The following is a 230,686-nucleotide window of genomic DNA, read 5'->3' as shown; positions in this document are numbered from 1 at the left end:
GTTCAAAAGGTTGACCAAGTTTTTTGATTGCTGATTGAGGAATGCCAACCCCTGTATCTTTAATTTTAAAAACAAGATTATTTTTTTTCTTTAAAGCGCAAACATCAATGTTTCCACCAGAAGGTGTGAATTTAACAGCATTTGAGATGAGATTAAGGAAAATCTGTTTTATAGCACGGCCATCAACTTCTGCATGAAGTTTTGTAGCAATATTCGTCGTAACAAAAATATTTTTTTCTTGAGCTTGTGGCATAAGTGTTCGCAATGCTTCACTGATGATAGGCTCAAGATCGATATTCTTACAATCAACAGTAAATCTTCCAGCTTCTATTTTAGACATATCAAGAATATCATTAATAAGGGTTAGAAGATGGCTACCTGAATTGTAAATATCACGCATATATTCCTTATAGCGTTTTGAGCCAAGAGGGCCAAAGGTAGATTGCAACATGATGTCTGAAAAGCCCAGAATGGCATTCAGTGGAGTCCGCAATTCATGGGACATATTGGCTAAAAATTCTGATTTAGCTTTGTTAGCGCTTTCAGCCCGCTCTTTTTCTGCTTTCAGACTTTTATTAAGTTTTTCAACTTCTGTTGCCCGTTGTTGAGCATTTCCTCGTGCACGTTTAAGTTCTTGAATAAAAGAAAAAAGGCGTCTTTCACTGTCTTCAAATTTTTCTTGTTGTTGTTTAAGCTCAGAAATATCTGTACCAATACAAACAAGTCCTCCGTCTTGGGTGCGCCGTTCATTAATTTTGAGCCAGCAGCCATCTGCAGTTTGGCGAATACTGGTTAAGTTACCAGTACCATCATCTTTAAGGGGATATTCATTGATTGCAGGGCGAGCCATGGCTTCGACAGTTTCACGTTGGATCCCTGGTTGTAAAATCTGTTTAGGGATAGCTACATATTCGCAAAATTTGCTGTTGGACATAACTAAACGTCCTTCTGAATCCCACAATACAAAAGATTCTGAAATATTTTCAATAGCATCGCGGATACGAAGGTCGGCTTGCGCTGTTTCTTCGGCAAATTGATGCTGCTCGCTGATATCGAAGGAAATACCAACTAAATGTGGTTCTTCCTCATCAGTGACTTCAGCACGGATACGCATCCATACATAATGACCATCGGCATGACGCATAGGGACATTAATATCGATATGTTTTTTTTTACCACTCATTAATTCTTGGGCAAGATCAAAAAAATTAGCATCGTTTGGGCTGATAATGTCCGTAATTTGGGAAATTGACAGCAGTGCATCTTGAGGCACATAGCCGAGCATTTCATACATTGCTCGTGACCAGTAGACACGTCCGCTTGCCATATTCCAGTCCCATAGTCCACAGCGGCCACGCATCATTGCCATATCAATGCGGTTTTGAATTTTTTCTGAAATCAGATCTGTCTTGCGTGCTCGTGTAATTTGATGGTAATAAGCATAGAGAAGAGATAAAATAATGCCAGTAGTTCCTATGAACAGAGTTATATTTAACAAGAAAATTTTGCGCCATTCCCTGTAAGTATGTTGTATTTTTTCACTGATGAATACACCATATTGTCCATTTTCTGTTTGGTGAAATGAGGCGAGAGCAGGATCATTTTTCCTTATTGTGATTTGCATAACACCAGCATGTTGGCTTAGAGACTGTAGAGCAGTGCTCTCAGAGGTAAGATCTTGTAAGGGTTTTCCTAAAATGATCTCGGAACTGGATGACGCTAAGACATTACCATTTTGATCGACTATGGCGATAACAGTGCTGGTTTTGATAAGACCTTGGTTGCGAAAATTGGTGAGGATATTTTGCAAATGATTATGAGAAAGAGCAGCAGCTTTTCCTTTCTGAGTGGCAGCAAGTAAGTCACGATCAATTGTATTGCTGATATGAGCGGCTAAGAGAGTGATAGTAGAACGCGTGTTTTTATCAATCGCGCGGTACCAATCATAGATTGATACAAAACGAATTGCTGCTAGCACAACAAGAAATACAACAATTATAAATGGAATAGCACGCCGTAGCCAAGGTTCAATAAAGAGAAATTTTTGATAGGCTGAGCCAGAAAATAGATTGATACGCTCTGTCCGCGTCTTGTGACTTTGAGCGCTCGATTTTGACTCAGCGTATACCTCCGTTGGCGCATTATATGCGTCCAATTTAGCCATTTCTCGTTCCTTTAATTACGGAATAATGTAATTTAAAAACTGCTTCGATATTCATAGTAACTCCATAAGATGTAATGAATCAAAACAGGAGTCCTCTGTCCAGTCTTTTTTTAGAAAAAGCAATTTTACTTTTACGAGTGTGGAGTAGGGAAATGAAAAGGAACTTAACATGGGTTATAAACAGGCTTAAATTACCTGTTTATAGGCTTAACCGTTAGCGAGTAGCTCATTTGATATTATTTCATAAGCAATATTATAATATATTGATTTAAAAACATTTTTTCTTTTAAGCGAGAAGACGATTGATGATATCAGTCACATCGCTTGATAATTGAGGAGCTGCTGCAATTGTTTTTAATGCAGTTTCAAATTTTTCTTGCCGAATGGGTTCTAACTGTCTCCAAGAGCGCATCATTGTTAATAACCGTGAAGCGAGTTGTGGATTTTTTTTGTCAATTTCCAAAATGATTTGGCAAAGAAAATGATAGGATGCACCATCAACTCTGTTAAAACCCGTTAGGTTGTTAGATGCAAAGACACCAATCAAAGCATGTACACGATTGGGGTTATCTTGTGAAAAAAGCGGGTGTTGCATGAGTTTTTTAATATGGTCAAGTGTTGATTCTCGCGCAACCATTGCTTGAATAGAGAACCATTTATCCATGACCAAAGGGTCATGCCGATATCGGCTTTCAAAATCATTTAAAGCATTTTTTGCTTGCTCACTTTCGTTAAAGCGTTTCACTAAAATGGTTATACTGGCCATGCGGTCAGTCATATTATCAGCTGTTGCATATTGTGTGGCAGCAAGGTTTGGTTGGGCTTTGGCAATGGAAAGATAGTCTAGTATAATATTCTTTAGTGCTCGTTTTCCAATTTGCACAGTGTTTGGTGAATAGGGTTCTTTGATCTGCATTTTCGCATAAACTGTTGTGAAGAGCTCTTGATGCGTATGTGCGATAGAAGCTAAAAAATGATTACGTACATGGTGAATACAATCTGGATCAACATTTTTACCGATTGTATGGGCAAGTTCAATCTCGCTAGGTAAACTTAAACAAAATGCTCGAAACTCCGGTTCAAGGCTTTCATCTTTAATGATAGTTTCAATCAATTTTAGCAAAGCAGAGGGCATATCCTCTTTTGCTCGTGTTTTATCCTGAATGGCTTGAATCAGGGCTTGCATCATCAAATGATTAAGCGACTGCCAACGATTAAATTGATTGCTGTCGTTTTGTGCAAGAAAGATGAGTTCGCTTTCATTGAACGGAGTTTGTAGATTGATAGGTGCAGAGAAGTTTCTAAGCAGTGATAAAACAGGTTTTTCGCATAATCCTCTTAATGTGAATGTTTGGTTTTCCTTGAAGAGAAGCATAACATCTGATTGAATATCCGCGTCAGCTTCATAAGTGAGAGATTCTCCGTTATGTCCTAAAAGCCCAAAATCGATAGGGATAAGCATAGGCTTTTTTATGCTTTGTTGCGGTGTTGCTGGGATCTGTTGTTTTGCATGAATCGTTAAAACACCATCGCTATAATGGTGGTCGATTTCTACATTGGGTGTGCCTGCTTGTTCATACCACAGCATGAATTGTGAGAAGTCTTGATGAGAGACTTCAGAAAAACAGGCAATAAAATCTTCAATTGTGCAGGCTTGCCCATCGTGACGCTGAAAATAGAGATCCATTCCTTTACGAAAGAGCGCTGGACCTAAAATAGTATGCACCATGCGAACAATCTCTGCACCTTTTTCATAAATGGTTGTAGTGTAAAAATTATTGATTTGGCTATATTGGCGAGGCCGGACAGGATGAGCGAGCGGACCAGCATCCTCTGTAAATTGCCTAGCTTTCAAGGTTTTGATGTTTTCAATTCGCTGTAGGCTGCGCACATTTTGATCTGACGAAAATTCTTGATCACGGTAAACAGTTAAACCTTCTTTTAAACAGAGTTGGAACCAATCACGGCAAGTAATACGATTACCGGTCCAATTATGGAAATATTCATGGGCAATGACGCGTTCAATATTTCTATAATCTTGGTCTGTTGCTGTTTCAGGATCTGCAAGGATGTATTTATCATTAAAGATGTTAAGCCCTTTGTTTTCCATTGCACCCATGTTAAAGTCGGAAACAGCAACAATATTGAAAATATCAAGATCATATTCACGTCCGAAACACTGCTCATCCCAAAGCATGGAACGTTTAAGGGCATCCATTGCATAGGTTGCACGCTTGGTTTTTCCTTTTTCTACATAGATACTAAGTTTGATACATCGACCAGATACAGTGGTAAAATAGTCTTCTAACTTATCAAGATCTCCACCAACTAAAGCAAAAAGATAACATGGCTTTGGATGAGGGTCTTCCCAAATAGCAAAATGGCGATTATTCTCAAGAGTTCCTGTTTCCAAGAGATTGCCATTGGAAAGCAAGATAGGAATTTTTTGAGAATCCGCTTCAATTTTTACTGTATAGGTAGAAAGAACATCTGGACGATCATAAAAATAAGTAATACGACGAAAACCTTCTGGTTCGCATTGTGTGCAATAAACACCATTTGAAAGATAAAGTCCCATAAGTTGGCGGTTGATTTCAGGATTTATTTCCGTGACCAATTGCAATGTAAAAGGAGTAGCTGGTGGGGTTGTAATTTCTAAACGTGAAGGAGTGACTTTATAAGCGTTTTTGGCCAATATCTCACCATTAATAGCAACAGAGATTAAGGTAAGATCGTCCCCAGAAAGCACAAGAGGTATTAATTCTTTTGTATTATTGTGACGAGGTTCAAGAGACAATGTTGCTGTAACATAGGTTTTTTTTGGTGCTAAACGGAAGTAAAGTTGTGTTTTTGGTATAGCGTAAGGAGTTTGCTGGTAATCTTCTAGACGGTAAATGGGTACTTCTGACTGTTGCATAGTTTTTTCCTAACTGTATTTAAAGAATATGAATGATCGAAAGAGTGTTGATATTCTGAGGCAAGATAAGGCTAAAGAATTACAAGAGATTATTTAAGCGGTTTTTGACTTCTAAGAAATCTTTCCATGTAAGTTTTTTTTGACTCGGAGTTCGGAGAAGGTAAGCGGGGTGAAAGGTTGGCATAACAGGTATTTTTATGTTGTCTTCGCTTTCATAGGTACACCATTTTCCCCGTGTCCGGATAATTCCATTTTGAGAGCCAGTCAGAAACTGCATAGCAACTCCTCCCAGTGCTATAAGAATACGAGGATTAGCTAAATGAATTTGTCGTTCAATGAAAGGGCGGCATAATGCCACTTCTCTTGGTGTTGGTGTGCGATTTCCTGGTGGACGCCAGGGAATCGTGTTGGCTATGTAGACATTCTTTCTTGTTAAGCCAATTGATGCAAGGATTTTGTTAAGCAACATTCCTGCCTTTCCTACAAATGGAATTCCTTGTATATCTTCCTCTCGTCCTGGAGCTTCTCCTATGATCATGAGAGGGCTTCCTGCTGTTCCATCTGAAAAACAGGTACTTTTTGCTGTCAATTTTAATGAGCAACCATTAAACGCAAGGAGAGCAGATTTTAATTCATCAAGTGTATTCGCACCTTTTGCTATCTCTATAGCTGAAGGTTCACGTTGTATAGTACTAGAGTGAGGCAGTGGATAGCTATGCTGCTTTATGGTTGGTGATACCGATTGGTGATGGGGAGTGTCGATTACTTTTTTTAACTCCTGCGTTGAAGAAGAAGCTTGACTAAAACGGTCAATAGGTACATCACTGAGCACGGCGTCAACACCACTTTCTTTGTAGAAGCTTAGAAGTTCTTCATACGAGATTGAATACTGACTTTGGTTGAACATTGTATTTTTTCTTATGATTAATCCATTTATCGGTAAACCAAACAAAAATATTCTGCAAGCTTTATGATGTTCTTAGTGCTCATCTCTGTATAAGAATGCATATAGGATGGCATTAGGTTCTGTGCCTATCACTTTTAAAGCTAGAGAACAATTGAACTATACGTTAGGCATCCTATAAAAAAGAAGAAGCTTTTTAGTAAATCACGAGGAAATATGTTTGAGGTGGTTGAGTTTATTGAAGAAGCGTTTGATAAGGTGGCGTTTTCTTTATCGAAGTCTTCATCATCATTAGGCGGTGTTTTTCTGTTTGAGCAGAAAAGACAGGGATGTAGCTTTGCTTCTTAATCCTTCTGTAAGTATATGTAAAACATAACCTTTATCAGCAATAACTTGTGTATTTTCATCCCTTTTAATAAGTTGAAATGCTTGAGTCATAATATTTTAATTTCATGGAGTGAGAAGAAAACAAAAAGATCAGCCCAAAGCATCATCTTACCAACATAATGACTCTTCGGAATCAAATCTTGCTTTGCTTCTTTCTAATGCTTTTTTCCATATTGATCTTACTTATAGCCTGCAACACAAGAGTGAGCTGGATAAAGGTGAGCATCGATCCTCACAAATTCACCATCACAGTCTATAGTCCTTGATAAGCTCTTCTCAAACTTTATGCCAGCTGTCTTTCTGAAATCAAGATTCATAACGTTTAGGAATCAATTTCTTGAGAAAAGAAAAGGTTTTCGCTATTTTAAAATAACATGAGCTCTTTCAAAAAAGGATATGTAATATTTTCACTTTTCAAGTGTATACCAAAAACTCATCCTCAATAAACGATAAATTCTTTGCCAATCTTTTGGTTACTTGATGTCATACTTCTCTGTGATAACTTTCCTGTCCTTGACAGATGGAAAACGTATCTTTTCTCTTAAATCTTAACTTAAGATACAAAATCTAGGAAATGACATGATTATTATTTAGCACTGTTTTTAACAGTGGTTTAAAAGTAATGTATGGGTGTATGCTTTTGCTTTTTTTACAGCTTCAATTCTAGATTCATTTAATGCTAAATGTGATGCAATAGCGGTTGACAAAATACAACCCGTTCCACGCATTGTTTTTGTTAAACGTGGAGCGGAAATATTTATGATTTCAATTTTGTCAATTAAGCTATCAGTTGCAAGAGGACCGTTTGCATGCCCACCTTTGATTAATATAGAGCGTGGGCCAAATGAGAGAAGTTTTTTTGCTTGTTGTATTGCTTCTTCATGATGAGATGCCAATGGGCTTTGGCTGAGAAGGGCGAGTTCTTCTCTATTGGGTGTTAAAAGATCAACGTGAGGGAAAAGTTTATTGATCATAGTTTCTATGATTGTTTCTGTTGTTAGCTTTCCCCCTGATGAGGCGACAAATACAGGATCAAGAATAACTGGAATATGAGGATAATCTTCTAACACATTACAGATTGCTACAACAATCGCTTTGGTTCCTGTCATACCGATTTTAATTGCGCTTATTGGATTGGCCTCTAGGGCTGTACGCATTTGCGCGGCGATGAGTTTTTCGCTCATTGGAACAATTTCAGCAACATGATTATCATCTTGTACGTTAATGGAAGTAATGGCTAAACTTGCTTTTATTTGAAAATATGCAGCTGTTTCTATATCACGAACGATACCAGCGCCTCCTGTTGGGTCGGTACCCGCAACAATAAGAACAGAAGGTATCAACGCCATGCTTTTGTTACCTTTATCCACTGTTGGACACGCTCTCTGGGTTTTTTGTGGAGAATAATATCAGTTACAACAGCAGCACTATTTGCTCCTGCTTTTAACACATCAGTTGCACGTTCTGGCGTTAAGCCACCAATACCAATCAAAGGTAAAGCACCAATCCGTTTTTTCCATTTTTTAATTTTTTCTAAGCCTTGAGGCATCCATTTCATTTCTTTTAAGATTGTCGGATAAATAGGACCAAGTGCAATATAGTTAGGATGAACAGATAACGCGATATCCAATTCATGTTCATCGTGTGTGCTAAGACCAAATCTTATACCATTTTTACGGATTGCGGGAAGATCAGCATTGCTTAGATCTTCTTGTCCAAGATGAATAAAATTACATTTTTCATCAATTGCTATTGTCCAATGATCATTAATAATTAATTGTGTTCCCAATTTATCACATATGTTTTTTGCACGCTTAATATGCTGACTGATTATTTTAGGATTTTCATTTTTCATACGCAATTGTATGAGTTTGACTCCAAGAGGAACCAATCGTTCAACCCAATCAGCATTATCAACGATGAGGTAAAACGGATCCAGTTTCATGAAAACACTGCTTTTCCAACGATTGGCGTTGAAGGGACTGCTATACTACGTGCTTCGAGAATTCCTGCTTTATACCCCATACGGCCTGCTTGAACAGCTTGCGCAAAAGCTTGCGCCATTAAGACAGGGTCACCTGCTTTAGCAACAGCGGTATTAAGAAGTACTGCATCATAACCGAGTTCCATCGCCAGAGCGGCATGGGATGGGCATCCAATACCAGCATCAATAACAAGAGTAACATCGGGAAGGTAAGCACGGATAGAACGCAAGCCATCGGTATTATGAGGGCCTTGACCAGATCCAATAGGAGCACACCAAGGCATAATGACACGGCAACCAACATCTAAAAGCCTTTCAGCAACAATGAGATCATCTGTTGTATAGGCAAAAATTTGGAAACCGTCACTGTTTAAAATTTGCGCTGCTTCGATCAAGGAAAAAACATTGGGCTGTAAGGTGTCAGGATTGCCGATAATTTCGAGTTTAATCCAAGGTGTTTTAAAGAGATCTCGTGCCAGTTGAGCTGTAGTAACAGCCTCTTTGACGGTGTAACAACCGGCAGTGTTTGGAAGAACTGTTATATCAAGTTCTTTAAGAAATTGCCAAAATTGTCCACCTTGTTTTCCACCTGCGGTTTCTCGGCGCAATGAAACTGTTACAATTTCTATATTTGATTTATGAATAGCATTACGAAGGATTGCTGGCGAAGGATATTGAGCTGTACCTAACATAAGACGGGAAGAGAATTTACGTCCATAAAGATTCAGCATAGTTTCAGCCTCCTTGCATTGGGCTTAAAATTTCAATTTTATCTCCTTCATGCAAGATAAATTGACTTCGTGCATCGACGGGAATAACTTCAGCATTAACAGCGGTAGCTAGCCAATTTCCTTCATACCCTAATTTTTTAAGTAATAGATCGAGACTGATAACTTCTGTTTGGATTGTTTCACCATTGACGAATATTTGCATGCTTTACTCCAATGCCAATTTCATTGCTCGTTTTGCCATTTCTGGAGACAAAAGAAAACCATGTCTATAAAATCCATTAATAGAGATATAGTTACCATGTTTGTACACAGAAGGGAAGTTATCAGGATAGCATGGACGAACACCCACACCAGTTTCAACAATTTCTGCTTCTGCAAAAGCAGGATGCAACGTATAGGCAGCGTTAAGCAATTCCATCATTGATCTTGCTGAAATTGCACCATCAAAATCACTTTCAATCATTGTTGCACCAATCATGAAAATATTATCTTGCCGTGGAACAACATAGACTGGAAACCGTGGATGAAGAAGACGAATTGGGCGAACAAGTTTAATATCTGTGCTGCGTACGAGCAGCATTTCACCGCGTACACCTCGTATATTTTTGTCTTTTCCTAAACGTGCTATTCCAGTTGCATCAATGATAATATCAAAATTTGTTTCAGTTGTTTCTACATCGACAAAACGCGCCCCATTTTGTATCAGGTTTTCTTTTAAAGTGATAAGTGCTTTGCGAGGATCCAGATGTGCTTCATTTTCGTAAAAGAGCGCACAGTTAAAACGTTCTGCAAAGTCTGATTCAAGATGCGCTATCTCTGTACCTTTTATAATTTTGTGATTATGTGTGCGCATTAAAAATCGTTCAAGTTCTACTTTATCTCGTGTAGGGGCGACGACTAAAGTACCGTTTCGGATGACAAGATTGGGGAGCGTTTTGCACCACCATTCTATGGCTTGTATGCCAAGATCTTCAACAATTTGTTCAGCATTTTCTCTTTCACAGTAAGGCGCTAACATCCCTCCCGCATACCAACTGGCTGTTCCTATAGGAGAACACAAAGGTGCGGATACTGTAACAGAAGCCCCTTTTTGTTGTAACATATAAGCAACTGTTAAACCACCTACACCTGCACCTTTGATAAGAATGTTCTTCAACTGTTTACTTTCTTTTTTTTTGAGGAAAAGTAACTTCTCTATAAAGGTCACCATTCTTTTGATATTTCTCGGTGATGGCAACCTATACCATCACCTTTTGGTTTGTTTATTGCTGCTGCCTCGCGAATATCATGGGAAATACGCATGGAACAGAATTTTGGCCCACACATAGAACAAAAATGCATCAATTTATGAGCTTCTTTGGGCATTGTTTCATCATGAAAAGCGCAGGCTGTTTCTGGATCAAGAGAAAGGTTGAATTGGTCATGCCATCTAAAGTCAAATCGTGCACGTGAAAGAGCATTATCGCGTAATTGTGCTCTGGGCAAACCTTTGGCAAGATCGGCAGCATGGGCAGCAATTTTATAAGTGATCACACCAGTTTTTACGTCATTTTTATCGGGAAGCCCTAGGTGCTCTTTAGGTGTTACATAACACAACATGGCTGTTCCAAACCACCCAATCATAGCGGCACCAATTGCTGATGTAATATGGTCATAACCAGGAGCGATATCAGTTGTAAGAGGTCCTAAAGTATAAAAAGGTGCTTCATGACAGAGATCTAATTGCTGCTCCATATTTTCTTTAATTTTATGCATTGGGATATGGCCAGGCCCTTCAATCATCACCTGTACATCTTTTGCCCAGGCAATTTTTGTTAATTCTCCTAAAGTCTTAAGTTCGGCGAATTGGGCTTCATCATTTGCATCAGCAATAGAGCCAGGGCGCAACCCATCTCCTAATGAAAGAGAGATATCATACGTGCGTGCAATATCACAAATTTCATTAAAATGTTCATAGAGAAAACTTTCTTTATGATGATGCAGACACCATTTCGCCATAATCGAGCCACCCCGTGAAACGATACCTGTTACGCGATTAGCGGTCAAAGGAATAAATGGTAATCTTAATCCCGCATGAATGGTAAAATAATCAACACCCTGTTCTGCTTGTTCGATAAGGGTATTGCGGAAAATATCCCATGTTAAATTTTCAGCAATACCTTGTACTTTTTCGAGTGCCTGATAAAGAGGAACAGTCCCGATGGGAACCGGGGAATTTCGAAGAATCCACTCACGAATATTGTGAATATTCCGCCCTGTTGAGAGATCCATAACCGTATCTGCTCCCCAATGAATAGCCCAAACCATTTTATCAATTTCTTCTGCCATGGATGAAGTAACCGCTGAATTGCCTATATTAGCATTAATTTTAACACGAAAATTTCGTCCAATAATCATTGGCTCACATTCTGGATGATTGATATTTTTGGGAATAATGGCGCGCCCGCAGGCAATTTCATTGCGAACAAATTCCGCAGTGTAAATTTCTGGTATTGATCCATTACATGTTTCATCTGATTGCGCTTTTTGCTGGTTTTTTATTTCTAGTCCTTCATTTTCTCTTATAGCCACATATTCCATTTCTGCAGTAATAATACCTGCACGTGCATACGCCATTTGAGTAATTGCTTTGCCATTTTTTGCTCGCAAAATAGGCCGTTTTTGTTTAAACGCTGGTACAGTTTTTGTATCATAGGCTAATCCATTATCTTCAGGTTTGACTGATCGTGCAAAATAAGATTCAGTATCAGCACGCTTAGAGAGCCAAGGTAAGCTAATTGCTGGTAAGCCTTTTGTAAAATCAATAATCGTATCTTTGTCGGTATAGGGGCCAGAAGTATCGTAGACTTTTAAAGGTTTTTCATTACTACCATCTGTCAATGAAATTTCACGCAATGGTACGCGTACGTCAGAAAAAAGAAGGCTTTGCTGATAAATTTTACGTGAGGCGGGAAAGGGGTTACAACTGATTGATAGCGTCTTTTTTTGCACAAACTTTTTCCTTATAAGTACATAGTTTCAAAACAGGTTGTGGTGTTAAGCGGGGATATATCCAAATTATTAATTACGTATATCGACATGAAGGGGTGAAATAATATTGCTTTTACAGCAAAACAACCCCCCATGGAGCTCGGGAAGTTTTATTTTTAAAAAATTGATACAATATTTACGATAATATTTATATTATCCTCCATTAAAACAATTTTTATTAGTATAATTATGTTTGTATGGTTGGCTTAAATATCTATATTGTCAATCGCAAAGTATATTTTTAACGATTTTTGTGTGTTTTTTAGGAATAAAGCAGGTGTCATGAAGTAGTCTGCTATAAGACTGAAGCGTTTTATAAAATAAACAGAAAAATCAGAAATTTACTAATAAAGTGGGGAATTTTATGGTTATCGCTTCACTTGTAGTTTTTTGTGTCCTTATTCTCCATTTTGTGTAGCTCTTTGGCTAATCCAATAACTAGTCTTCAGCAGTCAGCTTTCTTTGTGTTAAGGAAATATCATGCTATTTTCTGTTTAGCTAAAAAAGTGCTTTAAGTTGTGACGCTGTTGTCCCTGAAATTCATGGCACATACTGTGATTAATGATATTGCTGATGCGCAGTAAAATTCGCGTTATTTTTTATGCAGGTAATAAGGGAATCATGCTTTATTAATAGTGCCAAAATGATATTCGAATGATTTGCCAGTCTGCAACTTCAGATACCTAGAGTGGAGAGATGTAACTTATGACAAGAAAAAATCAATCAAAAATTATTTTTCTCCTTGTGGGTATGACCGCATAGAGAAAATGGGTAAAGGATATTATTGAGAATTTGTCGCTAAATGGCCTATATCAGAAGGGCTTTTGATAACGTATTTTCTAGAGCATATAAAATTACAGTATTGGGGGCAAAAAAGAAATTATTTGTAATGTATAACATTGCCATCTATAGGGAAGAGTTAATTTTTAAACAAAACGACTTTTGAGTATATCTGCATGTTTTGTTTTATCGTACAATTTGATTTTTTGCTTTAATCAAACAGACTTCGGAAAGATCTCTTAAATTTTACAGGAAGGATGCTGTCTGGGGCAGCACGAAAGGAGTATCTGCTTTAGGCAATTCAGAAACAGGTAGGGAACAATGATAAGCATCACTTAAATTTTGAGTTGTTAAAACGGTCGAGGCACTTCCCTCACAATAAATCTTTCCCTGCTTTAGCAATATCATTTTATCTGCATAATGTGCAGCAAGATTGAGATCATGAAGGACAGCGAGAACACCACCACCACAACGGGCAAAATTTCTGGCAATATTCATAACAACGAGCTGATGTTGAATATCAAGGTTAGCAATAGGCTCATCTAATATCATCCAACGGGGGACTTTATTACAAACAGGTTCCCAAATTTGGCAGAGTACACGGGCAAGTTGTACTCTGGCTTGTTCTCCACCTGACAACTGATGATAATGTCGGTTACCATAATCAGCCAGACCAACGCATTCTAAAGCTTTTTGGGGAAGATTTTTTAATTGTTTTTTTGCAATGATAAATTGGTTTACGGAGAGACCAAGCGCTACCACTTCATGGACTAGGAATGGAAATGCTAACGTTGTAAATTGTGGTAGCACCGCGCGCATTGCTGCCATTTCATAAGTTTTTGTTTGGGTAACATCATGACCATTTAAGGTCATTTTTCCACTGTAGGGAATTTCTCCGCTCAGCGCTTTGATAAAAGTACTTTTTCCGGATCCATTGGGGCCGATAATGACGGTGAGAGCACTACTTTTGGCTTGAAAATCAATATGGTTGATAATCTGTTTTTTTCCGCGTTGAACGCAAATATTGACTGCTTCGATCATGGAAAATTTGTTCCTCGTTTACATATAAGGATCCAAAGAAAAAAAGGTGCACCAAAAAGTGCTGTAACAATTCCGATTGGCAGTTCTGCTGGGGCAACAATTAAACGTGCAAATGTGTCGGCAAAAATAAGTAACGTAGCTCCCAAGAGAGCCGAGCAGGGAATAAGATAGCGGTGATCAGGACCAATGAGTTGACGCAAAATATGTGGAACAACAATACCGATAAAACCAATGCCGCCACTGACAGCGACTGCGCTACCACACATAAGTGCAACAAGGAAAATAGCAATATTCTTAACCCGTTGAATATAGAAACCAATATGGCCAGCAACGGCTTCTCCAAGAGCAAGAGCATTAAGTGCTCGTGATAAAAAAGGAGAAAAAATAAGACCGACACAGATAAAAGGAAAAACAAGCCAAACTTTCAACCATGTTGCACCTGCAAGAGAGCCAAGATTCCAAAAGGTAATGTCCCGTAATTGCTGGTCATTTGCGATAAAAATGAGAATTCCGACAACAGCACCGCTTAAAGCACCAAGAGCAATACCTGCGAGAAGCATTGTTGCAATAGAGGTACAACTATGACGTGTTGCTATTGCATAGAGGATAAGTGTTGATAACAGCCCACCAAAAAATGCACCTATAATGACTTTGTAAGGTTCTAAAAAAGGCGCCAATGAAGAAGGGAAGGCAATACCGACAACAATTGCTAAAATAGCTCCAAGACTTGCACCTGCTGATACACCTATAATCCCAGGATCTGCAAGAGGATTACGGAAAAGCCCCTGCATGAGGACACCAGAGACAGCTAAAGCTGCTCCAACTAACACCCCTAAGATAATACGGGGAAGCCTTATGTCGATAAGTATGAGATAATCACGTATTTTACTGCTCACCGAGAAGTCCTGCGTGAGCATTACATGAACAAGATTAATCAAAGAAACCTTTGATGCACCATGCAAGAGCCCACCAAAAATGCTGAGAATAAGAAAAACTGTTAAGCTTAATAATAAAATTTTTCCAAAATTTGCGCGGTTTACTCTTTTACTCTCTTTTGTTTCAGTTGTATGCACTATGGATGTCGTATCTACCATATTATCAACTCTTACCATTTTGATTTGCACCATAGAGTATATCAATAAGCTCTTTCGATGCGTTTGCTGTGCGTGGACCAAATCCTAAAAGATACATAGCATCCATTTGTTTAATGGCATGATTTTTTGCTGCAGTTGTTGCTTGAACTGCTGGTATGGCTAAAATCTTATCAATGTTATTGGATTTTTCACGATGTTTGACAAGCAAAATAACATCAGGGTTTGCTTTCAATAAAGCTTCGTTATTGAGAAGCTTATATCCCTTATAATCGGTGATAGCATTGATACCGCCTGAAAGTTTTATCATACCATCAGCAGCTGTCCCTGTTCCAGATGCCATAACACGCCCATTTTGTACGGATAAAACAAAAAGGACTCTCTTTGGTTTTGTTATTTTTGCTAAAAGTAGGTCATTATTTACAAAATCACGGTTTACTTTTTCAATCAAGGCAGCTGCCTTCAGTTCACGATGAAGAGCTTTGCCAACGAGACGAATTTTTTCTATCACACTTTCACGGGAATAATTTTCTGGCACGATTACTATAGGTATCGTTGTTTTTTTAAGGATATCAATTGTGGAGGGAGGACCGCTTCCTTCAACAAGCAATATACCCTCGGGGGCAAGTGATAAAACACCCTCAGGTGAAAGAGCACGCATATATCCAAGGACAGGAAGTTTAAGAGCTTCTTGTGGATAGACACTTGTACTATCACGGGCGACAAGTTGATCTTGGGCTCCTAATGCGTAGACAATTTCTGTAAGTGATCCACCAATAGAGACAATTCGCGCACCTTTAGGAAAATGCGTTGCAGGTTTAACCATCACTTGTTTAGAAAAGAAGGTAAAAAAGAACAGTATAAAAATGATAAAAAGGCTTAATAATCTACGCAAAAAAAGTGTAAACATGTTCACTTTGCCTTTCTAAGCAATCGATATTTTTCAGCTTTGGGGCAAATTATTCAATAAAGATTGCCAATCTTCACGTTCTTTTTGCCCTTCCTTTCGCATGCCAAAGAATTGAATAATCATTTCACCGTTTTTATCAAAAACTTCAAGTGAACTGATATAACCATTACTCGTTGGTTTGCGGACGCGCCATACACTATCGACTCCTGAAACGAGTAAATGCAGGTGAAATTTTTGATCGAGAACATTAAGCCAAGATCCCATTTGCTTAATGTTTTTTACTGGCCCACTAAAAATTTGGATACATCCCTTGTTGCTAACAAAGCACATAATTGGTATTTCTTGTTGTGCAATTTGGTTGAGCATAATTTCAATAGTATTTGTTTTTAACTCATTGGCAAATTCATTTCCGGCATATTTTACAGCATCATGTCGATTAATTTTCAATTCGGAAATAATCTCCTGAAGTTGGTGTACATCAGTGATTTGCCGCCAACGATCGCGGAATTTCTCAACATCCAGCTCTATTGTCTCACGCTGGGTTTGAATTGGAGTTGGAAGGACATCAAGGGTAGGCGATTGATCTTCATGAAGCAACTTATCAACAAGTTTATCCCATTCTTCCATATTTGTTGCATCTTTAGAATAGAGTTTGAAAATAGCAACGCCAGACTGATCAAAGAATTGCAAACTTTTTGTAGGTTTTCCAAGAGAAAGCATGTCATATTCAAAACCAAATTTCCATTGTTTTGAAAAAATACGCAAGTCAATTTCACCAAGTGTGAGAGAGACGTTTTTGTTTTGAACAATCTTTTCAAAACATCCTGTTATTTCATGAACAGCATATTCATTGCGTGTCAGCGCCATAACTGTTCCAAGTTTAGGAGCATTTTCCAGGAAAGTGGCAACATCAGCTTGTAGTTTTTTTGCTTTTCCAACTGTGCAATAGACCGCAATAAGTTCTGCCTCAGATATACCAACAGAGAGGGCAAAATCACGATTACGCATTTCTTTTTTTTCTTCACGCAAACGAATAATAGTTTCAGCTTTATGTGCCATAGATTGGCCTTATGTTATTTATTGAGAGTTAACTTAATTTTACAATTCCAAGGAAATGAGTTGAACGATTTTCAAAAAATGATTCAACTCACTACCAAGTAAGGTTCTCTTACTAAACAGCAGAACAACCAAAAACGGATAAATCAGAAGTTGTTAAAACTCCTCTTTCAAATCTTTGTGGTTTAAAAAATAACACAACAATTTATCCTTTTTTATCAATATAATTTTATATTGATCTAATGGTTAATAGAAATAACTAAAACTTTTGCACGAATGACACCTTAAAGTTGCGACCAGGCTGACTGTAATAATCTTTTGGTATTGTACTTTTACCGGAAGGAAGATCTGATACATTCCAATATTTCTCATTAAATAGATTATAAATCCCAGCTCTTACAACAAAGCCCTTTTCGCCGAATGGCTTCCACCAGCCTGATACATCAACGACTTTATATCCCGGAATTTTTTGATAATCAGATTCCTTAGCAACTTTATCACGTTTAGCAGAGGAAGTAAGCACAACATCTGCTCCCCAGGTTTCTTTTGCATATCCTAATCCGATAATCGCTTTCAAAGCTGGAATTGAGTTAAGATATTCATCTTTTTCAAGATCTTTTCCTTGCGAATAGGCAAGGGCAAAATTGCTATGAAAACCCTTATTAAGAGTTAAATGCGCTCTTGTTTCAATGCCAAAAATACGCACGCGTGAAAGATTTACATAATATCGACGTGCAAATCTAAACTCCTCGGATGGTCCTTTATCCACGGTAGTTATAAAATTTTTATATTGATTGATAAAGGCACTGAGTGAGCCACCGAAATTGACATTCCCATATTGTATGCCAATATCATATCCATTGCTCCCTTCTGACTTAAGGTCAGGATTTCCCTTCACATAATAAAGAGGGGGTTTGATGTAGGAGAGGTAGAGTTCTGAAACACGTGGTGCACGAAAAGCTTGTGCCCATTGAGCATAAAATGTTACTTGATCACGAAAATCCCACTCCATCCGTAATTTAGGAGAAAAACGCGAACCGCTTCTTTCTGAAGGGTATTTATTAGAAATGAGAGCTTTCTCATAGGAGGGTGTTTTTTGAGGAGTATGCTTATACCAATCATAACGAACTCCAGGCGTTACACGGAAACGATTATCAGCAAAACTAATTTCATTTTCGAAAGCAAAACCAAAACTGTAGCTATTCGTATCCGGTGAATCTGATCGATTAGCAGGCAAAAAGGCGCATCCTTGTGCATTCTCCTTAAAATGACAATTATCTTTGCCTAACAGGTAATGATGAAATTGAGATGACAAGACGTTAGTAGAAAACTTTAATGCATGATTTACCGTACCAAAATCCACTTTTTTACCAGCATGAGCATTTAAACCATAATTGGTATCACGCAAAAAATTATCCCTTAAATAATCTCCTTTTGGCGCTTGAACACGAAATCCACTCATGACATGATTACTAATTTGTTTTTGCCAATAAAGCTGCCCAGAAAATGCATCAAGGAATGTGTTTTCATTGCTATAATTATAAGACAGGGAAAGGCGCTCACGACGTTTATTATCTTCATCATAAACGGATCCTGGGGAGTATCTTGTAGATGCATTCAGTGAATGAGTGTTTATTTCATAATCAAAACGCTCTGCCGTAAAACCAAGCCGGTGATTGTTATTAAAGTATTGATGAATTTTAAAAAGCAAATTATTCCGGTCAAACTGAGCGGGGTTTTTACGTGTACGCTCTTTATAGCCCTCTACAGTTCCCATATTTTTACGTTCATTACCTTCTACATGAGATCCTTGGAAAAGAAAAAATGTTTGATAATTACGCACTGCAATAGCTTGATCTACGTGCCAACTGTTATCAACAGAATGATAACCGCCTTTTATAAGACTACCCCAATTCTTTTCTTCAGGAATGAGATCTTCAGGATTAAGGGTACGCAAAGCAACGACCCCTCCTAATGCGCCGGACCCGTAAAGACTAGAATCCGATCCTTGAATAACATCAAATGTGGAAAGTGCGTTAAAATCAAATGTTGTGTTTCCACCTCTCCCACGCACTATATCATCAAACCATGGAATAATAATGCCATCCATTGTTGTAAGAACACGGTTTGCGTCTAACCCACGAATAAGAAAACTATTATTTTCTGAGTTGTAGGTTACGGAAGGATTAAGACGACTAACATCATGGACATCACTTATTTGCTTTTCATAAATGTCCTTAGCGGTTTTACGATTGGTCAAAATAGTTACCGAACCTGAAGGATCCGCTATTTTTTTCCCTTTAATAATGATAGGTTTAAGTTCAGTTACAGCATCCGCCTCTTTGCTTTGTGCAAAAACAAAAGAAGGTATACAGGCTGATAGCGCATTTAAAATCACAAAGCTTTTATAGATATTTTTTTGCCTTATTCGCATAACACATCATAACCTTTTTTAAAACATCCCCTCTCTATCTTGAAACTTACATATAAAAACCTGACTTGCTGTTCAAAACTAGCCAGCCACGCAGAAATGATTTGATGTTAGCACAAAATCACCAGAAAACCATATTAAACATGATAAAAGCAGTCAAGAAAAAAGTTGCAATTTCAAAATAGCCTGTTTTAATGAAATTAAGCATTAAGATTAAGTTTAGAATAGCGGCGTGAAAAACAATGAATTTTGCAAATACGAGGCGTTTATTAATACTTTGGATTGGTGCGTTTGTTGGTGCTTTCTTTTTGCATATAGTATTGGGAGCCCAGTTTTATTTTCGGAGTCCTGGTGTAAAGAATGACACGTTTTCATCGACAATTATGCTGACTTTTGCCTCAGAGACTGTATATCCGGATGTCGATATAGATTTGCCCAATATTGATACAGATTTATCGAATGTCATTACAGAACCACAAATATTGCAACCTGATCTTCCAGCACAAGAGGCAAAGATATTGGAATCAGTGGATGAAATTCAATCGGAAGAGTCTCAGCATGCTATAGAAAAAGATGATTTTTCACTCCTCAAGCCTTTGGAAGAATCTCCTCCTCCAAAAGTGGAGCATAAAGCACTCGTCAAAAAACCGATACCAGTACTAAAGAGTGTAGTAAAGCATTCCACTGTAAAGACAGTACGTTCGTCTACCACTAGTCAGGCCGGCAGTCCAGCAGAACTTGAGGATGCATTGTTGATGGAATGGTTGGCACAGATACAGGCGCAATTAGAAAGGCAAAAAAAATATGTTGTAGGACAACGTACCAGTCGTACAAAAGGAACAGTGAAGTTAGAATTTAGGGTGCATGAACAGGGGGAGATTTTTTCTAGCCGCATTGTTGTTTCTGCTGGTGATCCGGAACTTGATCGATTAGCTATGGCGGTGCTTCAACGTGTTGGCTTTTTTCCTCCTCCTCCTCCATCAAAAGTGCACAAAATTATCAGAGTATCTTTGATATTTAGCTGATCTTCACAGGTTTTTTTAGGCTAGTTTTACATGCCTTATGTTTATAATTGCTATGATGCTGTAGTTTATGAATTGAGGAAACACAACGAACTACTTTTTTAAATCAAAGCTTTATTACTTCCATTGTCCGGAAAGAAGGTCGGCTTTTATATCTATTTTTCCAGTGAGTCTTGCTTTGTAAACTCCATAATTTTCCATGACACGCATCACGTAATTACGTGTTTCTGTATAAGGGATGCGTTCAATCCAATCGATGATTTTATCAAGAGATTGCTCACGAGGATCGCCATAACGTTTTATCCATTCATTGACACGACGTGGACCTGCATTATAACTGACAAGGGCTAATATATAGGATCCGTTAAAACGTTTCAATTGTTCGCTTAGAAAATACGCGGCTAACGTAGCATTATAACTGGCATCACTGCTAAATTTTTTTAGTGACCATGCGATTGAATGCTTTTTTGCAAGTGCTTGTGCGGTTGTAGGAAGCAATTGGAGGATTCCTTGTGCACCTGCTGTTGATATGGCTGTTGGATTAAATTCGCTTTCTTGGCGTGCAATGGCATAGATAAACGCTTTTTCTGCTACAGAAATATCAGCAGAGGTTGGTATAGCACCGAGAGGGTGGGAAAGTGCACCAACATTTTTACCTTGAAAAACAGCAGTTTTTCCAATTTTAAGGCTGGTATAATAATCACCATTCTTTTCTGCCATAACAGCTAGAAGAGCTAATTCACCGGGGCTTTCTATTTGTTCTCCAAGTTCTCTATAAAAAATTTTAGCAAAATCAGCATAGCCGGCTGATTCAAGGTGTTGAATTGCTTGAATGGCTTTTCTTGCTCTAAAACGTTGTCGTTCAGCAGTTGTTGGTTTTGGAAAGGAGATTTCGAGTTTTTTTTGATTAAGCCGTGAAGCTGCTAATTGACCATAATAAGTTGCACTAAAATTAGCTGCGCGATGAAAATAATGCTGGGCATTTTTATGTTCACCTAGAATTTCTGCTGTTCGTCCCATCCAATAGTATCCACGGGATGCGGAAAGAGGTGCAGAAGATAATTGAGGGATACGCGAAAAATGCTGCATTGCCAATTGAGGATTATGAAGAAACCGTAGTGCATACCATCCTGCATGAAATTCAGCATCGATTGCCAATGAAGATTTCATGTCAGTGTCCATTGTAATGAGTTGATAAGCTATTGTAGGTCTATTTAAATCGAGCATTTCGCGAGAAAGGGCGCGTTGTTCTTTCCACAATGCATGAGGGTTCATAAGATGTAATGCATCTTTTGACGTGCTCATCATGAGTGTTGCGGCTGCACTATATTGTCCAGTTCGCCGAAGATGGCGAATTTTTGCAAATTGTAAGAGGGGGTTTTTTTGCCATGATCGCTCTACAGTGCGTAATTTTTGTGCAGCTTTAGGATCATTTTTTTCGACGGCAACAAAAGCATTAAAAAGAGATTGAGCATTGACTAATTTTGCGACGCGCCCAGCTGAATCGAACCGATTTGCATAAAGCATAAGTTGCATACGTTTCAGATGATCAATAGGTTTTAACGCAGCGCTTGCATTTTTAAGAACAAACTCTTCTTCTTGTGCATTAAGTTTCGTTTGATACCACCATGGTGCGATAATTTGTCGAGCACGGGCGGTTTGTCCAGTTGTGATAAGTGCTTTAGCGAATAGAGCCATACCTTGTGCTGTAAGGGGTGCGTGATGAGCAAATTTTTGGATAATCGCTTGTGCGAAATTGGTTTCATTAATAAAAGCACGTTCAGCATTGCGTTGCATAGTGGCTATGCCAGGCCATCCTTTTAGCTCTTTGATTGCATGGTATATTTCAGAGCTTGGCACATTGGCTTGGCTTGATATACCGATCGCCCATGTTAAAATATGGCGATCAAGGCTATTCTTTTCCATTGAATTACGAAGGCTGATTGTTTTTGCAATATCGTTTTTTGAAAGTGCATCTAGCCCAGCTTTAAGTTGCTTGAGCATAGAAGTATTGCGGGTTGTCGTGTGAATCTGTCTAAGAGGTTTCTGAGTTACTTTTTGTATTACAGAGGGGGTAGGGCGAACTGAAGGAATTGGTGCTTTCCCGTTAAAAATGTGTGTTTGTGCACATACACTTGAAAGTAGAATTGTTGCTGTCAGTATAAATGCAGTAAAGGTTGCTACGAAAAGAGAGGTGGAGAATGCACGCATGGAAAAAAGACCTTAAGACCTTACTTTTTGGAAACACTCAACAATTTCTAAAACATAAGCATAAACAACGGGTTAATGTAGACTGATATTTTGAAAGAAATGTTCGAGGTTAAAGGAGATCTATGCTAATTTTGTGAGGGCTTTTGTGAAATTCATCTTGCTTCAATGATAGAGCAAGATTATGCTCTATCATTGGTAATTAAAAGCTATTTTGAAAAATAAAGTGAACATTTAGGGAGTTTATCATGCTCAAGGGAGCTGTGACCGCGCTTATCACACCGTTTGACGATAATGGTGCTATTGACGAGAAAGCATTTTGCAATTTTGTCGAGTGGCAGATTACACAAGGTATTAACGGTGTAAGCCCTGTTGGTACAACAGGTGAATCACCAACTTTAAGTCATGAAGAACGTAAGCAGGTTATAGAATTATGTGTTGAGCAGGTTGCTAAGCGTGTTCCTGTTGTTGCTGGAGCGGGATCAAATAGCACAAGTGAGGCTGTAGAGCTTGCACAGCACGCAGAAAAAGCAGGTGCAGATGCAATCTTGGTTGTAACTCCCTATTATAACAAGCCTAATCAGAAGGGATTATACACACATTTTTCTTCCATTGCGAAAGCAATTTCTATCCCGGTTATAATTTATAATATTCCGGGTCGTTCTGTTATCGATATGGCCGTAGAAACCATGAGAGATCTCTGTCAGGATTTTAAAAATATCATTGGTGTGAAGGATGCAACGAGCAAAATTGAACGTGTCAGTGAACAACGTGAAAAGTGTGGCAAGGATTTTATACAGCTTTCGGGTGATGATTGTATAGCATTAGGTTTTAATGCACATGGCGGTGTGGGGTGTATTTCGGTTTCGTCCAATGTTGCTCCAAAACTTTGTGCAGAGCTTCATGCTGCTTGTTTTCGTGGTGATTATGAAACAGCATTAAAATTAAATGATCTTCTGATGCCTCTTAATCGTGCAGTGTTTATTGAACCAAGTCCTGCAGGTATTAAATATGCTGCTGCAAAATTGGGGCTTTGTGGTAGTTTTGTTCGTTCACCGATTGTTCCATTAGCGGAGACCACAAAGAAGATTATTGATGCGGCTTTGCATCATGCTGGTCTTCTTAAAGAATAAGATATATTGACGTAGCCATGAACAAAAAAAGGAATGCACCAGTCCGAAAAATAATTGCGGATAATCGTAAAGCTCGTTTCAATTTTGAAATTCTTGATAATCTTGAAGTTGGGCTTGTCCTTCAGGGAGCAGAAGTGAAGTCTTTGCGTTCCAATCATGCGAATATTGCTGAAAGTTATGCTAGTTTTGAAAATGGGGAATTATGGTTAGTGAACAGCTATATTCCTGAATATACGCAGGCTAATCGTTTTAACCATGAGCCGCGTCGTTTGCGTAAATTATTAATTTCAAAACGTGAAATGGCGCGTTTTTTTAACGCGACTTCTCGTGAAGGAATGACGCTTGTTCCCCTCAAACTTTATTTTAATGAACAAGGGCGCGCTAAATTGGAGATTGCTCTGGCGCGTGGGAAAAAGCTTCATGATAAGCGTGAAGCGGAAAAAAAACGTGATTGGAGGTGTGAAAAAGCACGGCTCTTAAAAAGATATGGATGACAGAATTGATTTGTATGTCCTTATTTCATAGCGCTGCTTAGGGAATTTCAGCATTGATCAAGATATGTTTTAGCGGCTTGAAAAATCTGATGAAACATAGCGTCCGTCAAACGGCCAGTATTGGTATTATAGCGTGAACAGTGATAACTTGAAAAAATGCGTAATCTGCCGATGTTATTTACTCCTCCATGTTCAAAAGGATGGGTTGAAATTTTTGCATTCAAGGCGTGTATCGTTGAATGATGTGCAATAGTGCCGAGGGTGATAACAGCTTTAAGTTTGGGAAGATTTGTTAAAAGAGGCGAAAAGAAATATCGACAAGTATTGATTTCTGCACTAGTTGGTTTATTTTCTGGTGGAACACAACGAACCGAATTCACAATTGCTGTATCAATGAGTTCAAGATTGTCATCTGCTCTTTCTTCGAAGGTGCCTTTGGCAAAACCGAATTTTTTTAAAGTAGAATAAAGCAATTGTCCAGCGTAATCACCAGTGAATGGACGTCCGGTTCGATTTGCTCCACGTAATCCAGGAGCAAGACCGATAATGAGAAGGCGTGTTGTGGCCGCACCTTTATAAGGAAAGAATGGGCGCACCGGTGCATTATGCCAACTTGGTTCTTTTATACGCCAGTCAGCGATGAACTTATGTAAGCGAGGGCATAAATTGCAATTTTGCGGTGGTTCTGGGAAAAGTGATGCTAATTGGCTATTCATGGCGGTAGACATTAATTATTTTTTATATTTTATAAATTTTTTTTGAGTTGTTTATGGGGTCTAGGACAGATCATGTCTTTGTTGTAAACAACCTATGATGGATGCAAACGAGCTCTTTGCTAACGTAGTTTAACATGAAATTATTGCCGATTGTTTTGCAAAGAAAGACACTCTTTGAGTGATGTATTCGATGAATAAAATGTTAAGGGGATAAAATTTCATGTTTTTGCTGATCTTATCATAAAAAGTGTGCATGAGACTGTTGTTATTATGAAAGATTTAAATAATTTTGAATGGTTGATATTCCTTTAAAAGATAAAGTCTCTAAAGAGAATAATTATGTTAAGTGCATGTATTTTCTTTGTTTGAATTAGGTACTCTTGGAGTCCTTTATTTTAGGGTAGCATTGATAACTGACTTGAAGAGGTTACACGCTTTTTAAGCTCTTTGAGCAAGAAAATATTAAAATTTGTGTTGTTTTTCTTGTGTTTTATTTTGATTATTGTATATACTCAACACCCACTATGAAATTTTTTTTAATTTTTAAGAAAGAGGCATAAATGGCCCGTGTAACGGTAGAAGATTGTATTGATAAAGTCGATAACCGCTTTGAATTGGTACTTTTAGCGGGGCATCGGGCGCGTCAGATTTCACAGGGTGCGCAGGTTACGGTTGATCGTGATAATGATAAAAATCCCGTTGTTGCTTTGCGTGAAATAGCAGAAGAAACACTATCTCCTGCCGATTTGAAAGAAGATCTTATTCATTCGTTGCAAAAGCATGTGGAAGTGGATGAGCCAGAAATGGCAAATGAATTTCTTTCTCATTCAGGTGAAGCTGAAACTGTTTTTGCTACAACATCGGGAGAAGAGAGCTGTTCGTTCGATTGTATGTCGGAAGAAGATCTTTTAGCGGGTATCGAAGGTTTGGTCATTCCGGAGAAAAGTGACGATTATTAATTGTGGCGATTTATATTATGGGAACGGATATACGTTGTTATGCGAGGGTGATCGTTTTTTTGTCTTTTGTGGATGAAATATTCATGTTTAATTAAGGGTTAGATTGTGAAAAGAATATAAAGGTGCTCGTATGATGCGTCAGTGTGAGCTTGTTGGGCGTGTTCAGCGTTACAAGTCTGACGTGGATGAGGCTCTGTTAAATAAAGCCTACGATTATGCAATGCGCAAGCATGGTCATCAGAAGCGTGCTTCGGGTGATCTTTATTTTTCTCATCCTTTAGAAGTCGCTGCTATTTTGACAGATATGCGGTTGGATGAAGCAACAATTGCGGTTGCTCTTTTGCATGATACAATTGAAGATACGAGTGCTACACGAGCAGAAATTGATCAGCTTTTTGGATCTGAAATTGGTAAGTTGGTTGAAGGACTTACAAAGCTTAATAAACTTGATCTTGTATCGAAGAAGGCAGTACAGGCAGAAAATCTTCGTAAGCTTCTTATCGCGATTTCTGATGATGTCCGTGTTCTTTTAGTCAAACTTGCCGATCGTCTTCATAATATGCGCACCCTTGGTGTTATGCGTGATGATAAGCGCCGACGCATTGCTGAGGAGACAATGGATATTTACGCGCCACTTGCTGGCCGTATGGGTATGCAGGATATGCGCGAGGAATTAGAAGATCTCTCTTTCTTTTATTTAAATCCAGAAGGTTATCGTACGATTACCAATCGGCTTTCTGAATTATTGAAACGCAACCGTGATTTGCTTTCTAGGATTGAAAATGAATTGACAAAACTTTTTTTCGAGCATGGCATTAAAGCAGATGTTAAAAGCCGTCAAAAGAAATCTTATTCAGTCTTTCGCAAAATGGAAAGTAAGGCATTATCTTTTGAACAATTATCCGATATTTTTGGCTTTCGCGTGATTGTTGAAACAATGAATGATTGTTATCGTGCTCTTGGTGTTATTCATACTACGTGGCCAATGGTCCCTGGTCGTTTTAAAGATTATATTTCTATACCAAAGCAGAATGATTATCGTTCTATTCATACAACAATTGTAGGGCCTTCGAGACAACGTGTTGAACTGCAGATTAGAACTGCTGCTATGGATGAAATTGCTGAATATGGCGTTGCGGCACATTCCATTTATAAAGATCATGGTTCCGATTATTCGACATCGAAGTTGTCAAACGAAACGAACGCCTATGCATGGTTGCGTCAAACAATTCAATCTTTGTCAGATGGAGATAACCCGGAAGAGTTTTTAGAACACACAAAGCTTGAGCTTTTTCAAGATCAAGTTTTCTGTTTTACTCCGAAAGGCCGATTGATTGCATTTCCCAAAGGCGCTACCCCTATCGATTTTGCTTATGCAGTCCATACCGACATTGGTGATTCTTGTGTGGGGGTGAAAATCAATGGTCGTATTATGCCTTTAATGACCAAATTAAAAAATGGTGATGAAGTTGATATTATACGTTCACAAGCTCAAATTCCGCCAGCAGCGTGGGAATTTCTTGTTGTAACAGGCAAAGCGCGTTCAGCTATTCGTCGAGCAACCCGTGCAGCGGTACATAAGCAATATTCAGGTCTGGGATATCGTATTCTCGAGCGTTCGTTTGAATATATGGGAAAACAATTTTCAAAAGACGTTCTTAAGCAAGTTTTGCCACGTTTGGCACGCAAAGATGTGGAAGATGTGTTAGCTGCTGTTGGGCGTGGTGAATTGCCTTCTTCTGATGTGATTAAGGCAGTTTATCCTGATTATCAAGATCACCGTGTGGTACAGAAGCCATCTTTTAAGCCTGGGGAAGAAGGTTGGTTCAACATTGAAAATGCTCAAGGGATGATTTTTAAAGTTCCAGAAAATGAAAGGGGTGCAGCTTCAGAGGAGAAGCATCAATCCAAAGCATTACCTATTCGAGGAACCCGTGGAGATATTCCCGTACGATTTTCTCCTGAAGGGGCTGTACCGGGAGACCGGATTGTTGGCATTATGCAACCAGGTGCGGGGATTGTTATTTATCCGATACAGTCTTCGGCTTTGATGGCGTACGATGATCAGCCAGAACGATGGATTGATGTCCGATGGGATATTGATGCCCAAATGAGTGAACGTTTTCCCACTCGGATTAATATTTTTGTTGTTAATAGTCCTGGCTCTTTGGCCGAAATTACGCAAGTGATTTCTGCTAACGATGCCAATATCCAAAATTTATCTTTTATTCGTACTGCACCAGATTTCACAGAAATTATGATTGATTTAGAAGTTTGGGATTTAAAACATTTGAATCGTATTTTTTCTCAGTTAAAAGAAGCAGGTTCAGTTAGCGCAGTACGACGGGTTCATGGATGAAAAAAAGAGATTTTGCGATGAATACACAAGATGTAATTGATATTTTTAAACAAGCAGATGCTATTCTGGAAGGACATTTTATTTTAACATCGGGTCGCCATAGTGCTATTTATATGCAGAAAGCGCAAGTATTCATGCATGCAGACTTGACGGAAAAGTTATGTCGTGGGTTGGCTGCAAAAATCAAAAAATCTATCAAGGAAAAAATTGATTATGTGGTTGGTCCTGCGATTGGTGGTCTGATTCCTTCGTACGAAACTTCACGTCACCTTGGTATTCCTTCTCTTTGGGTAGAGCGTGTAAATGGTGTATTTGAATTGCGTCGTTTTAAAATCAAGAATGGTGCACGGGTTGTGATTGTTGAAGATATTGTAACAACAGGTCTTTCCATTCGTGAGACAGTTGAGGCTTTGGTTGCAGCAGGAGCAGATGTGGTAGCGAGTGCGTGTATTCTTGATCGTTCTGGCGGTAAGGTTGATGTCGGAGTTCCATTGATTGCACTTGCCGAATATGAGATCGCATCTTATGCTAGTGATGCACTTCCTACTGAACTCGCGCTGCTTCCGGCGGTCAAGCCAGGAAGTCGAAATATTTAATTGTCTTTATCTTTTTTGGTTTTTGTGCAAAAAACTGGCATAATTAACCTAAATTATACGGATTATTTCATTATCACAAGATGTATATTGAGAATCATATGCTTTTTCGTCATCGAGAACCAATAGATTTTGTAAAGCGTATTCGACTTTGGTTATGGCCACGTCGTTCATTTTCTCGCTCATTTTGCTACATACGTAAACGTATTTTGCGTATATCAGCAACGCCCCATAAAGTGGCATTGGGGTTTGCTATTGGTATTTTCTTAGCTTGTTCGCCTCTCTTCGGAATGCATATTATTTTGGCAGTATTTTTTTCTTGGATCTTACGGGGAAATTTTGCAGCAGCAATTATCGGAACGATTTTTTCTAATCCACTCACATTTTTTTTGATTGTTATGGCTGATTATAAGGTCGGATACCTCTGTTTATCGCTTTTTAGCAATGTAGATGAGATTTCTCTTTCTCAAATTCACACTCTGTTTGATGGTTTGACACTTTCAAATGCATCTCGTCTTTTTAAGGGCGCATGGGAATCAATCATGAGACCGATGTTCTTAGGAGGTACCCTTTTAGGTTTTATTTTTGGTGGTTTCTCTTATATAGGTGTTTACAGAGCAATCACCCGTTTTCAACAAAAACGATATCAAAAGATTATAAAAAAAAAGCGTTTTTTATAAGAAAATTCAGGTGATATCTTATGATTGTTGGTCTCGGAAATGATCTGATTGATATAAGACGTATTGAAAGAATGCTGGTTCGTTACGGTGACCGTTTTGTCCAACGTATTTTTACGGATATTGAACAGAACAAATCTGAAAGTCTCCAAAAAAAATCTTCTTCTTATGCTAAAAGATTTGCTGCTAAAGAAGCATGTGCTAAAGCTTTGGGTACAGGAATTGCTTGCGGTGTAAATTGGAAAGATATGGGAGTGATCAATTTACCATCTGGCAAACCAATTATGAAATTAACAAATCGTGCACAAATACAACTTCAAAAGCTCTTGCCTCTTCATCATGATGCTATCATTCATCTTAGTATGACGGATGATTTTCCTTGGGCACAGGCATTTATTATTATCGAAGCACTTCCACGTGGATAGCTTTCGTGAGAGATTGTGCTTTTGCTATTTGAACATTATGATGAAAAAAAGTTAAATCTGTGATGGGAAGGTAGTCGGTGATGATCCAGAAAGAGAAAATGCATAAAAAAAAAGAAAAAAGCGAAATCCTTGAATTTATTTTCATTTTAATGCAGGCTCTGTTTTTAGCAGCGCTTATTCGTACACTTTTTTTTCAGCCTTTCAGTATTCCTTCCGGTTCAATGCGTCCCACTTTGCTTGTGGGGGATTATATATTTGTTTCTAAATATGCATATGGGTATTCTCGTTTTTCCATCCCCTTTTCTCCTCCTCTTTTTTCAGGACGTATTTGGGCGGCTCAGCCTAAGCGTGGAGATGTTGTGGTTTTTCGTTTACCGAGTAATCCGGATATTGATTATATAAAACGTGTTGTTGGGTTACCGGGTGATCGTATACAAATTCGTCAAAGCGTTCTTTATATTAATGATGAGGCTGTTTCACGTCATTTTATGGGGAAGATTGATGATTCTGATATAACGGAGGTCAATTACCCTGTTGATGTTTATCGCGAGACAATGCCTAATGGTGTTAGTTACGATACGCTTGAGTTAGCTTTTATCCCGCAAGTTGATGACACAAAGGTCTTTGAAGTTCCATCGGGGCATTATTTTATGATGGGTGATAACCGTGACAATTCAGATGATAGTCGTTTGGATGTGGGGTATGTTCCAGAGGAAAATCTTATTGGTCGAGCAAGTTTGATTTTTTTCTCTATCAGTAATGGTTCAAGTGCTTGGCAGATTTGGCGTTGGCCGTTTGATGTGCGTTGGAATCGTTTGTTTTCTTTTATTAATACCGTTTATGATTTGCCGCTTAATAAGCAGGAGATCAATGATGAATTGTCCAATAATTGATCAGCTTGAAAGATTGACGGAGCATCACTTTAAAGATGAAGAGAGATTAAGAAAAGCATTAACACATTCTAGTGTGCAAGATTCAGAACAGGGGAATTATGAACGGCTGGAATTTTTGGGTGATCGGGTTCTTGGGCTTCTAATTGCGGAAATGCTGTATAAATTGTTTCCCCAGGCAAGTGAAGGTGAATTATCGGTACGTTTAAACGGTTTAGTGAATGCGCAGACATGTGCCGATATTGCGCTAGAAATGGGTTTGCCTGATATGATCCATGTTGGTTTTGAGATGAGAAACTTAAAGGGTCGTCGGCTCACGAATATGCATGCTGATGTGATTGAAGCTTTGATTGCTGTAATGTATCTTGATGGAGGATTGAAGAGTGTTCGTCCCTTTATTCGAAGGTATTGGCAAAGTCGGGCAAAGCAGATGGATGCTGGTCGGCGTGATGCCAAAACAGAGTTGCAGGAATGGGCGCATGTGCAAGGTGGTGTACAGCCGCATTATCGGGTTGTAAAGCGTTCTGGTCCAGATCATGATCCTGTTTTTATGGTCGAGGTAAGCATTTTGGGTTTTGCACCGGAGATTGGGCAAGGAAATTCTAAACGATGCGCTGAAAGAATGGCAGCTGAAAAAGTTTTAAGACGAGAGGGAATATGGAAAACAATGGGAAAAAATGATCATGAATGATGTTATCAAAACGCGTTCTGGTTTTGTTGTGCTCATTGGGATGCCTAATGCAGGTAAGTCGACATTGGTTAATCAGTTAGTTGGAACGAAGGTTTCAATTGTAACGCATAAAGTACAAACAACAAGAACTTTAGTTCGCGGTATTGTTATTCATGATAATACGCAAATTGTGTTGATTGACACACCAGGCGTTTTTCGTCCTCACAAGCGATTGGAACGTGCTATGGTATCTGCTGCTTGGGGTGGCGCTAAGAGTGCTGATGTCCTGTTAGTTTTGATTGATGCACACAGTGGTCTTTCGGATGAAGTTTGTACAATGTTAGATATTGTAGAAAATATTAAACAGGATAAAATTCTCGTTCTTAATAAGATTGATACAGTTGCTAAATTATCTCTTTTAGCATTAACTTCTCAAATTAATGAACGAGTAAAGTTTTTGCAGACATTTATGATTTCGGCTCTAAATGGTTCTGGGTGCAAGGATTTGCTTCATGCGTTGAGTACAATGATGCAGAGGGGACCATGGTATTATCCAGAAGATCAAATTTCAGATATGCCTATGCGTCAGCTTGCTGCTGAAATTACTCGCGAAAAGCTTTTTCTTCGTCTCCACGACGAACTTCCCTATTCTTCAACAGTTGAAACAGAAAGCTGGGAAGAGCGTTCAGATGGTTCAGTTAGAATTAACCAAGTTATTTATGTAGAACGTGAGAGTCAGAAAAAAATTGTTTTAGGAGCAAAAGGTGAGACAATTAAAGCAATTGGTCAGGCAGCACGTAAAGAATTAATGGAAATCATGGATCAGAAAGTTCATCTTTTTCTCTTTGTGAAAATACGTGATAATTGGGATAACGATCCGGAACGTTACCTCGAAATGGGACTGGATTTTTTAAAATAAAATGAAATGGAAAGAACAAGCCGTTATTCTTGGTACACGCCAATATGGTGAAACCAGTATTATTCTTGAAGTTATGACGCGTCAGCATGGCCGTTATATGGGAATAGTAAAAGGAGGACATTCACGGCGTATGGCAGGTCTTCTTCAACCTGGGAATTTTGTAGAGGCTGAATGGTGGGCACGTTTAGACGAACATTTGGGACTTTTTCGGCTTGAAGCCCTTGATTTATATGCTGCACGATTAATTCTTTTACCCGAGGCACTTTATGCTTTGCAATTGATAGTTTTCCATTTGCGTCTTCTTCCGGAGCGTGATCCGTATCCCAGTTTATATGATATTTTACATCTTTTTATGCAGAATTTTGACGAGTCATTTGTAAACGCTGAATTGCTTGTACGTTTTGAAATGCGGCTTCTTGAAGAACTTGGTTTTGGCCTTGATTTGTCTCGTTGCGCTGCAACAGGCCGCCAGGAAAGACTTTTTTACGTGTCACCAAAATCAGGGCGTGCTGTATGCGAGGAAGCAGGGCGTCCTTGGAAAGAAAAGCTTTTAACTTTACCACAGTTTCTTGTGCGAAGAGCTATTCGTCCTGTTAATTTTAATGATATAATAAATGGTTTTATTTTAACAGGTTTTTTTTTAATGCGGCATGTTTGGGAGCCACGAGATATAAAGCAGCCATCGGTGCGTGTGAACTTGATACAATTATTTGAACGGCGATTTCGGATGTAAGCATTAGTTTGTTGATTTAAAAAAAATGAATAGAAAATGAAGATAAAAGTCTTAAAAACAATTGCTGAAGTCCGGCGGTATATTGCGGAAGAGCGACGCTTAGGATTTTCGATTGGTTTTGTCCCAACCATGGGAGCATTGCATGAGGGTCATCTTGCATTAGTATGGCGAGCAAGAGCAATATGTGATCGAATATTGGTTTCTATTTTTGTTAATCCAAAGCAATTTGGTCCTCATGAGGATTTTGATAAATATCCAAGAGATTTGATGGCCGATTGTGCTTTGTTGGAAAAAGCAGGTGTTGAATATGTTTTTGCACCTTCTGTAGAAGAAATGTGGCCACCGGGAAATGAGACAATTGTGAAGGTGGAAAAATTATCACGTATTTTGATAGGAAAATTACGTCCAGGGCATTTTTGTGGTGTGACTAGTGTTGTTGCTAAGCTTTTTAATATTGTTCAGCCGGATAAAGCTTTTTTTGGGGAAAAGGATTTTCAACAGATTTTGATTGTTCGTCGTATGGTTGAAGATTTAGCTTTTCCTATTGAAATTGTGGGAGTGCCTATTTTACGTGAAGCAGATGGTGTAGCGAGTTCTTCACGTAATCAGTTTTTAACACTAGAAGAGCGCAAAGCGGCAAAAATTATTCCTGAAAGTGGTAAAGCTGCTGAAAAGCTTTATCGCCAAGGGGAACGGTCAGTTGATAAATTATGCAAAATCGTTCGCAATATTTTACAACAAGAATCGCGCGCAATTATTGAAAAAATAGATTTACGGGATATGGAAACTTTATCTGTTGTTAAGGGAAAATTGAATAAACCTGCAGTTTTATTACTCACTGTCCGCTTTGGGAAAGTTATGCTTATTGATCAATATATATTGCAAGAGAAGGATTGAAAAATGAGTATCCATCAAACCATAAAGCGTATTACTGCTGCTGAAATACGATCAAGAAAAGGGCAAGAACCGATTGTTTCTCTAACGGCTTATCAGGCTTACAGTGCGCGGATTGCTGATCCTTATTGCGATTTTCTTTTGGTTGGTGATAGCGTTGGTATGGTTGTGCATGGCTTTGAGACAACGCTTCCAGTGAGTTTGGATATGATGATTTTGCATGGGCAGGCGGTTATGCGTGGGGCTAAGAAGGCATTGGTTATTATTGATATGCCTTTTGGTTCTTATGAAGAAAGTCCAGAACAGGCTTTTTCCAATGCGTCCCGTATTCTTGCGGAAACAGGGTGTGGTGCAGTGAAATTGGAAGGTGGTGTTTATATAGCGGAAACGATTGATTTTTTGTGTAAGCGCGGTATCCCAGTTATGGGGCATATTGGCCTTACACCACAGGCAGTAAATCGTTTTGGTGGTTTTAAGACGCAAGGGCGCAATGAAAGTAATTGGCAACAGATCGAAGCTGATGCAGCAGCAATTGAAGAGGCAGGTGCCTTTGCTGTTGTTGTGGAAGGGGTTGTAGAACCATTAGCAGTAAGACTTACAGAGATGCTTTCTATTCCTACCATTGGCATTGGTGCATCTAGTCAGTGTGATGGGCAGATATTGGTGATGGAAGATATGTTAGGTTATGGTACTTGGGTTCCTAAATTTGTACGTCGTTATGGTGCTCTCGAACAGGAGATGGAGAAGGCGATCAAGAGCTATGCGGATGATGTTAAATCACGTGCTTTTCCATCTGAAGCAGAAATTTATAAGCTCAAAAAAAAGTCAGGTTAAGGAGAAAGTTCTGTCAGAAAGTGTTTTTTATTGGAAGGTTAATATCAACGGATTACCTCTTCGTGTGCATTTTTCTCGGATCTAGATTCTGCGTATCTGTATTAAGATTTGAGAGGAAAGGCTGGGGGTGGTAACGTTCTATTTGTAAAGAACAGGAATGTTACCGCGGAGAAGTCTGGCATCAAGTGCCAAAAGATTGGCAAAAGATCTGCGGTTTATTGAAAATAAGTTTCTGACATTTGCGTGAAGACTGGAAATCTTATACGTTTTTTTATTGAAAACGTTCATGTTATTTTTTAAATGGGAGGTAATATAGTGAGAGCTTCCTCTTTCTTTCAGGCAAGTGGTAGAGCATTTCATTGATGAATGTTGTGAATCCTGATGCAAGAAAGGCGGCACACAGCAGGCATCTGGTTTTGGAGGCGTTTTCCAAGGATATGGGCTATGATGGTGAAGCTGTGAGGATCGATATTTGTTCGGTTTTATTCCTATGCTGGAAGCTATAGGTTGTGCAGTAGGTTATAGAGCAAGCAGGTCAGCGTGAGAGCGAAGTGTTGGCAAAAAGCAAGCCAGGATTTGACTGCAGAGTCATGTTGTGATGGATGCTTTGAGCAAAGCTTTACGTTTTCTTCTTAACGACAGGGAGTTGGTATGCACTTATCCAAACAGCTGGGCTTGTTGAAGAAGAGGAAAATACACAAGTTATTGCTGAGAATGGTTATATTCAAAGCACAAAGAGAACGGGTGCGGAAGCAGAATTTGCATCCCTTTTCTTCTTTCTTATCTAACACAGAAAAATAGCACATAACGATGGTGAACATTTTTACAAAGAACGCCACCTTATAGAAGACTTTTTCAATAATTTAAATATTTCAGACGTATTTCATTCGTAATGAGATAAAAAGCTTTATCTTTTATGGGATTGCTGATCTCTGCTTGAATCGTTGTCTTTGGCTTAGAGGGTGAGGTATATAGAACCTCGTTTGATTTATTACTTTTATAGAATGCATAGAATAGCCAATGGGATTATAACGTTTCTATGATGTTTTGGATGGCTGTATTGTGTAAGAGTGTTTGAGTTCAGTAGTGTTTTGCGCAATTTATGGCACGGATTCTTATAAGGACAAAGATTCTTTTTATAGGTTAGCTGTAAAGAATTATTTTATAAGGAGAGCAACGATCTAATATACGCAAGTGTGTTTTTTGAACATTATTGTCTATAAAGGTGAGATAAGGTTTTGCTAAAGTTATAGAGTATTATGATATCCTTTTATATACATAAAAGGAATGGGATTATGGGGTTGAGATATGTGAAGTGTTTCAGTTGTGAAAAAACTCAATGATCAAAAAGGATATTAATGTAATTTCTCAACATCAAGATCATTAAAACGTATTAAAAAGGCGTTTTCAATTTTCTGTGGGGAGCATGGTTGCAAATTGAGACCGTCGGGGGAGATATTGTGTGGGTGACCAAAATAGTGAAAGGCTTCTTCTGTCTTAAATCCGGCAAGAGTAACAGCCTCGTGGAATGCAGCAATGCGGTCAGCTTGTTTGATTTTTTTTAAGAGCTTTTGAGAAGGATCAATGGGTAGCGAAAAGCGCATGTGGATAGCATCTTGAATACGTTTTTCGATGAGCTCATATCGTTTTCCTATGACAGCTTTAAAGGGTGAAATCATATCACCGATGACATATTCTGGTGCATCATGAAGAAGAGCACAAAGGCGTTCATTGCTCTGCGATTGCGGAAAAAGTTTCTGAAATATTTGTTCTACCAAAAGTGAATGCTGTGCAACAGAATACGCATACTCTCCTTGTGTTTGACCGTTCCAACGTGCGACGCGAGCCAGTCCATGGGCAATATCTTCGATTTCGACATCAAAAGGAGAAGGATTTAAGAGATCTAGTCGCCGGCCAGACAGCATTCTTTGCCACGCACGAGCTTCTCCATTTTGTGATAATTCAGCTTTAGCCATTAGTCAGTTTCCAAAGTTTTTTCAGGAAAGGTAAAATTCATATTTTCAGCAATACTTATTGTGACGGGGGTATTTTCTACTGTAAATGTGATATTGTTGTTCATAGCATCTTTAACATGGTCAATACGCATTAAAGCTAAAGCTTCGTTTGCAGCACATGTTCCCAAGTGACCAAGCACTTTGGTACCTGCTTCGACGGTGGACTTTGAGGTTAATTCATGCTGGCTTTTAACGATCAAAACGCGGCGACGCGCTGTATGTCGATGGTGCATTCGTGAAACGATTTCTTGTCCGATATAACAACCTTTGTTGAAGGATAGTCCACTGATTTGATCATAATTAATGTCATGGGGAAAGATTTTCCCTATCTCATAGTCTTGACCGCTTTCTGCAATTGTATAACGGATACGCAATCGGTTCCAATTCTTATTATAATCTGGGGCAGAAAAAGGTATTTCCCCATAGGTTCGTACTATTTTTTCTTTTTGTGGAAATCGCTTATCAATGAAACTTGAATCAAAATTGAAGTTATTTGATTCATTATTCCAAGAAATTGTAACAAGTTCTTGGAATGGTTGTGAAATTTCTACTTTTTTACGCAATTTATAGAAGAGTAAGCGTTTGTAGAAAATATCAGCTAAAGAGGCAACAATATCAATCAGATAATCATCATCTCTTTTGCCGATAAGAAAATCAGCAAGAACTTTTCCTTGTGGGGATAAGAGAGCTCCAGGGAAAATTTCTTGTGGGGCGATTTTTGTCACATCTGTTGTGATAAGGGATTGCAGAAAATCTGTTGCTTCTTCACCCGTAACTTTAATAACCTTACGTTTTTTAAAGCAAATGGCATTTTGTTTTTCAATCATGGTTCTTGCCTTTCTGCTCAAAGTTACATAATCGATAAACGAGAGGATATTTAGGAGTACGGCTATGTTTAAAACATTTGATACAATTTTAAAAGGTGCAACACTTGTGAATCATGATGGAAGCAACAAGCGTGATGTTGGTATCACGAGTGGCCGTATTGCTGAAATTGGCGATCTTACATGTGCGTCTGCTGGTGAGGTGATTGATTGTACAGGGCTTCATATTTTGCCTGGTATTATCGATAGTCAAGTTCATTTTCGCGAGCCAGGCAATGAACATAAGGAGGATTTGGAAAGTGGTTCTCGTTCTGCGGTTTTAGGAGGGGTTACCACAGTTTTTGAAATGCCTAATACCAATCCATTAACTACATCGGAAGAAGCATTGACCGATAAAGTTAAACGCGGATTTCATCGGATGCATTGTGATTTTGCATTTTGGGTTGGAGGAACCCGTGAAAACGCACATGAATTGGCTGAGTTAGAAAGACTTCCTGGTGCTGCTGGAATTAAAGTATTCATGGGCTCTTCTACAGGTGATCTTTTGGTGGATGATGATGAAAGTGTGCGTCTTATTTTAAAGAATACACGCCGTCGTGCAGCTTTTCATTCTGAAGATGAGGCAAGGCTTAGAGAGCGTAAAATGTTGCGTATTGAAGGGGATGTATCATCACATCCTGTTTGGCGTGATGAGGTTACGGCATTAAAATGTACACAACGTTTGGTTAAAATTGCGCATGAAACAAAGTCCTGTATCCATGTGTTACATCTTTCTACAGCAGAGGAAATTAATTTTCTAAAAAATCATAAGGATCTAGCAACGATTGAAGTTACTCAACATCATTTGACTTTAACTGCTGATGATTATCAGAAATTTGGCACATTGATTCAGATGAATCCTCCTATCCGTGAGAGTCGTCATCGTGAATCTCTTTGGTATGGTGTTCAGCAGGGTATTGTTGATGTTTTGGGTTCTGATCATGCGCCTCATACGCTTGAAGAAAAGTTTCAAGCTTATCCTTTTTCGCCTTCAGGGATGACAGGTGTGCAAACTACAGCAGCAATTATGTTAACACATGTAAATGCAGGAAAGATATCTCTTGAACGTTTTGTTGATCTCACTTCGCATGGTCCTAGTCGCATTTTTGGCATAAGTTGTAAAGGGCGTCTTGCTGTTGGATATGATGCTGACTTGACCATTGTTGATCTTAAACGGGAAGAGATTATAACAAATGCATTGATTGGTTCGCGCGCGGGTTGGACACCTTATGATGGTAAAAAGGTTAAAGGTTGGCCTGTCGGGACTATTGTCCGTGGTATGCGCGTTATGTGGGAAGGTGAAATTGTTACACCTTCACAGGGTGAGCCTGTTAAATTTACGGAAATTTTAGCTTGATTAGATTAAAATTGATGGGATCTGGATGTTTTGTGCGTACAAAAGGTATTTATGATGATTTTATCATACATAACTAAAAGCATTTTGAGGATTTCTTTTTTTAGAAACTGAAGCGATCATTTATATTCAGATTTGGCTTATCAAACCTGTTCGTTTTTGAGATTATTGTTATGAATATAGCACAAATTAATGGTTTAGTGGTTTTATATAAGGTTAATTGTTAGGGATGCATGAGAAGGCTTTCGGATAAGGCTCTTCCTTCTTTAATGTATCTTTGATTTGCTTCAAGTGCTGATTGTGTACAATGATGGTAATTTTCTGAAAAAGCACGGTAAGCTTCATTAAATGCTTCGTAAAAATAAGCGCGTCTTTGTGGAGATGGTTTTTCTGCCTCAATCAATGTGGTCATGTAGTCATACCATTGGTTTGTCGGGGTGTTACAAAGATTTTGTAGAGAGTGCAGGGACCCCAAAATTTCTGCTAATCGGTACAATTTTTTATCATAAGGTGAAAATTGTTGCGCAAAAGTTAGTGTTGAAGTTAAAAAAAATATTAAAATAGTGATTTTTATCAATGTATTATGCATTATTTTATTTTTCCATTTTAATAAATTTTATACAGTAATAATTGCGGGTAAAATCGCTTTGTCATTGGGCATATATTGAAGGATGTGACAAAAATGGTTTGTACATCATTAACAACAGCGGGACATATTATAAAATAATCTAGGGCATGAGAGACAGTAAGGAAACAGTTATGGGAATATTGAAAATTTTCATGAAGCTTCGTGTAGTTAAAAAACTCAGATTTTCTGCATGGATTTTATTTTTTGCATAAATTTACGTTTGTTTTTACTACATTAAGAAAGTGCTTTTGCTCAATCAAATGAAAATGGGATTGTTTTTGTGATGGATGATGGATAGAGCGTAAAAATGGAGCAGTTATGTGAATTTACATAGGATAAGAAGTTTTAATCTAAATCCATATAACGCGATGATCTTTGGTAAAGATTCACTTAAAGAGAGCGGCGGGTCATATCGCTAACGGAGTATAATGAATTGAGAAAGCTGCGATTTTATAATACGCTTACACGTAAAAAAGAAAATTTCACACCGATAGATGCTACTAAAGTACGTCTTTATGTTTGTGGTCCGACGATTTACGATTATGCCCACATAGGGAACGCGCGCTCTGTGATTGTTTTTGACGTTTTATTTCGCTTATTGCGTTATGTCTATGGCAATGAGCATGTTATATATGTGCGTAATATTACAGATGTGGATGATAAGATTAATGCACGAGCAGCTTGCGAGCATCCAGAGCTAGCACTTAACGATGCTATTCGCCAATTGACAGACCGTACATATTCTCAATTTCAGCAAGACACAATGGCACTTGGTTGTTTATTGCCAACCAGTCAACCGCGCGCAACCGATCATTTAGAGGAGATGCGCTCTTTGATTGAAAAATTACTTGAAAAGGGGCACGCTTATAAAGTGCAAAATCATGTCTTATTTTCTGTAAGGAGTATAAGAAATCATCCCCATTATGGGGCATTTGCAAAACGCTCCTTAGATGAAATGAGAGCGGGGGCGCGTGTCGATGTTGCAGCTTATAAGAGGGAGGAAATGGATTTTGTTTTATGGAAGCCCTCTGCTGTTGGGGAACCAGGTTGGGCATCGCCTGCAGGAATTCCTGTTTTAGGTCGTCCGGGTTGGCATATCGAATGTTCTGCAATGTCGATGGCAAAATTATTAGCTCCCTATGGTGGTGGTTTAACGTGTGATGATCCGACAGCGAATGTTTTTGATATCCATGGTGGTGGTATTGATTTGATTTTTCCTCATCATGAAAATGAGATTGCACAAAGTTGTTCAGCTTTTGGGACTGAGCGAATGGCTAATCTTTGGATGCATAACGGTTTTTTGCAGGTTGAAGGCAAGAAGATGTCTAAAAGTCTTGGCAATTTCATCACTATTCGTTCTATTTTAGAGAGTGATTTTTTTGAGTTCAATGGTGTTTTAACAGATGAAATGAAGCAAAACTGGGCTGGTTTATCTGCGCGTTTTTCGATGTTACAAACGCATTATCGTGAACCGTTAAATTGGACCGCTCAGCGTTTAGTACAATCCAGTAGTGAACTGTATCGTTGGTATGAATTGCTTTGCTTTGAAAGGGAGGAGATGGAGAATAACGAAGCCCTTGATGACTCTGTGATAGACGCATTAAGTGATGATCTTAATACTCCTAAAGCGCTTACTCTTTTACGAAAATTTTATAAGGCAGGGAATGCTACCGCTCTTGCAAATGGGATGAATTTATTTGGGCTACTGCGACAAGAGTGGGTTCAAGAAGTGGAATGTCCATTGTTTATGAGAAAAATTTCCCTTAATTCAAAATTTATTGATCAGCGTATTGCCGAAAGACTACGACTTATCCATAATAAAGAGTGGGCAGCTGCGGATACAATTCGTGATGAGCTTGCAGCCAAGGGGGTTATTTTAAAAGACGGCAAAGACCCACAGACTGGTGAGCGTATAACTATGTGGGAAATGAGGCGGTTATAATTTTCATCCTTCCAGCAGCTCCCATAAAAACAGGGAGAATTTGATGGAATTTTTATCTTATTACGGATATGTCGCACTTAAATTGGTTGTAGGCCTTATAGCCTTTCTCTTGATTTTAAGAACTACGGGTCGTGGTAGTCTCAGTCAAATGACACCGGTTGATCTGGTAAGCAATTTTGTGATGGGAAGTATCATTGGAGGCGTTATTTATAATCCAAATGTTAGCAGCATTCAATTGTTGCTTGTTTTACTCATTTGGCAAAGCTTGATCGCATGTCTTAATCTTTTAGCACGCTATTCAATCTTTTTTCGCCGTCTTATTGCAGGGCGAAGTATCGCATTGGTTTTAGATGGTGTATTTCAGATAGATCAGATTAAAAACTTAGGCATCAACGTAAATGATTTGATTACAATGTTGCGTGTTAAGGGCTGTAATTTAAATGAAGCCGCTTTTGTTCGTTTGGAAACCAATGGTGATTGTACTGTTATTAAAAAGGAAGAGGGTAAAAAATCTACCATTTTAGTACAAAATGGCGAAATTCTTGATGATGGTCTTAAAGAGATTGATAAATCAAAGAAATGGCTTCAAGCAGAATTGAGAAAAAGGCATGTAAAGGTTGAGGATTTATTTGCAGCAGAATGGTATGAGAATACAGACCAAAATAATAAATTTCATGGTAGATTATTTCTTGTCCCTTTTTCAAAAACGGTCTAACTTCAAACATTAATACGTGTAGCTTACTGGAAATGTAGAGACATGACCTGTGAATGATAACAGGGAAAAGGGGTTAGAGTAACTGTTGAGTAGATGATAGAGAAGTAAGGGATTTATGAAACGGAATGAAATGATAAAAACCGTGTCATCAGATACCGGTAAAATTCTGCACACACTTTATAATTTATGGCCTTATATGTGGCCGACAGATCGGCGCGATCTGAAAATGCATGTTGTATGGGCGATATTTTATCTTGTTTTGGCTAAGCTTATTCTCATCTCTGTACCTTATTTTTTTAAATATGCTACGGATACGCTTGATGTGAGCTTTAAATTACCTACATGGGCCCCATCCAGTTGGGTTATTCCCATTATGTTCGTTTTAGTCTACAATATTGCACGTATTGTTCAAGCTGCATTAAACCAGTTACGGGATTCCCTTTTTGCAACCGTTGGTCAGCACGCTATTCGTCAGTTAGCTTATAAGACCTTTGTACATATTCATGGATTGTCTTTGCGATTTCATTTGGAAAGACGAACGGGTGGGCTTTCTCGCGTGATTGAGCGTGGTACGAAGGGGATTGAATCTATCGTTAGATTTTCAATTCTTAATACAGTACCAACGATTTTGGAATTTGTGTTGACGGCACTGGTATTTTACATAAGCTATGAGTGGTATTATTTTCTCATAGTTGTTGTAATGGTTGGTTTATATACCTGGTTCACGCTAAAAATGAGTGATTGGCGCATTGGTATTCGGCAAAAAATGAATACAGCGGATACTGAGGCCAATACACGAGCTATTGATTCTCTTTTAAATTTTGAAACGGTCAAATATTTTGGCAATGAAACTCTGGAAGCTCATCGATTTGATTCTTCAATGGCAGGTTATGAAAAAGCTGCGACGAAGATTTGGACATCGTTAAGCTGGCTTAATTTTGGTCAGGCTCTTATTTTTGGTATTGGAATGACGATCCTGATGTTGATGTCAGCTTACGAAGTTTTTCATGAAACGCAGACTTTAGGGGACTTCGTTTTTATTAATGCGCTTTTAATACAGCTTTCCATTCCATTGAATTTTATTGGTTCAGTTTATCGCGAAGTTCGACAAGGCTTAACCGATATTGAAGCTATGTTTGATCTTTTAGATGTTCAGCAGGAAATCGTTGATAAATTAGATGCCAAACCATTAGTGGTAAATGGTGGTAGCATTCGATTTAATCAGGTAAAATTTTCCTATGATCCAACTCGCCAGATTCTCAAAGATATTGATTTTGAAGTTCCCGGAGGTAAAACAGTTGCAATTGTTGGTCCATCAGGCGCTGGTAAATCGACCATTTCTCGATTACTTTTTCGATTTTACGATGTTGATGCAGGATCTATCACAATTGATGGACAGGACATCCGTAATGTGACGCAAAAAAGTTTGCGTGAAGCTATCGGTATGGTACCGCAGGACACAGTGTTATTTAATGATACGATTGCATATAATATTTGCTACGGACGTCCAGGTGCGACAAATGAAGAGATGCGCCAAGCTGCTGAAATGGCACAGATATCGAAATTTATTGAGATGCTTCCGGAAGGTTTTCAGTCTATGGTAGGTGAACGTGGACTTAAGCTATCAGGGGGTGAAAAACAGCGTGTGGCTATTGCACGGACACTGTTAAAAGCTCCCCCACTTCTTATTCTCGATGAAGCAACTGCGGCTCTTGATACGGCGACGGAACAAGAAATTCAACAAGCATTGGACATTGTAAGCCGTGGGCGTACAACATTGATAATTGCTCACCGTCTTTCTACTGTTATCAATGCAGATGAAATTTTAGTTCTCAAAAATGGACGTATTATTGAAAATGGGACGCATGCAGAGCTTTTGCGTAAAAAAGGTTTCTATGCTTCAATGTGGAATAAGCAGCTTGAAGCATCGCAAACAGAAGAAAAATTACGTAAAATGTGTGAAGAAGATGAGTTGGGTGTTGTTAATCGTAAGAAATAAGCTGCGTGAAATAATCTTTAACTTTATATGGAGTGATTGATTAAGTATAGAGAAGAAAGGGGAGAGCAGAACAAAAAGATTTAGTACGTCGTTTAGATCATATCTATAAATAGGAAATTATATGAGTATTCTACAATCTGTCCATAATAGCTTTACGCCGATCCATAAAGAGGGCTATCCTTTTATTATAGCGTTTTTTGTTCTTTCGCTCATTTTTGGTTGGGTATGGAGTCCGTTGTTTTGGTGTGGTCTTGTTCTTACGGTTTGGTGTATATATTTCTTCCGCGATCCAAATCGTGTGATTCCTGTGAATTCAAATTGGATTATCTCTCCTGCCGATGGGCGTATCTCATTCGTTGAACCATGTATTCCGCCTGAAGAGTTAGGGTTGGGTAATGAAGAAATGATCCGTATTTCCGTATTTATGGATATTTTTTCATGCCATATCAACCGTATTCCTATAAGTGGTAAAGTGGAATCTATTGTGTATCGTCCAGGTCAATTTGCCAATGCTGAGCTTGATAAGGCCAGTCAGTTTAATGAGCGAAATGGAATGGTAATTGACAGCAAACATGGTAAAATTGGTGTCGTACAGATAGCGGGAGCAATTGCTCGTCGGATTGTTTGTTGGTCAAAAGAAAATGATTCTGTTATTATTGGACAACGCTTTGGGTTGATTCGTTTTGGTTCTCGTCTTGATATTTATATACCAACTGAAGTGAAATTACGTGTTGCGGTTGGTCAGACAGCAATTGCGGGAGAAACAGTTTTAGGTTCTTTTGACGATAAGAGTAGTGCTACAATTGACTTCAGATTCGATTAGGGAAAACAATGAAAAATTTTTCACTATTTTCTTCATTTAATCCTGAAGGGCAGCATGATGATGTTGCAAATCGGTGGCGGTCGCCTACACCAATGCGTTATATCGTTCCCAATATCATTACTATTTTGGCGATTTGCGCAGGGATGAGCAGTATTCGTTTGGCTTTTGAGCATCGCTATGAGGCTGCTATTTTAATGGTGCTTTTAGCAGCAACCCTAGATGGGGCTGATGGCCGCGTTGCCCGTTTGATGGATGGGAGTTCATCTTTTGGGGCGCAGATGGATTCTCTTGCTGATGTTGTTAATTTTGGTGTTGCTCCTGCGCTTATTGTTTATTCCTTTGTTTTAAATCAAGCGTACCAAGTTGGTTGGATCGCAGCACTTGTCTATTGTGTTGCTTGTTGTTTGCGTTTAGCGCGTTTTAATGTGATGTTGGATAACGTAGATATACCAAAATGGCAGGGCAGTTATTTTATTGGTGTTCCTGCACCAGCAGGAGCGTTATTGCTTTTATTGCCTATGTATTTAGGAGCTCTTGGTTTGGTCCCAAGTTGGAGCTGGGCATTATTTTTTAGCCTTTATACTGTGATTATTGCTTTTCTTTTGGTCAGTCGTTTACCAGTCTGGAATGCAAAAACAATTGATCAGAATTTGAGGCGTGATCTCGTTGTACCGTGCATGCTGGGCATTGTTATTTATGTAGGTTTTTTGGCAACTTACACATGGCACACTTTATTGATCACAGCTGTTGGTTATATGATTTTTCTCCCCTGTAGTTTTGTGGCTTATAATAAACGGGCTGCTTTGGAAGAAAAAAAGATCAATGTTAAAATTATCTCAAAATCGTAGAGCTTGATACTTTGTTTTTGGAAAACAAAGTAGAAAGCAATTTATTCAGGCTGATCATTTTTATGTTTATGATCAATCAGGCACATGATAATCCATAAACCGATTTTTACGCACATTAAAGAGCTTGCCTGTCTCCTTTAAATCAGGTGATAATAAATGGACTATCTTTTCTGCAACTTCTTGTGCTGACGGAAGAGTTTGAGGATCTTCATCAGGCATAGCTTGTGCACGCATGGCAGTGCGTGTTGCACCGGGGTCAACACAATTAATCTTTATAGGGGTTTGCTTTAGTTCTTCTGCCCAACAGCGAGCAATCATTTCTAAAGCAGCTTTAGAGGCGGCGTAAGCTCCCCAGAAAGCACGCGCAACATGGGCAACGCTTGAGGATAAAAGAATCGCTCGTCCAGCATCAGATTTACGCAATAAGGGATCAATGGCTTTTATTAAACGCCATTGGCTTATGAGATTTATTTGAAAAACATCTTCAAATACTCTGTTTTCTATATGAGCTATTGGTGAAAGCGTTCCAAGGATTGCTGCATTTGCAACCATAATATCAAGTTTTTCCCAACGCTTAGCAATTGAAACACTAAGAGCATCAATGTTTTCCATATGATATAAGTCGAGTGGAATGAGTGTTGCAGACGCACCTTTTTCTCGGATTTTGTTGTCAAGTTCAGTGAGTCCACTCATCGTTCGTGCAAGGGCAATAATATGAGCATCGCGCGCTGCGAGCTCTAATGCTAAATGATAGCCAATTCCTCTTGAAGCACCGATAACAAGTGCAACACGACCAAAAAGACTAAAATCAACCTTTGTCATCAATTAATCTCTTGTTTTTAGGACAGAGAGTTGATGAATTTGGGGGATACTTTCTTGATCAACCAGATGTGTAGGATAATGTCCGGTAAAATAATGGTCAGTAAATTGTGGATCAGCGTTATTTCGTTTTTCGCCGGCCACAGCAAGGTATAGACCATCTGTTGAAAGAAATTCTAATGAGTCAGCTCCAACAAAATTGCACATGGATTTTAAATCTGGATATTGATTAGCCAAAAGGCTTTCAATGTTAGGTGTATCAATGCCATAAAAATCTGGATAGAAAATCATAGGGCTAGAAATGCGCATGTGAACTTCTTTTGCTCCTGCATCCCGGAGCATTCGCACAATTTTGACGGATGTTGTTCCACGTACAATGGAGTCATCAACCAGAATAACGCGTTTTCCTTCGATGACAGGACGGTTTGCAGAGTGCTTCAATTTAACGCCAAAAGCACGAATTTGCTGTGTTGGTTCGATAAAAGTGCGTCCAACGTAATGATTACGAATGATACCAAGTTCAAAGGGGATTCCAATTTCTTGTGCATAGCCAATTGCGGCAGGTGTTCCTCCATCAGGAACGGGAACCACAACATCACCCTCACAGGGTGCTTCTTGTGCTAAATAGGTCCCCATATTTTTACGTGTCATGTAAACATTCCGACCTCCAACGATTGAATCAGGGCGCGCAAAATAGACATATTCAAAAAGGCACAGTTTTTCTGGTTTCTCACTCTCTGGTTTTATAATTTTTTTAGTGATTTCCCCATTTTTTTGTATCTCACATATGATGATTTCTCCATTTTTGACGTCACGAACATATTTTGCTCCAATAATATCAAGTGCACAGGTTTCGGAACAAAAAATTGGTTTACCATCAAGTTCACCTATCACCAAAGGTCGAATACCTGTTGGATCGCGTGCGGCAATGAGCTTGGTGCGTGTTAGCGCTAACATAGCATATCCACCTTGGACTTGCCGAATAGCATCAACAAAGCGATCAGATGATGATTCATAACGTGAACGAGCAATCAGATGAAGAAAAACTTCTGAATCTGATGTTGATTGGCAAATAGCGCCGGACGCAATGAGTTCCCGGCGTAATGTAAGACCGTTGGTAAGATTGCCATTATGGGCAATAGCAATACCTCCAGCTTTTAATTCAGCAAAAAGAGGTTGCACATTGCGTAATACTGTTTCTCCAGTTGTTGAATAACGGGTATGTCCAATAGCGCGATTTCCTGGTAAACGCGCAAGTGTTGCGGGGTTTGTATAGTGATCTCCAACAAGACCTAGATGCTTTTCTTGATGAAACATTTTGTTATGATAGGAAACAATTCCAGCTGCTTCTTGCCCACGATGCTGAAGTGCATGGAGCCCAAGAGCTGTTAAAGTCGCGGCATCTTCATGGCCTAGAATACCAAAAACTCCACATTCTTCATGAAGAGTATCGCCATCCAATGAAAATTCTTGAAAGGGAATGTCCATTTTTGTCATTGTATTCTTTCGGTCATGATGTGAGAAATGGTTAGGATCATACGCTAATATTATCTGAATCTTTTCCTTAATGACAAACTATTTTCCGTTTTATCGGGATATATTTTCATGAGAATGCTTATCATTTGTTATTGCATCATCTCTTTTAAAGAACTGTTCTGCCTTTTCGAGGACAATGTCGAGATTTTTAGGCAATATGTCCCAAACTTTTTGGCTTAGTGAATTGAGGAAAGGCCTAGTTTTTGCATTTTTTAGCCAGTCAGATTGTTGTTCAGGTTTAATAAGCGCATTAATGAGTAACATGCTAATGACCGTGATTAATAAGCCACGCAGTGCTCCAAAGATAAAACCGATAGTACGGTCAACTATACCAATTCGACTATCAATAATAAAATCAGATATTTTCACAGTAATGATGGAAGTAGTAATCAGAAAAATAATAAAAATCACAATCAATGTGGCGATTAATGCAACCATTTTGTTAGAGATATATTGCTCAAAGAAAGGCAATATGGGTTTAAATGAAAACAGTGTGGCAACAGTTGCAATTGCCCAAGAAATCAACGACAATACTTCACGTGAAAATCCTCGGAGCATAGCAAGAAAGGCAGAAAACAGGATGACTGCTACGACAATTCCATCAAGAACTGTTATGATCATTTGTTTATTCCTTATATATAAAATTCCGTTCTGTTTAAATAGCATACAAGTGCGTTTCTGGTTATGCCATTTTTTATTCTTATAGCAAGGGTCTTTTCCATTTTATAGAGTTTTTTCTGTATTATCATAGATGTGGCACAGGTCGTTTTTTACCTGCGGCAATAGCAGCAACTAACTCAGGAAGGTTTGAGAATGTTTTTTGTTGAAAGGTTGAGGATTTTATCATTTTAGTTGTTGTGGTGGGTTGAACAGATCCTTGAAAGCCAAGTTTTTGGGCTTCATTGATGCGCTGTCCTGAATGAGCAACAGCACGGATAGCCCCTGAAAGACTTATTTCACCAAAATATACATGATCAATTGGGAGAGGAATGTTCGTGAGAGAGGATACCAAAGCTGCTGCAACAGCTAAATCAGCTGCTGGTTCTGAAATGCGATAGCCGCCTGCAACATTAAGATAGACATCATGTTGTCCAAAGCGAACACCACAATGGGCTTCTAAGACAGCGAGAATCATTGAAAGGCGATTACTATCCCATCCAACAACGGCACGTCGTGGTGTCCCAAGCGAAGAGAGAGCAACAAGTGCTTGAATTTCTACTAATATCGGGCGGGTTCCTTCCATTCCTGCAAAAACAGCAGCTCCTGGTGTTTTTTCATTCCGTTCACCCAAAAAAAGTTCAGATGGATTGATCACTTCCCGTAATCCTTTATCAGACATTTCGAAAACACCAATTTCATCAGTTGGTCCGAAGCGATTTTTTACAGATCTAAGGATTCGATAATGGTGGGTCCCTTCACCCTCAAAATAGAAAACACCATCAACCATGTGTTCGACAACCCGAGGACCGGCCATTTGTCCCTCTTTTGTAACATGGCCGACAAGAACAACAGCTGCTCCCGTTTTTTTAGCAAAACGGATCATTGCTTGCACACTGATGCGCACTTGTGTGACAGTGCCCGGCGCTGAATCTGCTGCATCTGACCATAGGGTCTGAATAGAATCGATAATAACCATATCAAGGTTTTTATGTTCGCTTAAGGTTGCAAGAATATCTTCAACATTGGTTTCAGCAGCGAGTTTAACCTCTGTATTCGCAGTCCTAAGCCTTTGTGCACGGAGGCAGATTTGTGCAATAGCTTCTTCACCTGAAACATAGATGACGTGGTGCCCTTTGCGCGATAAGGCGGCTGCTGTTTGTGTCAGCAATGTTGATTTTCCAATACCTGGATCGCCACCAACAAGTAGTGCTGATCCACGCACAAAGCCTCCGCCGGTGACACGATCAAGCTCCGCAATGCCAGAATGGATACGTGGAGCATCTTCAAGATTTCCAGAAAGAGACGTAAGAGCGACAATACGCCCCCTACGGGCATTTTGTATAGGACCAGTGCCGATACCACTAGTCGTATTTTCTTCGATAAGAGAATTCCATTCTCCACAGGAATTACATTTCCCCATCCAACGTGAATGAATAGTACCACAATTTTGGCAGACAAATTGAACACGGATACGTGCCATGATAACTTAACCATATTGTTCTGGAAGATACTGACTGTCTGCCAGATCGCTAAAGCGTGTGAAGTCAGATTGGAAGGCAAGATGAATAGTCCCTGTCGGTCCATGCCGTTGCTTTGCTATAATAATTTCAGCTTTCCCCATAATTTTATCCATTTCATCTTGCCACTTCATATGTTCAGGAGTGCCTTCTTTAGGTTGTTCATTTTTGAAATAATACTCTTCACGATATACAAAAAGAACGATGTCAGCATCTTGCTCAATGGAACCAGATTCTCGTAAATCTGAGAGTTGTGGACGTTTATCTGTTCGGTTCTCAACTTGACGTGAAAGTTGTGAAAGAGCGATAATTGGAATATTCAATTCTTTCGCTAAAGCTTTGAGTCCCATAGTGATTTCTGTAATTTCCTGAACACGATTTTCAGATGAGCGCTTTGAATTGCTTGTCATTAATTGGATATAGTCAATAATCAAAACATCCAAACCATGTTGTCGCTTGAGACGCCGTGCACGTGCTGCTAATTGCGCGATTGATATCCCACCAGTTTGATCAATGTAGAGTGGCGCTTTTTGTAGGCCATTCATTGCACGGATGATTTTTAAAAATTGCTCGTCTGAAATATTTCCACGCCGGATATCAGAAGAAGAAAGTTCTATTTGTTCAGAAATAATACGCGTTGCAAGCTGTTCTGACGACATTTCAAGCGAAAAGAATCCAACAATGCCTCCTTCATGTTCGGACGATGAATCCTTTATTTTTGCATCACGCTTGCAAGCATTGGCGATATTAAAGGCTATATTGGTAGCAAGCGAGGTTTTCCCCATACCAGGACGCCCAGCGAGGATAATTAAGTCAGAGGGTTGTAGTCCCCCCATTTTTTCATCAAGTGTTTTAATGTGAGTAGCTATCCCTGATAAGCGTGAAGAGCGCTTTTTGGCAGCAGTTGCCATATCAACAGCTTTTTTGATGGCTTCATCGAAATTTTCAAATCCCTTTCCATATTTCCCCTTTTCTGCCAGTTCAAACAACTTCTGTTCAACAGTTTCAATTTGTTGCGCTGGTGTAACCTCGATAGGAGCATCAAAGGCTGTATTGACAACTTGGTTACCAAGATTAATCAAGGACCGTCGGATAAAAAAATCATAGATGACTTGTCCATAATCTTTAGCATTAATGATTGTCACTGCTTCTTTGGCTAATCGAATAACATAATTGAATACGGTAATATCTCCAATTTTTTCTTCAGCTGGAATAAAGGGCTTGATGATAACCGGATTTGCAAGTTTTCCTTTTTCGATAAGGCGAGACAAAACGTCGTAGATTTTTTGATGCAAGGGTTCAAAAAAATGTTCTGGTTTTAGAAAATCCGAAACGCAATCGAGCGCATCATTGTTAATAAGAAGTGCTCCAAGCAATGCTTGTTCAGCTTCAATATTATGTGGGAGTTGTCTAAAGGAAGGAATATCTTCTTTTTGTGAAGAGCTAAAATTGACAACGCTTGTTTCTTCCATAACGATTTTTTCCACTAAAGTTTTGTGTTTAGTTACCTTAGACAATAAGTTGAATGTTGTACATTAAAAGAATATGATTAAAAATCTTTGTTTTAGGTTAAAATCACACTTTCAATTTTTAAAAGTACATTTCAATCGCTTACTTATCAATCCGTGTATATGTATAACTTGTATGGAACGTATTCCTTTATTTTTTATAATATAAAAATTTTAGAAAGTATGTAATTTTCAAGGTTGCATTTTCAGTGTTCTCAAAAAGTGGTACATTGTGTTGCGAGTAATTTTGACGTAAGCTGGTCTAAAAATTTTAATATCGGTGTTAGTAAGATTACTTTTCGTCCTGATCAGAATTATTTTGAATGATATGAAGGTATAAGAAATTTACTCTTCGTATAAGATTCATCTTTTTGAGATGCGATCTCAAACGGCTTTTGTTTTGGTGAAACAACATATGAGATATTCCCCACCACTTTATTGATAGTTTTTTGGGTCTTTTGATGCTTTCACACAATACATCAAAGGCTGATTCTTCCATAAGAATTCAATGTTTAGGTTGTGGTTATAATAAAATACTCAGCTTCAAAAGCTGAGTATTTTATGGCATCATATTAAACGGCAAAAAATAAAAAATGCACGACAGAGAAAAATGGCAATTAAGCTTGTTCGTTGATGCTGTTTGCATCGTTATCATTCATTTCTTCTTGATTTTCTGCTAATGGCTTTTCCTGAATATCATAGATTGCTTCAGCTGAGGTAAGCGTTTCACCTTCTGCTTGGCGTTGTGCTTCACTGGCCGAACGTGCAACGTTAATAACCACAGAAATTTGAACTTCAGGGTGTAGACTAAGAGTGATGAGATAGAGGCCGATCGTTTTTATTGGATGATTAAGTTCAATCTGATTGCGTCCAATAGAAAAGCCTGCACTTGTTATGATTTCAGAAATATCACGTGTAGATACAGATCCGTAAAGTTGTCCTGTTTCTCCGGCTGAACGAACGACAATAAAAGATTTACCATCAAGTTTTTCAGCAATTTTTTGTGCTTCGCTTTTTCGTTCAAGATTACGCGCTTTAAGCTGCGCACGCTGTTTTTCAAAATGTTTTTTATTAGCGTCATTAGCACGTAAAGCTTTGCCTTGAGGCAAGAGAAAGTTACGTGCATAACCATCTTTAACTGAGACAATATCCCCCATTTGACCAAGGCGAGGGATGCGCTCAAGTAGAATAATATCCATAGTTTTTCCTTTCGAATAAATAAATTAGTGAAGTTTGTTGCGTGACTGAAAGTTGTATTGAATAGCTGCCCAAATACCCATTAGAAGCATCATAAAAGAAATAGGTGGAGCAAAAACGACGGTTAAAATGGCAATATAAACAATAGAGAGTATAATGATCCGACCGTTTATCCCTTTTGTAATATTGTGGAGATACGCTAGACCACTGATTGATATGACGACGGTATACGCAGTGCTAAAGACACGCGCGCTCAAATTAAGAGTAAAGCCTAACTCAATCATAGATACTATGCAAACAACAATGAAGATAACAATCCCAGAAATTGGAAGGCGGAGAGTTTGGCTCCAATCATCACGGGGTCTTTTCAGCCACTTCATATGCTGTGCTGTTATCATTGAAAAATAAAGATTACCAATGAGAAAAATCAGACTATAAACAGTTAGAGCAATAGCTGTCAAAGTTGCTGCATGCGTCATTAACAGTTCGCTAAAAGCGGCTATATCAGTTTCCTTTAGTGACTGTGATTGTTGCGTAGCTTGTACTATGTTTTCGGTGATTTTTTTCGCAATGAGAGGTGTTGATGGATGCATTTCAATATAGAGGCCAGTCAAGCTTGATATAAGAGCGATAAAGTTGGTTAAATGAAAAATAACTGATGATAATGGATACCATATCAGCGAATTTTCCTTTTGCGCTGGTCGTGCAAGCCCAAGAAGCCAAGAAGCATAGACAGCAGGAAGAAAAAATAATGACATAAAGCCAAAAGCAATATAAACATTTGTGACTATGATGAGAACAATAGTAGCACTTATTAAGGCAGCAAGGCTGGCTAATGTTCCTCGACCGAATGCAACAATGAAAATTGGGAGCGAAAGAAAGCAACCAAGAAGGAGAGAAAAATAGGGTGCGATATTCGCAACGCTGATAATTGCCATTCCTATCACAACAGCAAAAAGCCCTGCCAAAATACCGGTCATTATCTGATAAGTATGAAAATTTTTCATTTATTGCTGTCCTGCTTTCTGCAGTTAGGAGTGTTGTAATGCTCCAACTTTGGTATTTTATCTATCTTCGTATAGTAGGCAAGTTAAGTGTGTTGCTGACCCATATGAGAAAAGCGGCTGGAGAAAATCCCCAGCTGCAAAGTGCATCTGATATTATTTTATAACGTATGGAAGCAAACCAAGAAAACGAGCACGCTTGATAGCATTAGCCAATTCACGCTGTCTTTTCTGACTAACAGCTGTAATCCGTGAAGGAACAATTTTCCCACGTTCTGAAATATAACGCTGTAACAATTTAATGTCTTTATAATCAATCTTTGGAGCATTGGCACCTGAAAACGGACATGTTTTGCGACGGCGATGAAAAGGACGACGGGTTACAGTTTGATTAATCTCACTCATAATTCTACTCCTTCTATGACATCTTCACGTTGACGACGTGAGGAGCGAGAACGCTCTTCATCTAGGCCAATGTGACCATTACGATCAAGGCGCGAGAACATGGCAGACTTTTCTTTTTCGTGTTTTTCTACACGAACAGTCATATAACGCAAAATGTCTTCATTGATGTGCATTTGACGTTCAACTTCAGCGATTGCTGTGGCTGGTGCATCAATATTGATCAGGACATAATATGCTTTACGGTTTTTACGAATACGATAAGCGAGGGGACGAAGACCCCAGTTTTCTACACGCCCAACTTTTCCACCATGCGCCTCAATGACACTTTTGTAGAGACTCAAAAGTTCATCAACTTGCTGCGGTGCGATATCTTGTCGGGCAAGAAATATATGTTCATAAAGAGCCATTGTTTTGCCTTTCTTCAATTAAACTTTCCCGGTTTTAGCGCAAAGCCTCTGCGACTTGTCTTTTTTGGAGATCCAAAGAAGAAAGGACGCGTTTACAATTCGAGACATTCGAGAGCGGAGACACAGGAGATCGGAAATATTACACTTCCTACTGGTTACTTTTCAGCCCTCCGTTCAACCTCCAGCCAAAGTGCCGGTAACAAACGCTTGACATTTACAGCTTATCTTTAAAAATAGCAAGTTTATGCTCATAAAAAATGTGATTTATTGAAGCTTGATATGTTATTTATACATTTTGCTCTTCTATCAAAGAAATGATGCTGTACAACTATAAAACTGAAGGAAAGAAGAATGGATTTTTTAAACCAGATTGATGTTGCACTTTTTGAAATGTTTGTTGGCAATCATCAATCATGGTCGGTTTTAGTTTTGTTTAGTATTTTTTGTGCAAAGTTTTTGATTTATATAATTCCTATACATCTTTGGGTTTTATGGTTTTGTGGCGGAGATAGGGAGCGACGCGTCGGACTAAGCATTTGTGTGAGCATTTGTGCGTCTCTTTTTATAGGTTATCTCATTTCTCTTATTTATTTTCATCCACGCCCATTTGTTGTGGGTTTGACGACACCGCTGATTAAGCACCGCGCAACAGCATCTTTTCCTAGTAATCATGCCTTAACTTTTGCCTCTTATATGGCGTGTCTTTATTTTTACCGATACAAAATTGCTTCTCAGTTTGCAGCGATATTTTTATGCTTGATCTGTTGGGGGCGTGTCTTTGTTGGTGTACATTACCCTTTTGATGTTTTGGCTGGTACAGTTTTAGGAAGTCTCATAAGTTGGGGTATTGTTCAGTTTATAGTACCGTATTTCCCTCAATTTTTATATCAAATTCCGCCATTAAAATATAACTTTAAGAGAGATATCTATTCTAAATAAGTTACTTTGTCTTGATTTGTGCTTATGAATAAGATCAAAAGAAAATAATTTAATTGCGCAATTTAGGAGTCGATTGATGGTGGCAGCTTTTACTTTTCCAGGGCAGGGGAGTCAGCTTATTGGTATGGGCAAAGCGCTTACAAAGCAATTTGTTGCAGCGCGGATGGTTTTTGAGGAGGTGGATGATGCTTTAGGTGAGAAATTATCAGATATCATTTTTGAAGGGCCAGCAGATGTTTTAACGTTAACAGCAAATGCGCAACCCGCATTGATGGCTGTGTCCATAGCAGTTATTCGTGTGATGGAACAATTAGGGCTTAATATAGAAACAAAGGTAAAATTTGTTGCAGGCCATTCTTTAGGCGAATATTCAGCTCTTTGTGCTGTTGGTACATTTAGTCTTACTGATACGGCAAGGCTTTTGCGAATTCGTGGAAATGCTATGCAGGCTGCTGTTGCTATTGGTGAAGGCTCTATGGCAGCACTTATTGGTTTGGATGAGAAAGATGTGGAAAAGATTTGCCAAACTGTTTCTGGGGAAGGAATCTGCCAAATTGCTAATGATAATGGTGGTGGACAAATTGTGATTTCAGGTAAAACAAAAGCGGTTGAAAAAGCGATAGAGATTGCGTCAAAAAAAGGTGCTAAACATGCACTTCTTCTTCCAGTTTCTGCGCCTTTTCATTCAGACTTAATGCAACCTGCTGCTGTTGCCATGAAGAATGCACTTTTGACTGTTAACAAAACCGCTCCAATTGTTCCTCTTGTTGCCAATGTTTCTGTTACACCAGAGAGCGATCCAGAGCGTATTGTTGCGCTTCTTGTCCATCAAGTGACCGGGAGAGTGCGATGGCGTGAGACGATAGAGTGGATTGGTGCTAATGGGGTTGATATGCTTTTTGAAGTTGGTTCTGGGAAGGTATTAACCGGTTTAGCGCGTCGTATTAATAAAGATATAAAGGGATTAACAGTTGGGACAGCAGAGGAAATAGAAGCAGCACTAAAGGTGCTTGGTGTTTAATCTGTAAGGAGTCTGGAAAATGTTTAAATTAATAGGTCGTAAAGCTCTTGTGACGGGAGCAACGGGAGAAATTGGTGAGGCAATTGCGCGTTGTTTCCATGCCCAAGGAGCAATTGTTGGGCTCCATGGAACGCGTGAAGACAAGCTTAAAGAAGTGGCTGCAGATCTAGGACGAGATGTTTTTGTGTTTCCTGCTAATCTTTCTGAGCGTGAGTCCATTAAGCAATTGGCTGAAGCAGCAGAAAGAGAAATGGGAGGTGTTGATATCCTGGTTAACAATGCTGGAATCACCCGAGATGGTCTTTTTGTACGTATGCAGGATCAAGACTGGGATGATGTTTTAGCGATCAACCTAACAGCTGCTTCTACTTTGACGCGTGAATTAATACATTCTATGATGCGGCGTCGCTATGGAAGAATTATTAACATAACATCTGTTGTTGGTGTTGTTGGCAACCCTGGACAAACGAATTATTGTGCAGCAAAAGCCGGTTTGATAGGTTTTTCTAAAGCATTGGCGCAAGAAATTGCTTCACGAAATATCACTGTCAATTGTATTGCTCCAGGATTTATTAAGTCCGCAATGACTGACAAACTTAATGAAAAGCAAAAAGAAGCCATTATGGCTGTGATTCCAATGAAGCGTATGGGAATAGGGCGCGAAATAGCTTTTTCTGCTGTTTATTTAGCGAGCGATGAAGCGGCATATGTGACGGGTCAGACACTTCATATCAATGGCGGAATGGCAATGATTTGAATATTTGCTTTATTCTACATTGATTTATAAGTTGTGTTATTTTAGATAGGAACGATTAAAATAAAAAGATCCATCTATTTTCAACATGGTGTTGATCAATTTATGTCGGAATGTCAGATTGGTTCATTTTGTAAGGGATATCCACAGGATGTTTTTAAATTGCTGCTAAAATCTTTAGAGCGAAGCATCTATTGCTTGATTAGACGACCCGATATAGCTAACCAAATTATTAGGAAAATAATATAAATTCGAGGATTTCAACATGAGTGATACAGTAGAGCGCGTTAAGAAAATTATTGTGGAGCATCTTGGGGTTAATGCAGATAAGGTAGTAGAAAATGCAAGCTTTATCGATGATCTGGGAGCAGATAGCCTTGATACGGTTGAGCTCGTTATGGCTTTTGAAGAAGAATTTGGTGTAGAAATCCCAGATGAAGCCGCTGAAACGATTTTCACAGTTGGTGATGCAGTAAAGTTTATCGATAAAGCTTCTGCATGATACCTAAAAGGCAAAGGCGTAAAATTAAAAATGCTTTTGCCTGTATTCTTTGAGGACTATTTTGAGAAAAGAGCTTTGAGGAGTGAATCTCAATTCAAGGTTAAGAGTTATGAGACGTGTTGTTGTTACTGGTTTAGGATTGGTTTCTCCATTAGCTGCTAATGTCGAATATAGTTGGAAACGCCTTCTTGAAAGGGAAAGTGGTGTTCGGCGCATTACTGAATTCGATGTATCGGATTTACCGTGCCAGATTGCTGCACGTATCCCCTTAGGGGATGGAACAAATGGTACATATAATGCTGATTTGCATATGGAACCCAAAGAGCAGCGTAAGGTTGATGCATTTATTGTTTATGCAATGGCTGCTGCTGACCAAGCACTTGCAGATGCTGAGTGGTTTCCTAAGAGTGATGAAGATCAGATTTCCACAGGTGTGTTAATTGGTTCGGGTATTGGTGGCATTGAAGGCATTGTTGAGGCAGGTTATACGCTTCGTGATAAAGGTCCACGGCGTGTTTCTCCTTTTTTTATTCCAGGGCGTTTGATTAATCTTGCTTCTGGCTATGTGTCTATTAAATATGGTTTGCGCGGCCCTAATCATTCGGTTGTAACGGCTTGTTCGACAGGTGCGCATGCCATTGGTGATGCAGCACGTTTGATTGTGCTCGGTGATGCAGATGTAATGCTAGCAGGTGGCACTGAATCTCCGATAAATCGAATATCTCTTGCTGGTTTTGCTGCTTGTAGAGCTCTTTCTACTTGTCGTAATGATGATCCTGAACGGGCGTCACGCCCTTATGACGTTGATCGTGATGGTTTTGTGATGGGTGAGGGAGCGGCGATAGTTGTTTTAGAAGAGCTTGAACATGCAAAAAGACGGGGTGCGCGTATTTATGCTGAGCTGATAGGTTATGGCTTATCGGGTGATGCTTACCACATTACAGCACCTTCAGAGAGTGGCGAAGGTGCGCAGCGTAGTATGATGGCTGCTCTCAAGCGTGCACAAGTGAATGTGAGTGAACTTGATTACATTAATGCCCACGGTACATCGACGATGGCTGATGTTATAGAGTTGGCAGCTGTTGAGCGTGTTTTGGGCCACTATGCAGCACAAGTGTCCATGTCATCAACAAAGTCATCTGTGGGGCATTTGCTTGGTGCCGCAGGTGCAGCTGAGGCTATTTTTTGTATTTTAGCCATACGAGATAGTATAGCTCCGGCGACACTCAATCTTGATAATCCATCGATTAAAACAAAAATCGATCTTGTCCCACACAAACCACGCGAACGAAAGATTGATACGATTCTTTCCAATTCCTTTGGGTTTGGTGGAACAAATGCATCTTTAGTGATGCGACGTTTCAGGGGATAATAAATATTTTCATCTATTTTCTGCTTCTAAGTTTTCTATTTATTATAGGGTTTGAATGAGAAATTAGAGTATTGTACCTAAAAGTTATCGAGGTTGATAATTATGTCCGATGTGAAAAATAGAAAACCATTAAAGGATGTAAATGACTCCTCTTTGGATTATTTAGCAGATAATAATGATATATTGGTACATAAAAAACGAAAGAAGTCATTTATCGTACGTAATCCGTTGGTCATTCTCGGTCATTTTTTTCTAATGCTGCTTGTGGTTGTTCTTTTGAGTATAAGTGTTCCTCTTTATATTGGAAAAAGTATTTTTGAAGGGAAGGGAACATTTGAGGAAGAGCAAATTATTCTTATTAATCCTGGGACAGGGATTCGTGAAATCGCTTCATTGCTTGAAAAAAATGGTCTCATTCGATCATCGGATGTTTTTGTCTATGCAGTTGGTTATCATCAAAAAACAACGCGTCTTAAGGCCGGTGAATATTTAATTCCAGCTTATGCTTCGATGCGAGATATTATGGATATCCTTGTGAAAGGCAAATCTATTGAATATACGTTCACGGTACCAGAAGGTTTGACGGTTCAACAAGTCTTTGATCGATTAGCTGCAAATGAAATTTTGATTGGGGATCTCCCAAAAGTTTTGCCTCCAGAAGGCAGTTTGATGACGGATACTGTTCATTTTATTCGGGGCACAACGCGCAAAGAAATTATAAAAAGGCTGCGTGAGGGACAGACAAAATTAATTAATACTATATGGGCTATGCGCTCACCTGATTTACCAATCAAATCCATTGATGAATTTGTTATATTGGCATCGATTGTTGAGAAAGAAACAAGAATTGCAGCAGAGAGACCAAAAGTTGCTGCGGTGTTTTATAACCGTCTTGCAAAACATATGCGTTTGCAATCTGATCCAACGGTAATTTATGGTCTCTTCGGTGGAAAAGGAATGCCTTCTGGACGCCCAATTTACCGTTCAGATCTTGAGAAGGAAACACCATATAATACTTATAAAATTGATGGTTTGCCGCCAACAGCTATTGCAAATCCAAGTCGTGATTCTTTGAAAGCGGTAGCGCATTCACCAAGCAGTGATCTGCTCTATTTTGTAGCTGATGGTTCGGGAGGGCATGTTTTTTCTAGGACTTTGGAGGAACATAATATGAATGTTCGTAAGTGGCGTGCATTAAAGCAAACACGTTAATTTTTTAGAATATAGAAAGTATTATTAAAGTTTTGAAGCAAATTTTAAGAAAAGTAGAGTATTAGTGCGATGACATTCTTTGAAAGTGAATTGAGTGCTAAAAAAAGAGATCAGCGTCGTGGTTTTTTATTTATTCTCTCTTCACCTTCAGGAGCTGGTAAATCAACCCTTTCACGGTTACTTCTGAAGGATGCAAAATTAGAGCGCTCCGTGAGTGTGACGACACGGCAAAGACGTCCTAGTGAGGTGGATGGTTTTCATTATCATTTTGTTTCAAAGCAAGAGTTTGAATGCAAGCGTGATGGTGATGAATTTATTGAATGGGCAGAAGTTCATGGAAATTATTACGGAACTTTACGTAAAAGCGTTGAAAACGCTTTAAGTGCTGGTCGAGATATTTTATTTGATATTGATTATCAAGGCACCGAGCAGCTTCAAAAAAAGATGCCAGGGAATACCGTATCTATTTTTATTCTTCCACCATCAATGAAAGAACTCATTTTGCGTTTACATCGTCGGGCGGAAGATAGCCAGGATGTCATCAATTTACGATTGAAGAATGCACAAACGGAAATGCGGCATTGGCGTTTTTATGATTATGTTGTCATTAATAAGGATTTAAATCAGTCTGCATCACTTATTAAATCAATTTATTTAGCTGAAACAGCGAGACGCAAGCGATGTTCCTTTCTTGAATCTTTTGTTGATCGGCTGATTGATGAAAAGATTAATTAATGTCCTTCTATTTTTTTTAAAGGAGCAATGAGAAAAGAGTTGCGCTTTTTAGATTACCAAATTAGCTAAAGTCACAAATTCCGAAATTGAGAGCGTTTCAGCTCGGCGTGTTCCATCAATTCCAGCTTTTGCTAAAAGCATTTCACCTCCAAGTGTTTTGAGATTTTGACGAAGCATTTTTCGTCTTTGTCCAAAAGCGGTTTTTGTTACAAAGCTTAATTTTTGTGCGGAACAGGCGAGAGGTTGTATTCGTGGAATGATATGGACAACCGAAGAAGTTATTTTGGGTGCTGGTATAAAGGCTTGAGGAGGCACATCAAAAGCAATTTTTGCAGTGGTACGCCATCCGGTTAAGACACTAAGACGTCCATAGTAGGCAGATTGAGGTTTTGCAGTAATACGTTTGGCGACTTCACGTTGAAACATCAATGTCATTGATTCATAAAAAGGAGGCCATGGTTCAACCAAAAGCCAATTTAATAAGAGTTGTGTCCCAATGTTATAGGGAAGATTTGCGATAATACGTGGTTTTTCTGGATATGTTTCAAAAAGGTTTGAGAAGTTTTGCTTCAGTGCATCATTACAAATAAGTTTTAGTTTTTTTGGATAGTGTTTTTCTATCGCTAAGAGAGCTGGTATACAGCGCTCATCACGCTCTATTGCTATTACCAGAGCGCCCTTTGCAAGCAAGGCACGTGTGAGACCTCCGGGACCAGGACCAACTTCAATAACAGGTTTTCCTTCTATATTTCCTGCTTGATGAGCAATTTTAGATGTTAAATTAAGATCAAAAAGGAAATTTTGGCCCAAGGATTTATGAGCTTGCAATCCATATATATCAATTACCTCACGAAGAGGAGGTAGATTATCTATTGGCATGGTATAAAACTATTTTCTGCCAGTTGATTTGCAAGTTTAAGAGCAGCAATAAAACTTTCGGGAGAGGCTATCCCTTTATCAGCAATATCAAAGGCAGTTCCGTGATCTGGAGAAGTACGAATAAAAGGGAGTCCTAAAGTGATATTGACAGTGGTATTAAAGTCCAATGTCTTAACAGGGATAAGGGCTTGATCATGATACATGCACAGAGCAACATCATACGTTTTTCTTGCACCTTCGTGAAACATTGTATCAGCAGGCAGCGGGCCTACAATATTGAGTCCTTTATTTTTAAGATATTCAATAGCGGGAGTGATAATTTCAATATCTTCTTTTCCCATTGTGCCTTCTTCTCCAGCATGAGGATTAAGGCCAGCAACAGCTAGACGGGGTGAAGTTATTTTAAATCGCGTTCTTAAGTCGTTTTCAGTAATAAGTGCTGTTTGAATGATTAAATGGCGAGTGAGATGTGAAGGAACTTTATTGAATGGAATATGAACAGTAATAGGCACCGTCTTCAATTGAGGTCCGGATAACATCATAACCGGATGATAGCATTTATCAGAGGTTTGATAGGCTAAATGGGACAGAAATTCTGTATGTCCTGGAAATTCAAACCCGGCATCATAAAGGCTTTTTTTTGCAATAGGGCAAGTGACGAGTGCACATGCATAACCACTTTGAATCAACTGAACCCCACGTTTGATCGCCTCAATTATTCCAGCAGTATTGTTGCGTGAAGGCAACCCTGGTCGATCACTTTGCCGGTTTTTTAACGGTATTACAGGAAGAACTGCTTGGAAATTTTTTACAGGATTATCTGTTAAAACAGATTCCACTTCAACATCGATCTGTAACAAATGAGCACGCGCACGAATAACATCTGGATCAGCGATAAGAACAAAAGATGGAATTTGACGTGTAACACGCAAATTCCAAGCCTTTATAGCTATTTCAGGACCAATTCCGGCAGGATCACCACCACTAACAACAAGTGTAGCCATTATGAATTTGTAATATGTGCTGCTTGGCGCAGTTCTTTTAAATATTTTTCGCTTAAGATTTCAAGTTTTTCCGGGCTTTTTTCTTTATTATCTTGAAGCGAAAATATAAGTCGAGCGACGTAATCATCAGAAACTCTTTTTATTTTGCAGACAGCAAGTGCTTCAATTCCATCAGTTGTTTCTCGTAACTGGGTCATTTTTCCGGCAGGCGTTGCACGGACAGCTTGTTCCCACTCCCTTGGAAGTTGGGGTTCCAGAAACTTTCCTAGGTGACGGATAGTAACATCTAAAATACCTCTTGCTTGTTTTTGGGCATTAGCACATCCTTGGAAATGTGCGCGGAAACTTTTCGCTTCTCTCTGGCGTCTTTCAAGGATTTCTGAACGGCGATGTTCCGGAATAACGAAAATAATTTGCTGTAGGGTATATTCGTTTGTTGAAGGTTTTACACCACCATTTTTTAATATTCTGCGTACAGCTTCTTGTTCGCTAACCATACCAATTTCAGCTTGATAACGTGCATTAACAAGACGTCCCCACCCTATTTGTCCACGAATATAATCCTTAAAGTGTTGCACGGTAATATCATTTTGCATCAGAATCTGGTTAAGTTGATCAACGGTCATATTATTTTGCATTGCAAAGTTCTCAAAAGCGCTCTCAACTTCATTATCGCTCACCTCAATATTACGACGTTTTATTTCGATATTTTTTACGATTTCATTAATAAGCTCATTTTTAGCTTGCGCAGCAAGATTGCCTTGCTTTTGTTGTAATTTGAGAAAAGCAGTGCGCCTTTGGATATCGTAATTTGTAATAGGATTACCATTGACTGTAACAACAATGACAGTTTGTGCGAAGACCGGAGAAATTAAAAATCCACTTACCAGTAGGTTGCTTACGCTCAACGGTGCAATACAAAATAAAGCAAGAATACGCTTTTTAAATTTGTTCATATAAGTAGGCCTTCGCATTGTTTATCAATTCTCATCAATTGCTTAAAATATACGTTTTTTTCATAAAAACAATGATAAGTTACATCACATATACATTCTCTTTTTATAATTCTGATTTTATCTTTTTTTCAATATCTACAATTGTACGCAATGAAAGAGAAAAATTAAAGTTTTGCAAAGGTGTTTTTTCTCCTGGATTAGTTACTTGCTGATAACCGAATGTTAGCCCAAAACATTCATTTGCATAACTCAAGCTGATTCCTCGCTTTACAAATGTACTGGATACTAAATCGTAACCGGCATGGCTGTTAATAGACCAATAATTAGCAAGTTTAAGGCCAGTTTGAAAAGAAATTTCTTGGCGCTCTTGTGGATATTCATGATCTGGTTGGCTTGCGATATAGGCATATTGTACACCCACCCAAAAATTTTGCCATTTCTGTGATGCTTCAATTTCACTATGGCGGATTTTTCCTGTTTTCTTATCAAAACGTTCACGGGTTTCTAGAGAAAAACCGCTTTTATGGTTTGCGCCGAACATTGCAACATAGTCTGAACGTGTTGCTTCGAGGCTAGAATTAATACCTACATTAACAAAGTCTTTTTCTGCAAAAGAATTTTTCCCTGCAAGATGAAAAGATTGCCCAAAAAGACCATAAAGAGACCAATCATGGTTAAAATTTCCAGAATATCTTAAACCTATATTGGCTCTTGTTCCACCTTCTATGCGGTCATAACCAGAGAATTTATCACGTTGAAAGAGAGTGGTTGCGTCAAATACGAAGCTTTGCGCATCTTCATTAGGGACTTGTCCGATATATTGTTCATCATTGCGTATAAAAATTTGTGCGGTTGGTTCTATAATATGTGTAGAACTGTCAAGTGTAATAAGGAAGGGATAGCGTAATTCTAAACCAGCAGTTGCCATGCCACGAAGTGCTGGGCTACGGATAGTTGATAAGAAGTCATTTGTTATATGAGAAGCAGGGTTTTTGTGTGTATTTGTTGTCATGATATCAGCGCGTAAAGAGAGAATAGGGGTTAATATGAGTCCATCGGATGTTTTGAAGCGCTTTTTCCACTCTAGTTCATTTGTTAAACGAAAACTATTTCCTGCAATACCAGAAAGCCTAGCAGCGTTAAGCGGATGTCTGTTCCAGTCGGTCGAGTTGAAGTCAGGATGACGACGATAAATTGATTGCATACTGCTATGAAAAGTGAGCAGTCCAGTATAAACTGATTCATCTGGTGTGAAAGAATAATCGATGCGGGGAAGGACCCACGCTTGCTGAGAGTGGCGTTCATGATCGGGGTCATTTAATATCAAATCTTGAATTTTGAAATGGTAAAAACGCATATCAAAATAGTTTTTCCCTGCAAGACCATTCAAATAAAGCTGAGAAATTTGTGTAGGGTTGCTATAGTTTTCAAGTTTATAGGCACGACTAAAATGTCGATCGGACTGTGCGAGAATATCCCATCCATAAATCCAGCGTGAATTGATACGAAAATCCCCTTTTGTTGCGAGCATATAACGGTTTTTATGCTGTGCATCAATTGTATCATTGTCAAAGTTCTGTGGTTTAATTTGGTATATATGAGCGAAGCGAATGTTGTAATTGCCAGTTTTAAAACGTTGACGCCATTCACCTTCAGTTAAAAGCCCTTGTTGGGTATAGACAGTAGAAGAAAGTGTGAAATCGTAATGAGGGGCGAGATTCCAAAAGTAAGAATTTTTTATGCCCATGCCGAGATAATCAGCATAAAAAAATTGAGGCGCAAGGAGACCGCTAGCACGCTTCACAGTTGGATCATGGAGCTCAAAAGTTGGAAACTGTGCAATCGGTACACCAAAAATTTCAAAACGGCTATTTTCAAATCGAATTTTTTTGATGGTACTATTCCATATGATCTTTCTCGCTCTAATCTTCCACGGAACTTCTCTATCCGGTTTATAAGAGCAAGGTTGACAGGCTGTGTAGGTGGCATTCTCGAAGACGATTATGTGGCTGTTACTGCGTATAGCGCTTGTCGCCGCAAAATGGACATTTGTGGCTGTATCAATGCGTAAGGCATTTATGAAGCCTTCGCCAAAATCTTTGGTCATATCAATCTGATTGGAATAAAATTTGTTACCGTCTTTTTGAACAATTTCAACATTTCCTTGTGCTACGATACGTCCTGTTTTTTGATTATAAGTGACTTTTTGGGCTATAACTTTATTGCCATCATATTCGATTTGGACATTGCCTTGTGCAGAGACAGTATTTTCATCACGATTGTAGATGAGTTCATCCGCAGAGAGCAAGAGAGGAAGTACGGGATTTTGGCTACGATTTTGAGTAAAGGAAGTAAAACTTTGCGCAAGTGCATAACAAGATAAAGGTGCGCCTAAGATAATAAAGCCAATAACACTTTTAAAAGTGAGTGTACTTAATTTTGTTGAAATGATTCTTTTATTTGTTAATAGTTTCACCTATCCATCCTCTTTATGAAGTAAAAAAGAGATCCCCAAAAATAATGCAATAATAACTGGTGTCCAAGCTGCAATAATTGGTGGCATGTATCCCGCATTACCAAAAGCTTGAACCAGTACGGAAATGACATAAAGCGTAAACCCAGCGATTACGCCGCCAAAAATCAATGTTCCAGATTGTCCAAAGCGCGTAAAGTTTAAAGATACAGTTGCTGCAATGAGAGTCATTGCAATAAGCAATGCTGGCAATGCAATCAAAGATTGTAAATACATATCAAAGTTATTAGCAGAATAGCCGAATGAGCGTGCAATCATAATTTTTTTTGGCAATTGGTAAAATGGGATAGTCGCGGGATTCGCTAAACGTTCAGTTAAAAATTCGGGCTTTAGATTGGTTTTTATCTGAAATTCAGTAAATTTTTCAGGAGGATGTCCTATTTTATAAATTGTTCCATTTGTTAACAGCCAAACGCCGTTCGTCAATGTTGCTTTTCTGGTATTAATCCAATTTTTGACTGTTGCATTATCGTTATATTGTACAAAGGTTGCATCGATAAGAGAAAGTCCTTGATCAGTGATAGATTTAGCACCAATGGTTGTTCTGTCTGAATTTGTACGTTGTGTTAACCATGGGATGATACGTGTGTTATGAAAAGATGTGAGTACATTATTACTGCGCCACTCAGTTGTCATTTTTTCTGCTTGAGAAAATCCCCATGCGGCAAGTGGGTTAACGAGAAGAATTGAAAACAGTCCAAAAAGAAAAGCTCCAAAACAAGCAGGCATGAGAAACTGCCACGCAGAAACACCAATTGAACGAGTCACAACAAGCTCACATTTTCGATTGAGTGAGATCAACATTGCCATTGCAGAAAAGAGTGCAATAAAGGGGATGAGTTGTTGCATGATAAAAGGGATGCGTAAAACAGAAATGAGAAATGCGTCTTTTGCTGTATAAGAGGGAAGATAGGATAATCGACTAGAGTTTTCTGTAAAGTCGATTAAAAAAGCGAGAACAAAAATACTCCCAAAAAAATAACAGGTCATTTTGAGATAACGTACAAAGAAATATCGTCCAAGCGTCCATCCAATCATGATGTCTTATCCGAAGGATATTGAGATTTTCGATGTTGAAATTTGCTTATTACTTTTTGAAAAACCGTTTGAACAACTTCGTTAAGTTTTGTAGGGATGCCAATTTTATGATTTGTTAAGAGCATGAAAAAAACAAGCATACTCACCCCCATTGGTGTAATATAAAGGAGAGGGACGTATGCAAGATCACTCTTTGCTTTTTCGGCGAAAAAATGTCCTATCCAATAAACGAGCAAACAAAAGGCAATCGCAGAAAAATTTGCAAAGTTACGTGTTTTTCGATATGAGCGGGCATCTCTTGCTGCTGCTAATGCAATTAATGAAAAAACAATTGAATAGAGCCATTCTGTAAGTCTGCGGTGAAATTCAGCTCTATATTGGAGTGGTCTGCGCTGATAGTAGGGATCCTTCGGATCAGGATTTAGCAAATAAGAAAGAGGTCTATCTTTTGGATAAATAGTGGGTGTTTTATCGTTGGGGATGAATTCACTTAGGCTAAAGGTATAAAAGCTGAATTGAACAATAGAAACACTGTCGTTTTGATGATTGATCCTTTCTATTTCACCATTATTGAGAACTAAAAAATTGCCGCTTTTATTGCTGACAATTGATGCTTTTGTTGCATAATAAAAAAAATCGATCTTAGGATCGCGCTGATCGGCAATGAAAAGACGCCCAAGGGTTCCATCTGGATTCCGTTCACCAATTTCTATATAAAGGTTATTGGCGAGTTTTTGGAAGCTACCTTCATTAATGAAAAGATTAATAAGATCAGAATGAGCATTTGCTAGCATTTGTCGCATATGAAAACGTGCTTGAGGAGCAACAAAATTGGCTATAAGAAAAGATGCACATGATGCAATAAGAGCGAGAAGAAGAATTGGTTTCCAAACAGTACTTTTGGGAAAACCAGCTGCACTGATGATAGCGAGTTCTGAATCTTGATTCATTGCCGAGAGGGTGCTTGTAATTGCAATCACTAATGCAAATGGAATGACAAGAAAAATAACAGAAGGAACCAGTGAGAGTGAAAATTGTAAGACTGTTAGGAGCGTTTGCCTACTTGTTGTAAGAAAGTTTATCCGTGCGAGAATTTGCACTGTCCAACTGATAGAAATTGCTGCAATCATGACAGCACCGAACAGAATTAAAATGCGTTTCAGGATGTATAACTCAATAATACGCATAAATTGGCTAACATCCTCAATCTTTAATTAAAAAGCAGATATTCTACACTACCTAGGTTAAAAAAATATAACCAAAATTTGAAATTACCTCTCTATATATTACACATTTTTGCCAAATAAATAGTATAGAATGACTCATTAAATTCAATTCATTTTTCCATGCATTATATATATTCATTTTCAACTGTAGTCTACAGAGAAGCTCAAGGACAAATTAATAAACTTTTTAATTTAAAGAATGACAACTTGTCTTTTTTTCTGTCTTTAATCCACATGAAAAAAAAGATAAAAGATACAATCAGGAAAGAGGAATCATTACATCTTAAACCATTTCCTTTCGTGCTGAAAACAGAGAAGTTTCTCCAAAAAGGTGTTGTCTTCTTTATAAAGAGTGGTGAGAGCTAAGAGGGTGGATATTTTTTTCTATCATTTGATGCAGTCAACGCTGGAAGATATTTTGCCAACGCTTGTGGAGCGTGCACTAGCGGCTTTTGGTAGAGTAACGATACAATGTGTGAATAAAGAACGACGCGATGCTATAGATATGCATTTATGGGTTTATGCTGATGAAGCATTTATTGGACATGGAACTGAGTGTGATCAATATCCAAATTTTCAGCCTGTATTTCTTACTACAGGGCAAGAAAATCCTAATGATTCGAAGATACGCTTTCTCATAGAGGGAGCGATTTGTTCAGATATTGATGCGTATCAACGACTTGTAGTTATATTTGATGATAACAGTGATGAGCAATTGAATCTTGTTCGTGCACAATGGAAAAAATATAAAATGGAAAATCATAATTTGATTTATTGGCAGCAAACTGAAGACCACGGTTGGAAAAAGCAGGTTTGATACGTATAATATCTGTCATTTTAATTTTTTTATAGGACTTATAGGAATAATCAATCCGGCAATTTTTATTGCGGAAGGATTGGTAGGGGCCAGTGGGTTTTTATTATGATTTTTCTTCTGGGGACAATCAGGATGTGGTCTATAATCGCTAATTGTTGTCTTACTCGCAAAATATTCGAACGAGGTAATGATGGTCGTTGATCGGATTTTGTTGATTTTATGGGCTGTAATGTTAGCTTTTTTTTGCGTTTCATGGTTGGGTACAACGCATATCCTATCACGAATGGTTCCTACCTCTTATATTGACAATATCGTGGATATTTTGTTCTTTTTTTTGAGTGCACTGTTTGCTGGAATATTGTGGTTGAGTGTACCTCAACCAATGTCTTTGAAAATGAAACTGGCAGCATTTATGCCACCAGCATTCATTTTATTTTGCTTCTTTATGTCCTAGTTGGATATTTCGTCGTCCGTAAATCCAACGAAACAGATTAGTGAAATAAAAGAGGAAAGAAGTAAATAATAGCCGATATAAGAAGTATCAAAATGTTGCACCAGATATTCTGCAATATAAGGTGCAAGAGATGCACCTACGATACCAGACAAGTTAAAAGTTATAGAAGAACCAGTGTATCGAATTGCTGTTGGATATGGTGAAGCCAAAACAGCACCAAGAGGACTATAGACTATTCCCATGATCGATAAGCCAATGATAGACATTGCAAGGACCCCTAAGACTCCAGAGTTTAGGAAATAAGGAATTGCGAAAGAATAGATACCAGTAATTATGGTCACAAGAATCATCAAAGTTCTACGCCTAATACGATCAGCGAGTCTTCCAGTGATGACAGTAAAAACTCCACAGAAAATAGCACCGATGATTTCTACTTGAAGAGCCTGATAAAATGGCAATTGCAAGTGGTTTGTTGAATAGCTTAACAAATATGCGGTGACCAGATAAAATAAAACAAATGCTGCTATACCAGAAAATGTTCCAAGAAATAAGATTCGTGGACATTTTAAAAAAACCTCTATTATAGGGACGTGGACACGTTCTTTACGCTCAAGAGTTTTTTTGAACTCAGCAGTTTCATTGATTGAAAGGCGAACCCATAATCCCACAAGCATGAAAACGACTGATGCAATAAAAGGAATGCGCCATCCCCATGCTAAAAGTTCATCATGATCAAGGAAATTCAACAGACCTAAATAAACGGCAATAGATAAAAACAAACCGATTGGAACGCCTAATTGAGGAAACATCGCATACCACCCGCGTTTTTCCGGGGGAGCATTTTCTGTTGCAAGCAGAACGGCTCCTCCCCATTCGCCTCCTAATCCCATTCCTTGTCCAATACGGCACAATGTTAAGAGGAAGGGTGCCCACCATCCAGCTGTTTCATAGGTAGGAAGAAAACCAATAATGGCTGTTGATAGGCCCATTGTGAGAAGAGCAGCGATAAGGGTTGCTTTTCGTCCAATTTTATCTCCAAAATGTCCAAAAACAATTGACCCAAGGGGGCGTGCAAAAAAAGCTGCTCCAAAGATCAGGAAAGATTGCAAGATGGCTAGTTGGTCATTTTGTGTTGGAAAAAACAAATAAGGGAATATGAGAGCTGCGGCAGTTGCAAAGACATAAAAATCAAAGAACTCAATTGTTGGGCCAATAAGGCTTGCAAATAAAATTCGACGAGGAGAATTGCTTTTGTTTATACTTTGCGTTTTTGAGTTTATAGACATGAATAAAATGTCCCTTTCAGTATATGACAAACCAAATTATGAAACTAAAACCTTATAATTATAAAAATTTGGGGTCGGTGTCGAGTCGATATTATTATCATTCCAGTGCATGAGAACAATAAAATAAGCATGGATGATTGCACTATAGATGCATTTGAATACAATAAAGACGATGTTTAAAATGCCATAGAAGAGCGAAGTTTATTTCCATTGGCCATGCAATCTCTTTAATTTTGTATTGCTGTTTCCTTGAAAATACGACACGATTTTTATCTGTTTAGGGATCAGTCTTAGTTTGTAGACCAATCTTTAGTATCTTAAAAAAGTTTTATGAATGTAGTTGAACACTTTTAAAGTGTATAAAATACATAAACAACTAAAAATTGCGAAAAAATTTTAAAACACACAATGTGGTATTTAATCAGTCAGACTTAGTACATTCAATGTTTTGCGGCGAATGAGCTATCATCTTGAAAAACAATTAGATTGAGCAATTGTATCATGGTTTTTTGACTATGCAACTTTATTCTGAGTATGTGAAATTTTTTATTTGAAATCACGGAGTGTGGAGAATCCAATCCAAACTGGATTTAAGTTTTTGGGCATTAATAATGCCCAGTAGTTTTCTTTTAAATGTTGCAAATTCAGGGGTAGAAACTCCGTCTAGGGGAGAGACTACAAAAGGGCAATAGTAGGCGCGTGTATGTAGGTGAGCAGAAAAGAGAGAGGGATAAGAATTTCTAAGGGTGGTGAAATTGAGATTATCAAGAAGGTAAAACTTTAAAAGGTGCTCTTATTGGTGAATATGGATTGCAAAGTGTTGAGTCTGATAGACACACAAAGGATACTATAAAGTTTATGGTTATGCAAAAAATGCAACATAAATAAAACACATTATGATTTAATCTAAAATAAACTACTCAGTAGTCGCGGGATGTTTGTTTCATTATTGAGAATGGAGTATGGATCATGCGGCATAAATGCAAGTTAATTTTTTCGGTATTGATGATCAGTTATTGTTTTGTGCAAGTTACAAGCGCGAGTAAAAGTAGGAATGCAGAGCTAGAAAGACTGACAAGTACAATAAGTGGGGGAAAGGTACCAAAAGGTTCAGCGCTGATTACTGAATCTCTTATCAGCAATAATATTAAAATCAGCGATGGTGGCGTAGAGGTTATTGACAATGGTAAAACTTCTATAGGTGCAACTGTTGAAAAAGGCGGAAAACAAATAGTTACGCGTGGCGCAACTGCAATGGAGACTAAAATCCTTGGTGGTAAGCAGCTTGTTTTTGAAGATGAGAGTTTTGTAGATCTTGAAAATTTGAAGAAAAGAAGTAGTGCTGCTTATGATGCCACAGTTTCTGGTGGTGGTGGAGGAGTGGGGCAGCAGAATGTGTATGATGGTGCGATAGCTTGGAAGACGAAAGTTATGGGAGGAGGAGAACAAAATCTTTATATCGGACCCAGAAAAGAGGGGGGCATTGCAGAGGGTACTATAGTTTCAGGAAATGGTAGGCAGCACATTTTAGAAGAAGGGAGAGCCACTAATACTACCTTGAATGGTGAAGCTGTTCAAGTTGTATATCCTGGTGGGGTTGTGGATGGTCTAACGATTAATGGCCATGCGAGCGCGTGGCTACATGTTGGCGCAGAAGTAACCGGAGAAATAAAAGTCAATGATAAAGGATATCTTTATTTATATGCGGGTGATAGAACAGACCATACAACAAAAGAAAAGCTTTCTGTGACGGGGAGAAGTGATGAAATATTATTTTTGGTTGGTGAGCGAAATAACACAGATAAGTTTCAGATTAATATGGAGAGTTTAAGTGGAAACGGAGGGACTGTTAGCTTTTCTTCTGTTCCATATGATCCACGTCATATTTCACTTCGTGTTGAGAAGCTTTCAGGGAGTTTAAATTTTCATTTCAATATTAGTGCTATGGCTAGTAATAGCGATTACTTGTGGATAGACAGTGGTGCAGGTAACCATAAAATAAATGTTGCTGATTCTGGAGTTGAAATCACAGGTCACCGTTTACAAACAAATGGCATCATCGGGATCAATTTGATCACTGATAGAAGCGGAGGAGCTGACTTTACTCTGATAGACCGCTCCGGTAAGAAAATTGAAGCTTTTGATGGGGGAACTTATATGTATGGTTTGTATAAGAGGGAGAGGAGAGCCAATTTCAGTGGTGATTCTACAACTTGGTATTTGGGTAAAAAAGAGACAGCTGGTCGTTCAGGGGCTTCCTCTTTGCGCGTGGATAGGAAACCTAAGACTCGTGTTATTTTAGCTGCTTCATCTAATGATGCAAGTACGGGTAGCCAGTCTCATTGGGATTCCTCTTCTTCTCGGAGAACGGGTTCTAATCCTCAGATCGCTAATGGTGCCCAGAATCTCACGCAGACACCTAAGAAACGACTTCCTCGGCACTTGAGAGAGGCACAGCATCCCCCTGTTCCTCCCATTATCTCCTCTCCAGAAGATCCAGCTTTGGGTGCGATACGTCCAGCTGGTGACCCTCATCCTTCTGATGAGCAACAGAAGCCTATTGTTTCTGCAGAGGCTCAATCTTTAGCAGAGCAGATGATTATGCGTCCAAGTTATCAGGATCAATCTTCTCTACAATCGAGCCAGGAACTGTCATCTTCTGTTTTTTTAACCACCCCCTCTACAGATGCAGTGTTGTCAATGTCCGTGGCACCTGGGCTTGTTTTTCACAATGAGCTGCAAACGGTGCGTGTTGGGAGAGGAACGCTAGATAAAGTTAAGAAAAATACGGCTCTATGGACATATGCAATCAAGAGCAAGGAGAAGGTTGCTACAGGATATACAGATTTTAAGCTTGAGCAGATGGGCCTAGTATTAGGTATCAGTGGTCTAAGTGAGCTGATGGATGGGGAGTTTCATATTGGGGGTTTTGGCAGTTATGATCAAACACATGTCATGCATGCCCGAGGTGGTATGAGTGGCATAAATACTTATAGCATTGGAGCTTATGCAACTTATTTTGATCGGCGTGGATGGTATCTAGACGGTGTTTTGAAATACAATCATTATCAAAATCATCTGAAAGCTGTTTCAACGAACGGTTTAGCTATTGAAGGAAATTATAATCGGTGGGGGTTAGGTACGTCATTTGAAGTGGGTTATCGTTTTAAGCCCGCCCAGAGCAGTTGGATACAACCGTACGCGCAATTCACGTGGTTGCAAGTTGAAGGTAAAGAGATAAAGCTCTCGAATGAGATGACGAGTGATATGAACCCATTTACTTCATTACGCAGTGAGGTTGGTTTATCTGCGGGGTATGAAGTTTGTTCAGGAGGAGGTGCTTCTTCTATGGCTTATATTACGGCGGCGTGGGTACGTGAGAATAGAAATAGCAATCACACGACGATTAACAAATTGCATAGATTTACTACAGATTTGTCTGGGAATACTGGTAGATTGGGGATTGGTTTGAGCAGTTTCGTCAGTAAAAAATTAAAGCTTTATGCGGAAGCACATTATGGCAAAGGGCGCAAGACAAAGCAGTCACTTCAAGGTGTTTTAGGTGTACGTTATAGTTTCTAAGGATGTGTTTTTTCCTGATTGACCCTTAGTGTTGGGGTATTTACAAGCGAGATACGCAGTTTCACATTTCACAGGGCAGTATTTTTTTGAGGAAAGATGGCTTTTCAGAAAAACTATATACGTTGCTGCGTGTTGTGTTTTTCCTATGAAAATAGCAATTGGAGAGAGGAGTGCTTCGGGTTGTGCAAATAAATTTAGCTTTCTTATGATGAGATCAGATATCACTGGCATTTCTCTTTTTATTGAAATTCGCTCTATGATCAGGTGTCCAGTTTTGAAAATGGGTGTGGATTTTCTCATAGTCACTTGGCAAGATGCTTCTTGCTCGCTATAGAACAGCCATATAATATTGATAAAATAAAGGTGGTCAAATGGGTGTAGAACGTACTTTTTCAATGATTAAACCGGATGCAACGCGTCGTAATTTGACAGGAGAAATTACAAAAATGCTTGAAGATGCGGGTTTGCGTGTTGTTGCATCTAAACGTGTGTGGATGAACCGGCGTGAAGCTGAAAGGTTTTATGCTGTTCATAGAGAACGACCATTTTTTAGTGAATTGGTTGAGTTTATGTCTTCTGGTCCAACACTTGTACAGGTTTTAGAAGGAGAAAATGCAATAGCTAAAAATCGTGAAGTGATGGGTGCTACAAATCCTGCAGATGCACAGGAAGGAACAATTCGTAAAGTGCATGCTTTGTCGATTAGCGAAAATTCTGTCCATGGTTCAGATAGCGCTGAAACTGCAAAAACAGAAATCACTTTTTGGTTTTCTGAGATGGAAATTGTTGGTTAGGAAAGGCATATATGAAAAGCAAAAAAATTCCCAAACATACTGTTTAGGCTGTTTAGGGATTTTTCTTATGAAGTTATAGATTTCTTTGAAAGGGTGTATGGGTTTCACCATTTTTATGGAATTACATGTTTTAGACCTGCCCGAAAATAATCCCACCCTGTCCACAATGTGAGGAGAGCAGCAATCCACAGCATAGTGATGCCAAATTCCATTGTGTAAGGGACAACTTTACTACCAGCCGGTCCCGCTAAAAGAAAGATAATGGCTATCATTTGTACAAAAGTTTTCCATTTTGCAAGACGAGAAACAGGAACACTGACTTTCAGTTCAGCCAAATATTCACGTAATCCTGATACGAGAATTTCCCGACAAAGAATAATGATGGCTGCCCATAGTGTCCATCCCGCAATAGTACTGTCTGCGGCAAGCAATAGCAAACATGCAGATACGAGAAGTTTATCTGCAATTGGATCTAACATGCGACCAATATTGGATGTTTGTTCCCAAATACGGGCAAGGTAGCCATCAAGAAAGTCAGTAATGGATGCAACCACAAAAATGGAAACGGCAATCCAACGTGTGATATCACTTGATTGTAGCCGTCCTTCTAAAAAAAAACACGCAACAACCATTGGTACTGCAACAATTCGTGCATAAGTCAGAATATTTGGAAAAGAAAAAGTATGATTTTTCATAGAACCATTTTCAATTTTTTATGAAATTAGAACATATTTTATAAACCTAACAAGGCAAAGATTACGAAACAAGTCTATTTTTCATTAAAATGGTTATGAATTTTTTGTGCAATCGTGACAGAAATTCCTGTAACTTTTGTTAAATCTTCGAGTGAAGCGTTAGCCACGATTTTAGCACTTCCAAAATGATGAAGCAATGCACGCTTTCTTGTTGGACCAATATTTTTAATTTCATCAAGCGGATTTTTCAATGTTGCTTTTTTTCGTTTTATTCTGTGAGTTTTAATTGCAAAACGGTGTGCTTCATCGCGTAGACGTTGCAAAAAATACAGGATAGGGTCATGTGGGGGAAGTGTAAAAGGTGTTTTTCCTTTTATAAAAAAACGTTCATGTCCCGCTCTACGGTCAGCACCTTTAGCGATTCCCACTACTGTAATGAAATCGTCTAATTTTAATTCAGCGAGTATTGTATGCACACTGTTGATTTGTCCTTCACCTCCATCGATTAATATAAGATTAGGCCAAATGGAAAAACAATCTTCGTCTTCATCTTTTATGCTGTTGCTTTCATGAGGTAGACCATGTTCTTTGATAAGGCGTGAAAATCGTCGTTTTATAACTTCTTTCATCATGCCAAAATCATCGCCGGGTGTGATATCAGTCGAGCGAATATTGAATTTGCGGTACTGATTTTTAAGAAATCCCATTTGATCTGCGACAATCATTGTGCCTACTGCATTTGTCCCCATAAGATGAGAATTATCATAGACTTCTATACGGTGTGGAGTTTGAGGCAGCTGAAATACTTCGGCAATTCCCTGAAGCAGTTTTGTATGTGTGGCTGTTTCAGCAAGCTTATGTCCAAGTGCTTCATAAGCATTGATATAAGCGTGATTAACCAGGGTTTTACGTTCACCTTGTTTTGGTAAAGAGAGGAAGATTTTACGATTTGCTTTTAGACTGAATGCCTCTGCAAGAAGTGTTTTTTCTTCAATTTCTTCAGATAAAAGAATGAGTTTTGGAAGTGGCTTATCATCGTAGAATTGGGCAAGGAAACTGGCTAGAATTTCACTACGAGAGAAAGATGGATCTGCTTTAGGGAAATAGGATCGGTTTCCCCAATTTTGCCCCATGCGGAAAAAAAACACTTGAATGCAGGTTATTCCTCCCTTTTGCGCAATGGCAAATACATCTGCTTCTTCTATTGTTTGAGGATTAATGCCTTGATGGCTTTGTATGTGAGAGAGGGCTGATAAACGGTCACGATAGACTGCTGCTTGTTCAAAATCAAGATCTTCTGCGGCTTTATGCATAGCTTGAATCATATCATTTTTAACGGATTGGCTTTTTCCCGAAAGGAACGCTTTTGCTCCTCTAACGAGTTCTCTATAATCATTTTCACTGATTTCATGAGTACAAGGAGCAGAACAGCGCTTGATTTGATAAAGCAAACAGGGGCGTGTACGATTTTCAAGAACTGAATCGGTACAGGTGCGTAATAAAAAAGCGCGTTGTAAAACATTGATTGTTTGTGTAACTGCACTCGAAGAGGCAAAAGGACCGAAATAATGGGCTTTTCGTGTTCGGGCGCCGCGATGTTTGTAAAGTGCAGGTGCTTTGTGATTCTCAGTAATAATGATATAAGGAAAGCTTTTATCATCACGCAGCAACACATTAAAACGTGGATGCAACCTTTTAATGAGATTCGCTTCTAAGAGGAGCGCTTCTGTTTCTGTATGGGTAACAACAAATTCCATATGATATGTAGCACGAATCATACGGGTAATACGGTTATTATGTCTTTGCTCGCAGGTATAATTTGAAACGCGTTTTTTTAGATTACGTGCTTTGCCAATATAGAGAACATTACCATTTTCATCAAACATCCGATAAACTCCTGGCTTATGCGGAAGATGTTTGACAAACTCTTGTATGAGTTTGGCTCCTTTGAGTTGGTTTTTATCACTTCCTTGATTGGCGTTGTCCCATGGAATATTAGAGAGAAAAGGGAAGTTGTCTCGTTCATTTTTGGACAAGCTGTGTTGTTTTTCAAGACCATTTAGTTTATTCGGAAATGTTTTGTGTTTTCCATATGAAATATTCTTCTTCATTAAGTCTTATCATTTATATATTGGTAGTTTTTTTTCCTATAAATGCCGCATTATGGCATGAAATTACGCGATTTTGGAGTTATTATTTTTCATAAGAAAAAATCCGAAAACAGTTCCACAGAACAGTTTTACAAATTCGCCAATTTTATTTATGAACTGATTGAAATAATAATTTTGTTATGATTCAAGAGTAGCTTTAAAAGAAAAAAAATCAAATCTGTACTTCTCGCTATTTTTTACATTAGCTTGATATGCTTCAAAAGGTCAAAGAATTTGTGTAGTGTCACACTTGTGAGCAGTTTCATGCTCTTTAATTCCTACGAAAAGGGTCTTGATTCAGGAAAAACATAAAAAAGTAATTTTAACATAATAGATGTTCTTTTTAAAGCCATTTATGAGTCATTTGTGCATTTTTGTCTTGCCCGAGCCGATCGAGAAGAAAGGGGCTGAGTTTTTTCATTTCTTCTTCCAAAAGATAGGGAGGATTGATAAGGATCATACCACTTCCATTCATTGTCGCCGGTATCGAGCTTTTTCGAATACGCATTTCAAGTTGTAGAATTTTTGGAATTCCTGTTTGATGAAGCGCGTGAAGAAAATTTTCAATTTCTTTTTTATATTTAACAGGATACCATAAAGCATAGATTCCTCCTGGGAAACGGCGATACGCCTTCACCAATCCCTCAATAAGACGGGAAAATTCACCAGGTTTTTCAAAGGGAGGATCAACAAGGATGAAACCACGTTTTTCTTTTGGTGGTAGATGAGCATTTAAGGAAAGCCACCCATCCAAATGCAGGACTTTTGTTTGATAATCATTGGCAAAATTTTTTGCTAAAATATGGTAATCTTCAGAGTGCAATTCAATTGCGATGAGTCGGTCTTGTTTACGCAATAATTGGCGAATAAGAAAAGGGGATCCAGGATAGAATACGGTTTCTTTTTTTCCCTTATTAAGTGTTTCAATGGTATCGCACCATGGACGAAGGAGTGCTTTTAAATTTTCTGGGATAGGGGCTGACAGAAATCGTTGAACGCCGTCGTGCCACTCTTTTGTTTTATGTGCTTCTAAAGAGGAAAGATCGTAAATGCCGATACCGGCATGCGTATCTATAACACGAAAAGCTTTTTCTTTGCGTTTGAGATATTCGACGATGCGGGTGACAATAATGTGTTTAAAAACATCAGCAAAATTGCCAGCATGATAAATATGCCGATAGTTCATGAGTAAATTCTACCATATTTATAACTGCTCACCAGACCTTTTTTATTAACATGAAACGGCGATTTTTCTATCAACAAAAGTTTTATTGGAGAGATAAAATAATATCTTGATCAAAAAAGCATTATGTTTGGAAGAATAGCAATGTCATAGATTTTTAGTTATTGGCTATGCTGTTTTCTCTCAATTCAATTTATATGAACTGGATTAATCACTAAGATTTTAAATCTTTTATCGAAATATGGACAGGGATACAAAAAAAACTTCAATTGAAGCATTTGGTATATTGTGAGAGAATTTCTTTATTATTTTAGCTTCAAAAGAAAAGGAATGAAAAGTACAAGCTCATTGAAGCATCAGTGGAGATTGCTAAAGATTCTAATCAATTTACATATTAATCAATAAACTTGCCAATTATTTGGAGATTGATACATTATTTTTAATGTCTAAAAAAGCACTGTTAAACTAATCGGTTTCTTGCTTTAAGAAAGCCGATATAAATTCTAGGAACAAGAGTAGTAAAAAATGCTTGTGTGATGTGTAGACAGATTTCTCACGGGAGCATTTAAGTAATAGCTTTCGTTATTCAAAGCACAAGTTTTACTTTCATATGCGCAATGGTCAGATTTTTGTGTATGAGACCGAAATAGAGCTTTAAAAATTGACATGAGATGTGCGAGCTGTCTCAATCAAATGAGGGATTAGGGTCAAACAAGCATCAAGGTATTGCGATAATTTCAGAAATAAAAGCTATGATTACTGGTATTTCTGGTTTTTTCCTAAGAGAAGATGAAAAAATGTTCATTGTTGAACATAAACCTTGGGCTTTTATTTTGTTTGTACGCAATATTGTGTCGGAAGATGATGTGAAGGTGCTTACCATATCTTTACGTGATGTAAGTGGACGTGATAATATTTTATTTTTATTGATCAGAAGGGGGGGAGTACAACATTTGCTTCCACTTCCATCTCTAACTCTAGTAGCTCATTATCCATCAGCTGCACTTTGGGGAAAGTTTATAAAAAAGATTAAGATAAGGGAATTTGTACTGCATGGATTATGTCTCGACTTTATGCTTTTTGATTTAATGAAATTTGGCATCAATGCCAATTTTCTTCCTGTTTTAGATGTTCCAGATGGAGCGCACGATATTATTGAACACGTACTTATGGTCAGGAACAAGAAACAGTTGTAGCTTTAGGGCGTGCAGCAGCAGCCCAGGGGTTGGTTTTGGGATAGAGGTATTTTACCGGTGATGAAAAACTATTCCCGGACATGGACGAGCGCTTTGCGATACGCATTTTAAATTAGCATGTGTCGCTGCACAACTTAATATTTTGGAAAAGTATGATTTTTTGCCTTTTTAAAATTTGGCTAATTTACCAACTGCGATGACTGCGCATATTGTCTATAAGGCAGTTGACGAGCGAGTTCCTGTAACGCTTTCTAAGAGAGTTATTGAGAATGTTATTCGTGAAAATATAAGTTTTGACGGGTTTTTAATGGCAGATGATGTTGTCAATGAAAGCTCTTTCAGGGAGTACGCTTTCAGAAAATTTTTCCGATTTAACACGTAAAATTTTTGCTGCAGGCTGTGACATTGTTTTTCGCTGTAATGGTAATTGGAAAAGATGTTTGCAATTGCGCAGATAACGCCATTTTTAAAAGACAAAGCATTAGAACCTGCGGATAGTCCTTGCAGTAGGTTTTTGCACTCAGACAGATCAGATGAAATTGCCTTGATAGAGGAATTTTCAAACCTTTTGACTTTTTATTTAAAGAGGTTTGTCATTTTTGATTTATCTGTGTTTGTTGGAATGCGCTGAGAAAAGTAGAGAGAGGCTAAAAAGTCAGTTTACAATAAAAACATGCGATTGCCTTTGACTTTAGAAGAAAATATACAAGTAAGATATGGCTATATTTGGTACATTCTTTACACAGTAGGCATGAACAATTGAAAGCAAATTTAAAAGCAGTGAGAGAAAGTGATGGGTAATATTTTTTCACCAACACATTTAATTGTGATTTTACTGATTGTCCTTGTGCTTTTCGGACGCGGTAAGGTTTCTGAATTAATGGGCGATGTGGCTAAGGGGATTAAAGCTTTTAAAAAGAATATGAAGGAAGAAGGAGAACTTCTCGAGGATAAACTTGAAATGTCCGACTATTCCAAAACAACAGATGTTAGACCTCAACAATCTCAGCCGTTATCGGTGAAGCGTGCAGCAGAACGCAGAAAAGGTTCTTCTTCCTTTAAAGAAGGCAAGGCGTCTGTTGCTAAAAAACAGCGTGGAAAGTAATAAAGACGCAATTACACACTCAATAATTATACATTATTTTTTAATAAGGAAGTCGAGTATAAGTGATGTTTGGGATTGATGGGCCAGAGTTTCTTGTGATCTTATTTGTTCTCATCATCGTAGTTAGATCGAGAGATTTACCGAAAATGCTAAGGACAATGGCAAAAGCAATAGCTTATGTACGTTCAACAGCGAATGAATTTCGTCATCAGTTTGATGATGCAATGAAACAAATCGAGCTCGATGATTTGCAAAAAACATTATCGGATATTAATGATCTTAATCCAAACAAGAAGTTGATGGAAATTTTCAATCCCATTCATGATGCAGTAGGGGATGTCCGCAATAATTTTGATGTAAATACAATGCACCATAAATCAGAAAAAAATAAAGAAATTGTTGGATATGATCAGAACAAAATCAATGAAGAGGTAACAGTATCTGTTGATTCTCAAAGTTCTGGAAGTATTTCTGTAATTTCTAAAGATAAAGAAGATGCATCATGAATGAGAGAGATGAAGTTGATGCCAATATGGCACCACTTTTAGAACATTTGATTGAACTTCGTCAGCGAATTATTGTTGCTCTGATCGCATTTTTAATAGCTTTTATGATGTGTTTTCTCGTCAAAGACTATATCTTAAATTTTTTGATATGGCCTTATCAGTGGGCAATGAAAATGTCGGGTGGTAATCCTGAAAGTATTCGTCTGCAATCAACACAAGTATGGGAAACTTTTTTAACGAAAATGAAACTTGCTGCTTTTGGGGCCGCTATTTTGTCATTTCCCTGTACGGCTTTTCAGTTTTATAGCTTTATCGCACCAGGTCTTTATAAAAATGAACGCATGGCTTTTTTACCATTTCTCATTAGTAGCCCTATCTTATTTTGTATTGGGGGAGCATTTGTTTATGCTCTATTAGCGCCGATAATGCTTTGGTTTAGTCTTTCTCAGCAATTTCTTCCAGGTGTTCATTTAAGAATAGAGTTTATAGTCCGTATCTCCGATTATTTGAGCTTTATGACATCGTTTATGCTGATTTTTGGTTTGATTTTTCAATTACCTCTTGTCACCAGTCTTTTAACGAACGTTGGACTTTTAACTTCTCATGGTTTGGTATCTAAACGAAAGTGGGCTATCCTCGTCTCTTTTGTAATTGCGGCGATAGTAACTCCATCGGATTTTTTTACTATGTTTGCAGTGGCTTTACCAACGATTGCTCTTTATGAGATTTCAATTTTAATTGCCTACTGGATAGAAAAGAGAAAAAATCCTCTTAAGAGAAGTTTATAACTTGTGCGATAAGAAACGAATAGAAACGATGCAAATGAGGAATTTGGATGCTTGATATTAAGTGGATTCGTGAATACCCTGAAAAATTAGATGAAGCATTGGCAAAGAGAGGCATTGAGCCACAAGCTGAAAGGTTAATAAAACTTGATCTTGAGCGGCGGTCACATGTTGCTAAAGTGCAATCCGCACAGGAGCGTCGCAATGCGGCTTCAAAGGAAATAGGACAGGCTTTAGCTGCGTGTGATCAGACAATGGCTGAACATCTTAGAGCTGAGGTTGAAGAGATTAAAGTCTTTCTTTCTTCTGCTACAACAGAAGAAAAGCGATTGACAGAGAACTTTGAGAGAGCTCTTTCAACACTCCCGAATATTCCATTGGATGATGTTCCATTGGGTAAAGATGGAAGTGATAATGTTGTTATTCGACATTTTGGTACACCTGTGATGTTTGATTTTACACCAAAGGAACACTTTGATCTTGGTCAAAATCTCAAGCAGATGGATTTTGAGCGGGCAAGCCGTTTGTCGGGTGCACGTTTCACAGTGCTTTCAGGGGCATTGGCCCGGCTTGAACGCGCATTGGGTCAATTTATGCTTGATGTGCATGTTGATGAACATGGTTATACAGAAGTTTCGGTACCTCTTCTTGTTCGTGATGAGATTGTTTATGGAGCAGCTCAGTTGCCGAAATTTGCTGACGATCTCTTTCGGACGACAGATGGTCGGTGGCTTATTTCTACAGCAGAAGTACCGTTAACCAATTTGGTAAACAATGAAATTCTTGAGATATCAGATTTGCCACTGCGCTTTTCTTCTTTGACTCCTTGTTTTCGCTCAGAAGCTGGATCTGCAGGCCGTGATACACGTGGTATGTTGCGTCAACACCAGTTTTGGAAGGTAGAAATGGTATCAATTACTACTGAAGAGCGGTCTTTAATGGAACTAGAACGTATGACGGAATGTGCAGAAGATGTATTAAAACGGCTTGGTTTGCCTTTTCGTACAGTGGTTCTTTCTACTGGTGATATGGGATTTGCTGCCCGTAAGACTTATGATATTGAGGTGTGGCTTCCTGGCCAAGGATGTTATCGTGAAATTTCCAGTTGTTCAGTTTGTGGAGATTTTCAAGGGCGGCGCATGAATGCTCGGTATCGTAAAGAAGGTGATAAAACATTAAAATTCGTTCATAGTCTTAATGGTTCTGGTACAGCTGTTGGTCGTTGTCTTATTGCCATTCTTGAGAATTATCAGCAGGCTGATGGGTCGATTATTATACCAGATGTTTTACAACCTTATGTAAAGGGTATGCGTTGTATTACTGCTTAATTTTGCAAAAGGAAAAACGATATAAGTTTATTGCTAGAAAATGATGGCATGCAAACACAAAGTTTTGCCATTTTAAATGAGATAATGGGGGCGTGTAATCATGTAACTCCTTTGTTGGAGATCGGATGATACTATGAATCAAAAGGGTATTTTACGATTTCATGAGGAGTTGGCCGGTCTTGTGCTGAAAATGCGCAGCAAAGGAATTGATGATGTTCGCTTTTTTGCAGCATTGGAGAAAGTTCCGCGGCAGCAGTTTGTGGCTTCTCCTTGGTGTAACAGCGCATATGATAATAAAGTTATCCCAATTGAGTGTGGTGAATATATTGAGCGTTTGGAAGAGCAGCTTTTGATCCTTTTTGCTTTATCGTTGAAAAAGAAACATCGCATCTTAGAAATTGGTACGGGTTCTGGTTTTTGTACTGCCCTTATGGCATGTCTTAGTGAACGTGTAATAACAATTGATCGCTATAAAACACTTATTGATTTGGCGCGTCAAAAATTTCAAACTTTGGGAATTGAGAATATTGTTTTACGACAGTTTGATGGAAGCCGTACTGTTACAGGTTTTGGATCGTTTGATCGTATTCTTATTTGGCCATCACGCTCTGATGAACCAAAGGAATTTTTAGAACTTTTAACTGAAAATGGCATTCTCATTCAAGCCATAGGACCCGATGAAGGGGTACAAACGATTACGCGTTATACAAAAATTGGTAGCCGATTTGAGTGCTTAGAAATGTTTCAAGTGCGCTATCAACCCTTTATTGAAGGTATTGCGGAAACACTTTGATTTTCAGAGTGTAGGTACTCCCTCAAGCATTTCATCTTTTGCTTTATAGCAAATTCAGTTTGATTTTACCGTAAAGATATTTTTGAATAAAATATCTTAGTTTTAACTCTTAGGTAATATTAAAAAGTTCTAATAGAGTAATTTGAGTATTGGCGAGTGAGCAAAACTATGTATTTAAAAGTTTTGGGTAAGATTTTCTGTTGTAATCAAGGGATAACCCTTTTAGCGATGATAACGATTCTTGCGGGGTGTAGTTCTGGTACACAGCGTTTCGCTAATATTTTCTCTCATCATACGGTTTCTAATCGGTCCAATATGTCTACAACGATCCCTACAGATCCGGGAATGCTATCGTACGGTGGCGATGTAATACAAAGCACTGAATTGCCACCTGTGGAGCCAAGTAATAATTCATGGGCTGATGACAGTGCTTCATATAATTCTCCACGACAAGACGGGACGCTTTCTCCTGATGGTCGAATTATAGGGACTCCGCCACGCAATCTTGGAACAATTTCTCGTTCAATGAATAATACTCCTCTTTTTCGGCGAAACTCTTATATCGTTCAAAGTGGGGATACATTATTAAGCATTGCACGGCAAATAGGGATCAGTGTTGAGGCATTAAAATTAGAAAATGGCATAAGCAATAATAATTCTATTTATATCGGTCAGGTGCTTATGATCCCAGGCAGGCGTACGGTCGCAACTTCGAATGCTCAAAATGATGATAGGGTTACATCAACAGAACCTTCATCCAAATCTCAAGTCAGGTCTTCTATACGATATCAGAAAGCTCCATCTACAGATAAAGCTCCTATAATAGCCATGCCTTCTTCAAAGATAAACAGGTCAAATGCTGAGCAGAATTCTTCCACACAGATGCCTTCATCGAATTATAAAACGGATGTTTTGAACACTGTAATGAATACGGATAATGGTGTGACTCCACAAGCTACGGGAATTTCTAAGATGCGTTGGCCGGTACGAGGGCGTTTATTGAGCCAGTTTGGTCAAAAGAAAGGGACGGCAACGAGTCGAGGAATAGATATTGCTGTACCTGAAGGCTCATCGGTAAAGGCAGCGGAAAATGGTATCGTTATTTATGCAAGTGATGGGTTAAAAGAACTCGGCAATGTTGTTATGATTCGACATGAAAATAATATTATCACTATTTATGGATATAATAGCAAGCTTGTTGTTAACAGGGGGCAAAGGATACGGCGTGGTGATGAGATTGCTAAGTCTGGTGTTTCAGGAGATGTTAAAACTCCACGTGTTTATTTTGAAGTACGTAAGAATTCTTTACCTGTTGATCCTATCGAGTATTTAGAAAACTAATTCATGATGGCTTTATTTTAAAAGTTTATAATTCATATAGTTTTCGAACAAAACAAGCAATGTGATTAAATCAATGGTATTTCAGCAAAAAAATTCACACATTTTAGGAGAGCGATCAGTTGTGCTCATTGGAAAGGAAGAAAATTGTTTTACATCATTTGTTTTTCCAGTTAGTGAAGATGCTTATATTCATGATATACAAAACGAGAGAAATAAATCTGTTTTTTAAAATTTTTTCTCGTTGCCTTCTATCTCTTAAGGATTTATTGCCTTTCGATAAAGCTGTGAGTACATTGTGTAATTATCGCTCGATAGATCCTTTAGAAGCTTTTTGCAGCCAAAAGCCTTGTTTTAGGAGAGTGGCAAGTACCTGGAGTTTAATCTATAGGAGATAAAAATGTTTATTACTAATGCTTATGCTCAAGTTGCAGGGGATGTTTCCAATGGGCCTTCACTTGTTACTTTTGTCCCTTTCATTTTGATTTTTGGAATTATGTATTTTTTTATGATTCGCCCTCAACGTGCGCAAATGAAAAAACGCAAGGAAATGCTTGATGCTGTGCGTCGTGGTGATACCGTTGTAACGGGTGGTGGTATTATTGGCAAGGTTACGAAAGTTTATGATGAGAGTGGTGAATTAGAGGTTGAAATTTGTGACGGTATGCGTGTTCGCGTTATTCGTTTAACATTGTCGGATGTTCGCGTTAAAGGAGAACCCATTTCGGAAGAAAAATCAAAACCTAATGCTAAAGTAAAAACACAAAAAAAATCTGAAGCTAAAATTGTAAAGAAGGAACGTGTGGGTGCATCTAAAGAGAAGAAAGCTGTATCAAAGGAAGGAAAAGCTTAAAGTATAATTGTAATTTATTATGTTCTTTTGCAATTGATTTTTATAAACAATGTATGGCCCTTTTATAAACATTTCACTGTATAAGTTGTTTGATAGTCGATAAACGAACATAAAATTTTGTTTTTTGCGGGTTGTAAAAGAAGAGTTATTTCATTTGTGAGGTAGTGTGATAATTTTCATTGTCCTTTGAATAAAAGCATTATTTTGTTGTCTTATAGAATTTGCTTGTTTTTGAGAAAAGAAGTTGAGATAAACTTTTCTTTTTTAATAAATGTGTTTCAACAAATATGAATATGCTATTGGCTGCATTTTATTGCAAACTTTTTCATAGTCTCTGTAACAAGTTTCATATATTGCTTATTGTATTATTAGGGTGATATTTTTGGATGAAAGATTTTGCATCAACAGTGCTATGTAGGTATATGATTAATATACCAATGTTTATTATTGGTTCTTTGTTGACTTTTAGGGGTGAAGGGAAAAAAACGCAATTGGGTTTTTAAAATAAAGGACACTGAATGATGTTTCATGCAATTCAAATCCGTGAGGCGCATTTTCCAGGACGTGCACCCATTGATGCTTATGGAAATGGGGGCTTTCGTTTTGCTGATATGTCACATAGAGGTTCTATTATTTGTCTACCATCAGGTATTTATGGTATTGATATGGAAGGGCCTATCCCTACTCAAAAGGATATATCTCGTGTTTTAGAAGAGTCAGATAAGATTGAGGTTTTATTGGTAGGTACAGGGGTTGAATTATTGCGATTACCTGAAAAGTTACGGATACTTTTATGGGAAAAGCGTATTTCATCAGATACAATGAGTACAGGAGCAGCAGTACGTACGTTTAATATTCTGTTAGCTGAAGATCGTGCAGTTGCTGCCTTATTGTTTGCGGTAGAATGATCAATTTTCTTCCTTATAGTCTTAATATATTACGTGCTACGGATCGTGATCGTTATATATCAGTTTTATTTGCGCCTAAAAAAAAACGTAGAGCATTAGCTGCTCTTTATGCTTTTAATGCAGAAGTTGTTCGTGTTCGTGAAAGTGTGCACGATCCCCTTATTGGTGAGATCCGATTACGCTGGTGGTATGATTCTATCGCTCATAGTGAAATGCAAAAGGGTGAAAGTAATCCAATTTTGAATGATTTGTTTATGGCAATCACTCTTTTTAATTTACCTAAGACAGCTTTTTTACGTTATTGCGATGCAAAGATTTTAGATCTTTACCACAATCCAATAGCAACTCTTCATGATCTTAAACTCTATTGTGGCGAGACGGCAAGTATAATTTTACAGCTTTCTTGTCAAATATTAGATCCTGATGCGGCACAAGATTTTACAGATGCCTATGAACAGGGAGGGATTGCCCAGGGATTAAGCGGCGTATTGCGTCTTTTATCATTCATGCAATCACGATATCAATATTATTTACCTTCTGATATTCTCAAGGCTGTAGGGGTAAATAGGGAAGAGTTGGAGTCCGATCGTATTAGCAATGAACAAAAATGCCATATAATTGAAACTATGGTAGCATTATCACAAGATCATTATACTAGGTTTTACGAACATTTTAGTGCTTTGCCTAAAACTTTGAAACCAGCATTTCTCCCATTAGCAATTATACCCGCATCTCTTCAAAAGGCAGTACAATTGGGAGCAGCAGTTTTTCAAGAAAGCGCAACTTTACCATTACTTCATCGTTATTGGTTTATAACAAAAGCAGCGATAAGCGGTAATCTTCCAAAGATATTGTAGAATAAATGAATATTAATAGAGAGAGAATCAATAAAGCTACGGACAAATTTTTTTGTCATTTTAGAAACAGCACTGACGTGTGGAGCGGGATGATCTCAAAAGAGTTAAAATTTTTATTTATAATATGAAAATATTGCGTATTTGTTCATTTGTTGTGCATATTTGGTTTAGAAACTTGCATCAGTAGATGCAGAGAACGCAAAATATGAGATCAAATAATACATCAACTGGTTTTCTAATAACATTTTAAATTTTTATACTCAGCGCTTTGGATATATTGGTAGTTGTTTTATTTGCTGATAAAGCATGATTTCTGTTTCGATGATGGAAAAAAATTATCTTTACAGCCACAGAGAAATTTTTGGCTGCGGATAGACTGTGAAGATATAAGTGATCACCGTTTATTATGATAGACACTTAATAGTCCAGCTTGGACCAACAATATTTTTTATACACTCAAAGAACCATTTTCTAAATTTCATTCGCATATCTCTTTAGTGCTGTTCGATAAAGCTGTGAATTACATTTATTTTTCTGTAAATTTGCGAATTTGCACGAAATCCGATTATTATACAGATTTTATTCATGTCCCAAAATGAGACAAGAAGCAAATTGCCTTGCTTTTTTACTTGTAGGCAAAGTGCTGACTGCAATTATTATTAAATAAATGCTTAAAATCATTTGCAAAACTTTTACTGAAGAGCCTGGAAGATTTTATGAGAGTTAGCGCTATTAATTTTTAAAGGATGTTTTTTATTCGCAACTTGTAGCATTTCTAGCTTTAGATCTTCTCTTATCATCCTATCTATATTGGTACGAATATCAGGTGAAAGGGTCTGAGCAGTGAATTCTTTAGGCATAGTTACTTCCTTTATTTGATAAAGGATGCGGTTTGTTGCAACCGGACCTTTTACTATGCCATAATGACCTTTTGGATCAGAAAATAATGCTTTAACGCCTTCAAGTCCAAAGATTTCAGATGAATCTTGACGCCGAAGGGGTTGTGTCGTTTGTTTTGTAACACCAAGTATGTGGGCGAGGGAAACAAGACTTTGTCCTGCAGTGAGCTGCTTGAGAGCATCCTTAGCTTTTTCATCAAGAAGGCGTTGGACTTCTTCACTTTTCCATTGGACAATAGCATCTTGTTTCGCTTCTTCAAATGTTTTATCGCGTGCAGGGATGATCGTATCTACCTGATACCAGAGATATCCACCTTCTTGGAGAGAGAGTGGATCAAGATCAGCACCTTCTTTTGATTGATAGATGGAGTTTAATAAAATATCTTTCTCAGGTAAATCCATGAGGATTGTGCCTTCACTTGTTTTCCCTGTTTTATCAATGGTGATTGTCCGTAGAGGCAATTTATATTGGTCAGCAAGCTCTTTGAGAGAAGCTCCTTCAAAACGCGCATTTTCAATTGCTGTATAATTATTACGCATATCATCTGTAGCACGATTTTTGGCAAGCATTTGTCGAATATTTTCTTCTACGTTTTCAAAGGGAATGGGACTTGAAGGTACAATACTTGTTACGCGAATAATAACCGGACCTTGTAAATCATTTATCACAGCACTGACTTGCCCTTGTTTGAGTTCAAAAATCTCAGATGCTAGACGATTGGGAAGTTCACTTTCTACTAAAGGGCCTTTTTTTATATCATTGAGCGTTTTTTTTTCAGCTTTAACTAAGTCATCAAAACTTAATCCATCAGCTATTTTTTTTGCCGCATTATCGGCAGCTTCACGTGTAGGGAATCGCAATTCTTCAATCGTGCGTTTTTCAGGAGCTATAAAACGTGAAGTATTTTCGGTATAATAGGCTCTGGCCTCATCTTCTGAGATATCTTCAGGTTTTATAAATTTAGCGAGTTTCATAGATAATAAAGAAACAGTGCGGTATTCTGGAACACGAAATTCATTCTTATGTGTTTCAAACCATTTTTGTAATGTTTCTTGATCAGGGTCAGAAATTGTTTTCTTCTCTTTTAGATCAAGAACGAGATAGTCGGCGATACGGGTTTCTCCTTGATAAAGAGCAAGTGCTTTGTAAAAGAAATCTGGCGCTTTCATGCCTGAAAGCGAAGCTGCAATGAGCTGTTTACGCTTCTCTTTTTTGGTATAATAATCAAGGAAATTACTTTCACTGATATGTAATTGCTGAAGATAGTTACGGAACAAATTCTGATTAAAAACGCCATTTATTTGAAACATATTATCAGCACCAAGGCTACGGGCTATTGCATCTTGCGAAAGATTGATTTTCATTTGACGCGTTTCTTCATCAAATAGCACATCTTGTTGTAATTGACTAAACACAAAAGTGGGGATTTGGTATTGCTGCATTTCATTTGGTGTGAACATTCGTCCAAGATGAGAAGCGAGTGCTAAACGTAAGCTTTGATCAGCAAGCGCGAGATGATAATCATCGACAGTTATTGTAGATTCTCCAGAAGAGATAAGGTCTCTTTCACTTTTTGTGTGTAACTGTGGTATCCCCCATAAAAAGATGAAGCATAAGAGCAAACTAACGAGAAAAATTCTAGCAACCCAAGAATTCGTGGCGTTTCTTATGATGTTAAGCATCGTTCAATTCCATTTTTGGCATGAATTATCATCAAAGCAATAATAGAATTTGCAATAAAGATGCGTAAGATGCAAGCTTAAAGACTTGCTTTTGTTTTATAATTTGATACCTAAAGATAAACAATGTGTTGTAATAGCGCTTGAGGTGAAAATATGTCTCCAAATATTCGACCTTTTATTGCTGGAAATTGGAAAATGAATGGAACTGTTGAATCTCTTGGAGAGTTGCGTGCTATTGCTGCTGGCGTTAGCTCTGATTTAGGCCATTTGTTTGAAGCACTTATTTGCGTTCCAGCAACGCTTTTATCGCGTGCTTCTGATGCACTTAGTGGTGAAAATCTTCTCTTGGGGGGGCAAAATTGTCATTTTGATGATTGTGGTCCTTATACTGGGGATATTTCAGCTTTTATGCTTAAAGAAGCAGGAGCAAGTCATGTCATTATTGGGCATTCAGAACGTCGCACAGTTTATCAGGAAAGTGATGCAATTGTTTGTGCTAAAGTGCAAGCAGCGTGGCGGGCAGGTCTTGTTGCTCTTATTTGTGTTGGGGAAACATTGGAAGAGCGCACAAGTAATAAAGTGTTCAATGTGCTCACGCGCCAGCTTGAAGGATCTTTGCCAGATGGCGCAACAGCAGAAAATGTCATTATTGCTTATGAACCTGTATGGGCTATAGGTACTGGCAATAGCCCGACTTCAGCAGTTGTTGCAGAAGTCCATGATTTTATTCGTCATAAGATGTGCTCTCGTTTTGGTGATGATGGGAGAAAGATGCGTTTGCTTTATGGTGGATCAGTAAAACCATCTAATGCATTCGAGCTTTTGAGTACTGTTCATGTGAATGGTGCTCTGATAGGTGGAGCAAGTTTAAAAGCGATTGATTTTTTAACTATTTGCGATGTTTATCGTAAATTATAAAAGAAGAATCTTGGTTTTCCCTTGGATTGTGTGCAATTTATGTGTAAATAGCCATAAAGAGTTATTTGAAGAGCAGGATTTATGCAAACAGTACTTATTGTTATCCATTTTTTGGTTGTTATTGCTTTGGTTGGTATTATATTAATCCAGCCTTCGGAAGGCGGCGGGCTTGGTGTTAGCAGTGGTTCGGGGTTGATGAGAACGCGTGGGAGCAAAAATGCATTATCTCGTTTGACAGCTATCCTGGCATGCTGTTTTTTTACAGTATCCATTGGACTTACTGTAGTAGGGAGTATATCGAACTCCAGTTCTGATATTTTGAAGCGTATACCAATTAATTCAGAACAAAATTCTACAAATAAAGACGCTTCAGAGGCTATTCCATCCTCAAATGGCAGGTCCCACCCCTCTATTCTTGAGCAGCTGGGTGGCGTTTCGGTTCCATCTCAGGAACAAAATCAGCCTACAAATTCTGCAATTGAAAACCCAGTTCCATCGCTTCTTGAAAATCCAGTCCCTGGTAGTGCTACAAAGTAGTTTTTTCAAGAGAGTATAACTTAAAAAGGTGATTTTTTCACCTTTTTTATTTTATAGAAGAAAAATTATTTTTTTTTGCATTTTTTTCTGGAAAAATCATTATAAATTGCTTATCACTATAAGCCCATGGCACGTTATATTTTTATTACTGGTGGTGTGGTTTCTTCTCTTGGAAAAGGCATTGCAGCAGCGACGTTGGCTGCGCTATTGCAGGCACGTGGATATCGCGTACGGCTTCGCAAACTTGATCCTTATTTAAATGTTGATCCAGGTACGATGTCACCTTATCAACATGGGGAGGTTTTTGTGACAGATGATGGCGCAGAAACGGATCTTGATCTTGGTCATTATGAACGTTTTACTGGGCATTCTGCAAATAGCCAAGACAATATTACAACAGGGCGTATTTATCGCAATATCATTGAACGGGAACGACGCGGTGATTATTTAGGGGCAACAGTTCAGGTTATTCCTCATGTTACGGATGAAATTAAGAGATTTATTACTACCGGAAATGAAGAATTTGACTTTATTTTGTGTGAAATAGGTGGAACGGTTGGTGATATTGAGGCAATGCCTTTTTTGGAAGCGATTCGTCAACTTCACAATGAATTACCAAGACAGAGTGTTATCTATGTGCATCTTACATTGATGCCTTATATTTCTTCGGTGGGTGAATTAAAAACCAAGCCGACACAGCATTCTGTTAAGGAGTTACAATCAATTGGTATTTCTCCCGATATTCTGTTGGTGCGTGCAGATCGACCTATTCCAGAAACAGAGCGGTGCAAATTATCACTTTTTTGTAATGTGCGTCCAAGTGCAGTTATTCAGGCATTGAATATGCCAACGATTTATGATGTGCCTATGGCATATCATAAAGAAGGGTTAGATTCAGAAGTTCTTTGTGCTTTTGGAATTGATCCGACGCCTAAGCCAAAAATGGATCGTTGGGAAGATATTGCATATCGGATTCATCATCTTGAAGGGGAAGTTACAATCGCTGTTGTTGGAAAATATACGGGATTGAAGGATGCTTATAAATCTCTTATTGAAGCGATTGCACATGGTGGTTTAGCCAATAAAGTAAAGGTTAATATTGAGTGGATTGAAGCAGAGCTTTTTGAAAAAGAAGATCCTGCGTCTTATTTACAAAAAGTTCATGGAATTTTGGTTCCTGGTGCTTTTGGGGCGCGTGGTGCAGAAGGTAAAATTCAAGCAATTCAATTTGCACGGGAACGTAAAGTTCCGTTTTTAGGTATTTGTTTTGGGATGCAATTGGCTTGTATAGAAGTTGCGCGCAATATTGCAAAGATTGAGAATGCTTCATCAAGTGAATTTTGTGAGACAAAAAATCCGATTGTAGGTTTAATGACAGAATGGCTCAAAGAGGATGTGCTTGAGAAACGTGCAAAATGTGGAAATCTCGGTGGTACAATGCGTCTTGGTGCTTTTGCAGCTGAATTAAAGGAAGGTAGTCATATTGCTAAAATTTATGGGATGACCAGGATTCTCGAGCGGCATCGTCATCGTTATGAGGTGAATGTTGATTATAAAGACAAGCTTGAACAGTGTGGTTTGATCTTTTCTGGTATGTCTCCAGATGGTGTTTTGCCAGAAGCGATTGAATATGCAGATCACCCATGGTTCATTGGTGTTCAATATCATCCAGAATTGAAATCACGTCCATTTGATCCACATCCACTTTTTTCTTCTTTTATTGAAGCCACTGTAGAACAGAGTCGATTAGTTTAATTCAAAATTTGATTATTTACTTTTTAAGGAATAAAATGTTTCAACCAAATACCATTGTGAAAGTTGGAAATATTGTTTTTTCAAATGAAACGCCTTTTTCATTAATTGTGGGGCCGTGTCAGATGGAAAGTCGGGATCATGCTTTTGAAATGGCCGGTCGGATTAAAACAATTACAGATCAAATTGGTATTGGGTTTGTGTATAAATCGAGTTACGATAAAGCCAACAGAACATCCTTGGGTGCGGCTCGTGGTATTGGTCTTGAAAAAGCGATGGCTATTTTCTCTGATATCAAAAAGGAGTTTGGCTGTCCGGTATTGACCGATGTCCATACAGAAGAGCAATGTGCAGCTGTTGGTTCAGTGGTAGATGTTTTACAAATACCTGCTTTTTTATGTCGTCAAACAGATCTTTTGGTAGCAGCAGCCAAAACGGGGCGTGTTATTAATATTAAAAAGGGTCAGTTTTTGGCTCCGTGGGACATGGAGAATGTTTTAAAAAAGGTCACTCAGAGTGGTAATCCACATGTTATGCTTTGTGAGCGAGGCACTTCATTTGGTTATAACCGACTTATTTCTGATATGCGTTCATTACCTATTTTGCGTTCGTTTGGAGCTCCTGTTATTTTTGATGCAACGCATTCTGTTCAGGAGCCGGGTGGTCAAGGTGATTCATCTGGGGGACAACGTCAATTTGTTGAAGTTTTGGCGCGTGCAGCTGTTTCTGTTGGGGTTGCAGGTATTTTCTTAGAAACGCATCAAGATCCAGATAATGCACCTTCTGATGGACAAAATATGGTTAAAATCGATCATTTACAAAGACTGCTTGAGACTTTAATGGAATTTGATTATCTGTCAAAAAAGGTGAATTGAATAGAGAATATTTCGCCATTATGTTGTTTGACTTAAATCGAGACTTTTGTTGGATTGGATAAGGAAACTCACATGACTATAATTGTCGATATCATTGGGCGTGAAGTACTTGATAGCCGAGGGAATCCAACAGTAGAAGTTGATGTTCATTTGGAAAATGGGATTGTAGGTCGTGCTTTTGTTCCTTCAGGCGCATCTAAAGGGGCCCATGAAGCTATAGAACTTCGTGATGGTGGGATACGTTATCAAGGTAAAGGTGTTGAAAGAGCGGTTGCTGCAGTAAATGGTGAAATTCTTGAGGAACTTGTTGGGCGAGATGCAAGAAATCAAATCGCTATTGATCAAGCAATGATTGCTTTGGATGGAACACCAAATAAAGCGCGTCTCGGTGCGAATGCTGTTCTCGGCGTTTCATTGGCTGTTGCGAAAGCAGCAGCAGAATCATTGTGTTTACCTTTATATCGTTATATTGGTGGTACACAAGCGCATGTTCTTCCAACTCCCATGATGAATATTATTAATGGTGGTGTCCATGCTGATAACTCGATTGATTTTCAAGAATTTATGATTATTCCCGTAGGTGCGTCTACGCTGAAAGAAGCAGTTCGCTACGGTGCTGAAATTTTTCATATGTTAAAAAAGCGCTTAAAAGATGCGGGTCATAATACCAATGTTGGTGATGAAGGTGGTTTTGCCCCCCAGTTTAAAAGTGCTGAGCAAGCAATTGATTTTATTATGGAATCTATAATAACCTGTGGTTATAAACCAGGGGAACAGATTGCACTTGGTTTAGATTGTGCTTCAACCGAATTTTATAAAAATGGTTCGTATTTTTATAAAGGTGAAGGCAAATGTCGTAATACCCAAGAACAGGTCGATTATTTGGCGCAACTTGTTAAAACTTATCCTATTATTACGATTGAAGATGGGATGGCTGAGGACGATTGGGAAGGTTGGAAGTTACTCACTGATTCGATTGGTAAACAATGTCAGCTTGTTGGCGATGATTTATTTGTAACAAATTCAGCGCGTTTGCGCGATGGTATCAAAATGGGTGCGGCCAATTCTATTCTTATTAAAATGAACCAGATTGGCACGTTGAGTGAGACACTTGATGCTGTAGAGACAGCGCACAGAGCAAGTTATCGTGCTATTATATCGCATCGCTCGGGCGAAACGGAGGATTCTTTTATTGCGGATCTTGCTGTTGCAACCAATTGTGGACAAATTAAAACTGGTTCGCTTGCCCGTTCGGATAGATTAGCAAAATATAATCAGCTCATTCGCATTGAAGAAATGCTAGGGGCACAGGCATGTTATGCTGGTAATTGGCATTGTTGATGGTTATAAGCGTAAGATGTTTTTAGATTATGATATCATTTAAACAGAATTATGAATTCTAATTGTTTTCTCAAAGATATATAAGCAACAATTTTATAGGTGATAAAGATGAGAGGTGTGATTATTAGTCAAGATCAAGGGGCTTATCTTGTATCGGGTGATGATGGTAAGCGTTATCAATTTGCGACTTGGGATTGGTTGGGAAAAAATCCACCGAGGGTAGGGGACACCGTTGATTTTGTGTGTGAGGGAGATTCTGTTAATTCTGTTTTTCCATTGTTAAAACAGGGTTCAGAGCACTCAAGAGTAATGTTCGCCCTCATTTGTTGGTTTGCTGGTATATTTGGTGTTCATCGTTTTATGGTTGGTAAAGTTTGGACTGGTGCTTTAATGCTTATTCTCTCTTTATCAGTTGTCGGGTTGATAGTTACTGGGATTTGGGCAATTGTTGATTTTATAGTCATTGTGGCTGGGAACTTTACTGACAAAAATGGGTATAAAATCACGAGTTAGTGGATACTGTGTGTTTATAATATAAAATGCAATAAAGGAGAGAGCTTACTTTTGTTGTAGTAAGAATATTAAAATGTATGGTGACAGGTTACTTCAGTGTGTGAATTTGGTAATAAGATATAAGATATTAACCAAAATCGTGTAGAATTGGGAAAAATATTAAGGTGATTATGCTGTAAAGACTGTGTTCTTTTATGTGGACAAAACAAAAACCCAGATCGATCAAAATGCGCTTTGTACTTCCACTTATGACAGTGGGAGTTGTCAGCTATTTCAGTTACCACATTTATCATGGTCAGTACGGATTGTATTCATGCAATGAAGTTAATCAACATATTGTCGAATTAGAAAAGGAACTTCATAAGGTAGAAGCTGAGCGGATGTTCATTGAAAAGCGTATCTTTCTTTTACGCAATGGGCATATTGAAAAGGATATGCTGGATGAATATGTTCGGAAGAATTTAAACTTTTCCAAGCCAAATGAATTGACAATTTTAACCCCCTTAAATGATATTAAAAGTTAATTAGGAATCGCTTAATTTCAAAAAATATTTTAAAACAATCGTCTATGATAACACTTCAGCTGATTGATAATGCTTGTAACTTTTGTTCATAAAGGTTATTCCTAAATAATCATAAAAGGGAGTTTAATATGGCAGAACGATCTAAAAAAAATTCTGCATCAGTGGTGCACACTGCATTATCAAACACCACAAAGAGAGCACAAATAGCGCGTTTTACAAAAGAAGAGGAAATCCATTCTTATCGTGAGATGCTTTTAATTCGTCGTTTTGAAGAAAAAGCAGGGCAGCTTTATGGTATGGGGCTTATTGGGGGATTTTGTCATCTCTATATTGGACAGGAAGCTGTTGTTATTGGAACGCTAAAGGCAGCAAAAGAAGGTGATCAGGTTATCACGTCTTACCGTGATCATGGTCATATGTTGGCGGTTGGGATGAGCCCGCGTGGGGTTATGGCAGAATTAACGGGGCGTCAAGGTGGCTTTTCCAAGGGAAAAGGTGGCTCGATGCATATGTTCTCTAAAGAAAAGAATTTTTATGGTGGGCATGGTATTGTTGGTGCACAGGTTCCTATAGGCTCAGGTTTGGCATTTTCGAATCAGTATCTGGGTAAAGATAACGTGACATTGGTTTATTTTGGTGATGGTGCTGCAAATCAGGGGCAAGTTTACGAAAGTTTTAATATGGCTTCGCTTTGGAAGCTTCCAGTTGTTTATATTATTGAAAATAATCAATATGCGATGGGAACGTCAGTTGTCCGTGCATCTGCAGAGATTGATTTTTCCCGTCGTGGTCTTTCTTTTGATATTCCAGGTATTGTTGTTGACGGTATGGATGTTCGAGCAGTAAAAGGAGCTGCTGATGAAGCAATTACTTGGGCACGTTCAGGTAAGGGGCCAATCATTCTTGATATGCAGACCTATCGCTATCGTGGACACTCCATGTCTGATCCAGCGAAATATCGCTCAAAGGAAGAGGTTCAGAAAATAAAAGAGGAGCAGGATCCGATTGATCAGGTAAAGAATCGGATTCTTACACAAGGTTTTGCAAGCGAAGATGATTTAAAGTCCATTGATAAAGAGGTGCGTGCGATTATTGCAGATGCGGCAGATTTTGCGCAAAGTGATCAAGAGCCAGATGCTTCTGAGCTCTATACTGATGTTTTAGTTTGATGCGAGGGAAGCAAGTATGTCTATTGATATTTTGATGCCTGCGCTTTCACCAACGATGGAAGAAGGTAAATTATCTAAATGGCTCAAGAAAGAAGGCGATAAAGTTAGCTCTGGTGATGTGATTGCTGAAATTGAAACTGATAAAGCAATGATGGAAGTAGAGGCTGTTGATGAAGGTACTCTGGGCAAAATTTACGTGCATGAAGGTTCTGAAGGCGTAAAGGTTAACACCGTTATTGCAGTCTTGTTAGAGGAAGGTGAAAATCCTGAGAATATTTTGCAACCTGCTGCTACTGTACAAGAGCTCGGAGGGGGATCTCCTTCTCTTTCTTCATCAATGCCGGAGCCTCCTACTTTTGATACTATTCCTGATTCTGATATCCCCACGGGGACTCGAATGGTTACGATGACAGTACGTGAAGCGCTTAATCAAGCTATGGCTGAAGAGATGCGACGTGATGAAATGGTTTTTTTGTTAGGAGAAGAAGTCGCACAATATCAAGGTGCTTATAAAGTTAGTCAAGGTTTATTGGAAGAATTTGGTGCACGCCGGGTTATTGATACACCAATCACAGAACATGGTTTTGCAGGGTTGGCCGTTGGTGCTGCGTTTGGAGGGCTGCGTCCCATTGTCGAATTTATGACATTTAATTTTGCTATGCAGGCGATTGATCAAATTGTAAATTCTGCAGCAAAAACGCGTTATATGTCTGGTGGGCAAATGTCTGTTCCCATGGTTTTCCGTGGTCCCAATGGTGCAGCTGCGCGTGTTGGTGCTCAGCATTCTCAGTGTTATGCTGCATGGTACAGTCATATACCAGGTCTTAAAGTTATCATGCCTTACAGTGCGGCAGATGCAAAAGGTTTGCTGAAGGCTGCTATTCGTGATGACAATCCTGTTATTTTCCTTGAAAATGAAATTTTGTATGGTTATCAATTTGAGGTTCCCCAAATAGATGATTTTATTTTGCCTATTGGGAGAGCGCGTGTTCATAAATCTGGTCAAGATGTTACGATTGTTGCCTGTGGGATTGGGATGCATTATGCGCTTCAAGCTTTGCCAGAAATTGAAAAACTTGGTATTGATGTTGAATTGATAGATTTACGGACCATTCGCCCGATGGATCTTCCGACAATTCTTGCTTCAGTCAAGAAAACAGGTCGCTTAGTAACAGTTGAAGAAGGCTACCCTCAGTCGTCGGTTGGAACTGAAATAGCAACGCGTGTTATGCAGCAAGCCTTTGATTATCTTGATGCGCCAGTTGTGACGATTTCTGGTAAAGATGTTCCCATGCCTTATGCGGCAAATCTTGAAAAATTGGCTTTGCCTAATACCGCCGAAATTATTGAAGCCGTTAAGACTGTGACTTATAGAGTATAACGGAGGAAAGCACTATGCCCATTAAGATTACGATGCCTGCGCTTTCACCAACGATGGAAGAAGGGAATTTGTTAAAATGGAATATCAAAGAGGGGGATAAGGTTTCCTATGGTGATGTTCTTGCTGAAATTGAGACAGATAAGGCGACAATGGAAGTTGAAGCTGTTGATGAAGGAACAGTTGCTAAGATCGTTGTTCCTGCTGGAACGCAAGGCGTTAGAGTGAATAGTTTAATTGTTGTTTTAGCAGAAGAAGGTGAAGACTTAGCTGAGGCAGCAAAGGTTGCAGAAAAAGCCCTTTCCTCTATTGCAGTGATAGAATCAAAGAGAGAAAAACAGACAGATTCAAAGTCAGCACAGATGTCTCGTTTATCATCAGATCGACAAGTAAGACAGCAAGACGGACGTCTTTTTGCTTCCCCCTTAGCGCGGCGATTAGCAGCACAAGAAGGGCTTGATTTATTATGTATTTCTGGAAGCGGTCCACATGGGCGTATTATCAAGCGCGATATAGACAAAGCCATGAGTAGTGATGCTCTTGAAGATTCTTGTTCATTACAAAATAAACAGCCGGTAGCGACAGATAGTGCTGACAAAAAGATACTTCAACTTTTTAAAGAAGATGAATATACATTCATACTTCATAGTAATATGCGAAAAACAATCGCCAAACGTTTGGTGGAATCAAAGCAAAAAGTACCACATTTCTATGTGACGGTAGATTGTGAACTCGATGCGTTATTGGAGCTTCGTACGCAATTGAATGCTGCTGCTCCGATGGTTAAGATGCAAGGAGGGTTTAAACCCGCTTATAAGCTTTCAGTTAACGACATGGTTATTAAAACCGTGGCACTTTCTTTAAAGGCAGTTTCTGATGCAAACGTATCTTGGCTTGAAGGTGGAATACTTCATCACAAACACTGTGATGTTGGGGTGGCTGTTTCTGTTTCGAATGGGTTAATTACGCCAATTGTTCGCCATGCAGAGGAAAAATCTTTGTCAATTATCTCTAATGAGATGAAAGATTTTGTAAAGCGTGCACGTGAGCGCAAATTAAAAATGGAAGAGTATCAAGGAGGAACAACGGCTATATCAAATATGGGCATGTATGGAGTGAAAAGTTTTTCTGCTATTCTTAATCCGCCACATGCAACGATTTTTGCGATTGGTGCGGGTGAAAAACGTGCCGTTGTTAAGAATGATGCATTAGGGGTTGCAACAATTATGTCGGTCACACTTTCTGCTGATCATCGTGCTGTTGATGGTGCATTAGCAGCGGAGCTTATGCGGACCTTTAAGAAAATAATTGAAAATCCATTGGCAATGTTAATTTGAGCTGTTTAAAAACGCTTTACGTAAATTGTGTGAGATATAGTATGTTATGTGATACAAGCAGTTGAGAGAGTGTAAGTAGTTTTATTGCCGTTTTTTCTTATCTGATAAAGGCATGTATAGTGAGTTTGGTATAAAAAAATACAAGAAAATTCTGTTGTGTTGGTTTTCAATCTTGAATTTAAAGAGTGCATATCCGTTTTGTATGTATCTATGGAGGAACTGTTATGGCGAATCTTTATGATGTAATTGTGATTGGCTCTGGGCCTGGCGGATATGTGACTGCAATTCGTGCAGCACAATGTGGCTTCAAGACTGCGATTGTTGAACGTGAACACCTAGGGGGAATTTGCTTAAACTGGGGGTGTATTCCAACAAAGGCGCTCTTACGTTCAGCGGAAATAAAGCATTTTTCTGAACATGTAAAGGATTATGGTCTAAAGATTAACGGTTCCATTGAAGCAGATATCAAAGATGTTGTGGCACGTTCACGCAGAGTCTCAGCGCGTTTAAATGCTGGTGTTGGTTTTTTGATGAAAAAAAACAAAATCGATATTATTTGGGGTGAAGCAAAGCTTACTAAGAAAGCGAAAGAAAGCCAACTTGCAGAAATTATGGTTTCTTCATCATCCAAACCGGTTATGCAACCGCAAAATTCAGTCCCTAAAGAAACATTAGGAGAAGGAACTTACCAAGCAAAGCACGTAATTATTGCAACGGGTGCACGTCCTCGTTCCCTTCCTGGTATTGAGCCAGATGGAAAGCTCATTTGGACTTATTTTGATGCTATGATTCCACATACAATACCAAACTCGCTTTTGGTAATGGGATCTGGGGCAATTGGCATTGAATTTGCTTCTTTTTATCATGGTATGGGAGCAGAGGTGACTGTCGTTGAAATGATGCCTCACATCATGCCAACCGAAGATATTGAAATTTCGGCATTTGCTCGTAGACAGTTAGAGAAAAAAGGCATTCGCATTCTTAGCCAAGCAAAAGTAACAAGGGTTGAAAAAGCTTCTAATTCTGTTACTGCATATATTGATGTGAATGGTAAGATAGAAACAATCACAGTGGATCGGTTGATTTCAGCTGTCGGGGTTCAGGGTAATATTGAGAATCTTGGATTGGAAGCATTGGGTATAAGAACCGACCTTGAATGCATTGTAACCGATGAATGGGGTTGGACAGGTGTGAAAGGTATTTATGCTATTGGTGATGTGGCCGGTCCTCCTATGTTGGCACATAAAGCAGAAAAAGAAGGCGTGATATGTATTGAACATCTTGCAGGTTTGAAGAATGCTCATCCGCTTGATAAGAAAAAAATTCCAGGGTGCATATACTGTACACCGCAAGTTGCTTCTGTAGGATTTTCAGAAGCGGCAGCAAAAGAAGCAGGCTACGATATCCGTGTTGGTCGTTATTCTTTTTCGGCTAATGGCAAGGCTATTGCTTTGGGTGAAGATCAAGGATTAGTGAAAACTATTTTTGATAAAAAGACAGGACAGCTTCTTGGTGCACATATGGTTGGGGCAGAAGTAACCGAACTGATACAAGGTTTTGTTATTGCCATGAATCTTGAAACAACCGAGGAAGAATTGATACATACGGTCTTTCCACATCCGACATTATCGGAAATGATGAAAGAAAGTGTACTGGATGCTTATGATCAAGTTTTAAATGCTTGATGGCTGAATTATATGAAAAATTTTTTATTTTGTGATTTTTCATCGGCGGTCCATATCTACAAGGCAGAGGCTTAAATGGTTACGGTTGTTGATAGAGTTACGAATAGACGTTTGCGTCATCCTGAAAAGATGCATCGTCCGGATACAAGCATTCAGAAAAAACCAGATTGGATTCGTGTGAAAGCGCCAACATCAAAGATATATAAGGAGACGTATGATATTGTACGCGCTCATAAATTAGTGACGGTATGTGAAGAAGCGGGTTGTCCAAATGTTGGCGAATGTTGGAGCCAGCGGCATGCCAGTTTTATGATTTTGGGTGAAATATGTACGCGGGCTTGTGCTTTTTGCAACGTTGCAACAGGTATTCCGCTTGCAGTCGATGATAATGAGCCAGAACGTGTGGCGGATGCTGTTGCACAGATGGAATTAAAACATGTTGTGATTACATCTGTTGATCGTGATGACCTTGCTGATGGTGGTGCACAACATTTTGCAAAAGTTATTTATGCTATTCGTCGAAAAGCTCCCAAGACAACAATTGAAGTCCTCACACCTGATTTTCGCCATAAGGATGGAGCTTTAGAAATTGTTGTTGCTGCTAAGCCTGATGTCTTTAATCATAATTTGGAAACAGTTCCATCTAAATATTTAAAAGTTCGTCCAGGGGCGCGTTATTTTCATTCGATTCGGCTCTTACAACGTGTTAAGGAACTTGATCCGACGATCTTCACAAAATCAGGAATTATGGTTGGACTTGGGGAAGAACGAAATGAAATTCTTCAATTGATGGATGATTTACGCTCTGCTGATGTTGACTTTATGACAATTGGGCAATATTTGCAACCTACACGAAAACATCATCCGGTTATTCGTTTTTTTCCTCCTGAAGAGTTTGAGTCTTTTGCCAAGATTGGTAAAGTAAAGGGTTTTTTGCATATGGCTTCCAATCCTCTAACGCGTTCATCTCATCATGCAGGGGATGATTTCGCAATTTTGCAAAAAGCACGTGATGAAAAATTTGCTTTACAGAGATAATTATGCCGAATTTTACAACACATCGGCAAATTGCCCATAGCGCCCGTGAAATGTTTGATCTTGTTTCGGATATTGAACATTATCCTGAATTCTTACCGATGTGCGAAGCTTTAACAGTACGTTCTCGCAAAAAATATAAGGAAAAGACATTGCTTCTTGCTGACATGACAGTTGGCTATAAACTTTTCCGAGAAACTTTTACAACCCAAGTATTTCTTCAGCCGAAGGAAAAGTTCATAGAGGTTAAATATATTGATGGTCCATTTAAATATCTTGAAAATCGTTGGGCCTTTTATAACATTGAGAATGCCAATGCATGTAATGTAGAATTTTTTATTGATTATGAATTTAAAAACAAAATGCTTGGATTAGTAATGGGTTCAATGTTTGATATTGCTTTTCATAAATTTACTGATGCTTTTGAAAGACGTGCTCATCAGATTTATGGTTCTTCATTGGTGTAATCTGTTCAGTTGATTTTGTTGCATGACACCTATTTATCGTATGTCATAAACCTGTGATTGTGGTGACATGAAATCTAGAAATCGAATTGGAGGAAATGTCATTGGAGAGATTCTAAGATCATTTTCAAGGCATTTTCAACGGTTGCATGACGGATAGCATTGCGATCAAGATCCTTGAAGTGCATTTCTGTGTGCAGAGTTTTATAATTTTTGTAAGCAACTGCGAAGTGCACAAGTCCTACAGGTTTATCGAGACATGCTCCTCCTGGACCTGCAATTCCTGTTACAGAGACTGCAATTCCAGCTTGTGAATATTTTAATCCACCCTTGGCCATTGCAAGAGCAACTTCTTTTGAAACGGCGCCGTACGTTTTTATAAGTTCAGCGCATACGCCAACAAGGCGCGTTTTAGATTCATTTGAATAAACAACAAATCCACAATCAAGTACATCGGATGATCCCGCAATATGAGTGAGATTTGCAGCAATGAGTCCCCCTGTACAAGATTCAACGGTTGTTAAAAGCAAACCTTTTTTGCGACAAGCTGTAAGAACTGCATGTGCTTGCTTTTCACAAAAAGATGTCATTTGGGAATTTCTCCTGGATAAAGGACAGTGGCCGTTGCAAGAGCAGCAATACCTTCTTCACGACCAATAAATCCGAGTTTTTCATTTGTTGTTGCTTTAATGGAGATCCGATCGAGTGAGAGTGAGAGTATATTCATAAGATTTTCTGTCATTGTATGACGATAAGGGCCGATTTTAGGGGTTTCGGCGATCAGTGTGATATCAACATTGGCGATACGGCCGCCTGCTTGTTTAATAATCTTAAGAGCATGACGTAGAAAAATTTCTGATGGTGCATTTTTCCATTGCGGATCAGAGGGAAGAAAATGTGTGCCAATATCCCCTGCACCTTGAGTAGCGAGCAGGGCATCTGTGAGTGCATGAAAAGCGACATCAGCATCGGAGTGTCCCTTTAATTTTTTATGAAAAGGAATTTTTATGCCGCATAATATAAGAGAAGTTCCTTCCTCGAAAGAATGAACATCATAACCATTTCCGGTGCGGATATCAGGAAACATTTGCATTTTTTTCTTGAGATATAAATGTGCAGTATCAAAATCTTCGTGCCATGTAATTTTTATATTATGAGAATCTCCAGGGATGGTATGCATAGGAATCCCAAACCATTCGGCAATTGCAGAATCATCGGTAAACTCTTTTTTGCAAGTTTGCATTGCTCTTTCATGGGCAGCTAAGATGCGTTCAAAGGGAAAACACTGTGGAGTTTGTGCACTATAAAGATGGGTATGTGGAATTGTTTCTAGAACACGGTGTGTGCTATTTACGCGTTTGAGAGTATCAGAAACAGGGAGAACAGGAAGAACGCCTTCTTGATGATTGACAGTGGTATGGATTTTCTCAAGGAGCTTGTTTTCGATAAAGGGGCGTGCGCCATCATGAATATGCACATACTTGGGCTTAAACTTTTTGAGAGCATGAAGCCCACGTAAAGTGGATATTTGACGTGTATTACCTCCCTCAACAATGATGAGCTGCTCTTTAAAATCCGCGATAGCTTGCTCACAGATTTGGCGGTCTTCTGGATGAATAACAAGGATAATCGTTGTAATGGCTGGATGCTGGCAAAAACAACGCACGGTATGACAAATAACCGGCTTTTGTCCTAAAAGTCGGTATTGTTTTGGATTTTTTTGTAAAGATCCTGCTCTTTTACCGCGTCCAGCGGCTAATATTATCGCTGCAATAGAAATGTTTCATTTCCCTTCGTGTTGTCTTTTACTTGCCTTTCGCAATGATTTCAGTTGATTGTTTCATGGTTATCAATCTTTAGTTGGTTTCGAAAGGAGCGGCGTTGCAGATCAGCGAGAGATATCATTGATAATACATCAAAAAAAGCATTTAAAGCTTTTTGAAGTGCGGTATTTAAGCCACAAAAATCTATCAATGGGCAGTTAGATTTTGCAGTATTGAAACATTCTGCCATGGAAAAGTTATCTTCCGTTACTTTCACAACATCGGCCACCGAAATCTCTGCTGCAGGTTTAGCCAATTTAATGCCACCATTGCGTCCTCGTACTGTTTGTATAAAACCTGCTTCAACAAGTGGTTGAAGGATTTTAAATAAAAAAAACTCAGAAATAGCGTATGCTTTAGCAATGTCTGGAATACGGCTTAGAGATCCTTGATTATCTGCACAATACATGAGCATCCGGAGGGCGTAATTTGTCTGTTTTGTTAACCGCATTTCATCTCCTCTGTAAAATATCACCGAACGCGCTTTATTTTAAAGATATTTCAGAAAATGTAGAAGTTCTTTCTTCACTTGCTAGATTGGCCATATTTTAGATATGGTATTGGTATTGTCAATTTTTGTCACAAGGGATTATATGGAGACAATAGGATAAAGGTAGTGTAAGCTAATTATGAATACAACATCTGTGATGAATCTCCAAGACATAGAGCAAAAGACTTATAACGATGAGTTATATCGCTTAAGTAAGGTGTATATCTTTTTAGGTATCACAATCATTGTATTGGCTTTATTAACAGCGTCTGTTTCGTTTATCATTCTTATTGGATTAACCCCTGTTGTTCCCAGTAGAGCTGTCACCCTCATTCTTATAGGAGTTAATAGTGTTTGGGTTTTAGGGCTTGTGATTATTGTTTTTTACGAGATGATTCCCATCATCCGTGCATGGCGCTCAAGGCGTGCAGCCTCCCGTCTTCATGTGCGTCTGATTTCGTTGTTTGCACTTGTTGCAACAATGCCGGCTGTTGCAGTCGCTCTTGTATCGGGACCTGCACTGAATTTAGGACTTGATCGGTGGTTTGATACGACAACACGGCAAATTGTAGGTTCTTCTATCGATTTAGCAAATGCTTATGCGGATGAAATGCTGCAAAATTTGAAAAATTTATCTTACGCTATGACCTTTGCCCTTGATAATAAAAAGCTTTTAGAGCGTAATCCAGCTGAATATCGGATGCAATTAACGCGTCATGCTATCGGACGCAATTTGCGTGGTGCATTTTTGTTAAGTTCTAGCGGAACTGTTTTTATATCGAGCGATCTTGGTGATGAGGATAAACTGCCTATTCCACCTTCCAATCTTATCGAACGTGCAACCAGCGCAAGACCTTTTTCTTTTCAGCCGGGGGTTTATGATTATTTTGGCATTATTTTAAAATTTACCAATATTCCAAATACATTTTTGTATCTGGTGCGTGACGTTGATAAAGACGTTTTATCTGCTTTGCGTTTGACAGAAGTTAATACAGACCGTTATCGTGATTTAAATGAAAATCGTTTGCTGACGCAAATCGCATTTGGTATGCTTTATCTTTGTCTTTTCTTTAGTTTATTCTTATCAGCCATTTGGTCTGGTATTGCTGTTGCTGATCGCTTGGTGCGTCCTATTCGTCTTCTTATTGGTGCCGCTGATGATGTAGCTTCTGGAAATATGGAAGTCTTTGTGCCAGTGCGCGCGAGGGATGGGGATATTGGACAGTTATCAAAAACTTTTAATTACATGGTTAGTGAATTGAAAAGTCGGCGTAATGAGTTGATTGCAGTTCGTGATCAAATTGATGAGAGAAGGCGTTTTTCTGAAGCTGTTTTGTCTGGTGTAACAGCGGGTGTGGCTGGAATTGATAATAATGGCGATATTACAATTATCAATCGGTCTATTGAAACGATGTTTGATATTCGCTCTGAAGAAGTTATTGGACACAGTCTTTTATTGTTAAGCGCTGAAATTTGGCAAGTTTTTCAGTTTGCAAGTTCGTTAGATCGTAAAAATCATCGTGAGCAGGTAACTTTAAGTGTTGCAGGACAAGAACGTGTTTGTAATGTGCAAATTACGATGGAAGAGAATGATGGACAGGGGCAATCTTGGGTTTTAACAATTGATGATATTACAGACCTTGTTGAAGCACAACGTTCATCGGCGTGGGCAGATATTGCACGCCGTATTGCACACGAAATCAAAAATCCGCTTACACCTATTCAATTGTCGGCTGAACGTATTCGTAAACGTTACAACAAAGTTATTACCCAAGATCGGGAAGTTTTTGATCGATGTATTGATACGATTATTCGACAGGTTGGAGACATTGGGCGTATGGTTGATGAATTTTCTTCTTTTGCGCGTATGCCCAAACCGCAAATGGATGTTTTAGATATACGTGGATTACTGCGTGAAGCATGTTTCTTGATAGAAGTTACCCGACATGATATTCATTTTGAGCAAGACTTAGGAAGTGTACCACTTGTAGGCGCATTTGACAATCGTCTCATTGTGCAAGCTTTTTGCAATGTTATCAAAAATGCGAGCGAATCTATAGATTCAGTCATGCGAGAGGAAAGCATTCACGGTCATATTCTTGTACGTTCTTATCGTCAAAGAGGATGTGTGGTTGTGGATGTGATTGATAATGGTAAAGGGCTTCCTAAAGAGCAAAGGCAAAAATTATTAGAACCTTATATCACAACGCGGGAAAAAGGGACAGGGCTGGGATTAGCCATTGTGCGTAAAGTTATTGAAGATCATGGTGGTTACATGGAATTGCATGATGCACCAAAGAGTTTTTATGAAGGTCATGGAGCGATGATCCGTTTGATATTTCCGGCGGATGGGGTTAAGCAGAGTAGTATTACACAAGCCATAAATCATAAGATAGGGGAATGAGATGGTATCAGATATCTTAATTGTTGATGATGAAGCGGATATTCGTGAGCTTGTTGCTGGTATTTTAGATGATGAAGGCTATGAAACGCGTATTGCATGTAACTCTGATGAAGCATTGGCACAAATTAGTGAGCGTATTCCAAAGCTTATTTTTTTGGATATTTGGTTGCAAGGAAGTCGTCTCGATGGACTAGCGCTGCTTGATGAAATTAAAACGCGATACCCTGCTCTTCCGGTGGTTATGATCTCTGGTCATGGTAATATTGAGACGGCTGTTTCTGCTATAAAACGAGGAGCATATGATTTTATTGAAAAGCCTTTTAAGGCTGATCGATTGGTGTTGGTTGCGGAACGGACTCTGGAAAACTCAAATTTAAAACGAGAACTTTTAGAATTACGAAAACGTTCGAGTGAAACATCGGAACTGCTCGGAACCTCAACTATTATGAAACATTTGCGTCAAATCATAGAAAAAGTAGCACCGACCAATAGCCGCGTTATGATTACTGGACCTTCTGGTGCTGGAAAAGAGATGGTAGCACGTGCTATTCATGCGCTTTCGGCGCGTTCGAATGGTCCATTTGTTACAATAAACGCAGCAACGATCACTCCGGAAAAAATGGAAATAGAATTGTTTGGCAGCGAAATGGAGGGGGGAGAGCGCAAGATCGGTGCATTAGAGGAAGCCCATGGTGGAATACTATATCTTGATGAAGTTGCTGATATGCCAGGTGAGACTCAAGGTAAAATTCTTCGGGTGTTGACAGGACAGACATTTGAGAGGGTTGGTGGCACAAAACGTGTCAAGGTAGATGTTCGTATCATTTCCTCAACAGCGCAAAATCTTGAAAATCTTATTTCTGATGGGCGCTTTAGAGAAGATCTTTTTCATCGTCTTTCGGTTGTTCCCATTGCTGTTCCACCACTTTCAGCGCGTCGTGAAGACATTCCAGAACTTGTCCGTCATTTTGTTAAAACAATATCGCAGCAAGTTGGTATTAAGCCGCGTGAAATTAGTGATGATGTTATAGCTATTTTGCAAGCGCATGCTTGGCCAGGTAATGTGCGGCAGCTACGCAATAATATTGAGCGTCTTCTCATTCTTGTACGTGATGGTGATGATCCAATAACAACAGAGCTTCTTCCTACGGAAGTGAGCGATTCTTTGCCGCGCCTTCAAATGGATTCAGATGAGAATATAATGGATTTACCGTTGCGTGAAGCACGAGAATTGTTTGAAAAGAGGTATTTAGAAGCGCAGATTGGACGTTTAGGTGGAAATATATCGCGTACAGCTGAATTTATAGGTATGGAACGTTCAGCTTTGCATCGTAAGCTTAAGGCACTTGGAGTTTCATAGATTATGCGTGTTATTATTTGCGGGGCGGGACAGGTTGGTTATGGGATAGCAGAGCGTCTTGCTGCTGAAAATCACGATGTTACGGTTATTGATATTGAAGTGAGATTGATTGAAAAAATTCGCGATACGTTGGATGTTCGAGGTTTTGTTGGTCACGGGGCGCGACCTGAGATACTTTTGGCTGCTGATGCAGACAAAGCTGATATGTTGATTGCAGTAACTTTATTTGATGAAGTCAATATGGTGGCTTGTCAGGTGGCTCACTCATTGTTCAATGTTCCAACAAAAATTGCACGTATTCGTTCACAATCCTATTTAGAACCGCGCTATAAGACGCTTTTTGCTCGAGAGAATATTCCCATTGATGTGGTTATTTCGCCAGAAGTTGAAGTTGGAGAAATGGTTCTGCGTCGTATTGCTTTACCGGGGGCAATAGATGTTCTTTATTTTTGTAACGATGATATTGTTGCGTTAGCATTAGAATGTATGGAAGATTGTCCGGTTATTAATACACCTTTGCGTCAGTTAACAGAGCTTTTTCCAGATCTTCGGACGACTGTTACTGCTATTAAACGTGGTTCAGAATTGTTGGTAGCGCATTCAGAGACGCAATTACGCATTGGCGACGTGACTTATCTTGTTGCTGCTCGTGATCAGATGCGCCGTGCAGTTGGGCTTTTTGGTCATAAAGAACAAGATGCTCATCGCATGATTATTGCGGGAGGAGGGCATATTGGTCTCTATGTTGCTCAAGCTATTGAAAAGCGCCTTCATAAATTAAGGTTAAAAATTATAGAAGCGCAGAAAGAAAGAGCGCTAACAATTGCTGATCAACTCGAAAGAACAACCGTTTTGTATGGTAATGTCTTAGATCCAGTTATTCTTCAGGATGCTGGAATTGATCAGGCCGATTTAATGATTACATTGACTAATCAAGATCAGGTTAATCTCTTAAGTGCTATTATCGCTAAAAGACTGGGATGCAAAGCCAATATGGTGTTAATCAATAATGTTGCTTATCAGGAGTTTAGCCGCGCAGTTGGTGTAGATGCATATCTTAATCCACATAGTGTTACGATATCGAGAATTCTGCAACAAATGCGTCGTGGGCGTATTCGTGCTGTTCACTCGGTTTTTAATGGTCGAGCAGAAATTATTGAGGCTGAAGTGATGCAAACCTCTTCCTTGGTTGGCAAATCATTGTCAGAGCTCAATTTATCAGATGGTTTAAGGATTGGTGCGATTTATCGCAATAAAACAATAATACAGCTTTCGGCAGATACGCGCATTTTGCCTGGTGATCGGATAGTGATTTTTGCTCTTGCTGAGTGTGTTCATGATGTTGAACAACTTTTTCGTGTAAGTTTAGAATATTTTTGATATATTGCCTATGGATATTTGCACTTTTTGGTATGGCGGACAACTAAGACTGGTTGATAGGCTTTGTTTATCCTCAATGGTTAAAACTGGGCAGCGCGTTAAGCTTTTCAGTTATGATAAAGAAGTGGGCAATCTGCCCGTTGGTGTTGAATTGCATAAAGCCGAATCAATTCTACCACGTTCAGCAATTTACCGCCTTGATCCAAATTTTTCTGATAGTAAACCAGGGTGTACGATTGTTCAATTTTCGGATTTTTTTCGTGTTATGTTAATGAAATATCAGCAGGGCGTTTGGTTGGATACAGATGTTTACCTGGTTAAACAGTTTCATCCAGATGCTGATAAAGTTTGGTTTGCAAGAGAAAATGCTTTAAAGGTAGGTGTTTCTGCACTTTATTTTCCACCAGATAACCCTATTATAAGGGTGTTTGAAGATTATTGGGCAGGCACAGAAATTGTTCCTGAGTGGCTTGGATTTAAACGTCGTGTTTGGAAGCCATTTTGGTTGAAGAGGAAAAAAATGCCGGTTTTACCTGGAAATCTTGGAGTTACGATATTTGGCAATGATGGTATTTCGCGATTGGCTAAACGGTATGATTTTTTTCATGAAGCAAAGCAAAAGGGAACTTTTTATTATTGGACAGGGCGAAAAACTGAATATATTTTTGATCCAACTTTTGGCCTTGAACCGCTTGCAGATCCATGTTTTATAGGATTCCATATCCATAGAAAGGCAAAAACTACTCAAAAACCTCAGGAAGGAAGCTTTTACCATTGGGCAGTGTCTCGTATTCCTGGTGCTCATGATTTGTTCAGGTAGAGCTGTTATTGCTATTTTAACTATTGGGATTTTAATGTTGCTTGAGCGGCCGTTGATTTTGGCTTGCGTCGGAAAGAAGTGTTATATGGATAAAAGCGTTAAATGCGTGAAGAACGATTGTTATATGAACGGAAGTAAAAACATGAGTAATCCAATGAAAACAGCATTAAGTCTTGTTCCTATGGTTATTGAACAGACTAATCGCGGCGAGCGGGCCTATGATATTTTTTCCCGTCTTTTAAAAGAGCGGATCATTTTTATTAATGGGCCCGTTGAAGATAGCATGGCAATGCTTGTTTGTGCGCAATTGCTTTTCTTAGAAGCAGAAAATCCTAAGAAAGAAATTAGTCTTTATATAAATTCGCCAGGTGGTGTAGTAACATCTGGTATGGCAATTTATGATACTATGCAGTTTATTCGTCCTCCTGTTTCTACGCTTTGCATGGGGCAGGCAGCATCTATGGGATCATTACTTTTAACGGCTGGAGCGAAAGGTCATCGTTTTACATTGCCGAATGCACGTATTATGGTGCATCAACCGTCTGGTGGTTTTCAAGGTCAGGCTTCAGATATTGAACGGCATGCGCAAGATATTATAAAGATGAAACGGCGTTTAAATGAGATTTATGTTCAACATACGGGTCAGGATTATGAGGTTATTGAGAGGACTCTCGATCGTGATCATTTTATGACAGCGGAAGAAGCTAAGCAATTTGGTTTAGTTGATGACGTTATACAGTATCGCGCAGAAACTGAAAAAGAAGAAAAAGATTAAGAGTTTTTATAGAAAAAATCAGATACTTAAATAAAGAGTTTTAAAAAATATCGCGAGAATAAGAGAAAACCACTTAAAGATGATATTATGACACACATGATTTTATATATGTCTTGTAGTTATCGTTATGAAAAACCTCCTTTAAAAAGATGAAGGCTTCATATATCCTGGTGAAAGGAAAGTAAAATGAGCAAAATTGGCAATAGCGGGAGCGAATCAAAAAATACTCTCTATTGCTCGTTCTGCGGCAAAAGTCAGCATGAAGTGCGTAAGCTTATCGCGGGGCCTACTGTATTCATCTGTGATGAATGCGTAGAGCTTTGCATGGATATTATTCGTGAAGAAAATAAATCTTCTGGGATTAAGGCGCGTGATGGTGTTCCTACTCCACAGGAAATTATAACAGTTCTTGACGATTACGTTATTGGTCAGCAGCATGCAAAGCGCGTTCTTTCTGTTGCTGTTCATAATCATTATAAACGGCTGGCGCATCAGTCTAAAAGCAATGATATTGAGTTAGCGAAATCGAACATTCTTCTTGTTGGTCCAACGGGATGTGGTAAAACTTATCTAGCACAAACATTGGCACGTATTATCGATGTCCCTTTTACGATGGCAGATGCGACTACTTTGACTGAAGCAGGCTATGTGGGTGAAGATGTTGAAAATATTATTCTAAAGCTTCTTCAAGCTGCTGACTATAATGTTGAACGTGCACAGCGTGGCATTGTGTATATTGATGAGGTCGATAAGATTTCTCGTAAGGCTGACAATCCTTCTATTACAAGAGATGTTTCAGGAGAAGGTGTTCAGCAAGCGTTGTTAAAAATTATGGAAGGAACAATTGCTTCTGTTCCTCCTCAGGGTGGGCGTAAGCATCCACAGCAAGAATTTCTTCAGGTTAATACAACAAATATTTTATTTATTTGTGGAGGTGCTTTTGCTGGTTTAGAGCGGATTATTTCAGGACGTGGTGAGAAAACTTCTATTGGTTTTTCTGCTACCGTTAAAGCACCTGATGAGCGTTGTGTTGGTGAGATTTTTCGTGACTTAGAGCCTGAAGATCTTATAAAATTCGGTTTGATACCAGAATTTATTGGTCGTCTTCCCATTGTAGCTACCTTAGAAGATTTAGATGTTAATGCGCTTGTTCAAATTTTGTCACAACCAAAAAATGCGTTAGTGAAGCAATATCAGCGTCTTTTTGAGATGGAAAATGTCGAATTAGCATTTCATGAAGATGCTTTACGGGTCATTGCCAAGAAGGCGATTGAGCGTAAAACTGGTGCGCGTGGCTTACGCTCTATTATGGAAAAGATACTTCTTGAGACTATGTTTGAACTTCCGACTCTTGAAGGCGTTCAAAAAGTGGTTATTTCGAGTGATGTCGTTGATGGGAAAGCACGTCCTCTTTACATTTACTCAGAACGTGTAGAAGATAAAGAAAATGTATCGGCATGATATTATTATACGATATGAGAAGTGGTAATAAACACCATTTGAGGATAGATGTTTCTGGATGTTATATTCATAATGCTTGATTTATATGTTTCCAGTCACCACTTCATCTATTGTGGAGAGCTGGAGGCTTTTCTAAGGGTGGCTTGTGTAGCGGATTGATCATAGGCTCCAGAAAGGAGAATTATGCAGTATATTGATGAAAAGACGGATGGGGTAGGAGGAGAAGTTTACGCTGTTTTACCTCTTCGTGATATCGTTGTCTTCCCACATATGATTGTTCCACTTTTTGTAGGTCGAGAAAAATCAATTCGCGCTCTTGAAGAAACGATGGCGGTTGATAAACAGATATTATTGGTGACGCAAAAAAATGCTTCTGATGATGATCCAAAATCGGAAGATATTTATGATATTGGTACATTTGCTAATATCCTTCAACTTTTAAAGCTTCCTGATGGAACTGTAAAGGTTTTGGTTGAGGGGACTGCGCGTGCAAGAATTAGCCAATTTATGACAAATGAAGATTATCATCAGGCTTGTGCAACTGTTACAGAGGAACCTAGGAAAAATGATGTTGAGATTGAAGCTCTTTCAAGGTCGGTGATTGCTTATTTTGAAAATTATGTAAAGCTTAATAAAAAAATTTCTCCTGAAATCGTCAATGCGATTAGCCAGATTGATAATCCTTCTAAGCTTGCCGATACTATTGCTTCCCATTTGATGATTAAACTTTCAGAAAAGCAAGAAATATTAGCACTATTACCTGTGCGTGATCGCCTTGAACGTGTTCTTTCTTTCATGGAAGGAGAGATTTCTGTTTTGCAGGTTGAGAAGCGTATTCGTTCCCATGTTAAACGGCAAATGGAAAAAAACCAAAGAGAATATTATCTCAATGAGCAGATGAAGGCTATTCAAAAAGAGTTAGGAGGTGGTGATGATAGCCGCGATGAGCTCTCTGAGTTAGAAGAACGTATCACGAAGACAAAACTTTCAAAGGAAGCGCGCGAAAAGGCTGGGGCAGAATTCAGAAAATTACGGAATATGTCTCCTATATCTGCAGAGGCAACAGTTGTGCGTAACTATCTTGATTGGTTATTATCAATGCCTTGGGGTAAAAAGTCGAAGATTAAAAACAATTTAGACTTTGCTGAAAAAATCATGAATAATGAACATTTTGGTCTTGAAAAAGTCAAGGAGCGAATTGTTGAATATTTAGCAGTACAGAGTCGGGCATCAAAAATAAAAGGTCCTATTATTTGTTTGTTAGGTCCTCCTGGTGTAGGAAAAACATCACTTGCTCGCTCTATTGCAAGAGCGACGGGACGTGAATATGTTCGTATCTCCTTAGGAGGTGTGCGCGATGAAGCAGAGATTCGTGGGCATCGCCGGACATATATTGGCTCTATGCCCGGAAAAATTATTCAGTCTATGAAAAAAGCTAAAAAATCTAATCCGCTTTTCTTGCTTGATGAAATTGATAAAATGGGGCAAGATTTCCGTGGAGATCCTTCATCAGCTTTATTGGAGGTGCTTGATCCTGAACAAAATGGTACTTTTATTGATCATTATTTGGAAGTGGAATATGATCTTTCTGATGTCATGTTTATTACAACTGCCAATACTCTTAATATTCCAGGGCCGTTAATGGATCGGATGGAAATTATTCGTATTGCTGGCTATACTGAATGTGAAAAAATGGAGATTGTTAAACAGCATCTTTTACCAAAAGCATTGAAAGATCATTGTTTGACTAAAAAAGAGTTCAACGTTTCTGATGGTGCTATAAGGTCGATTATTCAATTTTACACACGTGAAGCGGGTGTCCGGAATCTTGAGCGTGAATTAATGAAGGTGGCACGTAAATCGGTTACAAAAATTCTTAAAACGCAGCAAAAATCTGTAAAGATTACAGAAAATAATATTAATGACTTCTTGGGTGTTAAGCGTTATCATTATAAACAGATTGAAGGTGAAAATCAAATTGGCATTGTTACTGGACTTGCATGGACCGAGGTTGGGGGAGAGCTATTGACCATTGAAGGTGTTATGATGTCAGGTAAAGGCAAAATGACTGTAACTGGAAATTTGCGTGATATCATGAAGGAATCAATTTCAGCAGCAGCGTCTTATGTGCGTTTTCGTGCTCTTGATTTTGGTATTGAGCCACCACTTTTTGATAAGCGTGATATCCATGTTCATGTTCCAGAAGGCGCTACGCCAAAAGATGGGCCATCAGCTGGGATTGCAATGGTAACGGCAATTGTTTCGGTATTAACGGGGATAGCTGTACATAAAGATATTGCGATGACTGGCGAAATCACTTTACGGGGGCGTGTTTTACCAATTGGCGGATTGAAAGAGAAATTACTTGCAGCTCTTCGAGGAGGTATAAAGAAAGTGCTCATTCCTGAAGAAAATGCAAAAGATTTGATTGATATTCCCGACGATGTCAAAAACAACATGGAAATTATTCCAATAAGTCATGTGAGTGAAGTTCTTAAACATGCTTTGGTTCGTTTCCCTGATCCTATTGAATGGACAGAGTCTTCTGCGGTGTCTGTGCCCATCAGGACAGAAAACGATACTGAAGGAATACAGATTGCACACTGATTCACTCTCTAGTTTTTACTGTATTTTCAAAGAACCAGAAGGAATTTTCGTGATTTTTTCTCTGTTTATTTTGAAAAAAAGTAAAAAAATCCGTGAATAACTGTGATTATTGCTAAAAAACAATGTTTTGAATAAAAATAAGACTTCTGTTTGCTGTACTTTTCAATAAACTGACCAGTGACATGATTAAGTTGTGTCATCTGGTAATATAGGGAAAGGAAATGTTCAATGAATAAAAGTGAATTGGTTAGTTCCGTTGCTGAGAAGGCAGGTGTTTCGAAAGCACAGGCTGGTTCTGTTATCGATGCTTTTATCGCTTCTGTAACAGAAGCTTTGGCGTCAGGGGGAGATGTTCGTCTTCCAGGTTTTGGTTCTTTTGAAATTTCTCATCGTGCTGCCACAAAGGGGCGTAATCCTTCGACCGGCGTTGAAATTAATATTCCAGCGCGTTCTGTACCAAAATTTTCTGCAGGAAAAACTCTTAAAGAAGCTGTTAATAAAAAATAAGTTGAGCTACACTAAAAAACCCAGCTTATTTATAAGCGGGTTTTTTTACATGCTTTTCATGTGAAGTTTTGTAACATAGCTTTTCTTGAATTGTTTCAATGTCTTTAAAAGATGTTTTTGGAGTTCCCATAAAACATTGTATGCGGAAATATATTTTTGTTTTAACATTTTTAAATAAAATATTTGACTGTAGGAGATCGTGTGGATTGTAAGGAGCAGCTTTAGCTTTTTGTCATGCGGAGAGCTACAATGTTTCTGCGTAGAAAAAATTATAGCCGTAATGAAACAGCCTGCATTGTTTGGGAAGCTGATGTCTATAAGCACAAGCAATAGATGGGATTTGATTGCCTTTATTGTTGCAGTATATTTCCTATGATGACCCGTTTTTGATGATTGAAATGTGTTTTGGATTTGTTTTTATAATGGTTATTTGTGGTAAGAAAAAATTTGAAGCTTCTATACTGTATAATAAATGATAGATCATATATATTAAGTGTTTATTGGCTGAGATATTCGCAACATAAAAAGTTTTTTGTTGTTTGTTTAGGGTTATAATAACATCTGTCTAACAGTCCAGAAGGATGATGCTAAGTATGTATCTCATGAAAAACAGAGATAACAATTGGTTTAGGGGGGGTAATTTAAGGGCTATTTTTCTTTCCATCAGTTAGCCACTGAATACAATTATCGAGAACGCTAGCAGTTATAATTTGTTTTTTGTTAATTTTTTTTGCTTAACAAGCATTTTCCTGATTGATAAACACAAGCAATAGATGGGAAAAGTCCAAAATTAACATTCATTGATTAAAAGGATTTTCTTTCTGTTTCTTCTCTTCAGCTACAAGGTGTCTGCCAATATGGTTCAAAAGAGTTCCCAATGCGGTAGCTGGTGGTGGTAAGGAAGAGCAGTTATGGTTATACTCAGCGGCGGCAAAACGTTCGGCGAGAAGTCCTATTGCAGATAATTCTACATAACCTTCACACCCCGTAATTTGCTCAGCAAAGCCGTAGTTGGGATCTTTGTTCTAAACGGAAGGGTTTGATCAAGAATGATCGGTGAGTTGAGATAGGTATTGCAGTGAAAGCGCCCACCAAGGCGTGCGAACTTTGCTTTTTCAAGATCAGAAATCACTCTAAAAATGCGAATTTGTTCACAATATTTCAGTTTTGTTTGAAAGCCGACCATATTGTAAGAGGGTTTCAAGCTTATTGTCTTGGCGTAATTGGACAAGGGCGTAAACTTTAACTGTGGGATTATAAGCATTGGTTAAATCCATAGATTTTATGCAATCATGCTTGAGGGTTTCAAGTCCACGCTCAGCCACAACTTCGATTGGGGTAGTAAGCACCCATCAAAATAGGGTGTTTTTTCAAAGTCACAGAATTCTGTTTTTTTCGCATTTTTCAACACTTGAACAAATGCCTTCATATTGTTCTTTATAAGGGGACAATTAAGATAATCCTTTCCTGTTGGCTCAGAACCGATTTTATTATAGCGCGGTTGATTCCGACAAATATCCATGTCAATACTATCCGGTATAGGTGCGTGATAGCATCAAAAAAAGAAAGTACTTCTGTTCCAGTTATTGTTTGAATTGCTGTAGCGAGTTTTGGTGAGGTAAGAGGACCCGTTGCAATGATAATGTGAGGTCAATCCTCAGGAATCTCTTGAATTTCTCCATGTTTTATAGTGACAAGAGGGCGATTTTCGAGTGCTGCCGTAACAGTTTTTGAAAATCCATCGCGATCAATAGCAAGTGCGCTTCTTGCTGGTATCTTATTGGCATCTGCAGCCTTCATAATCAAGGATTTTGCTAATGGTATTTCAGTATGTAGAAGGCTTACGGCATTTTTTGAGGAATCATCAGAACGGAACGAATTTAAACAGACCAGTTTTGCAAGCTTATCGGTTTTATGAGCATCAGGTTTTTTTGGAGCTGCATTTCATGCAAAATAACGGGGATCCCTTATTGAGAGATTTGCCAACTTGCTTTGCGACCTGCTAGACTCCCAACGATGATATGAATTGGAGTATTGAATTTATTTAGTATAATTTTCTTTTAGCGGAAGCAGTTCTGTCTGAAAAGCATAGATTTTTTTTGTAATTTGTAAGAACGGCATGTATTTGGGTTTTTGAATATATTTGTTTGCTTTTTTTTTTTAATTAATGCTATAGAAACACTGCTTGTATAAGGTTACAGGTTTGTAAATTTGAGCGGATGTGGCGAAATTGGTAGACGCACCAGATTTAGGTTCTGGCGGGAGACTGTGGGGGTTCGAGTCCCTCCATCCGCACCATTTTCCTCTTCCCTTGAATTCTCTATGATATCATCTGATAGCGCCTTATCTATCATTTTCTCCTTAATTAGGCATGTTTTGCCTTCTCAGTTCTTGTGAAAAAGCGTTGATATTTTGTGTTGTGATTTGTTTGATAAAGAGGGGCATTTTTTTAAAAACGCCCTCAGAGTTTAAATGACATCACAGAGTGCAAACGGTGTTGCTGTTTGTCTGTAGCGTAGACAACAGCATCAGTCACTATTGTTGTTTTGCAATATCATCTAAAAAACAGCTATATGCCGTGCTGTGTAGGATAAAGTCGTGATTTATGATGCCACAAAATACTCACGTTCCCTTTCTTTCTTTAATGTAGAAAATTTGGCAATGTGTTCAGAGATGTCTTCACAACGATTAGTTTCTGGTTCGATACGAAAGATCTGAATAGCATTATCAGCATTGTCGATAAAATCGATTGAGATTTAGCAATGTTTTCTACCTCATCACGACACATAACTAAGAAAATTTCATCTGAATTTATCGAAATAGGTTTGCTCACAACAGCCTCCATACTTGCCTATTGGCAACGGTTAATTCTTAAAATATGGAGACATGTTTAATATGCATAATGCATACATATCAACAAAAATACTCGTTATGTGTATTTAGCAGACAAGGTAATAAAAATTCCTTTTATAGGATTTTGATTAATAGAAGATTCTCTGCAAAAAGGAGAGAGGAAAGGATCATGAAGAAAACAAAAATGATATGGAATTAAATAATGCAATTAATTTCTTATGTTAGTTATAAAAGGAAAAAAGCTTTCATTTTTTTTCATCGTCATTTAGGCGATTTAAAAGGTGAAGAATTGTTTCCTTATCTGTCTGACTTGTTTTCTTTAGCAGATCAATGATTTGCTCTTCAATAGGTTTTCCGACTGTAGAGATTGGAAAAGAGGGGCCATCTCCTTCTTCTCCAGTTAATAACCATCCCTCACTAATTCTAAATGCTTTTGCGTATTTTTTAGATGCGCGTGATATTCCTCTAAGTCCTTGCTCATGTTGTATATAGCTAGAGTAATTCCATCCAAAATATCTAGCTGCTTCTTTAGCGCTTCTAAAACCACGTACTAAACGGGCTTTCATCAATCTAGAGGATTGGTCTGTTATTTTATCGAGCATTTTTATCTCCTATATATACTCATAATGCATACTTAATTTCATGAATGAGATAAATGTAAAACAATTGCAGAAAAGCCTTAATCTTACGCTGAACGAAATGGCGGTGCGGTTAGGACAATATGGCATTGGGAAAAATATGGTGTTTCTTCAAGAGAGGCAGTTGCTTGTCTTTTAGAAGCTTTATGGGGTAGGGAAATATCTTCAACGTGGTGCCTTAGTAGAAAGTTCCGGTGTTTATGCGGTGTGTGTGCATACTGAAACTTTACAGCCTTAAAATGAGCATGGCTGTAGAAAAAATATGAATTCACGGAGGATGTAATTTGATTTTATGAAAAAAAATGATTTTTTCATATAGGAAATTACAAGGTGGTGCAGAAGAAGCAAGCGAGAATGATGCTGGCAAAGCTCATGTTGATCTCATCCCACCGTTAGCCTTGATTGAGATTGATCGTATTCTGGAATTTGGTGCAAAGAAATACGGCGCAAACATTGGCGTAAGGGTATGAATTAGAGCCATTTTTATGGAGTTGCTTTACACCATTATTATCATGGGCTGGGGAAGAAGATAAAGATGTTGAGAGTGATTTATCACACTTAGCCCATGCGGCTTGTTGCCTTCTTTTTTTGATAAAAGTGCGAAGCTAAAAAGATAGGTTGTGATGATCGTCGTCAGAGTAATTAATGGAGATTCAAATCAAATGAGTTGGAATGAAGTTTTATTGGTAGTTTTAGTTGTGTTGTTGCTTTTTAGTGGGATCATATTTCGATTTGCTTTGTATTATCGCAATCAGATTAAAAATCTTAAAGATGAACTCGAAGAGAGAAAGCGTAAGGTTTTAATAGAAACTAAAGCGATAATTGATCAATGTGCTACGGATCTTAAAAAATATGATGCGGAAATTAAAATACGCGACGAGAAAATTGAAAAACTAAAACAAGAGCTTCAACATCTCGAGGAAGAGGGTAAGGCAACCTCTTATATGAAATAAGTGAGGAGCGAAAGATGAAAAAAACACCGCGTTATATTTTTAGCGCTTCAGAGGATTTAGTATATATGCGATAGGTTTTCCAGATAGCTGTACGCTCGTTTTTGGTAATTCTGATTGGAGTTTTTCTTTTGATGAAAACAACCATTTAATAGCTAAAAGCGCTCTAGGACCAGCGTTATACGTAGAGGTACATGGTATATTACACAAGCTTTCAAAGAGAAGTTTCAGGGATTATTTCAGAAACACAATCAGCAGTCTACACGTTCAATTTAGAAGTGCTTCGTAATTGATATGATTTTAATCGGTCTGTCGCGACTTCCATTTCATTCCACGCTGCTTGAATTTTGTTACAAGGTTCTGCGTGTTAAGCACATAAGCACATCTGCCATGAATTTAGATTACAATATACAAAACCTGGTGACAAAGTACAGCCAATAAGTTATGTGCAAGTAAAAGTAAAAATGGCGGAGGGGGTGGGATTCGAACCCACGGTACAGTCTCCTGCACGCCGGTTTTCAAGACCGGTGCCTTAAACCGCTCGGCCACCCCTCCAAACTGAATATGCTTTTTTACAAAGTTCTTGCAAAAGGTCAATCATTTAAATCTACTTCTAAACGTTTTTAATAAAATTACTTGAATGCCAATCAAAAATAAGTCTTAATTCACCATTTTTTGAGAATTATGTTTAAATCAGTAACCATATTTTAGGGTGGGGAATTTTTTTAAAAGGAATAAAAGGTTAATATGACGCTTGTGACAAAATTATATATTTTTCTCAGCTACTGAAACAGTAAAAATTCTCGAGAAAACTTATTTTTTTGTCCAAAATAGTTTTCTCCTTTTCTGGTCTAATTATAGACTCCTTTCATATAAGATTATAGAAAATTATACGAAAAAAATCAGACATGAAGCCTGTCCATAGACTTCCATTTTAGTTTACGTGATCGTAATCACAAAAAACTCAATTCCCTATCTAAACTAGCAAAGTCTATCTTATGATACAACATATGGAAACATAATGTTGTATTGTTATGGAAATGGTCAGATGTTGCAGATATCACATGTATTTAAATTAAGATAAAATAGCTCCAGCAATTTCACTCCACTTGTAATGGATGAAGATTTATCACTCACCCCTAATTTGTTCCTGTTTTGCAGGTTTGATTTTAAAACTTATTTTTCAATTCACAGATTAATTTCTATTTTAGCTTGCGATTGAATAGTTTTTTCTGATTTAGAATAAGATGTTCAAAATAAAGAAATATTACATTATCAAATAATTTTATTCGATATGTCACTTTAGAATAGCCATTTTACGGCTCTATGCAAAAATGTTGTGGGGATGACATCTGATGCACTTAAATTCATATATTGCAAAGTAATTATTACTTGTTTTTTTATCTCAACAGGAATGCAAGTATAAACAATAAAATCATCTTTATATTGTGGACTGCCTATTTGCTAACACTTTTCTGTAGGGTGGCTACATGAATAGTTTCAAATTAGCTCGTTCGGAATTTAAAAGCATAAAAAATACCTTACCCATTAATCGTAATGACACAACACCTTTCAAGGTGGGACTGATTTAATTCGTAGGGACTTTAGAAAATCTTATTCTCTAAGTGTTCAATCTTAGAATAAATAATAGAAAAATTATATATAAGGTCCATGGTGGGCGATGAGAGGTAATCAGCTCGAATCGAAACCTTATCCCAAGATCAACCATCCCTTCATGAGCAAGAGAACGTTCCCAAAAAAAGCCAAGCGGTCTAGAACAGATCGAGGCTGTCGTTTGCCTGATAATTTTGAACCTGATTACGATTTTTTTAATTCGGGTGGTGTCTTCAGAGCAAGTCAAAGTCGAGATTGCTAAATTTCAGGATTATTGGAAATCCAGGTAGGAGAGGATGTACCAAAACTGATTGGTAGACAGCATGGCATAATTGGGTGCGAAAGACTATGGAGGATTTAGAGAAAACGAAAAACATTAGCAAAAGCGGTGGAAATTATGGAAATTACCCTCAAAAGCAAAAAAGCGTTGGTGAACGTATCTCAGACAGCATCTTTGATATCGGATTTCGGATTACTTTGAAGCATATTCACGCCATGATGGGCCATGATGACTTCGGGATTGCCCTTGGTTTTCAAAGCCGGTAGTGTGTTAACGAAAGCAGGAAGAGATTGCTTTACAGGCTTGTGATCGGCTTCAAGAACTGCTTGCAGTGAAAGCGGAGAAAGAGGATATCGCAAAGGCGATTCGTATGCTTTCGTATGGTTTGAAAATATCTCAGTATGTTGATCATGAGGAGATGGTGCTTATTTATGGAATGGTTTTGGAAGATGTTTCTGCATGGTCCCTGATGACAGCAGTAAAACTGATTTTATATGATAAGATAGACAGCTTCAGCTGATCCGATACGTTTTTTTCAAGCACGCGGGAGTTTGTGAGATTATGCCGTGGTTTAGAAAACAATCTTTTGGTACGAGCGAGGGTTGTTTGTAAGGCCTGTTTTGAATAGCTATGAAAGCAAGGCGATAAGAGAGAACTTACAACCACTAACGCTTTGTTTAGAAGCAAGAATTGGAAAAGGTTTTAAAGGGTATTGGAGGAAGCGTGAAGAAGATTAAGGGTACGCAAAGTGGTGGAATTTCTATTTTGCACAAGAGTATCGAATTAGATATGTATTTAAAATCGACAAAAAAGCACCATACAGAGCAAACAAGTGATTTTGTTACAGCTTATGAAGTGCAAAGTAGCTCTGTATGGTTAAGTTTGAGGCAAATAAGCCAATTTGAAATTAGAGAGTAATATAATACACTTTTAACTATCTGTTCTTAACAAAAAGTAAACAGAAAATGCAAAAAATACACAAGAAGTTTATTGCAACGGGGAGTGGGAGTAGCAGAGTATTTTTACAATCTTTATGAATACCCTGATAATACGAGAGAGTGTGAGGAGTTTGATGGTGAAATACTATGATATGCCTGAGAATGCCGGATTACAGTACCAAAGCGCAAGTGAAAACATGGCTTTATAGAGGGGAGGATTCCTAAAAACGCTCTGAGTTGTGAGTCTCTGATAGATGAACCTTAACGAAGACATTAAACAGTGTTCAGTGAAAGCTTTTGTGAGGATGAAGATGCGGAGATAATAGCATAAGCGCTTAATAGGCAATCAGGGAAATGTAAAAAGAAAAAAAGAGCAAAAAACCATCAAAAGTCGCTTGATAAAGTTGTAGTTTGGTCACCAACTTCATTCCTACAAGATTGATGTATTGGAACTTAAACTATGAAACGTGTAGTGCTGGAATTTCACGGACATCTATTTCATGGTCAGCGTACCAAGCGTTATAGGCTGTTTGCATACGTAGCCATAAGGGTGATTCATTGCCCAACAATTTGCAAATACGCGCTTGCGGTTGTTTCTATAACAGGGCGTTGTCTTTTAAGAATACCATGCAAGTGTTGGCATGATATTTGTAGAAGAGGGGCTTGTTTCAGTTTTACTGATGTCTAAATGTTCTAAGGCTTCAGCTAAAATTTCTCCTGGATGAGAAGAGCAGCGGTTAAGTGTGTATAATCATAGGGGAAAACCCCTTTTAAAAAACTTAATGGTATTGTTCCAGATTAATCCGTGTTGCATGGCCATTAATAAATTCAAATGTAATACACCATGGTTCATTAACGTGTATTGTGTAGCGAGTTGATATAAATCCTCTAAGCATATGGAAATTATAACCTAGGAAATTGAGGTCACTTAATTGAGAGGCTGCTTCAGGAGTATCCAAATGTCGTATTATTCACTGCTGAAATTTGTTATCAGTTTTGCTTTCCCCTGTTTCTAAAAGAGATTTTAACCCTTTGTTTTAAAATACCTTTATCATAGTAAACTGAAAAATTTTATATCATATACAATACAATATAATAAGTTACAATTATCAATAAATATGTTACACATAACGATAGTATTTAAAAAAAATTATAGCTTAAAAAAAATCCGTTAATTGACTTTAACTGTGATACACGCTTTGCTTTTCCAAGCAACCGTGAATCTACAAAACAGATCATCCAAACCGCGTGCATTGGTCAGGTTTGAGTGATACCATATATTGGATGGTTGGTGAGAAGAATTTTACCAAGACTTCCCTGATGATGAAACTGTAGGGGGCAACAGAAACAACAAATCCAATCATCTTTATGCATTCGGCAATCTATGCAGGTTCTTTTATTCGGGGCTCTAAGATTATCTTCAGTTTCTAAAAGATACAGGACAAGCGCGGTGCGAGGAGTGCAGAAGCGATAGCCTTTTGTAGCAGTGATGCGTTTTTTTGTTGATGATGGTGGCTTTTATCAGATGGGTTTTGAAAATGTTGACCGAACTGTTTTTACAACTTTTGATAAGTTTGCGTGATGGGATGTAAGGTGTGATTGATCCGGTTTATAACCATATTTACTGGTCATTGAAGAGTGGTAATAATCAACAAATCACCTTTTTTATGATTGGGATTTGCAAAAATGCTCCACCATTCATGGACATGCTAGTCAATCTCTTTTCGTCTTTAAAGCTGTTGCTCATAAGGAGTTAACACGTCCCTAAATTTTCTGTGTTACTACTCTAAAAGTTTAACGTGTGTTTCTGTGCAGATAAGATACAATTTGTCTCTTTCGATTTAATAAGTCAGCAGTTAATTTTGTTTGAAGGGGCTGTCAAGGCAACTTGTCTAAGTCCCTTTGAGTAGGTGTTTGTGGTATGATTCGCTAAAGATCTTTCCTCAATCAGAAGGCTCAATAACGTATACAGTTTATTCATGTTCTGACTGCTTTTTTTATCTTGTGACATGGAAGATTAATGTTTCTGAACGAACAGGGGGGGAGTATATTAAATGCCTCATAAGTTCTTACACAGAGCACATTGGCATTTTTCCTTTAACCCTTTGTCTAGTTTCTGTATCGCTTTGCGTGTAAAGCTATTGGATACTTCTAAATCGGAAAGGTAAACAGCTTTCCTTAGCTACACGCAAAAATGTCATGCAGATGAGATTTTATGCACGAATCGATGTGCTCCAAATTAATCAGTGTCTATTTTTTCATTCTTTTAACTTTGATTGTAAAATATAGCTACATTGTAATTTTATATCCAACTATTTGGAAAAAATTTTGCTCTAATAAAAATTGAAAAAAAAGATCATTGGGTAATATAGCTTATATCAGGAGAAAAAACATTCTTGAGAACAGAAGAAAATGCTTTTAGAAAGGTTTTTCTAATAAAATCGCCTAATCCATTTTAGCTGTGAAATCGTTGGCAAATTCGCTAGCACTTTAGAAGTGTTTTTCACAACAGGACTTACCAGAATTCAAACAATTGCTAAAAAAGTTGGCAAAAAAGAACGCCCTTTTTAGGACTACGTTCGAAAATCCTATTCCCTTATTATTTACGCACCCCGTATCTTTAAAAAGGTATATAAATTAACTGGTGGGCGTGACAGGGATCGAACCTGTGACCCCTACGATGTCAACGTAGTGCTCTCCCGCTGAGCTACACGCCCATTAATGGTATTGCATACACCACATAGAATTGGAAACGTCAATGCCTAATTTATTTTCTCTTTAACCAGTTACGAATAACTTGAAAAAATATCCCTTCTAAGCAGCTATAAGTATTTTTTCAACTTCATTAACGAGCTCACGCAAGTGAAATGGCTTAGAAAGCACTTTTGCATCAGGAGGGGCATCGCTATTTGAATTGAGTGCAACTGCTGCAAAGCCTGTAATGAACATCACTCGTAAATCAGGATCAATTTCAGTAGCACGTCGTGCTAGTTCGATTCCATCCATTTCTGGCATCACAATATCAGTAAGTAGAAGAGAAAATGGTTCTTCTTGTAAACGTTCATATGCGCTAACACCATTATCGAAATCAGCAACTTCGTAACCTGCACGTTCTAAGGCCTTTGCTAGAAAGCGGCGCATATCGTTATCATCTTCTGCGAGCAGGATTCGTTTCATGATTATCTTCCAATTACTCCATTCGTCAGAGTTTTTTGCCGCATTAATTATACAATATAGAGTATTTATAAAAAAAGTGGTAAAATACTCATAATTGGAATAAATGACAAAATGGTTAATTCTTAAATATTTTTCAAAAATACAGAATATGAGTTGTGAGTTAGTTAAATTCGAAATGTATGTGACATTAAAGAAGGAGCAATGTTGAGCATTTTAAGCGCGATTAATCACAAATTCTATTTCTTTTTGTTTTCCTTTTTATCTTGATTAGAGCTTTACGGAAGGGCTTATGGGAATGTTCATTTTAGAAACCGTCTCTATTAGGAGATGAGAAGGATGTTATGTTGGTTTACTATTTTTTGAGAAGTGACAGGAGGGGGAGTTTTTATAGCTGTTGATTTTTAGAATATTTGATTTTCCTTAAATAAATAAAAATTTTTATTTTTCTATGACATAACGTGAAAACAAAGTTTTTCTGTAAGAGATTAAGAACAGAGCTTCTCTATTTTGATTTGGGTGACTGTATCGTGGTGTATCAAGATTGTTCTGTCAATCATTGTCATTTTTTGCAAATTGAGATTAACTCTATAGAATTATTTAAGTGCTTTTTGATATTTTGTTTAGGAATGACTGCAATGAGGCTGAAAAATGGGAAGGTTCTGGGCTTTTAAGTCTCCATATAGCAATTTCTTTTTTTATCATGGAAACTCGTTTGAACTATGCAAGATCCAATGAAGCATATATTGAAGCTTAAGTGTTTAGTTTTTAGATTGGTATCAATAAGAGATTGGCATTCTACATTCTAAGAGAGCTTTTCTTATCGCGATCATGTCTGCATTTGCTCCTGGATTCTTTCATCTATTCAGGTTTCTTAAGGGTGTTATCTCTAATAACCACCCAACCATAATTAACCGATTATAGCGTTTAAACATTTTAAGATTTTTTCATTTACTCTGTTGTCCCCTTCTAAATTACGATCTTGTTAAAAGATGTTATCTTATGGCATGTTACCGGGAATAAATGCATCAAACGCAGCCCAAAATTGTTTTTGGTAATCTTCTTCATGCATGATTGTATCGAGTTCAGCCCCCGTAATTGTAATACTGTCTGTCAGATGCGTATGTTGACATAATTGGCGCACTTCAATGTTATTGGCAATATTATTTTGATTGGCAAGAACAAACAGTGTTGGGAGTTGTAAATGACCATTAAGGATGTTCTTTTTCATTCTATCAATTGCATTAAGTACTGATGCCATCCATCGAGATGTAGGAGGTTTTATAAGGAAACCAGGGGATAAAGGTGCTTCATTGGTGTGAAAAAATTGTGGTTTTTTTTGTTTTAATTTTTTTCCACCTTTAGCTGGTAAGAATCCAAGACCTATATCGGAAAGAAGCTGTGTTAATTTATGCGGAAAGCTATTTGTTTTATTGCCGAATGGAGCAAAAAGGGGAGAAACGCAGAGCATTCTATTAAATTTATGGTTAATAAGATCCAATCCACTAAGTGCTATTAATCCACCTATACCATAGGTTAGCATATAGTAAGGTGGCGGACAATCATGATAAACAATATTTTTAAGAAATTCACTTAAGTCATTAATATCATTATTAATATCAAAATAATTATGTCGAGTCTTTTTTCGTTTATAGGGTTGAAATCCTTCGTGATCAAACCAATCAAATATTGTTGTATAAAAACCGCGGTTCGAAATTTCATTCATTGGTAGGAAATATTCTTCTAAAGCATTTGCATAGCTTTTGAGAATAACAATGGTTCCCTTGGCTTTTTCCATTTTGGGATGCGTTATTGCAAAACGAATTTTGCGATCAATAGCTGTTTTAAGATAGCTATTGTGGATATCGGGAAGAGGGGAACCCCAGTCTGTAGGATAAAGAGGTATTTCCAATTAGAATCCTTATAGTGTCTTTTACAACTTATTAGTGTAAACTGAAAGGGGAAGAGAACTTACATTAATATAATGATGATGAGGGGTTAAGAAACAGTTATGTTGTTTTCGTATGTTTTGATGAATTAAAGTGAAAAAGAGTTGAAATAGGAAAGAACAATTCCCAAATAAGGAGTGCGGTTGCCATTTACTGGGACCGCGTGGTTCACTGGCAGGTTGGCCATTTGGGAACGTTGTGAGTCAATCATAGTCGCTCTAAAGGAGGGCAATATTATGCGTCAAGTAGATTTTTCACCATTTTATCGTTCAACAGTAGGTTTTGATCATCTTTTTAACTGGTTTGATTCTAGAACACAACCGGATGATGTTTCTTCTTATCCACCGTACAATATTGAGCGTTTAACTGAGGATTCTTATAGAATTTCTATGGCTGTTGCCGGTTTTTCTCAGGATGAAATTGATATCGAAACACATTGCAACCAGCTAATCGTTAAGGGTGAGAGAACATCTGAAAATGACGATGAAGAACGAGAGTTTCTTTACCGAGGCATTGCTTCGCGTGCTTTTGAGCGGCGTTTTCATTTGGCTGATCATGTTAAGGTTATTGGAGCAGAACTTGGCGATGGCCTTCTTCATATTCAGCTTAAAAGAGAAATGCCGGCTGAACTAAAACCCAAAAAGATAGTTGTTCAGGCGTCGTCATCTGTTGCAAATGTTGCAAAAAATGTTAATGATCATAGTATGCCTAAAATAAATTTAGAAAATGGGCGAGCCAAATAATTATAAAGTTTTTTAAAGAATAAAGTGACGCGAGACAAAGGTCTCGCGTTTTTATGTTCTATTGACGAACTTGTTTGAATAAAAGTTGTCTATCTCTAATTGAGATAGTAATCCTAGCTGTGTATCGTTTACATTGAAGGAAATGAAGTAGATTTTCAAAACGTTCCGCATATCTTGTAGACAATACAATAAGCACATTCTCGATTTACTGATATCTTTGAGGGAAAAAATGGTCGGAGCGGCGGGATTTGAACCCACGACCCCTTGACCCCCAGTCAAGTGCGCTACCAGGCTGCGCTACGCTCCGAACTGTGCAAAACGACTAAACGACTGTTTCTTTAAAGGCAAGAGAAAAATGAACAGAATAAAATCTAAAATGCTTTTGCCATTTAAAAAAAAGCTTATTCGAATAAAAACAAAATTTTGCACGTTAATTTTTCTTTGTTGATTCAGGATACGGAATAAAGCTGTCAAGCTCTTTTGATTATTTTTTGATTTTATAGTGCTCATACGCATATATTTGTTTCACTATTTTACGTGGGTAAAGATGAGAAAAGTTTTATGCTTCTAGACAAGTGGCATTTTAGAGGATCTATTAAATATGAGAGAAAAATAATATTCTTTTAATGTTTCTGTTTATCCATCGAGAATCTAACAAAAAGGTGAATACCTTTACAAGTATTGTAGCTGATACGCAGTATTGAAGTGCTTTTTTTTTCCGTTTTTGATTTTTTAAAGAGAGCTATTAATGTGGATAACAAAAACAGCAAAAATCCAAATTTTTGGATATGTGGTTTTTGTTCTGATAAGAAAAAATCAAAGCATTTCAATTTATGTCTTTTTGTTTTGTTTTTTGTATACCAGATAATAAAATATTGTAGATGAGATACTACAGTATTTGTTTAATAAGAAAAGAGTAGACGATGAGTCGTTTTTCGGTAGTAAATTTGACGCAAGCCGCAATGGATCGTGTTAAAGCGGTTATGGACGCAAAAGATGCGCGTGGTATTCTTATTGGTATCAAGAAAGGCGGCTGCGCAGGAATGGAATATACAATTACTCTTATAAAAGAAGAGGTTCCAGACGCAGATGTTGTTGAAGTTAACGGTGCTCGTGTTTTTATAGCACATGATGCAGTCTTATTTTTATTAGGAACACAGATAGATTATGAAGTGACAACACTTCGTTCCGGTTTTGTATTCAAGAATCCAAATCAAGTCTCAGCATGCGGATGCGGTGAATCAGTGGAACTTCGTCCTGCTTTGCAAAGTCAATTAAACGAGAGATATGAAGCTTGATTGATTTCGGTAAGATTACATTTAGTGAGTCAAGAATTTTCTTGATTTTTTAGGTTGATCCAAGCCGGAGTTTTCCTTACTTTGCATTTTTATCCTTATTCCAAAGAATTTCCATTTCGTTCAAGGATTGCGTCAGCTAGTTTTTTCGATTGAGCAGATATACTTTCTTCACTATAGGTAAAATGAATTTCAGAATTTTGTATTTGTTTTTTTAAGTGCTTTTTGTGAATCAATATTTAAATGACGTGCGAGATTAAATAGGGTAAAGTAGAGATTGCCCAATTCTTCTTCTATATCTGATGTTTTGTCATTTTTGATTGCATCGTTGAGTTCATTAAGTTCTTTTTCGATTTTTGCAAAGATTTTATGGCTTTCATGCCAATCAACCCTCACTTTAGCAGTTTCTTTTTGTAAAACAAGCGAACGCTTCCTGATCATTTGCTGGCTGAATCTTTTTCACTTTTGCAAGAGTGTTTATTGCAGAATTGGTTAGTAAGCTTACTTCTTCGGAGTATTTTTTTGTTCAGCTTGTTCTATTTTTTATACGCTCCCATTTATCTTCTAAAAAACCACGTTTTTTGCTCTGCATTGCCACAAAAATGTGAGGGTGGCGACGAATCATTTTTTCCGTAATCGCATAAACAACATCATCAAAAGCAAAGCTGCCTTCTTTTTGTGCAATCCTAGCATGGTAGACCACTTGTAGAAGAAATTCACCGAGTTCATCGCAAAGATCCAGTCGGTTTTTCTGTTCAATGGCATCGATAACTTCGTAAACTTCTTCAAGCATATAAGGGATGAGGGATTCAAAAGTTTGTTTATATTCCAGATATAATCGCCGTCACGATCTCGTAATGCTGCAACAACTGCGGTAAGATCTTTGATATCTTTTGACGCTAACATTTTTAGCTCCTCTGCAAACGAGATGAATGGGTTAGCTATCCCAACGTCTGTGTAACCACATCCATTGCCCTGGATATTCACGTACCCAACTTTCAACAATATCATTTAATTTTTGCGTGGAAGCAGCTATATCAATTTCATTTTTTTCATCAAGTGGAAGCTTTATACGTTCATACAACTCTAAACGATGGCGTCCTTTAGCTAAACGGATGCTGCGCGCTGGATAAATATCACAATCATATTGTCGTGCAAGTTTTATAATTAAGGGGTTTGTTTTAAGTGGTCTGTTGAAAAATGTTCCCAAAACACCTCGGCGAAATTTTTGATCAACAAGCATGCCAACATTTTCACCTTCTGCTAACTTAGTGGCCAATGCCCAAGCTGCACCAGCTTTGGATGGGACGAGATGTCCCATTAAAGCTTGTCGAGCTTTAAGGATGCGTTTTGCAATATAGGGATTATTGGGTGATCTAAATAATACTGTAACATTTACATCAAAACTTTGTGCGCATATAGGGAGAAGTTCGAAGTTTCCGGTATGGGCTGTGAAAAAAATGTGCGGTTTTTTTTCATTTTTTAATCTCTCAAATATTTCAGCGCCTTTAACCTCAATAAGACCTGGCTTCTCTGCACGAGGATCAAAGTCAAAAATTTTATCAAGAAAAATATATTCAGCTAAGCACAGCCCTATATTCTCCCACATTTCTATTGCAATTGCATGGAGTTCTTTTTCTGTTTTTTCTGGATATGCTGCTCTAAGGTTCGTAAGTGCGATTTGATGACGAGAGAAAAGGGGACCGAATGTTTTTGCAAACCAAGAAAAAAAAGAAAATCCGATATAAGCAGGAAAATGTTTTAAAATGAATAAAGCGCTGATGAGCAGATGTGCCCATAACCAATAAAATGAATTTTTAGCTATGATTTTAATGTGATACATAAAAATTTTAATATAAAACTTCATTATGATTTAATCCATTTTAAGAATAATTTTACCAAAAACATTACGGCTTTCCATTCGTTTTAAGGCTGTATCAATTTCTTCAAATTGAACAATTGTATCAATGACAGGGTGTACAACTCCTTGTGCCATTTTCTGCATGGCGTTTTGCATATTTTTTACACGGCAGCCAAAAGAACCAAATATCTTAAATTGTTGTTGGAACAACTGCATGAGATTTAGTGGTGCTGTAACTCCAGAGGTAGAACCACATGTTACTAAGCGCGCTCCTCGTTTCATACACAACAGAGAACCGTTCCATGTATTGGCTCCTACATGCTCAAAAACAACATCAACACCTTGTTTTTTGGTTAGTTTACGTACGACACCTTCAAAACGATCTTTACAGTAATTAATAACGTAATCCGCTCCAAGAGATTTTGCTTTTGCAATTTTTTCATCTGAACCGACAGTTGTGATAACTGTACAGCTCATATGTTTTGCCAGTTGAATGGCCGCTGAACCTATACCAGAACCACCTGCCTGTATCAGAATTGTTTCTTCTGCTTGTAGTTTTGCGTTATCGAAAAGCATATGCTCTACCGTGCCAAAAGTAATTGGAGCAACAGCTGCTTGCAGTTCATTACATTTCGCAGGAGCGGGAACTAATAGACGCGCTGGTAAATTTACAAACTCGCAGGCAAAGCCGTCAAGATGAAAACCGTAGATGCCTTTTACATGACTGCAAAGATTATCACGTCCTTCATGGCAGGCTTTGCATACTCCACAGGTGTGTGCACCATAAATTGAAACGATTTGCTCAAGTTGTAAATTTTCAACATTATCCCCTAATTGAACAACTTCACCAGAAGCTTCTGCACCAATTATGAGTGGCATTTTTCTTTTAGCAAAGGCCATACCCCGCCATCCCCATACATCAATATGATTAAGAGCAACAGCTTTTATACGCACTGTTACTTCATTGGGGCCGGGTGGTGGTGGCGGGGCAATATGAGTGATTTCAAGCCGGCGCTCATCAAATAATTGCAGTGCACGCATTATCATCCCCCTTAATATGTTATGTTATTAGGTTAAGTATTACAAAGTTTGGTTGTTATAAAAGGATTATCCTTTATATGCTGTAATAACAAGACTAGTATTCTGTCCGCCGAATCCAAATGAGTTTGACAAAACCGCATTGACACGGGCTTTGCGGCTATGATTAGGAACGACGTCTAAAGGGATAGCAGGATCAGGATCATTGTAATTGATTGTAGGGGGGATTATTCCCGATTGAATGGTTAACAGTGAAAAGACAGCCTCTATGGCACCGGCAGCAGTTAATGTGTGACCAATCATTGATTTATTGGAAGATACTGGAATGTGTTCTAAAACGTCGCCAAAAACTGTTGATAATGCGAGATGCTCCATCTTTTCATTTTCAGGTGTTGAAGTTCCATGGGCATTAATATAATCGATCTCATTTATGGTTATTTGAGCATCATCCAAGGCTTTGCGAACTGCTTCAATTGCAGGTGATGCATCGGGCTTTGAACGTGTACGGTGAAAATCATCTGCTGTTTCACCGCATCCAGCCAAAATTCCCAAAATTGTCGCATTACGTTCTAATGCGCTTTTAAGAGATTCAAGGACAAGAGCACCTGATCCTTCTGCCATAACAAACCCATCGCGGTCACGGCTAAAGGGTTTTGCTGCTTTTTCTGCAGGATCATTGTGGGTTGAAAGAGCAGATAATAACGAAAAGCGAATAAGGGATTCTGCTGAAACTGAACCATCTGTTGCAATTGTGAGAGCGCGATCTGTCTCTCCTCGTTGAATAGATTCAACACCTAATTGAATCGCTGTTGCACCAGATGCGCAAGCGGTTGAAAGCGTAACGGGAAGCCCCTTTGTTCCAAATTTTTCTTGAAGCTTTGCTGCAATTGCACCAAATTGTGTTGTTTCAAACAGCGTCTCATGAAGTTGATGGCTGCAAACTTCAAGAAGATGTTTATAGGAAGGTACATCATTTAATACTCCCTCTTGGTCAAGAGTAAAACGCGCGTTCCACTCAAGCTCAACAGGAGGAGCAGCTAAAAATAATGGCCCATTAAAATTCTTTTTATCAAAAACTGCTTGCGCTAGAGCTTCCTCTGCTGCAAGATCAGCAAGTTTTTCAGAGAGAGCTGAAGCACCAAGCGTGCTTTCTTTGAGAAAATCAATTGTTCCAGCAATCTGTGTCTTTAACCCTTCAACGGGAAAGCGCGTTATTTTATGGATGCCACTAACACCGTTTGTTAATTTCTGCCAATTTTCATGTTTACCTTGCCCTAGTGATGTTACAACTCCTGCGCCAGTTATTGCTACAAGCGGACGTCCAAGATGATCGTTATATTGCACTGTAGAAATCCCCTTTAAACAGCAGTGAGGCGTACTATACCTTCAGCTCTTTTTATACCAATAGTCGTAACAAATGCTTCATGCACTTCTTTAGAAAAAGGCTTTTCATGGGCACTTAACGCTGGAAAACAGCGCTTTTTTTCAACAGTAATAGCAGAAAGTGCAAGTGCTAAAAGAAATTGCGCCTCGCGCATATAACCAAATAATGTTGTAATCCCGCGGTAAAACATATCAGCATCATCAAGGGCATTTTGTTCTGCTTCTGTTACTTCATGAAATCCTGAAGCAGCTGAAATAGCCAAGGCAGATTTAGCTTCTATTGTTTTCAACATCGTTGCAATTGATTTTTTAAGTGGAATTTTCATTCTGTCTGTTTGATCCGTGATGATTTGCTTAATTTCAGCATAAACACGTGCATTACGGTTTCTTGCATGTTCCTCGCTTTCAAGGACCAGAAAGATGCCACCAGAACCAGTTATGACACCACCGCCAAGGCAATTTTTACGCTCCCATACCGGTGTCCATCCACTGCGTGTTAAGAGGCCTCCAAGCTCATGTGCCAATAACATATCATAACTTTGTGCATTATAGGAGCTGCCAACCAGCGCATGTGTACTTTGTCCTGATCGAATACGAGCCGCAGCAATTTGAATAGCAGAAAGTCCACATCCTTCTTCTCCCATGAAGGTACGAGAAGATCCTGTTACTTTATGAACAATTGAAATATTTCCAGCCAAAAGATTTGAAAGTTGCGCTAAAAACAAAGTTGGACGAAGTTCAGTTGAAAGGATTGAATTTAACATGGAAGCATGATCAGCTGCTCTGCGTGCCTTGGAAAGAATCTGTGTGTCAACGACAATATCACGTTCTCCTCCACCTGCTGCAATGATCATATCCATTGTCGATGTTAATTGTTCATTATTTTTCATACCTGCGTCATCAAGAGCAAGGCCAGCTGCGTAAGTACCAAGGCGTTGCCACGTTCCCATTTGCCGTTGATCATTTCTTTTGGGAATTTGTAAATTCCAGTCAACTTCCGGCAATTTATGGACAGTGTAGGGAGAAAAAGTTGAACAATCAAGATTTAGTGTGACTGTGGGATCATTCAAGAGATTCCAATGATGAGCAGTCCCTTCACCGAGAGAGCTTATGAGTCCTATACCAGTGATAAATACAGCTTGATCAAGCATAGTGAGAAAATTAACCAGCCTGTTTTAGGGTAACGAGTTCATCAATTTTTGCGCAAAGGTTTTTAAGAACAAAATATTCTTCAGTTGCAACTCCACCTTCATTGACTTCTTGAGTCCATTGTTCTAATGGAACTTTAATTCCAAAGGCTTTGTCAATAGCAAAAACAATATCAAGAAAATCAAGGCTATCAATTTCCAAATCGTCAATTGTATGACTTTCAGGTGTGATCATGCTGTGATCAATTTCACTGATTTCTGCGATAATATCAGCAACTTTATCAAACGTAGAGGGCAATGTATAATTCCTTATTTAATTTGTGGTTTTAGAAAATACTTTAACAATGTTCTGTATAACTTCTTTTATCTTAAAAAAAAACTTAATCTAGAATACAGTTATCTTTTTGATAGGACAAATGGGTTTGCAGAATATTAAATTATTACTTGTTAAGGTTAGAAAAAGCTATGAAATTGTGTTTTGAGCAAGGTTCACCTATTTCATCATGGAATTTTTCTATTTGCAGCAAGTACTGCGAGAGCTGTCATATTGACAACTCCTCGCGAAGTTACTGAAGGCGTTAGTATATGGACAGGGCGTGCAGCTCCGATCAAGATTGGGCCGACATGAAGTGCATTGGTTAGATTTTTGACAATATTGAGTGTAATATTAGCTGCATCAAGCGTTGGAAAGACAAGCAAATTCGCTTCATTTTTAAGGCGTGAATCAGGAAAAACACGATCACGAAAAATTTTAGAAAGCGCAGCATCACCTTGCATTTCTCCATCGGCTTCTAAATTTGGATATAATTCTGCGAGAATTTCAGTTGCACGGCGCATTTTACGTGCACTGTCGGTGTTTTTGGAGCCAAAGTTTGAGTACGACAATAATGCTGCTTTTGGCGTTATTCCAAATGCCTCAATTTCTTGAGCTGCTAAGACTGTCATTTCTGCTATTTCTTCTGCAGAAGGATTTTCATTGACGTAAGTATCTGTTAGAAAAAGAGTGCGATGCGGAGAGATAAGTAAACTAACAGAAGAAAAACAGCTAGTATTGGAATTAAGTCCAATAATTTGTTCAATCAATTCAAGATGACGCTCAAAACGACCTTCTAGACCGCAAATCATTGCATCAGCTTCTTCACGCATTACTGCGAGAGCAGCAATAGCTGTTGTTGATGTTCTCACGATTGTTTTTGCAACTTCAGGCGAGACACCACGTCTTCCTGTGTAACGAAGCAATAAGTTAACATAATCACGAAAACGTGGATCATCTTCTGGATTTATAAGTTCAAAATCTATGCTGGGGCGAATTCTTAAACCAAAGCGTTTTAATCGCGCCTCCACGACATATGGACGACCAATGAGGAGAGGAATCGCTGTTTGTTCTTCAAGAACAATTTGTGCTGCACGAAGTACGCGTTCATCTTCACCATTAGCATAAATTACACGTTTACGTTTTGCTGTTTTTACTGCTGCAAAAACCGGTTTCATCGTTAAGCCAGAACGAAATACGAATCGGTTAAGGACATCATAATAGGCTTCCATATCTCTAATTGGTCGAATTGCCACACCCGTTTCCATTGCTGCTTTAGCAACCGCAGGAGCGATACGCAGTATTAAACGCGGATCAAAGGGAGAGGGAATGAGGTAGTCTGGCCCAAAACTGGGTGGTTCCTTTGAGTATGCACGTGCTGCAACATCTGAAGATTCTTCACGCGCGAGGGAAGAAATGGCATAAACTGCTGCTATTTTCATTGCTTCATTGATCGCGATGGCACCAACATCTAATGCACCACGGAAGATATAAGGAAAACAAAGGACGTTGTTGACTTGATTGGGGTAATCAGAGCGTCCTGTGCAGATCATTGCATCTGGCCGGACAGAACGTGCTTCTTCTGGCATAATTTCTGGTGTTGGATTAGCAAGCGCTAAAATTAATGGATTTGGAGCCATTTTTTTCAGATATTCAGGTTTTAAAACACCACCTGCTGAAACACCTAGGAAAATATCTGCATTATCAATAATCTCGGATAAAGTCCGTGCATCAGTTTTTTGTGCATAATTGATTTTCCATCGATCCATAAGTGTCTTGCGACCTTCATAAACAACTCCCTCTAAGTCGCTAAGCCAAATATTTTCAACTTTTGCTCCAAGGCGAACCAAAAGATTAATACAAGCCAGAGCTGCAGCACCCGCGCCCGAGGCAACTATTTTTGCATTTTCGATTTTTTTCCCTGAAAGACTTAAGGCATTTAATACCGCCGCAGAAACAATAATAGCAGTTCCATGTTGATCATCATGGAAAACTGGAATATTCATCTTAGCGCGAAGTTTTTCTTCAATTTCAAAACATTCAGGAGCCTTAATATCTTCAAGATTAATACCACCAAATGTAGGTTCTAAGGCAGCTACGGTTTGTACCATTTGTTCAATATCGGATGCATCAATTTCAATATCAAAGACATCAATATTCGCAAATTTTTTAAATAAAACAGCTTTTCCTTCCATAACCGGCTTTGAAGCAAGTGGGCCAATGTTTCCCAATCCAAGAACAGCAGTTCCGTTTGATATAACGGCGACTAAATTAGAGCGAGCAGTATATTGAGCAGCAAGATTGGGATCTTTGTAAATTGCAAGACATGGGGCAGCAACGCCTGGAGAATAAGCAAGAGCTAAATCACGCTGATTATCAAGAGGTGTTGTCGCTTGAATTTCTAATTTTCCAGGTTTGGGATATTGGTGATAAAAAAGTGCGGCATTATCAAGTTCAGCTTTTTGTGGACTGAAATCATTATTTCGTTCTGTAGACATTGTTACGATATCCAGGTTAGTATACGTTTATGAATGTTCCATATACGATAAGATCTTGTACACTGATAGATCCTAATTTCTCTGAATACAAGAATGTACAGGTGTTGGAGCAAATTCTTCTTGATCATTCAACTAGTTTGATGATTCTTTTCATTTGCGCTAATTAACAATTTCATTGACATCAGCAAGATTATTCTTTTCTTCTTAGCAAAAATTTACTGAATTTAGTCAGTTTTTAAAAACAGGTAAAATATTACTACACATTATATGACCAAGGAGTTATTTTTTGCAATGCTGGCAAGAAAGGAAAGAACAGAAGAAAGTCACTTATTCATTTAACCTGATTTCCATAAACATATGCTCTCTTTACATTTCTATAAGTGAGTATAGGACTTATAAAATAATATTTGCAATTTTAAAATATTCGTATCCTCTCTAACGGAGCCTGGAAAGCCGAATAATGGAAGTCGTTTTGTTTACTATTGAATAAAGGATGAAAATAATTTCTTTAGATGGAGCTGTGTTCAATTTTGTATTGTAATAGGCTGAAAAATGGAATTTTGTACATTGATGAAATCAGCCATGCTGATGTAAGCAAATATGGATATTTCAATGAACAAAGATTTAGCTAGAAAATCTGTGCGTAAGCATTTTATACATGAAGTTAGTTGTTATATAGTCTGTATACGAGAAGTGAAGTAGTGTGAAGGGGACTGGCGCGGAAAGTAGAGGAAGTTATGCTCATCCTCTTGAAATGCCATGCTTATGCTGTTTGATAATTGATCACGCTATTTTAATTAGGGTTATTGCTTAGAATATCTGTAAAACCGAAAGTCAATCGTCCCGCCTAAACCTTTGGTGCACAATACTACATTTATGACCAGCGCGTTTTATGATGAGCGGTGAATACCACTGGAAAAAGAAAAAGTGGAAAAAAATCTTTTTCCACTTTTTTTATTAGCTATTTGATACGGCCACTTGCATGAGCAAGCAGAGTGTAGACCTTTCCAGTATCCGATATCAGATATTTTCGAACTGAGTTGGAAGAACCAGAACTACGGGATACATCGCGTAAGAGTTTTTCAAAATCCGCAATATACTGATTAACGGAATTTTTAAAATGAACATCGCCCATATAGTTTTTCTTAACCGTTTCAAATATCGCTCTTCCCTTTAAGGTATAAAGACGTTCTATCACGATGTTTTTTTGGCCACGCCGATAATGATCCCATAGGTCGATGACAGCATTGTGGTTAATGGATCGTACTATACCAGCTGCTAATGCGTTAAGAGAGCCGCTTACAGGACGCTGTTTTGTTTGTACTGGTGCAAAAACAGCATCATCAGGCATTTTCTCATACAAGGTTTCTTCACGCGAAACTCTTTCTAAGAGATTCGATACCCATTTATTTTGCCTTTTTTTGCTTTGGTTTTGTTGCAAGACAGGCTCAGGTGGTACTATCTTCTTGACAATTTCAGGGGAAGCACTATCACTCCTATTAAACGTTGATGATGTGGAAGTTGTCAGTATTAACTGTTCTTTTGCACTCTTTTGATCACTGTTTTGTGTAACGCTTACCAAATCTTTTAATGCTGTAATTTGTTCATTCAGAGCATGACGGATTGTTTGCGTTGTTTCCTTTGTCTTTTCTGGCAAATTTTGAACACTCTCATTAATATCATTATTAATTTTTGAAAGTTCTGAACGAATTTCATCAGCTGAGCGACGTATATCTTCTGCTGCACCTGAAAAACGCGTTGAAGCTTCATTAATAAGCTGATTAAGTGATTGTTGGAGAGAATGTGTGGAATTACGTGTATTTTTGTCAGTGCGTTCAAATGCCAAACTGAGAACATTTTCATAATGTTCTATTAATTGATTGATTTCATTAGATTTTGAAACAAGAGCACTACTTAATGCAGAGAGCGTTTTGTGTTTTTCCTCAAGTGTTGTACTCAACGAATTTTCGGATTGTTCAAGAATGTGAATGGTCTCAGAAAGAGTTTTAGCATGTTCACCGAAAGTGCTTGTTATATGCCCAATCTTTTCAAAGATGTTTTGTGAAAGCCCTTGTAAAACTTCTACATTGTTATTGAGCGCTTGATTTGAGGCTGATAAATGCTCAGCCGCTTGATTGGTTTTGCGGAAAAAATTATTCGCAGTCTCGCTAAACTGACCATCAATATTTTGAACTGTTGATAATAAAATATTACTATTCTCGTGGAAGCTGTAAATTGATTGATTCAACTGCTTAAGAATAGAGGAGATGTTATTGACAAGATCTTCTTTCATAGCAGTTACGGTTTGAAGAGTTTCAGAGTTGGTTTGTGTCAAGCTATTCACTAAAGACTCATTTTGTGCATAAATTCTTTGTTCAGCATCTTGTGTTGAGAGGGAGAGCTGTTCACTGATATGCTGTGTTAAGTGACTAATTGATTCAGTTGTGTTCTGCGCAGCTTGATTTAAATAATTTGTCAACTCTGTGAGCTTTTCAACATGCCCGGAAATTTGAGTAGCTGTCTGCTTGCTTGCTTCTTCCAAATGATTACTTACGTCAGAAAGCTGATACCCTAGATTATTTTTAAGGTTCTGCATAGAATGATGAAGAACATTGCAGCGCTCATTGAGTACTTCTTCAATTGCTGTTGCTGAAGTATGGATTGTTTCATTCAACAATGTTTGTGCATTATGACTCGCCGTGGTGAAGGATTCTACAGTCTGAGCTGTCTGTTCAGATAGAACAGAAAGAACTTTTTCACTGGTATCATAAACTGTTTGTTTAACGTTTGATACAATACGATTGCCAGACTCCGAGAGAATATTTTCTGTTTTTACAGCGATATTGGCAACAGACGAAACTATCTGTTCACCCGTAGAAGAAAGAATATCAGAGGCTTTTATAATTTTATCGCGCAGGTTGCCTGTAACTGTATTAACGGAATCTTCTAATGTAATGCGTATATTATCAACGCTCGTTTCCAGCGCTTGTTGAATTGCTTGGCTTTGTTCATTATTAAGGATGATAGATGTTTGTAATGTATCAGAGCGTTCTTCGAAAGCAGATGTTTGCGCTTCGATGGTTTCACGTACTTGGTCAAATTTTTCGGATAATTTTTCTTCTAGTATGGCTGCACATTCAAAAATCTTATGTGCACGAACTTCTAAATTTGTATCGAAAGATTCCAGGTGTGTTTCAAAGGATTCAAAGAATTTACCATTGGATTGAGAAAGGACATTCTTTAAAATTTCGGTATGACCTTCGAGATTTTTGATATGTCCTTGAACAGTTTCCGTAATATTCTTGTTATTGGCAACAATTGCGTTCTCAACTAAATCTATCTGTTGCTTTAATGCAACATCAACACGTATATCACTTTTTGCGATGAGATTATGGATTGTTTCCATCCGTTGTTCGAGTGTGTGCGCCTGATCTGCAAGAACTTCATTAAGAGAAAAACTATTAATAGCCAAAGAGTCACGCAGAGCATCAGCGCGTATATCAATATTTCTAGCTTGCGCTTCTAAGGCATCTTTCGTTGTATTGCAGCTTTGCGTGATGACTTCTTGTAGTTTCTCTGTGCATTGAACTATATTTGCAGCGTGATTTTCAGCATGTTGATCAACGATTTGAACATTATCAACTAAAACCTTTTTAAGATCTGAAGTATTTTGGGCTATGGTATCAATTTGATTTTTTAATGTATCAGCGATTTTATTCTTTTCGTTATCGAGCATGTTTGCCATCAGAGCTCTTTGATCAGAAAGTTGTAATTTAAAATCCTGTGAACGTTCTTGTACTATATCAACAATTGCACTATTGACGTGTTGAATTTCTTCTCTCAACCTTTCTTTGCTTTTGTCGATTGCAGAAAGAATAATTTCATGTCCGTTTGTGAACGCGTCAGTAATATCAGTTGTTCTTTCTTGGAGATTTGCATTAATTTTCAAGACATAACCGTCTAAGAAATCACCAAGCTTTTCAGCATTATCTTTTAGGGTTTGACTGCGAGCAATAAAGGATTCAATGATAGAATCACTATGTTTTTTAAGAGAAAGATCAACAGTTGTTAAACGGTCTTCAAGGGTTTCAATTGCTTTTGAAGTTATGTTATCAAATTTAGAAGAAAGTTCGTCTGCTTGCCCATCGAGCTGCATGATTTTTTCATCAAAATTCTGGAGAGATTGATTATTGCGATCAATAATGGTTTCATCTAATATTTTAAATTTTTCTCCAATACTGTGCAGAGTCTGATCTGTTGCCGTTTGTATATGCGTTGCAATTTTAGCAATATTCATTTCAGCTTTAGCAGCTGTTTCATTAAAGATTTTTTCTATTTGCTTTTCATTATTATTAAAGCGTTCTGAGAAATCATCAAAGTTTTTCCCTAATTCATGGAAAAATTCTGTGTTTTTTTGCTGTACCTGTTTCGTGGTTTCGCTAAATTTTTCAGCAAGCTGATTTGTTACACTATCGCCTACGTAGGAAAGTTTTGCAACAAGATCTTCCCCCTGTTTTTGTAACGTCTGCGAAAGTGTTTGTGCAAGCTTTTCAACATTAGTTACAATCTTGGAAGTAACCAAGCCAAATTCATCGTTTAGTTGTTCTTGTGTTCCTTTAATTCTTGATTGTACGCGATCAGCATGATTTAAAATAGCTATGCGTTCATTACTCAACTCTTTGATTAATGTATGAATGCGCGATTCATTTTCAGCGTAAGCTTTTTCTAGGTTATGAACTTCACCTTGTATAATAGCTTCAAGCTCAACAGCACGTCCAAGGGTACGTTCAATTCCCTCGTTCATTGCTGCTACTTCTTCACGAATGGTTTCTCCTATAGCAACAGCTTGTTTTTCAGATATATGTTGTGGTTCACTAAGGCGCTGTGCAGCATTTGTCATAAGGACAGCAATATTGTGCAATTCATTTGAACGTTTTATTAATTGAGCAAATCCCCAAGACATAAGAATAGGAATTGTTGTCCCTGCCGTTACAGCCAGTCCAGTTGATGATGTGAAAAAAGTAGTAATATTGGATAAGGAACTGAGTCCAGCAGGCGCTAGCTTATGAGCAATAAAAGCACCTCCTGCTGCCCATAGAGCACTGAGCGCTGTTGTACACAAGTAGATTCGAGAAACAGAATTTTGCTTTAATAATTCAAAATTTAAAGGGGTCGTTAGATCATCATTAGCAGGAAGAAGTTGCCTAGATAACACTGTATTATGAACAGTTCCACCTGAAAGCTCACCCGTAGGTTTTTGGGAAAAAAGCTGTTCCACTACGGATTCATCAACAACAGTGTTATCATGAATATTCGAGGCAAGAATCGAATGACCATTTTCAACAAAAATTTCTTCTTCTGCTGTTGCAATCTTTTGAATCAAATCATCTACATTAACAACATTTTCAGAATTATTGAATGATATTGTTTCGATTGCCGCGTCATCAAAGTCAAAGTTCATGGCTTTTGTGAGCGCTTCTTCAACTTCAACTTCAAATGTTTGTAATTTGGTTCTGCGTGCCATACTCGCCTCATACTCTTACAGATGGAAAAGAGATACGTCCTCCTCCATATACGCCAGTATACTAGCTGTTAATTATTTAGAAAGGAATATGTTAAGGGCAAAATTTTGAAAACTTATCAAGATAAAGTTAACGCAACTCTTTTAGTATATTCAAAAACGGTAAAAAATAAAATAAAAACAATGTAATATTTAATTTTAATCAGAAAAAAATATTGTTTACAATTCTCGATTATAAGCAAAACCATGAGATGGTTGTATTTGAATAAGGGGAATTTAATAACAGTTGTGCACAGTGTTTTAAAGAGATCTATAGCCTGCGAATGCTTTTATATATGTGCAGTATATACTGTTATCGATGACAAATTGATGCATCATACTATTGCACTGCCCATTTCTGTTGATTCTGAATGAGAGAAATTGAGAAATTGGCTATTTATTCTCCTAAAATGCCCATGGTTTGAAATGGATCATTTTGCAATTGTTTTTGAGCGCAAAATTAAGAGGTCATTTTTTAACAGTGATTCATGAAATAGTAAATGTGAGGAGTTTTCATATTTGATGATTGGTTCTATAGATTATGAATGCTTATTGCCTTAAAGAATATTTTTTCTCTCGATATTAAATTATCTTTTACTAAATTTTATAGGTTCTACGTTGACAATTTGATATTTTTCAGTCGATATGCGTGCACGGATATTTTAGGCAATTCAAGATGAAGGTGTAAGAATAATGGCAGAACGATCACAACACCTGCAAGATGTATTTTTAAATACGGTGCGCAAGCAAAAAATTTCTCTTACAATTTTTCTTGTAAATGGCGTTAAACTAACAGGTATTGTAACCTCATTTGATAATTTTTGTGTCCTTTTGCGTCGTGATGGACATGCGCAATTGGTTTATAAGCATGCTATTTCTACAATTATGCCGGGACAACCTGTACAGATGTTTGAAGGTGAAAGCTCTGAATAAACAAGCTACTTTATTTCATTATAAACCTCTTATCCTGTTTTTAAAATGCTTTAAGTGCCCATGGTTAATGAAAATGAGAGATTTGGGGGATTTTTTTCACGGATTGTAGAACAGGTACGCGCTATTGTTTTGGTGCCAATTTGCCAAGAAAACAAAAGTGCAAGTGCTTCATGTGGGCGTTCAATGTCTTCTCGGGTTCAAGAGGCATTAGGGTTAGCTCGTGCTATAAGATTAGAAGTTATTCATCATGAAACGGTTAATATTCCTACGCCATGTCCCGCAACTTTATTGAGAAAGGGTAAAGTAGATGTACTTGCTCATTATATAAGTGAATATAATATTGAGCTTGCAATTATAGATCATTTTTTAACACCAGTACAGCAGCGTAATTTAGAAAAGTTATGGAATTGCAAAGTGATTGATAGAACAGCTTTGATTCTTGAAATTTTTGGCGATCGCGCGCGAACGAAAGAAGGGGTTTTACAAGTCGAATTGGCGCATTTATCTTATCAAAAAAGTAGACTTGTGCGTAGTTGGACACACTTGGAAAGACAACGTGGTGGCTGTGGTTTTTTAGGTGGACCTGGTGAAACCCAGATTGAAGCGGATAGGCGTCTATTGCAAGAGAAAATTATTCGTATTCGCCGCGAATTGGAAACAGTTATAAAAACACGCGCTCTTCATAGAGCCAAAAGAAAAAAAACATCCCATCCAGTTGTTGCTTTGGTAGGGTATACCAATACGGGGAAATCAACACTTTTTAACCGTTTAAGCGGTGCAGATGCATTAGCAAAGGATATGTTGTTTGCAACGCTTGATCCAATTGTGCGCAAAGTTATTCTTCCCCATGGGAAAACTATTCTTTTATCTGATACTGTAGGTTTTATCTCTAATTTACCAACAAATTTGATTGCAGCTTTTAGAGCAACCCTTGAAGAAGTGGTTGAAGCTGATCTCATTCTTCATGTGAGAGATATGTCAGATCTTGATCATCGCGCACATGCCCAAGATGTCTTAGAAGTGCTTTCAGGTCTTGGTATTGATACTGATGATACAGAGCATATCATCGAAGTTTGGAATAAGATTGATATATTAGATGAGTATGCATTGAATGTTTTGCAAACAAGTGTAAAAACACGATTAAATCCTGCGGTCATGGTATCAGCGCTTAAGAGCGATGGACTAGATCAATTATTAGCAGCAATTGAAAAGCGAATTTTTGGAGAAATGCAAAGCATTGAATGTCTTTTAAGACCTCATGAAATGTCGCTTATTGATTGGTTTTATGAAAATTCTGGTGAAATAATACAGGAAGGGCATGATGATGGTTCTGTTACTATTAGAGCCGTACTCACTTTTGAAGCAAAAAAACGGCTAGATCATATCAAACAAAATATGAATTAAAGTTTTTTAAATCTATTGCTAAACATTTTTGCTTAAATTTTTCTCATCTCAAAATAATATTATTTCAAGTTAAGAGGATAGTTACTACTTTCTCTTAATAAAAAAATATGAAGTATTTTTCTAGTTTAAATAAAAATGAATCTTAAGTGCAATAGGAAACTACTGGTATGCACAATGATGCGAAACGTTTTGGTTGTTTTGCTGTTGGCAGTGCTATGTGCATTTTTTATTTGGTTGTATTACTTTTTTCAGCCACGGGGCTACCAGGCAACCTTAACATTTTCGTTATCTGATTCTGTAGGAAAACCTTTGCCAGTAGATAAACGAAAGAATGTTATCGCTTTTTTATTTTCACAGCCTATACTTTTGCATGATTCAAGCTTGCAGAATTTTTCTTTTAATGCTTCTCATAAGAAAGATTTTCGTGAAAATATTCATTTATTCTGCAATGGTGATCTCATCAAACTTACTTTTGAAGCTGAAACACTTGAAGCGGCTCAACAGGGATTGGAAACTTGGTTTTCCGCATTTTCAGAAGCAATCATAAGACAGAAACAAACATTATTGTTAACGGAGCAGCAAATTGAGCAACAATATGATAACACTACAGTACTTAATCTAGTGCAGCGATTTCGCTCATCTGTTGATTCTTTGATTTACCACGAGGCAAAACAAAAGGAGCTTAATGATCTTTCTGTCCAATTAACACAAGCAACTTTAAAGCGTATTCATTTAACGAGTTTGAATTCGACCATTAAGATGATGCGTGAAAATGAACAGTCTTTACTATCTTTATCATTTATTGCAGGCAATTCAGTGGTTGCTACATTAGAATCCAAGCGTGATCTTTTAGAAACGCAAAGAGCGCATATGGTTACACAATTAGGTTGGACACATCCACAAATTAAGGCAATGACTGCGGAATTAGAGGCGCTTTCTCATCAATTAGAAAATAAAATTTTGCAGATTGCTCATCAAATTCATTCAGATGAGATTCTTGCAAGGGACTTTGAAGAACAGCTCAAAAAAAGGATTAGCCTTTTTGTAACAAATCAATCCCAATATTTGAATCAAATGTTTAATGAGCTAGAAAATAAAATAAGAACAATAGTAGATGCAAAAAACAAAGAGATGAGTAAGGATATTTCTTTCTTGCAAAAGACAAAGATTCATGTAGTGGCGCCGACAACGTTAGCACCAATTTCTTTTATGGCTTTGTACGGAAAAAATATTATTATTAGTGTATTTGCAAGCTTAGTCACTCTTTTGGGAGGAATTTTGTTGTTTCACCAATGCTTTGTAACAAAAAAAGATCAACCGGAAGAAGATGATTTTAAAAATGATGAGAGCATTTTAGTCTCTCAAGGAAAAAAAAATCTTGAGGTTTGTATTACAATAGAAGGATTATCCGATTTTTTGAAAAGCTGCGTTTCAACAGTTGTTTCAGTAATTGGTCCAGAAGCCGCGCAGATGGCGGCAAAATTATCTCTTCATCTCATAAAAGAGCGTAAAACAGTTCTGTTAGTCGATCTTTCTGGTCAACAAATAGAGAAAGTCATTGGACCACATCGGGGATTGAGTGATATTTTAACGGGGAAAGCTCAGTTGCATGATGTTATTTATCGTGATTATGATACGGGGATTGATATTCTTCCTCAGGGTTTAACAAGTGCTGTTTGTACACAAGATTTTTCAAATAATATCCCTCATCTATTACAGGGATTTAAAAAAGATTATGATTTTATCATTTTAGAAATGGCGGATAAACCTAAATATGGATCTGAGCAATTTGCAGAGCTAACAGACTATTATATTTGTAGTATTGCTCTTAACAAACAGGATTGGATGATGCAGATGGTGAGCAAGTTTCCCAAAACTGTTTACCGCGTATTTGCGTCATAAATGTCGTAAAATAAGAATAAAATACTCGTTGCATGTTAAGTGGTAGGTAGGCACGCTTGTCTTGTGCTAAAGTTGTAGTACATATTAAAAGAGCTAAGATTTAATATTTAATTTTGAAATGTATCGTGGTTGGGAAGAGACGTGGGGCAATCAGAGATGGCAGAAAAAATTTTGAATAACGACGTTTTAACATCATTGCAAAAGAAAAACCGAAAACAAATTCAAGTGTGGCTTTATTCTATTTTATTGCTTTGTTTGGCAATTGTTTTAGTAGGGGGGGCTACCCGTTTGACGGGATCAGGATTATCGATAACCGAATGGAGGCCAATTCACGGCGTAATTCCACCGATTGGGGCAGAGCAGTGGCAGGAAGAATTTTTGAAATATCAACAGATAGCGCAATATAAGCTGCTTAATCGCGATATGACATTAAATGCGTTTAAGGTAATTTTCTGGTGGGAATGGGCGCATCGCATTCTTGGGCGTCTTGTTGGGCTTTTGGCTTTATTGGGGTTAATTTGGTTTTGGGCGATCAAACGTATTGAAAAAAATATTTTACTCAAGCTTACCATTGTGCCAATTCTTATTGCTCTTCAGGGAGCTATTGGTTGGTGGATGGTAGCTTCAGGTATTGGCCAAAGTAATTTAACAAGTGTGAGTCAGTATCGTTTGGCATTTCATCTTATAACAGCATGTTTTATTATTACTTTTGTTACTTACTTATCTCGAGGATTTACAGAATATTCAGAAAAACCAGCGAATCAAGGGGTTCAACATTTTGCAGGTTGGCTTGTTGTTTTGATTTTGATTGAGATTTATTTTGGTGCTTTGGTTGCAGGGCTGCATGCTGGAAAAGTTTATAATACATGGCCCCTTATGGATGGTCAGTTCATACCCGATGGGTTAATGCAGCATAATCCTGTTTGGCTCAACTTATTTGAAAATCCTTTGACGATTCAATTCATTCACCGTTTGTTTGCGTATTTTTTATTTTTTGTAACGATCATTCACGCTTTCTATGTACAAAAGAATATTCCACACTCAACCCATTCTCGTCGTGCATTTTTTATATGTGTTATGATAGTTGTTCAGGCATTTTTAGGTATTATTACACTGCTACGTGAAGTTCCAATAGGTTTGGGGCTCATTCATCAAAGTGTTGCGTTAGCAATATTGTGTTTTTCAGTTGTACACTGGCGAGCAACAAAGGAGGCGTATCGTGCTGTTGAATAAAAATTTGTGTCTTAAAAAGTGTTAATTCCCTGAAAGCATTAAGTCAAGATTTTGAACAACAGCTGCGGATGCACCTTTTCCCAAATTATCTAATATGGCACATAAATTGAAAATCCCTTCGCTCTCGTTGCCAAAAACAAACAGTTTCATACCATCTTTATGTGCTAAGCATTCTGGATTGAGTTTACTAAGCACATCAGTCTCTTCTTGTGATGCAACGGATATGATATTTTGTCCATCATAATGGTTTTCAAGAATTTCACGCAGATCAGAACAGTTTGCTGATTTTGTAAAGAGATAACGATGCAGTGGAAGATTTATAATCATTCCTTGAGGAAAACGACCAACACTTGGGACAAAAATAGGTGTTTGGTTTATCTGTCCATAGATTTTAATTTCTGGCACATGTTTGTGTTTAAGATTGAGACCATAAATAAAATAGTTTTGCAAAATTTTATTTTGTTGAGATTGATTTTCCATTTGCGCAATCAATTGTTTTCCGCCACCCGTATAGCCAGATATTGCGTTAATTGATATCGGATAATAAGCATCGAGCAGACCTGCTTCACGTAAGGGGCGAATCAAACTAATTGCACCGGTAGGGTAACATCCAGGATTGGTTACATAATGTGCTGCCTGGATACGTTTTTTGTGTCCGGCGGTCATTTCAGGAAACCCGTAGATCCAGTTTGGTGCAACACGATGGGCTGTTGAGCTATCAATAATTCTGATTTTTTTATTCTTTTGAAGCCAGTTAACTGTTTCGCGTGCGGCATCATCTGGAAGACACAAAATAGCAATGTCGGTTTGATTAAGATAGTCTCGCCGAATATCAATATTCTGTCGATCTGTATGAGGAAGAGAGAGTAATTCTAAATCCAAACGCTTTGTTAGCCGCTGTTGTATCTGTAAACCAGTTGTTCCATATTCACCATCAATAAAAATTTTTGTTGCCATTCCTTTTGCCTTGAATCCGTACTTTTTTTGTCATCTCCAGCTTATCACACTTATAAATCAGCGTAAATTATTGAATATTTTAAGATGGAAAGCTGCTTGCTTATAAAAAGGGTGCAATAAGAAATGTTAGAATAAATGCAATACCCATTTTTCCCTATTTATGTTTGTAAGTCTAGAATTTTATTATTAGATGGCAAAAAAATCTTCTTCATTCGCCAACGAATAAGGCAAATCTTTGTTATATTTTAAAATAAAAATAATTTAAAATATTTGGTCTACATAGCTTGCTGTGGTATCGTTTATTGCTTTACTTTTTTAATATTAGGAACGTATTTTATGACCAAGCAAGCAAATGACATACAAAAGCGCTTTTTTAATGATAATTTACAAACCGTTGATGTTGCAATCTTTGATGCAATCAATGGAGAGTTTAAACGCCAACAAAACGAAATTGAATTGATTGCGTCAGAGAATATTGTTTCAAGGGCAGTTCTTGAAGCACAGGGGTCAATTTTAACCAATAAGTATGCAGAAGGTTATCCAAGAAAGCGCTTTTATGGGGGTTGTCGCTTTGTTGATGTCGTTGAAGATTTAGCAATTGAACGAGCAAAACAGCTTTTTGGTGCTGCTTTTGCTAACGTCCAGGCTCATTCTGGTAGCCAAATGAATCAAGCTGTATTTTTAGCTTTACTCCAGCCTGGTGATACATTTATGGGGTTGGATTTAAATTCTGGTGGTCATCTTACTCATGGTTCATCCGTTAATATGTCAGGAAAATGGTTTGATGTTGTTTCTTATGGTGTGCGTAAAGAAGATCAGCTTCTTGATATGGAAGAGATTGAACGTCTTGCAAAGGAACATAAGCCAAAACTTATTATAACGGGTGGATCAGCTTATTCTCGCTTATGGGATTGGAAACGATTCCGTGAAATTGCAGATGAGATCGGTGCTTATTTGCTCGTTGATATGTCTCATATTGCTGGTTTAGTCGCTGGTGGTGTTCATCCTTCACCTGTCCCACATGCACATATTGTAACAACTACAACGCATAAATCGCTACGAGGTCCTCGTGGTGGTTTGATATTGACAAATGACGAAACTTTAGCCAGGAAGATTAACTCAGCGATTTTTCCTGGTCTTCAAGGTGGTCCTTTAATGCATGTAATTGCAGCGAAGGCTGTTGCATTTGAGGAGGCTTTGCAACCTGCTTTCAAGAATTATAGTGCCAATGTTGTTGTTAATGCGAAAACCTTAGCAAAGACATTACAAAGTAACGGTTTTGATATTGTTTCTGGTGGGACAGACAATCATTTATTGTTGGTTGATTTGTGTTCTAAAAAAGTGACAGGAAAACGTGCTGAATTGGCTTTAGGGCGTGCTCATATTACCTGTAATAAAAATGCTATTCCTTTTGATCTTCAAGCACCATCTGTAACATCGGGGATTCGTTTGGGATCACCTGCTGCGACGACACGTGGTTTGGCGGAAAATGAGTTTGTACAAGTTGGTCATATGATTTCAGAAGTTCTTGATGGTCTCCAAATGGCAAAGAGCGATGAAGACAATAATGCCGTTGAAATGGCTGTTAGGAAAAAAGTAGAAGATATGACAAATAAATTTCCTCTTTACTCTTATCTTCCCATTTGTTAAGGACATAAAAAAAGATGCGTTGTCCTTATTGCCAATACGAGGATACACAAGTTAAGGATTCGCGTCCTGTTGAGGAGGGGGCTGTCATTCGTCGTCGGCGTGTGTGTCCCGTTTGTGGCGGTCGCTTTACCACCTTTGAACGTGTTCAACTGCGTGAGCTCTTAGTTTCTAAAAAAAGTGGTCGGTGTGAGCCATTTGATCGTGATAAGTTAATGCGGTCAGTTGAGATAGCTGTACGTAAGCGTAATATTGATCCTGACTATATTGAACGTGCAATTTCTGGCATTGTACGTGGGCTCGAGAGTTTAGGAGAACCAGAAATTGCTTCAGAAAAAATTGGACATCTTGTGATGGAAGCGTTGAAAAACATTGATGATATTGCCTATATTCGTTTTGCTTCCGTCTATCGAGATTTTCGTAATGCAAGCGATTTTCACGATGTTATAGACGAGTTATCAAAGGGTATAGCGAATACAGAATCTTGTTTTGATGAATAAAAAAGTGCAAGATGAGCGGTTTATGGCCGCAGCTATCCGTTTAGCAGAGCGTCATATCGGTCTTACTGGTGAAAATCCTTCTGTCGGTACGATAATTGCACGAAACGATGATAGTCGAGGAAGGTGCATTGTTGGCTATGGTGTAACGGCCATCCACGGGAGGCCTCATGCTGAGGTACAAGCTCTACACATGGCTGGACCTTTGGCCCGTGGTGCTACTGCCTATGTTACTTTAGAGCCTTGTTCGCATTATGGCAAGACTTTGCCGTGTGTAAATGCTCTCATCAATTCGGGTATTTCACGAGTTGTTGTTGCTCTTACCGATTTAGATAAGCGGGTTGATGGACGTGGTATTGCCCTTTTGCGCGCAGCTGGCATTGAGGTTGTTGAAGGGGTTTTGGCTGAAGAGGCTTTTGAAGCGTTGTGCACATATTGGTGTATAAGGAAGCTGCAACGCTGTGCCGTCACTTTTAAAATGGCAATTTCTGCTGATAATGGTGTGGGAAAAAAGGGGCAAGGTGCAATAAAAATTAGTGGAATGACTTCTCACACCCACACTCATATTTTACGTGCTCAAAATAATGCTATTCTCGTGGGGGTTGGTACTATCTTAGTGGATGATCCACAATTAAGTTGTCGTTTGCCAGGCATGGAGAGGCGTTCGCCTATACGTATTATTTTGGATGCAGATTTATGTATCCCACTTGATGCAAAAGTTGTTCAAACGGCAAAGAAAATTCCTACATGGGTTATTTGTGATGTGAATTTTTCAAAAAAAAGCAAAAAAAGTGCACTGGAACAGTGTGGGGTGTCTGTGTATTCAGTAGAAATGAGCAATGGTTATATGCAACCCCTTACTGTTTTACGGCTGCTTTATCAACGTGGAATCAATAGCGTTTTACTTGAGGGAGGGGTAAAAACGGGGGAAAAGTTTTTAAATGCTGGTTGTGTAGATCATTTGATATGCTTTTATGCACCCGTTATTTTAGGCAAAGACCGTATTGAAGCTCCTCATTTTGGGAATTATCTCTCGCAATTTTATGAAGTGGAGACAAGAATGTTCGGAAATGACCGTTGTTATAAATGGAGGCGTAAGACATTATGTTCACAGGAATTGTAACAGATATCGGTTGTGTTGAAGACATTCAATCTTTAAAGCAAGGTGTGCGGTTCAATATTTCTACTCACTATGATATGGAGAGTTTAGAAATTGGTGCATCAATTGCGTGTTCAGGTATTTGTCTAACAATTGTTGAGCGAGGATCAAAACAAAAAGCGAAGACCAATTGGTTTGCTGTAGAAGCATGGGAAGAAGCGTTGCGTTTGACGAATCTTGCACAATGGACAAAAGGAACTTTTGTTAATTTAGAACGTTCGCTGCGATTGGGTGATGAAATGGGAGGACATTTGGTTTCTGGTCATATTGATGGCTTAGCTGAGATCATTGATCAGAAAAAGGAAGGTGATGCAGTTCGTTTTTTCCTGCAAGTTCCAACAAAATTCACGCCCTTTATTGTAAACAAAGGGTCTATCGCACTTAATGGGACATCTTTGACTGTTAATTGTGTTAAAGATCGTATTTTCGATGTTCTTATTATTCGTCATACACTTGAAATGACCACCTGGGGACAAGCAAACATTGGAGATCGGGTCAATTTAGAAATTGATCAGCTTGCCCGTTATGCTGCCAAACTTTCTGGCTTTAAAGTAAAAGATGAGTAAACTGAAAATTTATTATAGTTTTTAAAATTTGGTGCTCTATGCGCCTAAATTCGTTGGTTAATTTTTATGAGTTCCCATTATGACAAAAGAGATACATAAAAAGTTGCATGTATTGATTGTTGAAGCGCGTTTTTATGATGGAATTTCTGATGCACTTCTTAAAGGTGCAGTGCGTACTTTGCAAAAAGCCGGAGCAAGCTATGATATTGTGACAGTGCCAGGAGCATTAGAAATACCAGGTGCAATAGCTTTTGCTGAAAAGAATAGTAAGGTATTTTACAATGGTTATGTAGCACTTGGTTGTGTGATTCGGGGTGAAACGTACCATTTTGAAATTGTCGCAAATGATTCTTGTCGCGCATTAATGGATTTGACTGTTCATAAGCACTTGGCTATTGGAAATGGTATTTTGACCGTTGAAGATGAGAAACAGGCATGGGTTCGCGCAAACCAAGATGAAAAAAATAAGGGTGGTTTTGCTGCTGAAGCTGCTTTATGTATGATCGCTCTAAAAAAGAGATTTGGAGATAATCATTAAATATGGCTGATATAAAAGGCAAATATTCTCCACGTTTAGCCAATAAACGCGGAGCAGCAAGACTGGCTGCAGTTCAAGCACTCTATCAAATGGATATTGTCGGTTCTGGTGTGATGGAAACAGCAGCTGAATATGAAGCTTATCATTTAGAAAAAAATATTGATGGGGATCAGTATCTTGATGTTGATTTTCAATGGTTTTTAGCTATTATAACGGGTGTTGTAAAAGATCAAAAACAGCTTGATCCTATGCTTCATCAACAACTTTCAGCAGAGTGGTCACTTTCCCGTCTTGATTCCATACTAAGAGCAATTTTGCGTGCAGGTTTATGGGAGTTGATTAACCGCCAAGATGTGCCTATCGCTGTTGTTATGAATGAATATGTTGATATAGCAAAGGCATTTTTTGAAGGTGACGAACCGAAGCTCGTTAATGCAGTTCTTGACAGCATGGCGAAAAAAATCCGGCTCTAAAAGTAGAGTTAAAATCCTAATGTTAAACAGAACCAATGTTATCAGAATTGTACGCAGCTGTTACAATTTAGTTATAGGTTGGTAAGTTTGCTGAGCCTTTAATAATCTGGATCAAGAAAGACTGTTCTTTGGTTATGGTTGGTGTTGTTTGTGCGATAAAATCGAATACTTGACCATCTTGTAGACCATAGTTAGCTATTTTAGCAACCTGATCATTTTTGTTGAAGTAAATGGCCAAAATTTTGCGATCAATAATTTTTGTTTTCATAAACTGCATCCCACGGTACCTAGTTTGTGAGATATAGTAAAAGACCTCATTATCATATTTTGTTTTTAGCGAGGGAGTTCCTAAGGCTAAAATAACTTGCTTCTGACTTGATCCAATGGAAATAGAATCAAACACATTTTTATCAAGGATATAACCTTCTTTATAGATTTGGCTTGAACCTGAAGAATCAAGAAAACTACAACCGGCAATTGTTACCATGCTTGCTGTTAACAGACCAATCAATAACTTGTACTTGATTAAGGCCACTATGTTGGGCATCTGAAACAATGATATCTCCATTTTATACTTAGATGTATGACAAGAAGGCAACCTCAATTTTCTCTCATTTTAGCATAGCTTACATTGAGTTTCCCTGTTATAAAATGAATTATGCCATACAGAATTTCTTTAGAAAAGAAAAAAATCAATGAAATGTACTTTGGCTAAATGAAAGCACAGTATTTATATCCCTTCATATTCGAGAGTTGCCAATGAGTATTCGAAATACTTCTCCAATGACATTCGCTTTAGTTTATCCAATCTCAGTAGGGTCATTACCGGCTAAAGGTATAAAGGTTCGTATCTCTGCAGATCAGAAAGAGTGCGCACATTTAGCTGAGAATCATGACTTAATGGAAGTGAAGTTTTGTGAGGGAGAATTCCATATTTTACCGTGGAAAAAGCATGGAGTACGCGTAAAAGGTTTATTGCGGGCATGTATAATACAATTGTGTGTTATAACATTAGAGCGACTAGAAAATATTCTCGATGAAAATATTGAGGTTTTTTTTGTTCCCGAAGACTCAAATTTGATAAAACCAAAAATATCAGAGGATACAAATGAACTGTTTTTAGATGCAGAGGGGCTAGATACACCAGAAGTTTTTTATGGCGATAAGATTGATATTGGTACAGTCATGGAAGAATTTTTTGAGTTGTCTATTAATCATTATCCACGTAAAGCGGGGACACACATGAGGGTCATTGAAAATTTAGGAGAAGCTGAGAAAAAATTATCGCCATTTTCTATTTTGAAAAGTTGGAAGTAATTGTAAGAACATAAAAAATTTATCTATTGTATACTGTTATAAAAACGGTATTTTCTGCGAAGCTGTTTTTGCACAATATGTTTCAGGGATGTTCAGCAGCAAAAAAAATCGCAACATGTGTTTAGAGTGTAAATGAAAAGATGTGGGATAGGCAGGCGTGATTAGAATTTCTGTGGATGTAATGGGCGGTGATTATGGTCCGGAAGCAACTATTGCAGGAGCAGCAATTGTACAAAAACATTTGCCAAATGTTTATTTTCTGTTTTATGGAGTAGATGAGGTTGTTAAGCCGGTTTTAAAAAAATACCCTTGTTTGGCTTCTTTATCGCGCTTTTGCTCCACAGAAAGTTATACACGTATGGATGAAAAACCAAGCCAAGCACTTCGCAATGGGCGGGGTAAATCATCAATGTGGTATGCAATTGAAGCAGTAAAAAATGGTGAAGCTGATGCTTGCATTTCTGCTGGCAATACTGGTGCACTCATGGCAATGTCTTATTTTTGTTTAAAAATGATGGCAGAAGCTGAACGTCCTGGGATTGCAGGTATTTGGCCAACGCTTCGGAGTGAAAGTGTTGTTTTGGATATTGGGGCAACTATTGGTGCATCCGCTAGCCAGTTGGTTGATTTAGCTGTTATGGGAGCGGGGATGTTTCGCACCTTATATCACACTGAAAAACCAAGTGTTGGGCTTTTAAATGTCGGTGTTGAAGAGGTTAAAGGCCTCTATGCTATCAAAAAGGCTGGGATGATATTGCGTGAAGTACAATTAGAAGGGCTAGAGTATAAGGGATTTGTTGAAGGCAATGATATCGGAAAGGGAATAGTAGATGTTGTTGTAACAGAGGGATTTTCTGGTAATATCGCTTTAAAAACCGCAGAGGGGACTGCGCGGCAGATAGGGGAAATCTTAAACACTGCTATGCGCAGTTCTTTTTTCTCATCCCTTGGTTATTTTTTGTCGCGGGGCGCTTTTCGTACACTGAGACATAAAATGGATCCCGATAGGGTGAATGGTGGAGTGCTTTTAGGTTTGAACGGTGTTGTCATAAAAAGTCATGGTAGCGCTAATGCTAGCGGTTTTGCTTCTGCTATTCGCGTTGCTTATGAGATGGTTAGTAATGGACTTTTGAAAAAAATAACGGCTGATTTGCGGCGGTTTCATGAAAATAAAGAAAAACTTTTTGATAAAGAAAGTGAACCCACGATTAATAATGGGGAGACCATATGATAAACATTTGTAATATAAGTAAAAAATCTCAAGAAAAGGTTAGAACCGAATGATTCGATCAGTTATTCGTGGTGTAGGTAGTGCCTTACCAAAAAAAAGCTTATCGAATGATGAGATTGCGAAGTTTGTTGAAACATCAGATTCGTGGATTGTTCAGCGTACAGGAATACGTCAACGTTACATTGCTAATGAAAATGAAACAACTGTTTCTTTAGGCGTAGAAGCTGCACGAGCTGCGCTTATAAATGCTAATCTAACGATAAAAGATATTGATTGTATTATTTTAGCAACCTCAACACCAAACCATACTTTTCCTGCTTCTGCTGTTGAAATTCAGCATGCTTTGGGAATGAGTCATGGATTTGCTTTTGATATTCAAGCTGTTTGCTCTGGTTTTATTTTTGCTTTAACAACAGGAGATGCTTATTTACGCTCTGGAGTAGCCAAGAGGATTTTGGTTATTGGATCTGAAACATTTTCTCGAATTTTAGATTGGAAAGATCGCACGACATGTGTTTTGTTTGGCGATGGGGCGGGTGCTGTTGTGTTGGAAGCACGGGAAATTCAGAGTAATGTTGCTTTGGAGTGTGGCATCTTGTCTGCGAAATTGTACTCTAATGGTGCGTATGTGAATAAGCTTTATGTTGATGGTGGACCTTCAACAACTCAAACGACGGGCTATTTACGTATGGAAGGACGAGAAGTTTTTAAATATGCAGTTTGTATGATAACTGATGCGGTTGATGACTGTTTTGCAGCTGCAGGTATCAATTCTTCACAATTAGATTGGTTCGTGCCTCATCAGGCCAATAAACGTATTATTGAAGCATCAGCTAAAAAATTGGGAATTTCTATGGATAAAGTTATAATTACTGTTGATCAACACGGTAATACGTCTGCGGCATCAGTTCCATTGGCTTTAACAACAGCTATTTGCGATGGAAGAATTAAAAAAGGAGATCTTGTCATGTTAGAGGCTATGGGAGGTGGATTTACATGGGGAGCAATTCTTATTCGTTGGTGAATTATAGTCGCTTGACCATATTTGAATAAAACGTATAAATCGTTTTGTAATTTTTAATATTTGAATAGGTGGTTAGAATGACAAGTAAGACAGTAACGCGTGCAGATTTAGCGAGCGTAGTTTGTAGAAAAGTGGGCTTGTCACATACTGAATCAGCAGCTTTGGTTGAATTGGTTTTGAATGAAATTTGCAATTCACTTGTAAGAGGGGAAGCAGTTAAACTCTCTTCTTTTGCAACTTTTCAAGTCCGCAATAAAAATGAACGCATTGGACGCAATCCAAAAACTGGTGTTGAAGCGCCTATCTCGCCTCGGCGTGTAGTGACATTTAAGGCTGCAAATGTCCTTAAACAAAGAATTCTAAATTCGCATCGTGCAAGACAGAAAAAATAATATCACGTAAATAAACGCTGTTACAATATCTGGTATTTGTTAAAAAAAAATTGTATAAGATGGGACTCTGCATTGTACTTTAAGCAAAAAGCTTTCTAGTTTAAATGCAGTCAATTATGGTCCTATTTTTGTCTAATCTTATTGAGAAATTAAAACTTAATGAGTCATTATAGAATCATTTGTAGAGTTTAAGATAAGGTATTGTAAAATGGATAAGAGCTCCGGTGCTTTTCGCACAATTAGCGAAGTGGCCGAATTATTGGAGCTTCCTCAGCATGTTTTACGATTCTGGGAAACACGTTTTAGGCAGATTAAACCAATGAAGCGTGGTGGCGGAAGACGCTATTATCGCCCAGTTGATGTTGATTTGCTCAATGGTATTAAGCAGTTATTATACGAGCAGGGTTATACGATAAAAGGTGTGCAACGCCTTTTAAAAGAGAAAGGTATTGCTTTTGTTACTGCAGTTGGTAATGGTGATCTTGATGCTATGGACGTCGTGTTAGAAAAAAAACATGGGGAACAAACTGCTGAATCTACGAGCAGTAAGCCTAAAAAGTCTTCTTTTGGGCTTTTGAGTTTCATGAGGAATGAAGGGGAAACATCTGTCGGTTCTGTTAATGTTTACAAAGATAAAACCGATAAAGCATTGTTGCAAGAAATACTGTTTGAATTAATTGAATGTAAGCGTGTGCTTGACAGAGCACGATAACGATGTTTTTCTTTCTTTATAGGCTTTTTCACCTTTTAGAGCATTTTAGCCATTTATTGAACGGCGCAAATCCGGTGACATTGCTTCATTTTTGAGTTGTTCAATCGTTTCTTCTATAGATAAGAAGACTTGGTCTGTACTTCCTAAACGGCGCATGCTTACGCTGTTTGTTTCAGCTTCACGTTTACCACATACCAAAATTACGGGAACTTTTTGTAAAGAATGTTCGCGTATTTTATAATTAATTTTTTCATTACGAAGATCTGATTTTGCGGAAAGTCCAACAGCTTTAAGCCTTGCTGTTATTTTTTTTGCATATTCATTTGCTTCGGATGTAATTGCTGCTACAACGACTTGTTCAGGCGCAAGCCAAAGTGGCATATGTCCAGCAAAATTTTCGATTAATATACCAAGGAAACGTTCCATTGATCCAAAAATGGCGCGATGAATCATGACTGGTTGGCGTTTTTCTGAATCTTTATCAATATAGAATGCATCAAAACGTTCAGGAAGATTAAAATCTACTTGTGTTGTTCCACATTGCCATTCGCGGCCGATAGCATCCTTCAATGTATATTCAAACTTAGGCCCATAAAATGCACCTTCACCTGGAAGGATACTTGTTTTGATTTGTCCTGCAAATTTTGTCTCAATAGTTTTAAGAACAGACTCCATGATATTTTCTGCATGATCCCATAATGAGTCAGATCCGACACGTTTTTCTGGGCGTGTTGAAAGCTTAAGACTGATCTCTTTAAAACCAAAATCGGCATAAGTTGATAAGATCAGATCATTAATATTGAGGCATTCATCAGCTAATTGCTCATCTGTGCAAAAAATATGCGCATCATCTTGTGTAAAGCTACGCACACGCATAAGACCGTGTAAGGCACCTGAAGGTTCATAGCGATGGACAACACCAAACTCAGCGAGTCTCACAGGTAAATCGCGATAAGATTTTAAACTATGTTTAAAAATCTGTACATGACCAGGACAATTCATTGGTTTAAGAGCATAAATACATTTATCATCCCAATCCTCAATTGCTGGAATTGCTTTGAACATATTCTCCTTGTACCATCCCCAATGACCAGATAATTCCCAAAGAGATTTATCGAGAACTTGTGGCGCATTAACTTCTGAATATTGATGATCATCAAGGCGTCTCCGCATATAACTGATCAAATTTTGAAACATTTTCCAGCCTTTTTTGTGCCAAAAAATCATTCCTGGTCCGTCTTCTTGAAAATGAAATAAGTCCATTTCACGTCCCAAACGACGATGATCGCGTTTCTCAGCTTCTTCTAGCATGTGTAGATAGGCTTTTAAATCATTTTCATTCGAAAATGCTGTGCCATAAATTCTCGTTAACATCGGGTTATGAGCATCGCCCCGCCAATAAGCTCCTGCGACTTTCATAAGTTTGAAAGCATTCCCAATTTGTCCAGTAGATTGCATGTGTGGACCACGGCAAAGGTCAAACCAATCACCTTGATAATAGATTTTTAAATCTTGATTGTCGGGAATACTATCGATAAGTTCAACCTTATAAAGTTCGTTTTTTTCAGAAAAAATTTCTCTGGCTTTTTTACGAGACCAAATTTCTTTTCTGAAAGGTTTATTACGTTGGATAATTTCATGCATTTTCTTTTCAATAATGGTGAGATCATTCAATGTAAAAGGTTGTTGACGCGCAAAGTCATAATAAAAACCATTTTCAATAACAGGGCCAATTGTAACTTGTGTTTCAGGAAAGAGTTCTTGCACTGCTTCGGCTAAAACATGCGCACAATCGTGGCGTATGAGTTCAAGGGCACGTGGATCTTCGCGGGTAATGATTTCTATCTGACCAGACTGTCCTAATGGATCCGATAGATCTCGGGTGATTCCATTAAGGCTATAGGCAACTGCTTTTTTTGCAAGTGATTTAGAAATGGATGCAGCCAATTCTAAACCAGTCATTTCATTGGGGTAATCACGTTTTGAACCATCGGGAAAAGAGAGAGAAACAGAGCAAGACATAAAACACCCCTTTGATCCAATTCCGCCGACAATAGCGGGTGGTTTCATGAGAAATTGAGTTATAAGTAGTTAAGGCAAATTAAACTCATTTTTATCAATATGCATGAAAAAAGAAAAGAATTATTTATTGTGTCTGGCAGAAATTTTCCAGTAGCACCAAGGTTTATAAAAATAGTAAGAATTTCCAAGAGAGGTGGGTACTGGATCAAAACCATGTGTTCCAAATGGACCACAACGCATGATGCGAAAAAGTCCCATCCACGCACCAGCCCACAGTCCGTGACGTGCGATTGCTTCATAAATATATTCTGAACAGGTCGGTGCATGGCGACACTGGTTTCCTATAAAACTGGAAAGTGTTATTTGATAAAAACGGATCAATAGAAGACCAAGTAATCGTCCGGGTGTTTTTCGCCAAGGGCCTGTATAATTGCGAGTTTGTGCCTTTTTTTTCTGAGGATGTAGTTTAAACATTTATTTTTCTTCAACTTGTTGAATACAATCTATGACGGCATCAAAAATGAGCATCGTTGATGTGTGGCGCGCTTTATAGTCTTTTATAGGCTGCAGACAGGAAAATGCTTCAAATGGAGCTGGAGGAGGAGGGCCATCTTCTGTCAGCATATGGTAGATAGTTTCATGCAACATTTTAAGATTTTGTGTTGTTTGGCCGATGATATGAAATGCTAAAAGTGAAGCTGCAGCTTGTCCTAACACACATGCACGTACTTCATGGGCAAAATCTGTAACAATGTTATTTTCTATTTTTAAATCTACGGTGATTGTTGAACCGCAAAGGCGTGCATGTTTTTTTGACGTTGCATCGGGGTTATTAAGACGTCCAATTTTGCTTAGATGGGCAGCATGTTCAAGTATTTTATCACTGTAGATATTATCAATCATGAGCTATTGCCTGAAATTTCGAAAGCCGTGATTGTTTAAGCTTTTCATTCGATTATATAGAGATTATACAGGATGAAATAGATATGTAGCAAATGCTTTGTATATGGTAGGGTTGGAGTTTTAAAATGCATAATATTAAAGGAGGTACTAAAAACCCTTTTTTATCTGGAAGGAAGCGTCCTCAGTTTGAAGAAGTGGAAGCGGCAATTCGTACATTGCTATTATGGATAGGGGAAAATCCAAATCGAGAAGGGCTTTTAGACACTCCAAGACGCGTCGCTAAGGCATATCGTGATCTTTTTATCGGTTATGGCGAATCGGTTGAAGAAATCTTGGGCACGGTTTTTGAAGAGGTTTCAGGCTATAATGAACCAGTAATCGTGAAAGATATCTCTTTTTATTCGCATTGTGAACATCATATGATCCCAATTGTTGGGAAAGCTCATATCGCTTATCTTCCTGATGAAAAGGTTGTTGGTCTTTCAAAAATTGCACGGATTGTAGATGTTTTTTCTCGTCGTTTACAGACACAGGAAACCATGACAGCTCAAATAGCTGATGCGTTAGAAGAATATCTAAAACCTTGTGGTATTGCAGTCTTAATTGAGGCTGAACACATGTGTATGACTATGAGAGGAGTACAAAAGCAGGGAGCTACAACGATTACAACAAGTTTTCATGGCTCTTATGAAAATGATCAAGTTGCACAGACTAATTTTATGATGATAGTGCGTAGATCGTCGTAAGATCTATATTCTCATAGTTTGTATCGATTTATATCGGTAAGTATCCAGATAAAAAATCATCAGAAAATGAAAATGAGCTTGTGCCTTGCTTAGTGATTTGTTAAATTCAGAGAACTGATGTGTTTGGATTCACCACGTGCGGTCGTGGCGGAAGTGGTAGACGTGCAGCGTTGAGGTCGCTGTGGGGTAACCCGTGGAAGTTCGAGTCTTCTCGACCGCACCATTTGTATTCTCAATTGCTAGTTAAGGATAAATAGGCGAATAATACGGTATTAGAGCGGAATTTTTTTAGCGTATTATTTGTAGTACGTTTCTAGTAATGGTTTCGTTTCAGATTCGTGAAAGTTTATCTTTTTACCTGTAGTTGAAATGTTATTTTTTTCAAAGGACGGGGTGATGCTGCAGTGAGAATTACAGTGTTTTTAAAGTATTTAACACTCTTTATTTGCTTTTCTTTATTAACGGCGTGTAGTACATCGCGGGCTGTCCTTTGGCATGGTATCCATGCAACACCATCTATGATTGCAGTGAAGAAGGAAGTTGAAGGTAGACCGATACCTCCGAAAGCTATCGTTCCAGTGTATGTTGCAACAAGTCGTATGATACAAAATAACTATTCTCAGCCTTATGGAACAGAGCGATCAAATAAAGTGTATTATAATCGCGTTGACGTAGGAATCCCTCAACAACACGTGAAGGGTTTTGTAGAGATAAACACTTATAGTCCTACTCACGATAAATATTTTGCAGCAGTAGCATTGCAAAAATACGATAACAGGGAACAATTTAAACAGCAATTAAATGCTGCTTTAGAAAAAAAGTCAAAAGGAAAAAGAGAAATTTTCCTTTTTATTCATGGCTATAATAATAATTTTGCAGATGGTACATTTCGTACAGCCCAGTTTACATATGATTATTCTTTAAATGTTGTCGCTGTGCACTATTCGTGGCCCTCTGCCGGATCAATCCCCCTTTATATTTATGACCGTGATAGCGCCAATTTCGCGCGTGATGGAATGATAGAGCTCTTGACACTTATTAGTGAAACAAAAGCTGATCGGATTTCTGTTATTGCGCACTCTATGGGAAATTTTGTCATAATGGAGGCGTTTAGAACTCTAGCATTACAAGGAAAATATAAACCTATTCGCCGTATTACAAGTTTGTTAATGGCAGCGCCAGACATTGATGTTGATGTGTTTGAGCGTCAACTGAAGGATATTAAGAAATTGCCTCAGCCAACAGCTATTTTGGTATCTCGTGCGGATAAAGCTCTCGCTGTTTCAGGGCGTCTTACGGGTGGACATCATCGTGTGGGAGATGGGTCGGATATTGAAATGTTGCGTAAAAATGGAATAGCTGTTCTTGATTTTTCTAATGTTGATGGTGGAGCGCACAATGTATTTGCCTCTTCACCAACGTTAATGGCTCTTTCTCGAGAAGGTTCTTTGGCCTCAACAATTATGCAGGGTACAGAATTATCACTTAGTCAGGCGCTGCTTGCTGATAGTGGTAGTGTGTTGGAAAAAACAACGCACCTTATCCTTTATACACCTGTGCGTCTTTTATCCCCACTAGCTGGACGTTAAGTTCGAAAAGAATGGAGATTTCTCCTAAGATATAAATAAATTGGGAACAATATTTTTTAGCATTTTCTTTAGAATGGCTTTGTAGAATCAGAAATGAATAGCGGGATGAATATAAAAACACTCATTAGGTGAATTTGTGATGGTTGTAAAAAAACGCTATTCCAATACATCTATATTGGTTGGTTATTTATCTCATTCCGCAGTTAAGTTGCTAGATATTCATTCTATACTTTTGAAGGTGAGAGAAGATAATATGGGGGGAGAACCAAATTTATTGCGTCAAATTGATTCCACAAAAAAACAGCTGGATGAGATAAGTTATGCTCTTATTTTAGAATACCGTAAACGCCAAGAAAATGAGCGTTTTTTAAAACAAATTTTACTATCAATTTCCGATCAACTTTTCTCACTTAATAGTGGTTTTAAAGAAACTGGACGCCTTTTGTTTCAAGAGATTAGAATGCTTCAATCTCAGATGCAGTGTTTTTACAAGAATAGGGAGAAGCAACATTTATTAAGTGAGCAAGAATCTTTTTCTTCTCCATCAAAGATTGATGAAGTTATTAAACAGTTACAAAAAGCACGAAAAAAGCTTGTTATTGAAAGCCCACATCTTTTTGAAAAAGAGTATTAAAGCGAAAAATAAAGGATTTTCTTAATTAAGCATGTTGATAAAAATATTTTCAGCTTAATAGAAAACAGTGCAAACGAAGGATCATAGCATTTGAGATAAGAAAAAGCATATGCCTATTGGTAGAGTTTGTAATAAGATTTTCTGATCAATTTTGCTATGAAATTGTCGGCATGTTCACTAAAACCTTGCATATTTTTTCACAATAGGATCTGACAAAATTTAAAAAAATATTAAAGAAAATTAGTAGAAAAAGTCATGAAATCATCTTTCTTTACTTTAAAAGAGAATAGAAAAACCAAAATGCTATATGTTTCTGTTTTGTTTACGATCATCAATAAGCATTAGAATCCGTTCAATCGCAATGCGAAGATGGATTGACATGCGTGCAACGAACCGCTTAAGTACAAAAGCAGTAATAATCTTAAGTGCTGATAAATAATGATAGCGCAGGCTTTTGGCTTTATAAGCGCGAGGATGGAAGGGCTCAGTGGGTGTTGTGTTATACGGATTCATGAGTGACAGCGAGAAATGGGGTTGGGAGCTTGTAAAGATATCTCCTTAAAGAAAGTACGGGAGTGGTGATAGAGATCAATAGAAAAGTCCACTATTTTGCTGAATAAAGAAAAATTTATAAATTTGTTCTGCTTATAGAAAATATCCCATTGTAAATAATCAGTTGATCAGGAAATTTTAAGCTTTTTAAGTAGAGCAAGAGACATTGATAAATTTGTTTAGACGCGATAGTTGAAGGCATTTTTAATAGGGATAATGGGAGAGGTATAACGCTACAATTACTTTTACAAAGATATCATGATGAGGTGCATACCGAACGAAGAGGCATTAGCATGTCAGATGCCTAGGTCCTTAAAGAGCGCGTCAGCGTTTTCAAATGTTTTGCCTTTGCCTTCGTTTAGTTCCTTTATAGCTTTGCGCGTGGCACTATTTTGTACTTTGATCATCAAAAGGCAAAAAGCCTTCTTCAGCTACACGAAAAAATGTCATGCAAATGAAATCTGATGCACTTAACCCCATGCGTTCCAAGGTGATCATTGCTTTTTTTCATGTCAATAAGAATACGTGAGCGAACGACAGAATGAGCCCTCATTATAGTGCTTCATCCATTAATCTTAACTTTATATTAAAGGTGGCTACATTATGGCTCAAAATCAACTTTTTGGAAGTGGAATATTTTGAATGTCTGATACGGATAAAAATACCTCGAAAAAAGTTTTGATTTGTAAGCATTGCAGAGGAAAAACTGAAAAATTGTGATAGAATCAGAACAAATATTCTTCTCGTTTAGAGAGCTTTTATTCAGTTCTTACACATTTGGTAAAATTGTGCGCAAACTTTGCATTGATTGTACCAAACGAACTTTTTCTAGATATAGCTGAGAAATTAGGCATGTCTGCGACTTTTGTGTTCTGCAGAGATTGGTAAAAAGGTGTGTACATTTGGAATGGAAAAAAATCATAGAGCTATACGCTTTTTAGATCAAAAGATGTCAGCACTGTTAAGAGGAGAAGCAAATGCTGGTCGTCAGAATTTTACAATAAAACCTCTTGATCCGTTACAACATGAAATTACTAGCATGTTTATTAGAGTTTTCATTAAAGTTCTATAATTCTCCCCAAGAGAACTTAGCACCACTCAAAGAATTATTAAAAGTCATTTTCCAAGAAAGCGTTTTGTAGCGCTACGTTCGAAAATCCTATCCCGTCACTTTAATATTTACCCATCTCTCAACCTTTAAAAAGGTATATAAAATCAATTAAGTTATGGCACAAAATCAAATGGTGGGCGATGAGAGACTCGAACTCCCGACATCTTCGGTGTAAACGAAGCGCTCTACCAGCTGAGCTAATCGCCCAATGCAATGATCAGCAACTGAATGGCACTCTTTAAGGAAAAATTTTTCCAAACGCAAGAATAAAGATGTTATTTGATGATTTTTTTGAAAAAATGCATAAGCCTGCTTGACATAAACGAAGGAACCTCTTACACGACCGCTTGTACCAATGATAAATTGGTTCGAGAGAAGTGCGCGGGTGTAGCTCAGTTGGTTAGAGTGCTGGCCTGTCACGCCGGAGGTCGCGGGTTCGAGCCCCGTCACTCGCGCCATTTCGTGATTCTTTTATGCAATTTCCGTTTTTTGAGCGTAAATCTTATTTGCAGGGCACAGAGCCTTTAGAGTATTAGCTTTAGGATGTTTCTTGGAATATTGCTTTTCTTCCTTTTTATGTGGTTTATAAGAATAGGACTTGCGTCTTTCTTTGCTCTGCGTTACCTATGCCTAAGAAAATATCATCCGACATGCCCTTGAAGCAGTACGAATGGAATTAACAGAGCGGTTATTACAGTCTATTTTAATTTAACAATGCTGAGTGGTTGTGTTAATTCAAGCATTTCTTAAGGTGGAAGAGGATTATGACTCATTTATTGAGCTCTTATTTACCGGTCTTTATTTTTATTGTTGTCTCCGCAGTTATTGCTGGGACCCTTTTGATTATGCCTTACCTCGTGGCTTATCGTTCCCCCGATCCTGAAAAATTATCAGCTTATGAATGTGGGTTTAATTCGTTTAACGATGCACGCATGAAGTTTGATATTCGTTTTTATTTGGTATCGATTTTGTTTATTATTTTTGATCTTGAAGTTGCTTTTCTTTTTCCTTGGGCAGTTTCATTTGGCTCGATAGGTATGTTCGGTTTTTGGTCAATGATTATATTCTTAGCACTTTTGACTGTTGGTTTTATATATGAATGGAAAAAAGGAGCTCTTGAATGGGATTAAGATCTGGAAATTCAATGGTCGTGGCTCCAAAATCAAAAGGAATTATTGATCCTAATACCGGTAAGTTGATAGGTTCTGACGATAGATTTTTTCATGACATTAATGCTGAATTATCGGATAAGGGCTTTTTAGTTACTTCTGCGGACGCTTTGATCACGTGGGCACGTACGGGTTCTCTAATGTGGATGAGTTTTGGTTTGGCTTGTTGTGCGATCGAAATGATGCAATGTTCAATGCCTCATTACGATAATGAGCGTTTTGGATATGCGCCGCGCGCTTCACCCCGTCAGTCAGATGTGATGGTAGTCGCTGGTACTCTAACAAATAAAATGGCGCCTGCTTTAAGGAAAGTTTATGACCAGATGCCTGAACCCCGTTATGTAATTTCTATGGGATCATGTGCAAATGGTGGTGGATATTACCATTATTCTTATTCAGTTGTCCGTGGCTGTGACCGTATTGTGCCTGTAGATATTTATGTTCCAGGATGTCCTCCTACGGCAGAGGCATTATTGTATGGTATATTATTGTTGCAGAAAAAAATCCGTCGTACTGGATCAATAGAACGGTAGGGAGTCTTTGTTGTTGATGAATGAATCATTGGTAGAACTTTCTGCTTATTTGAAAAACAAATTAGGAGATAAGCTTGAAGAAACTATTCTTGCATTTGGCGAATTGACCATTGTATCGCGTCTTGATGCAATTACGGGTGTTTTAATGTTTGTCCGTGATGATTCTCGCTGTCAGTTTATTAATCTTACGGACATTAGTGGCGTTGATTATCCTTCTCGCGATAAGCGTTTTGATGTCTCTTATCAATTGTTGGCTCCTCGCCATAATTTACGGTTGCGGATTAAGGTGCGTACTGATGAAAATACTCCCGTTGCTTCCGCGTGCTCGATTTACCCTGGAGCAGAATGGTATGAGCGTGAGGCATACGATATGTATGGAATTTTATTTTCAGGCCATCCGGATTTAAGACGGATCTTAACTGATTATGGATTTGAAGGATATCCTTTACGCAAAGATTTCCCTGTAACAGGATTTGTTGAATGCCGTTATGATAATGAGGCAAAGAGGGTAATTTATGAGCCTGTTGTTTTGCGACAAGAAATGCGCAATTTTGATTTTCTTTCTCCTTGGGAGGGTGCTCAATATGTTTTGCCATGTAATGAAAAAGCAGAGGGTGAAAAATGATATTTGAGCTGATATGGTATGGCATTAGAATAATGAAATTCTTAGATAACTGAATATTTTCAATGTGATGAAAGTTTTTGTTAAAATTTGATATAAGTTTTTTTAAACAAGGATTTATATTGTGGCCGAGGTCAATGTTCGAAACTTTAATATCAATTTTGGTCCGCAGCATCCTGCAGCACATGGGGTTTTGCGCATGGTTTTGGAATTGGATGGTGAAGTTGTTGAGCGTGTAGATCCACATATTGGACTCTTGCATCGTGGTACCGAAAAATTAATGGAGACAAAAACCTATCTTCAAGCGGTCCCTTATTTAGATCGTTTGGATTATGTTGCTCCTATGAATCAGGAGCATGCTTTTGTACTTGCCATTGAAAAGTTATTGGGTGTTGAGGTTCCTAAACGAGGGCAGTTAATACGTGTTTTGTTTTCAGAAATTGGGCGTATTCTTAATCATTTACTTAATGTAACAACGCAAGCAATGGATGTTGGTGCTTTGACACCGCCGCTTTGGGGGTTTGAGCAGCGTGAAAGATTGATGATTTTTTATGAGCGTGCGTGTGGTGCACGTCTTCATGCGAATTATTTTCGTCCTGGTGGTGTGCATCAAGATTTACCAGAATCTTTAATTGAAGATATTGGTCATTTTATTGATCCATTTCTTATTTCTCTTAGTAGGCTTGATGCGCTTGTGACGCCAAATCGGATTTTTAAGCAGCGTAATGTGGATATCGGCGTGATAAGTATTGATGAGGCCTGGGCACGTGGATTTTCTGGGGTCATGATTCGTGGAGCTGGTGTGCCATGGGATTTACGCAAAAGCCAACCTTATGAATGTTATGATGAAATGGAATTTGATATTCCTGTAGGAAAAAATAGCGATTGTTATGACCGTTATCTTATTCGTATGGAAGAAATGCGTCAATCAGCGAGAATTATGCGCCAATGTGTGGATCGTTTGCTTGGTAGTGAAAAAAGTGGTCCAGTTTCGAGTTTGAATCACAAAGTTGTACCTCCAAAACGTAGCGAAATGAAAAGTTCGATGGAAGCGCTTATTCATCATTTTAAGCTTTATACGGAAGGTTTTCATACTCCTCCTGGTGAAGTATATGTTGCTGTGGAAGCTCCAAAGGGTGAATTTGGCGTTTATCTTATTTCTGATGGAACAAATAAACCTTATCGTGTTAAGTTACGTGCTCCTGGTTTTGCTCATCTTCAAGCTATGGATTTTTTAACCCGAGGTCATATGTTAGCGGATGCTACAGCTATTTTAGGTTCGATTGATATTGTTTTTGGGGAGGTTGATCGCTAATGTCCGTCCGCCGTCTTGCAGATGATGTCTACCAACCTGCTGAGTTTTCTTTTACAAAAGAAAATCAGATATGGGTGCAAAATACTATAGAAAAATATCCTGTAGGGCGTGAACAGTCTGCTGTAATTCCATTATTAATGCGTGCTCAAGAGCAAGATGGTTGGGTGACACGTGCTGCAATTGAGCATATCGCTCAGATCCTTTCCATGGCTTATATTCGTGTTCTGGAGGTTGCGACTTTTTACACACAGTTTCAGCTCCAGCCAGTTGGAACAAAAGCACATATTCAAATCTGTGGTACAACCCCTTGTATGTTACGTGGTTCTGGTGAATTGATTAAAGTTTGTCAGAAAAAAATTCATAATGAACCTTTTGTTACCAATCAGGATGGAACACTATCATGGGAAGAGGTAGAGTGTCTTGGTGCCTGTGTAAATGCTCCAATGGTTATGATTTTTAAAGATACTTATGAAGATCTTACAGCTGAACGCCTTGAAGAAATTATTGATGCGTTTGAAGCAGGTAAGGGTTCTGAGATAGCGGTTGGGCCGCAAAATAGTCGTAAATCATCGGAGCCGATTAGCGGTTTAACTTCTCTCATTGATGATGAAGAAGAAAAAGAGAAATCGCTCAAGTCTTCAAAAAAATAAAGAAAGAATGGGAATGTAGCTAGGTGTTTTTTCTTGAAAAAATATTTTATTATTTTGCCCATTGTGGCGACATTTGACTAAAGTTAAGAAGTCTTGAAAAGATGTTTTTAAATTGCATTTGAGGAAAAGCTAAAAATGCTAAGGGCAAGAGAAAAAAAGGTGGGGTATGCTAGCTGATAAAGATCGCATTTTCACCAATATTTATGGTTTGAAAGACAAATCATTAAAGGCTGCGATGTCGCGTGGGCATTGGGATGGTATAAAAGCGATTATTGATAAAGGTCGTGATTGGATCATTGATGAGGTGAAAGCATCGGGGTTACGTGGCCGTGGCGGAGCTGGTTTTCCTACTGGAATGAAGTGGTCTTTTATGCCAAAACAAAATGATGGCCGTCCTCATTATTTGGTTGTAAATGCAGATGAATCGGAGCCGGGAACTTGTAAAGACCGCGATATTTTGCGGCATGATCCCCATACTTTGATTGAAGGGTGTGCACTTGCTACTTTTGCAATGGGAGCCAATGTCGCTTTTATTTATGTTCGTGGTGAATATATTCGTGAGCGTGAAGCACTTCAAGCTGCCGTTGATGAATGTTATGATGCAGGTTTACTTGGCAAAAAAACGAAATATGGGCATGTTTGCGATATTATTATTCATCATGGTGCTGGTGCTTATATTTGTGGCGAAGAAACAGCTCTTCTCGAAAGTCTTGAGGGGAAAAAGGGGCAACCTCGACTTAAACCACCATTCCCTGCGAATGTGGGGATTTATGGCTGTCCAACAACAGTTAATAATGTAGAGTCTATTGCCGTTATTCCAACGATTTTGCGTCGTGGTGCTTCGTGGTTTTCATCAATCGGACGTGCAAATAATACCGGAACAAAATTGTTTATGGTTTCTGGGCATGTTAATGCACCTTGTACATTTGAAGAAGCTCTAGGTGTTTCTTTTCGCGAATTAATTGAAAAGCATACCGGTGGTATTCGTGGTGGATGGAATAATCTTTTAGCAGTTATTCCAGGTGGAGCTTCTTGTCCGGTTGTTCGTGGTGAGGATATGGTTGATGCGATCATGGATTTTGATGGGGTGCGCGATGTTGGATCTTCTTTTGGCACAGGTGGTATGATTGTTATGGATAAATCAACCGATATTATCAAGGCAATTTGGCGTATAACAGCTTTTTTCAAGCATGAGAGTTGTGGTCAATGTACACCGTGTCGTGAAGGCACAGGTTGGATGATGCGTCTTTTAGGGCGTATGGTTGAGGGAAGAGCGCAAAAACGTGAAATTGATCTTTTGTTTGAAGTTTCTGAGCAAGTTGAAGGACACACTATATGTGCACTAGGTGATGCTGCCGCATGGCCTATACAGGGGTTGATACGTAATTTTCGTCCAGAAATTGAGCGTAGAATTGATGATTATACGCGAAGTGTCATCCAAAGCAAAAATATTGCTTTGGGAGCAGTAGGATAGAGGATTTTGTTCTAAATGCAACGAAATGCGAGTTTAGGTGGTTAGCCGCAGGCGGGATGAGTGATGATAAATATCAAAGTTGATGGTAAAGAGATTGAAGTCCCTGATTACTACACGTTGCTTCAGGCTGCTGAGGCGGCTGGTGCTGAAATTCCACGTTTTTGTTTTCATGAATCTTTATCAATTGCTGGAAATTGCCGCATGTGTTTGGTTGAGGTTAAAGGTGGCCCGCCAAAACCTCAAGCTTCTTGTGCTATGGGGGTTCGCGATTTACGGTTAGGGCCTAACGGTGAAGTGCCTGAAATTTTCACCAACACGGCAATGGTTAAAAAGGCCCGTGAAGGTATTATGGAGTTTCTCCTGATCAATCATCCTTTGGATTGTCCTGTGTGTGATCAAGGAGGAGAATGCGATCTTCAAGATCAAGCAATGCTTTATGGGCGTGATTGTTCTCGTTATACAGAAAATAAGCGTGCTGTAGAAGATAAATATATTGGGCCACTTGTAAAAACTGTTATGACACGGTGTATTCATTGCACACGTTGTGTTCGTTTTACGACAGAAGTGGCGGGTGTTTCGGAACTTGGTTTGATAGGACGTGGTGAAAATGCTGAAATTACGACTTATCTTGAAAAGGCAATGACATCTGAGTTACAGGGAAATGTTATTGATCTTTGTCCAGTAGGGGCTTTAACTTCAAAACCCTATGCATTTCATGCACGTCCATGGGAATTGGTTAAAACGGAATCGGTTGATGTCATGGATGCAGTTGGCAGTGCTATCCGCATTGATAGCCGTGGTCGTGAGGTTATGCGGATTATGCCGCGCACGAATGAAGATGTAAATGAGGAATGGATTTCTGATAAGACCCGTTTTATTTGGGATGGATTACGTACTCAGCGGCTTGATAGGCCATATGTGCGCAAAGATGGAAAGCTTCAACCTGTAAGTTGGACAGAGGTTTTTGCAGAAATTAAGATGGTGATTTCTAAAACTTTGCCAGAAAAAATTGGGGCAATTGCTGGAGATCTTGCATCTGTTGAAGAAATGTATGCACTTAAAGCATTACTTCTTTCATTGGATTCAAAAATATTTGAGTGTCGTCAAAGGGGGATGGCTTTATCCCCTGAGTTAGGGCGTTCGAGTTATATTTTTAATCCAAAGATTGCAGGTATTGAAAAAGCTGATGCATTGCTTATCGTGGGATCTAATCCGCGCTATGAGGCCGCTATTTTAAATGCACGTATTTTAAAACGCCAACGTATGGGACGGTTTCCCATTGCATTAATTGGAGAAAAGGTTGATTTACGTTATCCCTATTCTTATCTTGGAACTGGTACAGATGCATTGAGTGCCCTTATTCGTGGAGAGGATGCATTTTTCAATGTGTTAAAAGAAGCTGAAAGACCACTTATTATTATTGGTGAGGGAGCTCTTTCAGGTAAAGAAGGTTTGTCTGTTTTAAAAAATCTTGCAAAATTAGCTGATCGTGTTGGGGCCCTTAGTGAGAAGTGGAATGGATTTGGCGTTCTTCACAATGCTGCATCAATTGTTGGCGGTTTGGACATAGGCTTTACTTCTGAGCTTGGGATTGTGAATATTCTTAAAACCTGTGAAGTTTTATTTTTGCTTGGTGCTGATGAAGTAGATTTAGCGAATACAGAGGCTTTTACAATCTATATTGGTAGCCATGGCGATAATGGTGCACATGCTGCTGATGTTATTTTACCGGCATCCGCTTACACTGAAAAATCAGGACTTTATGTGAATACAGAAGGGCGTGTTCAAATGACAAATCGGGCTGGTTTTGCCCCGGGTGAAGCAAAAGAAGATTGGGCTATTTTGCGTGCTTTATCTGATGTTTTAGGACGAAAGCTTCCTTTCGATTCGCTTTCTCAATTAAGACAGAGCTTGTTTAATGATTATCCACATCTTTGTGCCATTGATGATATAACGTCCTCTGACATAGATAGTCTGAAAGCGCTTGGTGCACAGATGATTGATATGGAAACACAAGCGTTTACTTCTATGATTAAAGACTTCTATTTGACAAATCCAATAGCACGTGCTTCTGCAATTATGGCTGAATGTTCATCTCTTGCAAAGAATCGTTTTACACAAGCTGTAGAGTAAAGGCAGAGGAAAAAGAATAACGATGGATGATTTCTTCATGATCTGGCTATTGCCATTACTTATCATAGTTGGAAAAACGCTGCTTCTTTTGGTTGTTCTCCTAGTCTTAGTGGCTTATCTTCTTTACGCAGATAGAAAAATTTGGGCGGCAGTACAATTGCGGCGTGGTCCAAATGTTGTTGGTCCGTGGGGGTTGTTGCAATCTTTTGCGGATTTAATTAAATTTGTTGTTAAAGAGCCTATTATCCCTGCTGGTGCTAATAAGGGTGTTTTTCTTTTGGCGCCTTTTGTTTCTGCTACGCTTGCTTTATCAACGTGGGCTGTTATCCCAGTCAATGAAGGTTGGGAAGTTGCAAAGATTAATGTTGGTTTGCTTTATATATTAGCCATTTCATCTCTTGAAGTTTATGGCGTTATTATGGGGGGATGGGCGTCAAATTCAAAATATCCTTTTTTAGGCGCTCTTCGTTCAGCTGCGCAGATGGTTTCTTATGAGGTTTCCATTGGCTTTGTGCTTGTAACCGTCATTTTAGTGAGTGGTTCATTGGATCTCACAACAATTGTTCATAAGCAAAGTTATGGAATTGGTACGACTCTTGGTTTGCCTTTTAACAGTTTTTTAGATTGGAATTGGCTTGTCCTTTTTCCCATGTTTATTGTATTTTTTATTTCTGCACTGGCAGAGACAAATCGTCCACCCTTTGATTTGGTTGAAGCAGAATCTGAGCTTGTTGCTGGTCACATGGTTGAGTATTCTTCAACACCTTATATGCTTTTTTTCCTTGGTGAATATGTTGCTATTGTTTTAATGTGTGCATTAACAACCATTTTATTTTTAGGTGGTTGGTTGCCTCCCTTGGATGTTTGGTGGCTTAATTGGGTTCCTGGTATCATTTGGTTTGTTTTAAAAGTTTGTTTTGTATTTTTTTGGTTTGCTATGGTTAAAGCATTTGTGCCGCGTTATCGTTATGATCAGCTTATGCGGCTTGGTTGGAAGGTTTTTCTTCCTTTGTCACTAGCAATGGTTGTGATAACTGCTACTTTCTTAAAATATACTGGTTTTGCTTAAGAGGAGGTATCACTGTGTCAGGTCTTATTCAAGCGGCAAAATCACTCCTTCTATTGGAATTTGTCAGTGCTTTTTTCTTGGCAATGCGTCAGTTTTTTTCACCAAAGCCTACGATTAATTATCCTTATGAGAAAGGAGTTGTTTCTCAACGCTTTCGTGGTGAACATGCGCTCCGTCGCTACCCAAATGGGGAAGAACGATGTATTGCGTGTAAATTATGTGAAGCAATTTGCCCTGCGCAAGCCATTACAATTGAGGCAGGGCCACGGGGCAATGATGGTACACGTAGAACTGTGCGTTATGATATAGATATGGTAAAGTGCATTTACTGCGGTTTTTGTCAAGAAGCTTGTCCAGTTGAGGCTATTGTAGAAGGCCCCAATTTTGAATTTGCAACAGAAATGCGTGAAGAACTTTATTATGATAAAGAAAAACTTTTAATGAATGGAGATCGCTGGGAGCGAGAAATCGCTCGAAATATATTGATAGATGCACCTTATCGTTAAGGGCATCGTTGAATGGGTAGTCGGATGATTTTTCCGATAAATTGTAATCTGTTGTGAAGTATTATATCAATTGTTTGGTTAATTGAGGAGAAGTCTACCTATGCTAACGGATCTAGCGGCGGCATTTTTCTATTTATTTGCTTTTATTATGCTTGCGAGTGCGGTTATTGTTATTACAGCACGTAATCCAGTGCATTCAGTTTTGTTTTTAATATTGGCATTTTTTAATGCTGCGGCTTTGTTTTTGCTTGCAGGAGCAGAATTTTTGGGGCTTATTCTGCTGATTGTTTATGTTGGGGCTGTAGCTGTTTTGTTTTTATTTGTAATTATGATGCTTGATGTTGATTTTGCTGAATTAAAAAGTGGTGCACTTAGATATGCGCCTATTGGAGCTTTTATTGGAGTTGTTGTTGCTGTAGAATTGATTTTTGTTTTTGTGAGTAGCTATTTTTCTCCAGTTCTTAGAACACATGTTACGCAACCAATGCCAAATTTAGCACAGCGAACAAATACTCAGGCGTTAGGCGATATTCTCTACACGGATTATGTTTTCTACTTTCAAGTTGCTGGAATCATTTTATTAGTTGCAATGATTGGTGCTATTGTTTTGACACTTCGTCATAAATCAGGTGTCAGGCGACAATCTATAGCGGTGCAAGTTTCTAGGACTGTAGCAAATGCAATTGAAATCAAACAAGTTGAATCAGGTAAGGGTATTTAAGGGGGGATTATGCACATTGATATTACTCATTATCTGATTGTTTCTGCTCTCATTTTTACAATCGGTATTGCTGGAATTTTTCTCAACAGAAAGAATGTAATTATTATTCTTATGTCCATTGAGCTTATATTGCTTTCGGTTAATCTCAATTTTGTTGCGTTTTCAGCGTTTTTTCAGGATCTCGTTGGTCAGATATTCGCTTTATTTATCTTAACAGTAGCGGCTGCTGAAGCTGCAATTGGTTTAGCAATTCTTGTGGTTTTTTTCCGTAATTGTGGTTCTGTTGCGGTTGAAGATGTTAATGTAATGAAAGGCTGACCAGCGATGTATCATACGATCGTCTTTCTTCCGCTTTTTGGCTTTTTAATTGCTTCTATAGGTGGAAAAACTATAGGAAATCTGGCTAGTGAATTGATAACATGTAGCTTTATGGTTGTTGTTGCTGTATTGTCATGGGTGGTCTTTTCAAATGTTGCACTTGGTCATTCTCCAGCGGTTGATGTATTGATATTACATTGGCTTACTGTCGATGGATTAATCTTTGATTGGGCTTTACATGTTGATACATTAACAGCTGTCATGCTTATTGTTGTAAACAGTGTTTCAGCGTTAGTGCATATTTATTCAATTGGTTATATGCACCATGATCCTTCAAGGTCACGTTTTTTTTCTTATCTTTCGCTCTTTACATTTATGATGCTTATGTTGGTGACATCCAATAATCTGATACAGATGTTTTTTGGATGGGAAGGTGTGGGGCTTGCATCTTATTTGCTTATTGGTTTTTGGTTTCAGCGAGATTCTGCTAATAAGGCTGCAATGAAAGCTTTTGTGGTTAATCGTGTTGGAGATTTTGGTTTTCTCTTAGGAATTTTTAGTATTTTTGTTTTATTCCAATCGGTTAATTTTGTCTCTATTTTTGCGAAAGCTGCAGACAATAGCTTCATACAAAATATGACATTTTTAGGTTGGCAGCTTGATGGACAAACAGCAATTACTGTTACATGTCTTTTGTTATTTGTTGGTGCGATGGGAAAATCAGCACAGTTTCTTTTACATACATGGCTTCCTGATGCAATGGAGGGGCCAACGCCTGTGTCAGCACTTATTCATGCAGCAACGATGGTAACGGCTGGTGTATTTATGGTTGCACGTATGTCACCAATTTTCGAACTTTCTTCAACTGCTTTGACAATGATTATTATTGTTGGAGCAACAACTGCGTTTTTTGCAGCAACTGTGGGGTTGGTGCAAAATGATATTAAGCGTGTTATTGCTTATTCTACATGTTCGCAACTTGGTTATATGTTTGTTGCATTAGGTGTTGGAGCTTATGGAGCGGCTGTTTTTCATCTTTTTACCCATGCTTTTTTCAAAGCGTTATTATTTCTTGGCGCAGGTTCTGTGATCCATGCTGTATCTGATGAGCAAGATATGCGAAAAATGGGAGGGATGCATAAACATATACAAGCAACTTATTGGATGATGATTATAGGGACTATTGCATTGACCGGTGTTGGAATTCCTGGGACATTTTTCGGCACGGCAGGTTTTTTCTCAAAAGATGCAATTATAGAAGCTTCTTTTGCATCACATAATATTGCTTCGGGATATGCTTTTTGGCTTCTTGTTTTTTCAGCTTTATTGACAAGTTTTTATTCGTGGCGGCTTATATTTATGATATTTCATGGTAAACCACGGGCGACTGCCGATGTTATGCATCATGTTCATGAATCTCCTCCAGTTATGTTGATCCCACTCTTTATTTTATCTATTGGAGCAATGTTTTCTGGTGTTGTTTTCCAACCTTACTTCTTTGGTGATTTGTATGATGCTTTTTGGAAGGGAGCGTTATTTACAAACAGTCATAATCATATTCTCCATGATGCCCATAATGTATTCATTTGGGTAAAATGGTCACCCTTGATAGCGATGGTTTTTGGATTTATGTTAGCCTATTTATTTTATATTTCTTTTCCTTCTATTCCGAAGAAAATTGCTAAATTAATGCCTGCAGTGTACCGTTTTCTTTGTCATAAATGGTATTTTGATGAATTATATAACGCTTTGTTTGTTCGTTCTGTTTTAAAAATTGGTTTCTTTTTTTGGAAAGTTGGTGACGGTAAGATTATTGATGGTTTGGGTCCGAATGGTATTGCCGCGCGGGTTGTTAATATTACAAATAGAGTTGTTCGGATGCAAACAGGCTATATTTATCATTATGCATTTGCAATGCTTATTGGCATTGCTTCGCTGATCACATGGATGATGATCGGGGGCGCAAACTGATGACTGATTGGCCTATTCTTTCTACGGTTACATTTTTACCGCTTGTTGGTGTAATTTTGATTTTGTTTATTAAAGACGATAGCGAGTCAGCACGATGTAACATACGCAATGTAGCATTTTTTACAACTGTGTTTGTTTTTATTATTTCCTTAATTATTTGGGCTGGCTTTGATCATACAAACCCTCATTTTCAAATGGTTGAGAAATTCAATTGGTTAGGAGAGGGCACTAGCTATCATATGGGGATTGATGGTATTTCTATTCTTTTTGTTGTTCTTTCGGCTTTTCTTTTGCCTTTCTGTATTTTAGCAAGTTGGGAGAATATTAAAGATAGATTAAAAGCTTATATGATTGCTTTTCTTCTTCTTGAAGTTGCAATTATTGGTGTCTTTTGTGCACTTGATGCGATATTGTTTTATGTTTTTTTTGAAGGCAGCCTTATTCCAATGTTCATTATCATAGGTGTTTGGGGTGGGGCACGTCGTGTTTATGCGAGCATGAAATTTTTTCTCTACACTTTACTTGGTTCAGTGCTTATGCTGGTTGCCATTATGGTTATGTATTTGGAAGTTGGAACACTCGATATACCAACTTTATTAACTTACCAATTTCCAGCACATATGCAAATGTGGTTATGGCTTGCATTTTTTGCTTCTTTTGCGGTTAAAATGCCGATGTGGCCAGTCCATACATGGCTTCCTGATGCTCACGTGGAAGCACCGACCTCTGGTTCCGTTATTTTAGCCGGTGTCTTACTCAAATTAGGCGGGTATGGTTTTCTTCGTTTTTCTTTACCAATGTTTCCTATTGCCTCAACTGATTTTGCTCCTTTGGTTTTCGTTTTATCGCTTATCGCTATTCTTTATACATCGTTGGTTGCACTTGTTCAAAATGATATAAAAAAGCTTATTGCTTATTCTTCAATAGCGCATATGGGATATGTGACAATGGGTATTTTTGCTGCAAATGAACAGGGTATCCAAGGTGCTATTTATCAAATGCTATCACATGGAATTGTTTCAGCAGCTTTATTTCTTTGTGTTGGGGTTATCTATGATCGCTTGCATACGCGTGAAATTTCAGCCTTTGGCGGTTTAGTGAATAACATGCCTAAATATGCCGTTGTTTTCTTGATCTTTACTATGGCAAATATCGGTTTGCCTGGGAGTTCAGGATTTTTAGGTGAATTTTTAACCTTAATAGGTGTTTTTCAAGTAAATAAATTGGTTGTCATTTTTGCTACAACTGGCGTTATTTTATCAGCTGCCTATGCACTTTATCTTTATCGGCGTGTGGTTTTTGGTTCTTTAGATAAAGAGAATTTAAAAATACTTATTGATCTCTCTTCAAGAGAGAAAATCATCCTTTATCCAATGGTTATTATTACAATCTTTTTTGGTATTTATCCAACGCCTATTCTTAAGGCAACAGCGTTTTCCGTAGAAGCTCTCATCAATAAACTACACTAGATTAAGAGAAGAATGCTCATGCAAACTGAAATAATAGCTCAATTAGTGTTAATTTTTCCAGAGATTTTAATAGCATTGGGGGGCGTTATATTGCTTTTGATTGGTGTTTATTCCAATACACGTTCCTCTTTAACCGTGACTGGTTTGGCTATTGCCCTTTTTGTCGCAACCATTGTTATTCTCGTCGTTTTTCCGAAAAGTGGCTTATTTCAAACCAATGCGCTTATTATTGATTCTTTCGGTCGTTATATGAAAATTTTAACACTTATTGGTGCACTTTTTGCTCTTATTATGTCTGTTGATTTTACCTGTACGCATAAGTTTGATATATTTGAGTTTCCAGTGCTTGTTCTTTTAGCAAGTCTTGGCATGATGCTGATGATTTCAGCTGGTAATATGCTGTCACTTTATATGGGGTTAGAACTACAATCCTTAGCTTTATATGTTTTAGCTGCGATTAATCGTAATAATCTAAAATCGTCTGAAGCAGGTATAAAGTACTTTGTTTTAGGAGCATTATCGTCAGGGTTGCTCCTTTATGGTATTTCTTTACTTTATGGTTTTACCGGTCAAATTGGTTTTCGCGAAATTGCGATTGCTTTAAAAAGTGAAAGTCTACAATTAGGTGTTATCTTTGGCATTGTTTTTATTTTAGCTGGTTTGGCTTTCAAAATTTCTGCTGTTCCATTTCATATGTGGACACCTGATGTTTACGAAGGAGCGCCAACACCAATTACAGCATTTTTTGCGGGTGCTCCTAAAGTTGCAGCAATGGCTTTACTCGTTCGTATTATTGTTCTGGTATTCATTCCATCAGAGAGTTCCGATGGCTCTATGCATGCATGGCAGCAAATTTTGGTGTTCATGGCAATTGCATCAATGATACTTGGTGCATTTGCTGCAATTGGCCAGAGCAATGTTAAGCGTTTAATGGCTTATTCGTCTATCAGTCATATGGGATATGCGCTTGTCGGGTTAGCTGCTGGAGATATGCTTGGGATAAAAAGCGTTATTCTTTATATGACTATTTATCTTAGTATGGTGATTGGTTCATTTGCTTTTATTCTTGGAATGCGGCGTAGTGGTGGAAATGTTGAAAATATTTATGATCTTTCAGGATTGGTAAAGACAAATCCGTTTATGGCTGTTATGATGACGATACAACTTTTCTCTTTAGCAAGTATACCTCCTATGGCTGGTTTTTTTGGAAAGTGGTATACATTTTCTGCCGCTGTTCATGCTGGACTTACACCACTTGCTGTTGTTGGTATGCTAGCATCTGTTATTGGGGCTTTTTACTATTTGCGTCTCATTAAAATTATGTGGTTTGATGATGCAAAAGCGCATTTTATTATTTTATCGAATGAGCTTCGGTTTTGTCTTTGTCTTTCTGCATTATTTATTTTATTTTATACGCTTTTTGGAATTTGGTTTGCTGACTTGGCAGAAAAAGCGGCTATTGCATTGTTTTAATGAATATGGTTTATATCTTATCGGATTTTGCACAAAAACAGGGTTACGCTGTTGAATCCTACGAAAATGTTGATTCAACAAATCTTATTGCTCAGCGAAGAGCGTATGCTGGCCATCGTGGTTATCTCTGGATTGTTGCGCAGGAGCAATCACAGGGAATGGCAAGAAGAGGTAGAACGTGGTATAGTCCGAAAGGAAACCTTTACTGTAGTCTTTTGTTAATTGATGATATTGTTCATCAGACGGCTGCTCAGCTTAGTTTTGTTGCTGGAGTAAGTATGGTAGAGGCAATAAAACAATTTGTAAAAGATGAAAACCAAGCGAATAGTATTGTTAGTTTAAAATGGCCAAATGATATTTTGCTTAAAGAATCTAAAAGCTCTGGGATTTTGCTTGAAATTTTTAAATTAACATTCCAACAGTATGCATTGGTTATTGGGATTGGAATGAATGTAAATTGTCACTATGAGGACGCACCCTATCCCACTTCAAGTCTGAAAAATATTGGTTTGCATGTTGAGACAGAACAGTTATTTACGGTTTTGACGGAGTATTTTTCTAAAAATTACCTTCTTTGGAAACAACCTGGAGGATGTGATATAATCCGTAAAAAATGGCTTTTATACTCTGCTCACGTTGGGCAACATATCAAAATAATCAATGATAAAAAAGTCATCGAAGGTATTTTTGATGGTCTTGATAGTGCTTTTAACTGCATCATAAAGCAAAAAAATGGTCAGCAAGCAACTATAACAGCTGGAGATGTTCATTTTGGTTTGGCTGCTTCTGCCAAGGCAAGTCGTTATTAATTTATAAAATTTTTTTCACCATCAGATTACTTAATAGGAGAATATTTATGGCTGCAGCCCATAAAAATGAATTTGTCTTTTTACCTTTAGGAGGAGTCGGTGAAATAGGGATGAATTTGGCTGCTTATGGATTTGGTCCTCAAAATCTTCGTGAATGGCTGCTTGTTGATATGGGGGTTAGTTTTGCTGGTCCTGAATTACCAGGAGCAGATCTTATCTTACCTGATATTCGTTTTCTAGAGAGTGAGAAACATAATGTGCGTGGTCTTATTTTGACACATGCTCATGAAGATCATTATGGTGCTGTTCTTGATTTATGGCCAAAACTTAAAGTTCCGCTTTACTGTACGCCTTTTACGGCAGGATTATTGGAAAGTAAAAGGCAATCAGATTTTGGATCTCATAAAATTTCACTCAATATTTTTCAAGCTGGTGATTGTTTTCAGGTTGGTTCCTTTGCAGTAGAAGCTATAGCCGTTAACCATTCAATTCCAGAATCTGTATCTTTGGCAATTACAACATCTTTAGGCACTGTAATCCATACTGGCGATTGGAAAATTGATCATACACCTTCGCTTGGGACTGTAACAGATGAAAAACGGTTTCGCGCTTTAGGCAAAAAAGGTGTTTTGGCATTGCTTTGTGATTCCACAAATGCATGTTGGGATGGTATAACACCATCAGAGCAGCAAGTTCAGACAAGTCTCTTTGAAATTCTTTCAAAAGCTGAAGGGCGCGTTGCAATAGCTACTTTTGCATCTAATGTTGGTCGGATACGTTCAATTGCTCTTGCAGCAGAATCTGCTGGGCGCCAGGTTCTTGTCGTTGGGCATTCTCTTAAGCGGAGTATTATGGTTGCGCAAGAGTTTGGTTATATGAATGGTTTAGCGCCATTTGTTTCAGAAGATGATTATGGTTACATCCCGCGAAAAGAAATTGTTTTAATTGTAACTGGTAGTCAAGGGGAGCCGCGGGCTGCCTTAGCTAAACTTTCACGAAATGAGATGAGAAATATTGCACTTTCTGCTGGTGATACCGTTATTTATTGTTCACGGAATATTCCAGGAAACGAAAAATCTATTATTGAGATACAAAATCGTTTTATAGATTTGGGAATTAAAACGATTACAAATGAAGATGCTCTTGTTCACGTTTCAGGTCATCCTCGTCGTTCAGAACTTTTACAGATGTACGATTGGGTAAAACCACAGATACTTGTTCCTGTACATGGTGAGGCAATGCACCTTACTGCTCAAGCAGCTTTAGCACGTCAAGCAGGTATTAAAATTATTGCTGATATTAGAAATGGTAATATGCTCCGTCTTGCGCCAGAGCCTGTAGAAGTTATTGATCAAGTCGCTGTTGGTCGGATCTATAAAGATGGTTGCCTTATTGGTGATGAAGATACGTTAGGGATTCGTGAGCGTCGCAAATTAAGTTATGCTGGTCATGTTGCTGTTTCTCTCCAAATGAATAGCAAACATGATCTACAGGGTGATATTGGTTTGACTACATCCGGTTTGCCTGAAAGTAATGGAAAAGAGGAAAGTTTGAAAGATATTCTTTTAGATGTTGTAAAAAATACACTTTATAACATTCCACGTGTTAAACGGAAAAATAATGAACTTATTCGTGAAGCAACGCGGCGTGCAGTGAGGGCAGCCGTTAATGAAGTTTGGCAAAAAAAGCCTATCTGTACAGTTTTTTTACATCGGTCAAAATAAAGCATTTAATACTAGGTTATTTCTTTTTAATGAAAGAAAGAGAAGAAAGAATTGTCAGATTATTTTATGCTAAAAATAAGCCAAATAGGAAATACAAAACATAAATTTTTCAATAACATGATCATTATGTTTGCAAGCATTCAGAATGTAGCTGTCGATTAGCGTATGGTGTATTAAAATTTTTTCGATACAATGGGCTTGGTTAGGAGTTAAATTATTTAATGCGTCTTTCTCAATATTTTCTTCCTCTTTTAAAAGAAAATCCCAAGGAAGCAGAGATTATTTCTCATAGACTCATGTTGCGTGCAGGTATGATTCGCCAGCAAACATCAGGGATTTATTCTTGGCTTCCCTTGGGTAAAAAGGTGCTTGATAAAGTTTGTAAGATTATTCGTGAGGAGCAAGAGCGAGCTGGTGCTGTAGAAATATTGATGCCTACAGTTCAATCTGCGGATCTTTGGCGTGAAAGTGGTCGTTATGATGATTATGGTTTGGAAATGCTGCGCATTAAAGATCGTCAAAAGCGTGATTTACTTTATGGTCCAACCAACGAAGAGATGGTAACAGACATTTTTCGCTCATATGTTCATTCTTATAAAGATCTTCCACTTAATTTATATCATATTCAATGGAAGTTTCGTGATGAAATCCGCCCACGTTTTGGTGTAATGCGCTCACGAGAGTTTTTAATGAAAGATGCTTATTCTTTTGATCTTGATTATGAAGGCTCTAAAACATCTTATAATCGTATGTTTGTAGCTTACTTACGTACTTTTTCTTGTCTTGGCTTAAAAGCAATTCCCATGCGTGCTGATACAGGTCCAATTGGTGGTGAACTCAGTCATGAATTTATTATTTTGGCTGAAACGGGAGAAAGCGCTATATTCTGTGATAAGAAATTTTTTGAACTTACCGTTCCACATAGTTCAATCGATTTTAGTGATAAAGCTGTTTTAGCTAATATCGTTAAACAGTGGACATCTTTCTATGCAGCAACAGAGGAAATGCACAATGAAGAAGAGTGGGCTAAGGTTTCTGATAATGACCGCTTATCAGCCCGTGGTATTGAGGTAGGACATATTTTCCACTTTGGTACAAAATATTCTGCTCCGATGGGAGCAAAAGTTATGGGACAAGATGGAAAAGAACATCTAGTCTCTATGGGATCTTATGGTATTGGGCCTTCGCGTCTTGTTGCCGCAGTTATTGAAGCTTCTCATGATGAAAATGGTATTATTTGGCCAAAGTCGATAGCACCATTTGATTTTGGTATCATCAATATGAAACCAAATGATGAAAAATGTACGCGTGCGTGTGAAACTCTCTATTCGGGCTTAATGCAGGCTGGTTTTGATCCATTATTAGATGATAGAAATGAACGTCCTGGATCAAAATTTGCAACAATGGATTTGATTGGTCTCCCAACACAAATAATTGTCGGGCCTAAAAGTATTGCACAAAATGAAGTTGAAATTAAAGATCGAAAAACGGGTGTTAAAAAATCTCTAACGGTTGAAAATGTACTCAACCAGTTTTTTAGAATTTAATAGGCCGTGCGTGCTATGAAGTGGTTGAGGAATAAAAGGTTTTCATCTTATGAATGGATGATTGCTTTTCGTTATATGATTCCTAATAAAAAACACGTAGTTGCCTCTGTTATTTCAATTATTTCTCTCATTGGAATTATGTTAGGGGTGTTTGCTCTCGTTGTTGTTATGGCGGTAATGAACGGTTTTCGTACAGAGCTTCTCAATCGTATTCTTGGCATGAATGGACACCTTATTGTTCAAACAATTAATTCTGGTTTTTCCGATTATAAAACTCTTATTCCTTCTTTAGAATCCGTGGATGGTGTGAAATTTGCTTTGCCTGTTATTGAAGGTCAAGCGCTTGTGCAGGGTGACCTTCAAGGAGGGTCTGGTGCTTTAGTTCGTGGTATGCGCAAACAAGATTTAGAGAAACTTAAAACAGTATCCCAAAATATTAAATTAGGATCGCTTGCTCAATTTGATAAAGAGGAAGGTGTTGTGATTGGAAGTGGTTTGGCAGAAAAATTGAGGCTTACGGTTGGGAGTGATCTTCGTATCATTACTCCAGATGGTGATGCGACTCCTTTTGGAGTTACACCACGTGTTAAAGCCTATAAAGTGACTGCTATTTTTGAAGTTGGCATGTCTGAATATGATTCAATATTCGTTTTTATGCCTCTCTATGAAGCGCAAATGTTTTTTAATTTGGGAGATAAGGTTCAGTCTTTAGAGTTATTTCTGAATGATCCTGATGCTGTTGATCAAATAAAACCAATCGTAGAGAAAGCTATTGATCAACAAGTCTATTTGATTGATTGGCGGACGCGCAATCAGGCTTTTTTTTCAGCTTTACAGATTGAACGGAATGTTATGTTTTTTATTCTTTCTCTCATTGTTCTTGTTGCTGCTTTGAATATTGTTTCAGGATTGATTATGCTTGTAAAAGATAAAAGTCATGATATCGCAATTTTGCGCACGATGGGCGCACAAAAAAGTACGATTTTGCGTATATTTATAGTCACTGGGATGATGATTGGATTGGTTGGAACAGTATTGGGGTTAATTTTTGGTGTCATAGCAACTGTGAATATCAATCATATTCAAGACTTTGTATCTTGGCTATTTAATGTCGATGTTTTTAATCCGCAACTTTATTTTTTAACAAAATTACCTGCCCAACTTGATTGGAGACAAACAGTCATGGTTGCTGGAATGGCTCTATTTTTGTCATTCCTTGCTGCTCTCATTCCGGCATGGCGAGCTGCTAAGCTGGATCCCGTACAAGCTTTGAGGTATGAATAATGGCGGCTATTTTAGAGCTTGTAGAGATCGAACGACATTTTTTTGAGAGTCATAAACCTCTCATTATTTTAGATAAAGCGAATTTTATTCTTAATCCTGGTGAACTTGTAGCCCTTGTGGCACCTTCTGGTGCTGGAAAATCAACACTTCTTCATATTGCTGGATTATTGGAAAAACCAACTGCTGGTGATGTGATATTACGGGGTGTTTCTTGTGCAAAACGCTCTGATAATGAGCGAACAGCTATAAGACGAAATGATATCGGTTTTGTCTATCAATTTCATCATTTGCTTCCAGAATTTACAGCTTTAGAAAATATCATAATACCCCAAATGATAGCAGGATTTAAAAAATCCATAGCAGAAGATCGTGCACTTAAATTGTTGACATATTTGCGTGTTTCTCACCGCGCTAATCATCGCCCATCGGAATTATCGGGTGGTGAACAGCAACGTGTTGCTATTGCTCGGGCAGTAGCAAATGGCCCTTCAGTTCTTTTAGCTGATGAGCCTACAGGGAATCTTGACCCTGTTACTTCAGCTTATGTCTTTCAAGCTTTATCTGCACTTGTTCGTCAATCTGGTCTTTCTGCTCTTATTGCCACCCATAATTATGGGTTGGCTAAGCAAATGCATCGTCGAATTACACTTAAGGAAAAAAAGATTGTTGAACTTCCCTAGAGGTAAGGTAAAAAAAATTATTCTACAAATTGAATATTATATCCGTACTACTTTTCACCTAATTCAAGGAGACTTTTATGACAGTTTTTGTCGTTGACGAAAATCAACTGGACATACGTCGTCGCCGATTGATTTTTCGTGCATGGCATCGAGGTATTCGTGAAATAGATTTAATTTTGGGGCACTATGTAGATGCTCATATTGGTGAAATGAGTAATAAAATGCTTTCTGAACTTGAGTATATTATGTCTTTTGATGATCGCGATTTACTGACCTGGATTACAGGAGAAATTTCACCACCTTCTGAAGTTGATGGCCCGCTCTTTCGTGACATTATAAATTACCATGTTTGTATAAATTTAAATTGATTTCGATGCCTATATTAAAAAAAATTGTCATTCCCAAAAATATTTCTGCTCACATGATTTTTGATGGAGTTACTGATGGGTTTGAAGCCTTTGCACTTGCTAAATTGAGTTCAGAAATTGCACAGGGTAAACCACTTATCTATGTTGTTCGCGATGGAACAAAAATTGCTCATTTACAGCAAGTTTTAAATTTTATTGAGCCCAATTTGCCTGTACTTGAATTTCCTGCATGGGATTGCTTACCCTATGATCGTGTGTCACCTGGAATTGCTGTTACAGCACGTCGACTATCAGCTTTGGCACATATAGCAAATTTGCGTCAAAATCCACGCCCTGCAATTATATTAACAACAGCAAATGCAATTATACAAAAATTACCTCCTCGTGAATTAATTGAAACTCAGATGATTTATGCACGTGTTGGCCAGCGTACTAGCATGGGGCGTTTAATTCAATTTTTAGAATCCAATGGTTTTGAACGTGTTACGGTTGTCCGTGATGTTGGGGAATTTGCTGTGAGAGGGGGAATTCTTGATATTTTTTCTCCCGTTGATGTTGAACCTTTACGGCTTGATTTTTTTGGAAATACCTTGGAAACCATCCGTGTGTTTGATTCAGAAACACAAAGAACAATCAATAAAAAAACTGAATTTTTGTTACACTCGATGAGTGAAGTTGTTCTTACACCTGAGGTTATTAGCCGATTTAAAAGCAATTATATCCGTACATTTGGTGTATCACAAAAAAATAACATGCTTTATGAAGCTCTTTCTCAAGGGCGACGTTTTGCTGGTATGGAACATTGGTTACCATTTTTTTATGAGAAACTTGATAGTTTTTTTGATCATTGTGGTAATTTACCACTTGTTTTTGAATATCTCATAGAAGAAGTGCTCATTGAGCATTATCGCCTTATTGAGGATTATTATAATGCACGTAAAGAGCGTGAAAATGATAAAGAAAATACTACTTCTTATCATCCGATAGAGCCTAACCTTCTCTATTTAACACCAAAGCATGTTTTAGAGATCGCACAACAATCCGGACAACGTGTTGATTTTACGCCTTTTAATGTTCCAAAAACTTTTGGACAAACCGTTATTCATGCGAATGTTAAGCTGGGATATAATTTTGTAAAAGAGCGCAATGCGCAAGAGAAAAATGTTTTCTCAAGTGTTGTTCATCATATTGCTTCATTGCGCGCGATGGGTAAGAAGGTGCTTTTAGCTTGTTGGAGTGAAGGGTCTCTCAATCGTTTGGTGCAGGTTCTTGACGAGCATGGATTGAAAAAAATAGATGTTGCAAAATCTTTGCAAACTGTCAGAGCAACACCTCATGATTGTATATCAGCAGCTGTTGTGATGATAGAACACGGTTTTGAGACTGAAGATTTTGTCGTTATAGCAGAACAGGATATTCTTGGTGATCGATTTATAAGATCACCAAGACGGCGTAAACATAATACAAATTTTATTTCTGAAATTGCTTCTTTAAATTCTGGTGATATTGTTGTACATATCGATCATGGTATTGGGCAATTTGTTGGTCTTAAGACCATTACGGCAACTGGAATTTTACGAGATTGTCTTGAAATTAAGTATGCTGGAGGCGATCGGCTTTTTTTACCTATTGAAAATATCGAACTTCTTTCACGTTATGGTTCAGAGGGAACAGATGTCATTTTAGATAAGTTAGGTGGTGTTGCCTGGCAAGCCCGTAAAACACGACTCAAAAAACATTTATTGGAAATGGCTGGCCAATTGATCCATATAGCTGCAGAGCGTGCCACGCGTTCTGCGCCTGCTTTTGTTCCACCAATTGGACCATTTGATGAGTTCGTTGCATGCTTTCCTTATGAAGAAACGGAAGATCAAAAGGATGCAATCGATGCTGTTTTAGAGGATTTGGCATCAGGAAAACCGATGGATCGTTTAATATGTGGTGATGTTGGTTTTGGAAAAACAGAAGTTGCCATTCGAAGCGCTTTTGTTGCAGCATTAAATGGATATCAGGTTGCTGTTGTTGTGCCAACAACTTTGCTTTCACGACAACATTACAAAACTTTTCTTTCACGTTTTCAGGGATTACCCGTTAAAATTGCTCATGCTTCAAGGCTTGTGAAAACTAAGGAATTTACACAAGTCAAAAAGGGTGTTTCAGATGGCACGATTGATATTGTCGTTGGAACGCATGCATTATTAAGTGGTGCAGTTAATTTTTTACGATTAGGACTTCTTATCATTGATGAAGAGCAGCATTTTGGCGTAAAACACAAAGAGCGTTTAAAAGAGCTTAAAAGTGATATTCATGTTCTCACACTTTCCGCGACCCCCATACCACGAACTTTAGGTTTGGCTTTATCGGGAGTACGTGAGCTTTCATTGATAACGACTCCGCCCATTGATAGAATGGCAGTACGTACTTTTATTGCACCTTTTGATACGCTTGTTATACGGGAGACTCTGCTCCGAGAATATTACCGTGGTGGACAAAGTTTTTATGTTTGCCCTCGTATTTCCGATCTTGCTTTCGTGGAAGAGTATCTCAAAACACATGTTCCCGAACTTAAATTTGTCGTAGCACATGGGCAAATGCCAGCTGGACAACTTGATAACATTATGAATGCATTTTATGATGGACAATATGATGTTCTGCTCTCAACAACCATTATTGAATCAGGTCTTGATATTCCAACAGCCAATACATTAATCGTACATCGTGCTGAGATATTTGGTCTTTCTGCTCTCTACCAGTTACGTGGTAGAGTAGGGCGCTCAAAACAACGTGCTTACGCACTTTTTACATTTCCTTCTGGTAAAGTTTTAACGGCTGCTGCTGATCGTCGTCTTAAAGTTTTGCAATCTCTTAATACTTTGGGAAGCGGTTTTCAATTGGCAAGTCATGATATGGATATTCGCGGTTCAGGAAATTTTTTAGGTGAAGAGCAATCGGGGCATATAAAAGAAGTTGGTTTTGAGCTGTATCAAAAAATGCTTGAAGAGGCTGTTACTGAATTAAAAGATGGCAAGCAAAATGAGGATAAGCAATGGTCTCCCCAAATTTCACTTGGTACAACCGTGATGATACCAGAAAGTTTCGTGCCTGATTTATCATTACGTATGGGGCTTTATCGTCGTTTGACAGAACTTGATGATTTAGAACAAATTGATGAATTTGCTGCTGAATTAATTGATCGCTTTGGTCCTTTACCACTTGAAGTTCAGCACCTTCTTAAAGTTTTTTACATTAAAACATTGTGTCGAAAAGCACATGTAGAAAAATTGGATACTGGACCAAAGGGAATCGTTGTACAGTTTCGTAATAATTATTTTGCAAACAGTGTTGCTCTTGTTCAATGGATTGGAAAACAAGGCTCGATGGCAAAAATTCGACCAAATCAAAGTATTATTTTTATTCGGGATTGGACAACATTGGATGAAAGACTTGCTGGAGTAGTAACGATTATGATACAGCTTGTAGAAATGGCAGAGCAGCGTTCTGTTTAGAAATTTTCTCTTTATTGTTTTAAAGCTATCACTCATTTTTATAAAATTATTCTATAAAAATATTTTATTTGTTGTGCTTTCATAAGAACAAATTTCAAGTTTATAATAAAGATTATTCTTATTTTTTATTCGTGCCACCAAGCTAGAAGACGATATCCGTAAGTGGTGTATAAGTGGGGTGTTAATATATGACCAACGCGCTATCCATTGTTCTGGCAAGTGATAAAGAAGTATATAATAACTTCCATAAATAAGAACTATCCAAAGCACAAACTACTGCAATGAAATCAATATCTGAATGCACGTCGAGTATCGCTTTTATCATCTCATCTATAGCAGGATGAGCGGCTGGAGCAAAATTAAAACTCCCTTTCAAATTTCTAGAAGTGAAGCTCCAGCGATTTATTTGTTCGTTTCCTGGTGATAGAGAATTTTTTAATTTTGGTATAATCAAACATTCCTAAACGGTTTTGATATTAGCTATCATTAACGGTTTTTATTTCGGCATGAAATGCCAAGACGTAACAAAGTACTTTGGAATGTAAGTGCAATCTTTTCTTCTTTAAGTGATCGCGTCATGATTTCAAATTGAAAAAGCAAATCATTGGGGGCGATAGCTCTGTTGTTTCTTTTTGTAAAATCCGCTTCTTGTAAGAGTTCCAAAGCCTTTTGAGTAGGTTAATTGATTCATACCCGAAGCATCCATTTTGGAAATACGCCAATTTCCATCCATGATTTCAGGAAAAACCGGATAAAGATAGGGCGCTAAAAGTACCTTTTCTTCTTTGGTTGCTGGTTTACCAACAGATGAAAGAATAGATCTATCTTAATAACCTTCTGTTTTGGTATAGATAGTTATTGAAAAGATGATGATTAACCCATTCAAAATCGAACAGTATCGATAACACTTTTCTTTACTCTTTGATCTTTAATAAAGCGTGGGAGGCGTATTAAAAACAAATCTGATAAGATCAGCGGGGGATCTTTTGAAAAATTTTCTTTAATAATACGCCATTCGCGAACAGCAGGAAAATTGTAGGAGTTTCGCCAAAAATTTGGATTTGTTTTAAATAAAGACATCAATCATGCTCTTTTTGAAAGATTCAAAACGTGCCGTATCATTTCTAAAATATTCAATTTGAATGATATAAAAATTATTTAATTCTTATTAACAAGAAGATTGTGACCTTAGTAGTGAGGATTACATTTATAGACAGTACATTCACTCCAATCAACATGCTCAATAATATAGGGACCTCTTCCTGGGATTTTATTTAAACCGTTTTTTTCAAAATCATCAACATTAATGCCTGTTTTGGTAATATGTGCATTACTTTTGCCAAAAGAAGTGGAAATTCGCAATCTTTTGAATTTAGAAAGTGTATTTAGTATTATAATTTCCAATTTCTTCGACAGATTTTATACGTTTCATATAGCGATCAAAAGGAGATATTCCTTTATCTTTTAGTAGATTTATTGTGAATAAAAAGTTTTCAACTGTGATAGGCTTTCCATCTGAAAATCACACCTTTGGATTAAGAAAAAAGGTAATTTCAGTGCGCTCATTGTTTAATTCAACTTTTTCTGCCAGAAAACTATAAAGTGTAACATCTCCATAACGAGAGCGTACCATCACTGTTTCATAAACAAGACCAGAAAACTGTTTATCAGCGAAAAGTCCCCTTACAATTGTCCAAAAACTGCGGATTACAAAGGCGTTTAATCCATCAAATGTTCCAACAACACCATAAGTCACTTTACCTTTTCGATTTGCATTGGGAGATGCATAAGGAAAATAATCAAATATCCGATAATTTTGGAGCTCCATGCATTGTAATACCAGTTGCTAGAGCCCCCATGACTTAAAAGAAAAATTATAAATGTAAAGAAAAAGCATAAAATAATGAGAACTGTAGAATAACACAGGGATTTACTTTAAATATTGCAATATTGATTCGTTTATGCAATCTTGTTCTACTGCACTAAGATATTTTATGAATGAATTTCATAAAAAGCCAATGCGATAAAAAGGGGGTACTGCATAAGTGCATAAAGGTTTAACTGCCTGTTTGTAGCTTTCTTTCTCCAAATTTGACTTTTGTCTTTGTATTGAAGTAAGAGGCATAAAAAGAGGTGTTATTTCATTGGTTTAATTTAAGACACTTGATTGAAATTATATTTAATATTCCTCATGTTGGGGTTATTGTAAAAGCGCGTTGAAAGGATTAACTTAATCATGTCGCATAAAAATGTCTATTTTGCCGTTTCAGGATTAGCTGGAGCTGTTGCCCTTTTTCTTACAATCCATGCTCCTGCGAGTGCGCAGACTTTATCTCAAGGTTGGTATAAGGTTTGCAGTAAACAGCATGATGTTGATATTTGTAATACAATGAATACTGTTGTATCAAATACTGGACAACCTTTGACGGCTTTTAATCTTGTTGAAATAAAAGGAAAACAAAATGAAAGACGTATAGGCGTTCAAGTGCCTACAGGTCGTTTTTTGCCAGAAGGTGTTCATATTCAAATTGGAGATAATTTTTCTAAAAAAGTTCCTTATATTATTTGTAATGGACCAAGTTGTATCGCCAATGATGTCTTAGATGATAAGCTCATTGCTGCTATGAAAAGTGGTTCGAAGATGGTTGTAACCACAATTAATTTCCGTGGTTCAGCTAATCCTATTGAATTTTCTCTTAATGGATTTACAGCCGCCTACACAGGTCCTGGTATAGAGGAAAAGGATTTTCAACAAGAACAAATAAAGTTGCAACAAGCCATTCAATCAAAACAAAAAGAGATTGAAGATCGTATGCGGGCTGAGCAAGAAAAAGCAAAACAAAATTAATAAATACATAATGTAGAAGAGTGTATTTGAAGTATTTTTCTATGTTTTTCTATTTAAACCGCCATAAATATTTGTGGCGGTTTTTTTATACTTAATTTTTGGAAAGTGTTCTGCGTTTCCACCAACCAACACGCTTAGCTTTGGAAGCATCATCAGGTATTGATGATATAACAACGGATTGGTTGACTGTCTCTTTAATTTGGGAATGAGTTAGTTCGCCAACTTCTTTTATTGCAGTTTTTTGTTCTGATATTTCTTTTGTTTGCGTTGATTTATCAGGGAGTGATTTTTCGCGTGTTTTTCGTGTTGATTTTTTACCATTTGCAGGAGTTTTTTCTACCACCTCATGAGCAGATTTATCTACTTTCTTTGTTTTCACTTTATGTATCGAGCTGTCTGTAGATTTTTCTTCTAAAGGTTCTGGGGTTATTATACTTTGATCGTTTTCAAGGATTTGCTGATTTTGCAGTGTTTTTGATGAACGCACTTTATGTGTTTTAGGTTTAGCGACTGTATCAACTTTTACAGTTTCATCCTGTTGTATACCTAAGTGTTGTGTATCGCTTTCTACTTCTTCAAATTCAATAGGCTTAGCAATTGGAACACGATGTTTGCGGTGCGCTGCTTTAATTTCTACCAAGGTCTGTTTAGCAAAGTCTCCCACTGGTTCTGCATAAGGAATACAAATCTGATAAGAATTATTTTCCTGATTACCGCGACCGCCGCGACGTCCCCGATGACGTCCCCGACGACGGGAATCATCATTAAGTGTATCGTCTTTTTTATAAACAGTGGAGAGAGAATTGTCATTTCTCTCATCTTGCCGATTTTTACGCCGACGTCGTCTATTTGTTTCAACGGGTGTTTTATCTTCGGTAGATATGCCCTCTGTTACGATTGCATCCTTAATTTCTTTTTTACTGTCATTTTCAAAAACTAATGGAGGCTGCTGAGAAAATGCTGCTGCTATTGTACCTTTAGAAATAATGAGATGTTGCGTTCCAATGTTATCATCTGCTTCAATACTAATATTAAGTTTAAAACGTGCTTCTAAATTAACAAGAATATTTCGCTTGTGGTTTAACACATAAAGTGCCGTTGCTACGGGCGTGCGTACAATAATATTATATTGCGGATTATGAAGAAGATATTCCTCAATTGAGCGCATGACATGTAAAGCAATTGATGATTCAGAGCGTATATTTCCTGTTCCAGCACAATGCGGGCAGGGTTGTGTTGTACTTTCTAAAACCGATATACGAATACGTTGACGACTCATTTCCAGAAGGCCGAAATGTGAAATGTGACCAACTTGAATACGGGCACGATCGTTTTTTAGGCAATCTTTCAACTTTTTTTCAACCATCCTAACATTGCGATCTTCAAGCATATCAATGAAATCAATCACAATCAGACCAGCGAGATCACGCAAGCGTAATTGACGTGCTATTTCTTCTGCGGCTTCAAGATTGGTTTGTAATGCTGTTTTTTCGACAGAATGTTCCTTGGTGGAACGTCCAGAATTTACATCAATAGCAACGAGCGCTTCTGTTTGATTAATAACAAGATAACCACCAGATTTTAAAGAAACTTGTGGGTGCAACATTTTATCAAGTTGAATTTCGATATTATTTTGCACGAAAATAGGGATAAGATCGCGATAAGGTTGCACAACTTTTGCATGACTTGGCATCAGCATCCGCATGAAGTCTTTTGCTTCACGATATCCTTGATCACCAGATACAAGAATTTCATTGATATTCTTATTGTAAAGATCGCGGATAGAACGCTTTATAAGATTGCTTTCTTCATGGACAAGGCATGGTGCAGTTGATTTAAGTGTTAAAGTGCGAACAGTATCCCATAACCGTGTAAGATATTCATAATCGCGTTTGATTTCAGCTTTTGTTCTATTTGCTCCAGCAGTTCTTAGGATAACTCCCATACCCTTTGGAACTGCTAATTCTTTCACAATTTCTTTAAGACGCTTGCGATCTTGTATATTTGTGATTTTTCGTGAAATACCACCACCGCGTGCTGTGTTGGGCATTAAAACAGAATAACGTCCTGCTAGGGATAAATACGTCGTGAGTGCAGCGCCCTTATTGCCACGCTCTTCCTTGATGATTTGCACCAACAAAATTTGACGTCGTTTAATGACCTCTTGAATTTTATACTGACGTCCTTGTCTACGCTGATAAGTGGGGAGTTCTTCACGTACATCTTCTGTACCAACCATTTCGATATAGTCATGAGAAATATCTGAATCAAAAGCTTCTTCTGCATCATCAGTTGTTATTGCATCAGATATAATAGCATTTTCAACATCTGCTGCCATGATTTTGTTTTTCTGATCTTTTTTTGTTTTTCTGGAGCGTTTTTTATTTTTGTTTGTTTCTTCAATGAGAGCATCTGAATGATTTTCTCCGCCAGAAGCTTTTTCTTCTTCTTCAAGAAGAGCGAGGCGATCAGCGATAGGAATTTGATAATAATCGGGATGAATTTCAGAAAATGTCAAAAAACCATGGCGGTTGCCACCATATTCGACAAAAGCCGCTTGGAGAGATGGCTCTACACGGGTAATACGTGCTAGATAAATATTCCCCTTGAGCTGCTTTTTATGTTCTGATTCAAAATCAAGTTCTTCAATTTTGTTTCCGTGAACAACAACAACACGTGTTTCCTCCGGGTGGGAGGCATCTATAAGCATTTTGTTTGACATAATTTAAAATCCTGAAGGCGACATGCGCAATTTTATTCAAATGAACAGTATAACTATTCGCAAACATAAAAGGCTGTCTGCCATAAAAGGGAGGTATCAGCAAAACAGAATGGGGTATCACATGCAGATGCATGATTGTACTTACAGCATTTTTAATCATCATTTCCATCTGTTTTGTATGACTCATATTTCTTAAAAATCTCCGGCAAAACAATCTTTAAAACAGTTCAGATATCCGAACCAACGAATCTTATAACGCAATCCTAGCTTTTATGACATAAAGATTTTTCATCCATAAAAAGCCTAAATGTGTAACATACAACAGCTCTTTTAAAGACAACTTAATATGGACTACAGATAATTTAGATGGCTACTATCTATCAACTAGAAAGCGTAAATGCTCTTTTATGTTGATATCACGCTTTTGGCAAGTAACAATATCAATATATGTCATTATAATATCCTTATTGCCTTAATTTAGTTTGTTAGTGTTTGTGTTTGAAAGATTTAACATTTATTGGAAAATAAAGTGTGCAAATCGTTGTATCACTTTTATTATGACTGAGGCGTGTTATTGTTAATGTAGAGAGAGTATTTTGCTTTATGATAAGAGGGTTTTCTACCAAAAAGACGAAAGCAGCCTATTGGAATGTTATTTTGCACTTCACATACTATTTATTGTTTTTTTTAATATTCCAAACAAATGTTCAAGCTGCAGATGCCCTAAAACTTGTCAATTTGCGGACCATTGGTGATAATGCGCGCACGCGTATTATTGCAGTTTTTAATGCTGAACCAAGTGTTCGTTTACAGATTTTGGATAGGCCTGCACGTTTGGTTATCAATTTACCTATCGTTGATTTTTCACCGAAAAATACACCTTTAAAGAAACAGAATACATTATCAAGTATGCTTTCAGATGTGCGTTACGGTTTCTCTGATATACGGACTTCACGTATTATTTTGACAAGCAAAATTCCGTTTGTTGTTGACAAAAATACAGTACAAAAATTAGATAATGGTTTGTGGCAACTCTTGATTGATATTACCCAAAGCACACAAAAAAAGTTTGATGAGGTATTAAAAAATCAACAAAAAGCTGACCCCAATACAAAAACACAGATAAGTCTTATAAGCAATTTTCGTGTTGTTATTGATCCTGGACATGGTGGAATTGACGGTGGTGCGCGAGGGATTACTGGAATTTTAGAAAAAGATGTAACCCTAGCTTTTGCACGTGCATTGCGAGATGAATTAAAAAAAGATTCTCATACTACCGTTGTGTTAACACGCGATTCTGATATCTTTTTAAAATTAAGCGAAAGAGTTAAGAAGGCACAGGAATTGGGTGCTGATCTTTTCATATCTATTCATGCAGATAGCATTGATATGCATTCTCTTCGCGGTGCGACAGTATATACCATATCAGACAAGGCATCTGATGCAATTGCAAAATCTTTAGCTGAAAGTGAAAATAAGGTTGATCTGCTTGACGGTTTACCCGCAGAAGAATCCCTTGAAGTGACAGATATTTTGCTTGATCTGACTCGACGTGAAACGCATACATTTTCAATTAATTTTGCTAATAGTGTTATCGCAAATTTATCAAAGAGTCATATCAATTTGATAAATAACCCTCATCGATATGCTGATTTTCAAGTTTTAAAAGCTCCAGATGTTCCTTCTATCTTGATAGAGATAGGTTATTTATCAAATAAAGAAGATGAAGAATTATTAAACAATCCTCAATGGAGAAAACAAATGGCTGCTTCTATTGCTCATTCTATTCGTCAATTCGCCGAGTATAGACAGAAAATTATGCAACCTCTTTAAATTGGGGAAGAAATAGAGTATCAATATGAGCTTCTATCTAGTATAAATATTAAAGATGGAAAACAATTTTTTCTTTGTCTCAATCTAGTGGCGGTGACACCCCTGTTGCTGGTGAGGTAATGTGTTTTTCCTTTGACCAATTCTGAAGAAAGCGATAGCCGTTTTGATAATGATTTTTTTTAGATATCTTCTGAGTTTTGTTGTTGCGATTGGGTTTTGGGGAGCAATGATGCAGAGAGTGATGGCAAAGAGCCAGGCGAGCGCGCTTCCTGATTATGAAGTTCTTTCGCTCTATGAGCCCCCTGTGATGAGTCGCGTCCATGCTTCTGATGGTAGCCTTATGGCAGAATTTGCAACAAAACATCGCCTCTATTTACCAATTCAGTCAATACCAAAGCTTCTTAAGGATGCTTTTATTTCGGCCGAAGACAAAAATTTTTATCATCATTTTGGTTTAGATCCCGAAGGGCTTTCTAGAGCCTTGATCAATAATATTCGCAATATTGGTTCTGGAAAGCGTCCAGAAGGAGCGTCAACTATTACACAGCAGGTCGCTAAAAACTTTCTTTTAAGTTCAGACGCAACGTTGAAGCGTAAATTAAAGGAAGCTATCTTGGCGATGCGTATCGAGAAGACTTATTCGAAGGATCATATTCTCGAACTTTATCTCAATGAAATTTATCTTGGTCGCAGCACTTATGGTATTGCAGCAGCATCTTTGACCTATTTCAATAAATCTGTCAATGATCTTACCTTAGAGCAGTGTGCTTATTTGGCTGCTCTTCCGAAAGGGCCGGCAAATTATGACCCATTCAAAAATACACAACGCGCTATTAATCGGCGCAATTGGGTTATAGATCGAATGGTTGCAAATGGATATGTATCGCGTCAACAAGGTGAAAAAGCTAAAGCAAAACCTTTAGGAGCTACAATGCGCGGTAGCGATAGCTATGTTTTTGCTGCTGACTATTTTACTGAAGAAGTGCGGCGCCGTTTAATCCATCGCTATGGAACTCAAACACTTTACGAAGGTGGACTTTCAATTCGCACAACGCTTGATCCACATTTGCAACTTATTGCCCGGCGTGCTTTGCACAATGGATTAATTAAATTCGATCATTCGCAGGGATGGCGCGGAGCTTACGGACATATTGATAAGAAAGATGATTGGGGTATAGAACTTGCAAATATTGCTAGGTTAAGTGATGTTCCTGAATGGCGTTTAGCAGTTGTTCTTTCTGCTAACGGAAATAAAGTAGAAATTGGTTTGCAACCAAAGCGCGAAGTTCCAGGTTTATTATCAACAAAGCGGGAAGTTGCTGTTTTGTCTGAAGCCGATTCAAAATGGGCATTACATATTGTTAAAGAAAATGGCCATCGAAGAACTGTTCAGGATTTATCTCATGTCCTGCAAGTTGGAGATGTCATTTTTGTCGAAAAAACTTCAAACACAGACAATATTTATCGTTTACAACAAATCCCAAAGGTTGAGGGTGCAATTGTTGCTATGGAACCTCATACAGGGCGTGTTCTAGCGATGATGGGAGGATTTTCTTTTGCAGCGTCTGAATTTAATCGTGCAACACAAGCCTATCGTCAGCCTGGTTCTGCTTTCAAACCTTTTGTGTACGCAGCAGCACTCGATAATGGATATACACCAGCATCTGTTATTTTAGATGGTCCCATTGAAATTCGCCAATATAATGGTGAAATTTGGCAGCCTAAAAATTATCGTGGCACCTTTGCCGGACCTTCAACACTGCGTTATGGCATCGAACATTCTCGTAATCTTATGACGGTACGACTTGCCAATGATATGGGGATGCCTATTGTCGCTGAATATGCAGAGCGTTTTGGTGTTGTAGATAAATTGCAACCTTATCTCCCCATGGCTTTAGGAGCTGGCGAAACAACAGTTTTACGGATGGTTACAGCTTATTCAGTTATTGCCAATGGGGGGCGCTCTATTCATCCTTCTCTGATAGACCGAATTCAGGATCGTTATGGAAAAACGATTTACCGTCATGATGATCGTCTCTGTGAAAATTGTAATGCTCAGTCATGGGATAATCAAAGTGAACCCACATTGATTGATGAGCGAGATCAAGTTCTTGATCCTATGACAGCTTATCAAATTACATCAATGATGGAGGGGGTCGTTCAGCGCGGTACAGCGGCACGTTTACGTTTCCTCAATCGGCATATTGCTGCAAAAACAGGAACAACTAATGACTCTAAAGATGCGTGGTTTATGGGATTTACCCCCGATCTTGTTGTTGGTATTTTTATCGGTTACGATAAACCAGCACCGTTAGGATACAATGGAACAGGAAGTTCGCTGGCAGCACCTATTTTTGGTGAATTTATGGCAGCGGCTCTAAAAGAGAAGCCAGATATGCCATTTAAGATGCCAGAAGGTATGATTTTAATGCCGATTAATCGTAAAACAGGTATGCTTGCTGAAGCAGGAGATCGTGATGTCATTCTAGAAGCATTTAAACCAGGAACTGGACCTGCTAATATATACCAGGTAATTGGTAGCACGAATTCTTTTCAGGAAGGTATTCCTTCAGGAACGACTTCTCCACAGGTTAATAAGGCTCTTGAAAGTGGTACAGGTGGATTGTATTAACCGAGAAGAGTCTCCTTTAACTAACTGGTGGACGAAAAGTAATTTTTATCTATTTTTTCGCATTATAACCTACGGTGAATAGGTTATAATGCCATACCATTCGACTTACTTGATCATTGAATTTGTATAAAATGCCAAGAAGCATAAATGAAAAAAAATGTTAAAAAAATAAAAACTACGGTGTTAAATTATGCGAGCAGAGATAGAAACATTAGTTGATGAAATCCAGCAGGCAATCAAGTTGCTAAGGGGGCATCTTTAACTGGGATCAATCATTAAAACGTCTTGAATATCTCAATCAAAAAGCAGAAGAACCATCATTTTGGAATGATGCGCAACAAGCGCAAGATATGATGCGTGAGCGTCAACGTCTTGATGATTCAATCAGTGGTATTCAATCATTTACAAAGACTCTTGAAGAATGCATTGAACTCATCGCGATGGGTGAAGAAGAAAGTGATGTCGAAATTATCAATGATGCAGAAAATTTAATACGTAATCTTAAAAATGAGATAGATAAAAGGCAAATTGATATGCTTCTTTCAAGAGAAGCAGATCCAAATGATACTTATTTAGAGGTTCATGCTGGTGCAGGTGGCACTGAAAGCCAGGATTGGGCTTTAATGCTCTTACGCATGTATATGCGCTGGGCTGAACAGCATAAAATGAAGGTTGAAATCTTAGAAATACACGATGGAGAAGAAGCGGGAATAAAATCAGCTACTATTTTCGTAAAAGGGCATAATGCTTATGGTCTGTTGAAAACAGAATCAGGTGTTCATCGTTTGGTGCGCATTTCACCGTATGATTCCAATGCAAAACGCCATACTTCTTTCGCAAGTATCTGGGTTTATCCGGTTATTGATGATAATATTGAGGTTGATGTTTCTGAATCGGATGTTCGTATTGATACATATCGCTCCTCAGGAGCTGGAGGGCAGCATGTCAATACGACGGATTCTGCAGTTCGCATCACGCATATAAAAACGGGGATTGTTGTCCAATGTCAAACAGAACGTTCTCAACATAAAAATCGAGCAACTGCATGGTCTATGTTACGTGCACGGCTTTATGAACAAGAGCTCAAAAAAAGGGAAGAAAAAACGAATGCTGTTGAATCTTCTAAAACAGAAATAGGATGGGGACACCAAATTAGATCTTATGTTCTTCAGCCCTATCAGCTTGTCAAAGATTTGCGCACAGGCGTTGAAAATACTGATCCACAATCGGTACTGAATGGCAACTTGGATACGTTTATAGAGGCAGCACTTGCCCAACGCATTTACGGAAAAGATCAAGAAATTGAAGATATTGATTGATCATAACAATATTTCTCAAGCTGTGCAGGCTTATTTCTTGGTCCGTTAATTTTATTCCGTTAGGCACAGATTTATCCCTTAGCAAAAAAGCTAATTTGGTAGGATAATTTTTGCATTTTATAGACACATTGCTCCATTCCATTAAGTTTATGAGTTATGAGCTATTACGATAAAAAGTGTAGCAGCAAGCTAAAACATTTTCGGCGTGTCCAGATACGCTAACTTTGCGCCATTCTTCCAATATTGTTCCAGTTGAATCAATCAAAAAAGTGCTTCGTTCAACCCCCATATATTTGCGCCCATACATGCTTTTTTCAACCCAAACACCATAAGCCTGAAGTGTCGTTTTTTCTTCATCGGAAACAAGGATAATATCGATTCCGTGCTTTGTTTTGAATTTATTATGTTTATCGATATTGTCTGGAGATATCCCAATAATAACAACTCCGATTTCATCAAATTTTCTCTTTAGTCGCGTAAAATCAATTGCTTCACTTGTGCACCCACTGGTGTCATCCTTCGGGTAAAAATATAAAACAATAGGCTTTCCTTGAAGATCAGAAAGACATAAACGGCCCCCACCATCGCGTGGCAAATCAAAATCAGGAGCGGAAGTGCCTTTCATCTGTCTTGTCATTGTTGTGCCTTTCTTTTTTGCGTCAGCATTGCGTATGAGAATACATATAATCATTGAGCACAAGAATAAAGCATAGAAATAATGCTTCAACTCTCTAAGGGATAATTATTTCGAAGAATTTTTATAGTTGTACAGAGCGCATTATATTATAAGAATTGAATGGAGAAAATAAGATCAGCATGAGAAGTATAAGCATTGTGCGCCAGACAAATATAAAATGGGAACAAAAAATCATAAATAGATTATAGCGGTTTTATCAAAACATGTTTTTTCTTACCGAAGGAAAGTTTAATTATTCCTTGTGCATTAATATCTTCTTCAAGAATAAGACATGTTTCATCCTCAACAATTTGATCATTGACACGGATACCTCCCCCTTGAATATGTCGCCGTGCTTCACTGTTCGATTTTGCTAATCCTGCTTGTACTAGAAGAGCCAACAATCCAGTACCCGTTTTTAAGTCTGAAGCGTTGATTTCGATAGTTGGAAGATTTTCTCCGAATGTTTTTTCTTCAAAAGTTTTACGAGCAGTTTTTGCTGCTGTATTCGCAAGATCGCGTCCGTGTAACATTGCTGTAATTTCTGTTGCAAGAATTTTCTTTGCTTCATTAATTTCAGTCCCTTGTAATGCAGAAAGTTTGAGAATCTCATCCATTGGTAGTGTGGTATAAAGCTTTAAAAATCTTGTAACATCAGAATCTTCTGTGTTGCGCCAATATTGCCAGAATTGATAAGGTGAAAGCATATCGGCATTAAGCCATACAGCTCCGTTCAACGACTTACCCATTTTTGCACCGGAAGAAGTTGTCAGCAATGGTGAAGTAAATGCATATAACTGTGGCGTTCCTAAGCGGTGTCCTAACTCGATTCCGTTGATAATATTGCCCCATTGATCAGAGCCACCCATTTGCATACGGAGCCCATAACGCTTATAAAGCTCAACAAAATCATACGCTTGTAGGATCATATAATTAAATTCTAGGAATGATAAAGAATGTTCGCGTTCAAGTCTGAGTCTGACAGAATCAAATGACAACATACGGTTAATGGAAAAATGTTTTCCTACATCACGCAAAAATTCCAAGTAATTTAACTTGCACAACCATTCAGCATTATTGATGATACATGCGTCGGTTTCTTTCTCACCGAATGTTAAATAGTTAGCAAATACCTTTTTAATACTAGCGATGTTTGTAGCAATATCATCTTGTGTCAGAAGGGGTCGCGCTTCGTCCTTGAAGGAAGGATCACCGATCAATCCTGTTCCTCCACCCATCAAAGCAATGGGCCGATGACCGGTTTTTTGTAACCAATGAAGCATCATAATTTGAAGAAGACTTCCGGCATGGAGACTCGACGCTGTAGGATCAAATCCAATATAGGCGCTTACAACTTCTTTTGAAAAAAGAGCATCTAAGCCTTTTTCATCCGAAATTTGGTGGATAAAACCACGTTCACTCATAATGTGTAAAAAATCAGATTTAAAGGCAAGCACGGATTTTATTTCCTGATGAATATTGTATTTGTTTATAATAGACCTTTAATGAGCTCTCTCTAGCATAAATGGTACATCTTTCACAAGAGAACGAAACATTGCTAGAGAAAAATAACACAGAGCCTATCTTACTTGGATTCTCTAGGGAGAAGTGTTATCCTTGATATGAAAAGATATGTTTTCTTTATCCTTAAACGCAAGTAATATGAAGGAAAGCTATAAAAAGCATTAAAAAACAAGCGGCATATTTGTTATCGGAATGTTTTTTTCATTTTTTATAAATTTCCAGCATTTTTAAGTAAGTGAAAGTATTTCAGATGAAGGAATGAGAAATTCATTTGTCATATGATTATCCAAATATTGTGCACATCGTTCAATAAGTTCTTGAGTGCACCCGCTAAAAAAGTGATTAGCACCTTCCAGTATTTCTTGTGTAATGATGATGCCTTTTTGCATTTTCAACTTATCTACAAGTGTTTGAACATCTTTGGGGGGAGCGACCTTATCGATATCACCATGAATTATGAGTCCAGAGGAGGGACAAGGAGCAAGAAATGAAAAGTCATAAATATTAGGTTGAGGAGCAACGGATATAAAACTCTCAATTTCTGGTCTGCGCATTAAGAGTTGCATACCAATCCAGGCACCAAATGAATATCCCGCTACCCAGCAATTTTTAGAATCAGGATGCTGTGTTTGCACCCAGTCGAGTGCAGCAGCGGCATCTGAAAGTTCTCCTATTCCATAATCAAATTCACCCTGACTGCGACCAATACCACGAAAGTTAAAACGCAATGTCGTAAAGCCACGTTGTTGAAACATGTAGAATAGATCATAAACAATTTTATTGTTCATTGTTCCACCAAATTGTGGATGAGGATGCAAAATAATTGCAATTGGTGCATTTTTTTGTTGTGAAGGTTGATAACGTCCTTCAAGCCGACCTGCGGGACCGTTAAAAATAATTTCTGGCATTAAATGCTCCTTAAATGCTATGAAGGCTTTCATGAACCTTAGCTTATTCTATTTTTACATGATTATTTATTTTCATGAACCGTTAGATATTCTGTTTTGAGTGCATTTTTCAAGAAAATTGCACGACTTTTTTTAAAATCAATTCTTAAAGATTAATGATTGCGATGTAAAATGGTTGTAAAACGCCGGTATTTTGATCATAACGCGACAACACCGCTCACAAAAATGGCACGGATGGCATTATTGGAATCTCTAAAGATATTTGGTAATCCATCATCAGTCCATACGGAAGGACGTGCTGCTAAAGCTTTATTGCAAAAAGCGCGTCGGCAAATTGCTGAGAGGCTCAGTACAAAGCCAGATCATGTTGTATTTACATCTGGTGCGAGTGAAGCAGCAATGACCTTATTAACACCCTTTTATAATATGGGGAGTTCACAGGTTAGATTTTCTCACCTTTACATTGGGGCGACTGAACATCCATCTATTGCAGAAGGAGGACGTTTTTCTAAAGAGCTGACAAGCGTAGTTTCTGTTGATCGAGATGGTCTTATTCAACAAGATCGCTTAACAGCTCTCTTAACAGCTCATGATAACACAAAAGGGCTCCCTCTTGTTGCTATTCAAGCCGCAAATAGTGAAACTGGTGTTATCCAAAAAATAAAAGAAATAGCTGCTATCGTTCGGAATGCTGGGGGCATTCTTATTGTTGATTTGACGCAATATGTAGACAAAAATTTTGTTGATATTAATCAGATGGGGGGAGATTTTTTTATATTGTCTGCACATAAAATTGGTGGACCTAAAGGAATTGGTGCTTTTGTTTCATGTGGTAACCTTCTCATGCCAGATCCTCTTATTGTTGGAGGGGGACAAGAAAAAGGTTTGCGTGGAGGAACAGAAGCGTTACCGCTTATTGCTGCTTTTGGGGCAGCAATGGCTGATTGCTTCACGCAAGAGGAAATAAAGCAGTTAATGCATTTACGCAATAAATTAGAAGATGGACTACAGAAAATAAGTCATGATATTGAAATTTTTGGCAAAAGAGTTCAGCGATTGCCAAATACCACTTATTTTGCTGTGCGAAATATAAAAGCTGAAACTATGCAAATTGGTTTTGATCTTGCAGGGTTTTCTGTATCAGCAGGTTCTGCTTGTTCTTCGGGAAAAGTAAAACAAAGCCATGTCTTGGAAGCAATGGGATATCATGTTCCAAATGGTGCAATTCGCATTTCAACAGGACGGTGTACAACTTCTAAAAGCATTGATGATTTTTTATTGTTTTTTTCTCAAATTGTAAATAAGAGAGAGAGGTAAAATTTATAAGAATTAGAATTATTTTAAAAATAAAATAAGCGTGATTGAAATTTTCCCACTTTGCATATAGCCTAGAAAATGGATTGCTTGCTTCAAGCTTTTAAAAACAAGACCTTTAGTCACCGATTCTCGATGCGAAAAAGAATGGAGAAAGTTTATGCCGGCAGTACAAGAAACAATACGCCAGGTACATGAAATAGGTGTTGATCAATATAAATACGGTTTCGAAACAAAAATTAAAACAGAGAAAGCTCCAAAAGGTTTAAACGAAGATATCATCAGATTTATTTCTGCTAAAAAACGTGAGCCTGAATGGATGCTAACATGGCGTTTACAAGCTTTTCACCGTTGGTTGATAATGCAAGAGCCTGATTGGGCACGTGTTGAATACCCCCAAATTGATTTTCAGGGGCTTCATTATTATGCTGCTCCTAAAAATCATACAGGACCAAAATCTTTGGAGGAAGTGGATCCTGAATTGTTGGCAACATATGAAAAACTTGGCATTCCTCTCAAAGAGCAAGAGATTTTGGCAGGGGTGAGAAAACAGTCCGACCTCTCTACTTTTGATGATAGGATTTATGCATCAGGACACGTGGCTGTTGATGCGGTCTTTGATTCTGTTTCTGTTGTGACAACATTTAAAAAAGAGTTAGCACGTGCTGGTGTTATTTTTTGCTCTATTTCAGAAGCGATTATCGAACATCCTACTCTTATTAAGGAATATTTAGGAACAGTTGTGCCAGCGGGTGATAATTTTTATGCTGCCTTAAATGCAGCTGTCTTCACAGATGGCTCATTTGTTTATATTCCCAAAGGGGTTCGTTGTCCTATGGAGCTTTCAACCTATTTTAGGATTAATGAACGCAATACAGGCCAATTTGAGCGAACATTGATTATTGCAGATGAAAATTCTTACGTTTCTTATCTTGAAGGGTGTACAGCACCTCAACGTGATGAAAACCAGCTTCATGCTGCTGTTGTTGAGCTTGTTGCGCTCAAAAATGCAGAAATTAAGTATTCTACAGTACAAAATTGGTACCCTGGCGATAAAGATGGAAAGGGTGGTATTTATAATTTTGTTACAAAGCGCGGAGATTGTCGGGGCGATAATTCTAAAATTTCATGGACACAGATTGAGACCGGTTCTGCGATTACTTGGAAATATCCGTCTTGCTTACTGCGTGGTGATAATTCACGTGGAGAGTTTCATTCTATTGCTGTTGCAAATGGTTACCAACAAATTGATTCCGGTACAAAAATGGTTCATTTAGGGAAAAATACATCAAGTCGTATTGTTTCCAAAGGAATTTCTGCTGGTTTTGCAAATAACACTTATCGGGGACAAGTTATAGCACATAGAAAAGCGCAGAATGCGCGTAATTTTACGCAATGTGATAGTTTGTTAATCGGCAATGATTGTGGTGCCCATACAGTGCCTTACATTGAAGCAAAAAATGCGACAGCTCAGTTTGAACATGAAGCAACGACATCAAAAATTTCTGATGACCAGCTTTTTTATGTTATGCAGCGGGGAATTCCTGAAGAAGAAGCTATCGCCTTAATTGTGAATGGTTTTGTAAAAGAGGTCATTCAAAAACTTCCAATGGAATTTGTTGTTGAAGCACAGAAGCTCATTGGTATTAGCCTTGAAGGTAGTGTGGGATAATTGTTTTAGGTAAATAGCGCATTTGAGGCAAAACAGCAGGATTAAATTATGTTAGAGATAAAAAATTTGCGTGCCCGTATTGTTGGGACCGATACAGAAGTTATTCGTGGTTTGAACTTGACTGTTCAAGATGGTGAAGTTGCTGCTATTATGGGACAGAATGGGGCAGGAAAATCTACCTTGTCTTATTTGCTTGCTGGTCGTGATGATTATGAAGTGATAGAAGGCGATATCCTTTATAATGGAAAGTCACTTTTAGAAATAGATCCAGCAGAGCGTGCTGTATATGGCGTTTTTCTTGCATTTCAATATCCAATGGAAATACCTGGAGTGTCAATGATGGAATTTTTAAAAGTTGCGATGAATTCTCAACGCAAAGCGCGTGGTAATGAAGAACTTAAAATTCCTGAATTTATAAAATGTGTTAAAGAAACTTCTTCCAAACTTAAAATAGATATGAATATGTTAAAACGTCCATTAAATGTAGGTTTTTCAGGTGGAGAAAAAAAACGCGCTGAAATTTTGCAAATGGCGCTTCTTGAACCTAAACTTTGCATTTTAGATGAAACGGATTCTGGTTTAGATGTTGATGCACTAAAAATTGTTGCAGATGGTGTTAATAAACTCCGTGATTCAAAGCGTTCATTTTTGGTTATTACGCACTACCAACGCCTGCTTAATTATATTATTCCTGATACGGTACATGTTCTTTATAAAGGACGTGTTATTAAAAGCGGAGATAAATCATTAGCGCTTTATTTAGAACAAAATGGATATTCTGACATTATCAATGAAGCGGCTTGAGGCCATTGAATATGAATATGAACTCACAGCAAGAATTGTTGGCAGCTGAAAAAGAGATTATCAATAATTTCAATCAATGTATGAGCTCTTTACCTGGCGATAGAGTAGTGCAGGCTGTTCGCAAAAAAGCTATTGAATTGTTTAAAACAGAACGACTTCCTTCACGTAAAATTGAAAGTTGGCATTATACTAACCTGCGTACATTATTGAAGTCTGTGAATGATTTTTCAAAAGTAAATGATGAGGAATTTGTCAATGCATTACTTTCAAAAAGTGCTGTTTTTTCTATTAAGAATGGAAAAACAGCTACCCAGTCAAAGGTAGAAAATATTACAGCAAAACGTCTTGTAGATGCATTAAAAGAAAATTCTATAAAAATAGATCAAATAATTTCTGATGAAGATTTTATTGGACAATTAAATACGGCTTTTGTTACGGATGGTTGGCTTTTTCGCGTTCCTGAAAATACAAAATTAAATATTCCTATTGAATTACAAAATATTCAAATGGGTGGACAATCTCATATTTTTTCAGACATAAAAATGGGTAAAAACAGTCAAGCTGTATTTGTTGAACATCAGATTGGCAATGATAGAGAAACCTTTGTCAGTTCGATATTTTCATTAGATATTGCGGCTTATAGCGATGTTACATGGATTCTTATTCGGGATCGTGGTTTCTATTCTACACAATTTGCTAGGTTTCGGGCTGTCCTTGGCCCAAGCGCTAAATTGTCACTTTATGTAATTAATATAGGCAGTCAACTTAATCGTCAGGAAATTGATGTTGAATTACAAGGAGAAAAATCTGATTTTCAATTACGAGTAATAAATTTGCTTTCTGGACAGACACACAGCGATCTTACGATGAGTGTTCGTCACGTTGAAGAAAAATCAACTTCAACCGAAATTATACGCAATGTGGTTACGAATAAGGCAGTTGGTGTATTTCAGGGAATAATACGTGTTGCTCAAAAGGCTCAAAAAACAGATGCGCACATGGCCTGTAATAGTCTCATTCTTTCAGATGATGCAGAATTTTATGCAAAGCCTGAACTAGAAATTTTTGCTGATAATGTTGCGTGTGGCCATGGTGCAACAATTGCCAATATTAATCATGATCATCTTTTTTATCTCATGGCGCGTGGTGTCCCTTTTAAAACTGCTCGTGCACTTTTAATTAAAGGATTTGTCTCTGAGCTGCTTGATGACATCAAGCAGTATAATATTCAAACTATTTTGGAAAATATCATTGGCAAGTGGTTAGACAAAAATGTTTAAGGTGGAAAAAATGGAAAATAACGTCCAAACATTAAATTATAATGTAGAAAAAATTCGACGTGATTTTCCTCTTTTGCACCGTAATGTTTATGGAAAGCGATTAGCTTATCTTGACAGTGGAGCCTCTGCCCAAAAACCACAATCAGTCCTCAATGCAATGAATGATTGTTACCGATACAGTTATGCCAATGTACATAGAGGAATATATTTTTTAGCGAATGCAGCAACACAATCTTATGAAAATGCTCGTGAAACGGTTCGTGCTTTTTTAAATGCTCAACTAACTAAGGAAATTGTTTTTACGAAAAACGCAACGGAAGCTATCAATACAGTTGCTTATGGTTGGGCTATGTCCAAATTAAAGGAAGGTGATGAGATTGTTCTTACGATTATGGAGCATCACTCAAATATTATTCCTTGGCATTTTCTTCGTGAACGAAAAGGGGTTAAGCTCATTTTTGTTCCTATTGATGAAAGTGGTGTTCTCCATATTGAAGATTTCGAAAAGGCTTTAAGTGATAGAACGAAGCTTGTTGCTATTACGCATATGTCAAATGTATTGGGAACTGTTCCTCCTATGAAAGAGGTTATTAACCTAGCACATCAAAATGCCATTCCTGTTCTTGTTGATGGTTCTCAAGGAGTTGTACATTTAACAGTTGATGTGCAAGATCTTGATTGTGATTGGTATGTTTTTACGGGTCATAAGCTTTATGGTCCCACAGGTGTTGGTGTTCTTTATGGTAAGAAACATAGGTTAGAGGAAATGCATCCTTTTCAAGGGGGAGGGGAAATGGTTGAGGGTGTAACGACCGATCATGTTTCTTATAATGTTCTTCCTTACCGCTTTGAAGCAGGAACTCCCCCCATAGTTGAAGCTATTGGATTGGCTGCAGCTATTGATTATATAAAAGAGAAAGATCAAAATACAATTCATGCACATGAAATGGCACTTTTAACTTATGCGCATGAAAAACTTAAAACGGTTGAGTCATTACATATTTATGGCCTTTCTCCAAATAAAGGAGCTATTTTATCATTTGCAATTGAAGGGATTCATGCACATGATATTGCAATGTTTGTTGATAGAAAAGGGGTTGCTATACGTGCAGGAACACATTGTGCACAGCCTTTATTACAACGCTTTGGCTTAACATCTATTTGTCGTGCATCGTTAGCCATGTATAATACCTATGAAGATATTGATCAGTTAGTAGAGGCATTAGAAGAAGCAAGGATATTTTTTAATGGCTGAAACAATTGAAGAGTGTCACTCTACAGAATCTATTGAGACTGTGAGAGAAGAAAATAAAAAATCTTACATATCAGTAATTCCAGCAGACGAAATTGATCGTATGACGAATGATATTATTGCTGCTCTCAAAACGGTTTATGATCCAGAAATTCCTGCTGATATTTATGAGCTAGGATTGATTTATCGTATTGATATTGAAGATGATCGTTCAGTAAAAATTGAAATGACACTCACTGCACCCGGATGCCCTGTTGCAGGTGAAATGCCGGGTTGGGTAGAAAATGCCGTAAGTGCAGTTGAAGGTGTTCTCAGTGTTGAAGTCACCATGACTTTTGATCCACCATGGACACCTGATTGTATGTCAGAAGAAGCGCAAGTTGCTGTCGGATGGTATTAAAAGTTACTATTTATGAATACATTGTTCATTTTTCGTAAGCATTTAAATTTAGAGATAGTTGCATGAGTTATAATAAATAAAAAAGCGTTTCAATAAGAGTATACAGGTAAGGTAAAATGTCTCTATATCGATCTGCCTTGTAATACAGGCAATACATTCGAAATATTATAACAATGGTTTAGAGGATTAGCATTCCGTATGGTTGATTCTTATGAGGGACACATTAGAGCTGCTCTACATTGCATTTACTAACAGGTGATGGGAAGTATTTGGATATCGATTGACTGAGCACGCCTCCCTTAAAGTCAGGGTGGACGAAATTTTTAATTTTGTCAATTGTCATTTAGCAAAAGAAATATGTTCCACAAAATGCTACAGAGTAGTTTTTCAGATAATCATAATTTTGTGATAGTTTATGCCAAAGATAAAACAGTTTGGCGACCTAATTTGCTTCCTCGTTCAACTGCTAAGGAATTTTTATAACTTAACTAGTACTTTATCCACCTTATAATGCGGATTTCATCAAAAATTAGAATATATAACTTATTGATTATCTTTGTTTTATAAAGTTGTTTTTGTGCATGGGCAAGGTAAATGACGAAAATTTTCTACTTATTATGAAATTTGTAAGAAAAATAACTATCGTGATGTATATAAGTCGTCCATAAAAACATAAAATGTGCAGATAAAAACACCTATTGTTGATCCTATCATCGCACCACTTATCATTCCAGCGGAAAGTGTTACACGGATACCCATTGCGATAATTGGACCAAATCCTGGCAAAGCAATATAACCATAAGCTGCGAGAAGTGCTGCGATTCCTCCTGATACACCACCATTTAGACCTCCAATGAAAGCGGGCTCTTTAATAGAATGACAGATTTTTTTTAAAAAATTTTTCTCACGAATATGCGAATCAACATTGCTATAAGTTTTAGAATCAATCATGTTTTTTTCTTTCATTCTGGATGCTAACTGTTCCAGAATAATCGACTGATATGAGAAAATGACACTTTTTAAATTCTACTAAAGTGCGCCAAATACCTTTGTCATCTAAACGCAATCTTTTAATATTCCTAAAACCATTTTGCATGAGGCAGTTTTTAATTTGCGAAGCAGTAAATGAATTTTGGCCTGGTTTCATGATGTTTTTGGAGGAAGCATATGCGAAGGTTTGACAATGGGAGGTATGGAAAACTTCATTTATTGAAATTGTGACTATAGACGAGATACATACAATCATCATAAAAAAAATAATTAATTTCAAATTCTTATTTAATCTCATCTTATCACCATCATCTTAAAATGATGCTGTATTAACATTTTTATTGCGAACATGTTCCAAAGAATATTTTATTTTCAATGTTATACTTCTTAATGACGCAAAATTTTGAAAATTTACGTTGATTAATTAAAACCGATTTTTCTTCTTTATTCTTGTAAGCAAAAATGAAATGAACATCTGTCTTACAGCCCCGTATCGTTCTCTGCTTGTTCAAATCTGCAGTTATTCATATCGTCAAGGGACTGATTAAAGATAAAGATAAAGATGAAGTATGATAGATTTCACGTATATTGTTTCTTGTGTGATTATGATGCGGTTTCACCAACGCATCTTACCGTTACTGGTGCTAAACCTGATCATATATATTGCTCTAGCTTTGTTCTGACGATTGTTTTTCTTGATGCAGATGGAGTATAGTAAAGATCTGAAAACAGAATTTGCCATTTTTTTGCCATTGATAAAACTGTTTTGCATATTGATATGCACCTAGAGGAGATGTTTGGTTATATGCTAGCTTTGGATTTTTCAAAAGTTTTCTGCAGTGCGGCTTGTGAAAAAGATTTTTAGGAATGGGATTCTTTCGGTATGATAATGCAAGATTTTCATTTTTTACGCGATAAGCCAATACACCAAATCAAGTGCTTATAATATCAATGGAATTGTTTAGGCGATTTGGTTGGAAATATTTGCATAATTTCTTTGAATCCATAACCTGGAGATATTCCTTCTCGCATAAATAAATTACGTAACGGTGAGCAATTACGTAATAATTCAAGCCCGAGGGTCCGCATAATATGAATAGGTAACATGTTAGAAAGTAAAGCAGAGTTGAGTGTATGAACAGATCCACTTCGCATCAATATATCAGGTTTGCGGTATCGATTATAATATGTAACGATCATTTTAGGATTAAAATCGGATATTTTGTTGGGTAAAATATCAATTAAAGTTTGAACATCACGAAACCCTAAATTCAATCCTTGTGCTCCAATAGGAGGAAAAACATGGGCTGCTTCACCCACTAAAATCGTCCGATTGGCGGCAAAATGGTGAGAAATAAGTCCTGAAAGCGGCCATGCTTGAATTGGTGTTTCTAGTGTCAACTTTCCAAGCATTGACTGTATCTGATTTTCGATCACTTTTGCAATTTTTTTTGACCCTAGATGCAACAGTTCTTCAGCACGAGAAGGATGAACAACCCATACAAGACTGGATCTGTGTCCTGGTAGTGGAACTTGTGTAAATGGACCATTTTCTGTGTGAAATTCAGTTGATATATTTTGATGGGAAAAATCATGAGAAAAATTAAGAACGAGTGCTGTTTGCGGATAATTCCATTGTTTAACACCTATACCCGCTGCCGTTCGTGTTAGAGAGTGGCGACCATCAGCAGCAATAACAAGCGATGCTTGAAGAACTCTACCATTTGCAAGAGTAACGCATATGTGATTTTGTTGGTGATGAAATGATTGTGCTGAAGAAAAAAATCTTTTTATATTGGGCGTATGCGTAATAAAATTAGCTAAAGCATTGTTTAATGCTACATTAGGTATGTTATAACCAAAAGCCTCTTCACCAATTTCAGCGGCAGAAAAGTTCACTGTAGGAGCACGCACAATCCTAGAGGTTATATCTATGATTCTAATGGAAGATAAAGCTGCAGCATGGTGTTTGACAATATTCCAAATATTGAGTTTTTGAAGCATCCGAATTGCTGGAATCATAAGAGCGCTTGTCCGTAATTCATCTGCAGGAGCAGGTGGGCCAATAAGAAAAACAGAATACCCCTTATGTGCAAGGCTCAGCGCGGCTAACATACCAACAGGACCTGCACCAATGACAGCAATATCTTTATGCTCGTTTTCTTCAAATGTCATAACTACTTGAGCCTTTTCATATCTAAATGAACAATTTCTTTTTATTGTATAAAATTTTTCTATTATATTATGTAATAAATAATGCGGTATAAAAAAGTAACCTTTTTATGCTTTTGGTAGATGGATGAAGACTTTAGAAACGAGGATAAGAAAACCTTGAAACGGAAGCTAACAAAAAAAATCAAAACTAAGGCTGATCTCTTGCGCCATAAAAAAGTAACGATGCCACAAGCAAAGGCTTTTTCTGTTCATTTACTAACAGCTTCGGGTTCATTTTTAGCATTTCTTTCTCTTATATCCGCCTCTCAAAAAGAGTGGACTGCCATGTTTTGTTGGCTTGGACTTGCACTTCTCGTTGATGGTATTGATGGGCCAATTGCGCGCAAACTTGATGTTAAATACGTGCTTCCAACATGGTCTGGAGAACTCCTGGATAATATCATTGATTACGTGACTTATGTTTTAATTCCAGCTTTTGCACTTTATCAAAGTGGTTTTATGGGGTCAGAATTGTCATTTTTATTAAGTGCTCTCATTGTCATTTCATCAGCTATTTATTACGCAGATACCGGAATGAAAACCAGAGAAAACTTTTTTAAAGGATTTCCTGTAGTTTGGAATATGATGGTTTTCATGCTTTTTGTAGTAAGACCAGGGGAGTGGATTACTTTTACCATTATTACCTTATCGGCAATCATATCTTTTTTACCAATTTATTTCATTCATCCAGTAAGAGTCATTCGTTTGCGTAGGCTTAATTTTTCAATTTTTCTCTTATGGTGCTCTTTTGGTATTACCGCATTCTTTTACCAGCTGAATGCTCCATATTGGGTTAAGGTAGGAATTTCAGTAACAGGCATTTATATGTATTGTATTGGTGCTATCATGCAACTATTTCCCCAATTAGGGATGAAAAAATAATAAAAAAACAATAAGATAGATATTTTAGGAATGATATAAGATGTAAATTGATTTTGGGGTAGGTGATGGCATTTCTTTTACAAAAGAGGGACATGCTGGTATTATAAAGCTCATACGTCTTTCAGCATTAAACGCTCAATCAGATGATGTTTCGTGCATCTTAATTGAAAGAGAGGAGCGTGCTTTCTGTGTCGGTGGAGAATATAGTAGAAACCTACCCTACCATACGGGGAAAACAGCCTCATTAGCGATTTTATATCGCTTAAATGCTGATATTAAACGTTTTCCAAAGCCTTATATTTCTTTCTTAAATGATATTTGGTGGGAGGAGGAGTGGGGGATTTCTATGCACGGTTCACACCGGATTGTTACAGAAAATATACTCTTTGCTATGCCAGAAGCTTCTATAAGCTTTTTTTACCATCTCTTCTCGATTGTTTTGGCGTTTATCTTGCTTTGGCTGGCACATAGATACAATGGGGAGGCTTAAATTTAGGATTAGCAACTCATACAGTTCTTGAAGTTGAATTTATGAAACCGAATTATGAAAATAGAAAACCGCTATGATTAATTCACATGATTTCCATGAAGGTGTGCATGCAATGTTAGATGTGGCAACCGGATAAACTTTAATGATTGATGTTTATTTCCAATCCGTTGAACGAGAATTATTGCTTTGATAAATAGTTTTCAAAAGTGGATTTCCAGGAGTTCTATGGCGCTTAGATCTTATGCCATGGCAATAGCAATTTTTATCAAGTACAACATTGGCTATTGTTTATCCTATTACGTTAATTGGTCTTTGGATGTGTTCGCCATGTATGGTGCAGTGCGGTTTTTACAGAAACATTTATGATAACAACAACATTTATGATAACAACTTTTTTCTATTCTACTTCCATCTATCTGTCGTCACTTGTACCATTATTTTATGGAACATTTAGTATTACGAATTCTTAAATAGCCTTCTTTAAAAAAATCATAGAACTGATGCTGTATTTTTTAAATTTTCGGGCTAGAATTACTAGCCCGATCTTTTTTAAAATTTTTAACAAAAGGGTACCCACCATAAATCCCAGGAACTAGTTGCTTTTGAGCAAAATATCCATAATAATGATGCTACTGTTCCCCAAAGTGCTACTACCATGTAATACATATCCTTTCCATTTCAAAAAATTCCATAATATATATTATGCGATAATATGATAAAGTCCTGATCCAGATAGAATAAAACTTAATTTATACCACATTAATCCAATTTTTGTCACAGAATGACTTAATTAAAACATAATTATGTCAAAAATGTGATATTAATACTTTATATATTGAATATAAAATGTATTTTAAAAATATTGATTAAACTTAAAAATAATATACAGTAATAAAATAAAAACAAAGTAATAATAATTTTCATTTCTTTCATAGATATACAATGGGTAGAAAAAAATTATGTTGAATACACACCTATAATTTGTTGCTTTAGCAGCATAATTATCAATACAAAACGAGATATATTGTTTTATAATTATTTACAAAACTTTTGTTTCAAAAGTAAGTCCTTGATAGGCAGGCTTAACATATGCTGGCACATAATTTATAACCTCATTGTAATCAAGTGATCTATCCATATGCGTTAATATGGCTTGTTTTGGCTTTAAATATTTTATCCATTGCAACGCTTGATCAACAGAAAGATGACTTGGGTGAGATTCAAACTGAAGAGCTTCAATAATTAAAACTTCCAAATTCATTAATTTTTGTAACGTTTTTTCAGGGAATTTACTAACATCTGTACAATAAGCAACATTACCAATACGAAAACCTAAAGAATGGATAGTGCCGTGAAATTGTAAATGCGTCTTGACGGTTATTGTGTCACCCTGCCCCTGAATTATAAATTGACTATCTTCATTGATAAGATGTTCTTTTAAAATGGGTGAATAAAACGAACCTTTTTGGGTTTGAAAACAATAGCTGAAAGCATTTTTTAGATGCTTTAGTGTAAACGCATCGGCATAAATATCTATTAGACATTTTTGTGCAAGTGCATAGCTGCGTAAATCATCAATACCGTGAATATGATCTGCGTGAGAATGTGTATAAAGTGCAGCATCAAGATGATTTACGTGCGCATCGATCATTTGTGATCGAAAATCTGGACCAGTATCAATAACGACAGTCGTTTTTTTTCCTGATGCTTGAATGCGTTCGACTAATAAAGAACTTCTGTAACGTTTGTTTTTGGGGTTATTAGGGTCACAAGCTCCCCAATCACCATTGGGACGTGGGACTCCCGGGGAAGAACCACAGCCTAATATTGTAAATCGGTAGCGATCAAACATACCTTTTACCTTATTTCATTTTATTAAATAAACGAAAAGCATTTTGTGTTGTTATCTGAGCTATTTCTTCAATGGTTAAGCCAATTGTTTCAGCCAAAATAGCTGCTGTATAGCGTACGAAAGATGGCTCATTTGTTTTTCCTCGATGAGGAACAGGTGCTAAAAATGGTGCATCCGTTTCAATCAATAAATGCTTATGAGGCACAATTTTTGCTATTTCACGGATTTCAAGCGCATTTTTGAAAGTCAGAATACCTGAAAAAGAGATATAACCACCAAGTTCAATGCCAGCACGAGCAAGTTGCATCCCAGATGAATAACAATGAAGTACAAATGGAAAAGCCCCTTCTTTTATCTGCTCGCGTAATATTTGCTCCATATCTATATCAGCATTACGTGAATGGATGACAAGAGGGAGCTGTGTTTCTCGAGAAGCGATAATATGCTCTTGGAAAATTTTTCTTTGCTCTTTTGGTGAAGAATAATCATAATGATAGTCAAGACCAGCTTCCCCAAACGCTACAATTTTTGGATGCTTCGATAAATGAATAAGGCTTTCAGCTGTAATATTTTGTTCTTCATAGGCATGATTAGGATGTGTGCCAACGGAACAAAACATTTGGTCATAGGCTTGTGTAATTTCTAAAAGCTTATCCAACTTACGAAGTTGCGTTGAAATCGTTATCATACGTCTAACATTAGCATCTAGGGCTCTTTGGATAACATCATCCAAATCTTGGGAAAAATCCTCAAAGTCGAGATGACAATGTGTATCAATAAACATGATCAATATCGTTTTTCTTAAGAATATAACGGGGAAAGATTGGTTCTGGTGGCGGAAGATCAAGACCTTCTTGAATCTTTGAATGACTAATATGATACAATAATCGATCATTTTTAGAAATTGCAAGGCTATCAAGAAGCTTGGCTGCTGATTGTGGCATAAAAGGCAATAGCATAATTCCTATTTGCCGCAAGATTTCTACAGTTATGTAAAGAACTGTAGAAAATCTTTCTAGATTATTTTTCCTTAAATTCCAAGGTTGTTCGTTGGCAAAATAGCGGTTAGCATCTGCTACGACTGAAAAAATAGCTGAAAGTGCTAAATGCATCTCCTGAGAGGACATGGCTTGGCGTGTAATGTCAAGAGCTTGAAGAGATTGTTTTAAAAGTTGTTCATCTTGAATTAAAAATGCAGCTGGTCGAGGGACTTTTGCATCACAATTTTTAGCAATCATAGACAAAGAGCGTAGTGCTAAATTACCAAGATCATTCGCAAGATCTGCGTTAATGCGATTCACAACATTATCATGCCCATAACTACCATCTTGTCCAAATGGCACTTCACGGAGAAGAAAATAACGTACTTGATCAAGACCATAGTGATCGATCATTTCAAAAGGATCAACAACATTTCCAATGGATTTTGACATTTTTGCACCGCGATTGAGTAAAAAACCATGAGCAAAAACACGCTTAGGCAGTTCAATTCCAGCAGACATTAAGAATGCTGGCCAATAAACTGCGTGAAAACGAATAATATCTTTACCAATGATATGAATATTTGCAGGCCAAAAATCACGTTTTTTTGAATTTCCATCGAAAAAACCAATTGCTGATAGATAGTTCGTGAGTGCATCAACCCAAACGTACATCACATGTTTTGGATTCCCTGGAACACAAATTCCCCAATGAAAACTTGCACGTGAAATGGAAATGTCTTTTAAACCTGATTTGACAAAACTGATAACTTCATTATACCGCTCAAGTGGAGCAATAAAATCAGGGTGTTTTTCATAATGTTCAAGAAGCGCTTTTTCATAACGGGAGAGTCTAAAAAAATAACTTTCTTCTTCATTCCATTCAACTGGAGAGCCTAAATCCTTTTCGCGACGGATGTTGTCTTCTCCAACTTCAGTCTCCTTCTCTTCATAATAAGCTTCCTGACGAATCGAATACCAGCCTTTATAACAGCCAAGATAAATATCGCCATCGGCTTGCATCTTTTTCCAAATTTCCTGACAAGCTTGATAATGGCGCTCTTCTGTCGTACGAATGAAATCATCGTTAGAACAATTTAATGCTGCGAGCATTTTTTTAAATACAGCACTGTTGCGGTCAGCGAGTTGCTTAGGTGTAATACCCAACGCTGCTGCTGTTTGTTGCATCTTTAAACCATGTTCATCCGTACCAGATAGAAAAAATACATTTTTTCCATCTAATCGTTGAAAACGGGCCAAAGCATCGCTTGCAATCGCACTATAGGCATGTCCAATATGTGGAGTGCTATTAGGATAAAAAATCGGAGTTGTTATATAATATGTGTCACGCATGTCATACTCATTGTGAAACGCAATAAAAGATAAATGACATAACGCCTGTTAATCAGATTGTCACGGAAAAATCTTACTCTCATGAATGATCTTATGAACTCTAAAAAGCAAGTTGATAATGAATTGCTTTTTATCAAGATTAAATGATTGCATTTCCTCTACTTCTTGATGAATCTCTTGCCAGATTTGTGCATATTTTTTTGAGAGAGCTAAATTCCCTTTTTCAGCTAGCATGATAGCTTTTTTTTGAATTTTATCAAGAATTTCATCACAAAATTGTTGAAATTGGATAACTGAAGAAAGAGACGAAAGTGTTTGTGCAAGAGTGTGTACGATAGCTGGGTTGCAAACAGATTGCTCCAAGAGCGTATCAATTTTTTTCACAATTTCAAGTCCGCCATGGTGAATAAGTAAGGCTGCCTTTCGAGGACTTCCTTTCGATCTTTGTACAATCATTTTAATAGTTTCTTCATTAAGTCTATTTTGATTAAAAAAAACATGTGTAATGACTTTTTTCATTTCATCATCATGCAATGGTCGCAAAGAGATCTGTTGGCACCGTGAGCGAATTGTTGGGAGTAATTTTCCTGAAGAGTGTGTGATAATAATGAATAACGTCTTTACTGGAGGTTCTTCGAGCGTTTTGAGAATTGCATTTGCTGCGCTTCTATTCATATCATCTGCCGGATCAATGATAACAATGCGCCACCCATTATCTTGCGATGTTTTGTGTAAAAAATGCATAATATCGCGGATATCATCAATGAGTATACCTGTTTTAAACTTTTGCGTTTTTACATCAAAGCGACGTGAAATGTGCAAAAGACAAGGGTGACTTCCCTGCGTAATTTGGCGCCATGTGATAGAATTAGACTCTGGCTGTAGGAAATCACCTTTTTGAGAGCTTAAAATATTCCAAGCAAGGTGAAATGCCAATGTGGCTTTTCCAATTCCATGTTCTCCTTCAAATATTAACGCATGATGTAAACGCCCCTCTTGACGCATTTTTGCTAAAAAATGACGAGCAGCCTCATGACCAAAGATAATATTATTCTGTGAAGGTGATAAAACTGTATCGATATCGTCATATTGGCGTAAAAAATTTATATCGTTCATGGAACCTGGTCCAATATTATCTGATGACAAATGTTTTTTATTTGCTGTGCAATAACTTCCATCGCACCTGTTGCGTCAATCACACGAAACCGATGAGGCTCCTGTTTTGCTAATTGAAGAAAAGCTTGGCGCCTTTGTTCCTGAATCTTTAGTTCATCTTTTTCGAAATAATCAATTGTTTCTGCTTTTTTTCTTCGCAAATTTGCACGTTCCATACCACATCTTGCTGGTATATCTAACAAAAACGTTAGACAAGGCATTATCCCATTGAGTGCGACATATTCTAAAACAGAAAGAACAGAGGAACCCACTGTATTATTGAGTCCCTGGTAAACACGCGTAGAATCAATAAAACGATCACATAAAACAATTTTGCCTTTTTGCAAAGAAGGCGCGATGACTTCGGTAATATGATCAATGCGTGCTGCTGTAAGCAAAATTACTTCAATTAAAGGTCCATAGTTTTGTGCTTGACCTGACAACAAAATATGGCGTATTGCTTCTGCACCTACAGTTCCTCCTGGTTCTCGTGTTGTGAGAACATCATAGCCTTGATTACGGAGATACTGAGCAAGTAAAGAAATTTGCGTAGTTTTTCCTACGCCCTCCCCTCCTTCGAATGTGATAAAATAACCAGACATGTATGAACCTTAACCTTTATTTAGTACATACTATAAATACTTCCGTAACCATCCAATTGTTATTTCATAGAATGCATTTTTTACTTTTGCAAAGAAGTTTCCTTCCTGAATATCAATTCCAGCGAAAACTGGTTTTTCAAGAAGAATCTTTTTATCTTCTAAAATTTGAATAACACCAACTGGTTGTCCTAAAACGATGGGAGCTTTCAATGGACCACGATGCTTAATTTTTGCTTTAACATTCATTTTTTTTTCATTGGAAAGCATGAAGCTTATCGGCTCTTTAACAATGAGCGGCACAGAATTTTGTGTTCCACCATAAACAGAAGCATGGCCAACTGTTTCTCCTTTTATGAAAATCGTTTTAAGATCAAAAGCTGTCATTCCCCATTGAAGAATGCGTTCTATTTCTTTTGTGTGTCCTTTACCATCTTGCAAACCATTTATTGCTAGAAAAAGACGTCGATGATTTTTATAAGCGGCAACAACCATTGAAAAACCTTCTTTTTCACTGTAGCCAAAGGCAAATCCTTCTACACCCATTTCCTTAGAAATAAGAGGATTTTTGTTACGTTGAAAAATCTTATTCCAAGTAAAGTTAGGTTCACTGTAAAGCGCATAATAATTGGGATATGTATGAGCAATATGACGCGCTAATACGATCATATCGCGCAATGTCACAAACTGGCCCTCTTCAGAAAGTCCTGTTGGGTTAACAAAATGGCTATGCGACAATCCAAGTGTTCTGGCCCGCTGATTCATCAGTTTTGCGAAATCAGCCTCACTTCCTGATATTCCTTCTGCAAGGGTAATAGCAGCATCATTTCCATTGACAATAATTAAACCACGCAAAAGATCAGAAACACTAATTTTTGTCTTCACTTTTGCAAACATAGTCGTTGTACCGGAAGGTGCTCCACCCTTGCGCCAAGCATTTTCACTTACCTCGAATGTCTGTGTGCTGCTTAATAAGCCTTGTTTTAATTGATAAAATACAACTTCAGCTGTCATCAATTTTACTAATGAAGCAGGAAAAAAAGGAATATCACTCTGTTTTTCAAAAAGTATTGTATCTGTGTCATTGTCTAGTAAAAGTAATTGCGATGCAGAAGTTTGAAAACCTTGCGCTCTTCCCCACCCATCCAATATCAACATCCAAAATAAGGTAAATAAAATTCTTAATGTCGTACGCATAGCCGATTCTCCCATATCTAAAGAATCAGAATAAAGAATACTCTTATACAAGAAAAGGTTTGTTTATTTTCTGCCGACAAAGAACCATTTGTAAATCGAGAGCAAATCCTTATTTACGTTCAACGTGATCAAAATGACGTAATATGATACACTCTTTATCTCTCGTGTAAGGCGCAACTTTTAATGTTTTAAATGCATGCAAAGCATAAAGGAGAAACGTTTACACTCCGCGTTATGATTTAAAGGAGAGTATGAGATTGGAAAGGCCACATTAGCATTATCTTATTTTATAATAAGACGCAATAATATATTCTATTTTTTTAAGTGTATTTTACACTGAAAAAACAACCATAAGTAATTTATAATCATACATGCAGGCCTATCGAAATCCGCAAACGAACATTATTAAAAAATGAGTTGGAAGATTTGTATGATTAGAAATCAACACACTTTCCTCTTAAAACAGTTGTAATCAATTGACCTTGTGTCTTTTTTTGACTTATTTATTAGACAACTTTATAGATGCTATCTGATCGAACAATATTGGCTTATCAACAAGAATAGGACCAATATCAGGCAATTTTATTGAAACAGTTTTACTCAGTTGCTTCTGTTTAACAGCAGCTTTAGTTAGTTTCTCTTTGCTGCCCGTATTGTTCTCCCCTAACATGATATCTTCTCTTTTTTTTGAAATGTCTGCGAATGCTAACGAATACGAATCAACCTTTCCAGGCGTATAAGAGGATATTAAATAAGCACCATCATAATAGCCAATGGGCGCTTCAGCAATATACTCGACTTTAACATTTGTTACACCCGCATTTTCATAATCAAGTATCGCTGCAGCTTGTTTTGATAAATCAATGATTCTATCCTTAATAAAGGGACCTCGATCATTCACTCTAACAATGATAGAAGACCCATTTTCCAGATTAGTAACAC

196 protein-coding genes, 7 tRNA genes and 8 pseudogenes (2 of these 211 only partly in view) are annotated in these 230,686 nt (G+C 37.8%); 128 read left to right on the top strand and 83 right to left on the bottom strand.

Annotation, left to right across the window (positions count from 1 at the left end; genetic code table 11):
- The 14 genes and pseudogenes from MF1_RS04255 to MF1_RS04190 form a co-directional block, all read right to left on the bottom strand.
- On the bottom strand, window positions 1-2,164 hold the 5' portion of the coding sequence (locus tag MF1_RS04255; RefSeq protein WP_161510541.1) for an ATP-binding protein. It extends 158 nt beyond the left edge of the window; 2,164 of the gene's 2,322 nt are visible here — the first part of the coding sequence; its start codon is at window positions 2,162-2,164; the stop codon falls past the left edge of the window.
- A 286-nt stretch (window positions 2,165-2,450) separates the two neighbouring features.
- Window positions 2,451-5,081 (bottom strand): aminopeptidase N, encoded by a 2,631-nt coding sequence (gene pepN, locus MF1_RS04250; RefSeq protein ID WP_161510540.1) that lies wholly within the window; start codon window positions 5,079-5,081, stop codon window positions 2,451-2,453.
- 79 nt (window positions 5,082-5,160) lie between these two features.
- The gene (locus MF1_RS04245) at window positions 5,161-5,988 is read right to left on the bottom strand and encodes a uracil-DNA glycosylase (RefSeq protein ID WP_161510539.1); all 828 of its coding nucleotides are present in this window, start codon (window positions 5,986-5,988) and stop codon (window positions 5,161-5,163) included.
- A 986-nt stretch (window positions 5,989-6,974) separates the two neighbouring features.
- Complete coding sequence (locus MF1_RS04240) at window positions 6,975-7,721, bottom strand: hydroxymethylpyrimidine/phosphomethylpyrimidine kinase (RefSeq protein ID WP_161510538.1); 747 nt, start codon at window positions 7,719-7,721, stop codon at window positions 6,975-6,977.
- Window positions 7,712-8,317 (bottom strand): thiamine phosphate synthase, encoded by a 606-nt coding sequence (locus MF1_RS04235; RefSeq protein ID WP_011179195.1) that lies wholly within the window; start codon window positions 8,315-8,317, stop codon window positions 7,712-7,714. Before MF1_RS04235 ends, MF1_RS04240 begins: the two co-directional genes overlap by 10 nt.
- Window positions 8,314-9,087: a thiazole synthase gene (locus MF1_RS04230; protein WP_014923906.1), complete on the bottom strand. Its 774-nt coding sequence runs from the start codon at window positions 9,085-9,087 to the stop codon at window positions 8,314-8,316. Before MF1_RS04230 ends, MF1_RS04235 begins: the two co-directional genes overlap by 4 nt.
- 4 nt (window positions 9,088-9,091) lie before the next feature.
- Window positions 9,092-9,289, bottom strand: coding sequence for a sulfur carrier protein ThiS (gene thiS, locus MF1_RS04225; protein ID WP_042995341.1), 198 nt, complete (start codon window positions 9,287-9,289; stop codon window positions 9,092-9,094).
- 3 nt (window positions 9,290-9,292) lie between these two features.
- Window positions 9,293-10,243 carry an FAD-dependent oxidoreductase gene (locus tag MF1_RS04220; protein ID WP_161510537.1) on the bottom strand — a complete coding sequence of 317 codons (951 nt, stop codon included), beginning with the start codon at window positions 10,241-10,243 and terminating at the stop codon, window positions 9,293-9,295.
- Window positions 10,244-10,247: 4 nt separating this feature from the next.
- Window positions 10,248-12,078: pseudogene (thiC, locus tag MF1_RS04215) on the bottom strand (phosphomethylpyrimidine synthase ThiC).
- A gap of 1,065 nt (window positions 12,079-13,143) precedes the next feature.
- Window positions 13,144-13,938, bottom strand: coding sequence for a heme ABC transporter ATP-binding protein (locus MF1_RS04210; RefSeq protein WP_161510535.1), 795 nt, complete (start codon window positions 13,936-13,938; stop codon window positions 13,144-13,146).
- Window positions 13,935-15,032 carry a FecCD family ABC transporter permease gene (locus MF1_RS04205; RefSeq protein ID WP_042995563.1) on the bottom strand — a complete coding sequence of 366 codons (1,098 nt, stop codon included), beginning with the start codon at window positions 15,030-15,032 and terminating at the stop codon, window positions 13,935-13,937. The genes MF1_RS04210 and MF1_RS04205 overlap by 4 nt, the downstream gene beginning before the upstream one ends.
- 4 nt (window positions 15,033-15,036) lie before the next feature.
- Complete coding sequence (locus MF1_RS04200; protein ID WP_161510534.1) at window positions 15,037-15,939, bottom strand: heme/hemin ABC transporter substrate-binding protein; 903 nt, start codon at window positions 15,937-15,939, stop codon at window positions 15,037-15,039.
- A gap of 33 nt (window positions 15,940-15,972) precedes the next feature.
- Window positions 15,973-16,998: a hemin-degrading factor gene (locus tag MF1_RS04195; RefSeq protein ID WP_161510533.1), complete on the bottom strand. Its 1,026-nt coding sequence runs from the start codon at window positions 16,996-16,998 to the stop codon at window positions 15,973-15,975.
- Between the two features lie 256 nt (window positions 16,999-17,254).
- Window positions 17,255-19,429: a TonB-dependent hemoglobin/transferrin/lactoferrin family receptor gene (locus MF1_RS04190; RefSeq protein WP_161510532.1), complete on the bottom strand. Its 2,175-nt coding sequence runs from the start codon at window positions 19,427-19,429 to the stop codon at window positions 17,255-17,257.
- A gap of 239 nt (window positions 19,430-19,668) precedes the next feature.
- Here MF1_RS04190 and MF1_RS04185 point away from each other — a divergent pair, with 239 nt between their 5' ends.
- A complete protein-coding gene (locus MF1_RS04185; protein ID WP_014923914.1) occupies window positions 19,669-20,451 on the top strand; it encodes an energy transducer TonB family protein in 783 nt (260 codons plus the stop codon).
- Window positions 20,452-20,565: 114 nt separating this feature from the next.
- Here MF1_RS04185 and MF1_RS04180 read toward each other — a convergent pair whose 3' ends face one another.
- Window positions 20,566-22,659 (bottom strand): lytic transglycosylase domain-containing protein, encoded by a 2,094-nt coding sequence (locus MF1_RS04180; RefSeq protein ID WP_161510531.1) that lies wholly within the window; start codon window positions 22,657-22,659, stop codon window positions 20,566-20,568.
- 245 nt (window positions 22,660-22,904) lie between these two features.
- Here MF1_RS04180 and dapA point away from each other — a divergent pair, with 245 nt between their 5' ends.
- Window positions 22,905-23,789, top strand: a complete 885-nt coding sequence (dapA, locus tag MF1_RS04175) for a 4-hydroxy-tetrahydrodipicolinate synthase (RefSeq protein WP_161510530.1) — start codon at window positions 22,905-22,907, stop codon at window positions 23,787-23,789.
- 17 nt (window positions 23,790-23,806) lie between these two features.
- Window positions 23,807-24,283, top strand: a complete 477-nt coding sequence (smpB, locus tag MF1_RS04170; RefSeq protein ID WP_014923917.1) for an SsrA-binding protein SmpB — start codon at window positions 23,807-23,809, stop codon at window positions 24,281-24,283.
- Window positions 24,284-24,330: 47 nt separating this feature from the next.
- Here smpB and MF1_RS04165 read toward each other — a convergent pair whose 3' ends face one another.
- Window positions 24,331-24,999 (bottom strand): uracil-DNA glycosylase, encoded by a 669-nt coding sequence (locus tag MF1_RS04165; protein WP_042995564.1) that lies wholly within the window; start codon window positions 24,997-24,999, stop codon window positions 24,331-24,333.
- Between the two features lie 560 nt (window positions 25,000-25,559).
- On the opposite strand from MF1_RS04165, the gene rpoZ reads away from it, so the two are divergent.
- The 11 genes from rpoZ to panB all read left to right on the top strand — a co-directional run bounded on the left by rpoZ (window position 25,560) and on the right by panB (window position 34,952).
- Window positions 25,560-25,958, top strand: coding sequence for a DNA-directed RNA polymerase subunit omega (gene rpoZ / locus MF1_RS04160; RefSeq protein WP_161510529.1), 399 nt, complete (start codon window positions 25,560-25,562; stop codon window positions 25,956-25,958).
- Between the two features lie 130 nt (window positions 25,959-26,088).
- Window positions 26,089-28,317 carry a RelA/SpoT family protein gene (locus tag MF1_RS04155; protein WP_014923919.1) on the top strand — a complete coding sequence of 743 codons (2,229 nt, stop codon included), beginning with the start codon at window positions 26,089-26,091 and terminating at the stop codon, window positions 28,315-28,317.
- Between the two features lie 17 nt (window positions 28,318-28,334).
- Window positions 28,335-28,913, top strand: a complete 579-nt coding sequence (pyrE, locus tag MF1_RS04150) for an orotate phosphoribosyltransferase (protein ID WP_042995565.1) — start codon at window positions 28,335-28,337, stop codon at window positions 28,911-28,913.
- Between the two features lie 98 nt (window positions 28,914-29,011).
- Window positions 29,012-29,590 carry a DUF2062 domain-containing protein gene (locus MF1_RS04145; protein ID WP_161510528.1) on the top strand — a complete coding sequence of 193 codons (579 nt, stop codon included), beginning with the start codon at window positions 29,012-29,014 and terminating at the stop codon, window positions 29,588-29,590.
- A gap of 20 nt (window positions 29,591-29,610) precedes the next feature.
- A complete protein-coding gene (acpS, locus tag MF1_RS04140) occupies window positions 29,611-30,012 on the top strand; it encodes a holo-ACP synthase (RefSeq protein WP_014923922.1) in 402 nt (133 codons plus the stop codon).
- Between the two features lie 80 nt (window positions 30,013-30,092).
- The gene (gene lepB, locus MF1_RS04135; protein ID WP_014923923.1) at window positions 30,093-30,905 is read left to right on the top strand and encodes a signal peptidase I; all 813 of its coding nucleotides are present in this window, start codon (window positions 30,093-30,095) and stop codon (window positions 30,903-30,905) included.
- Entirely contained in the window at window positions 30,886-31,593 is a 708-nt protein-coding gene (gene rnc, locus MF1_RS04130) for a ribonuclease III (protein ID WP_042995345.1), read from the top strand. The genes lepB and rnc overlap by 20 nt, the downstream gene beginning before the upstream one ends.
- Window positions 31,586-32,491: a GTPase Era gene (era, locus tag MF1_RS04125; protein WP_161510527.1), complete on the top strand. Its 906-nt coding sequence runs from the start codon at window positions 31,586-31,588 to the stop codon at window positions 32,489-32,491. Before rnc ends, era begins: the two co-directional genes overlap by 8 nt.
- A gap of 1 nt (window position 32,492) precedes the next feature.
- Window positions 32,493-33,224 (top strand): DNA repair protein RecO, encoded by a 732-nt coding sequence (gene recO, locus MF1_RS04120; protein WP_161510526.1) that lies wholly within the window; start codon window positions 32,493-32,495, stop codon window positions 33,222-33,224.
- Window positions 33,225-33,266: 42 nt separating this feature from the next.
- Window positions 33,267-34,121, top strand: coding sequence for a pantoate--beta-alanine ligase (panC, locus tag MF1_RS04115; RefSeq protein ID WP_174235351.1), 855 nt, complete (start codon window positions 33,267-33,269; stop codon window positions 34,119-34,121).
- Between the two features lie 3 nt (window positions 34,122-34,124).
- Window positions 34,125-34,952 (top strand): 3-methyl-2-oxobutanoate hydroxymethyltransferase, encoded by an 828-nt coding sequence (gene panB / locus MF1_RS04110; RefSeq protein ID WP_161510524.1) that lies wholly within the window; start codon window positions 34,125-34,127, stop codon window positions 34,950-34,952.
- A gap of 1,355 nt (window positions 34,953-36,307) precedes the next feature.
- Here panB and MF1_RS04105 read toward each other — a convergent pair.
- Both MF1_RS04105 and ygfZ read right to left on the bottom strand, forming a co-directional pair.
- Window positions 36,308-36,928 (bottom strand): YfbR-like 5'-deoxynucleotidase, encoded by a 621-nt coding sequence (locus MF1_RS04105; protein WP_161510523.1) that lies wholly within the window; start codon window positions 36,926-36,928, stop codon window positions 36,308-36,310.
- Window positions 36,928-37,794 carry a CAF17-like 4Fe-4S cluster assembly/insertion protein YgfZ gene (gene ygfZ, locus MF1_RS04100; RefSeq protein WP_161510522.1) on the bottom strand — a complete coding sequence of 289 codons (867 nt, stop codon included), beginning with the start codon at window positions 37,792-37,794 and terminating at the stop codon, window positions 36,928-36,930. The genes MF1_RS04105 and ygfZ overlap by 1 nt, the downstream gene beginning before the upstream one ends.
- 64 nt (window positions 37,795-37,858) lie before the next feature.
- On the opposite strand from ygfZ, the gene MF1_RS04095 reads away from it, so the two are divergent.
- Window positions 37,859-39,187, top strand: a complete 1,329-nt coding sequence (locus MF1_RS04095) for a dihydroorotase (RefSeq protein ID WP_161510521.1) — start codon at window positions 37,859-37,861, stop codon at window positions 39,185-39,187.
- 220 nt (window positions 39,188-39,407) lie between these two features.
- Here MF1_RS04095 and MF1_RS04090 read toward each other — a convergent pair whose 3' ends face one another.
- The gene (locus MF1_RS04090) at window positions 39,408-39,773 is read right to left on the bottom strand and encodes a TIGR02301 family protein (protein ID WP_014923932.1); all 366 of its coding nucleotides are present in this window, start codon (window positions 39,771-39,773) and stop codon (window positions 39,408-39,410) included.
- Between the two features lie 472 nt (window positions 39,774-40,245).
- Between MF1_RS04090 and cysS the strand changes: the two genes are divergently transcribed.
- The 5 genes from cysS (at window position 40,246) to pssA (ending at window position 46,139) form a co-directional block, all read left to right on the top strand.
- The gene (gene cysS, locus MF1_RS04085; protein WP_042995347.1) at window positions 40,246-41,754 is read left to right on the top strand and encodes a cysteine--tRNA ligase; all 1,509 of its coding nucleotides are present in this window, start codon (window positions 40,246-40,248) and stop codon (window positions 41,752-41,754) included.
- Window positions 41,755-41,797: 43 nt separating this feature from the next.
- Window positions 41,798-42,469 (top strand): DUF421 domain-containing protein, encoded by a 672-nt coding sequence (locus tag MF1_RS04080; protein WP_014923934.1) that lies wholly within the window; start codon window positions 41,798-41,800, stop codon window positions 42,467-42,469.
- Window positions 42,470-42,584: 115 nt separating this feature from the next.
- Window positions 42,585-44,468, top strand: a complete 1,884-nt coding sequence (locus tag MF1_RS04075; RefSeq protein WP_014923935.1) for an ABCB family ABC transporter ATP-binding protein/permease — start codon at window positions 42,585-42,587, stop codon at window positions 44,466-44,468.
- A 121-nt stretch (window positions 44,469-44,589) separates the two neighbouring features.
- The gene (locus tag MF1_RS04070; protein WP_014923936.1) at window positions 44,590-45,291 is read left to right on the top strand and encodes a phosphatidylserine decarboxylase; all 702 of its coding nucleotides are present in this window, start codon (window positions 44,590-44,592) and stop codon (window positions 45,289-45,291) included.
- An 8-nt stretch (window positions 45,292-45,299) separates the two neighbouring features.
- Window positions 45,300-46,139, top strand: coding sequence for a CDP-diacylglycerol--serine O-phosphatidyltransferase (gene pssA, locus MF1_RS04065; protein ID WP_011179229.1), 840 nt, complete (start codon window positions 45,300-45,302; stop codon window positions 46,137-46,139).
- A gap of 72 nt (window positions 46,140-46,211) precedes the next feature.
- Here the strand turns inward: pssA and MF1_RS04060 are convergent, their stop codons facing one another.
- From MF1_RS04060 to rpsF, 9 genes are all read right to left on the bottom strand, one after another.
- A complete protein-coding gene (locus tag MF1_RS04060; RefSeq protein ID WP_161510520.1) occupies window positions 46,212-46,961 on the bottom strand; it encodes an SDR family NAD(P)-dependent oxidoreductase in 750 nt (249 codons plus the stop codon).
- A gap of 3 nt (window positions 46,962-46,964) precedes the next feature.
- On the bottom strand, window positions 46,965-48,455 hold the full coding sequence (purF, locus tag MF1_RS04055) for an amidophosphoribosyltransferase (RefSeq protein WP_014923937.1): 1,491 nt from the start codon (window positions 48,453-48,455) through the stop codon (window positions 46,965-46,967).
- A gap of 90 nt (window positions 48,456-48,545) precedes the next feature.
- Complete coding sequence (locus tag MF1_RS04050) at window positions 48,546-49,115, bottom strand: CvpA family protein (protein WP_161510519.1); 570 nt, start codon at window positions 49,113-49,115, stop codon at window positions 48,546-48,548.
- A gap of 124 nt (window positions 49,116-49,239) precedes the next feature.
- Window positions 49,240-50,634 carry a DNA repair protein RadA gene (gene radA, locus MF1_RS04045; protein WP_011179233.1) on the bottom strand — a complete coding sequence of 465 codons (1,395 nt, stop codon included), beginning with the start codon at window positions 50,632-50,634 and terminating at the stop codon, window positions 49,240-49,242.
- A 6-nt stretch (window positions 50,635-50,640) separates the two neighbouring features.
- Window positions 50,641-52,143 (bottom strand): replicative DNA helicase, encoded by a 1,503-nt coding sequence (locus MF1_RS04040; protein WP_042995350.1) that lies wholly within the window; start codon window positions 52,141-52,143, stop codon window positions 50,641-50,643.
- A 653-nt stretch (window positions 52,144-52,796) separates the two neighbouring features.
- Entirely contained in the window at window positions 52,797-53,378 is a 582-nt protein-coding gene (gene rplI / locus MF1_RS04035; RefSeq protein WP_011179235.1) for a 50S ribosomal protein L9, read from the bottom strand.
- 24 nt (window positions 53,379-53,402) lie between these two features.
- A complete protein-coding gene (locus tag MF1_RS04030; RefSeq protein ID WP_042995351.1) occupies window positions 53,403-54,383 on the bottom strand; it encodes a hypothetical protein in 981 nt (326 codons plus the stop codon).
- A gap of 153 nt (window positions 54,384-54,536) precedes the next feature.
- Complete coding sequence (gene rpsR, locus MF1_RS04025) at window positions 54,537-54,785, bottom strand: 30S ribosomal protein S18 (protein WP_011179237.1); 249 nt, start codon at window positions 54,783-54,785, stop codon at window positions 54,537-54,539.
- Window positions 54,782-55,192 (bottom strand): 30S ribosomal protein S6, encoded by a 411-nt coding sequence (gene rpsF, locus MF1_RS04020; protein WP_011179238.1) that lies wholly within the window; start codon window positions 55,190-55,192, stop codon window positions 54,782-54,784. Before rpsF ends, rpsR begins: the two co-directional genes overlap by 4 nt.
- Before the next feature lie 351 nt (window positions 55,193-55,543).
- Here rpsF and MF1_RS04015 point away from each other — a divergent pair, with 351 nt between their 5' ends.
- From MF1_RS04015 to gmk, 7 genes are all read left to right on the top strand, one after another.
- Complete coding sequence (locus MF1_RS04015) at window positions 55,544-56,131, top strand: undecaprenyl-diphosphatase (protein ID WP_161510518.1); 588 nt, start codon at window positions 55,544-55,546, stop codon at window positions 56,129-56,131.
- A 76-nt stretch (window positions 56,132-56,207) separates the two neighbouring features.
- Window positions 56,208-57,152 carry an ACP S-malonyltransferase gene (fabD, locus tag MF1_RS04010; RefSeq protein WP_161510517.1) on the top strand — a complete coding sequence of 315 codons (945 nt, stop codon included), beginning with the start codon at window positions 56,208-56,210 and terminating at the stop codon, window positions 57,150-57,152.
- Between the two features lie 19 nt (window positions 57,153-57,171).
- Window positions 57,172-57,909, top strand: a complete 738-nt coding sequence (gene fabG, locus MF1_RS04005; protein WP_014923945.1) for a 3-oxoacyl-[acyl-carrier-protein] reductase — start codon at window positions 57,172-57,174, stop codon at window positions 57,907-57,909.
- Window positions 57,910-58,171: 262 nt separating this feature from the next.
- Entirely contained in the window at window positions 58,172-58,408 is a 237-nt protein-coding gene (locus tag MF1_RS04000) for an acyl carrier protein (RefSeq protein WP_004860281.1), read from the top strand.
- Window positions 58,409-58,517: 109 nt separating this feature from the next.
- Window positions 58,518-59,780 carry a beta-ketoacyl-ACP synthase II gene (gene fabF, locus MF1_RS03995; RefSeq protein WP_161510516.1) on the top strand — a complete coding sequence of 421 codons (1,263 nt, stop codon included), beginning with the start codon at window positions 58,518-58,520 and terminating at the stop codon, window positions 59,778-59,780.
- Window positions 59,781-59,882: 102 nt separating this feature from the next.
- The gene (mltG, locus tag MF1_RS03990; protein WP_161510515.1) at window positions 59,883-60,992 is read left to right on the top strand and encodes an endolytic transglycosylase MltG; all 1,110 of its coding nucleotides are present in this window, start codon (window positions 59,883-59,885) and stop codon (window positions 60,990-60,992) included.
- Window positions 60,993-61,061: 69 nt separating this feature from the next.
- A complete protein-coding gene (gmk, locus tag MF1_RS03985; protein WP_161510514.1) occupies window positions 61,062-61,727 on the top strand; it encodes a guanylate kinase in 666 nt (221 codons plus the stop codon).
- A gap of 48 nt (window positions 61,728-61,775) precedes the next feature.
- On the opposite strand, the gene rsmA is transcribed toward gmk, so the two are convergent.
- From rsmA to lptF, 6 genes are all read right to left on the bottom strand, one after another.
- Window positions 61,776-62,606, bottom strand: a complete 831-nt coding sequence (gene rsmA / locus MF1_RS03980) for a 16S rRNA (adenine(1518)-N(6)/adenine(1519)-N(6))-dimethyltransferase RsmA (RefSeq protein WP_014923949.1) — start codon at window positions 62,604-62,606, stop codon at window positions 61,776-61,778.
- Window positions 62,597-63,610, bottom strand: coding sequence for a 4-hydroxythreonine-4-phosphate dehydrogenase PdxA (gene pdxA / locus MF1_RS03975; protein WP_161510513.1), 1,014 nt, complete (start codon window positions 63,608-63,610; stop codon window positions 62,597-62,599). The genes rsmA and pdxA overlap by 10 nt, the downstream gene beginning before the upstream one ends.
- Window positions 63,610-64,566, bottom strand: a complete 957-nt coding sequence (locus MF1_RS03970; RefSeq protein ID WP_014923951.1) for a SurA N-terminal domain-containing protein — start codon at window positions 64,564-64,566, stop codon at window positions 63,610-63,612. Before MF1_RS03970 ends, pdxA begins: the two co-directional genes overlap by 1 nt.
- Before the next feature lie 103 nt (window positions 64,567-64,669).
- A complete protein-coding gene (locus MF1_RS03965) occupies window positions 64,670-67,042 on the bottom strand; it encodes an LPS-assembly protein LptD (protein WP_161510512.1) in 2,373 nt (790 codons plus the stop codon).
- Window positions 67,043-68,137: an LPS export ABC transporter permease LptG gene (gene lptG, locus MF1_RS03960; protein WP_011179249.1), complete on the bottom strand. Its 1,095-nt coding sequence runs from the start codon at window positions 68,135-68,137 to the stop codon at window positions 67,043-67,045.
- Window positions 68,134-69,324 (bottom strand): LPS export ABC transporter permease LptF, encoded by a 1,191-nt coding sequence (lptF, locus tag MF1_RS03955; RefSeq protein ID WP_161510511.1) that lies wholly within the window; start codon window positions 69,322-69,324, stop codon window positions 68,134-68,136. Before lptF ends, lptG begins: the two co-directional genes overlap by 4 nt.
- A gap of 409 nt (window positions 69,325-69,733) precedes the next feature.
- Here lptF and MF1_RS03950 point away from each other — a divergent pair, with 409 nt between their 5' ends.
- Entirely contained in the window at window positions 69,734-70,180 is a 447-nt protein-coding gene (locus MF1_RS03950) for a DNA polymerase III subunit chi (RefSeq protein ID WP_161510510.1), read from the top strand.
- Between the two features lie 190 nt (window positions 70,181-70,370).
- Window positions 70,371-70,634, top strand: a complete 264-nt coding sequence (locus MF1_RS03945) for a hypothetical protein (protein ID WP_014923955.1) — start codon at window positions 70,371-70,373, stop codon at window positions 70,632-70,634.
- On the opposite strand, the gene MF1_RS03940 is transcribed toward MF1_RS03945, so the two are convergent.
- Window positions 70,631-71,920: an MFS transporter gene (locus MF1_RS03940; protein WP_014923956.1), complete on the bottom strand. Its 1,290-nt coding sequence runs from the start codon at window positions 71,918-71,920 to the stop codon at window positions 70,631-70,633. The two genes, MF1_RS03945 and MF1_RS03940, sit on opposite strands and share 4 nt — an antisense overlap.
- A gap of 969 nt (window positions 71,921-72,889) precedes the next feature.
- Here MF1_RS03940 and bafA point away from each other — a divergent pair.
- Both bafA and ndk read left to right on the top strand, forming a co-directional pair.
- Window positions 72,890-75,502, top strand: coding sequence for a BafA family autotransporter (gene bafA / locus MF1_RS03935; protein ID WP_161510509.1), 2,613 nt, complete (start codon window positions 72,890-72,892; stop codon window positions 75,500-75,502).
- Window positions 75,503-75,873: 371 nt separating this feature from the next.
- A complete protein-coding gene (gene ndk, locus MF1_RS03930; protein ID WP_161510508.1) occupies window positions 75,874-76,296 on the top strand; it encodes a nucleoside-diphosphate kinase in 423 nt (140 codons plus the stop codon).
- A gap of 113 nt (window positions 76,297-76,409) precedes the next feature.
- On the opposite strand, the gene pgsA is transcribed toward ndk, so the two are convergent.
- The 3 genes from pgsA to MF1_RS03915 all read right to left on the bottom strand — a co-directional run bounded on the left by pgsA (window position 76,410) and on the right by MF1_RS03915 (window position 80,327).
- Window positions 76,410-76,991: a CDP-diacylglycerol--glycerol-3-phosphate 3-phosphatidyltransferase gene (gene pgsA, locus MF1_RS03925; protein ID WP_011179256.1), complete on the bottom strand. Its 582-nt coding sequence runs from the start codon at window positions 76,989-76,991 to the stop codon at window positions 76,410-76,412.
- Between the two features lie 74 nt (window positions 76,992-77,065).
- Entirely contained in the window at window positions 77,066-79,102 is a 2,037-nt protein-coding gene (uvrC, locus tag MF1_RS03920) for an excinuclease ABC subunit UvrC (protein ID WP_161510507.1), read from the bottom strand.
- A gap of 382 nt (window positions 79,103-79,484) precedes the next feature.
- Window positions 79,485-80,327 carry a 23S rRNA (adenine(2030)-N(6))-methyltransferase RlmJ gene (locus MF1_RS03915; protein ID WP_161510506.1) on the bottom strand — a complete coding sequence of 281 codons (843 nt, stop codon included), beginning with the start codon at window positions 80,325-80,327 and terminating at the stop codon, window positions 79,485-79,487.
- A gap of 668 nt (window positions 80,328-80,995) precedes the next feature.
- Between MF1_RS03915 and MF1_RS06890 the strand changes: the two genes are divergently transcribed.
- The 11 genes from MF1_RS06890 (at window position 80,996) to MF1_RS03865 (ending at window position 89,993) form a co-directional block, all read left to right on the top strand.
- Window positions 80,996-81,520: a hypothetical protein gene (locus MF1_RS06890; RefSeq protein ID WP_244614180.1), complete on the top strand. Its 525-nt coding sequence runs from the start codon at window positions 80,996-80,998 to the stop codon at window positions 81,518-81,520.
- A 196-nt stretch (window positions 81,521-81,716) separates the two neighbouring features.
- Window positions 81,717-81,902, top strand: coding sequence for a glycoside hydrolase family 3 N-terminal domain-containing protein (locus tag MF1_RS06885; protein WP_244614197.1), 186 nt, complete (start codon window positions 81,717-81,719; stop codon window positions 81,900-81,902).
- 411 nt (window positions 81,903-82,313) lie between these two features.
- Window positions 82,314-82,625, top strand: a complete 312-nt coding sequence (gene tatA / locus MF1_RS03905) for a twin-arginine translocase TatA/TatE family subunit (RefSeq protein WP_011179259.1) — start codon at window positions 82,314-82,316, stop codon at window positions 82,623-82,625.
- Window positions 82,626-82,690: 65 nt separating this feature from the next.
- Complete coding sequence (locus MF1_RS03900; RefSeq protein ID WP_042995357.1) at window positions 82,691-83,131, top strand: twin-arginine translocase TatA/TatE family subunit; 441 nt, start codon at window positions 82,691-82,693, stop codon at window positions 83,129-83,131.
- The gene (tatC, locus tag MF1_RS03895; protein WP_014923964.1) at window positions 83,128-83,919 is read left to right on the top strand and encodes a twin-arginine translocase subunit TatC; all 792 of its coding nucleotides are present in this window, start codon (window positions 83,128-83,130) and stop codon (window positions 83,917-83,919) included. Before MF1_RS03900 ends, tatC begins: the two co-directional genes overlap by 4 nt.
- Window positions 83,920-83,966: 47 nt before the next feature.
- Entirely contained in the window at window positions 83,967-85,244 is a 1,278-nt protein-coding gene (serS, locus tag MF1_RS03890) for a serine--tRNA ligase (protein WP_161510505.1), read from the top strand.
- A 133-nt stretch (window positions 85,245-85,377) separates the two neighbouring features.
- Window positions 85,378-86,037, top strand: a complete 660-nt coding sequence (locus MF1_RS03885) for a protein-L-isoaspartate(D-aspartate) O-methyltransferase (protein WP_014923966.1) — start codon at window positions 85,378-85,380, stop codon at window positions 86,035-86,037.
- 168 nt (window positions 86,038-86,205) lie between these two features.
- Window positions 86,206-87,378: a M23 family metallopeptidase gene (locus MF1_RS03880; RefSeq protein WP_161510504.1), complete on the top strand. Its 1,173-nt coding sequence runs from the start codon at window positions 86,206-86,208 to the stop codon at window positions 87,376-87,378.
- Window positions 87,379-87,775: 397 nt separating this feature from the next.
- Window positions 87,776-88,228 (top strand): preprotein translocase subunit YajC, encoded by a 453-nt coding sequence (gene yajC / locus MF1_RS03875; RefSeq protein ID WP_161510503.1) that lies wholly within the window; start codon window positions 87,776-87,778, stop codon window positions 88,226-88,228.
- Window positions 88,229-88,749: 521 nt separating this feature from the next.
- On the top strand, window positions 88,750-89,136 hold the full coding sequence (locus MF1_RS03870) for an Mth938-like domain-containing protein (RefSeq protein WP_014923969.1): 387 nt from the start codon (window positions 88,750-88,752) through the stop codon (window positions 89,134-89,136).
- Complete coding sequence (locus MF1_RS03865; protein WP_161510502.1) at window positions 89,133-89,993, top strand: phytoene/squalene synthase family protein; 861 nt, start codon at window positions 89,133-89,135, stop codon at window positions 89,991-89,993. The genes MF1_RS03870 and MF1_RS03865 overlap by 4 nt, the downstream gene beginning before the upstream one ends.
- A gap of 692 nt (window positions 89,994-90,685) precedes the next feature.
- Here MF1_RS03865 and MF1_RS03860 read toward each other — a convergent pair.
- Window positions 90,686-92,575 carry a peptidyl-prolyl cis-trans isomerase gene (locus MF1_RS03860; RefSeq protein ID WP_014923971.1) on the bottom strand — a complete coding sequence of 630 codons (1,890 nt, stop codon included), beginning with the start codon at window positions 92,573-92,575 and terminating at the stop codon, window positions 90,686-90,688.
- Window positions 92,576-92,728: 153 nt separating this feature from the next.
- Here MF1_RS03860 and tpiA point away from each other — a divergent pair, with 153 nt between their 5' ends.
- The 13 genes from tpiA to MF1_RS03795 all read left to right on the top strand — a co-directional run bounded on the left by tpiA (window position 92,729) and on the right by MF1_RS03795 (window position 106,106).
- Window positions 92,729-93,493, top strand: coding sequence for a triose-phosphate isomerase (gene tpiA, locus MF1_RS03855; protein WP_011179269.1), 765 nt, complete (start codon window positions 92,729-92,731; stop codon window positions 93,491-93,493).
- Window positions 93,494-93,574: 81 nt separating this feature from the next.
- On the top strand, window positions 93,575-94,030 hold the full coding sequence (gene secG / locus MF1_RS03850; RefSeq protein ID WP_161510501.1) for a preprotein translocase subunit SecG: 456 nt from the start codon (window positions 93,575-93,577) through the stop codon (window positions 94,028-94,030).
- 126 nt (window positions 94,031-94,156) lie between these two features.
- Window positions 94,157-95,785: a CTP synthase gene (pyrG, locus tag MF1_RS03845; RefSeq protein ID WP_014923973.1), complete on the top strand. Its 1,629-nt coding sequence runs from the start codon at window positions 94,157-94,159 to the stop codon at window positions 95,783-95,785.
- 35 nt (window positions 95,786-95,820) lie between these two features.
- The gene (kdsA, locus tag MF1_RS03840) at window positions 95,821-96,657 is read left to right on the top strand and encodes a 3-deoxy-8-phosphooctulonate synthase (RefSeq protein ID WP_014923974.1); all 837 of its coding nucleotides are present in this window, start codon (window positions 95,821-95,823) and stop codon (window positions 96,655-96,657) included.
- A 72-nt stretch (window positions 96,658-96,729) separates the two neighbouring features.
- On the top strand, window positions 96,730-97,998 hold the full coding sequence (eno, locus tag MF1_RS03835; RefSeq protein ID WP_014923975.1) for a phosphopyruvate hydratase: 1,269 nt from the start codon (window positions 96,730-96,732) through the stop codon (window positions 97,996-97,998).
- A 108-nt stretch (window positions 97,999-98,106) separates the two neighbouring features.
- On the top strand, window positions 98,107-98,511 hold the full coding sequence (locus MF1_RS03830) for an NINE protein (protein ID WP_011179274.1): 405 nt from the start codon (window positions 98,107-98,109) through the stop codon (window positions 98,509-98,511).
- 194 nt (window positions 98,512-98,705) lie between these two features.
- Window positions 98,706-99,035, top strand: coding sequence for an FtsB family cell division protein (locus MF1_RS03825; protein ID WP_042995358.1), 330 nt, complete (start codon window positions 98,706-98,708; stop codon window positions 99,033-99,035).
- Window positions 99,036-99,163: 128 nt separating this feature from the next.
- Window positions 99,164-100,204 carry a pyruvate dehydrogenase (acetyl-transferring) E1 component subunit alpha gene (gene pdhA / locus MF1_RS03820; protein WP_014923977.1) on the top strand — a complete coding sequence of 347 codons (1,041 nt, stop codon included), beginning with the start codon at window positions 99,164-99,166 and terminating at the stop codon, window positions 100,202-100,204.
- 16 nt (window positions 100,205-100,220) lie between these two features.
- The gene (locus MF1_RS03815) at window positions 100,221-101,585 is read left to right on the top strand and encodes a pyruvate dehydrogenase complex E1 component subunit beta (RefSeq protein ID WP_161510500.1); all 1,365 of its coding nucleotides are present in this window, start codon (window positions 100,221-100,223) and stop codon (window positions 101,583-101,585) included.
- A gap of 14 nt (window positions 101,586-101,599) precedes the next feature.
- Window positions 101,600-102,919: a pyruvate dehydrogenase complex dihydrolipoamide acetyltransferase gene (locus MF1_RS03810; RefSeq protein WP_161510499.1), complete on the top strand. Its 1,320-nt coding sequence runs from the start codon at window positions 101,600-101,602 to the stop codon at window positions 102,917-102,919.
- Between the two features lie 224 nt (window positions 102,920-103,143).
- Window positions 103,144-104,604, top strand: a complete 1,461-nt coding sequence (gene lpdA / locus MF1_RS03805; RefSeq protein ID WP_161510498.1) for a dihydrolipoyl dehydrogenase — start codon at window positions 103,144-103,146, stop codon at window positions 104,602-104,604.
- 75 nt (window positions 104,605-104,679) lie between these two features.
- Complete coding sequence (lipA, locus tag MF1_RS03800; RefSeq protein ID WP_014923981.1) at window positions 104,680-105,642, top strand: lipoyl synthase; 963 nt, start codon at window positions 104,680-104,682, stop codon at window positions 105,640-105,642.
- 2 nt (window positions 105,643-105,644) lie between these two features.
- On the top strand, window positions 105,645-106,106 hold the full coding sequence (locus MF1_RS03795) for a type II toxin-antitoxin system RatA family toxin (RefSeq protein WP_011179281.1): 462 nt from the start codon (window positions 105,645-105,647) through the stop codon (window positions 106,104-106,106).
- Window positions 106,107-106,204: 98 nt separating this feature from the next.
- Here the strand turns inward: MF1_RS03795 and MF1_RS03790 are convergent, their stop codons facing one another.
- From MF1_RS03790 to rirA, 3 genes are read right to left on the bottom strand one after another with little or no spacing between them, the layout of a single operon-like run.
- Window positions 106,205-106,693 (bottom strand): CinA family protein, encoded by a 489-nt coding sequence (locus MF1_RS03790; protein WP_011179282.1) that lies wholly within the window; start codon window positions 106,691-106,693, stop codon window positions 106,205-106,207.
- Window positions 106,690-107,883: a bifunctional 2-C-methyl-D-erythritol 4-phosphate cytidylyltransferase/2-C-methyl-D-erythritol 2,4-cyclodiphosphate synthase gene (locus MF1_RS03785; RefSeq protein WP_174235350.1), complete on the bottom strand. Its 1,194-nt coding sequence runs from the start codon at window positions 107,881-107,883 to the stop codon at window positions 106,690-106,692. The genes MF1_RS03790 and MF1_RS03785 overlap by 4 nt, the downstream gene beginning before the upstream one ends.
- Window positions 107,884-107,930: 47 nt before the next feature.
- Window positions 107,931-108,377 carry an iron-responsive transcriptional regulator RirA gene (gene rirA / locus MF1_RS03780; protein ID WP_011179284.1) on the bottom strand — a complete coding sequence of 149 codons (447 nt, stop codon included), beginning with the start codon at window positions 108,375-108,377 and terminating at the stop codon, window positions 107,931-107,933.
- Window positions 108,378-108,555: 178 nt separating this feature from the next.
- Between rirA and MF1_RS03775 the strand changes: the two genes are divergently transcribed.
- The 8 genes from MF1_RS03775 to MF1_RS03740 all read left to right on the top strand — a co-directional run bounded on the left by MF1_RS03775 (window position 108,556) and on the right by MF1_RS03740 (window position 119,730).
- Window positions 108,556-110,820: a sensor histidine kinase NtrY-like gene (locus tag MF1_RS03775; RefSeq protein WP_161510497.1), complete on the top strand. Its 2,265-nt coding sequence runs from the start codon at window positions 108,556-108,558 to the stop codon at window positions 110,818-110,820.
- A gap of 1 nt (window position 110,821) precedes the next feature.
- Window positions 110,822-112,180 (top strand): nitrogen assimilation response regulator NtrX, encoded by a 1,359-nt coding sequence (gene ntrX / locus MF1_RS03770; RefSeq protein ID WP_161510496.1) that lies wholly within the window; start codon window positions 110,822-110,824, stop codon window positions 112,178-112,180.
- 3 nt (window positions 112,181-112,183) lie between these two features.
- Window positions 112,184-113,560: a Trk system potassium transporter TrkA gene (gene trkA / locus MF1_RS03765; RefSeq protein WP_161510495.1), complete on the top strand. Its 1,377-nt coding sequence runs from the start codon at window positions 112,184-112,186 to the stop codon at window positions 113,558-113,560.
- 10 nt (window positions 113,561-113,570) lie between these two features.
- A complete protein-coding gene (locus MF1_RS03760) occupies window positions 113,571-114,380 on the top strand; it encodes a glycosyltransferase family 32 protein (protein ID WP_014923988.1) in 810 nt (269 codons plus the stop codon).
- Window positions 114,381-114,522: 142 nt separating this feature from the next.
- Window positions 114,523-115,155, top strand: coding sequence for an ATP-dependent Clp endopeptidase proteolytic subunit ClpP (clpP, locus tag MF1_RS03755; protein WP_011179288.1), 633 nt, complete (start codon window positions 114,523-114,525; stop codon window positions 115,153-115,155).
- Window positions 115,156-115,341: 186 nt separating this feature from the next.
- Window positions 115,342-116,616, top strand: a complete 1,275-nt coding sequence (gene clpX, locus MF1_RS03750) for an ATP-dependent Clp protease ATP-binding subunit ClpX (protein WP_011179289.1) — start codon at window positions 115,342-115,344, stop codon at window positions 116,614-116,616.
- A 183-nt stretch (window positions 116,617-116,799) separates the two neighbouring features.
- Window positions 116,800-119,223, top strand: a complete 2,424-nt coding sequence (gene lon, locus MF1_RS03745; RefSeq protein WP_014923991.1) for an endopeptidase La — start codon at window positions 116,800-116,802, stop codon at window positions 119,221-119,223.
- A gap of 228 nt (window positions 119,224-119,451) precedes the next feature.
- Window positions 119,452-119,730, top strand: coding sequence for an HU family DNA-binding protein (locus MF1_RS03740; RefSeq protein ID WP_011179291.1), 279 nt, complete (start codon window positions 119,452-119,454; stop codon window positions 119,728-119,730).
- A 967-nt stretch (window positions 119,731-120,697) separates the two neighbouring features.
- On the opposite strand, the pseudogene MF1_RS06880 reads toward MF1_RS03740, so the two are convergent.
- Together MF1_RS06880 and MF1_RS06875 are read right to left on the bottom strand one after the other, a co-directional pair.
- Window positions 120,698-121,252, bottom strand: a pseudogene (locus MF1_RS06880) (FAD-dependent oxidoreductase).
- Window positions 121,253-121,380: 128 nt separating this feature from the next.
- Window positions 121,381-121,623 (bottom strand): FAD-dependent oxidoreductase, encoded by a 243-nt coding sequence (locus MF1_RS06875; RefSeq protein WP_244614196.1) that lies wholly within the window; start codon window positions 121,621-121,623, stop codon window positions 121,381-121,383.
- 322 nt (window positions 121,624-121,945) lie between these two features.
- Here MF1_RS06875 and MF1_RS03730 point away from each other — a divergent pair.
- Window positions 121,946-122,028: transfer RNA gene (locus tag MF1_RS03730), tRNA-Leu, on the top strand.
- Window positions 122,029-122,828: 800 nt separating this feature from the next.
- Here MF1_RS03730 and MF1_RS03725 read toward each other — a convergent pair.
- The gene (locus MF1_RS03725) at window positions 122,829-123,185 is read right to left on the bottom strand and encodes a helix-turn-helix transcriptional regulator (protein WP_161510494.1); all 357 of its coding nucleotides are present in this window, start codon (window positions 123,183-123,185) and stop codon (window positions 122,829-122,831) included.
- A gap of 40 nt (window positions 123,186-123,225) precedes the next feature.
- Here MF1_RS03725 and MF1_RS07160 point away from each other — a divergent pair, with 40 nt between their 5' ends.
- The 4 genes and pseudogenes from MF1_RS07160 to MF1_RS03710 all read left to right on the top strand — a co-directional run bounded on the left by MF1_RS07160 (window position 123,226) and on the right by MF1_RS03710 (window position 124,174).
- Window positions 123,226-123,360 (top strand): hypothetical protein, encoded by a 135-nt coding sequence (locus MF1_RS07160; RefSeq protein ID WP_342212005.1) that lies wholly within the window; start codon window positions 123,226-123,228, stop codon window positions 123,358-123,360.
- Between the two features lie 163 nt (window positions 123,361-123,523).
- On the top strand, window positions 123,524-123,691 hold the full coding sequence (locus MF1_RS07155; protein WP_342212004.1) for a dATP/dGTP diphosphohydrolase domain-containing protein: 168 nt from the start codon (window positions 123,524-123,526) through the stop codon (window positions 123,689-123,691).
- A 79-nt stretch (window positions 123,692-123,770) separates the two neighbouring features.
- A pseudogene (locus MF1_RS07180) lies at window positions 123,771-123,830 on the top strand (hypothetical protein); the annotation flags it as partial.
- A gap of 14 nt (window positions 123,831-123,844) precedes the next feature.
- Complete coding sequence (locus MF1_RS03710) at window positions 123,845-124,174, top strand: hypothetical protein (RefSeq protein WP_240532103.1); 330 nt, start codon at window positions 123,845-123,847, stop codon at window positions 124,172-124,174.
- A 462-nt stretch (window positions 124,175-124,636) separates the two neighbouring features.
- On the opposite strand, the gene MF1_RS03705 is transcribed toward MF1_RS03710, so the two are convergent.
- Window positions 124,637-124,726: transfer RNA gene (locus MF1_RS03705), tRNA-Ser, on the bottom strand.
- Between the two features lie 1,395 nt (window positions 124,727-126,121).
- On the opposite strand from MF1_RS03705, the gene MF1_RS03700 reads away from it, so the two are divergent.
- From MF1_RS03700 to MF1_RS06860, 4 genes and pseudogenes are all read left to right on the top strand, one after another.
- Entirely contained in the window at window positions 126,122-126,331 is a 210-nt protein-coding gene (locus MF1_RS03700; protein ID WP_014923995.1) for a hypothetical protein, read from the top strand.
- 65 nt (window positions 126,332-126,396) lie between these two features.
- A complete protein-coding gene (locus MF1_RS06665; RefSeq protein WP_197738330.1) occupies window positions 126,397-126,585 on the top strand; it encodes a hypothetical protein in 189 nt (62 codons plus the stop codon).
- 170 nt (window positions 126,586-126,755) lie between these two features.
- Window positions 126,756-126,983 carry a hypothetical protein gene (locus MF1_RS06605; RefSeq protein WP_050998750.1) on the top strand — a complete coding sequence of 76 codons (228 nt, stop codon included), beginning with the start codon at window positions 126,756-126,758 and terminating at the stop codon, window positions 126,981-126,983.
- A gap of 47 nt (window positions 126,984-127,030) precedes the next feature.
- Window positions 127,031-127,326 (top strand): annotated as a pseudogene (locus tag MF1_RS06860) (hypothetical protein).
- A gap of 456 nt (window positions 127,327-127,782) precedes the next feature.
- Here MF1_RS06860 and MF1_RS03685 read toward each other — a convergent pair.
- Window positions 127,783-128,058, bottom strand: a pseudogene (locus MF1_RS03685) (type II toxin-antitoxin system RelE/ParE family toxin).
- A 175-nt stretch (window positions 128,059-128,233) separates the two neighbouring features.
- On the opposite strand from MF1_RS03685, the pseudogene MF1_RS07235 reads away from it, so the two are divergent.
- Window positions 128,234-128,708 (top strand): annotated as a pseudogene (locus tag MF1_RS07235) (hypothetical protein); the annotation flags it as partial.
- A 937-nt stretch (window positions 128,709-129,645) separates the two neighbouring features.
- On the opposite strand, the gene MF1_RS03680 reads toward MF1_RS07235, so the two are convergent.
- The 3 genes from MF1_RS03680 to MF1_RS03670 form a co-directional block, all read right to left on the bottom strand.
- Window positions 129,646-129,720: transfer RNA gene (locus tag MF1_RS03680), tRNA-Val, on the bottom strand.
- A gap of 97 nt (window positions 129,721-129,817) precedes the next feature.
- Window positions 129,818-130,180, bottom strand: a complete 363-nt coding sequence (gene cpdR / locus MF1_RS03675) for a cell cycle two-component system response regulator CpdR (protein WP_011179292.1) — start codon at window positions 130,178-130,180, stop codon at window positions 129,818-129,820.
- A gap of 997 nt (window positions 130,181-131,177) precedes the next feature.
- Window positions 131,178-132,089 carry a serine aminopeptidase domain-containing protein gene (locus tag MF1_RS03670; RefSeq protein ID WP_161510493.1) on the bottom strand — a complete coding sequence of 304 codons (912 nt, stop codon included), beginning with the start codon at window positions 132,087-132,089 and terminating at the stop codon, window positions 131,178-131,180.
- A 273-nt stretch (window positions 132,090-132,362) separates the two neighbouring features.
- On the opposite strand from MF1_RS03670, the gene MF1_RS03665 reads away from it, so the two are divergent.
- Window positions 132,363-132,869: an Hsp20 family protein gene (locus MF1_RS03665; protein ID WP_014923997.1), complete on the top strand. Its 507-nt coding sequence runs from the start codon at window positions 132,363-132,365 to the stop codon at window positions 132,867-132,869.
- A gap of 230 nt (window positions 132,870-133,099) precedes the next feature.
- On the opposite strand, the gene MF1_RS03660 is transcribed toward MF1_RS03665, so the two are convergent.
- Window positions 133,100-133,176: transfer RNA gene (locus tag MF1_RS03660), tRNA-Pro, on the bottom strand.
- A 616-nt stretch (window positions 133,177-133,792) separates the two neighbouring features.
- Here MF1_RS03660 and MF1_RS03655 point away from each other — a divergent pair.
- On the top strand, window positions 133,793-134,167 hold the full coding sequence (locus MF1_RS03655; protein ID WP_042995363.1) for an iron-sulfur cluster assembly accessory protein: 375 nt from the start codon (window positions 133,793-133,795) through the stop codon (window positions 134,165-134,167).
- Between the two features lie 76 nt (window positions 134,168-134,243).
- On the opposite strand, the pseudogene mazG reads toward MF1_RS03655, so the two are convergent.
- The 8 genes and pseudogenes from mazG to MF1_RS03615 form a co-directional block, all read right to left on the bottom strand.
- A pseudogene (gene mazG / locus MF1_RS03650) lies at window positions 134,244-135,070 on the bottom strand (nucleoside triphosphate pyrophosphohydrolase).
- 31 nt (window positions 135,071-135,101) lie between these two features.
- Complete coding sequence (locus MF1_RS03645; protein WP_161510492.1) at window positions 135,102-136,031, bottom strand: lipid A biosynthesis lauroyl acyltransferase; 930 nt, start codon at window positions 136,029-136,031, stop codon at window positions 135,102-135,104.
- Window positions 136,032-136,037: 6 nt separating this feature from the next.
- A complete protein-coding gene (locus MF1_RS03640; RefSeq protein WP_161510491.1) occupies window positions 136,038-137,066 on the bottom strand; it encodes a zinc-binding dehydrogenase in 1,029 nt (342 codons plus the stop codon).
- Between the two features lie 66 nt (window positions 137,067-137,132).
- Window positions 137,133-138,407 carry a beta-ketoacyl-ACP synthase gene (locus MF1_RS03635; protein ID WP_161510490.1) on the bottom strand — a complete coding sequence of 425 codons (1,275 nt, stop codon included), beginning with the start codon at window positions 138,405-138,407 and terminating at the stop codon, window positions 137,133-137,135.
- A gap of 14 nt (window positions 138,408-138,421) precedes the next feature.
- Window positions 138,422-139,597 (bottom strand): beta-ketoacyl-ACP synthase, encoded by a 1,176-nt coding sequence (locus MF1_RS03630; RefSeq protein ID WP_161510489.1) that lies wholly within the window; start codon window positions 139,595-139,597, stop codon window positions 138,422-138,424.
- 10 nt (window positions 139,598-139,607) lie between these two features.
- Window positions 139,608-139,892 carry an acyl carrier protein gene (locus MF1_RS03625; RefSeq protein WP_014924005.1) on the bottom strand — a complete coding sequence of 95 codons (285 nt, stop codon included), beginning with the start codon at window positions 139,890-139,892 and terminating at the stop codon, window positions 139,608-139,610.
- Window positions 139,893-140,095: 203 nt separating this feature from the next.
- The gene (locus MF1_RS03620; RefSeq protein WP_161510488.1) at window positions 140,096-142,405 is read right to left on the bottom strand and encodes an NADP-dependent malic enzyme; all 2,310 of its coding nucleotides are present in this window, start codon (window positions 142,403-142,405) and stop codon (window positions 140,096-140,098) included.
- A 961-nt stretch (window positions 142,406-143,366) separates the two neighbouring features.
- A complete protein-coding gene (locus MF1_RS03615) occupies window positions 143,367-147,929 on the bottom strand; it encodes an apolipoprotein A-IV repeat region-like domain-containing protein (protein ID WP_161510487.1) in 4,563 nt (1,520 codons plus the stop codon).
- Between the two features lie 729 nt (window positions 147,930-148,658).
- Between MF1_RS03615 and hfq the strand changes: the two genes are divergently transcribed.
- From hfq to MF1_RS03595, 4 genes are all read left to right on the top strand, one after another.
- Window positions 148,659-148,898 (top strand): RNA chaperone Hfq, encoded by a 240-nt coding sequence (gene hfq / locus MF1_RS03610; RefSeq protein WP_011179303.1) that lies wholly within the window; start codon window positions 148,659-148,661, stop codon window positions 148,896-148,898.
- Between the two features lie 60 nt (window positions 148,899-148,958).
- Window positions 148,959-150,302 (top strand): GTPase HflX, encoded by a 1,344-nt coding sequence (gene hflX / locus MF1_RS03605; protein ID WP_161510486.1) that lies wholly within the window; start codon window positions 148,959-148,961, stop codon window positions 150,300-150,302.
- 135 nt (window positions 150,303-150,437) lie between these two features.
- Complete coding sequence (locus MF1_RS03600) at window positions 150,438-152,204, top strand: hypothetical protein (RefSeq protein ID WP_174235336.1); 1,767 nt, start codon at window positions 150,438-150,440, stop codon at window positions 152,202-152,204.
- Window positions 152,205-152,360: 156 nt separating this feature from the next.
- Window positions 152,361-153,437, top strand: a complete 1,077-nt coding sequence (locus MF1_RS03595) for a COX15/CtaA family protein (protein WP_174235335.1) — start codon at window positions 152,361-152,363, stop codon at window positions 153,435-153,437.
- A gap of 21 nt (window positions 153,438-153,458) precedes the next feature.
- Here MF1_RS03595 and argC read toward each other — a convergent pair whose 3' ends face one another.
- Complete coding sequence (gene argC, locus MF1_RS03590) at window positions 153,459-154,394, bottom strand: N-acetyl-gamma-glutamyl-phosphate reductase (RefSeq protein ID WP_014924011.1); 936 nt, start codon at window positions 154,392-154,394, stop codon at window positions 153,459-153,461.
- A 336-nt stretch (window positions 154,395-154,730) separates the two neighbouring features.
- Between argC and glyA the strand changes: the two genes are divergently transcribed.
- From glyA to nusB, 6 genes are all read left to right on the top strand, one after another.
- Window positions 154,731-156,044 carry a serine hydroxymethyltransferase gene (glyA, locus tag MF1_RS03585; protein ID WP_014924012.1) on the top strand — a complete coding sequence of 438 codons (1,314 nt, stop codon included), beginning with the start codon at window positions 154,731-154,733 and terminating at the stop codon, window positions 156,042-156,044.
- 14 nt (window positions 156,045-156,058) lie between these two features.
- Window positions 156,059-156,541 carry a transcriptional regulator NrdR gene (gene nrdR / locus MF1_RS03580; RefSeq protein ID WP_161510484.1) on the top strand — a complete coding sequence of 161 codons (483 nt, stop codon included), beginning with the start codon at window positions 156,059-156,061 and terminating at the stop codon, window positions 156,539-156,541.
- Window positions 156,534-157,661: a bifunctional diaminohydroxyphosphoribosylaminopyrimidine deaminase/5-amino-6-(5-phosphoribosylamino)uracil reductase RibD gene (ribD, locus tag MF1_RS03575; RefSeq protein ID WP_161510483.1), complete on the top strand. Its 1,128-nt coding sequence runs from the start codon at window positions 156,534-156,536 to the stop codon at window positions 157,659-157,661. The genes nrdR and ribD overlap by 8 nt, the downstream gene beginning before the upstream one ends.
- Complete coding sequence (locus MF1_RS03570; protein ID WP_011179311.1) at window positions 157,643-158,263, top strand: riboflavin synthase; 621 nt, start codon at window positions 157,643-157,645, stop codon at window positions 158,261-158,263. The genes ribD and MF1_RS03570 overlap by 19 nt, the downstream gene beginning before the upstream one ends.
- A gap of 79 nt (window positions 158,264-158,342) precedes the next feature.
- Window positions 158,343-158,801, top strand: coding sequence for a 6,7-dimethyl-8-ribityllumazine synthase (locus MF1_RS03565; RefSeq protein ID WP_011179312.1), 459 nt, complete (start codon window positions 158,343-158,345; stop codon window positions 158,799-158,801).
- Window positions 158,802-158,803: 2 nt separating this feature from the next.
- Entirely contained in the window at window positions 158,804-159,274 is a 471-nt protein-coding gene (nusB, locus tag MF1_RS03560; protein ID WP_161510482.1) for a transcription antitermination factor NusB, read from the top strand.
- A gap of 67 nt (window positions 159,275-159,341) precedes the next feature.
- Here nusB and MF1_RS03555 read toward each other — a convergent pair whose 3' ends face one another.
- Entirely contained in the window at window positions 159,342-159,821 is a 480-nt protein-coding gene (locus tag MF1_RS03555; protein ID WP_161510763.1) for an outer membrane protein assembly factor BamE, read from the bottom strand.
- Window positions 159,822-160,033: 212 nt separating this feature from the next.
- Between MF1_RS03555 and MF1_RS03550 the strand changes: the two genes are divergently transcribed.
- The 5 genes from MF1_RS03550 to MF1_RS03530 all read left to right on the top strand — a co-directional run bounded on the left by MF1_RS03550 (window position 160,034) and on the right by MF1_RS03530 (window position 163,950).
- Window positions 160,034-160,591, top strand: coding sequence for a DUF177 domain-containing protein (locus tag MF1_RS03550; RefSeq protein WP_161510481.1), 558 nt, complete (start codon window positions 160,034-160,036; stop codon window positions 160,589-160,591).
- A gap of 157 nt (window positions 160,592-160,748) precedes the next feature.
- A complete protein-coding gene (gene plsX, locus MF1_RS03545; RefSeq protein WP_161510480.1) occupies window positions 160,749-161,822 on the top strand; it encodes a phosphate acyltransferase PlsX in 1,074 nt (357 codons plus the stop codon).
- A gap of 49 nt (window positions 161,823-161,871) precedes the next feature.
- Window positions 161,872-162,846, top strand: coding sequence for a beta-ketoacyl-ACP synthase III (locus MF1_RS03540; RefSeq protein WP_161510479.1), 975 nt, complete (start codon window positions 161,872-161,874; stop codon window positions 162,844-162,846).
- Between the two features lie 77 nt (window positions 162,847-162,923).
- On the top strand, window positions 162,924-163,238 hold the full coding sequence (locus tag MF1_RS03535; protein WP_011179318.1) for an integration host factor subunit alpha: 315 nt from the start codon (window positions 162,924-162,926) through the stop codon (window positions 163,236-163,238).
- A 208-nt stretch (window positions 163,239-163,446) separates the two neighbouring features.
- A complete protein-coding gene (locus MF1_RS03530) occupies window positions 163,447-163,950 on the top strand; it encodes a MerR family transcriptional regulator (protein WP_014924022.1) in 504 nt (167 codons plus the stop codon).
- 45 nt (window positions 163,951-163,995) lie between these two features.
- On the opposite strand, the gene thrS is transcribed toward MF1_RS03530, so the two are convergent.
- The 3 genes from thrS to MF1_RS03515 form a co-directional block, all read right to left on the bottom strand.
- On the bottom strand, window positions 163,996-165,972 hold the full coding sequence (gene thrS, locus MF1_RS03525; protein WP_042995369.1) for a threonine--tRNA ligase: 1,977 nt from the start codon (window positions 165,970-165,972) through the stop codon (window positions 163,996-163,998).
- 120 nt (window positions 165,973-166,092) lie between these two features.
- On the bottom strand, window positions 166,093-166,446 hold the full coding sequence (yidD, locus tag MF1_RS03520; RefSeq protein WP_161510478.1) for a membrane protein insertion efficiency factor YidD: 354 nt from the start codon (window positions 166,444-166,446) through the stop codon (window positions 166,093-166,095).
- Complete coding sequence (locus MF1_RS03515) at window positions 166,447-166,875, bottom strand: iron-sulfur cluster assembly scaffold protein (protein ID WP_161510477.1); 429 nt, start codon at window positions 166,873-166,875, stop codon at window positions 166,447-166,449.
- 125 nt (window positions 166,876-167,000) lie between these two features.
- On the opposite strand from MF1_RS03515, the gene folE reads away from it, so the two are divergent.
- The 4 genes from folE to MF1_RS03495 all read left to right on the top strand — a co-directional run bounded on the left by folE (window position 167,001) and on the right by MF1_RS03495 (window position 169,844).
- On the top strand, window positions 167,001-167,621 hold the full coding sequence (folE, locus tag MF1_RS03510; RefSeq protein ID WP_014924026.1) for a GTP cyclohydrolase I FolE: 621 nt from the start codon (window positions 167,001-167,003) through the stop codon (window positions 167,619-167,621).
- A 138-nt stretch (window positions 167,622-167,759) separates the two neighbouring features.
- Window positions 167,760-167,844: transfer RNA gene (locus tag MF1_RS03505), tRNA-Leu, on the top strand.
- 181 nt (window positions 167,845-168,025) lie between these two features.
- Window positions 168,026-169,210, top strand: a complete 1,185-nt coding sequence (locus MF1_RS03500; RefSeq protein WP_161510476.1) for an alpha/beta hydrolase — start codon at window positions 168,026-168,028, stop codon at window positions 169,208-169,210.
- A gap of 139 nt (window positions 169,211-169,349) precedes the next feature.
- Window positions 169,350-169,844, top strand: a complete 495-nt coding sequence (locus MF1_RS03495) for a hypothetical protein (protein WP_014924028.1) — start codon at window positions 169,350-169,352, stop codon at window positions 169,842-169,844.
- 303 nt (window positions 169,845-170,147) lie between these two features.
- On the opposite strand, the gene MF1_RS03490 is transcribed toward MF1_RS03495, so the two are convergent.
- The 3 genes from MF1_RS03490 to MF1_RS03480 all read right to left on the bottom strand — a co-directional run bounded on the left by MF1_RS03490 (window position 170,148) and on the right by MF1_RS03480 (window position 171,714).
- Entirely contained in the window at window positions 170,148-170,357 is a 210-nt protein-coding gene (locus MF1_RS03490; RefSeq protein ID WP_161510475.1) for a hypothetical protein, read from the bottom strand.
- A 426-nt stretch (window positions 170,358-170,783) separates the two neighbouring features.
- The gene (locus MF1_RS06850) at window positions 170,784-170,876 is read right to left on the bottom strand and encodes a hypothetical protein (RefSeq protein ID WP_244614195.1); all 93 of its coding nucleotides are present in this window, start codon (window positions 170,874-170,876) and stop codon (window positions 170,784-170,786) included.
- A gap of 762 nt (window positions 170,877-171,638) precedes the next feature.
- Window positions 171,639-171,714 (bottom strand) — tRNA-Val (locus MF1_RS03480).
- Window positions 171,715-171,888: 174 nt separating this feature from the next.
- Here MF1_RS03480 and MF1_RS03475 point away from each other — a divergent pair.
- From MF1_RS03475 to mfd, 22 genes are all read left to right on the top strand, one after another.
- Window positions 171,889-171,965 (top strand) — tRNA-Asp (locus MF1_RS03475).
- Window positions 171,966-172,271: 306 nt separating this feature from the next.
- A complete protein-coding gene (locus MF1_RS03470) occupies window positions 172,272-172,637 on the top strand; it encodes an NADH-quinone oxidoreductase subunit A (protein WP_014924030.1) in 366 nt (121 codons plus the stop codon).
- Window positions 172,628-173,209, top strand: a complete 582-nt coding sequence (locus MF1_RS03465; protein ID WP_014924031.1) for a NuoB/complex I 20 kDa subunit family protein — start codon at window positions 172,628-172,630, stop codon at window positions 173,207-173,209. The genes MF1_RS03470 and MF1_RS03465 overlap by 10 nt, the downstream gene beginning before the upstream one ends.
- Window positions 173,210-173,225: 16 nt before the next feature.
- Window positions 173,226-173,834, top strand: a complete 609-nt coding sequence (locus tag MF1_RS03460; RefSeq protein ID WP_014924032.1) for an NADH-quinone oxidoreductase subunit C — start codon at window positions 173,226-173,228, stop codon at window positions 173,832-173,834.
- Window positions 173,835-173,955: 121 nt separating this feature from the next.
- Entirely contained in the window at window positions 173,956-175,146 is a 1,191-nt protein-coding gene (locus tag MF1_RS03455; RefSeq protein ID WP_014924033.1) for an NADH-quinone oxidoreductase subunit D, read from the top strand.
- The gene (gene nuoE / locus MF1_RS03450) at window positions 175,146-175,796 is read left to right on the top strand and encodes an NADH-quinone oxidoreductase subunit NuoE (RefSeq protein WP_014924034.1); all 651 of its coding nucleotides are present in this window, start codon (window positions 175,146-175,148) and stop codon (window positions 175,794-175,796) included. The genes MF1_RS03455 and nuoE overlap by 1 nt, the downstream gene beginning before the upstream one ends.
- A 166-nt stretch (window positions 175,797-175,962) precedes the next feature.
- A complete protein-coding gene (gene nuoF, locus MF1_RS03445; RefSeq protein ID WP_014924035.1) occupies window positions 175,963-177,270 on the top strand; it encodes an NADH-quinone oxidoreductase subunit NuoF in 1,308 nt (435 codons plus the stop codon).
- Between the two features lie 63 nt (window positions 177,271-177,333).
- Window positions 177,334-179,403: an NADH-quinone oxidoreductase subunit NuoG gene (gene nuoG, locus MF1_RS03440; protein WP_161510474.1), complete on the top strand. Its 2,070-nt coding sequence runs from the start codon at window positions 177,334-177,336 to the stop codon at window positions 179,401-179,403.
- A 22-nt stretch (window positions 179,404-179,425) separates the two neighbouring features.
- Window positions 179,426-180,472, top strand: a complete 1,047-nt coding sequence (gene nuoH / locus MF1_RS03435; protein ID WP_161510473.1) for an NADH-quinone oxidoreductase subunit NuoH — start codon at window positions 179,426-179,428, stop codon at window positions 180,470-180,472.
- A gap of 14 nt (window positions 180,473-180,486) precedes the next feature.
- Window positions 180,487-180,978: an NADH-quinone oxidoreductase subunit NuoI gene (nuoI, locus tag MF1_RS03430; RefSeq protein ID WP_011179334.1), complete on the top strand. Its 492-nt coding sequence runs from the start codon at window positions 180,487-180,489 to the stop codon at window positions 180,976-180,978.
- 100 nt (window positions 180,979-181,078) lie between these two features.
- Window positions 181,079-181,699, top strand: coding sequence for an NADH-quinone oxidoreductase subunit J (locus MF1_RS03425; RefSeq protein ID WP_161510472.1), 621 nt, complete (start codon window positions 181,079-181,081; stop codon window positions 181,697-181,699).
- Between the two features lie 9 nt (window positions 181,700-181,708).
- Window positions 181,709-182,017, top strand: coding sequence for an NADH-quinone oxidoreductase subunit NuoK (gene nuoK, locus MF1_RS03420; RefSeq protein ID WP_014924039.1), 309 nt, complete (start codon window positions 181,709-181,711; stop codon window positions 182,015-182,017).
- 6 nt (window positions 182,018-182,023) lie between these two features.
- Entirely contained in the window at window positions 182,024-183,988 is a 1,965-nt protein-coding gene (nuoL, locus tag MF1_RS03415; RefSeq protein ID WP_161510471.1) for an NADH-quinone oxidoreductase subunit L, read from the top strand.
- Entirely contained in the window at window positions 183,988-185,457 is a 1,470-nt protein-coding gene (locus MF1_RS03410; RefSeq protein WP_161510762.1) for an NADH-quinone oxidoreductase subunit M, read from the top strand. Before nuoL ends, MF1_RS03410 begins: the two co-directional genes overlap by 1 nt.
- An 18-nt stretch (window positions 185,458-185,475) precedes the next feature.
- On the top strand, window positions 185,476-186,930 hold the full coding sequence (gene nuoN, locus MF1_RS03405) for an NADH-quinone oxidoreductase subunit NuoN (protein WP_161510470.1): 1,455 nt from the start codon (window positions 185,476-185,478) through the stop codon (window positions 186,928-186,930).
- Entirely contained in the window at window positions 186,930-187,739 is an 810-nt protein-coding gene (locus MF1_RS03400; RefSeq protein ID WP_014924043.1) for a biotin--[acetyl-CoA-carboxylase] ligase, read from the top strand. Before nuoN ends, MF1_RS03400 begins: the two co-directional genes overlap by 1 nt.
- A 47-nt stretch (window positions 187,740-187,786) precedes the next feature.
- The gene (locus MF1_RS03395) at window positions 187,787-189,463 is read left to right on the top strand and encodes a ribonuclease J (RefSeq protein ID WP_011179341.1); all 1,677 of its coding nucleotides are present in this window, start codon (window positions 187,787-187,789) and stop codon (window positions 189,461-189,463) included.
- A gap of 221 nt (window positions 189,464-189,684) precedes the next feature.
- Entirely contained in the window at window positions 189,685-191,010 is a 1,326-nt protein-coding gene (gene proS / locus MF1_RS03390; protein WP_011179342.1) for a proline--tRNA ligase, read from the top strand.
- Between the two features lie 15 nt (window positions 191,011-191,025).
- Entirely contained in the window at window positions 191,026-192,294 is a 1,269-nt protein-coding gene (locus MF1_RS03385) for a lipoprotein-releasing ABC transporter permease subunit (protein ID WP_161510469.1), read from the top strand.
- Window positions 192,294-192,974: an ABC transporter ATP-binding protein gene (locus tag MF1_RS03380; protein WP_014924046.1), complete on the top strand. Its 681-nt coding sequence runs from the start codon at window positions 192,294-192,296 to the stop codon at window positions 192,972-192,974. The genes MF1_RS03385 and MF1_RS03380 overlap by 1 nt, the downstream gene beginning before the upstream one ends.
- A gap of 77 nt (window positions 192,975-193,051) precedes the next feature.
- A complete protein-coding gene (locus tag MF1_RS03375; RefSeq protein WP_011179345.1) occupies window positions 193,052-193,342 on the top strand; it encodes an FAD assembly factor SdhE in 291 nt (96 codons plus the stop codon).
- Between the two features lie 5 nt (window positions 193,343-193,347).
- Entirely contained in the window at window positions 193,348-196,848 is a 3,501-nt protein-coding gene (mfd, locus tag MF1_RS03370; protein WP_161510468.1) for a transcription-repair coupling factor, read from the top strand.
- Between the two features lie 882 nt (window positions 196,849-197,730).
- Here the strand turns inward: mfd and MF1_RS06845 are convergent.
- Together MF1_RS06845 and MF1_RS06840 are read right to left on the bottom strand one after the other, a co-directional pair.
- The gene (locus tag MF1_RS06845) at window positions 197,731-197,928 is read right to left on the bottom strand and encodes a hypothetical protein (RefSeq protein WP_244614179.1); all 198 of its coding nucleotides are present in this window, start codon (window positions 197,926-197,928) and stop codon (window positions 197,731-197,733) included.
- A 442-nt stretch (window positions 197,929-198,370) separates the two neighbouring features.
- On the bottom strand, window positions 198,371-198,676 hold the full coding sequence (locus MF1_RS06840; protein ID WP_244614178.1) for a hypothetical protein: 306 nt from the start codon (window positions 198,674-198,676) through the stop codon (window positions 198,371-198,373).
- Between the two features lie 408 nt (window positions 198,677-199,084).
- On the opposite strand from MF1_RS06840, the gene MF1_RS03360 reads away from it, so the two are divergent.
- The gene (locus MF1_RS03360; RefSeq protein WP_161510467.1) at window positions 199,085-199,696 is read left to right on the top strand and encodes an invasion associated locus B family protein; all 612 of its coding nucleotides are present in this window, start codon (window positions 199,085-199,087) and stop codon (window positions 199,694-199,696) included.
- A gap of 91 nt (window positions 199,697-199,787) precedes the next feature.
- Here MF1_RS03360 and MF1_RS03355 read toward each other — a convergent pair whose 3' ends face one another.
- Window positions 199,788-202,418 (bottom strand): Rne/Rng family ribonuclease, encoded by a 2,631-nt coding sequence (locus MF1_RS03355; protein WP_161510466.1) that lies wholly within the window; start codon window positions 202,416-202,418, stop codon window positions 199,788-199,790.
- 603 nt (window positions 202,419-203,021) lie between these two features.
- Here MF1_RS03355 and MF1_RS03350 point away from each other — a divergent pair.
- From MF1_RS03350 to prfB, 3 genes are all read left to right on the top strand, one after another.
- Window positions 203,022-204,251 carry an N-acetylmuramoyl-L-alanine amidase gene (locus MF1_RS03350; RefSeq protein WP_161510465.1) on the top strand — a complete coding sequence of 410 codons (1,230 nt, stop codon included), beginning with the start codon at window positions 203,022-203,024 and terminating at the stop codon, window positions 204,249-204,251.
- Between the two features lie 166 nt (window positions 204,252-204,417).
- Window positions 204,418-206,883 (top strand): penicillin-binding protein 1A, encoded by a 2,466-nt coding sequence (locus MF1_RS03345; protein WP_161510761.1) that lies wholly within the window; start codon window positions 204,418-204,420, stop codon window positions 206,881-206,883.
- Window positions 206,884-207,073: 190 nt separating this feature from the next.
- Window positions 207,074-208,202, top strand: a protein-coding gene (gene prfB, locus MF1_RS03340; RefSeq protein WP_174235334.1) for a peptide chain release factor 2 whose coding sequence is annotated in 2 segments (ribosomal slippage) — window positions 207,074-207,142 and window positions 207,144-208,202 — 1,128 coding nt in all. Because the reading frame shifts where the segments join, the coding sequence is not laid out codon by codon here.
- Between the two features lie 154 nt (window positions 208,203-208,356).
- Here the strand turns inward: prfB and MF1_RS03335 are convergent.
- From MF1_RS03335 to MF1_RS03325, 3 genes are all read right to left on the bottom strand, one after another.
- Window positions 208,357-208,839 carry a peroxiredoxin gene (locus MF1_RS03335; protein ID WP_011179352.1) on the bottom strand — a complete coding sequence of 161 codons (483 nt, stop codon included), beginning with the start codon at window positions 208,837-208,839 and terminating at the stop codon, window positions 208,357-208,359.
- A gap of 242 nt (window positions 208,840-209,081) precedes the next feature.
- Window positions 209,082-210,335: a tyrosine--tRNA ligase gene (tyrS, locus tag MF1_RS03330; protein WP_161510463.1), complete on the bottom strand. Its 1,254-nt coding sequence runs from the start codon at window positions 210,333-210,335 to the stop codon at window positions 209,082-209,084.
- 294 nt (window positions 210,336-210,629) lie between these two features.
- On the bottom strand, window positions 210,630-211,310 hold the full coding sequence (locus MF1_RS03325; protein ID WP_161510462.1) for an alpha/beta hydrolase: 681 nt from the start codon (window positions 211,308-211,310) through the stop codon (window positions 210,630-210,632).
- A 171-nt stretch (window positions 211,311-211,481) separates the two neighbouring features.
- On the opposite strand from MF1_RS03325, the gene MF1_RS03320 reads away from it, so the two are divergent.
- The 6 genes from MF1_RS03320 (at window position 211,482) to MF1_RS03295 (ending at window position 218,032) form a co-directional block, all read left to right on the top strand.
- Window positions 211,482-212,627, top strand: coding sequence for a cysteine desulfurase family protein (locus tag MF1_RS03320; protein ID WP_161510461.1), 1,146 nt, complete (start codon window positions 211,482-211,484; stop codon window positions 212,625-212,627).
- A 157-nt stretch (window positions 212,628-212,784) separates the two neighbouring features.
- A complete protein-coding gene (gene sufB, locus MF1_RS03315; RefSeq protein WP_161510460.1) occupies window positions 212,785-214,296 on the top strand; it encodes a Fe-S cluster assembly protein SufB in 1,512 nt (503 codons plus the stop codon).
- 48 nt (window positions 214,297-214,344) lie between these two features.
- Window positions 214,345-215,100 carry a Fe-S cluster assembly ATPase SufC gene (gene sufC / locus MF1_RS03310; protein ID WP_161510459.1) on the top strand — a complete coding sequence of 252 codons (756 nt, stop codon included), beginning with the start codon at window positions 214,345-214,347 and terminating at the stop codon, window positions 215,098-215,100.
- Between the two features lie 11 nt (window positions 215,101-215,111).
- Window positions 215,112-216,380 (top strand): Fe-S cluster assembly protein SufD, encoded by a 1,269-nt coding sequence (sufD, locus tag MF1_RS03305; RefSeq protein ID WP_161510458.1) that lies wholly within the window; start codon window positions 215,112-215,114, stop codon window positions 216,378-216,380.
- Window positions 216,381-216,390: 10 nt separating this feature from the next.
- Window positions 216,391-217,635 carry an aminotransferase class V-fold PLP-dependent enzyme gene (locus tag MF1_RS03300; RefSeq protein WP_042995573.1) on the top strand — a complete coding sequence of 415 codons (1,245 nt, stop codon included), beginning with the start codon at window positions 216,391-216,393 and terminating at the stop codon, window positions 217,633-217,635.
- Entirely contained in the window at window positions 217,628-218,032 is a 405-nt protein-coding gene (locus tag MF1_RS03295; protein WP_011179360.1) for an SUF system Fe-S cluster assembly protein, read from the top strand. The genes MF1_RS03300 and MF1_RS03295 overlap by 8 nt, the downstream gene beginning before the upstream one ends.
- Before the next feature lie 639 nt (window positions 218,033-218,671).
- On the opposite strand, the gene MF1_RS03290 is transcribed toward MF1_RS03295, so the two are convergent.
- From MF1_RS03290 to MF1_RS03280, 3 genes are all read right to left on the bottom strand, one after another.
- Complete coding sequence (locus tag MF1_RS03290) at window positions 218,672-218,998, bottom strand: hypothetical protein (protein WP_161510457.1); 327 nt, start codon at window positions 218,996-218,998, stop codon at window positions 218,672-218,674.
- Complete coding sequence (locus MF1_RS06835) at window positions 218,976-219,320, bottom strand: hypothetical protein (RefSeq protein WP_161510456.1); 345 nt, start codon at window positions 219,318-219,320, stop codon at window positions 218,976-218,978. Before MF1_RS06835 ends, MF1_RS03290 begins: the two co-directional genes overlap by 23 nt.
- A gap of 650 nt (window positions 219,321-219,970) precedes the next feature.
- Window positions 219,971-221,197, bottom strand: coding sequence for a UbiH/UbiF family hydroxylase (locus MF1_RS03280; RefSeq protein WP_014924061.1), 1,227 nt, complete (start codon window positions 221,195-221,197; stop codon window positions 219,971-219,973).
- Window positions 221,198-221,317: 120 nt separating this feature from the next.
- Between MF1_RS03280 and pcsA the strand changes: the two genes are divergently transcribed.
- Together pcsA and MF1_RS03270 are read left to right on the top strand one after the other, a co-directional pair.
- The gene (gene pcsA / locus MF1_RS03275; RefSeq protein ID WP_014924062.1) at window positions 221,318-222,118 is read left to right on the top strand and encodes a phosphatidylcholine synthase; all 801 of its coding nucleotides are present in this window, start codon (window positions 221,318-221,320) and stop codon (window positions 222,116-222,118) included.
- A 46-nt stretch (window positions 222,119-222,164) separates the two neighbouring features.
- Window positions 222,165-222,586, top strand: a pseudogene (locus MF1_RS03270) (enoyl-CoA hydratase/isomerase family protein); the annotation flags it as partial.
- Window positions 222,587-223,647: 1,061 nt separating this feature from the next.
- Here MF1_RS03270 and MF1_RS03265 read toward each other — a convergent pair.
- The 7 genes from MF1_RS03265 to MF1_RS03235 all read right to left on the bottom strand — a co-directional run.
- Complete coding sequence (locus MF1_RS03265) at window positions 223,648-224,460, bottom strand: MBL fold metallo-hydrolase (RefSeq protein WP_161510455.1); 813 nt, start codon at window positions 224,458-224,460, stop codon at window positions 223,648-223,650.
- 10 nt (window positions 224,461-224,470) lie between these two features.
- Window positions 224,471-225,244 (bottom strand): TatD family hydrolase, encoded by a 774-nt coding sequence (locus tag MF1_RS03260; RefSeq protein ID WP_042995374.1) that lies wholly within the window; start codon window positions 225,242-225,244, stop codon window positions 224,471-224,473.
- A complete protein-coding gene (metG, locus tag MF1_RS03255) occupies window positions 225,234-226,793 on the bottom strand; it encodes a methionine--tRNA ligase (protein ID WP_161510454.1) in 1,560 nt (519 codons plus the stop codon). Before metG ends, MF1_RS03260 begins: the two co-directional genes overlap by 11 nt.
- Window positions 226,794-226,853: 60 nt before the next feature.
- Complete coding sequence (locus MF1_RS03250) at window positions 226,854-227,909, bottom strand: DNA polymerase III subunit delta' (RefSeq protein ID WP_161510453.1); 1,056 nt, start codon at window positions 227,907-227,909, stop codon at window positions 226,854-226,856.
- Entirely contained in the window at window positions 227,906-228,550 is a 645-nt protein-coding gene (gene tmk, locus MF1_RS03245; RefSeq protein ID WP_161510452.1) for a dTMP kinase, read from the bottom strand. The genes MF1_RS03250 and tmk overlap by 4 nt, the downstream gene beginning before the upstream one ends.
- Window positions 228,551-228,580: 30 nt before the next feature.
- Window positions 228,581-229,744 (bottom strand): D-alanyl-D-alanine carboxypeptidase family protein, encoded by a 1,164-nt coding sequence (locus MF1_RS03240; RefSeq protein ID WP_161510451.1) that lies wholly within the window; start codon window positions 229,742-229,744, stop codon window positions 228,581-228,583.
- A 499-nt stretch (window positions 229,745-230,243) separates the two neighbouring features.
- Window positions 230,244-230,686, bottom strand: partial view of a septal ring lytic transglycosylase RlpA family protein gene (locus MF1_RS03235; RefSeq protein WP_161510450.1) — the 3' portion only. It continues 421 nt past the right edge of the window; the window shows 443 of its 864 coding nt (coding positions 422-864); the start codon falls outside the window, past its right edge — the gene reads right to left on this strand; its stop codon occupies window positions 230,244-230,246.

Source organism: Bartonella quintana, assembly GCF_009936175.1.
GTDB lineage: Bacteria > Pseudomonadota > Alphaproteobacteria > Rhizobiales > Rhizobiaceae > Bartonella > Bartonella quintana.
This window is presented reverse-complemented; position numbering and strand designations above follow the sequence as displayed.

What these genes read in the sequence shown, in the direction of transcription:
- pepN (WP_161510540.1), bottom strand. Translation starts at nt 5,081, where the DNA reads ATGCAACAGTCAGAAGTACCCATTTACCGTCTAGAAGATTACCAGCAA.
- MF1_RS04245 (WP_161510539.1), bottom strand. Translation starts at nt 5,988, where the DNA reads ATGTTCAACCAAAGTCAGTATTCAATCTCGTATGAAGAACTTCTAAGC.
- MF1_RS04240 (WP_161510538.1), bottom strand. Translation starts at nt 7,721, where the DNA reads ATGGCGTTGATACCTTCTGTTCTTATTGTTGCGGGTACCGACCCAACA.
- MF1_RS04235 (WP_011179195.1), bottom strand. Translation starts at nt 8,317, where the DNA reads ATGAAACTGGATCCGTTTTACCTCATCGTTGATAATGCTGATTGGGTT.
- MF1_RS04230 (WP_014923906.1), bottom strand. Translation starts at nt 9,087, where the DNA reads ATGCTGAATCTTTATGGACGTAAATTCTCTTCCCGTCTTATGTTAGGT.
- thiS (WP_042995341.1), bottom strand. Translation starts at nt 9,289, where the DNA reads ATGCAAATATTCGTCAATGGTGAAACAATCCAAACAGAAGTTATCAGT.
- MF1_RS04210 (WP_161510535.1), bottom strand. Translation starts at nt 13,938, where the DNA reads ATGATCGAAGCAGTCAATATTTGCGTTCAACGCGGAAAAAAACAGATT.
- MF1_RS04205 (WP_042995563.1), bottom strand. Translation starts at nt 15,032, where the DNA reads ATGGTAGATACGACATCCATAGTGCATACAACTGAAACAAAAGAGAGT.
- MF1_RS04200 (WP_161510534.1), bottom strand. Translation starts at nt 15,939, where the DNA reads ATGTTTACACTTTTTTTGCGTAGATTATTAAGCCTTTTTATCATTTTT.
- MF1_RS04195 (WP_161510533.1), bottom strand. Translation starts at nt 16,998, where the DNA reads ATGGCACATAAAGCTGAAACTATTATTCGTTTGCGTGAAGAAAAAAAA.
- MF1_RS04190 (WP_161510532.1), bottom strand. Translation starts at nt 19,429, where the DNA reads ATGCGAATAAGGCAAAAAAATATCTATAAAAGCTTTGTGATTTTAAAT.
- MF1_RS04185 (WP_014923914.1), top strand. Translation starts at nt 19,669, where the DNA reads ATGAATTTTGCAAATACGAGGCGTTTATTAATACTTTGGATTGGTGCG.
- MF1_RS04180 (WP_161510531.1), bottom strand. Translation starts at nt 22,659, where the DNA reads ATGCGTGCATTCTCCACCTCTCTTTTCGTAGCAACCTTTACTGCATTT.
- dapA (WP_161510530.1), top strand. Translation starts at nt 22,905, where the DNA reads ATGCTCAAGGGAGCTGTGACCGCGCTTATCACACCGTTTGACGATAAT.
- smpB (WP_014923917.1), top strand. Translation starts at nt 23,807, where the DNA reads ATGAACAAAAAAAGGAATGCACCAGTCCGAAAAATAATTGCGGATAAT.
- MF1_RS04165 (WP_042995564.1), bottom strand. Translation starts at nt 24,999, where the DNA reads ATGAATAGCCAATTAGCATCACTTTTCCCAGAACCACCGCAAAATTGC.
- rpoZ (WP_161510529.1), top strand. Translation starts at nt 25,560, where the DNA reads ATGGCCCGTGTAACGGTAGAAGATTGTATTGATAAAGTCGATAACCGC.
- MF1_RS04155 (WP_014923919.1), top strand. Translation starts at nt 26,089, where the DNA reads ATGATGCGTCAGTGTGAGCTTGTTGGGCGTGTTCAGCGTTACAAGTCT.
- pyrE (WP_042995565.1), top strand. Translation starts at nt 28,335, where the DNA reads ATGAATACACAAGATGTAATTGATATTTTTAAACAAGCAGATGCTATT.
- MF1_RS04145 (WP_161510528.1), top strand. Translation starts at nt 29,012, where the DNA reads ATGCTTTTTCGTCATCGAGAACCAATAGATTTTGTAAAGCGTATTCGA.
- acpS (WP_014923922.1), top strand. Translation starts at nt 29,611, where the DNA reads ATGATTGTTGGTCTCGGAAATGATCTGATTGATATAAGACGTATTGAA.
- lepB (WP_014923923.1), top strand. Translation starts at nt 30,093, where the DNA reads ATGATCCAGAAAGAGAAAATGCATAAAAAAAAAGAAAAAAGCGAAATC.
- rnc (WP_042995345.1), top strand. Translation starts at nt 30,886, where the DNA reads ATGAATTGTCCAATAATTGATCAGCTTGAAAGATTGACGGAGCATCAC.
- era (WP_161510527.1), top strand. Translation starts at nt 31,586, where the DNA reads ATGAATGATGTTATCAAAACGCGTTCTGGTTTTGTTGTGCTCATTGGG.
- recO (WP_161510526.1), top strand. Translation starts at nt 32,493, where the DNA reads ATGAAATGGAAAGAACAAGCCGTTATTCTTGGTACACGCCAATATGGT.
- panB (WP_161510524.1), top strand. Translation starts at nt 34,125, where the DNA reads ATGAGTATCCATCAAACCATAAAGCGTATTACTGCTGCTGAAATACGA.
- MF1_RS04105 (WP_161510523.1), bottom strand. Translation starts at nt 36,928, where the DNA reads ATGGCTAAAGCTGAATTATCACAAAATGGAGAAGCTCGTGCGTGGCAA.
- ygfZ (WP_161510522.1), bottom strand. Translation starts at nt 37,794, where the DNA reads ATGATTGAAAAACAAAATGCCATTTGCTTTAAAAAACGTAAGGTTATT.
- MF1_RS04095 (WP_161510521.1), top strand. Translation starts at nt 37,859, where the DNA reads ATGTTTAAAACATTTGATACAATTTTAAAAGGTGCAACACTTGTGAAT.
- MF1_RS04090 (WP_014923932.1), bottom strand. Translation starts at nt 39,773, where the DNA reads ATGCATAATACATTGATAAAAATCACTATTTTAATATTTTTTTTAACT.
- MF1_RS04080 (WP_014923934.1), top strand. Translation starts at nt 41,798, where the DNA reads ATGGAATTTTTATCTTATTACGGATATGTCGCACTTAAATTGGTTGTA.
- MF1_RS04075 (WP_014923935.1), top strand. Translation starts at nt 42,585, where the DNA reads ATGAAACGGAATGAAATGATAAAAACCGTGTCATCAGATACCGGTAAA.
- MF1_RS04070 (WP_014923936.1), top strand. Translation starts at nt 44,590, where the DNA reads ATGAGTATTCTACAATCTGTCCATAATAGCTTTACGCCGATCCATAAA.
- pssA (WP_011179229.1), top strand. Translation starts at nt 45,300, where the DNA reads ATGAAAAATTTTTCACTATTTTCTTCATTTAATCCTGAAGGGCAGCAT.
- MF1_RS04060 (WP_161510520.1), bottom strand. Translation starts at nt 46,961, where the DNA reads ATGACAAAGGTTGATTTTAGTCTTTTTGGTCGTGTTGCACTTGTTATC.
- purF (WP_014923937.1), bottom strand. Translation starts at nt 48,455, where the DNA reads ATGACAAAAATGGACATTCCCTTTCAAGAATTTTCATTGGATGGCGAT.
- MF1_RS04050 (WP_161510519.1), bottom strand. Translation starts at nt 49,115, where the DNA reads ATGATCATAACAGTTCTTGATGGAATTGTCGTAGCAGTCATCCTGTTT.
- radA (WP_011179233.1), bottom strand. Translation starts at nt 50,634, where the DNA reads ATGGCACGTATCCGTGTTCAATTTGTCTGCCAAAATTGTGGTACTATT.
- MF1_RS04040 (WP_042995350.1), bottom strand. Translation starts at nt 52,143, where the DNA reads ATGGAAGAAACAAGCGTTGTCAATTTTAGCTCTTCACAAAAAGAAGAT.
- rplI (WP_011179235.1), bottom strand. Translation starts at nt 53,378, where the DNA reads ATGGATATTATTCTACTTGAGCGCATCCCTCGCCTTGGTCAAATGGGG.
- MF1_RS04030 (WP_042995351.1), bottom strand. Translation starts at nt 54,383, where the DNA reads ATGAAAAATTTTCATACTTATCAGATAATGACCGGTATTTTGGCAGGG.
- rpsR (WP_011179237.1), bottom strand. Translation starts at nt 54,785, where the DNA reads ATGAGTGAGATTAATCAAACTGTAACCCGTCGTCCTTTTCATCGCCGT.
- rpsF (WP_011179238.1), bottom strand. Translation starts at nt 55,192, where the DNA reads ATGGCTCTTTATGAACATATATTTCTTGCCCGACAAGATATCGCACCG.
- MF1_RS04015 (WP_161510518.1), top strand. Translation starts at nt 55,544, where the DNA reads ATGGATTTTTTAAACCAGATTGATGTTGCACTTTTTGAAATGTTTGTT.
- fabD (WP_161510517.1), top strand. Translation starts at nt 56,208, where the DNA reads ATGGTGGCAGCTTTTACTTTTCCAGGGCAGGGGAGTCAGCTTATTGGT.
- fabG (WP_014923945.1), top strand. Translation starts at nt 57,172, where the DNA reads ATGTTTAAATTAATAGGTCGTAAAGCTCTTGTGACGGGAGCAACGGGA.
- MF1_RS04000 (WP_004860281.1), top strand. Translation starts at nt 58,172, where the DNA reads ATGAGTGATACAGTAGAGCGCGTTAAGAAAATTATTGTGGAGCATCTT.
- fabF (WP_161510516.1), top strand. Translation starts at nt 58,518, where the DNA reads ATGAGACGTGTTGTTGTTACTGGTTTAGGATTGGTTTCTCCATTAGCT.
- mltG (WP_161510515.1), top strand. Translation starts at nt 59,883, where the DNA reads ATGTCCGATGTGAAAAATAGAAAACCATTAAAGGATGTAAATGACTCC.
- gmk (WP_161510514.1), top strand. Translation starts at nt 61,062, where the DNA reads ATGACATTCTTTGAAAGTGAATTGAGTGCTAAAAAAAGAGATCAGCGT.
- rsmA (WP_014923949.1), bottom strand. Translation starts at nt 62,606, where the DNA reads ATGCCAATAGATAATCTACCTCCTCTTCGTGAGGTAATTGATATATAT.
- pdxA (WP_161510513.1), bottom strand. Translation starts at nt 63,610, where the DNA reads ATGGCTACACTTGTTGTTAGTGGTGGTGATCCTGCCGGAATTGGTCCT.
- MF1_RS03970 (WP_014923951.1), bottom strand. Translation starts at nt 64,566, where the DNA reads ATGAACAAATTTAAAAAGCGTATTCTTGCTTTATTTTGTATTGCACCG.
- lptG (WP_011179249.1), bottom strand. Translation starts at nt 68,137, where the DNA reads ATGATTGGATGGACGCTTGGACGATATTTCTTTGTACGTTATCTCAAA.
- lptF (WP_161510511.1), bottom strand. Translation starts at nt 69,324, where the DNA reads ATGCGTATTATTGAGTTATACATCCTGAAACGCATTTTAATTCTGTTC.
- MF1_RS03945 (WP_014923955.1), top strand. Translation starts at nt 70,371, where the DNA reads ATGGTCGTTGATCGGATTTTGTTGATTTTATGGGCTGTAATGTTAGCT.
- MF1_RS03940 (WP_014923956.1), bottom strand. Translation starts at nt 71,920, where the DNA reads ATGTCTATAAACTCAAAAACGCAAAGTATAAACAAAAGCAATTCTCCT.
- bafA (WP_161510509.1), top strand. Translation starts at nt 72,890, where the DNA reads ATGCGGCATAAATGCAAGTTAATTTTTTCGGTATTGATGATCAGTTAT.
- ndk (WP_161510508.1), top strand. Translation starts at nt 75,874, where the DNA reads ATGGGTGTAGAACGTACTTTTTCAATGATTAAACCGGATGCAACGCGT.
- pgsA (WP_011179256.1), bottom strand. Translation starts at nt 76,991, where the DNA reads ATGAAAAATCATACTTTTTCTTTTCCAAATATTCTGACTTATGCACGA.
- uvrC (WP_161510507.1), bottom strand. Translation starts at nt 79,102, where the DNA reads ATGAAGAAGAATATTTCATATGGAAAACACAAAACATTTCCGAATAAA.
- MF1_RS03915 (WP_161510506.1), bottom strand. Translation starts at nt 80,327, where the DNA reads ATGAACTATCGGCATATTTATCATGCTGGCAATTTTGCTGATGTTTTT.
- MF1_RS06890 (WP_244614180.1), top strand. Translation starts at nt 80,996, where the DNA reads ATGTGCGAGCTGTCTCAATCAAATGAGGGATTAGGGTCAAACAAGCAT.
- MF1_RS06885 (WP_244614197.1), top strand. Translation starts at nt 81,717, where the DNA reads ATGACTGCGCATATTGTCTATAAGGCAGTTGACGAGCGAGTTCCTGTA.
- tatA (WP_011179259.1), top strand. Translation starts at nt 82,314, where the DNA reads ATGGGTAATATTTTTTCACCAACACATTTAATTGTGATTTTACTGATT.
- MF1_RS03900 (WP_042995357.1), top strand. Translation starts at nt 82,691, where the DNA reads ATGTTTGGGATTGATGGGCCAGAGTTTCTTGTGATCTTATTTGTTCTC.
- tatC (WP_014923964.1), top strand. Translation starts at nt 83,128, where the DNA reads ATGAATGAGAGAGATGAAGTTGATGCCAATATGGCACCACTTTTAGAA.
- serS (WP_161510505.1), top strand. Translation starts at nt 83,967, where the DNA reads ATGCTTGATATTAAGTGGATTCGTGAATACCCTGAAAAATTAGATGAA.
- MF1_RS03885 (WP_014923966.1), top strand. Translation starts at nt 85,378, where the DNA reads ATGAATCAAAAGGGTATTTTACGATTTCATGAGGAGTTGGCCGGTCTT.
- MF1_RS03880 (WP_161510504.1), top strand. Translation starts at nt 86,206, where the DNA reads ATGTATTTAAAAGTTTTGGGTAAGATTTTCTGTTGTAATCAAGGGATA.
- yajC (WP_161510503.1), top strand. Translation starts at nt 87,776, where the DNA reads ATGTTTATTACTAATGCTTATGCTCAAGTTGCAGGGGATGTTTCCAAT.
- MF1_RS03870 (WP_014923969.1), top strand. Translation starts at nt 88,750, where the DNA reads ATGTTTCATGCAATTCAAATCCGTGAGGCGCATTTTCCAGGACGTGCA.
- MF1_RS03865 (WP_161510502.1), top strand. Translation starts at nt 89,133, where the DNA reads ATGATCAATTTTCTTCCTTATAGTCTTAATATATTACGTGCTACGGAT.
- MF1_RS03860 (WP_014923971.1), bottom strand. Translation starts at nt 92,575, where the DNA reads ATGCTTAACATCATAAGAAACGCCACGAATTCTTGGGTTGCTAGAATT.
- tpiA (WP_011179269.1), top strand. Translation starts at nt 92,729, where the DNA reads ATGTCTCCAAATATTCGACCTTTTATTGCTGGAAATTGGAAAATGAAT.
- secG (WP_161510501.1), top strand. Translation starts at nt 93,575, where the DNA reads ATGCAAACAGTACTTATTGTTATCCATTTTTTGGTTGTTATTGCTTTG.
- pyrG (WP_014923973.1), top strand. Translation starts at nt 94,157, where the DNA reads ATGGCACGTTATATTTTTATTACTGGTGGTGTGGTTTCTTCTCTTGGA.
- kdsA (WP_014923974.1), top strand. Translation starts at nt 95,821, where the DNA reads ATGTTTCAACCAAATACCATTGTGAAAGTTGGAAATATTGTTTTTTCA.
- eno (WP_014923975.1), top strand. Translation starts at nt 96,730, where the DNA reads ATGACTATAATTGTCGATATCATTGGGCGTGAAGTACTTGATAGCCGA.
- MF1_RS03830 (WP_011179274.1), top strand. Translation starts at nt 98,107, where the DNA reads ATGAGAGGTGTGATTATTAGTCAAGATCAAGGGGCTTATCTTGTATCG.
- MF1_RS03825 (WP_042995358.1), top strand. Translation starts at nt 98,706, where the DNA reads ATGTGGACAAAACAAAAACCCAGATCGATCAAAATGCGCTTTGTACTT.
- pdhA (WP_014923977.1), top strand. Translation starts at nt 99,164, where the DNA reads ATGGCAGAACGATCTAAAAAAAATTCTGCATCAGTGGTGCACACTGCA.
- MF1_RS03815 (WP_161510500.1), top strand. Translation starts at nt 100,221, where the DNA reads ATGTCTATTGATATTTTGATGCCTGCGCTTTCACCAACGATGGAAGAA.
- MF1_RS03810 (WP_161510499.1), top strand. Translation starts at nt 101,600, where the DNA reads ATGCCCATTAAGATTACGATGCCTGCGCTTTCACCAACGATGGAAGAA.
- lpdA (WP_161510498.1), top strand. Translation starts at nt 103,144, where the DNA reads ATGGCGAATCTTTATGATGTAATTGTGATTGGCTCTGGGCCTGGCGGA.
- lipA (WP_014923981.1), top strand. Translation starts at nt 104,680, where the DNA reads ATGGTTACGGTTGTTGATAGAGTTACGAATAGACGTTTGCGTCATCCT.
- MF1_RS03795 (WP_011179281.1), top strand. Translation starts at nt 105,645, where the DNA reads ATGCCGAATTTTACAACACATCGGCAAATTGCCCATAGCGCCCGTGAA.
- MF1_RS03790 (WP_011179282.1), bottom strand. Translation starts at nt 106,693, where the DNA reads ATGACATCTTTTTGTGAAAAGCAAGCACATGCAGTTCTTACAGCTTGT.
- rirA (WP_011179284.1), bottom strand. Translation starts at nt 108,377, where the DNA reads ATGCGGTTAACAAAACAGACAAATTACGCCCTCCGGATGCTCATGTAT.
- MF1_RS03775 (WP_161510497.1), top strand. Translation starts at nt 108,556, where the DNA reads ATGAATACAACATCTGTGATGAATCTCCAAGACATAGAGCAAAAGACT.
- ntrX (WP_161510496.1), top strand. Translation starts at nt 110,822, where the DNA reads ATGGTATCAGATATCTTAATTGTTGATGATGAAGCGGATATTCGTGAG.
- trkA (WP_161510495.1), top strand. Translation starts at nt 112,184, where the DNA reads ATGCGTGTTATTATTTGCGGGGCGGGACAGGTTGGTTATGGGATAGCA.
- MF1_RS03760 (WP_014923988.1), top strand. Translation starts at nt 113,571, where the DNA reads ATGGATATTTGCACTTTTTGGTATGGCGGACAACTAAGACTGGTTGAT.
- clpP (WP_011179288.1), top strand. Translation starts at nt 114,523, where the DNA reads ATGAGTAATCCAATGAAAACAGCATTAAGTCTTGTTCCTATGGTTATT.
- clpX (WP_011179289.1), top strand. Translation starts at nt 115,342, where the DNA reads ATGAGCAAAATTGGCAATAGCGGGAGCGAATCAAAAAATACTCTCTAT.
- lon (WP_014923991.1), top strand. Translation starts at nt 116,800, where the DNA reads ATGCAGTATATTGATGAAAAGACGGATGGGGTAGGAGGAGAAGTTTAC.
- MF1_RS03740 (WP_011179291.1), top strand. Translation starts at nt 119,452, where the DNA reads ATGAATAAAAGTGAATTGGTTAGTTCCGTTGCTGAGAAGGCAGGTGTT.
- MF1_RS03725 (WP_161510494.1), bottom strand. Translation starts at nt 123,185, where the DNA reads ATGCTCGATAAAATAACAGACCAATCCTCTAGATTGATGAAAGCCCGT.
- MF1_RS07160 (WP_342212005.1), top strand. Translation starts at nt 123,226, where the DNA reads ATGAATGAGATAAATGTAAAACAATTGCAGAAAAGCCTTAATCTTACG.
- MF1_RS07155 (WP_342212004.1), top strand. Translation starts at nt 123,524, where the DNA reads ATGATTTTTTCATATAGGAAATTACAAGGTGGTGCAGAAGAAGCAAGC.
- MF1_RS03710 (WP_240532103.1), top strand. Translation starts at nt 123,845, where the DNA reads ATGATCGTCGTCAGAGTAATTAATGGAGATTCAAATCAAATGAGTTGG.
- cpdR (WP_011179292.1), bottom strand. Translation starts at nt 130,180, where the DNA reads ATGAAACGAATCCTGCTCGCAGAAGATGATAACGATATGCGCCGCTTT.
- MF1_RS03665 (WP_014923997.1), top strand. Translation starts at nt 132,363, where the DNA reads ATGCGTCAAGTAGATTTTTCACCATTTTATCGTTCAACAGTAGGTTTT.
- MF1_RS03655 (WP_042995363.1), top strand. Translation starts at nt 133,793, where the DNA reads ATGAGTCGTTTTTCGGTAGTAAATTTGACGCAAGCCGCAATGGATCGT.
- MF1_RS03645 (WP_161510492.1), bottom strand. Translation starts at nt 136,031, where the DNA reads ATGAAGTTTTATATTAAAATTTTTATGTATCACATTAAAATCATAGCT.
- MF1_RS03640 (WP_161510491.1), bottom strand. Translation starts at nt 137,066, where the DNA reads ATGCGTGCACTGCAATTATTTGATGAGCGCCGGCTTGAAATCACTCAT.
- MF1_RS03630 (WP_161510489.1), bottom strand. Translation starts at nt 139,597, where the DNA reads ATGCTTGATCAAGCTGTATTTATCACTGGTATAGGACTCATAAGCTCT.
- MF1_RS03620 (WP_161510488.1), bottom strand. Translation starts at nt 142,405, where the DNA reads ATGTCTACAGAACGAAATAATGATTTCAGTCCACAAAAAGCTGAACTT.
- MF1_RS03615 (WP_161510487.1), bottom strand. Translation starts at nt 147,929, where the DNA reads ATGGCACGCAGAACCAAATTACAAACATTTGAAGTTGAAGTTGAAGAA.
- hfq (WP_011179303.1), top strand. Translation starts at nt 148,659, where the DNA reads ATGGCAGAACGATCACAACACCTGCAAGATGTATTTTTAAATACGGTG.
- hflX (WP_161510486.1), top strand. Translation starts at nt 148,959, where the DNA reads ATGGTTAATGAAAATGAGAGATTTGGGGGATTTTTTTCACGGATTGTA.
- MF1_RS03600 (WP_174235336.1), top strand. Translation starts at nt 150,438, where the DNA reads ATGAATCTTAAGTGCAATAGGAAACTACTGGTATGCACAATGATGCGA.
- MF1_RS03595 (WP_174235335.1), top strand. Translation starts at nt 152,361, where the DNA reads ATGGCAGAAAAAATTTTGAATAACGACGTTTTAACATCATTGCAAAAG.
- argC (WP_014924011.1), bottom strand. Translation starts at nt 154,394, where the DNA reads ATGGCAACAAAAATTTTTATTGATGGTGAATATGGAACAACTGGTTTA.
- glyA (WP_014924012.1), top strand. Translation starts at nt 154,731, where the DNA reads ATGACCAAGCAAGCAAATGACATACAAAAGCGCTTTTTTAATGATAAT.
- nrdR (WP_161510484.1), top strand. Translation starts at nt 156,059, where the DNA reads ATGCGTTGTCCTTATTGCCAATACGAGGATACACAAGTTAAGGATTCG.
- ribD (WP_161510483.1), top strand. Translation starts at nt 156,534, where the DNA reads ATGAATAAAAAAGTGCAAGATGAGCGGTTTATGGCCGCAGCTATCCGT.
- MF1_RS03570 (WP_011179311.1), top strand. Translation starts at nt 157,643, where the DNA reads ATGTTCACAGGAATTGTAACAGATATCGGTTGTGTTGAAGACATTCAA.
- MF1_RS03565 (WP_011179312.1), top strand. Translation starts at nt 158,343, where the DNA reads ATGACAAAAGAGATACATAAAAAGTTGCATGTATTGATTGTTGAAGCG.
- nusB (WP_161510482.1), top strand. Translation starts at nt 158,804, where the DNA reads ATGGCTGATATAAAAGGCAAATATTCTCCACGTTTAGCCAATAAACGC.
- MF1_RS03555 (WP_161510763.1), bottom strand. Translation starts at nt 159,821, where the DNA reads ATGCCCAACATAGTGGCCTTAATCAAGTACAAGTTATTGATTGGTCTG.
- MF1_RS03550 (WP_161510481.1), top strand. Translation starts at nt 160,034, where the DNA reads ATGAGTATTCGAAATACTTCTCCAATGACATTCGCTTTAGTTTATCCA.
- MF1_RS03540 (WP_161510479.1), top strand. Translation starts at nt 161,872, where the DNA reads ATGATTCGATCAGTTATTCGTGGTGTAGGTAGTGCCTTACCAAAAAAA.
- MF1_RS03535 (WP_011179318.1), top strand. Translation starts at nt 162,924, where the DNA reads ATGACAAGTAAGACAGTAACGCGTGCAGATTTAGCGAGCGTAGTTTGT.
- MF1_RS03530 (WP_014924022.1), top strand. Translation starts at nt 163,447, where the DNA reads ATGGATAAGAGCTCCGGTGCTTTTCGCACAATTAGCGAAGTGGCCGAA.
- thrS (WP_042995369.1), bottom strand. Translation starts at nt 165,972, where the DNA reads ATGTCTTGCTCTGTTTCTCTCTCTTTTCCCGATGGTTCAAAACGTGAT.
- yidD (WP_161510478.1), bottom strand. Translation starts at nt 166,446, where the DNA reads ATGTTTAAACTACATCCTCAGAAAAAAAAGGCACAAACTCGCAATTAT.
- MF1_RS03515 (WP_161510477.1), bottom strand. Translation starts at nt 166,875, where the DNA reads ATGATTGATAATATCTACAGTGATAAAATACTTGAACATGCTGCCCAT.
- folE (WP_014924026.1), top strand. Translation starts at nt 167,001, where the DNA reads ATGCATAATATTAAAGGAGGTACTAAAAACCCTTTTTTATCTGGAAGG.
- MF1_RS03495 (WP_014924028.1), top strand. Translation starts at nt 169,350, where the DNA reads ATGGTTGTAAAAAAACGCTATTCCAATACATCTATATTGGTTGGTTAT.
- MF1_RS03490 (WP_161510475.1), bottom strand. Translation starts at nt 170,357, where the DNA reads ATGAATCCGTATAACACAACACCCACTGAGCCCTTCCATCCTCGCGCT.
- MF1_RS06850 (WP_244614195.1), bottom strand. Translation starts at nt 170,876, where the DNA reads ATGGGGTTAAGTGCATCAGATTTCATTTGCATGACATTTTTTCGTGTA.
- MF1_RS03470 (WP_014924030.1), top strand. Translation starts at nt 172,272, where the DNA reads ATGACTCATTTATTGAGCTCTTATTTACCGGTCTTTATTTTTATTGTT.
- MF1_RS03465 (WP_014924031.1), top strand. Translation starts at nt 172,628, where the DNA reads ATGGGATTAAGATCTGGAAATTCAATGGTCGTGGCTCCAAAATCAAAA.
- MF1_RS03460 (WP_014924032.1), top strand. Translation starts at nt 173,226, where the DNA reads ATGAATGAATCATTGGTAGAACTTTCTGCTTATTTGAAAAACAAATTA.
- nuoE (WP_014924034.1), top strand. Translation starts at nt 175,146, where the DNA reads ATGTCCGTCCGCCGTCTTGCAGATGATGTCTACCAACCTGCTGAGTTT.
- nuoF (WP_014924035.1), top strand. Translation starts at nt 175,963, where the DNA reads ATGCTAGCTGATAAAGATCGCATTTTCACCAATATTTATGGTTTGAAA.
- nuoG (WP_161510474.1), top strand. Translation starts at nt 177,334, where the DNA reads ATGATAAATATCAAAGTTGATGGTAAAGAGATTGAAGTCCCTGATTAC.
- nuoH (WP_161510473.1), top strand. Translation starts at nt 179,426, where the DNA reads ATGGATGATTTCTTCATGATCTGGCTATTGCCATTACTTATCATAGTT.
- MF1_RS03425 (WP_161510472.1), top strand. Translation starts at nt 181,079, where the DNA reads ATGCTAACGGATCTAGCGGCGGCATTTTTCTATTTATTTGCTTTTATT.
- nuoK (WP_014924039.1), top strand. Translation starts at nt 181,709, where the DNA reads ATGCACATTGATATTACTCATTATCTGATTGTTTCTGCTCTCATTTTT.
- nuoL (WP_161510471.1), top strand. Translation starts at nt 182,024, where the DNA reads ATGTATCATACGATCGTCTTTCTTCCGCTTTTTGGCTTTTTAATTGCT.
- MF1_RS03410 (WP_161510762.1), top strand. Translation starts at nt 183,988, where the DNA reads ATGACTGATTGGCCTATTCTTTCTACGGTTACATTTTTACCGCTTGTT.
- nuoN (WP_161510470.1), top strand. Translation starts at nt 185,476, where the DNA reads ATGCAAACTGAAATAATAGCTCAATTAGTGTTAATTTTTCCAGAGATT.
- MF1_RS03400 (WP_014924043.1), top strand. Translation starts at nt 186,930, where the DNA reads ATGAATATGGTTTATATCTTATCGGATTTTGCACAAAAACAGGGTTAC.
- MF1_RS03395 (WP_011179341.1), top strand. Translation starts at nt 187,787, where the DNA reads ATGGCTGCAGCCCATAAAAATGAATTTGTCTTTTTACCTTTAGGAGGA.
- proS (WP_011179342.1), top strand. Translation starts at nt 189,685, where the DNA reads ATGCGTCTTTCTCAATATTTTCTTCCTCTTTTAAAAGAAAATCCCAAG.
- MF1_RS03385 (WP_161510469.1), top strand. Translation starts at nt 191,026, where the DNA reads ATGAAGTGGTTGAGGAATAAAAGGTTTTCATCTTATGAATGGATGATT.
- MF1_RS03380 (WP_014924046.1), top strand. Translation starts at nt 192,294, where the DNA reads ATGGCGGCTATTTTAGAGCTTGTAGAGATCGAACGACATTTTTTTGAG.
- MF1_RS03375 (WP_011179345.1), top strand. Translation starts at nt 193,052, where the DNA reads ATGACAGTTTTTGTCGTTGACGAAAATCAACTGGACATACGTCGTCGC.
- mfd (WP_161510468.1), top strand. Translation starts at nt 193,348, where the DNA reads ATGCCTATATTAAAAAAAATTGTCATTCCCAAAAATATTTCTGCTCAC.
- MF1_RS06845 (WP_244614179.1), bottom strand. Translation starts at nt 197,928, where the DNA reads ATGTCTTTATTTAAAACAAATCCAAATTTTTGGCGAAACTCCTACAAT.
- MF1_RS06840 (WP_244614178.1), bottom strand. Translation starts at nt 198,676, where the DNA reads ATGGAGCTCCAAAATTATCGGATATTTGATTATTTTCCTTATGCATCT.
- MF1_RS03360 (WP_161510467.1), top strand. Translation starts at nt 199,085, where the DNA reads ATGTCGCATAAAAATGTCTATTTTGCCGTTTCAGGATTAGCTGGAGCT.
- MF1_RS03355 (WP_161510466.1), bottom strand. Translation starts at nt 202,418, where the DNA reads ATGTCAAACAAAATGCTTATAGATGCCTCCCACCCGGAGGAAACACGT.
- MF1_RS03350 (WP_161510465.1), top strand. Translation starts at nt 203,022, where the DNA reads ATGATAAGAGGGTTTTCTACCAAAAAGACGAAAGCAGCCTATTGGAAT.
- MF1_RS03335 (WP_011179352.1), bottom strand. Translation starts at nt 208,839, where the DNA reads ATGACAAGACAGATGAAAGGCACTTCCGCTCCTGATTTTGATTTGCCA.
- MF1_RS03325 (WP_161510462.1), bottom strand. Translation starts at nt 211,310, where the DNA reads ATGCCAGAAATTATTTTTAACGGTCCCGCAGGTCGGCTTGAAGGACGT.
- MF1_RS03320 (WP_161510461.1), top strand. Translation starts at nt 211,482, where the DNA reads ATGGTTGTAAAACGCCGGTATTTTGATCATAACGCGACAACACCGCTC.
- sufB (WP_161510460.1), top strand. Translation starts at nt 212,785, where the DNA reads ATGCCGGCAGTACAAGAAACAATACGCCAGGTACATGAAATAGGTGTT.
- sufC (WP_161510459.1), top strand. Translation starts at nt 214,345, where the DNA reads ATGTTAGAGATAAAAAATTTGCGTGCCCGTATTGTTGGGACCGATACA.
- sufD (WP_161510458.1), top strand. Translation starts at nt 215,112, where the DNA reads ATGAATATGAACTCACAGCAAGAATTGTTGGCAGCTGAAAAAGAGATT.
- MF1_RS03300 (WP_042995573.1), top strand. Translation starts at nt 216,391, where the DNA reads ATGGAAAATAACGTCCAAACATTAAATTATAATGTAGAAAAAATTCGA.
- MF1_RS03295 (WP_011179360.1), top strand. Translation starts at nt 217,628, where the DNA reads ATGGCTGAAACAATTGAAGAGTGTCACTCTACAGAATCTATTGAGACT.
- MF1_RS03290 (WP_161510457.1), bottom strand. Translation starts at nt 218,998, where the DNA reads ATGAAAGAAAAAAACATGATTGATTCTAAAACTTATAGCAATGTTGAT.
- MF1_RS06835 (WP_161510456.1), bottom strand. Translation starts at nt 219,320, where the DNA reads ATGAGATTAAATAAGAATTTGAAATTAATTATTTTTTTTATGATGATT.
- MF1_RS03280 (WP_014924061.1), bottom strand. Translation starts at nt 221,197, where the DNA reads ATGACATTTGAAGAAAACGAGCATAAAGATATTGCTGTCATTGGTGCA.
- pcsA (WP_014924062.1), top strand. Translation starts at nt 221,318, where the DNA reads ATGGATGAAGACTTTAGAAACGAGGATAAGAAAACCTTGAAACGGAAG.
- MF1_RS03265 (WP_161510455.1), bottom strand. Translation starts at nt 224,460, where the DNA reads ATGTTTGATCGCTACCGATTTACAATATTAGGCTGTGGTTCTTCCCCG.
- MF1_RS03260 (WP_042995374.1), bottom strand. Translation starts at nt 225,244, where the DNA reads ATGTTTATTGATACACATTGTCATCTCGACTTTGAGGATTTTTCCCAA.
- metG (WP_161510454.1), bottom strand. Translation starts at nt 226,793, where the DNA reads ATGCGTGACACATATTATATAACAACTCCGATTTTTTATCCTAATAGC.
- MF1_RS03250 (WP_161510453.1), bottom strand. Translation starts at nt 227,909, where the DNA reads ATGAACGATATAAATTTTTTACGCCAATATGACGATATCGATACAGTT.
- tmk (WP_161510452.1), bottom strand. Translation starts at nt 228,550, where the DNA reads ATGTCTGGTTATTTTATCACATTCGAAGGAGGGGAGGGCGTAGGAAAA.
- MF1_RS03240 (WP_161510451.1), bottom strand. Translation starts at nt 229,744, where the DNA reads ATGCGTACGACATTAAGAATTTTATTTACCTTATTTTGGATGTTGATA.